Raw genomic sequence first — 230,686 nt, forward strand, 5'->3', positions numbered from 1 at the left:
AGTTGGTAGAATAACTTGTATCTGTTCATGGGTAGCTCCCCATTTTAACAACAACCTTTCGGTGGATTTCAGCCCAGATACTAGCTTTTGATTCATCAATCCTTAACCCTATATATCGTTATACTAACTTTTAACGAATCTCCGACAGATTTTTTCACCTGGCCAAGCCTTAATGTGCAAAGCATTGGTGGATATATGTTTTGGTTTAATATTTGTGAGGGTATATCTCCTATATATGGTTTAATTTTCAACAGAACTGCGACATAGAATCGACAGAATGTCGATCTTATGTCTACCAGAACAGGGTTAATGAAGCGACATAGAATTAACAAAATGTCGATTCTATGTCTATTGGACACCTCGACAGTTGTTGTAAATTTTATATTCGTAGCTAAAACCATTTTATCCCACTGTGAGTGACCGAGTAATGGTTCGGGGGTATAGGATAATCCTATCTCACGTCAGGACACCGAAACCTAGGAGCTGTCAGAGAGCAATAGTTTGATCGGAAATGTACCTGTTCAAGCTACTCATAACGATACGATAGCAATCTTGCAAGGATAAATGCTGATATTGAAGCACTGGAAAGAGAGATAGCGGTGATGGCCTTTTTATCCAATCGTGGTCATCAAAGTCATGGTGATAAGAACTACTTAATTTTTGAGTACGATTAGTATAAAAGATTTGGAGCTTTAGCTCCCCTGCTCGACATGCGGAAGGGAGTAGTCAGTCACTCTTGATATCTAGCACGATTTTGGCCAAGGGCGAGGTAAGCTTAGTATGGGGTAATAAGTTAAAAGATGATAATAAGTCCTTCAGACGAATCTGCACATAGCTTTATTTTAAGGCATCATATTGTTTATGGTGTCTCGGATGTATCTAATATCGTAAGTAAAAGCGGATATTGGGTGAGGCAACCTGGCGTACTAGATTCTACAGTCCACCTGTACCAACAACATGAAGAACATCATCTTTTAGTGCTGGTTATGAACTCTAACATTGTTAAAGAAACTAGGGCTATTTTCAGTAATCCTCAATATTTTTTATCGAGGTTGAATGAGACGTTTTATAAGGGGAGGGGGGCTTCTCAACAGTCTGGTTACTACACCATTAAGTTTTGTCCAGATTGTATACGTGCACAGATTAGGGAGTTTGGCTTCGGCTATTTTAAGGCCTGTTGGTTATGTAGTGATTTTTGTGTTCAACATCATCAGACACTACGAAATGTAGACTACCCACTTTCTAACCCTTATGACTATCTTCAAAAAATCTTATCAGGTCACTTTCCTGCCAGAATACATTCTTACGAAATTCGTAGATATCATGTAGAAAATACATTGCTCAAATTCGCTGCAAAGGCTTCCCCATGCCTAGCGGAAATTTTCCAAAAATGGATAAGGAAGCGCCTTTACTTGATTGATGAGAAAGTTGCTGGGGAGTGTGGGCTTGATGATAGAACCCGTGTTCTGGTGTGGTTACTACATGATGATGGTCGTTTTCGTAACGCAACACATGTTCATTTGAGCCTGATTCTAAAAGCGATACAAAAGATCTATTCAAATCATTATTTAGACTTTATCAATACACATAGTAAAACCATTACTATTCCTTGTGGTATTAAGTCTCGAGAAACAGTGTTTATTCCGTTCATGGTCCATAATGAAAATGATTGTCAAAAATGCCTCGAGATCAATTGCTTCGCATCACGTTCTATCTCTGTGGTTTGCTCGATTGTTCAACAGGACTTAAGAGAAGAAATGAACTTATGTGACAAGATAATTTACAGAGAGAACATAGGTCAGAATACAAACTTTTTCTTTTCAAATAGGAATAAATAAACCGAACGGAGATTGATTTGTGCAACAAGGTTGCGTTACGAGCTTCCCGTTTTGTCACTTATTTCGGCTATATTTTGCTTCATAAGTAATGAAATGTAAGAGGCCGATGAGTGTGAGTGAGTTTCCTTTTTTGCAACCTCAAAAACTTCTTAACGCCCCTTTTATGGTTGTAGACCCACGGGATCTATCTGATGAGTGGCAAGAAGCCTTTGAGCATTTTTTGATTGGTGTTGCAGCCCCTCACCCTATCTGCGTTTATCAGCATGATTATGATAGATTCTGTTTACTCGTGAAGAAGGGAGATATACTAATTTAGGTGGCTTGTGTAAAAAGAGCATAGGTATCTACACAGATTGGTCGCATTGTGAGCGGTTGATTTAATTCAGGGAACTGATCTAAGGATCGATGATCAAGAGAGTTAACTATTTTTTCAGTTGTACTGATTATGACTCTTTTTGGACAACACCATTTACCGTGCCTCTTAGAATCAAGACTCTCTAAACGTTATCAAACCATTGTTATGAGCTTAGTGACCGATAAAAAAGGCAATGAGTTGGCACGGTGGTATTTATTATCAAATGTTTTCGATGTTGATGCGACAGAGATAGCGATGTAGAATTGCCACCGCTGGAATATTGAGTCTTGGTTCAAACTGTTGAAAACGAATGGTCATCAGCTTGAGAAATGGCAACAGACAACGGGTGAATTGATACTTAAACGGTTAATTGTAGCCAGTGTTGCAACCACGCTCGTTTTCAAGCTTTACTCAGATAAGTCAGAATAAGCGAATGAATTTAAATGTTTTTTAGTGAAATTAAGCGGGCGTTTAACGAAGCGTTCAAAGCCAGTGATATATTCAGCCTTGCTTGCTGGCCTCTGGGTGTTCTTACAAATGTGCGAGGTATTGAACACTTACACGACAGAGGACATCAATAGGATGAAAGAGTTGGCCAGTACGTTTTTTGCTCAACTTGTGTAGATGTCTATGGTGGAGAAGTTGCAAAGTTTATTGATTCGGCTCTTTCCGAAACTGATGACAATGCTATTTGTAAGGAATTATTTTTAACATGGTTAATATATGATTGGATTATATAAGATATTTTGCTTTCTTTTCCTTGTTTTTTTAGGGGGAACAGCTTATTTTATTGAACCTTATTTTGAAATAAAAGACTTAGTCACAATAATATTAATTCCTCTTTTAGGTTGGGCATTACCATTATTTATATTGAGAATGCTGCACCCTAAGCATGAGCTATTTATATCGATTATTTTATTTACGGTGATGCATTTATTTATTTCTAAACAAATAAATGAAAATTGGTTTTTACAAGTGTTTTTTGTTATATACATGCTATTTATAATATATACTTTGTATGTTTTAAAAAAGAAATCAATTATGTAAATATATTTGATATTGCTGAATTTTAAAAACCAACTACATTAGTAGTTGGTTTTTTCTACGTTAGGCTTTGTTTATACCTCTAAACTCAAAATGCTTATAAGAGACGTAAGAGCTCATCGATTGGATGCAGTAAAGATAAATTTTTTGTTCAGCCTTGTTATTTAGGTCGTGATTTTTTTGTTCTCAATGAGATAGAAGATGCAGTTGATAGGTAAATAAGTGGATAGTTCGCGATTTTAGGTGCCAGTATTGAGAAGGTAGGCTCCTAACAATGCTTACCAAGAAAAGAGGTTAGAAAGCTATGCCCTGCTATGAGCCTGAGCTATTTACTCACTTTTATTTGTTGAATGACCAAACCAGCAATAATCAGCATCAAGCCAAACAGTGTCGCCGGGTGAATCTCTTCGCCAATAATAGTCGAAAGTAGCATTAACGAGATAAACGGTGACGCAAAAATTAGGTTACTGATACGTGCCGTATTGTTGGTTAGCTTGAGTGCTGATAGCCACAAGACAAAGGTAATACCCATCTCGAACAGGCCTACATAAGTCACCGCCATCCAACCTTTCGCTGTTATTTGGCTAAAGCTTTCGCCTTCGTAAAGGGTTAAACCGATCGCGAATGGCAATGCCACTAAGAACCCAAGCAATACACCCACCACAGGGTCAGCTTTGTTCTTAGTATTTAAAATCCAGTAGCCCGCCCACAGCAGCGTTGAAAGCAGAGCTAAGGCCACACCGAGTGGGCTATCGAACTGCATGCCTAACACATCACCTTTGGTGGCAATCACTACAACGCCCGCATAGCTGAAGGTACACGCCACCCAATCTTGTTTACGAATCTTTTGCCCTAGAAACACCGCCGCCATTAGCGTCAGCGTGATCGCCCAACTGTAGTTGATAGCTTGCGCTTGAGAAGCGGGCAGTAAGTCGTAGGCTTTGAAAAGAATCAGGTAGTAAGCCAATGGGTTGACTAAACCAAGCAATAAGTAATACCAAGGGTTTGAAAGAAACGTAGTACTCAACTGAGAAAGCTTGCCTTGAAAGGCACAGATGGCAATCAATGCGATAGAAGACACAATGCTAGCGATAGTCAGCATTTGGATCGGTGAAAACTCAGCAAGGGTCAGCTTAAAAGCAGTAGCAACTGTTGACCACAGTAATACTGCGGAAAGGCCAAAGCCCAAGGCACGACGTTCGTTCATAGCAACTCATTCTAATTTGATGGGGCAGAATACGGAGCGCCTAGTCTATCTGTCGAATTTTAATACGGCAAACTGGACATTTATCCAGTATCAAAATACCATTTAATGAGTTATTTCAATTAGGCTAAATCATTATCATGCAATGGATTATCGAACACCAAGCAACGCTTATTGCTGTAATTTCTGGCGCGCTCGTCAGCGGTGGCGTTGTGGGTTGGTGGGTTAAACAGAAGCTCTCTTTTCAGCAGCGATTGCTGGAGCAGCAACTTAAGTCCGATCGTTTGTTGCACGAGTCTCAACAGGCGCAGCTCAAGTCATCGCTCGCAGAGGCGCAACAAGAGCTTAATGAGTTGGATGACGACCGCGACAAAGCGGCATTCGAGCTCAAGCAAGCCCATGGCAAGGTGATGGCCGCAATGGAAAAGCTGCGCTATTTTGAAGCCGTGAAACAAGAGCGCCAGCAGTACGCCGATGAAATCAATGTTCTTAAAGAGCATAAGTCTGAGTTGGAAGCTGAGCTTCGCGAGCAAGAAGCTAGGCACGATCAAGAAAATCTCGCCAACAGTGAGAAACTGCAATTGTTAGAGCAGGCAGAGTCCCGATTGAAGCAGCAGTTCGAACTGTTAGCGAATCAACTGTTTGAGAGCAAAACCGCCAAGGTTGATCAGCAGAACAAGCAGAGTCTTGAAGGTTTGTTATCGCCGTTGCGAGAGCAGTTAGAGGGCTTTAAGAAGCAAGTTAATGATAGCTTCAGTCAAGAAGCTAAAGAGCGTCACACCTTAGTTCACGAGCTTAAAAACCTACAACGCCTCAATGAGAGCATGACGCGTGAAGCGGTTAACCTGACTCAGGCGTTAAAGGGTGATAATAAGCAACAAGGTAACTGGGGCGAAGTGGTGCTGGCTCGCGTGTTGGCGGATTCAGGCTTGCGAGAAGGTCATGAATACCAAACGCAGGTGAACCTACAGAACGATGCCGGCAAGCGTTATCAACCCGATGTAATCGTCCACCTGCCACAAGATAAGCAGGTGGTGGTGGATTCGAAAATGGCGTTAGTCGCATTTGAGCGCTACTTCAACGCTGAGACCGATCAACAACGCGACGCAGCACTGCGTGATCATTTAGCTTCACTACGAGCGCACATCAAAGGCTTGAGCCAGAAGGATTATCATCAGCTTAAAGGTATACAGAGCCTTGATTATGTGTTGATGTTTATTCCGGTAGAACCTGCGTTTCAGGTGGCGATTCAAGCCGATCCTAGTTTAGTTAACGATGCCATGGAGCAAAACATTATCTTGGTCAGCCCTACGACCTTGCTGGTGGCACTACGTACCATTGATAATCTATGGCGCAATGACAGACAGAACCAGAACGCGCAAGTTATCGCTGAGCGCGCGAGCAAACTTTACGACAAGCTACGCCTGTTTGTTGATGATATGGAAGGCCTTGGTAGCTCATTAGACAGAGCCAACCAAAGCTACCAAGGAGCAATGAATAAGCTAGTGACTGGGCGTGGCAATGTGATTCGTCAGGCGGAAAGCTTCAAACACCTCGGTGTTGAGGTGAAGAAACCGATTTCGGTTGGCTTGGCGGAAATCGCTCAAAATGAGGCTTTTTCAGAAAATGCCTCCTTAGTAGAAAGACAACCCGCTGAGGATAAAGTAAACTAATTGGCCGCAGCGCACTCTAAACACAGAGTGCACTGTCGATGAGAACTTACCATGGTAGATAACAGCATTATGGACACAAGCGTGCAGACAAATTCAGCAGTAGAGTCAGAAACCACACACTTTGGTTTCGAAACCGTCGCGAAAGACCAAAAAGTCGCGAAAGTAGCAGAGGTATTTCACTCTGTAGCCGCTAAATACGACATCATGAATGACTTAATGTCGGGTGGTGTTCACCGCTTGTGGAAGCGATTCACGATTGATTGCAGTGGCGTTCGCCCTGGTCAACGTATCCTAGACCTTGGTGGTGGTACTGGCGACCTGACTGCGAAATTCTCGCGTATCGTTGGCGAAAAAGGCCACGTGGTTCTTGCTGATATCAACAACTCAATGCTGAATGTTGGCCGCGATAAACTGCGTGATAGCGGTATTGTTGGCAACGTACATTACGTTCAAGCCAATGCTGAAGAGCTGCCTTTCCCAGATAACTACTTCGATTGCATTACCATCAGCTTCTGTCTGCGTAATGTTACCGACAAAGACCAAGCGCTCCGTTCAATGTACCGTGTGCTGAAGCCGGGCGGTCGTCTGTTGGTTCTTGAGTTTTCTAAGCCAGTACTTGAACCTCTATCAAAGGTTTACGATGCCTACTCTTTCCACCTGTTGCCAAAAATGGGTGAGCTGATTGCCAACGACGCAGACAGCTATCGTTACCTTGCAGAATCAATCCGCATGCACCCGAACCAAGAAACCTTGGAAGGCATGATGCAAGAAGCGGGTTTTGAAAATACAAAATACTTCAACCTAACGGGCGGCATTGTTGCGCTGCACCGTGGTTACAAGTTCTAGTCGAACTTGGTAGCAGGCTCGTAGGGCGTGCTAAAAATAAGAATAAAGACAGAACGGATAGGTTAACGCTTATCCGTTTTCAAAGGTAAGGACAGTCATGCCATTTGATCCATTGGTCACCGCGGTTATTGAAACCTCTTTAAATACTTTCGTGAACGATGATCCAGCCTTGGTTCGTCGTTTGTCTCGTTTAAAGGGGCAGATCATTCAAGTTAATTTGAAAGAGCTGAATAAAACTCTCACTTTCGTTTTTAGCCAACAAATCGATGTGTTGTCTGAATATGAAGGGCAGCCTGATTGCTACCTATCTTTGAACCTATCGGTACTGCCTGAACTGCGTGAGCAATCGAACATCACCAAGCTGATCAAGCAAGATAAGCTGATCTTAGAGGGTGACATTCAACTCGCACAAAAATTTGCTCAGCTGATGACAGACTGCAAGCCGGACTTAGAAGAGTGGCTATCGCGCGTAACGGGCGATGTGGTTGCGCATACCTTGGTACAAGGCGTTAAGAATGTTGGCGGTCTTGTAGCTAAGCAAGCGACTAAGCATCAAAACCATCTCTCTCAGGTATTAACTGAAGAGTGGAAGATTGCACCAGCGCCATTAGAAGTGGCACATTTTTGCGATCAGGTTGATGACGTAAAAAGCTCGGTAGCTCGCCTTGAAGCTAAGTTGAACGCTCTGTTGGAGAAAATATGACCCCAACAGAACTGAAACGTCTTTATCATATTATCAAGGTACAGTTAGAGTACGGCCTTGATGAATTGATGCCTGAGCACCATTTGACTAAAGCTCCTTTACTGGCGCGAAAGTCACTGTTTTGGCTTAAGAACAAGCATCAAGATAAAGAGTTGGGTCATCGCTTACGCCTTGCGCTGCAAGAACTTGGGCCAGTGTGGATCAAGTTTGGTCAAATGATGTCGACACGTCGTGATCTGTTCCCTCCTCATATCGCTGATCAATTGGCTTTATTGCAAGACCAAGTCGCTCCATTTGATGGTGCATTGGCCAAGCAAGATATGGAAAAGGCACTGGGTGGCAGTTTAGATAACTGGTTTACCGACTTTGACATCGAGCCACTGGCCTCGGCTTCTATCGCTCAGGTGCATACGGCAAAGCTTAAAGAGAGCGGCCGCGAGATTGTTCTGAAGGTAATTCGCCCTGATATTCGCCCGGTGATTGATGCAGATCTAAAACTGATGCACCGAATGGCGCGTATAGTCGCTAAGTCGCTTCCTGAAGCACGTCGTTTGAAACCGGTTGAGGTCGTTCACGAGTACGAAAAAACGTTAATTGATGAACTGGACCTGCGCCGAGAGGCAGCCAATGCCATTCAGCTGCGACGTAATTTTGAAGGCAGCGAAGAGCTATATGTCCCAGAGGTTATCCCTGATTTAAGCAGTGAAACCCTGATGGTGTCAGAGCGAATCTATGGTATTCAGGTTTCCGATATTGAAACTCTAAACGCCAACGGCACCAACATGAAATTGTTGGCAGAACGTGGCGTGACGGTATTCTTCACTCAAGTATTCCGAGACAGCTTTTTCCATGCCGACATGCACCCGGGTAACGTATTCGTTAATCCAGAAAATCCGGATAACCCTCAGTGGATTGGTTTGGATTGTGGCATTGTTGGTACGCTCAACAGCGAAGATAAGCGTTATTTAGCAGAGAACCTGCTGGCCTTCTTCAATCGAGATTACCGTAAGGTCGCAGAGCTGCACGTGGATTCGGGTTGGGTTCCACACGACACCAACGTCAACGATTTCGAGTTCGCGATTCGCATGGTGTGTGAGCCAATTTTTGCAAAACCACTTGGCGAGATCTCATTTGGCCATGTGTTGCTAAACTTATTTAATACAGCAAGACGTTTCAACATGGAGGTTCAACCTCAGTTGGTGCTTCTTCAGAAGACCTTGTTGTATGTCGAAGGCCTAGGCCGTCAGCTGTATCCGCAACTTGATTTGTGGGCAACGGCGAAGCCTTTCCTTGAAACCTGGATGATGAATCAGGTGGGGCCGCAAGCTGTGATTAACGCAGTAAAAGAGCGTGCGCCATTCTGGGCAGAAAAACTGCCAGAGCTGCCAGAGCTACTTTATGACAGCTTGCGCCAAGGTAAAGCGATGAACCACAGAATGGATCAGCTTTATCAAGGCTATAGAGATAGTAAGCGTCAGCAAGCAACTGGAAAGTTTTTGTTTGGCGTTGGAGCAACTTTAGTCGTATGCTCCGCAATATTAGTTTCAAGCCCCTATGAGCAGCTATCTATGGGCTGTGGCATCGCAGGTGTCACATTTTGGCTGCTAAGCTGGCGAGCTTACCGTCGTTAGACAGTAGACTCTTTTAAAATTTATGTGTAGATAGCCTGAGGAAGATATTATGATTGGTTGGCAACAGCTACTTATCATCGCCGTTATTGTGATTTTATTATTTGGTACAAAGAAATTACGTGGTGTTGGTGGTGATTTGGGTTCAGCGGTTAAAGGCTTCAAAAAAGCAATGAGCGATGAAGATAAGCCTGCAGATAAGAAAGACGCAGACTTTGAACCAAAGAATATTGAACAGCAAAAGACAGAAGCGAGTGCTGAAACAACTGCTGAAGCAAAGAAAGACAAAGAGCAGGTATAAAAAGTGTTTGATATCGGTTTTTGGGAACTGGTATTAATATCTGTCGTTGGGTTAGTGGTGTTAGGGCCTGAGCGTTTGCCCGTTGCAATTCGCAGTATCTCCCAGTTTGTTGGGCAAGCGAAAAGCATGGCAAACAGTGTGAAAGATGAACTTTCTCATGAGCTTAAGGTGCAAGAGCTGCAAGAAAACCTACGCAAGGCGGAAAAAATGGGTATGGAAGATTTATCTCCAGACCTAAAAGCATCAGTCGATGAACTCAAGCAGGCCGCTGCTGAGGTTCAACGTCCGTACGCTAAGCCTGAGTCTGATAAGCCAAGTGAGACTAAACTTAGTGTCACGGAAACTGTTGAATCTGAAACCATTCAGGTCAACAGCGAAGCTTCAGCGCCGTCAGATAAGAAAGCCGAATAGTTTCGCAAGGAGGAGTCGCCGGATACTTGAGTCGTTAGATGTTTAAGTCGATAGCTATTCAAGTAGATAGATACACGCGCGGCTCCTTTCGATATTTCCTCATAAGAGTTTTGACATGTCCTCGACAGAGCAATCACAACCTTTAATAAGTCATTTACTAGAATTAAGAAACCGCTTGCTGAGAGTGATTCTAGCTGTTCTAGTTGTTTTTGTTGGCTTAATTTATTTTTCTAATGATATTTATGAATTCGTATCAGCACCTTTGGTAGATCGCCTACCGGAAGGGGCGACGATGATCGCAACCGATGTTGCGTCGCCATTTTTTACCCCGATGAAGTTAACCTTAATCGCGTCTATTTTTGTCGCGGTGCCGTTTATTTTGTATCAGGTATGGGCTTTTGTCGCTCCGGGCCTATACAAGCACGAGAAGCGTTTGATCATGCCGTTATTGGCTTCAAGTTCATTGCTGTTTTATTGTGGTGTGGCGTTTGCTTACTTCGTAGTATTCCCGTTGGTGTTTGGCTTTTTTACTGCAATATCATTGGGAGGGGTCGAGTTTGCGACTGACATATCGAGCTATCTTGATTTCGTATTGGCATTATTCTTTGCGTTTGGCGTTGCCTTTGAAGTGCCAGTCGCGATTATCTTGCTGTGTTGGACTGGGGCTACGACTCCTCAAAGTTTGGCAGAAAAAAGAGCATATATAGTTGTTGCTGCTTTTGTCATAGGTATGCTTTTGACTCCTCCAGATATGATTTCACAAACCCTATTAGCAATTCCGATGTGTCTATTGTTTGAAGTCGGATTGTTTTTTGCGAAGTTTTATACAAGGAAGGATGAGGAAGATGGGGATTAGCATATGGCAGGCTTTAATAGTTCTTTTGATCGTGATTCCCCCCTTTATCCCTATTATTATTGCTCATAAAAAAAAGCATGCATATAGAGTTGCAATAACCATCTTGTCAGTCGTTGGTCTATTCATATTTTTATGTTGGGTTGCTGCTCTTATTTGGTGTTTTATAGAACCGGCAAGAAAGCAATACCCTATCTCCGATGAGCTTGAGAAATTATACGAGCTGAAGCAGAAAGGTGTCATAACTGATGATGAGTTCATAATGAAGAAAAAAGAACTTCTTTAGACATAATAAAAAAGCGGCCTTGGGCCGCTTTTTTATTATGTCTGTTTATCGAATCTTTAACTGATAGCCACAGTTTTGACATATATAGAGCTCTTTAATCCCTAATATTTTATGCCATCGAGTTCGATGTTGACGTTGTAAGTGTTGTGAGTGGTCACACATAATCAACTACCTCCATATGCAGGCGGTTGATATTATACATATCACCTTGTTTTCTCAAATGAATTGAGGATAAATCCGTAATAATTACTTATTGATAGATCCATCATAGATTAAACAATGATTTAGCATTGATGGTGGTTATGTTTTCGACTTCTTCAAGGGTAATTCCGCGTAATTCAGCGATACGTTTTGCGACCAATTCTGTGTACGCGGGCTCATTGCGTTTACCGCGATTTGGCACAGGTGCTAAATATGGGCAGTCTGTTTCGAGAATGACGTAATTCATATCCAGATGTGGAATCACCTTATCCATCCCTGAATTCTTAAAGGTCGATACGCCACCTAAACCTAGGTGAAAGCCGAGCGCGTTGATCGCTTGAGCTTCTTCTAAACTGCTGCCAAAACAATGGAACACGCCACGTAAACTGCCATCTTGTTCTTGGCGAAGCAGGGCAAGTGTCTCTTCAATAGAATCACGCGTGTGGATCACGACAGGTAGGTCTAGATCTTTTGCCCACTGCAGTTGGGTCACAAACGCCATCTCTTGTTCGGCCTTAAAGGTTTTGTCCCAGTACAGGTCGATACCGATTTCACCGACGGCGATAAAATCATGCTTATCAAACCAAGCTCGAATGGTTTTCAGGGTCTGCTCGATATTCGCATCGACATAGCAAGGGTGTAAGCCCATCATTGAACGGCACATTTCAGGAAACTGAGCTTCCGTCGCTAACATGGGTTCGATAGATTCTAAATCGATGTTAGGTAATAGAATCGTATCAATACCTTGGGCAAGTGCGCGCTGCACCACTTGTTCGCGGTCTTCGTCGAATTCGCTCGCGTAAATATGGGCATGGGTGTCGATCATTATTTTGTCCTGAAAGCAGTCTGTACTGAGTTGTCATGAGTATACGGCAGTGTGAGGAGAAGGTCATTTTTTGCCATTTATCCCTTTTTTTGAATGGGTTTTTCGCTTTACTGCTAGCGTCCTGAGCCATCAGTGATATGCTTTTGCCAGTATTTAGCACTTTTCATATCTAAGCATTTTGGTGTTTAGACTAGGCAAGGAGAATCTAGTGTCTGTTTCAATTCAAGGTCAATTCCCAGGTCGTCGTATGCGTCGTATGCGTAAACATGACTTTAGCCGTCGCTTAATGGCAGAAAATCAATTGTCTGTAGATGACCTAATCTACCCAATGTTTATCTTGATGGGTAAAGAGCGCCGTGAGCCTGTAGAGTCAATGCCAGGTGTTGAGCGTCTGTCTATCGACCTTATGCTTGAGGAAGCGGATTACCTGTCAAAATTGGGTGTTCCTGCGATTGCTCTGTTTCCGGTAGTGAACCAAGATGCGAAAAGCTTATGTGCTGCTGAAGCTCATAACTCGGAAGGTTTGGTGCAGCGCGCAGTACGCTTACTCAAAGAACACGTGCCAAATATGGGCGTTATTACTGATGTAGCACTCGACCCGTTTACCACTCATGGTCAAGACGGCATCATCGATGAAGATGGCTATGTGATGAATGATGAGACGACTGAAGTCTTGATCAAGCAGGCTCTGTCTCATGCTGAAGCGGGCGCAGATGTCGTTGCACCATCAGATATGATGGACGGTCGTATTGGTAAGATCCGTGAAGCTTTAGAAGAAGCGGGTCATATTCATACCCAAATCATGGCTTACTCTGCGAAATACGCATCGTGCTACTACGGCCCGTTCCGTGATGCGGTCGGCAGTGCTTCGAACCTGAAAGGTGGTAACAAGAAGAACTACCAGATGGATCCAGCAAACAGCGATGAAGCGATTCACGAAGTGGCCATGGATCTTAATGAAGGTGCGGATATGGTGATGGTTAAGCCAGGCATGCCTTATCTAGACATCGTGCGCCGTGTTAAGCATGAGCTACAAGCGCCGACTTTTGCTTACCAAGTGTCTGGCGAATATGCGATGCATAAAGCTGCGATCCAAAATGGTTGGCTGAAAGAGCGCGAAACCGTAATGGAATCACTGTTGTGCTTTAAGCGTGCTGGTGCTGATGGCATCCTGACGTACTTCGCTAAAGATGTCGCAGAGTGGCTTGCTGAAGATAACGCGCAAGCTGCAGAGCATTTGCAAGGCAAGTAAGTACGATCAAGCAAAACATATGATCACCAAAGGGTTGGCCGTTGTACCAGCCCTTTTGTTTTATGAGGATGAAACAATATGTCTGTCATTGTGCGTGAAGGCTCATTAGAAGAGGTGGTTTCTGTTGTTGAACAGATTACCGAGTTTGCCAAAAAAGAGAATGTCGCGTCTTTATCGGAGCGATTAGCGGGTAAAACAAGCCTGCTCCTCGTTGCTGAAGAGGCGGGTGTGTTACTGGGTTTTAAGATCGGTTATGAATTGGATGAAAACACATTTTATAGCTGGTTTGGTGGTGTTTCATCACTGGCGAGAAACAAGGGTGTGGCGCAAGCGCAACTTGATGTTCAAGAGCGGTGGGTGAAGCAACAGGGATATCAACAACTAAAAGTGAAATCTCGTAATCAGTTTCCAGCCATGCTGCGTTTGTTATTGAGAAACGGTTATCTAATCGAAAAATTAGAAGAAAAAGAAGACATTAATGCCCATAGAATTCATTTTTTGAAGCGAATTTGAGCACTGTAATTAAAGGTCTAGAAATTAAATGAGATTTATTATCATTTAATTGTTGACTATTAAATGAGAATCATTATTATTAACTTTGTCTTAGGGAATGAGGAAATGTTCACAAGAATGTTAAGTACTCAAGTATCTACTTGGCTACCCAACAGAATTCTCGCGAACTTGTACTAAGTTCTTTTTGACACGACATTGCTCACATTGCTTCCAGTGTAATTTATAGCTTTTAGGTAAAGCTGTGATATTCAATTTGAATAGCTTTACCGGTTTTTGCTAGGCGACATCTTAGGGTGTCGCTTTTTTTATATCTCAATTTCAACAAGATGCATATTTAGTGGCAAGTATTTTCATGAATAAAACGCCATCAGCATTCTTTTCCACAATCCAAGATCGAGAAAAGATCGTTGATCATATGTTCGATCTGTAAATTAGTTCTTTATTTTCATGTGCTTATGCTTGTTTTTTGCTTGGCTTAGTCGAGTTCTTAACAGGGTGGATAAATAATATAAACAGAGTTATCCACAGAAGAGCCTTGTCGCGGAACAAAAAATAACAATAAATTGATTACAACGAACACAATCGAGTCAACGGATAAGGATCGACAACGTAGAATCCAATTAGCAGACGTGGCATCCTTAACAGATTATTTCTGTACTTACTGGATACACAAACATTATGGCTCGTATTCCTGATAATCCATTGATCCTGATCGATGGCTCTTCTTACCTATATCGCGCGTTCCATGCTTACCCTGGCACCATGAGTAATGGTGATATCCCAACCAATGCTGTTTATGGCGTGGTTAACATGCTGCGCAGCATGATGCGTCAATTTGCTTCTGATCGTATTGCGGTTATTTTTGATGCGAAAGGGAAAACGTTCCGTGATGATATGTACCCAGAGTACAAAGCAAACCGTCCACCGATGCCTGATGATCTTCGTTGTCAGATCGAGCCACTGCATAACGTAATTCGTGCAATGGGTCTACCGCTTATCTCTATCCCTGGGGTAGAAGCCGATGACGTGATTGGTACGCTAGCTTCTCAAGCTTCCGCGATGGGCATGCCTGTTCTAATCAGTACTGGCGATAAAGATATGGCCCAACTGGTTGATGAGAACGTTACTTTGATCAATACCATGACTAATGTGGTGATGGATCGTGAAGGCGTTATCGAGAAGTTTGGTATCCCACCTGAGTTGATCATCGATTATCTTGCTCTAATGGGCGATAAAGTCGATAACATCCCAGGTGTTCCGGGTGTGGGTGATAAGACAGCTACAGCCTTACTGCAAGGTATTGGTAGCATCGAAAAGCTGTATCAAAACCTTGATGATATTGCGGCGCTTGGTTTCCGTGGTTCGAAGACGATGGCTAAAAAGCTGGCTGATAATAAAGCCAATGCTGACATGTCTTACGAACTTGCGACGATTAAACTCGATGTTGAATTAGAAGACACGCCAGACTCTCTTGTTAAAGCACAACCCAATACTGATGAACTCATTAAGCTATACGGCCAGTTGGTCTTTAAATCGTGGCTGAACGAGTTACTTGAAGGTGGCAGTGGCGTGGTTGAAGCCGATGAGAAATCTGCCACAGCGGGAGCTGGCTCGGTACGCAGCAGCACAGCATCAACCACTTCTACTGTAGAAATGAATACCTCTGCAGTGACGATTGACCGTAGTAACTACGAAACGATTCTAGATGAAGCGTCATTCAATGTTTGGTTAGATAAACTCAAAGCCGCAGACGTGTTTGCTTTTGATACCGAGACTGACAGCCTAGATTACATGGTTGCTAACCTTGTGGGTTTATCATTCGCAACCGAAGAAGGCGTAGCCGCTTACGTGCCTGTCGCTCATGATTACTTAGACGCACCACAACAGTTGGATCGCAATTGGGTGCTTGAACAGCTGAAACCGATTCTAGAAGATGACGCACAAGCAAAAGTGGGTCAAAACCTGAAGTACGATATGAGTGTGCTAGCGCGCTACGGTATCGAGATGAAAGGCATTAAGTTCGATACCATGTTGGCGTCATACGTTTTTAATAGCGTAGGTGGCAAACATGACATGGACAGCCTAGCGCTGCGTTTCCTACAACACAGCTGTATCTCATTTGAGCAAATTGCAGGTAAAGGTAAGAAGCAACTGACTTTCAACCAGATTGAGCTGGGTGAGGCTTCTCCATATGCTGCTGAAGATGCTGACGTGACTTTACGTCTTCATAACCGCCTGATGGAAAACATCGAGAAAGATGAAAAGCTAAAATCGATCTATGAAGAGATCGAGGTGCCGCTGATTCCTGTGATGTCTCGAATTGAGCGCACCGGTGTATTCATCGACGACATGTTGTTGGGCGCTCAATCGCAAGAGATTGCGGTTCGTCTTGATGAGCTAGAACAGAAAGCTTACGAGATTGCAGAGCAAGAGTTCAACATGAACTCGCCAAAACAGCTGCAAGCGATCTTGTTCGAAAAGATGGGTCTGCCTGTTATTAAGAAAACGCCTTCTGGTGCCGCTTCGACTAACGAAGAAGTGTTGCAAGAGTTAGCGTTGGACTACCCATTGCCTAAGTTGATCATTGAGTATCGCGGCTTGGCTAAACTGAAGTCGACTTACACCGATAAACTGCCGAAGATGATCAACGCTGAGACGGGTCGTGTTCATACGTCCTATCATCAAGCAGTGACCGCGACGGGCCGTTTGTCTTCGACCGATCCAAACCTACAGAACATCCCAATTCGTAATGAAGAAGGTCGTCGTATCCGCCAAGCATTCGTTGCACAACATGGTTGGAAGATCTTAGCGGTCGATTACTCTCAAATTGAATTGCGTATCATGGCGCACCTATCGGGTGATAAAGCGTTACTGGAAGCCTTCCAACAAGGCAAAGATATCCACGCGGCAACCGCTGCAGAGATCATTGGCGTTGATATTGAGAGTGTGACCACTGAACAACGTCGTCGTGCTAAGGCGGTTAACTTTGGTCTTATCTACGGCATGAGTGCCTTTGGTTTGGCTAAGCAGCTGGGCATTCCTCGTGGTGAAGCGCAGCACTATATGGATACTTACTTCGAACGCTACCCTGGCGTTATGCAGTACATGGAAGACACTCGCAGCGCTGCTTCAGAGCAAGGCTTCGTTGAAACCATTTACGGTCGTCGTTTGCATCTTCCTGAAATCCAATCTCGTAATGGCATGCGTCGTAAAGCCGCTGAACGTGCGGCGATCAATGCGCCAATGCAAGGTACGGCGGCGGACATCATCAAGAAAGCGATGTTGTTAGTGGATGAGTGGATTCAAGCAGAAGGCGATGGTCGTGTGAAGCTATTGATGCAAGTACACGATGAATTGGTATTTGAAGTTCAAGAGTCAGCTTTAGCCGAAATTGAAAGTAAAGTACAACAATTGATGGAGTCTGCCGCTGATCTAGAAGTACCGTTAGTCGCGGAAGCAGGCCATGGTGACAACTGGGATCAAGCCCACTAATCAGTTTTCGACCTTATTGATTAAATTAGTATGAGCCAGTGCACAAACACTGGCTTTTTTTTGTCTAAAATAAAGTTGAGTCGTAGAAAGGGTTTGGGTGTTTTAATAAAACATTAATGAAAAAAAACTACAAAAATTGTTTTCATTTCTGAGCGATTGTTGTACATTAAATCTCGTAGGGTACAGAGGTAAGATGTTCTATCTTTCAGACCTTTTGTTTCACGTTATTGGATTAGGCTGATTCAGCCGCCCCAGCCAGCATTTGGCTGGGGCGTTTTTTCTTGTGCGAAAGAAAAATATTTCCAACCTATAATTCCCTCGTTAATCTGCTTCTTTTTAGTACCTTTTCTCTTCTTCTCGAAACTTTCTCTCTATCACTTGATTTGTCTTAAATCTGGAATTTGATCAGCAATTGGTGATTTAAATCCGTCTTTAAGTGGATTGTTTTATTCTTGGAAATAACTTTTATTTTACAAGTTACTCATAATGGATTGATCACTTACGTCTTACTTATCAGTGTATTGATTGGGTGAATGCTCAATATAAGCGCGATGGCCGCCAAGGATTTTTTCCACATGAGTATTCCTTTCTCACTGTTCAGTTTGTTAAAGGTTGTCTTTTAGTCTGGTTCACTTCTCTCGCTTCTAACTGATTAATCTTGTCTGAAATGATCAAGACTTGGGTTTAGCCCACTAATTTTTGGGCAAAAAAATACCCCACCTATATAAGGCAGGGTATGGATAAGGCTAAATCAATGGTTGTCAGTGCTTTACCCTTTAATTATAGAGAAAGAGTTATATAGAGGAACTACTCTGAGTCGTTTTGCTCTTCGTCAGCTAACTCATCAATGATGTGATCGGCAAAGACCGGAGCAAACCACTCATCCATCTTGGCACGCAGTTGGTCAACGCCGATGCCCTTCATTGAAGAGAAGACATCAACCGCAACATCACCACCGAAAGATTTCGCATCGTTACGGATTTTCAGTAGCTGTGCTTTACGCGCGCCACTCTTCAGTTTGTCTGCTTTTGTTAACAAAACCTGCACTGGGATACGGCTATCAATAGCCCAGTAGATCATTTGTTGGTCAAGGTCCTTCATTGGGTGACGGATATCCATCAATACCACTAAACCTTTTAGGCTTTCGCGTCGCTGTAGGTATTCACCTAGCGACTTCTGCCATTTTTTCTTCATCTCAAGCGGTACTTGAGCGAAGCCATATCCAGGCAAATCGACAATATGACAGCCGTCGGTAACCTTAAATAGGTTAATTAGCTGAGTTCGGCCTGGGGTTTTACTGGTTTTCGCCAAGCTTTTTTGGTTGGTAACGCGGTTTAGTGCGCTAGATTTACCAGCATTGGAGCGTCCTGCAAACGCAATTTCGATCCCTTCGTCTTCTGGTAAATGACGAATATCAGGTGCACTGGTAATGAAATGCGTGTTTTGATAATGAATTTTTACGCTCACTGTTAACTCCATCTCGACTTTGTGTAGTCGATTGATTACTTTTTTGTGAATTTGTGTAAAATAACCGTGCTCGGCATAAGGTCGCCTATTGTACCATGAGTGGCAACATAGAGTGGTACTGGAAGCTTGATAATTATAATGGAATGTCATGAAGAAATTAGCGCTAATTTTGAGTCTTTTAGCCAGCTGCTCAGTATGGGCTCAAGGTAATATTGAAGCTGGTAAAGCCAAATCACAAACATGTGTTGCCTGCCATGGTGCTGACGGCAACAGTCTGATCACTCAGTACCCTAAGTTGGCTGGCCAACATAAGAAGTACCTAGAGAAGCAGTTAAAAGATCTGAAACTAGGTATGACGAGTGGTGATAAGCAAGGTCGTTATGACCCTGTAATGAGTGGTATGGCGATGCCTTTATCTGAAGAAGATATGGCTGACCTAGCGGCATACTATGCATCTCTGCCTATTTCGAACAACTCTACACCTGAAAACGTAGTAGACGAAGGCAAGATTCTGTACACAGCGGGCAACGCAGAACGTGGCGTAACGGCGTGTACTGCTTGTCACGGTCCTCGTGGTAATGGTACCGAGCTTTCTGGTTTTCCTAAGATTTCTGGTCAACACGCAGATTACATCAAAGCTCAGCTTGAGAAATTTCGTGATGGCAACCGTGGTAACGACATGAATGCGATGATGCGTGATGTAGCTAAAAAGTTGACAGACGCAGATATTGAAACCTTATCGAAGTACGTTGGTGGTTTACACTAATATGTCGGTTTCTTGTTCTTAGCCAGAACAACGAAATGTACGTTCGAGCAAAATTGAAGAGACACCCCAATCAGCAATGGTTGGGGTGTTTTCTTTTGTATTGATTTTATTTATGCGTTTTCATTTCATGTCTAATTTATCAATGTGTGATCGATTTGTGTACGAAAGTGTGACGTCGCACTCTTGTAGTCTTTTTGTAACACGGTAAAGTAACCGCCATCAGCTAGGAGCTGATTTAGATATGGATGGTCATCTAGTCTAACGGTATAGACAGAAACGGATCAGGCTAGGACAGCCCAGCAACAAGGTGTTAGAAAAGGATAGCCAAAACTCATCAGGACGATGAACAACAAATAAATTTGGCATGGAAAGCACCAATAACAAATGGAGATTTGTGTACTAAGTTGAGTATACAAATTTTGGCCGATATAGGCAGATTTAGAGAGCGATAGGTTTTCCTATCGCTTTTTTTATTGATTTGATGAAAAAACACCCAATACCCCTCCACTATAAACTCAGTTTCTGGTATGTTTCGCATCCCTGTTTAAGGATGTGCTATGTATACTTGTCCCTTATGCCATCACCAAGGCGTGAATCACTATTTTGAAGACAAACGTAGAGCGTATCTACAATGTCAGCAATGTGAACTGGTATTTGTTAAACCTGAACAAAGGTTAGAAGCAAAAGAAGAAAAAGCACACTATGATCTCCATGAGAACGATCCTAATGATGCGGGCTACCGCCGCTTTTTATCTCGCATCGCGGATCCCTTAACAGACAAAATTTCATCTAACTCACAAGGGTTGGATTTTGGTTGTGGCCCAGGCCCTACGCTATCTATTATGTTAGAAGAAGCCGGACACACCATGGAGTTGTACGATATTTATTACCATCCAGAGACTTCTGTGTTGGAGAAAACGTATGACTTTATGACTGCTACCGAAGTGATAGAGCACCTTTATCACCCAGACAAAGTGTGGCAGCAATGGTTGAATTTAGTTAAACCCAAGGGCTGGATTGGTCTTATGACTAAGCTAGTAATAGACGTAGATGCGTTTGCTGGTTGGCACTATAAGAATGACCCGACACATGTCGTCTTCTTTAGTCGTCAAACATTCCAGTTTTTGGCCGAGCGGGATAAGCTCGAACTAGAATTTTTTGGAAGTGATGTAATTTTACTGAGGAAAGTGCAGTAATGGGTCGTAGTAAGAAATCAAGAAAGCCGGGAGCACTTGGCGCTCCTGAACCTATGGTAACAAGAAACCGTAGTGAATCTGATGTTGAAGGTCGCGAACGCAAGCGTGTTAAAAAGCGCAAAGGTCTTAAATTTGGCAGCCGTCACTCAGATGGTAGCGAAGCGAGACAGCGTAAAGCTGCACAAGATCGTGATCCTCGTTTAGGCAGCAAGAAAAAAATTCCGCTGATTGTTGAACCTGCTAAGAAGCCGACAAAACAAGAGCGTAAGCTATCTAACGAACAAGAGTTAGAGATGCTTGAGAATGATGCTCAACTGAACACATTGTTAGATCGTATCGAAAATGGTGAAAACCTAGGTGCTGGTCTACAGAAGTTCGTTGATGAAAAACTTGATCGTATTGAACACCTAATGGGCCGTCTAGGTCTGCTAGAGCCAGAAGACGATGAAGAAGAGATCTTCGAAGAAGCACCTGTTGTCGCTAAGAAGAAGAAAGCAAGCTCTGACGAAGACTTGTTGTCTCAATTCGAAGATATCGATTTAGACAGCTTTAAAGGTTAAGACGAAATGAATGTAACCTTATTAGCAATTGCTGGTGGAATGATCATTCTCGGCTTGGGCTCTTATGCAGGTTACCTTCTACTTCAAGTGAAGAAGCAGACGGAGTTGCAAAAGCAGCATCAAGCACTTGCCATTGAAAAACGTAACGCAACAATTTACGACAACGTAAATACCTTGTGTTTAGCGGGTATTCAAGGCCAGTGTGATTTGCCTGAGATCAGTATCCGAGTGTGTATCATTATGGATAATGTTCAGGGTGATGAGCGCGTCGATTTTGATTCTGAATATCCTGCTCTTTCTGAGCTGTACCATATCGTTAAAGATATGGCGCGCGGAGACGGAAGGCAGGAACTGACCAAGAAAGAACGCATGCAGCAGAATCTCACACGCCACAAGGCAGAGACTCGCTTGAATGATGCGGTTATCGAAGATTTGAAAAGGTTGCAGGAGAAGGTTAAGCCTCTCAACAATCAAATCAACATTCAGATGATCTAGTCACTGAGACTTTTAATATAGAGGCTTGTTTAATACACGGCGTCCTTAAGACACATTGTTCTTAATACACCTTATCTTTATAGAGAGTGTTAAATGAGCCTTCTTACCTTTTGCACCTTTTTATTTCGGTGCATTGTTAGTGATCAAGCTAGCAGTTCTGAGTTTTTATCTGAAAAAAAGATTTTGTCTTGAAACGTCCTTACAAGTCGTGTGGCAAAATAACCCGTCTATATTTTAATGTATGTAAAATGATTTGAGAGACCTTAGGTTCTCGCGGATCTAAATTGGAATTACCGCTATGTCGAGCAAGCCAGTAACAACGAATCAGCAAATCGTTTGGGATCAAGAAATCTTAAACAAGTATAACTATTCGGGACCTCGTTACACTTCATACCCAACTGCGTTGGAGTTTCATGAAGCGTTTACCGTCGCTGATTACGACATGGCGTGTACTCAGTACCCAGAGCGTCCTCTCTCTCTTTACGTACATATCCCATTCTGTCACAAGCTTTGTTACTACTGTGGTTGTAACAAGGTCATTACTCGTCATTCGCATAAAGCCGATGAGTACTTGGATGTGATCGAACATGAGATTCGTCAGCGTGCTTCTTTACTGAATGGCCGCGAAGTGACTCAACTTCACTTCGGTGGTGGTACGCCAACATTCTTAACTAAAGCTCAAATTACCCGTTTGATGCTTATCCTACGTGACGAGTTTAACTTTACGGCTGATGCTGAAATCAGTATTGAAGTTGACCCACGTGAAATCGAATTAGATGTCCTTGATCACCTGCGTAGCGAAGGCTTTAACCGCCTGAGTATTGGTGTTCAAGACTTCAACAAAGAAGTGCAAAAGCTGGTTAACCGTGAGCAAGATGAAGAGTTCATCATCGCGATGGTTCAACGTGCCAAAGAGCTGGGTTTCCGTTCAACCAACCTAGACTTGATCTACGGTCTACCAAAGCAGACTCAAGCGCTATTTGCTGAAACATTAAAGCAAGTACTTGAGATGAAACCGGGTCGTTTATCGGTGTTTAACTATGCGCACATGCCGCAACTGTTTGCTGCGCAGCGTAAGATTAAAGATGAAGACCTACCTGAACCGAAAGAGAAGATGGCTATCCTACAAGATACCATTGAGACTTTAACGGGTGCGGGCTACCAGTTTATTGGTATGGATCACTTTGCTTTACCAGAAGATGAGCTAGCCGTCGCACAGCGTGAAGGTATTCTGCATCGTAACTTCCAAGGCTATACGACCCAAGGTGAAGCTGACTTAGTGGGCTTTGGTGTTTCAGCTATCTCAATGGTCGGTGATGCTTACGCACAAAACCAAAAAGAGCTGAAGAAGTACTACGCACAGGTTAACGACCTACGCCATGCTCTTTGGAAAGGGGTTGCTCTAGACAGTGACGACCTTCTACGTCGTGAAGTGATCAAACAGCTTATCTGTAACTTCAAGCTTAATAAAACAATGATCGAATCTGAGTTCTCGGTTAACTTTAATCGTTACTTCAAAGAAGATTTAGTGCTACTGCAAACCTTCGTTAACGATGAGTTGGTTGAAGTCGACGACAAAGAAATCCGCGTGACGCTGCGTGGCCGTTTGTTGATTCGTAACATCTGTATGTGTTTCGATAAATACTTGCGTGCTAAGGCTCGCCAACAACAATTCTCTCGCGTGATCTAATCGCTTGATTGAGAATAGAAACATAAAAATAATGCCAGCATCGTGCTGGCATTTTTGCATTAATTTCAATTAAATTGGAGATGGATTACGTAATCTTTTTTGCGATTATGCTCAGCGTAGGTGAGATCGTATAAGATTTAGTACAGTTCTTTTAGTTTACGAGTTAGAGTATTTCTTCCCCAACCTAAAACCTTGGCAGCATCTTGTTTATGACCATTGGTATGGTTGAGTGCAGCCTCTAGCAGTATACGTTCAAACTCTGGTAGCGCATAAGTCAGCAGCTCCTTTTCTCCTGAATCAAGCGCACACTTTGCCCAATTAGCCAGCAGTTGCTGCCAGTTATCACCAGAGCCTGAAGTGGTCACCACTTTCTCTTCCAATAACTCAGGAGGCAGGTCTGAAGGTAATATTTCGCTACCGCTGGCCATCACAGTGAGCCAACGACAAATATTTTCCAGCTGGCGCACGTTCCCTGGCCAATTCAGTTGATTGAGCTTTAGGATCGTTTCTGGGTGCAGTGTTTTTACTTCTACACCGAGCTCTTCGGCGGCAGAGGCTAAGAAGTGATGAGTCAGTTTCTCAATATCTTGCTTACGTTCACGCAGCGCAGGAATATGGATTCGAATCACATTCAGTCGATGGAAAAGGTCTTCACGGAACCCCCCCTCATGCACCAGTCGCTCTAAATCTTGGTGGGTAGCCGCGACGATACGTACATCAACCTTAACCGCAGAGTGACCGCCCACTCGATAAAATTGGCCATCCGACAAGACACGTAGCAAGCGGGTTTGAATATCGAGTGGCATATCCCCGATCTCATCCAAAAACAGGGTGCCGCCGTTAGCCTGCTCAAAACGTCCTTGGCGAACACTGTTGGCTCCGGTAAAGGCACCTTTCTCGTGGCCAAACAGTTCGGATTCGATTAAGTCTTTAGGGATTGCTGCCATGTTGAGGGCAATGAATGGCTTCTTTGCTCTCGGGCTGTGGCGATGTAAGGCGTGTGCGACTAACTCTTTACCCGTTCCGGACTCACCATTAATCAAAACAGAAATGGACGAACGAGATAAACGGCCAATGGCGCGGAAAACCTCCTGCATTGCGGGCGATTCGCCGATGATTTCGGGTGCGTTGGTCTCTTCGACCACTTCGCTGGCTTGTTCACGCTTCTGTTCTTGACTGTGTGCGATTGCTCGCTCTACTAAAGTAAGCGTCTCATCGATATCAAACGGCTTTGGCAGATACTCAAAAGCCCCTTTCTGATAAGCATTCACCGCAGCATCAAGATCGGAGTGCGCCGTCATAATGATCACTGGCAGATCTGGAGAGCGCTGGTGAACTTGGTGTAACAGCTCAATCCCGTCAATGCCGGGCATGCGAATGTCCGACACCAATACGTCTGGCGTTTCGCGTTCAAGCGCCAGCAGCACGCTCTCTGCGTCAGAAAATGTTTCACACTTAATATCCGCAGATGACAGTGTCTTTTCTACGACCCAGCGTATAGAACTGTCGTCATCGACGACCCAAACGTATCCCTTACTCATAATTCAATTCCTTTGCAGCCAAATCTATTGTGATAATCATTGTTGTTTTTATTGTTCGGTATTCGTTGTTGCCGATGAAACGTTGTTTCCAGTGGGAATCAAGGCTTCGCTTATATCGGCAAATAAATCGTGAATGTGGTGTTACCTGGCCAGCTTTCAACGTCTATTTTCCCGTTGTGCTGATCGATCAGGTTTTGAGATATCGATAGCCCTAAGCCAGTGCCACCCTCGCGCCCACTTACCATTGGGTAAAAGAGGGTGTCTTTTAACTCATCGGGAATGCCCGGACCGTTATCGCTGATCTCAATGCGAGCAGCGAGTTTGTGTCGCTTGCCATGGATATTGGCCTGATGCACCGTTCTGGTGCGAATGGTGATTTTTCCGGACTCTTGCGCCTTTAAAATCTGTGCAGCGTTACTCACGATATTGAGCATCGCTTGTTCTACTTGAGCTGAGTCCATCACTATTGCTGGCAGGCTGGGGTCGTAATCTCTTTCGATAGCGAGTGTTGAGCCCGTTTCAAGCTCTACTAATTGCCTAACTTTTTCTAAAATTTGATGAAGGTTCTCTTCGGTTTTTTTGCCCGGCTTTTGTGGGCCAAGAAGACGGTCGACCAAGGCTCTCAAGCGATCGGCTTGTTCAATAATTATCTGTGTGTACTCATTAAGAGATTGATCTGGAAGCATTTTACCAAGCAGCTGCGCCGCACCTCTTAAGCCACCGAGTGGGTTCTTAATCTCATGTGCTAACCCGCGCACCAACAGCTTAGCTGCTTGTTGTTGTGCGTGTTGGTTAAGCTCTTGGCTGAGGCGTCTTTGCTGGTCTATCTTGCGCATCTCAACCAATAACAGCGTTTCTCGTTGCCAAGAGATTGGGCTAACCGTGACTTCAAGCATCAGTGGGCGGTTATCAACAACGAAGGTAACGTCACTGTCGGTAATGCTCTGGCCACTTTGTAGCGGTTGCGTCAGAAGCGCCAAATCTAATGAGGCATGTTGGATAAGTTGGCTCAATGGGTGATCGACGATGCGTCGCGCGCTTTGGGAAAAGAGTTGTTCAGCCGCCGGGTTGGCGTATCGGACATACAATTGCTCATCGAGCATCAAGGTCGCGGTCACCATATTGTCGAGAATGGCGTTGGAAAGATGATGTGTATCTATGCTGTCGCTTTGGGCTGATCGATTCACTATTTCGTCCTTGAACTGGTGTTTTTCTCACTGCACCAAATTGGTGCGTAGCTAAGTTCAAGTATGGCGCATATCAACCAGAAGCTAAAGATAATTCATTCGAGTCGCTGAAAGCTGCTTCGATTAGGTGAAAAGAAGAGGTAATTCAGTCTTTTTTAACACATTGGCCTACTTGAGCGTCGCTCGATGTAAATACACGGTGACTGGACTAGTAGATGCAATAAGCTTGCCGCTTCTATATGCTTGAATTGCAATGGTGTGAGTGCCTCGATCGATGCCTTTCAATTCCCAAGTTGGCTGGGTTTGCGGAGCACCATAACGGCGGCCATCGAGCATTAATTGCAACTGCTCACCAATACCTAGCTTTCGGTTGAGCTCGATTTGAATGGGGATTGAGCCACGGTTACTACGAATGGTTTGCTCATGAATGGGCGTCAGCATGGTGAGTGTAAACTGAGCCGGTGCCTCGCGTTCTATGGTTTCAGTTTGTGTCTGAGCTTGAGCAGGTGTTGTTGTTGAAGTTGCAACGTCAATGGGAGTTGAGGCCTCAAATCTAGGGGCTGGCGCTGATGCTTGTACATCTGGCAGGCGAAGTGACTTAGCACCTTGATCGGTCGGCGTATCACTAAAGTGGAGTACGCCATCTTCGTCTACCCAGGTATATACCGTTTGAGCAGAGCATGAGAATGCGACTGTTAACCCGATTAGGAACAGTATGTTTTTCATATCGTTAGCCTCTTTTCACCGTAAGGTGTTTTCACGTTTGGCGTTGGTTTTGTTATTGATTTTATTGTGTTTATAGCAACAGCCTCTGAGGGCTTTTGTTTAATACCACTCACAGTAAGTTAATGTTCAAAATAGCGCAGGAAAAAGGCTTGATAACGAGACAGGATTTTTCGATAAGTAGTTATTCTACAATCAAAAATTCTAACGACGTTATCGAGTGTTTTAACAAGCTAGGGTGAGCAGTTGTTTACTACGATTGGTATCGAATATGGTACGAGGAAGGAGAGGTAGGGAGAATAGAAAAAAGGCCCACCTGCGAGGCGAGCCTAATCTTTTTCTAGAGTTTCTTACTTATTGCAGTAAGAAGACCGACTAAAAATTAAACTGAGTAGTACAGTTCAAACTCAAGTGGGTGTGTCGCCATGTTCACGCGTTGTACATCGTCAGATTTCAGTGTGATGTAAGAATCAATGAAATCGTCAGAGAATACGCCGCCAGCGGTTAGGAACTCACGATCGTCGTCTAGAGCTTTAAGCGCTACTTCTAGAGATTCCGCAACTGTTGGGATTTCAGCCGCTTCTTCTGCTGGAAGGTCGTATAGATCTTTATCCATAGCTTCGCCTGGGTGGATCTTGTTCTTGATACCGTCAAGGCCAGCCATCAGCATTGCTGAGTAGCATAGGTATGGGTTAGCTGCTGGGTCACCAAAACGTAGCTCGATACGACGTGCTTTCGGGCTTGGTACTACTGGAATACGGATGGAAGCAGAACGGTTACGTGCTGAGTAAGCAAGCATTACCGGAGCTTCAAAACCAGGTACAAGACGCTTGTACGAGTTTGTTGATGGGTTAGCAAATGCGTTGATTGCACGAGCGTGTTTGATTACACCACCGATGTAGTAAAGCGCCATTTCAGATAGGCCGCCGTACTTATCACCAGCAAACAGGTTAACGCCGTCTTTTGCTAGAGATTGGTGAACGTGCATACCAGAACCGTTATCACCAACTAGTGGCTTAGGCATGAATGTCGCTGTTTTACCAAAGGCGTGAGCAACATTGTGTACAACGTACTTGTAGATTTGAGTCTCATCAGCTTTTGTTGTTAGCGTGTTGAAGCGAGTTGCGATTTCGTTTTGACCCGCAGTAGCGACTTCGTGGTGGTGAGCTTCAACAACTAGACCCATTTCTTCCATTACTAGGCACATTGCAGAACGGATGTCTTGAGAAGAATCTACAGGAGCTACTGGGAAGTAACCGCCTTTAACGCCAGGACGGTGACCTTTGTTACCGCCTTCGATGTCAGAACCTGTGTTCCAAGCTGCTTCTACGTCATCAATCTTGAAGAAAGAACCCGACATGTCATTTGAGAATTTAACATCATCAAATAGGAAGAATTCTGGCTCAGGACCGACTAGAACTGTATCTGCGATACCAGTAGAGCGTAGGTATTCTTCAGAACGTTTAGCGATTGAGCGAGGGTCACGGTCGTAGCCTTGCATTGTTGCAGGCTCAAGAATATCACAACGGATGTTTAGTGTTGCGTCTTCTGTGAATGGGTCAAGAACTGCAGATGATGCGTCAGGCATCATTACCATGTCAGATTCATTAATGCCTTTCCAACCTGCTACTGAAGAGCCGTCGAACATTTTACCTTCTTCAAAGAAGTCAGCGTCAACTTGGTGAGAAGGAATAGAGATATGCTGCTCTTTACCTTTTGTATCAGTAAAACGTAAGTCGATGAATTTAACTTCGTTCTCTTGGATCAGGGATAGTACATTTTCTACTGACATCTTGGATAACCTCCAGTGTTATTAATTCGGTATTAGCTCGATTCGGTTGAAACCAGCATTGATTAATGTCTGTATGTGCGTTAATCGATGCTGATTTGTCTGATGCCAAAAGCGTGCCAAAAAAATTATTCCATTAATTTCAATTGCTTATTTGTTTTTGTTTGCGTTTACATTCGAGTTTTGCACCAAAATGATCTCTGAGTGCACTGTGTTGGTGCAATGTGCTTGATGTGCACCAATATGATGAATCACAAACGAATACCATTCAGCAACGAATTGAGTACGTTGTCAATCCACTTTTCTTTTTCGGGGTAGATTTGGCTCGAAGTTAGCGCGCAATGATTTTAAAAATCGTACGAATTTAGCTGTTCTATACTGTATTGGATCGATGTTAAGCGAATATGAATCGCTAATAGAGAAAAAAGCCTTGGTTCAGATCACATATTTCTGGGTTTTTTTCTAAAATCTGGTATATTATTGACCGTTTTTTAAATCAAGCTAGCGGTTATTATCCAAACAATTGAGATAATTGACGGCTACCTTTTATGAGTGAATCGAGAATCCATGTCTACTCCACAGATTGATAAGTTAAGAAATATCGCGATCATCGCGCACGTTGACCACGGTAAAACGACTTTGGTTGATAAACTGCTACAACAGTCAGGCACTCTTGAGTCTCGTGGTGAAGCTGAAGAGCGTGTCATGGATTCGAATGACATCGAAAAAGAGCGTGGCATTACAATCCTTGCTAAGAACACAGCAATCAACTGGAATGATTACCGCATCAACATCGTAGATACTCCGGGACACGCGGACTTCGGCGGTGAGGTTGAGCGTATCATGTCTATGGTTGATTCAGTTCTTCTGATCGTAGATGCAGTTGACGGTCCAATGCCTCAAACTCGTTTCGTAACGCAAAAAGCATTCGCACACGGCCTTAAGCCAATCGTTGTTATCAACAAGATTGACCGTCCTGGTGCTCGTCCTGATTGGGTTATGGATCAAGTATTCGACCTTTTCGACAACCTAGGTGCTACTGATGAGCAACTAGACTTTACTGTTGTTTACGCTTCAGCTCTAAACGGTTGGGCAACAATGGAAGAAGGCGCAGTTGGCACAGATATGGAACCATTGTTCCAAGCTGTTGTTGATACAGTAGAAGCGCCTGCAGTTGACCTTGACGGTCCACTACAAATGCAAATTTCGCAACTTGATTACAGCTCTTACGTAGGTGTTATCGGTGTTGCTCGTGTTACTCGTGGTTCGGTTAAGCCAAACCAACAAGTCACGATCGTGAATGCTGAAGGCAAAAAACGTAACGGGAAAGTAGGTACTGTACTTGGTTACCTAGGTCTTGAGCGTCACGAAGTAGAACAAGCTAACGCTGGCGACATCATTGCAATCACTGGTCTTGGTGAGCTGAAAATTTCAGACACTATCTGTGACGTAAACAATGTTGAAGCAATGGAACCTCTATCTGTTGATGAACCAACAGTAACAATGACTTTCCAAGTAAACACTTCTCCGTTCGCGGGTAAAGAAGGTAAGTTTGTCACTTCACGTAACATCCTTGAGCGTCTTGAAAAAGAATTGGTTCATAACGTTGCACTGCGTGTTGAAGAAACTGAAAGTCCAGACCGTTTCCGCGTATCAGGCCGTGGTGAGCTTCACCTTTCTATCCTGATCGAAAACATGCGTCGTGAAGGTTTCGAGCTAGCAGTATCTCGTCCAGAAGTCATCATCAAAGAAGAAGATGGTCAGAAAATGGAACCGTTCGAAACGGTTACTATCGATGTAGTTGAAGAGCACCAAGGTGCGATCATGGAAAGCATCGGTCTACGTAAGGGTGAGCTAACAGATATGGCACCAGATGGTAAAGGCCGTGTTCGCATGGACTTCATGATGCCTTCTCGTGGTCTTATCGGTTTCCAAACTGAATTCCTTACAATGACGTCTGGTTCTGGTCTTATTTACCACTCGTTCGATCACTACGGTCCTTACAAAGGCGGTATCATTGGTCAGCGTAACAACGGTGTTCTAATTTCAAACGCAACGGGTAAAGCTCTTACTTACGCTCTATTCTTCCTTCAAGCTCGTGGTCGTCTATTCACTGAGCACGCAGATGAAGTTTATGAAGGTCAAGTAATCGGTATTCACAACCGTTCAAACGACCTGACAGTAAACTGTCTGAAAGGTAAGCAACTAACGAACGTTCGTGCATCTGGTACTGATGAAGCACAAGTTCTTTCTCCACCGATCAAGCACACTCTAGAGCAAGCTCTTGAGTTTATCGATGAAGATGAACTAGTAGAAGTAACGCCACTAAACGTACGTATCCGTAAGAAACTTCTTACTGAGAACGAACGTAAGCGTGCAGCACGTCCAGCTAAGGCATAATTGCCAGCGGACTCGCTTATAGCTATCAAGTAATACGTTTTACAATTAGTAAGAAAGCCCCGATTAGCCTAGCTGCTCGGGGCTTTTGTTTTTCGATGAGATGCGAGAGGGTTCTGCAGACGTTGTGGGTAACCCAGGGCGTTAATCAGCGTTGTCTTCCGCCTAGCCACCCCGTAATCAGGATAGGCTGTATCGTGTTGTTTCTCTGTAGCGTTACTTCTGGTTCAGTTGAGCTAAGAATTTATCCGATTCTGCTATCGCCGCATTCATCTGTTCTATCGCGTAGGCAATGTCTTTTTCTAAGCTCATAAACTCGCCCTGCAACGAACCAACGGCACTCGCATTGAGGTTGTGTTTGAGATAAAGCGTATTGTCGCGAAGGGTGTTGAGTACCGGGTCCATTTTCTTCTCAGCGCGTTTCATTGCTGAAAGCATGGTCTTGTAAGACGATTGGGTTTCTCGCAGTTTTTGTTCACTCGAACGGCGCAGTGAAGCACTGGTGTAGAGGTCTAACTCGCTCTGCCACTCTGCAAACAGCGCGTCTGACACGTCTTCAATCGCAGCAATGCGATCACTGACATTTTGTGCGGCTTTCTCGCTGTCTTGGTATTTATCGTTGATTTGGTTGTACATGTCTTCAAGGTCGCCGCCACTGAAGTTCGTCAGGCCACTCAAGGCTTCAAGTGCGCTCGTAAACTCTTCCTGAGCATCCTGCTGCGACTCTTTAGCGTCTTCCACTCTGTCGACCATAATGTCACGCTTGTGGTAACCCACTTGCTCCATTGCGGAGTAATAAGCGGATTGGCATCCAGTAAGAGTAAAAATAGAGAGGACTATAACTATTAAATAAGGCATCCTAGTTTCCTATAGTTAAGTGACGGAATATTAATTAGGACTATGAACGAGTTACTAGGGCGTGTTGATCTTTCGTGAGTGTTTTTTGAACAGCATGGTAAAGAGTTATAATTTGCTTCGCCAAAAGTAAAACCATAACCAATACCATGCCAAGAACAATGCTAACTGATATTCGCTGGGAACTGCTACTCCAAGTTATGAAAAGTACAGGTCGTATTTACGATAAAACTGAACATCGAATGACATTTGAAGGAATACTTTATCGAATGAGAACAGGTATTCCTTGGCGAGATCTACCCTCTGAGTTCGGAGAGTGGAGTACCGTTTACAGACGATTTAATCTTTGGTCAAAGAAAGGGATTTTAGATAATCTTTTCAAAAGCTTATCTAGCATGGCTGACTTTGAATGGGTATTTCTTGATGGCTCTATAGTTAGAGCGCATCAGCATAGTACAGGTGCAGCTACTGAAAGTTCAGAGCAAATAGGAAAAAGTCGCGGGGGCAACTCAACCAAAATTCACTTAGCTGTAGATAGTGGTGGCCTGCCGATTTGCTTTGATTTATCAGAGGGACAACGCCACGATATAGTGCATGCCGAAAGCTTAGTTGAGCAACTCGATGAAGTTAATACCATCGTTTGTGATAAAGGATATGACAGCGAACCTTTCCGTACTTTTGTTAAGGAACGTGGCGGAGAAACAGTAATTGCTAAACGCAATTACGGACAAGATATAGACAAAGACAGTATGGATTGGTGTCTATACAAGTATCGTCACTTGGTCGAAAATGCCTTTGGGAGAATTAAGCATTATCGAGCTATTTCAAGTAGATATGACAAGCTAGAAAGGAATTATGCCAGCATGTTATCACTGGCATTCATGTTAATGTGGCTACCGATGTATTGTTGAACACGGAATGTACAGCAAAGATCAACACGCCCTAGGGAGTTACAAGTTGAAGATAAAAAAGGTTGCTACACTCAGCGTTCAGTTTTCTCGCTATCTTTTGACGCGAATTACGCACGATAGGGTCAACGTAAATGCGGGCTACTTGGCCTATATTACCTTACTCTCGATTGTACCAATGCTGACGGTTCTACTCTCTATCTTGTCGTCATTCTCTATCTTTGCTGATGTTGGCCTCGTGATTCAAAACTTTGTTATTACCAATTTTGTTCCAGCGTCAGGGGATGCGGTGCACGGTGCCTTACTCGAGTTCGTTGCCAATACCGGAAAAATGACGGCGGTCGGTAGTGTGTTCTTATTCATTGCAGCGCTGATGCTGATCTTCAATATCGATAAGAACCTAAATTACATTTGGCGAGTCAATGAAAAGCGACGTGCGGTATTGTCCTTCTCTATGTACTGGATGGTACTGACGCTTGGGCCTATTTTGGTCGGTGCGAGTATTGCTGCAACATCGTATGTAACGTCATTGAGCCTGTTACAAAACGAAGTGGTTTCTGGTGCGTTCAATACCGTGATTCGTAAGCTCCCTTTGATTCTCTCTTTCTTTGCGTTCTTCGGTTTGTACTTATTGGTGCCTAATAAAAAGATACACTTTTCTCATGCGGCTGCGGGCTCTCTGGTTGCGGCTCTGTTGTTCGAACTCAGCAAGAAAGGCTTCGCGGCTTACATTACACAATTTCCTTCTTACCAGTTGATTTATGGCGCATTAGCGGCGATTCCGATTCTTTTTGTCTGGGTGTATTTGTGTTGGTTGATTGTGCTAGTTGGTGCCGAGGTGACGGCTGCCCTTGGTGAGCAGGAACAGTGGAGTGACCCGCAAGAAATGGTACACTCAGCGGATAACAATAAAATTATAGATCAAGGAAACAACAGTGATAGCACTGATCCAGAGAGTAAGTGAAGCTGCCGTCCGTGTTGAAGGCGAGGTCGTGGGTGAGATTGAGCAAGGCTTATTGGTTCTGTTAGGCGTAGAAAAAGGTGATGACGAAGCCAAAGCCAAACGCTTGATGGAACGAGTGACCACTTATCGTGTCTTTGGAGATGAAGACGATAAAATGAATCTCAATGTAAAACAGGTAGAAGGTAAGGTCTTAGTGGTTTCTCAATTCACTCTGCCAGCTGATACCAAGAAAGGCACACGAGCAGGATTTTCTCGTGGTGCTCACCCTGAAGATGCAGAGCGTCTTTACAACTCTTTCTCAGACCAGTGTGAATCAGTGTTGCCAACGGAACGTGGCCGATTCGCAGCCGACATGAAAGTGTCTTTGGTTAATGATGGCCCAGTGACATTCTGGCTGCAGGTTTAGGCTTAAAGGAATAAGCATGTTTAAACTCATAACCCCAACCACCGAAAATCAGCTGAACAAGTATTACCATTTTCGTTGGCAGATGCTCCGTGAGCCTTGGCGAATGCCAGTCGGTTCAGAGCGCGACGAATATGATGCCATGAGTCACCATCGCATGATTGTCGATGGTCGAGGTCGCCCGATGGCGATTGGACGTCTTTATATCACCTCTGATCTAGAAGGTCAGATCCGCTATATGGCGGTGAAGAAATCTCGCCAAAGTAAAGGCATGGGCTCACTTATCTTGGTTGCGCTAGAGTCACTGGCACGTCAAGAAGGGGCGAAGCGTTTGGTGTGTAATGCACGTGAAGATGCGATCTCATTCTATGAGAAGAATGAGTTTGAACGTCGTGGTGAAATTAACGATCAACGCGGCCCTGTGCGTCACCAACAGATGGTGAAACCTCTTGATCCAATGGCTGATGTACTGCGCAAACCAGAATGGTGTAATGAGCTTCAGCAGCGTTGGGAAAATCAGATCCCGATCAGTGACAAAATGGGCATCAAGATTAACCAATACACGGGTTATCAGTTTGAGTGTAGCGCTCAGTTGAATCCCAACCTTAACCCTCATAACACCATGTTTGCTGGCTCAGCTTTTACCTTGGCGACTCTAACGGGTTGGGGAATGACGTGGCTACTGATGAAAGAACGTGGGCTGACCGGTGATATCGTACTGGCAGACAGTAATATTCGTTATCGTCATCCAGTCGAGCAAAACCCAGTTGCATCTACGTCATTGGATGGGATCAGTGGCGATTTAGATCGCCTCGCGTCTGGCAGAAAGGCTCGTATCATCATTCACGTAACCATTCACAGTGGCGATGTGGAAGCGGTTGAGTTTACGGGAACCTATATGCTGATCCCTGACTACAAAAAGCGATTATCAACAGACTCCAACGTAAGCGTATAGCTGACACTGGCTAACAGATACAGATACAAGGCGCTACTCCTGTGGGGTGGCGCTTTTTTGTTGGCAGTCGCTCATCTCGGAATACTCAGCTTGAGTCAGCTTTCCTGAGATTTGATGGCATTGGTCCGATAACGAAATGGATAGAGTGTGTTGCTCGATCTTAAGCAAATCGAGTTCTCCAGAAACTTCACCATTTAACGTTTGAACTCTTTGTGTACCTTGCTCTGCTGCGGACGCACCAATAATGTGCATTGGTTCGAGAGTGAAGCGACCACGGTCAAAATTCGCATTAAGCTCTGGGATTTCAAACACGTTATCAATCGATGTTTCAGAAAGCTTATCGTTAAAGGTCATCACACCTTGGCGAACACTGCCAGTGAGTAGCCCAGTGGTTGAGTAACCGAGCATCAAAGAATCGCCATACAAGCCTGCGGCTTGAAGTTCAAACTCACCATAGCCCGTTGCATCGAGCGGTAATTCGAGTTGCTGCAGCATGGGTGTTATGGGTAATCCATCGGCAGAGATATCTAAGCTCCATGGCTTACTGATTTGGTTGAAGTCGAGTGTTGCGTTGGCTTCAATATAGCCGTGTTTTAGTGGCATAAACAGGCGTGTCAGCGTCCATTTCCCTTGTTCGCTATTCATTTCAACCACGGGCTGAACACTGACAATATTTTGATAGCTTGCATCGTTGGCGCTAACCATCAACTTGCCTTGCCACAGTCCTAACTTTCTCTGTTGCAGCAGTTGAACTTGATGTCCTTCTACATGAAGCCCTGAGACCTGCCAGTAAGGTTTGTTTGCGAGTTGGATAAGTTGGCTACGTTCTATATTAAGTCGGTCAATAGAGGCTTTCTGAAGCTGTGTCAGCCAAGGCAATAGGCGAGCGGATGGTAGAACTTTATCTTGGCTTTCCGTAATCCACTTTATGCCTTGCAGGTCGAGCTGTGCTAATTGAATGCTGCTAGGGGTTACTTCGCCATTAAGTTGAATACTGCCTTGTAAGAATTGAGTATAGAAGTCTTCAATCAGAATCTGGTTCGGATCTAAATTGAGCTTGATACTTGGCTCTATGAACATGTCATCATCTATGGTCACTCCCTCTGCTTGCAGAGAGAAAATGGCTTTCTGTTGCTTCCACAGCTCAAAAGGCAGTTGGATATTTTCTAGTGAGGCATCAAAAGCTGCGAGGTGACCATTTTTCCATTCCACATCGCTGCGCAAGATATCTAAACTGTTGATGTGGTTTATTTGGATGCCTTCTACGTTCCAATTTTTGCTCAATAGGCTCTGAGTTTGCTGCTGGTTGAGGCGCAAGCCATCTACAGTAACATTCACCAGTGACCAATCATGCTTATATTGTTCTGCTTGTCCTGAAATCTTGGCCCCTCGCCATTCAAATGAAGCGCCATAAAGGGTGCTGTCATTGGGCTTTAGATCGAGGTCAATCAATAAGTTGTCAAAGGCTTCGTCCTGCCAATAGAGTTGTGCGGCAGTGAGTTGTGTTTTTCCGAAGGGCAGTATTGAGCTGTGCTTATTCCAAGTGGGATCGGAGATCTGCAGGTCGATGCCACGCGCATTAAAGTCTGGCGTTGAAAAGTCTAAGTCATGAAGAGCGAGCTGGTGGAGCTTGATATGTTGTTGCGTAAACAAGGGATCGAGAATTTTTAGGTTATTGGTATCCAGTTGCAGGCCGCTGATCAACACAGAATCCAACACCAATTTGGCTTCGGTTACAGAGTAAGGGCTGAACCAGATGTCGATCTTGTCGATGTACAGGGGTGGCTGCTTTTCTGGTTGGGCTTGAGGCAGGGTAATGCCCATTAAAGTGATGTGATAAGGCGCCTGATACTCAACATCTTCAATGAGTACAGGTTGCTCAAGCGTATGCTTGATAAAAAAGTTAGCAACATCCGATCGGTATTGAGTTTGTAGGCTTAATAACAACGCTGCAATAGTCGCAACGATGATGGCCACCACAATGCCAATCACCATGAATACCTTTTTCATTCCCTGACAGCCTTAAATTTCAATAGTCTCAAAACAGAGTGGAACAAAAAGGGGCAAGCAGCAACAAAAAAGCCCCTCAAAAGAGGGGCTTGCTACAAAAATATCGTTTTAAATGGGCGTTCGCTTTTGGCTTGGCCCGAGCAGATATTGGGTTAGTCTAGTTGAGGACCTGCCGCAACCAGTGACTGACCTTCAGCATTGTCTGTGTATTTATCAAAGTTGTTGATGAAGCGCTCTGCTAAATCTTTCGCTTTGCTTTCCCATTGCAGTGGGTCAGTGTATGTATCGCGCGGGTCAAGAATCGCAGGGTCAACATCGTGCAACGCTAGCGGTACTTCTAGGTTAAACATAGGGATAACCTTAGTTTCAGCTTGGTCGATTGAGCCATCTAGGATAGCGTCGATGATGCCACGAGTATCTTGGATTGAGATACGTTTGCCTGTGCCATTCCAACCTGTGTTCACTAGGTAAGCTTCAGCGCCAGCCGCTTCCATACGCTTCACAAGCACTTCAGCGTACTGAGTTGGGTGAAGCGTTAAGAATGCTGCACCAAATGCCGCAGAGAACGTTGGTGTTGGTTCAGTAATACCGCGCTCTGTACCTGCTAGCTTAGCTGTGAAGCCAGATAGGAAGTGGTACTTAGTTTGCTCCGGAGTCAGCTTAGATACTGGTGGTAGCACACCAAACGCATCCGCTGTTAGGAAGATAACTTTTTGAGCGTGACCTGCTTTTGATACTGGCTTAACAATGTTGTCGATGTGGTGAATCGGGTAAGAAACACGAGTGTTCTCTGTTTTTGAACCGTCATCGAAGTCGATAGAACCATCACTACGAACCGTTACGTTTTCTAGCAGTGCATCGCGACGGATTGCATTGTAGATTTCTGGTTCTGCTTCTTTAGATAGACGAATCGTCTTCGCGTAACAACCACCTTCGAAGTTGAAGATACCATCGTCATCCCAACCGTGCTCATCATCACCGATTAGCTCACGCTTAGGATCGGTTGATAGGGTTGTTTTACCTGTACCCGATAGACCGAAGAATATCGCTACATCGCCTTCTTCACCGACGTTAGCACTACAGTGCATTGAAGCAATGCCTTGCAGAGGAAGTAGGTAGTTCATCATTGCGAACATGCCTTTCTTCATCTCACCGCCGTACCAAGTACCACCGATGATTTGAACGCGCTCTGTTAGGTTGAAAGCAACGAAGTTTTCAGAGTTTAGCCCCTGCTTTTCCCAGTTAGGGTTCGTTGTTTTAGCACCGTTCATTACCACGAAATCAGGTTCGAACGTTACTAGCTCTTCGTCAGTTGGACGAATGAACATGTTCTTAACGAAGTGCGCTTGCCACGCTACTTCAGTGATAATACGTACACTTAAGCGCGTATCAGGGTTAGCACCACAGTAACCGTCAATGACAAACAGACGCTTGCCAGATAGCTGAGTTGTCACAAGCTCTTTCAGCTCATCCCACACTTCAGTTGTAATTGGTTTGTTGTCATTTTTGCCTTGATCTGACCACCACATGGTATCGCGTGTCGTGTCATCTTTAACAATGTACTTATCTTTTGGTGAGCGGCCAGTAAAGATACCAGTGTCAACCGCAACAGAGCCTAGTTCCGTTACTACGCCTTTTTCGTAGCCTTCCAAACCTGGCAGTGTCTCTTCAACGAATAACTGCTCGTAGCTAGGATTACGAAGAACTTCAGTAACGCCAGTCAGTCCGTGCTTAGTTAGATCAATTTGTGCTACCTTGGTATGTTCCATAACGGTCATAGGTGCTCCTTGTAGGATATTTTGTAGGGATTTTGTAGTAATTTTTTATTGTTATCTGCTCACCATGCTAGCAACGAGACTCAGGGGAAACAGGGATACAGATCAAAAAGCATCCATGTTAATTCTGGGGTTTTAAGCGCCTCGTCACATATTGGCCTAACTAGTCTATCCTGTACGCAAACCTTTGCGCTAGGGGCGAGAACATTATTAATCGATTAAAATTAAGCGGTGATTTTATTACGAGGTGTGACGGAGTTTGCGCTATTTTGATCACAAAAAAGGCCAGCTGAGCGCTGACCTTTGTGGGGTAAATTACGTGTTTTTGGTACGCTGTAAATTAATGAACCGTATTGTTGCCTTTATCTGCTGCTTCTGCGTACAGAGCGTCGACGTCGTTCTTATCAAAAGAGTAGTTTGTGCCACAGTAATCGCAGTGAAGAGCCACACTTCCTTCAGTGCTGAGGATGTCGTAGATCTCTTCTTGAGCAACGGTAATGATAGCCGCACCGCTGCGTTCACGAGAACAACCACAGAAGAACTCGACAGGTTGAGGGGTAAACACCTGAACCTTCTCTTGATTATATAGGCGGTATAACAAATCATTCGCTTCTAGAGAGAATAGCTCTTCATTTTTTACAGTGTCAGTTAACTGCTCTAGGTGTTCGAAATCATCTGGCGTACCGGTACCGTCAGGCATAACCTGAAGAAGCATACCCGCAGCGTGTGCTTTGCCTTCATGTTCACCCGTACGTAGCCATAGACGAGTCTTTAGCTGTTCAGAGTTTGCGAAGTAACCTTCAAGGACTTCAGCAAGCGTGTTGCCTTCAAGACCAACGATGCCTTGGTAACGCTCACCTTTTTTAGGATCGATAGTGATCACGAGGTGGCCTTTACCCATCAGGTCGTGCAGGCCAGCGTCGTCAGCAATATCACCGTTAAAGCGCGCAACACCACGAACCTTCTGCTCGTTATCGCCATTAATAACAGCGAGAGATACTGGGCCATCACCTTGCAGTTGCATCGTGATAGAACCTTCAAACTTTAGAGTCGCGGTTAGTAGCGTCGTTGAAACCAGTAGCTCACCCAACAGCTTTTGTACTGGAGCTGGGTATTCCTTGCTAGAAATAATCTGTTGGTACGCTTCGTCCATCTGTACCAATTCACCACGTACTGATAGGTCTTCAAATAGGTAGCGATTTAAAACATTACTTGTAGACATTGGGTCTGCCATTTGGCTATTCCTTCTAGCTTATTGAGTCTTGAACTTGATGATGTCACGACGTTGCTTTTTGTCTGGGCGACGTTCTGGTGCTGGGCTATGAGCATTAAGCTTGCGCTGTTGTGCAAACTCTTCTCTTTTTGCCAAGCTTTCGGTGGTTTCTTCATAGAGTGTTTGAGCGACCGGCGCTCCGCCACGGTGTGCGGATATTTTCTCTATGGTGACCGTCTTTTCTTCATTCCCTTGGCGCAGGGTAATCACTGCCCCAAGTTCTACGATTTTGCTGGGTTTGCTGCGCTGACCATTATAGTGGACTTTGCCACCATCGACCATGTTGCGAGCAATTGAACGAGTTTTGTAAAAGCGTGCTGCCCACAACCACTTATCGAGTCTGACAGCTTCATTCGTCGTTTTCATATAGGACAGTGCCTTTTCAGTTAGAAATGAATGCGGTTTAACTGTTATTCACAGTATGCAACTTATTTTATTTGATGACGCTTATCACATTTAGTAGAAGCTTATGTGGAGGCGACTGGCTTTTTTTTCAAGGAAGATTACAAAATAGCTCAGGTAATGCCGATTTATAGATTTGCTATGATATAGTTCAAGATCTTATGCTTTTAATAAGCTGGAACAGAATTTATGAACAAAAAAGCTGATAGTTTAGTAGGTTACAGCTTTATTCGTTATAGAAAGGGTTAGGGAACGTGAACTTTTTAGAGCTCAAACTTCGCATGGATAACTCTCCGGTGTTGAGCCGCTTATTAGAGAATGGATTTGTACTTCAGCAGAAACTGAGCCTAGCTACGTGTTGTGTGTTGATTGCAGCTTCCGCATGGATTTTAGGACAGCTTGCATGGTTTATCGAACCTGCCGAGCAAACCGTCGTGCCTTGGGCAGCAACCGCTTCATCGTCTTCTGCTCCTCAATCGACTCTTGATATCTCTTCTTTGCAGCAGAGTAACCTTTTTGGTGCCTATAACCCAACCACGCCTGCTGTGGTTGAGCAGCAAGTTATCCAAGACGCACCCAAGACACGATTGAATCTGGTTTTGGTGGGTGCGGTTGCCAGTTCTAACTCAGAATTGAGCTTAGCGGTGATTGCCAATCGCGGCACACAAGCAACCTATGGTATTAATGAAGAGATCGAAGGCACGCGAGCTAAGCTCAAGGCCGTATTAGTCGATCGTGTGATCATCGATAACTCTGGGCGAGACGAAACCCTGATGCTTGAAGGTATTGAGTACAAGCGTTTGTCTGTATCAGCGCCTGCGCCACCTCGTACCTCTTCTTCTGTGCGTGGTAACAACCCAGTTTCTGCAGCAGAGAAGCTAGATGAAATTAAAGCGAAGATAATGAAAGATCCACAGCAAATCTTCCAATATGTTCGACTGTCTCAGGTGAAACGCGACGATAAAGTGATTGGTTATCGTGTGAGCCCTGGCAAAGATTCAGAACTTTTTAACTCTGTTGGGCTCCAAAACGGAGATATTGCCACTCAGTTAAATGGACAAGACCTGACAGACCCTGCTGCTATGGGCAACATATTCCGTTCTATCTCAGAGCTTACAGAGCTAAACCTCGTCGTCGAGAGAGATGGTCAACAACATGAAGTGTTTATTGAATTTTAAAACTTTGCGTCTAACGAAGGACGAAAGTGTAGGAGAAGTACGTGAAGCATTGGTTTAAGAAAAGTGCATGGTTATTGGCAGGAAGCTTAATCTACACACCCGCAGCCATCGCGAGTGATTTTAGTGCCAGTTTTAAAGGCACTGATATTCAAGAGTTTATTAATATTGTTGGTCGTAACCTAGAGAAGACCATCATCGTTGACCCTTCGGTTCGTGGAAAAATCGATGTACGCAGCTACGACGTACTCAATGAAGAGCAATATTACAGCTTCTTCCTAAACGTATTGGAAGTGTATGGCTACGCGGTTGTCGAAATGGACTCGGGTGTTCTTAAGATCATCAAGGCCAAGGATTCGAAAACCTCGGCAATTCCAGTCGTTGGTGACAGTGACATGATCAAAGGTGACAATGTTGTCACACGTGTCGTGACGGTTCGTAATGTTTCAGTACGTGAACTTTCTCCTTTGCTTCGCCAGCTGAATGACAATGCAGGTGCGGGTAACGTTGTGCATTACGACCCTGCGAATATCATTCTAATTACTGGCCGTGCTGCGGTCGTAAACCGCTTAGCTGAAATCATCAAGCGAGTTGACCAAGCGGGTGATAAAGAGATCGAAGTCGTTGAGTTAAAAAATGCATCTGCGGCTGAAATGGTGCGTATTGTCGATGCATTAAGCAAAACCACGGATGCGAAAAACACACCTGCTTTTCTACAACCTAAATTAGTTGCTGACGAGCGTACCAATGCGATTCTTATCTCAGGCGACCCTAAGGTACGTAGCCGTTTAAGAAGGCTGATTGAACAGCTTGATGTTGAAATGGCAACCAAAGGTAACAACCAAGTCATTTACCTTAAATACGCAAAAGCAGAAGATTTAGTCGATGTGCTGAAAGGCGTGTCGGATAACCTGCAATCAGAGAAGCAAACATCAAGCAAAGGCAGTTCATCGCAACGCAATCAAGTGATGATCTCGGCTCACAGTGACACCAACTCTTTGGTGATTACCGCCCAGCCAGACATCATGAACGCTTTGCAAGATGTGATCGCGCAGCTGGATATTCGTCGTGCTCAAGTATTGATTGAAGCCTTGATTGTTGAAATGGCAGAAGGGGACGGCGTTAACCTTGGTGTGCAGTGGGGTAACCTAGAAACAGGTGCCATGATTCAGTACAGCAACACCGGTGCATCGATTGGACAGGTTATGGTTGGTATAGAAGAAGCAGAAGACTCGACAACTACGAAAGCGGTTTACGACTCTGACAATAACTTCTTGCGAAATGAAACCACAACAGAAAAAGGGGATTATTCGACATTAGCTTCCGCTCTTGCTGGCGTTAACGGCGCGGCAATGAGCGTGGTCATGGGCGACTGGACAGCATTGATCAGTGCAGTAGCGACCGATTCAAATTCAAATATCCTATCTTCTCCAAGTATCACCGTCATGGATAACGGCGAAGCGTCGTTCATTGTGGGTGAAGAAGTTCCGGTTCTAACGGGCTCGACTGCAGGCTCAAGCAACGATAATCCATTCCAAACCGTTGAACGTAAAGAAGTGGGTATCAAGCTGAAGGTCGTGCCACAAATCAATGAAGGCGACTCGGTTCAACTGCAAATAGAACAAGAAGTATCGAACGTATTAGGTGCAAACGGGGCAGTAGATGTTCGTTTTGCTAAGCGTCAGCTGAATACGTCAGTGATTGTTCAAGACGGTCAAATGCTGGTACTGGGTGGCTTGATTGACGAGCGTGCACTGGAAAGTGAATCTAAAGTACCATTCCTAGGAGATATCCCTGTACTTGGGCACCTGTTCAAATCAACCAGTACTCAGGTTGAGAAAAAGAATTTAATGGTCTTCATCAAACCAACCATCATTCGTGATGGTATGACAGCCGATGGTATCACTCAGCGTAAATACAACTTTATCCGTGCTGAGCAGCTGTATAAGTCAGAGCAAGGCCTGAAACTGATGGCGGACGATAACATCCCAGTATTGCCTAAATTTGGTGCAGAGATGAATCACCCGGCTGAAATTCAAGCCTTCATCGATCAAATGGAACAAGAATAATGGCTGAATTGGTAGGGACGGCAAGGACTTATCAGCGCTTGCCGTTTAGCTTTGCGAATCGCTACAAGATGGTGTTGGAATATCAACATCCAGAGCGCGCACCGATACTTTATTATGTTGAGCCACTGAAATCGGCGGCGATCATTGAAGTGAGTCGTGTTGTGAAAAATGGTTTCACGCCACAAGCGATTACTCTCGATGAGTTTGATAAAAAACTGACCGATGCTTATCAGCGTGACTCGTCAGAAGCTCGTCAGCTCATGGAAGACATTGGTGCTGATAGTGATGATTTCTTCTCACTAGCGGAAGAACTGCCTCAAGACGAAGACTTACTTGAATCAGAAGATGATGCACCCATCATCAAGTTAATCAATGCGATGCTGGGTGAGGCGATCAAAGAAGGTGCTTCGGATATACACATCGAAACCTTTGAAAAGTCACTTTGTATCCGTTTCCGAGTTGATGGTGTACTGCGTGATGTTCTAGCGCCAAGCCGCAAACTGGCGCCGCTGTTAGTTTCGCGTGTCAAGGTGATGGCTAAGTTGGATATCGCGGAAAAACGCGTGCCACAGGATGGTCGTATTTCTTTGCGTATTGGTGGCCGAGCGGTTGATGTTCGTGTTTCAACCATGCCTTCTTCGCACGGTGAGCGTGTGGTCATGCGTCTGTTGGACAAAAACGCCACTCGCTTAGACTTGCACAGCTTAGGTATGACAGCAGAAAACCATGAAAACTTCCGTAAGCTGATTCAGCGCCCACACGGCATTATTTTGGTGACTGGCCCGACAGGTTCAGGTAAATCGACGACCTTGTACGCTGGTCTGCAAGAACTCAACAGTAATGAACGAAACATTCTAACCGTTGAAGACCCTATCGAATTCGATATTGATGGCATTGGTCAAACACAAGTGAACCCAAAGGTTGATATGACCTTTGCGCGCGGTTTACGTGCCATTCTTCGTCAAGATCCCGATGTGGTTATGATTGGTGAGATCCGTGACTTGGAAACCGCCGAAATTGCAGTACAAGCTTCTCTGACGGGTCACTTGGTGATGTCGACTCTGCATACCAATACCGCGATAGGTGCGATCACGCGTCTACGTGATATGGGTATTGAACCCTTCTTGATTTCTTCTTCATTGCTGGGGGTTTTGGCTCAGCGCTTGGTTCGTACCTTGTGTAACGAATGTAAAGAACCTTATGAAGCCGATAAAGAGCAGAAGAAACTGTTTGGGTTGAAGAAGAAAGAAAGCCTGACGCTTTACCATGCAAAAGGTTGTGAAGAGTGTGGTCATAAGGGATACAGAGGTCGTACGGGTATTCATGAGCTGTTGATGATTGATGACTCAGTACAAGAGCTGATTCACAGTGAAGCGGGTGAGCAGGCGATTGAAAAAGCCATTCGTGGCACAACACCAAGTATTCGAGATGATGGCTTGAGCAAAGTTCTGAAAGGGGTAACTTCCCTAGAAGAAGTGATGCGCGTGACCAAGGAAGTCTAGTATGGCGGCATTTGAATACAAAGCATTGGATGCCAAAGGCAAAAGTAAAAAAGGCTCAATTGAAGCAGATAATGCTCGTCAGGCTCGCCAAAGAATAAAAGAGCTTGGCTTGATGCCGGTTGAGATGACCGAGGCTAAAGCAAAAACAGCAAAAGATGATCAGCCATCGACCAGCTTTAAACGCGGCATCAGTACGCCTGATCTTGCGCTTATTACTCGTCAAATATCCACGCTCGTTCAATCTGGTATGCCGTTGGAAGAGTGCTTGAAAGCCGTTGCCGAACAGTCTGAAAAACCTCGTATTCGCACCATGCTACTCGCGGTGAGATCTAAGGTGACTGAAGGTTATTCGTTAGCAGACAGCTTGTCTGATTATCCCCATATCTTCGATGAGCTATTCAGAGCCATGGTGGCGGCTGGTGAGAAGTCAGGGCACCTCGATGCGGTATTGGAACGATTGGCTGACTACGCAGAAAACCGTCAGAAGATGCGTTCTAAGTTGCTGCAAGCGATGATCTACCCAGTCGTGCTGGTGGTATTTGCGGTGACGATTGTGTCGTTCCTACTGGCAACGGTAGTGCCTAAGATCGTTGAACCGATTATTCAGATGGGCCAAGAACTTCCTCAATCGACACAATTTTTATTAGCATCGAGTGAATTTATCCAGAATTGGGGCATCCAATTACTGGTGTTGACTATTGGTGTGATTGCGTTGGTTAAGACTGCGCTGAAAAAGCCGGGCGTTCGTCTAAGTTGGGATCGCAAACTATTGAGCATCCCGCTGATCGGCAAGATAGCGAAAGGGATCAACACCTCTCGCTTTGCACGAACACTTTCAATTTGTACCTCTAGTGCGATTCCTATCCTTGAAGGGATGAAGGTCGCGGTAGATGTGATGTCGAATCATCACGTGAAACAACAAGTATTACAGGCATCAGACAGTGTTCGAGAAGGAGCGAGCCTACGTAAAGCGTTGGATCAAACCAAACTTTTTCCACCGATGATGTTGCATATGATCGCCAGTGGTGAGCAGAGTGGCCAATTGGAACAGATGCTGACAAGAGCGGCAGATAACCAGGATCAAAGCTTTGAATCGACGGTTAATATCGCGTTAGGCATTTTTACTCCAGCGCTTATTGCGTTGATGGCTGGTTTAGTGCTGTTTATCGTGATGGCGACGCTGATGCCAATGCTTGAAATGAACAATTTAATGAGTGGTTAACCTGCTGCTCATTAGACGTTAGTTTTTGGATTATCGAGAAGAAGGGCATTATTCCCCTTAACTCGCTATCTGTAATTTGGAGAAAATAATGAAAAATAAAATGAAAAAACAGTCAGGCTTTACCCTATTAGAAGTGATGGTGGTTGTGGTTATCATTGGTCTCTTAGCTAGCTTTGTTGTTCCTAACCTGTTGGGTAACAAAGAGAAGGCAGACCAACAAAAAGCCATCACCGATATCGTGTCGTTAGAGAACGCGTTAGATATGTATAAGTTGGATAACAGCGTTTACCCAACAACGGATCAAGGCCTTGATGCGTTGGTAACAAAGCCAAGCAGCCCAGAGCCTCGTAACTACCGTGACGGTGGCTATATCAAGCGTCTACCAAACGACCCATGGGGCAATGAGTACCAATACCTAAGCCCTGGTGACAACGGTACCATTGATATCTTCACTCTTGGCGCAGATGGTCAAGAAGGCGGTGAAGGTATCGCTGCGGATATCGGTAACTGGAACATGCAAGATTTTCAGTAAGCTTAGGCTTATTGTCGCTTGATGCCGTTATTTGATGGTAGGACGTAAACAGATGGAGTCTACAAGGTGAAAACTAAGCAAACACAGCCAGGTTTCACCTTGATTGAGATTCTTTTGGTGTTGGTATTACTGTCAGTAACCGCAGTCGCGGTGATTTCGACCATCCCTACCAATAGCAAAGATGTTGCTAAAAAATACGCTCAAAGCTTTTATCAGCGAATTCAGCTACTCAATGAAGAGGCTATTTTGAGTGGCTTAGATTTTGGTGTTCGTGTTGATGAAAAGAAATCGACCTACGTTCTGATGACTTTGAAGTCTGATGGTTGGCAAGAAACTGAGTTCGAAAAGATCCCCTCTTTAACTGAATTACCAGAAGACCTCGCACTGACGCTGACACTCGGTGGTGGCGCGTGGGAAGACGAAGATCGTCTTTTTAATCCGGGAAGCTTATTTGATGAAGACATGTTTGCGGATCTGGAAGAGGAAAAGAAGCCCGAGCCACCGCAGGTCTACATCTTGTCGAGTGCTGAAACGACACCGTTCACGCTTTCTTTCTACCCAAATACCGGTGATACCGTGCAAGATGGCTGGCGTATTCGAGTGTTAGACAATGGTGTGATTCGACTGTTAGAGCCGGGAGAAGAAGATGAAGAAGAATAACCGTTCTCCTTATCGTTCTCGCGGTATGCCTCTTGGTTATCGAGGAATGACACTTAGTTCTCGAGGAATGACACTGCTTGAAGTATTAGTTGCGCTGGCTATCTTCGCTACGGCGGCGATCAGTGTGATTCGTGCCGTCACCCAGCACATCAATACACTCAGTTATCTAGAAGAAAAAACCTTCGCGGTGATGGTCGTGGATAATCAAATGGCTTTAGTCATGCTACATCCTGAGAAGCTTAAAAAAGCGCAGGGCACGCAAGAGTTAGCGGGAAGAGAGTGGTTCTGGAAGATTACCCCTATCGATACCAGTGATGATTTATTAAAGGCGTTTGATGTGAGTGCGGCAACCAGTAAGAAAGCGTCTCCAGTCGTTACGGTGCGCAGTTATGTGGTTAATTAAGAGAATGTGGTCAATTGAAAGCGTGCGGTCAACTAAGAGCGTGCGGTTAACTAAGAGCATGTCGCTAAGTAAGAGCATGTCGGCAAATAAGCGTTCGTCACGTAAACAAGGTCTATCTTCCAAAGGGAGAGGCTTCACCTTAATCGAAGTTTTGGTCTCGATCGCTATCTTTGCCACGCTAAGCATGGCGGCTTATCAGGTGGTTAATCAGGTACAGCGAAGCAACGAGATCTCTATTGAGCGCAGTGCTCGCTTGAACCAACTGCAACGCAGTTTAGTCATTTTAGATAATGATTTTCGCCAGATGGCGGTGCGAAAATTTCGTACCAATGGTGAAGAAGCATCATCTAAGCTGATCTTAATGAAAGAGTATTTACTGGATTCCGACAGCGTAGGCGTCATGTTTACTCGTTTGGGCTGGCATAACCCGCAGCAGCAGTTTCCTCGCGGTGAGGTGACGAAAGTTGGCTACCGCATTAAAGAAGAGACACTTGAGCGGGTATGGTGGCGTTACCCAGATACGCCTGCAGGACAGGAAGCCGTCATTACCCCTTTGCTTGATGAGGTTGAAGCCTTGGGATTTGAGTTCTACGATGGAAAGCGCTGGGGTAAAGAGTGGCAAACCGATAAGTCCCTGCCGAAAGCGGTGAGGCTTAAGCTGACACTAAAAGACTATGGTGAGATAGAGCGTGTTTATCTCACTCCAGGTGGCACCCTAGATCAGGCCGATGATTCTTCAAACAGTGACTCTTCAGGCAGTAGTGAGGGGAATAATGACTCATCGAACTAGCAAGCGTGCAGCGAGCATACCTGTTCTAGGGCGCAAGCAGCGTGGTGTCGCACTGATCATTATTTTGATGCTATTGGCAATCATGGCCACCATTGCAGGCAGTATGTCTGAACGTCTGTTTACGCAATTCAAGCGTGTTGGTAACCAACTGAATTACCAACAGGCTTACTGGTATAGCATTGGTGTAGAAGCGTTGGTGCAAGACGGTATTAGGCAAAGTTACAAAGACAGTGATACCGTGAACCTAAGCCAACCATGGGCGTTAGAAGAGCAGGTATACCCACTGGATTATGGCCAAGTTAAGGGCCGCATTGTTGATGCTCAGGCGTGCTTTAACCTTAATGCCTTGGCTGGCGTAACAACGACTTCAAGTAATCAGACACCTTATTTAATCACGGTTTGGCAGACCTTATTGGAAAACCAAGACGTTGAGCCTTATCAGGCTGAGGTTATCGCAAATTCCAGCTGGGAGTTTGTTGATGGTGATACCCGAACTACCTCTTCGTCTGGTGTAGAAGACAGCACCTATGAAGCGATGAAGCCCTCTTATTTGGCGGCGAATGGCTTGATGGCCGATGAATCCGAGTTACGAGCGGTTTATCAGGTCACTGGTGAAGTGATGAATAAGGTTCGCCCATTTGTTTGCGCTCTGCCAACCGATGATTTCCGTTTGAATGTGAATACTCTCACGGAAAAGCAAGCGCCTTTATTGGAAGCGATGTTTGCCCCCGGCTTAAGTGAATCGGATGCCAAACAGCTGATAGACAAACGCCCATTTGATGGTTGGGATACGGTAGATGCTTTTATGCAAGAGCCTGCCATTGTTGGTATAAGTGCCGAAGTCAGCAAGAAAGCGAAAGCATATTTAACTGTAGATAGCGCCTATTTTGAGCTAGATGCAGAGGTATTAGTTGAGCAGTCACGTGTACGTATACGGACGCTTTTCTATAGTAGTAATCGAGAAACCGTGACGGTAGTACGCCGTCGTTTTGGAGGAATCAGTGAGCGAGTTTCTGACCGTTCGACTGAGTAGCGAACCACAAAGCCCTGTGCCGTGGTTAGTTTGGTCGACAAGCCAACAAGAAGTGATAGCAAGTGGCGAACTGTCTAGCTGGGAACAGCTTGACGAGTTAACGCCTTACGCTGAAAAGCGCAGCTGTATCGCTTTATTGCCGGGAAATGAATGCTTAATTAAGCGTGTTGAGATCCCGAAAGGTGCTGCTCGCCAGTTCGACTCTATGCTGCCGTTTTTGTTAGAAGACGAAGTGGCACAAGATATCGAAGACTTACATCTGACCATTTTAGATAAAGATGCCACTCACGCTACCGTGTGTGGTGTGGATCGTGAATGGTTAAAACAGGCTTTAGAGCAGTTTCGTGAAGCCAATATAATCTTCCGTAAGGTACTACCAGATACACTAGCCGTGCCTTTTGAAGAACAAGGCATCAGTGCGTTGCAGATAGATCAGCATTGGTTATTGCGCCAAGGTAACTCTCAACGTCAAGGTAACTATCAAGCCGTATCAATCAGCGAAGCATGGCTACCGATGTTCTTGCAAAGTGATTGGATTGGCGCCAATGAGGAAGAGCAAGCGACGACTATCTTCAGCTATACCGCGATGCCGAGCGACGACGTTCAACAGCAAAGCGGTCTCGAGTGGCAAGCAAAGCCTGCGGAATTGGTGATGTCTTTATTGAGTCAGCAAGCGATCACAAGCGGCGTAAATTTACTGGCTGGCACCTTTAAAACCAAATCTTCATTCAGTAAATATTGGCGTGTTTGGCAGAAAGTGGCGATTGCTGCTTGTTTGCTGGTGGCCGTGATTGTGACTCAACAAGTGTTGAAGGTTCAGCAGTATGAAGCGCAAGCCGAAGCTTACAGAGCTGAGAGTGAACGTATTTTTAGAGCTGTACTGCCAGGTAAACAACGAATTCCGACAGTAAGCTACCTTAAGCGTCAGATGAATGATGAAGCTAAGAAATACGGTGGCTCAGGCGATGGTGACTCCTTACTCGGTTGGCTAGCACTGTTGCCAGAAACTTTAGGGCAAGTGAAATCGATCGAAGTTGAAAGCATTCGTTATGATGGCAACCGTTCTGAGGTTCGACTTCAGGCTAAAAGCTCTGACTTCCAACACTTTGAGACCGCAAGGGTGAAACTCGAAGAGAAGTTTGTCGTTGAGCAAGGGCCATTGAACCGTGATGGCGATGCCGTATTTGGCAGCTTTACTCTTAAACCCCATCAATAACCTGCGTAAGGAGATCAGTGATGAGAAATATGATTGAACCACTCCAAGCGTGGTGGACTTCAATAAGTCAAAGAGAGCAACGATTAGTTGTTGGTTGCTCAGTTTTATTGGTGTTGGGTGTCGTTTATTGGGGGCTATTGCAGCCACTCAGTCAGCGAGCTGAACTGTCACAAAACCGCATTCAAAGTGAGAAGCAGCTTCTTGCTTGGGTAACCGACAAAGCCAATCAAGTGGTTGAACTACGAGGCAGTGGTGGCATCAGTGCCAGCCAGCCTTTGAACCAATCTGTACCTGCTTCTATGCGCCGTTTTAACATCGAGCTGATACGAGTACAACCACGTGGTGAGATGCTGCAAGTGTGGATTAAGCCTGTGCCCTTTAATAAGTTCGTTGACTGGCTGACATACCTGAAAGAAAAACAGGGTGTTGAGGTTGAGTTTATGGATATTGATCGCTCTGATAGCCCCGGGGTTATTGAGATCAACCGACTACAGTTTAAACGAGGTTAATGTGAAACGCGGTTTATCTTTCAAATATGGCCTGTTATTCAGCGTCATTTTTATCGTTTTTTTCTCGGTAAGCTTGTTGTTGCACTTGCCCGCTGCTTTTGCTCTCAAGCATGCGCCCGTTGTGCGTGGTTTAAGCATTGAAGGCGTTGAGGGCACTGTTTGGCAAGGTCGCGCCAATAATATTGCGTGGCAGCGTGTCAATTACGGCTCAGTGCAGTGGGACTTCCAGTTCTCTAAACTATTCCAAGCCAAAGCAGAACTTGCGGTTCGCTTTGGTCGTAACAGCGATATGAACTTATCCGGTAAAGGTCTTGTCGGATATAGCATGAGCGGTGCTTACGCGGAAAACTTAGTGGCATCCATGCCAGTAAGAAATGTGATGAAATATGCGCCTGCTATTCCAGTACCCGTTTCTATTGCAGGACAAGTTGAACTGACCATCAAACATGCGGTTCATGCTCAGCCTTGGTGCCAATCGGGCGAAGGTACGCTTGCTTGGTCTGGTGCCGCAGTCGACTCGCCAGTGGGTTCGTTAGACCTAGGCCCTGTGATTGCGGACATTACCTGTGAAGACAACACCATTGCAGCTAAAGGCACCCAAAAGAGCGATCAGGTAGACAGCGAGTTCTCAGCGAGTGTAACGCCGAATCAAAGCTACACTTCGGCGGCATGGTTTAAGCCGGGTGCTGAATTCCCACCGGCGATGCAGAGCCAACTTAAGTGGTTAGGCAATCCAGATAGCCAGGGTAAGTACCCGTTTACCTATCAAGGTCGTTTTTAACCCGGTATCTACTTCTGAGCTAGTATCAGCTGGTTATCAAATTACGAGATATAAAAAATGGGCACCTCAATGAGGTGCCCATTTTGTTTGACTGCTTAACTGCTTAACTGCTTAATTGGTTAATTGGTTAATTGGTTAATTGGTTAATTGGTTAATTGGTTAATTGGTTAATTGGTTAACCAAGACCAAAGCCGTCGAGCTTAATCTTTACCCTGTAAGATCTCGGCCCAAGGTAAGTCTGGATCGCCAAGAACAATGAAGTTTGGATTCTCTAGAGTATCCCTTTTATTATAAGAGAGCGGCTCTAATTGAGTACTTAGGGTTCGGCCTCCGGCTTCTTCAACAATGCACTGAGTTGCAGCTGTATCCCACTCTCCGGTTGGTCCAATACGTAGATAACAATCCACAGCACCTTCTGCGACTAAGCATGCCTTAAGCGCTGCTGAGCCGAGAGGAACTAAGTCGTAGTTCCAAGCAGAGCTCATACGGTTAGTAATGCTATTGATGTCTTGGCGACGACTGATCGCCATCGCGATGGATTGGTTTGGCAGTTCATGGCGGTGTGTCTTAATCTTCACACTGTCATTGAGGTCAGGGATCTTCCAAGCGCCTTTGCCACTGTAAGCGTAATAGCTTACACCTGAAACAGGTCCGTACACGACACCCATTACCGGTTTGTTGTGCTCAATTAGGGCGATAATTGTTGCGAAATCACCACTTCTTGCGATGAACTCCTGTGTGCCGTCTAATGGATCAACCAACCAATAACGATCCCATTGAGAGCGTTGCTCTAGGCTGATGTCGGCATCTTCTTCGGATAATACGGGAATATCAGGCGTGAGCTCACTGAGTTTTTTTAATATCAGCTTATGCGCAGCAAGGTCGGCACTGGTTAACGGAGTGTCATCACTCTTGGTAAACTCTTCGTAATCCTTTTTCTCATAGATCTCTAAGATGAGCTGTCCAGCCGAACGAGCAATCTCAATGACTGGAGGGAGGAGGTGAGACAAGTCTTTTGTTATTGGCATAAATATTCTCTTACTCTTCGAGCGAGCCTAAATGTTCTAATTATTGTTTAATACACGAAGGGCTAATAGTAGGGCTGTAATACTGCGAGCCTCACAGAAGTCGAGATGCGTTAATAGTTCTTCGGCTTGAGCAAGTGGCCAGCGCACAATGTCGAGTGGCTCTGGTTCGTCACCTTCTAGTTTCTCTGAGTAGAGTTCTTCTGCGATAAACAGCGTCATTTTGCTAGAGAAGTAAGAGGGTGCAAGGATCACTTCTTTTAGGGGAGTAAGCTTGTTGGCACCAAAGCCAATCTCTTCTTTTAGTTCACGCACGGCGGCTTGATTGGGCTGCTCACCTGGATCAATTAGCCCTTTCGGGAAGCCGAGTTCATAACGCTCTGTGCCTGCTGCGTATTCACGCACTAACAGAATATCGCCTTGTTCAGTAATCGGAACCATCATTACTGCGTTGCGGCCGCTGGGCTTCATACGTTCGTAAGTGCGCTCTTCACCGTTTGAAAAGCGTAAATCGAGAGACTCGATAGAAAATAGTTTTGATTGAGCGACAGTTTGTTGAGCCAAAATTTCTGGCTTGGTCCTTTTTGTCATTGCGCTCGCTCCTTAGCTCATTGGAATTCTTTCTTATAAAGTCATTCTAATATAGGGGAAATAGAGTTGAGTTCCTAGATCCTAGTTTTCATATCCTGAAATTATTGAATCAGGAACCGATTGCGATCACTTGAATACCTTACTCCAAATGGTAACCCGCCCGTCATTATTGGCATTGAACGAGAAATAGACGGTTCGGAAATGCTCTGCTGTTTTAAACACAAAAAAGGTTGATGCTTGAGCATCAACCTTTTCATTGAATCTTTAACTTTCCGCTGCCTAAGACTGAATGAGTGCTCAGTCTTAGGAGCACTTAGTTGTAAAGTGCTTAGTCGCAAGGTGATTAGTAGTAAGAATGCTCACCGCGATCGTGCTCAGTTGCATCACGAACGGCAGTCAATTCACCTTCGAATTGTTGAAGAAGTTCTTTCTCGATGCCTTCTTTAAGCGTTACATCAACCATAGAACAACCGTTACAACCGCCGCCGAATGCAACGATAGCCGCACCTTCTTCGGTGATCTCTACTAGGCTAACGTGACCGCCGTGGCCAGCGAGCTGTGGGTTCACTTGTGTTTGGATTGCATACTCAACACGCTCTATCAACGTTGCGTCGTCTGATACTTTACGCATCTTCGCGTTTGGTGCTTTAAGTGTAAGTTGAGAGCCCATTTTGTCTGTAACGAAATCAATTTCAGCTTCATCAAGGAATGGTAGGCTTAACTCATCGACATACGCAGAGAAAGCTTCAAAAGAAAGCTTTGTGTCAGACGCTTCGATAGCATCTGTAGGGCAGTAAGAAACACCACACTCAGCGTTTTGCGTACCTGGGTTTACCACGAACACACGAATGTTTGTACCTTCAGGCTGCTGTGACAGCAGATTGGCAAAATGAGTTTGAGCGGTTTCTGTAATAGTAATATTTGACACGACGAATACCCGAGTAGATTTGTAGGTTATTAGCGCCATTCTACTCCTGTCAGATTTGTAATTCAGCCCTTTTTTGTTGGATTGCTGTACAAGTAGCGATTCTCACTATTTATCCAGAGGGCTCAGGAGTGCGGCAGATACAGTAAATATCGATCCTTTTCACACCTACTTCAAGTAGTAATTGGCATAATTGATACACTGTACTACCTGTGGTTACAACATCATCAATTACCGCAATGTGAGGATAATCAGTCGCTTCAAAGTCGCGATGAAGAAACGTGAAAGCACCATTCAGGTTATTCAACCTTATAGACTTGATTAACCCTTGTTGAGAAAGTGTGGCGCGATTTCGCCGAAACAATACCTCACTTTTCACCCCTAATTCTTGAGCGGTGTAGTTTGCCAATAACTGGCTTTGGTTAAAGCTGCGTTGAATGTATCGAGTCCAATGTAAAGGGACACTGGTAATCAGCGGGGCTGGATGGTCAATGCGTGAGGCTAGTAACTTCGACAGATCGCGAGAAAACCAAAACTTATCGGAATATTTCATCTGCTGAATATAGCGCGCGGTTGGGAAGGTGTAATCGCCCACACAATAGAGACGATGCCACGGTGGAGGTTTAGATAAGCACTGACCACATTGCTCGACGGTAGTGAGGGTTTTTAAGCCACACTGCCGGCAACGCGGCACTGGATCGAAGAGATTAAGGCAATCATTACACCATCGCGGATGATCATCATCAGAGGATTTATCCAATTTACATAGGTGACATTGAGGTGTGACCAGCCGTGGTGTGTGTTTTTGTAGCCAATCAGATAACATAGCTCGCAGTGCTTTTGGGTTATGGTGTTCTTGTTACTCACCATACTGAAACGTACCCTTGATGGTGGATGAAATAAGTAGGGAATAATGAGAATGAGTGACGCGTTATATTGGCATGTTTCAGGACAAGGACCCGATTTGGTACTGGTCCACGGCTGGGGAATGAACGGTGCGGTATGGCAACAAACCGTGAATGCGCTAGAAGCTGATTTTCGAGTACATGTGGTGGATTTACCGGGGTATGGGCACAGCGCACATTGCCACGCTCAAGATCTGGAAGAGATTGCTCAGCAACTCTTGGTCGACGCGCCCAAGCAAGCGATTTGGGTGGGTTGGTCTCTTGGTGGCTTGGTCGCGACACATATGGCTCTGCATTATTCCGATTACGTCAGTAAACTGGTGACTGTCGCCAGCTCCCCTAAATTCGCAGCGACAAAAGAACCCGTATTATGGCGAGGCATTCAGCCAAACGTATTAAGCGCATTCACCGAGCAATTGGTTGAAGACTTTCAAACCACCATCGAACGCTTTATGGCACTGCAAGCCATGGGTAGCCCTTCTGCAAGACAAGATGTCAAACAACTCAAGCAAGCGGTGTTGTCCCGCCCATTACCAAATCCTGACTCATTATTGGCTGGCTTAAAGATGCTGTCTGATGTCGACCTCCGTGAACAACTACCGCAGATCTCTGTGCCGATGCTGCGCTTGTATGGCCGATTGGATGGTTTAGTGCCAATAAAAGTCGCCAAAGATTTGGGTGCTGCACTGCCTCATACCGAGCAATACATCTTTACTCAGTCTTCGCATGCGCCATTTATGACAGAAGCAAATGCCTTCTGCAGTGAACTGATTAGTTTCGCGCGCAAATAATCGCTAAATTTATTGCTGGCTTGGTCGATATATAACCTAATACCAATCACAGTAAGTCAGTGTTCAAAGATAGCGTAGGAAAAAGGCTTGAGAATAAGGCCGCTTTTTTTTGACAAGTAGTTTTGACAAGTAGTTTTGATAAGTCGTTATTCTACAATCAAAAATTCTAACGCCGTTATCGAGCATTTTAATAAGCTAGGATGAGCCGTTATTTACTACGATTGGTATAACCAAGGCGTTGCATGATACTCAGACCTAACTCTCTCCTGAGCTGATTGCGGTAAGTTGGGCTATACCTTTTGAGCTGACTCACAGTGCAACAGCGTTATAGCAATAACGATGGGCGATTCTTGAGGAGTTCGCGATGATTGTGTCACCTGCAACTGCAGTAAGTGTGCCACTGATCGCCCCATCCGTTAATGTGCAAACAGAGCAAGTTGCGCGTGATAATAGAGTTCGAGAGCCTGTCGCTCCTGCAGTAGCATTGGCGAAAACCAATGCAGAACGAAAGGTAAAACCGGACGATAAACGAAGGCAGCAGTCGGCTTGGGATCCTTCAGACCATCCTGGTTATGAAATGGATAATGAGTCAGAAGCCAATTCGATTAGCCAAGAAGAACCACAAGATCCTTTTGATAGGTTGTTCAGCTTATTGGCACTGAGAACATACAGTGCTGATCAAGGAAAGGGCTATACCATGCGTTTCCGCCTGCCAAAGCATGTTTTAGATGCGGCGATTCAAGAGGGACAGATGGAGAAACGACGTAAGGTCATAAAATATCATTATGGTCATGCTGTTGCGCCTCATGCTCCATCAGGAATGCTGGTCGTGTTATAAATCGAACACTTATGACCCAACCAAACTTCGATGTCTTTTTTGAACACATAATAAAAACCTGCATACCCTAAGGGATGCAGGTTTTTTGTTTTAGGCGAATCAGTTTTTCAGGTGCGCTAACGGATTATTTTTTCGCTTTAGCAAAGGCAGCGGCAAAAGCACCACCCATCGCCGCGTTTTGTTGCGGCTCCTCACGGCGGCGTTGTCCACCTTGTGAGTTTTGATTCGGTCGGCTTTGCGTACGAGGCGTACTTGAACGTTGCGCTCGGTTATCTTGGCCTGGCTCATCTTTCATACGCATGCTGAGTGCAATACGTTTACGTTGAACATCCACTTCCATCACCTTCACTTTTACGATGTCACCGGCTTTCACCACTTCACGTGGGTCAGCGACAAAGCGATCGGTTAGCGCTGAAATGTGTACCAAGCCGTCTTGGTGAACACCAATATCAACGAAGGCACCAAAGTTAGCTACGTTGGAAACCACACCTTCTAAGATCATGCCGGGTTCTAAGTCAGACATGCTATTGACGCCATCGGCGAAGGTTGCTGTCTTAAATTCAGGACGAGGATCTCGACCCGGTTTATCCAGCTCTTTGATGATGTCGGTTACCGTAGGTACACCGAAGTTCTCATTGGTGTAATCAATTGCATGCAAGCCACGCAGGAAGTCTGTGTTCCCCACCAGAGATTTGATGTCTTTGTGGTTTTTCTCAGCGATGCTTTTCACCACAGGGTAAGCTTCTGGGTGAACCGATGATGCATCTAACGGGTTCTTACCATCCATAATTCGTAGGAAACCCGCACACTGTTCAAACGCTTTTGGCCCTAAACGAGCGACTTTTTTGAGTGTTGTACGCGCTTCGAAGCGACCGTTTTCATCACGGAAGTCCACGATGTTCTGAGCGATGGTACTAGAAAGACCAGCTACGCGGGTTAGAAGCGCAGCTGAAGCGGTATTTACATCAACACCAACCGCGTTTACACAGTCTTCGACAATCGCGTCTAGGCGCTTAGCGAGCATAGTTTGGCTCACGTCGTGTTGGTATTGGCCCACACCGATCGATTTAGGGTCAATCTTCACAAGCTCCGCCAGTGGATCTTGCAGACGACGAGCAATAGACACAGCACCACGAATCGATACATCCATGTTCGGGAATTCTTTCGCCGCTAACTCAGACGCGGAATAAACTGATGCGCCCGCTTCGCTGACAATAATCTTTTGTGCTGTTAGGTTGCCGCGTTTAATCACATCAGCCACAAAGCTGTCGGTTTCGCGTGAAGCCGTACCGTTACCAATCGCAATCAAATCAACATTGTATTGGCGAACCATCTGCTCAACCACGTGTGCAGATTTGTCGTATTGCTTCTGTGGTGGGTGAGGGTAAATGGTCTCTGTTGCCAGAACCTTACCGGTTGAATCTACAACGGCGATTTTTGAACCGGTACGTAAACCCGGATCCAAGCCCAAAGTTGCTCGAGGACCAGCAGGCGCCGCCATCAACAAGTCTTTAAGGTTGGTTGCGAACACTTCAATCGCTTCGATTTCACCGCGTTCTTTCATCGCGCCCATCAACTCGGTTTCCATGTGCATAGAAACCTTAATACGCCATGCCCAGCTGATGACTTGTTTACGCCATGCATCTGCAGGAGCGCTGCTTAGGTTAATACCGTAGTGATCCGAGATGATGTTCTCGCAGTAAGAACCACGTGCACTCTCTTCTTGCTCAGGGTCAGCATTCATAGCCAGCGTTAGGAAGCCCTCATTTCGGCCTCGCAACATCGCAAGCGCACGGTGTGAAGGTACTTTATTGAGTGTTTCGTTGTGTTCGAAGTAATCTTTGAATTTCTCGCCTGCTTGTTCTTTGCCCGTCACGACACGTGAAACGAGTTCTGAGTTACGCGTGAGATGTTGGCGAATCTTTTTAAGTAGGTTGGCGTCTTCTGCAATACGCTCCATCACGATCGCACGTGCACCATCCAGTGCCGCTTTGGTATCAGCAACGCCTTTATCGCTACTAATGAAGTGAGCGGCTTCGGTTTCAGGATCGTGTTGTGGTTCATTCCAAAGTGTATCGGCAAGTGGCTCTAATCCTGCTTCGATTGCGATCTGACCTTTGGTACGACGCTTTGGTTTGTATGGCAGGTATAAATCTTCCAGGCGCGTCTTGCTGTCGGCTTGAGTGATATCACGCTCCAGTTCTGGCGTGAGCTTGCCTTGGTCTTGAATCGACTTAAGAATCGTTTGGCGGCGATCGTCAAGTTCGCGAAGGTATGAAAGGCGACTATCAAGGTTACGTAGTTGGGTATCGTCTAAGCCACCCGTGACTTCTTTACGGTAGCGGGCAATAAAGGGAACGGTGTTACCGTCGTCAATTAGGTTGACTGCGGCGATGACTTGCTCTGAACGAACATTCAGTTCTTCAGCAATTAGTCGACAGATAGCTTGGCTCATCCGATGAATCTCTTATTTAATATCGTGACAGATATATGGGGGTGAGCGTACGATTTTTCTAGCTTTGGCGTCTAATTATCCAGTCAGAAGTCGAAGTTCCGTTTGTGATACCCACCTTGTGCGAGATCTCTTACAAGTAATGTGAGACTAAGTCGCTTTAAACCTGAGAAATCGTTTTAATAATTTTATAACCTGTTGATTTATATTTGTTTGTGTTTTTTTGCGTCTTTCTCACCTGAAATGTTTTTTGGAGCTATCTAGGAAACTCGCCCAAATACCGTAATATTTAACTTGTCGACAGGGAGTTGACAGGAACAGGAAAAATCCTAATGGACTAGGTATCTTCAGGATGAAGATTTGATGACTTAGGATGAGTGGTCAGCAAGGAAGTGATAATCTCTGGACGAGATTCGCCAGTCAGGATGACAGGCTAGAATGGACACCGCTAGGATGGCGATGAACAAAAAGGAAATGGGTTAAAGGATTTAACCACTATCAAGGAAAGATGCAGGGAGCACCTTATCTCGAAGAGATAAACAGTAGCCGGATTGCTGCGATAGAGACTTAACCCCGTCAGGCGAAAGCCTAACGGGGTTTTCTTTTATCTGGCGTTTGTGATTTTAGAGCGTGTGTTTTAGCTTCTGCCGTTGGCAAGCAGGGGGCGGCACGGTTAACTTTCTACGTAGTGAATCGCGTTAATGAACCACTCTTTATCACCTTCCGGTGTGGTTACCGTAAATTCATCATCTACTTCTTTCTTTAGCAGAGCTCTAGCCATTGGTGAGTCGATAGAGATATATCCTTTAGCATCGCCGTAGATCTCTTCAGGTCCTACAATGCGAAACTTCTTAATTTCCCCATCATCATTCTCAATCTCGACCCAAGCACCGAAAAATACCTTACCTTCTTGTTGTGGCGAGTAATCCACGATCGTGACATCAGGTAGGAACTTTCTTAAGAAACGCACTCGGCGATCAATCTGTCGGAGCAAACGTTTATTGAAGGTGTAATCTGCGTTTTCTGAACGATCTCCAAGGCTGGCAGCCCAAGTGACTATTTTGGTGATCTCTGGACGCTTTTCGTGCCATAGGTGGTCATGTTCTGCTTTGAGCTTGTTATAACCTTCTCGGGTGATCAGTTTGGTTTTCATAAATCTGACTTAATGAAATGATGTTCTAAGATAGAATATATAGAAAGGCAACATACGTTAACAATTATTTAGGCGACTTTTTCCCCAATAATGTTACATTTTTAATGTCTTAAACCAATATACAATGACCAAGAATGCTTAACCTTAGGTTTGAGCTTTAATAGGTGGAACCATTACATGCAAGAAAACTACAAAATTTTAGTGGTCGATGACGATGCTCGTTTACGTGCGTTGCTAGAACGCTATCTGTCAGAGCAAGGCTTTCAAGTGCGTAGCGTGGCAAACAGTGAGCAGATGGACCGCCTGTTAACCCGTGAAAATTTTCACTTGATGGTATTGGATTTAATGTTACCGGGCGAAGACGGTCTATCGATCTGTCGCCGGCTAAGAAACGCAAACAACTCGCTGCCTATCCTAATGCTGACGGCAAAGGGTGACGAAGTGGATCGCATTGTGGGTTTGGAAGTCGGTGCTGATGATTACCTGCCTAAACCATTTAACCCACGTGAATTGCTTGCTCGTATCAAAGCGGTAATGCGCCGCCAAGTGATTGAAGCACCGGGCGCGCCAAGCACAGAAGAGTCTGTGGTTGAGTTTGGTGAGTTCAGCCTGAACCTCGGTACGCGTGAAATGTTCCGTGGCGCAGAGCCAATGCCGCTCACTTCGGGTGAATTTGCGGTACTGAAGTCATTAGTAACCAACGCGCGTGAACCAATGTCTCGCGATAAGCTGATGAACATGGCTCGCGGCCGTGAGTATTCAGCAATGGAACGTTCAATCGATGTGCAGGTTTCCCGATTACGTCGCCTAGTGGAAGAAGACCCAAGCAAGCCTCGCTACATTCAAACGGTGTGGGGCTTGGGTTATGTCTTCGTTCCAGATGGTAAAGCCGTGTAATCTAGCTTTATAAGCTCAAAAGCAGCTTGATCGATTCTGTGAATCAGAATTCTTTATTTACGGGTCATCTCATTAATATGTGATGACCCGTTTTGTCTTCAGCACAAAGGTTTAGAGTTATAGTTTCCATTCTACCCCTTAATCACTCCTCACTTTAGGTCTCCTATGCGTATACGTAGCTCCTTTACTCAGTCGATAGTACTTTTCTTAACGCTATTGGTCGCTAGCCAAATTTTTTCTTACTACGCGGTGTTTAATTACGCTTTAATGCCGAGTTTGCAGCAGTTCAATAAGATACTGGCGCATGAGCTGAATTTAGTTCTAGACCAAAGGAACAATATTGAGGTTGAAGCTCCCATGCGCCAGCGCGTACTTGAGCAATTAGGAGTAACGGTACATGCTAAAGATAGCAAAGTAGCGGACGAATATTACCACGCAGTATCGATTGACCTGATGAGTGAAGAGATGACCAAAGAGTTAGGCTCTGAGACTGAAGTGCGCTTGATCCTAGGTAAAGAGAGCTATGTGTTATGGATGGACATTGCAAAACTGCCTAATTCACTGATCCGCATCCCTCTGTCTGAGTTACAAGAAGAAGACTTTATGCCGCTATTTCGCAATAGTCTGATCATGGCAATGCTCATCGTTGCTGGTGGGTGGTTATTTATTCGTTTGCAAAATCGGCCATTGATCGCTTTAGAGAGGGCGGCACAAGAGGTTGGACGTGGCGAAATTCCACCACCATTAACGGTTCGAGGAACAAAGGAAATCCGCTCTGTAACTCGAACCTTCAATCAAATGTCGAAGGGTATTCAAGAGTTGGAAGATGACAGAACGTTGTTGATGGCGGGCATCAGTCATGATTTACGTACACCACTCACTCGTATTCGTTTAGCGACAGAGATGATGTCACCGGAAGACAGTTATTTAGCCGAAGGCATCATCAGTGATACGGAAGAGTGTAACGAGATCATCAGCCAGTTTATGGATTACCTAAAGCCCGTTGATCGTGAGTCATTCGAAGCGGTCGCTGTCGATGACATCGCACGCGAGGTATCGATCTCTGAAGGAGGGTATGAGGTTCAGATTGAAACAGACATTTTGAACACCATGAAACCCGCGCTAGGGAACCCAATTGCGATGAAGCGTGCCGTGAGTAACTTGGTCGTGAATGCCCTTCGTTACGGCAACGGCTGGATCAAGGTATCTACCGGCATGACAGCGGATAACAAGCTTGCTTGGGTAACGGTCGAAGATAATGGTCCAGGTATCCCGCAAGACCAGATCAGTAAGTTGTTTGAACCCTTCACTCGTGGTGATACCGCTCGTGGCAGTGAAGGTACCGGCTTAGGTTTAGCTATTGTTAAACGTATTGTCAGCCAGCACCAAGGTACTGTCGTGGTCAATAATCGCAGTGAAGGTGGTTTAAAAGCGCAGATCAGTTTCCCGGTGAAGTCGTAAGCAGAGTTCAATGGTTTGGCGAATAGGGAATCTCACTTTGGTTTCAGTAAAGCACTAGCAGCATATTTGAGTGCCACTGATGTGAAAAAGGCTTCTTTGAGGGAAGCCTTTTTAGGTATTGGATGACGTTAATTTTACTCACTAAGCCTTGGAGTAAACATCGCGTTCACCCAACCAACGTTTGATGATCGCCTTGGCATTATCTGGGTAGCTATCGTGAATATGACGAGCAATACGCTGGACTTCAGGAATTAAACGTTGGTCACGAACTAAGTCGGCAATCTTGAAATCAGCCAAGCCAGTCTGCTTGGTACCAAGCAATTCACCGGGCCCACGAATCTCTAGATCTCGCTGAGCAATAACAAAGCCATCGTTACTTTCACGCAGCACCCCTAAGCGCTTCTGAGCGGTTTTAGACAGCGGAGAGTGATACAACAACACACAATGGCTTGCGACCGAACCTCGGCCGACACGGCCACGCAGTTGGTGCAGTTGCGCTAGGCCAAGACGTTCTGGGTTCTCGATGATCATTAAGCTCGAATTCGGTACATCCACACCCACTTCGATAACGGTGGTGGCAACCAATAGATGCAGTTTGTTCTCTTTGAACTCTTTCATCACCGCTTGTTTTTCGGCGGGTTTCATACGGCCATGAACTAAACCAATTTTTACGTCAGGTAGTTTGCGTTGCAGCTCTTCTGCGGTATCAGCTGCAGCTTGAGCTTCCAGTACTTCCGATTCATCAATCAGCGTACACACCCAGTAGGCTTGCTTGCCTTCATGGAGACACGCATTTTTCACACGTTCAACAATGTCATCGCGCTTGGTATCAGGAATCGCTACGGTTTGAATGGGTGTTCGTCCCGGCGGCAGTTCATCAATAATCGAAGTTTCGAGGTCGGCATAGGCCGTCATTGCTAACGTTCGTGGGATTGGGGTTGCGGTCATGACCAACTGATGGGGGTAGTAGCCTTGCTTTGCGCCTTTCTCACGCAGTTCTAATCGCTGGTGGACACCAAATCGATGTTGCTCATCAATGATCACTAAACCAAGGTTTTTGAACTCGACATGCTCTTGGAACAGAGCATGAGTACCGACCACCATTTGCGCTTCGCCGCTGGCAATACGTGTTAGTTCAGTTTCACGAGCCTTACCTTTGAGTTTACCTGCTAGCCACCCAACTTGAATGCCCATTGCTTCAAACCAGTTGGCAAAATTAATCGCGTGCTGCTCTGCAAGCAGTTCGGTGGGTGCCATTAAGGCGACTTGCTGACCGTGTTCGAGTGCGCGAACGGCTGCTAGTGCGGCGACCAAGGTTTTACCTGAACCTACATCACCCTGTACCAAACGCATCATAGGGTGCGGCTTTTTCAAGTCAGCTTCGATCTCTTTGGTGACTCGAGCTTGTGCATTGGTTGGCGAGAACGGCAGCTGAGCTAACAGCTTCTCTTTGAGAGTGTTCACCGGAGGAAAAGGCATTGCCTTGTCTTGTTGCCCTTTGCTACGGACTGATAACATCGATAAGTTTTGGGCCAGTAGCTCTTCCATAATCAGACGCAGTTGAGCGGGGTGTTTACCCTCATCAAACAGCTCTAGGTCAATCCCCGGAGGTGGTCTGTGAATGGTATGCAAAGCTTGTGCGAGGGTGATTTGGTGATCGTATAAACCTGATGGTAAAAGCTCATTAACTGCGGCCTTGTCGATTAACTCTAGAGCTTGATCGGTAAGGTTACGTAGCGTGACTTGTCTTAGCCCTTCGGTGGTTGGATACACTGGAGTGAGGTTGGCTTCAACATCTGGCTGTTGCCTAGGAGCAAAGAATTTGTAGTCTGGGTGGACGATCTCAAGCCCCATATTACCGCGCTTGATTTCACCATAGGCATGAACTTGCTTGCCCTCGGCAAAGTTATTCTTCATACCGGCGGTGAAGTTGAAAAAACGCAGGGTAATGGTGCCATTCCCATCACTGATTTTTACCGCCAACATCTTACGTTTACCGAAAATGGTATCGACGTGCATCACTTTGCCTTGCACCGCAGCCCAAAGGCCAGCGTGCAGTTTGACGATTGGATAGATACGCGTTCGATCTTCATAGCGCAAAGGAAGGTGAAACAGTAGGTCTTGTACATTGTTAAGCCCAACCTTTTCCAGTTTCTCTGCGACTTTTGCGCCGACTCCAGATAAAGAGTTGAGAGGGATAGCAGATAAAAGCTGTGACATAACAAGGCTCGTAAACGTAAGAGGTAATCTATTCAAGCATTTTACTGGATTTTTGTACAGGGTAAAGCTTAAGACCTGATGCGAGGGTAAACGAGATGCGAAGAAATTAAGATCAGAAGAGTTGGTCCGAGAGTTGAGCAAACAGGGTTCGAAAAGAATAGGGCAATACAAAAATTAAAGCAGACTCGAAATACGAAGAGTTGAGTGATGAAAAGCTTGTGCTCTTCGCATCTCGAGACTCTTATCTCTCATCTGCTTTATTTATCTGCTTTTGGATCAGTTCTTGCGGCGTCTTACTTTCAGCGCGTGTGGCATCACACGAAGCTTCTTCATAATACTGGCAAGATGAACACGATCTTTGGTGGTCAGCAAGATAGTCACGGTGTACAGGCGTCCATCACGTTCTTCGGTTGAAATACCGTGAATGTTTGAACCTGTTTTAGAGATAACGTTCGTTAACTCAGCCAGTGCACCTTGATGGTTCTGCAGATCGATCTGAAGTTCAGCTGTGAACTCTTGATCGTAATCGTCAGACCATTCTACCGCCATGTATTTGTCCAGTTCTTTTTGGTAACCACGAACGTTTGGACACGTTTCGCGGTGAACCACAAGGCCACGACCTGGAGATACATGAGCAATGATGTGATCGCCTGGGATCGGGTGACAACAATTGGCAAAAGTCAGTAGTAGACCTTCAGCTCCGCGGATAGCGAGTTTCTTCCTAGGCGCATCGCTGTTATTTTTCACTTCAGTCAGTTCGTCAGCATCACCCTGTAGGCGACGAGCAATGACGATACTCATCAGCTCGCCAAGACCAATCGATGCTAGCAAGTCTTCAACGCTTTCTAAGCGTAAATCAGACAATACATGCTCGAGGTTCTCTTGGCCGATATCGGCAATAGAGTGTTCACCAAGTGCGTGATTCAGTAGACGACGACCTAGGATAATTGACTCTTCACGGCGCATTGTCTTCAGAACCTGACGGATCTTAGTACGAGCGCGTGAGGTCACTACGTAGTTGAGCCATGCTGCATTTGGACGTGCGCCCGGAGCACTGATGATCTCAATCGTTTGACCGTTCTTCAGCGATTTGCTGAGTGGGTAAGGGTTCATGTCGACACGAGCACCTACACACATATTGCCGACGTCGGTATGTACCGCGTAAGCAAAATCGACCGCTGTTGCCCCCGCAGGAAGCTCGACGATGCGACCTTTCGGCGTGAACACGAAGATCTCATCTGGGAACAGATCAGATTTAACGTTTTCAATGAATTCGAATGAGTTACCTGCGCTTTGTTGAAGCTCAAGTAAGCTCTGCATCCAACGCTGTGCTTTAACCTGTGCGGTTGTCCCATTGCTACTGCGTGAGCCACTGCCTTTGTAAGACCAGTGTGCCGCGACGCCTTTATCGGCCATTTGCTCCATATCTTCGGTACGGATCTGAACCTCTACAGGTACCCCGTGAGGGCCGATCATTGACGTATGAAGAGATTGGTAGCCGTTGGCTTTTGGTACCGCAATGTAATCTTTCATGCGGCCTGGACGTGGCTTGTACAAGCTGTGAGCTTGGCCAAGTGCGCGATAACAAGAGTCTGGGGTATCAACCACTACGCGGAAAGCATAGATATCCATAATGGTGTGAAAGCGCTGCTCTTTGGTTTTCATCTTGTTATAGATTGAGAACAAGTTCTTTTCACGACCTACGACGCGAGCAGACAAACCGACTTCTTCAAGACGGCCTTCAATTTCGCTATGGATACGTTGGATCATCTCCTTACGGTTACCACGCGCAGCTTTCACTACATTTCTGAGTACGCGATAACGGTTAGGGTAGAGGGCTTCGAAGCCTAACTCTTCTAGTTCGGTCTTGATGTTATGAATACCAAGGCGATGAGCGAGCGGAGAATAGATCTCTAAAGTTTCACGAGCAATACGACGCTTTTTGTCAGGACGAAGTGCCCCAAGCGTACGCATGTTGTGAGTACGGTCAGCTAATTTGATCAAGATAACGCGGATGTCTTGCACCATGGCGAGAACCATCTTACGGAAGTTCTCTGCTTGCGCTTCTTTGCGATCACGAAATTTAAGCTTATCCAGCTTAGATACACCATCAACCAGCTCAGCAACGGTATTGCCGAATTGAGCTTCTAGCTCCTCTTTTGTAACTTCAGTATCTTCAATTACATCGTGGAGTAGGGCTGCTTGCAGAGTTTCGATATCCAGACGCATTTCTGCCAGGATTCTTGAAACCGCTACAGGGTGGATAATGTATGGTTCACCCGTTGAACGGGTTTGCCCTTCATGGGCGTCTCTCGCTACCACATAAGATTGACGCAGAGCCTCAACTTGAGGCTCTGTTAGGTATTCTTGGGCAACGTCTTTGAGGCTATCGAATAGATACAAATTAAAGGCCCGGAAGGTTAATTAGTTCGAATAATGCTATTAACGAGTGTGAGCGATGCTGCTTACTGCTGCAAGTTCAGCCGCTTCTTGTTCTTGTTGCTCTTGACGCTCACGAGCATCTAGTACGTCTTTAGTGATAAGACCTTCTTCGATTTCGCGAAGAGCGATAACCGTTGGCTTATCGTTTTCTTCAGGCACTAGTGAATCTTTACCGCCAGTTTGCATTTGACGTGCGCGGCGAGCCGCAATAAGAACTAGGTCGAAACGGTTGCCAACTTTTTCAACAGCGTCTTGAACAGTTACGCGTGCCATGAGGACTCCAAATAGTAATTAACTAATAAATTTTAGATGACGAGAAAGTATACAAGTTTAACGAGAGACTTTCTAGTTCACCGTATACTTATCTCAATGGAAAATCTAGGGGATCTAGATTATTCCGCTAATAAAGCAGTAAGCATGCCGCTGTATTTAGCGGCTTGCTTATCTTCTTTTAAGCGCTCCGCACGAATGATTGCTCTGAAGTCCATCAAGGCTGCATCAAAGTCATCATTCACGATCACATAATCGTATTCTGCATAGTGAGAAATCTCAGATTTTGCTTCGCTCATGCGTTTCGCAATAACTTCGTCGCTATCTTGACCGCGAACATTCAAACGACGCTCTAGCTCACCGTTTGATGGTGGAAGAATGAAGACACTCTTCGCTTGAGGCATTTGTTCACGGATCTGACGAGCACCTTGCCAGTCGATATCTAGGAATACATCGATACCGCGGTTTAGGTTGTCTTCAATCCAAACACGTGAAGTACCGTAGTAGTTGCCGAATACTTCAGCATACTCTAGGAACTCACTCTCCTTGATGAGATCTTCAAAGTGATGTTTCTCTACAAAGTGGTAGTGAACACCATTTTCTTCACCAGGGCGCATACCGCGAGTGGTGTGTGAAACAGATACCTTCATTGCGTAGGTTGGATTGGTTTCCAGCATTGCTGAGATCAAGCTCGATTTACCTGCGCCACTAGGTGCAGATACGATGTAAAGAGTACCTATGCCCATCTGTATATTTCCACTGTTGGTTGGATTGAGTGAAGGCGATAAACCGACACTATAAAAGATAGCACTGACTCTAATTTTTGTTCCGATGGTGCATCGACTAATTGTTCCGGTGGCTACATCTATGAAGAGGTAACGAGTGAAACTAATCGAGACAACTGGTGAAAATTAGGCCAGAAAAATGGAGGCGAAGAGTAGCATATTAAGATGATTGAGAACAACTGGATTGATCGTTATTTATTCTTAAATGATCTTTCGTCTGATCTTCATATAAATGCAATGAACTATCATGTTCAGTTTTTTATGTGATCTGAACAAAATTTATTGAAGTTTTAATCTCAATCCTTACAATCCGCGCAAACGATTAAATGCTGTATATGTCTAGGGTCTGTTGACCTTTCGCGATGGAGTTTTGTTCGAGAAAAAATCGTTTTAGGCGCGGCAAGGAGTTTGTAACCTAGCATTCTAAGTAAAGACTCCTTAACAAAGCGTAGAACGATTTTAGCCGAACCCTTCGGGCAGCGTTTGTTGGTGATTTCTACTGTGTTATCGACTTCTTATGTAGGCTAGCTACACGTCAAAGTCTCTGCCTTGTAGAAAACCCCAACAATTCGCTGCAAAAAGCATCTCGAAGGGTCAACAGACCCTGCTGGATCAGATGTTTCTACTACCGAGCCTACCTTGGTGACTACAGTTTTTAGTGTAGAGATCCCTCTATTCTCACAGCATTTGAATCTTAAATTTTTTAATTAATACATAGGTTTTGTTGTGAATACCGACTCCACCCTGAAAGCCCAGAAAACATCTGGCTCGCTTGACTCCATGTTCAAAATCTCAGAGAGAAAGACCACGATCAGCACTGAGCTATACGCCGGTTTTATTACCTTCCTAGCGATGAGTTATATCTTGGCGGTTAACCCAGCAATTCTGGGTGGCATCCCGGGAATGGACAAAGGGGCAGTCTTTACGGCAACCGCTCTTTCTGCGGCTATCGCAACGCTTATCATGGGCATTTGGGGTAACTACCCAGTCATGCTGGCGCCTGGTATGAGCATGAACGGTTTCTTCAAAGGCCTACTGTTAAGTGGTTCAGTTGCAGTACTTTGGAATGAAGCGCTATTTGGCATCTTCCTATCGGGTATCCTTTATCTTGCTTTCTCATTGACCAATATTCGTAAGTCGATGATTGAATCTATTCCTGAAGATTTAAAGCTGGCGATTACCGTATCTCTGGGTTTGTTCATTGCTTTCTTAGGCCTTAAGAATGCAGGCATTATCGTGTCTAACCCGTTCGTATTGGTTGGTTTAGGTGACATCTCAGACCCACAAGTGGTCATCGCTTACGTGAGTATCTTCATCGCACTGGGCTGTATGGTTCGTGACATTAAACTAGCAACCTTCATCTCGTTTGTATCAGCGATTGCATTGACGATTCTGGCTGATGTGTTCTTAGGGACATCAAACGCGCCAATCCCTGATCAATTCGTTTCTATGCCACCAAGCATGGCGGGCAGCTTCGGTGCGATCTTTGATTTCTCAGCTTTTACGCCTGAGAAAATATTCGATCTACTGTTCATCGTACTTATCTTCCTGATTGTCGATTTCTTCGATGGTTTGAGCACGATCGTAGGTGTGGGTCGTGATGCGGGTATCATCGACAAAGATGGCAAGGTACCAAATGCAAAATCAGCTTTAGTTGCTGATGCGGGTGGTACGGTGATTGGTTCGATTTTAGGTACTACATCGATTACCGCTTTCTCTGAATCTGGTATTGCGTCTTCTCAAGGAGCGAAAACGGGTTTAGCAGCCGTGATGGTGGCTGGCTTATTCCTCGTTTCTCTCTTCCTATACCCGATCTTCTCTATTTTCTCAGCGGCAATGGTCGCGCCTGCGATGGTTGTGGTGGGTATCTACATGGTTGGCCATCTGGGTCAGATTAACTGGGAAAAGAAAGAGTCACGCATTGCCGCCTTCTTTACCATCATGTTCACAGTGCTAAGCTTCTCACCTGCAAACGGTATGGCGATGGGCTTCATCAGCTACGCATTCACGATGGTTGTGGCGGGTAAGCGCAAAGAAGTACACCCACTTATCTACGGCCTGTGTGTGGTGTTCTTAACTTACCTGATTCTGCTTTAAGGCTAATTAGCTACTACCAATTAGCCATTAAAAGTCGCCAAGTAAAACACAAACAGATGGCTCTGCAGTGAATGTGGGGCCATTTTGGTATCTGTTGCTTCTTGCCTTTGCTTTTTACTGTTAGTTACTTATGAGTTGATAGCGCTATCCTAAAGTCGATGCGTTGAGAGTGCGCGACTTATATTGATGCATGCTACTGTAGAGATTGGATTCATTATTTTTTGAAGAGTGACTATGCCTTCTCACTTACCTAAGTCTTTTAGTAAGCCTTTCCTTAAGATTTTCCACATTCTTGAAGCCGTTCTATTGGTGGCGATCACTTTGGCGACACTGTTTGCCATGATGGAAGAGTTCATGCATGTCTTTGCAGTACGTCGAGTACAACTGACTGACATTCTTCTGATGTTCATTTACTTGGAAGTGCTGGCGATGGTTCAGCAGTTTGTGATGAATGGTAAGATCCCTGTGCGATACCCGATCTACATCGCGATGATGGCGATTGCTCGTTACATCACCTTAGGTATGAAGGAGTTAGATGCAGTACTCATCGTTTGGCTGTCTGTTGCTGCATTTATCTTAGCCGCAGCTACACTGCTCATTCGAGTCGGGCACCATTACTGGCCATATGTTGATCTAAGAACCAAGCAATCGGATGAGTAAATTTTTTGAGATCAAACTCTTATAAATTAAGATCTGCGGCATGGCAGGGCTTTAATAAAAGCTAACCGAACAAAAAAACATCAACTTATTTCAAATAAAGCTTTACAACCTGGCTTAGATCACCAAGAATAGCGTCGCTCTGTTTTCAGAGTTATTAAATGAAACATCCAGTTGTAAAGTAAAACCCTTAGTATTGCTTCATTGTTATTCTCAGTGTTTCCCTTGGCTTCATAGATACATTAAATAATTCAAGCTTTCAGCGCATCGCACTTTTGGCGATTAATTTTTTATTTTTATATAAGGGACACATCATGTCTAACAAAACAAACGGCGTAGTAAAATGGTTTAACGAAGAGAAAGGTTTCGGTTTCCTAACTCAAGACAACGGCGGCGCTGACGTATTCGTTCACTTCCGTGCTATCGCATCTGAAGGTTTCAAGACTCTTAAAGAAGGCCAACAAGTGTCTTTCGAAGTAGAGCAAGGCCAAAAAGGTCTTCAAGCTGCAAACGTTGTAGCTCTATAAGATTTTAAGTCGGCGCAGGTTGCATTAGCAACTTGCGCCACTTTCCCACTTAATCTTCACTTTCTATACTTTCTATACTTTCTATACTTTCTATACTTTCTATACTTTCTATACTTTCTATACTTTCTATACTTTCTATACTTTCCTCTGTTTTAATTTCTACCTCCTGATTCAAGTTTTCGTTTCTCTCTAAAATACCCTCTGATCTCCGGTTTCTACTCACGTATCTGCTCGATAATAACCTTAAGTTCTACGTCTAATGCGGTTCGTATCCTTATCTTAAACGTCGTAACCTTGTTGATTCATTACTGGCCGTATGTTGATCGTCGAACAAAACACTCGGATGAGTAAAACAATTCACTTACTTTACTCAAGTAATTCAAGAGCCCACCCATGTTGCTAGGTTTTTATTACCTCCTTAATAGTCAAAAAGACATTTAAATGTCCTTTTTTTTCGCATTTCAAGTTGTCATTATGACTCTTTTGTCTGTTTTCCCCTTTTTATACAAGGGTTTATGTTTTGGCATGAATGTTGATTAATTAGTATTAGACTCATATTAAGGAACACGCTATGCATTTTGAAAGCACTCATTATCAACCTGAAGTTCTCTCCGAAAAGGTTGCACTTATTGTTACTCGACTTCTTAAAAAAACGCTTAACCTGTTTTATGGGAAACATTTAGCCAAACGAGCGATGTTGTTGGAGACCATTGCCGCTGTACCGGGCATGGTCGCGGGGGTGTTCAATCACCTTAAAGCATTGCGTCGCATGAAAGATGACGGTGGTTGGATTAAAGAGCTCTTGGACGAAGCGGACAATGAACGGATGCACTTGATGATCTTCTTGACCGTTACCAAGCCGTCCATAATAGAGCGCATCTTAGTGATGCTATTACAATTTATCTTCTTAATTATCTATAGCGTGATTTACTTAGCCTCTTCTAAAACCGCACATAGGATTGTCGGTTATTTTGAAGAGGAAGCTTGCAACAGTTACTCAGAGTACATCGCCAAAATTGAAGAGGGCAGTCTACCCAACCATCCTGCACCGAGAATTGCGATGACCTATTATCGTCTACCTGATGATGCGACATTCTTAGATGTACTTTTCCGTATAAGAGAAGATGAAGCTAAGCATCGCGACAAGAATCACGACATTGCCAATCTATACAAAACCAAAGACTTACCTGAGCACCAATGCTAATGCTCCTTTATCGCTGAAATAAAGAAAAGCCCCTGCATCGTTCGAGACAGGGGCTTATTTCTATTTAGTTCTGTGTTGGCTTATTCGATATTTTGGATCTGTTCGTTGATTGAAAATTAAATAAACTTATTTATCATATATTTGAGTATTTATCTTTGGTCGGTATTTCAATTTAACCACCATTTTAACCACCATGGAGTTACGCTCTCTTCACAATGAACTTAATCTGCTTGTTTTGAAACTCAGGTAACAATAAGTCATTTTCTTTAAGGTGTCTCAAAAACATATTTCCATGTTGCTCAGACAGTGTTTTTCCACCCACTAAAGTACTTCCACCAAACTGGCTGCAAACACGATATGACCACATTGCTATTTTGTATTCAGCTGTCCAGTACCTCTCATGCAGATTTTCTTCTCTTACCCACTTGGTAGATAATAGAAAGGGGAACTGTATGCACAAATTGTCATGGCACCATTCTTTGCTTACTAGTTGCTTCTTGTATTGGTCATTTGTTTTACAGAGCTCAATGATGTTGTAAATATGCGCTTTAACAAACTTGCCCACCTGAATCTCAACTGTACGTTGATTAGTAGCTATGGCCTTGGTTTTTTCCGTAGAGAGAATGAGCTTCTTTATGCCCTTGCTTTTCCAGTCTCTTAACGGTCCGGACCAAATGTTTGATCTCAGGCTGGATGTTTCCTTAAATTGGCTAGCAATCCACTCTTCAACTTTGACTGAGCCATCATTGAAATGAAGCTCTTTCCAAGCAGACTTTTTCTGTACTAGGTTTTTCTTAAACTCAGGTTCATTAGGAATAAATTCTACAATAGGTCTGTTGAGATTATCCTTTGTTTCATAGTGGTCTAATAACCTTTCAATTACCTGTTCTTGAGTTTCAAAGCCAACTCTATGCGCGCTTAAGCGTTGGTTGATCTCTTCACTGATTTCGATATTCATCTATGAGCACCTGCAATGTAATGGGCTTACTTTTTATGTAAAAGCTATACATTTAATTGTAGTAGCTATTTATGGTCTGTCAAAGCCTGTTATATCGTTTTCACTTGTACCTGTAATCAAAGCCAACTCAGATATATTTCATCTTCCTGGATAAGCCGTTAACCAGGAGAATATGATGGAATTCATTCAGAATAGCAGTGATCGTTTTCTTCGCTTACGCGATGTCATGGAAACAACGACACTGTGCCGTAGTAGCATTTACAACTTGATTAAAGCTGGTGAGTTCCCTGGAAACTACACCGTTATGGGCAAGCGAAAAGCCTGGTTGGAAAGTGAAGTTCAAGCATGGGTGCAATCAAGAGTTCACAGCAGGTAGCTTAAAGAGGTTGTCGCCATGGGATTTTGTACCAAGCCGCTCAAGAAAAGCTTCTTAGCGGCTTTTTTACATTCAATTACATGGATCTCTAGCTCTTTATACCCTGCTAGGGCTTCTTCTGATGTAGTGTAAATATGGTTATGGCCTTTGGCGAAGTCTATAAGGTTTACCTGCTGTTTTTGTACATCGATAAGGTATGCTTGAAGATGATCAATAGATTGCGTAGCAACGGAAACCTTGTATTTGGCACTATCGTCATACGGGTTCTTATCTAGTTTTTTGAGAGCAATTAGCAGCGATTCAGAACAATTGAGTACTTTCTGAAAAATTGATTGACCGTAATCTGAGTCTACGCACTTCAGTTCGTTCTCAGCACTATGCTTATCAGCTTGTTTTTTTTCCTCACTGATTATCGATTGCTTTGCTTCTTGGATGGCTCTTTTTAGATTTTGCAGATATGGCAGTTCAGTGCTTGAAGCATCTTGGCTGATAATACCTTCAAAATGAATGAGTATTGATTTAACTTCAGTCACTAGTTTTTCAACCTCATCGAATATAGTCAGGTAAGTGCCATTAGCACTGAAATTGGTCTTACCGTTTGTATTGATTTTTTTGAGACTCGATTTAAAGCTTGAAATCAATTCCTGACCTGTGAGTGTGAAAGCTATTTGAAAAAAAACATCACTCAAAAGAATCAGATCTGGTAATGAAGTATCTTTATGTCGCCTACCTGTCTCAATTTTAATCAGCCCTAATTCAACAAAATTGTGCAGGGATTTGGTTAGAGCTCTCTGACTGATACTTAGCTTAGAAGTGAGTTCATCTTTCCGAGCTGAAATTGATTTCGTGGCAAAATCAGCATTGTTCCTTAATAGGTTAAAAAGCTTGAGCATGTAGATGATCTGTTCTTTGTCTTTTGTTGAACAGCCTTCTCGTTCAAGACAATATTCTTCATTTTTTTCTTTCAAGAACGTCAGAAAGTTATCTGGATGAGTGGAGTTCAGTTCATGGTTATAGCTCCTATGTAACCTTAAAGCTGCTGCAAAACTGTAAGGTCGGTCTAGCTCTGGAATCACATAAAACTGCCAATCACTACCCTCGCTGTCTATGTGCTTTGAGAGCGCATCAAATACCTTATCAATTTCACTGAAATGACCAGCTCTACCTAACTGGTGATGCTTGATATCAATACGAAACGACAGGTTTCTTTCTAGCTTTAATTCATCACTAATTGCAATAATTTGATAATGCTTGATATGGGGTAACACGATGATGTTTTCTTTTGGCAATGTCATGATTGGATGATTTTAGTTATGGGGAATTCCCGAACTATATCATTAATTTATATTTTTACTATTGGCTGAGTTTTGATGGTGTGACTCTTGTGGCTTGGTTAGATAACACCAGACCAAAACAAGTGACTTTTGAGGTGGTTTTTTGCTGCTGCTATAGAAGAGGGAATTGAGTGACGGGATCACCTAAACGATGTCGGTATAGTTATATACATACCTCTCTTTTAGTGAACATACCTTAGTATGGTCACCTGATAATCCAGTAATTAAATACAACAGATCTTACTTATGATAACCAACCATAGGTAAGTGAAAATGAACAACAACTACTTCAAAGGGTTGCCCATTCAAGGCAACCTAAATGACTACAACGAAAGATACCTAGACAAAACAATAGATACATTGAATTACGCATGTGATGAGAACAAACGCGTCTATGCAGTACGGATTGATCTTAAGATGCCACAAGCTCCTCAAGAGCTTGATTGTTTGAGTCGAGATGAGATCGTCAACCAATGTCGATTTAGAGATCGTGCTATCTCACTGTTTACTGAATCGCTTAAAGCAAAAATTAAAGCAATGGACCGCAGGTACGAAAAAGCGAATCGAAGAGTACGCCCTTCAGGCGTTCGGTTTATTTGGGCCAGAGAGCGAGATACATCAGTAAATGATCATTACCACATGGTATTGCTTTTTAACAAAGAGAAATTCCATAAGCTAGGTGAGTGGGAAAGAAGAGATACCTTATCAGGGATGATTCATGATGCTTGGGCTAGTGCACTAGGCATGGATTATCACAACGCGATTGGGTTGGTACATTTTACAAAAAATGGTGGGTATTATTTACATCAAGGTACCTCCGAGTTTTCTCGTCAGTATGAGGAGCTATTTTACCGTTTAAGTTATCTCGCAAAAAAAGATACTAAACACTATGGTGAGGGACGCCGTAATTTTGGTACCAGCTATCGGTAGTGATGGACGGAGGGTGTTTAGCCCTCCAGTATGTTAATCAAACCACGACTTAATCGCACTCCAGGTGTTACCCACCACTTCAATGGGTGCAAAGACGACATCAACAGCTGTCTCTACAGTGCCTGATATAAGCTCACCAGTGGCACCGATGATCTCACCTTCACTCAGTTTATCGTAAGTATTACTCAGTGTATCAACGGTACCAGTGAAGGCAGCTTCAATAGGCTTGGCGACAAGATCCCCTGGAGCCCCTACAACGGTGTTTACACTATCAGGTAAGCCAATGTATTCGCCAACATACTTGGCCCCTGTAGAGGCGATAGCGATGGTGCCTAATGGACCTTTCGCAAACTGTTTAGCTGATTGACCGAGTAAGCCCTGCCTAGCTGCAACATGAACGATGGCATGACCACCGCTACTCACTTGGTTGGAGGTGTGTCGTTGTTCAATGCAGCGGTTGACGAAGTGTTCACAATTGTTCGTGGCTACATCGTAACCGCGTTTACCTAACTGATGCCTTGCGTAATCAATGGCATCTTGTGGATAGGGTGCGCGTCGTTTCACTCTGATTTCTTTCTCATCAGAAAACGTAGCTAAGCAGCTGAGTATGACTTGCTTAGCGTGAGCGCAAAGATGAATGACTTCACCATTGCCGATGTATAAGCCATGGTGCTCAGTAATCCCCAGTACATCAACGTTCACCACCAGGTGATCGCCGGGTTGTAAGTGTTCCATGATAGAACCTCTCTTGGTTACAGTTCGAGTGATACGAAATCTTTGTCGACTTCATCTTGAGTGATACCGATATAACGAAGCGTCACGCCCTCTGAGGTGTGGCGTAGCATCTTCATCACGCGACCGATATCTTTAGTGGATTGGTAAAGGAAATAACCCCGTGTTTTGCGCATGGAGTGAGTACCCAACGCAAGCTTGAGTTCTTGTCCTACTTGTTGAAAGGCCATAGACACCGCACGCCGAGAGATCGGCTGCGGCGGTTTATGTTTTAGTTGCTGGCATCGATGCGATTGAAATAGGTAAATATGGTCAGGGTGCTTCTCTTGTACTTTGGCAATGTGCTCCCGTGCTTTAGTGTTTAACTGGATGTTCGCCAGCTTGCCTGTTTTGCTTTCACGAATAATGAGTCGGTCATCATTAATGTCTTCAAAGCGGATGGAGAGTAAATCCGATATCCGCAGTGCGAGGTTTAACCCAATGTGCCAAACGTCAGCCATTTGCGGATTACAACGAATAGCGAGTAAGTGGCCAATGAGTCGTATTGTGTCGTCGTCTTTGATCGCTTGGACCTCAGCCATGGTCTGCTTCCTTTTTTGTCTGTAGGAGGGTGTCTTGGGAAGCACAGAGAGGCCGACACCGCCAAACCCTTATGTAGCAAGGGTTCCAAGCTTCCCGTTTTAACAATATGGGAAGCAGCAGTATCAGCCGTTATCTGTGCTGGTGGATGTTGTTAGAAAGTGGAGTTGGACTTGTGGTGTGTTGAATTGATGCCTAATGACCTCGTACTACAATTTGGTCGTAAGCGTCCATGCCTAAGTAGGCGACGAAGTTTTCTTCCCACAATGGGTAGAGCTCCAGAATTGCGGGTGAACAAATACTCGTCCAGCCACCGTATCGAGTAAAAGCTGCTGAATTACCAAAATCAAAGTCGATATCTCGCTCAAGTTCGGGGTAAGGACCACCGCAGAAACTAAAGTCAGTGATGTACAAGATTGTGTAGCGATTGTTGGCATCTTTGCTTAATGATATCTCTACCGGATGGTAGCCACCGTTTTCAGCGCTATAGCCTTTGTCTCTAAAGTTGATCACGATGTAATTGTCACCGATCACTTCAGTATGTTGGTTCAGCACATCAGTCAAGCGTTTCAATAACGCATTGGAGATGGGTAAAGCGGCTTTGTTAAATGACAAACTGTTTGATGTGTCGCTGAGTAGTGATTTAGCTGGCATAAGCACCTCCTTACTCTTACAGACTGATTGATGGTTATTCATATCCAGCTCCTTTCAGCAAAAGAGACACAATGCTCACCAACCACAATGTGGTCGAGCACTCGCACATCAATTAACCCCAACGCATCAACCAGCCTGCTAGTAATGCGCTTGTCCGCTCTAGAGGGCTCGGCAATCCCCGATGGGTGGTTATGGGCCAGGATAACCGCAGCAGCATTAGCATTGAGGGCGGCCTTTACCACCTCTCTCGAATAAACACTTGCTGCATCGATGGTGCCAAAGAACAGCTCTTCAAAACGAATAAGCTGGTGCTGGTTATCCAGCAGCATCAGTGCAAATACTTCACGGTCATACGAGCCAAGCTTTAGCTGTAGGTACTCTTTCACGTTTGCAGGGTTAGTAAAGGTACCTTCTCGCTTGTATTTTTGCGCAAGCGCTTCAGCTGCGTGTTCTAGCAGCTCATTGAGGCTAGAGGTTTGGTGAGCTGGATATTGGTTATTAGTTGGAATGGTTGGTCGAGATGTACGCATAGGGACCTCCTATATCTGTTAATTGAGTTTTATCAACTGGGCTATGCGTAGTGATGAAATATATCTGAAAGGATTTTGAATACAGGTTAGTGGGAGAGGGGGCGGTAAGGCAGGTTGAATCTAAGTAAAAAAATAATGGCGAGTCCTTGGTATGAACGAGCTAATACATAAGGATTCCCAACATGAGATTTTTAAAACTACAACAGGTTATGGACAAAACAACACTGTGCCGCAGTAGCATCTACATCCTGATTAAAGCAGGTGATTTCCCTTGTAACTATACCGTTATGGGCAAACGCAAAGCCTGGCTTGAAAGCGAGGTTGATGATTGGTTGATGAGCAAGGTGGAGAGTGCGGAATTGTAAATCAGATAGAAAATGATGGCGATATGGTTTATATTATCAACAGAAAAGTAGTTTTTATAAACCAAGCCGTTGCTTGAGAGGATACCATGTTTGCAGAACGCCTAGAACGAGCTCGCAAGGCTGCCGGGCTATCAATGAGTGCATTAGCCAGCGAAGTTGGCTTGTCCGCTAACGCCATTAAGAAGTATGAACATGGCACAACTATGCCCTCTTCTTCAAACCTGATTAAGCTTGCGAAAGCGTTAGAGGTTCGTACTGAGTACTTCTTTCGACCGACCAAGGTGAAGTTAGAAGGTGTTGAATACCGCAAGCGTGCTAGCACACCAAAGAAAGTGTTAGACCGAATCAATGGTGACGTTTTAGACCAAGCTGAACGCTGGCAAGAGCTTTTAGAGCTTTATCCTGACTCAGTAAAACCGATTCCTGAGTTTGGGTTGCCGGGTGACCTACCAAAGCAAATCACTAGCCCAGAGCAAGCCGAGGAGTTAGCGATTCAAATGCGTCACGCTTGGGATCTTGGTTTAAACCCCATTCACGACATGATCGATACTCTTGAAGTTAAAGGAGTGATGATCATTACCACGGATGTGGAAACGAATAAAAAGTTTGATGGTTTAGCAGGGAAGATTGGCAGCACGCCAGTAGTGGTGATCTCTACCGCCCAAAGTGGAGACCGCCAGCGTTTCACCTTAGCTCACGAACTAGGTCACTTAGTCGTGCATGGTCGCTTGGTTGAAGGTATTGATGAAGAGAAGGTTTGCAACGCCTTTGCTGGCGCATTTCTTCTACCAGCCCAAACGCTTATTGAACACCTGGGTGAAAAACGCCGTCATATTGAACCGCATGAATTATTTATGCTTAAGCACGAATACGGCATTAGCATGTTAGCAGCACTGTTTCGAGCAGGACAGTGTGGGATAATTACGCCAGCGACTCAGAAAAGCTTATTTATGCTGTTTAGTAAAAATGGCTGGCGCACACAAGAGCCAGGAAAAGCTTACCCTCATGAATCGACTTATCTACACAAGCAGTTGGTTTACCGTGCTTTAGGTGAGGAGTACATAGGGGAATCAAAAGCCGCTGAGTTACTTGGCATGTCTGTCTCTAGCTTTCATAAAGAACGAAAGTTAGAGGTACCGCTTCAAGTAAAGTCAGGCCAGGAGGCTAAAGGTGCAGCAGCTTCTAATTAGTGATGCCAACATTCTCATTGACATGGAAGAAGGCGGCCTGTTGGAAGCAATGTTTCAATTACCTTTTGATTTTGCAACGCCAGATATCTTGTTTTTTGAAGAGCTGGAAGAAGAGCACGCCCACTTACCCGATTTAGGGTTAGCGCTAAAAGAGGTTTCTTCAGAATCAATGATGTATGCCATGCAGTTAACAGGGACCTATACCCAGGCAAGTAGAAACGATTGTTTTGCTCTTGCTTTAGCTAAGCAAGAGCAGTGTCCTTTGCTAACGGGAGATATGGCGCTTAGAAAAGCAGCAGAGAAAGAAGCTGCTATCGTCAAAGGCACAATTTGGCTCGTAAGCCAGCTGGTGGTTCATCAGCAAATTAACACTGAACAAGCGCGAGAGGCTTACAGGCAGATGCAAGCCAATGGCAGGCGTTTACCGTGGCAGATCGCAGAGCAAGCATTAGTCGAACTTGAACTTATCTAAAGAATTATTAAGAGATTAAAATGAACATATTACAATACGAATCAAAAATCTGGGCTACTGCTGACTTACTGCGAGGTTGTGGTATTAAAGAGTCCGAGTGGCCATCATTTATGATGCCTTTCTTCGCGTTAGCCATGATAGAAAGTCGACTAGTCCGCATGTTCGATAAACTAAAGGCTGAAATTGGTGAGGACGCATTCAAAAAGATCCAACAAGACGACCTCTACGATTTAATCAAAGATGAAGGCCAAGGCTACAACATTTTTATTTTTGAGAAAAACCAATCCTTGGCTGATATCTGTAAGAACGATAAATCTTTTGATATCGACTTCGATGCCTACCTCCATGGTTTCGATGGTGAAACAAAAGATCTGCTCGGTGTTGACGCAGTAGAAGGTGAAAAGTTTCTCGATATTCGAGGTGTAATTGCAAAGCTAAAAGCTAAGAAGGTATTGCTAGGCTACACCAAGCTATGGGCAGAGGTTGATTTAAAGCCTTTTAATAACTCTGAGATCACTACCCTCGAAGAGCACATTAAGCGTAAATGGGCTGATATTTCAGCAGAAACAGCCGGAGAGCAGTATACCCCTGATGATGTTATTGCACTTATTAGTGATATTGTTGCGTCCAAAATAGAAGAGTCTGACAAGTTATTAAAGATTTACGATTGCACTAGCGGTGGCGGGAATATGCTGTTTGGTGTTGAAGATCGTATCAATAAGAAGTTTAAGCGCTTAACGCAAACTTATGGGCAAGACTGGAATGACGCTCTTTACGCATTAGCAAAGATCGAAAGTCGTTTCCGACCAGACTCAAAAATCGAACACGGCAACACTTTAGTCGATGATAAATTTGACAACGAAGAGTTCGACGTTGTGGTTGCCAATCCACCTTATGGTGTTAGTTGGTCTGGCTACGCTAAAGATATTAAAAACGACAAGACTGAACGCTTCAAATTCCTACCATCTATTTCCGATGGTCAGTTGCTCTTTATGCAGCATTTAATCTCTAAATTGGATGCTAATGGTATAGGTGTTGTTGTTCATAATGGCTCAACACTATTTAGTGGTGATGCAGGTTCAGCAGAAAGCAATATCCGCAAATGGATGCTAGAAAGCAAACTTGTTGAGGCCATTGTTCAACTGCCTACGGATGAATTCTTCAACACAGGCATTCACACCTACCTTTGGGTACTAAACAAGAATAGAAATCCAAAAACTCAAGATAAAGTGTTGCTGATTAATGCCAGTGAAAAGTGGACTGAACTGAAGAAAAGTAAAGGCTCTAAGAAGCGAGAAGTTGCCGAACAACAAAGAGCCGAGATAGTGCAAGCACTGGCTGAATATCAGGACAATGAATTTTCCAAGGTCTTTGAAAAGGAACATTTCTACTTCAATAAACAAGCGATCATGCTAACCAATGTAGATCAGAATGGGAAAAGTTTTGAGTCGCAGTTGCCAATGAAAGAAGATAAAAAAACAGGCGAAATGAAGAGGGCAACTTCTAAACCCTTAACGGCAAGGTCTCTAAGCAACGGTGATAGAGAACTTACCGAATTTTCTATTACAGAATTTGATGGGAAATTATACAGTTCATTAGTTGAGTATTTTGAACAAGATATTAAACCATTTGTTTTAGACCTGAAATATAAAGAACAGCCGCTTAAAGTAACGACGGATACAAACATCTACTATTACGATGATGAGAAAGAGACCCTAATAAAAGAAGATCGTAAAACGGGTTCAAGCGAAGCATTAGGCTGCGGAAAGATAGTCATTAAGGCTGCACTAAAAAAAGCCACGAAAAAATTAACGGAGCGAGTCGATATTACAGTTGAGTTAACGCCAGACTATAAAAAAGATTATGAAGTTATCCCATTTAGGAAAGATTCTGTACTTAACCAGCAAGCTATTGAATACTTTATGGCTAAATACATAAGCAAGCCTTTCGAGTATCTTGAAAATGTCGTTGGAGTAGAAATTAATTTCAACAAAATTTTCTACAAGCCAGAGGCGCAACACAGTGTTGAAGATGTTTTAAAAGAAATCGCAGCACTAGAAGAAGAGTTAAAAAAACTGGATGAGGCTATCGCATTATGAAGCTGCATTCAGAAACCTATGATTCGTACAAAAACGCCGAAGGTGAATGGTCAGAGAGTATCCCTAGTGGATGGGAGGAAAAGCGCGTAAAAGATCTCTTTAGGTTAGTGACTGACGCTGCTCCAGCAGATAATGACTATGAGTTGCTTTCGCTATATGCAGGCATTGGTGTAAAACCACGCAAAGACTTGGAGGCCAGAGGCAATAAAGCCAGTTCAACTGATGGTTACTGGATTGTGAAAAAGAACGATATCGTCGTAAATAAGCTTTTGGCATGGATGGGTTCCGTGGGTTTATCTGAATATAATGGCGTTACCAGTCCTGCTTATGATGTATTAAGGCAAGTAAACCGAGACATCGACCCAAGGTACTTTGCTTATCTTTTTCGAACAGAAATAGCTAAAAAAATATTCCGTAAAAATTCACGTGGCATTATGGACATGAGATTACGCCTGTACTTCGACAAACTCGGTGCTATCACTGTTCCTGTTCCATCAGCTAGTCAACAGGTAGATATTTCTAATTATATTGAAGGCAAGATTAGTACGATTGACCAGAAGATCAGCAAGTTGACGTTTCTTAGGGATAAATACCTAAAGTTAAGAGGTGCGGTAATTGATAAGGCCTCAATATTGGGAATTCATGAAACTTCTGATTTTGATGTCAGTGACATAGATAATATTGCCAAAATACCGAAAGGCTGGCGTACTAAAAGATTAAAGGAAGTTGGCTATCTATATAGTGGTCTGACAGGGAAAAAAGGTGATGACTTTTCAGAAGATTTCGATGATAGCATGCCGTATATACCTTTTACTAACATAGCTAATAATTTTTTCCTATCATTATCTCAAGTGAAGTCGGTAAGGATAGGACACCATGAAAAGCAGAACGTTATAAAGGAAGGGGATCTGTTTTTTCTGATGAGCTCTGAAGACTTTGATGATCTAGGGAAGTGTTCGGTTCTAACTGATGTTCCAACGAATAAAACTTTTTTAAATAGTTTTTGCAAGGGGTTTAGAGTAACCAGTAAAGAAATTAGCCCTGTATACTTAGCATACCTTTTACACTCATCCCCATATAGAGTGAATTTATCGAATGAGGGTAAGGGATTCACAAGAATAAATTTGAAAATAGAAAAAGTAAACGATACAAAAGTGTTGATTCCTCCGAAGGATGTGCAGAGCTCTATCATTTTATACCTGAACAAGAAAACAAGCCTTATTGATAGGAAAGTTGAAGCAATAGAAAAATTAATCACCAAGCAAAGAGAAATGAAGATAGCTATTGTTTATGATGCGGTAACTGGAAAAATAAATACTTCAGAAATTGTTAGCAAAAGAGGGTGTACGTCATGAATGAATTACACTTGCAAGATATGTTCTTGATTCCTTTCTTTAGCAATGAACTTGGCTACAATGAAGTTAAAGCAAATACCATTACGAACTCTTTAGTCATTGAGGAGGACTTAGAAGCTTTTATTAGCGAAACTTCTCTCAACAAAAAAGCCTACGGCACGCTGCTAAAGAAGTATAAGGGTGATAAAACACTATTGCTTAAAGAGCTCATAGAGTTAGTTCAGGAGCGTATTGGTAGTAGCCGAAATATGGCACTGTTTATCAACGCGAATAAATCCATCACCCTTCAAGGCGTTAAACTTCATCTGTTCTACCCTAGTGATAGTGTGATTCACGGGGATAAATTATTTGAACAGAATATATTTTCTGTAGTGCAGGAGCTACCTTATAAATTTAAGTTTCAAGGCGAGCAGGTATTCTCATTCCGCCCTGATATCGTGCTTTTTGTAAATGGTATCTACCTTGGTTATAGCGAACTCAAAAGTAACTATACCAGCCAAAACGCCAGTAAAAACGGGCGTGGTAAGGTCATAAAAGACTACTTTGAAGCGATAAAAGCCTATCATCAGCATATCGACAGTAATGATATGTTGAGTGAGAATGAAAAGCTTGCGCTGCGCAAAGACTTCTTAAAGGTCTTCGAGAAAGCCATACATATCACCACAACAGATATTGGTGAAACCTATGTTATTCGCACCATTGCAGATTACTTCGATGAAATACTCACAACTTGTCGTGAAGGTAGGTTTGACCGAGAAGAAATAGAGAAAAAAGCTCACAGCGTATTTAAGCTATATCCGTTGCTAAAATCGGATGCAGATAAAAAAAACAAGCTAAAAGAGTTATTTAACGCGCTTTACAGTAAGTTCATGGTTGAGAAAGAAATCCTCTACTATAACTTCATTGAACGCGATGTACACGTCAAGAAAGGCATTAAAGAGATTAGAAATGAACCAGGGTTTTTAATTTCGCCAAGGCCAAAACAGAAGTTTGGTACCGACAAAATCATGGCTAAGATCGATGAATTCTTAGATCATGAACAAGAGCCAGATTATTTTGAAAAGCTTCTTGAGAAGCAGCTAACTGGTGTTAGTGAAGCTAAAAAAGCAGAGCTACTCCAAAAGCGTAAAGCCTATTCAAATAACAAAAATGTTTATTCGCTGTTAATGCAATATGCTGCGGGCTTTGGCAAGTCAAACATTATTGGTTGGTCGGCACTTCAGTTAAAAGACCTTCGTCGCCCAGATGAAAATGGCAATATGCAGTATGTTTACGACAAGGTAATGATAGTCGTCGACCGATTGCAGCTACGTAGCCAGATAGATTCATTAATGCTTAACATGAATATCGATAAGCGCTTGGTGGTTGAAGCTACAAACAAGAAAAGCTTTCAAAATGCTTTAGCTTCTGACAGTCGTATTGTGATTGTGAATTTGCAGAAGTTTGGCGCTGTTAAAGAGATGATGGATGCCAGCGTTTTAGCAAAGCTTGCAAAAATGCGTATTGTTTTTCTTATTGATGAGATACATCGTTCTAATAGTGGTGATCAGCATGAAGAAATGGTCAGCATTTTTGACGAATTGCAAAGTCCTTTTGATGGCGAAGCTTACTCAGGAAAAGCGACGAAGAAGAACTTAATTGTAGGTTTCACCGCGACACCGGATGATCACACGCTTGCACGCTTTGGTGAATTTAGTGGCTACGCAGAAAGCGAGAAGCTTTGGCGGCCGTTCGATAGCTTTACCATGAAAGAAGCAATAGAAGATGGTTTCATCCTTAATCCACTTAAAAACATTGTACCTGTGGCATCTAAAATGCTATTTGACCTTCCTTCAAATCCACTTGAAGGTTTTTCAGAGAAGGAGTTTAAAGATGCACAGAAGAAGCATGTTTATGAGAACCGTGATCGCATTGAGGCAATATCAAAGTATGTAGCTGACCTTCTAGTAAAAGATGTTTATCGTCAAATTCGTGGAACAGGTAAAGCCATGCTTGCTGTATATTCCATTAAATCAGCAATTGCCTACAAAGAAACGGTAACTAAATATTTTAATGAGCTGGCTAAACTGCCTAAATATGAGAAGTATGCAGAAGCGCCTATTCATATAGTTTACTCAAGCAATCAAGATGAACAAAGTGCTACAGGCTTGAATGGCGGACTCTCCGAGGAAAAAGTATTGGAGAGCTTTGCCCTTAAGAAGAACGGATTGATCATTGTTGTAGCCAAGCTTCAAACTGGCTTTGATGAGAAGAAACTGCATACTCTGTTTTTAGACAAAGAAATTCGCGATATTAGCGCTATACAAACCATTTCTCGAGTCAACCGAACAGCCAAGCATAAAAACGACTGTAAAATTGTCGATTTCTCTTATAACAATGTAAACGTTCAGAACATCAAAGATGCATTTGAGCACTTCTCTGATGTTGTCGTGAGTGACTTTGATCCTTTCGGGGATAAAAAGGTGCTAGACATTCTCCTTTCTGAGCTGAACAAATCAGATACTTATGATAAGTTTTTCAATGTATTTAAGGGGATTTATAAAGACCCTGTTAAGCGGGAGCTGCCTGAGTCATATCTCGATTTTGAAAGTAGCCTTAAGAAATACATCGAAGTAAACCCTAAACGTACCGCAGACACCAAAGCGAAAGCTGCACAGTACTTCACCATACTCAATCGCATTGAATTTGTTATAACCTTGAATGCCAAATACAGCGAACCAAGTTTCATCCTATTTTGGAGAAAGTTCAACACACTGTACAACATGCTTCATCGTAGTGAGGACGTCAAAGACCCCATTGAAGTCTATTTTGACAATCAAATAGGTATGGTTGAAGTAGTAGCTGAAGAGACTAAAAAGAAACAGAAGAGTTCTACAGAGGTGGCAACGGGTTCAACTCCAGGGCCAGGGGGGCAATATGATATCCTAGCGATTATTGCAGCTCGTAATGAACAGGAAGAAAAAATAGGTTCGTTAATCCTCGAGTTTGAGTCAAAAATATCTGACTTCTTTGAGTATGTTGAGAACTCCGCCGAAGGTCAGCGATTGGTTGTTAAGATCAATTCATACGTTTCTGAAAGTGAAATTTATGATGATTTTTCGAAAATATACCGAAGATATAGAGCCTTGAATCGTTCAACTGTGGGTGACTATTTTTTTGCTGAGACAAAAGATTTAGTTAATAAGTTATGCGATGATTTTGAAGCGGTGATTCGCAATCAATCGCCTCCAAGCGACGTACAATATGAAGAAGCCCCAGTACCTTTGTATTTCGGTGACAGGAAACTTTATAATTATAGACAAGTTAAAAATGTCCAAGGTATAAAGGAACTAGCTCAGATACGAATTAAGGCTGACATGCCATATATTACGGATTCTGTAGGGTTAAGTGGCGTTGGTCATTACTCTGATTTGAATCAAATGGGTGTTGTGAATCCTAACATATTAGATCTCTACTTTTCTGTAATGAGTCAGATAGAGTTAATGTTACAAGAAATGGATTTACCGCTATATTCGCCAAGTAACCATGAATCAGGAGGCATTGTCTTCTCGTTGGATAAAGCTTCTAAAGGCAGCGTTGAATTAGATATTGTCTTTAATGCTGTGCTAGGTAAATCTACGGAGATGCTATTTGGTAGTGGTTTTTTAGCTACAGGAATGCTCATAACTAAATTCAAAGAAAAAGTCGTGAGTCTCTTTGCTAACTCCAAAAAAGTTGAACAAGATGAAGAGAATAATACACCAGTGATTGTGACTAAGTTTGTAATGAGTGATGAACTTGAACAGTGGAGAAAAAATCGACACTAAAACAAGTTATCCTGTAGTTGAGAAACTCATATTGTGACGAGAACGCTAAAATTTCTTTGTTTGGTGCAGTGAATATAGAAGAGATCACTTATAAGTGATCTCTTCATGTTGCAGGGTAATTAAGACATAACTTTAATGTCATTATGCAACGATTGGTTTTAAGTCATTGGCTAAAGTAACAAGAGCAACTTTCCGCTCTTCCAAATAATCATACTGGTCATAAATACCTTCAACCCCCTTTAACTTGTGATTCAAGCATCTCTCGGCCACATGGCCGGGAGTGCCTTGTTTTGACAGTAGCGTACGACAAGTGCGGCGTAGGTCATGTACCGTAAAGTGTGGCATGTCACCCATCAAGTTAGGCGGTTGTTTCTTCTTACCTGCTTCATGACCAAATAACTTAGTAATCGCTCTATTGAGCGTGTCGGGGCCCATATGGGGGCTTTTACTGGCTCGCCTGCTAGGAAAGACATACTCAGAGCCAAAACCTCTTACCTTTAATTCCTCAAACCACTCCAACACTTCTGGTGCTAATGGAATAGTAAAACCCACATTAGTTTTACTGCGCTCCTTTGGTAAGTGCCACAAGCCTTCCACTAGATTAAATTCGTCCCATTTTGCTTCACACAGTTCAGATTTGCGAACCCCTAAACAAACCAATAATGCACAAGCTAGATAATTATCACGGCTAAAGTTGGTGCAGTTCTTTCTAGCGATACTAAAGAACTGCTTTAATTCATCTTCATTCAAGAAGCGATCTTTACTTTTCTCTATGCCGCCAGCGTCTCTCACGGTAAATGCAGAGGCTGGGTTACCTTGCAGAAGGTCCAACTTCATCCCGTGGTTAAAAAGCTGCTTACAGTGTCCTAGTGCGTCATTGGCGATGGTCGGGCGACCTGAATCATTAATCGCTGTGATTGCTGTGCGAATATCACGGGCGGTAATTCTATCGAGTGGGATGTCACCGATATGTGGGGCAATATCTTTGGTGTAAACACGTTTTGGGATATTCGGGTGTTTAAGGCGTTTAACTAAAGTTGGGTACCAATCTTCAAACAGGTCGTTAACGGTCTTGATGCTCTCTTGTTCGGCACGCTTGCGCTGCAAGAGGGGATCAAAGCCTTCACGAACTTGCTTCATTTTAGTCGCGGCTTCGAGACGGGCATTAGCTAAAGTAAGATCTTTAACCTTACCAAGCGTCATTTCACGGCGCTTTTTACTGGAGGTAAAGCGTAGCATCCAACTTGCAGTACCTGATGCTGGGACCACTAGGTATAAGCCCTCACCATCAGCATGGCGCTGTGTTTTGTCACCGCCAGCCTTAATGAGCGCTTCTACTTTCTTAACTGATAACTTAGCCATAACCCACCTCTAATCATGCATGATCTTGGTGAATATCTTTTTACCCACCACTTACCTTTGTGGTAAGCCTATCATACCCACCACATTAACCACCAGTTCCCGGTGGTTAATGGTGTATTAAAGAATACAATGGTGGAAAGTTTTCTTGGTTAAGTTGTTGTATTTTAATTATTTTAATGCAGTAAAATACAGTTGTAACTGTTATTCAATGTTCTGGATCTGCTCACGCATTTGTTCGATAAGAACTTTCAGCTCTACGCCCGATGCGGTGATGTCTGTGCTGATAGACTTAGATGCTAGTGTGTTTGACTCACGGTTGAACTCTTGCATCATGAAGTCAAGCTTACGGCCACAAGCGCCACCTTTCTTCAATACTGCATTCGCTTCTTTCACGTGAGAGTCTAGACGATCTAGTTCTTCTGCCACGTCTGACTTCTGAGCCAGTAGGATAAGCTCTTGCTCAACACGAGAACCTTCAAGTTCAATTTTCGCATCTTCAAACTTGCTAAGAAGACGTTCACGTTGCCACTCTAGGATCTCAGGCATGCGTGCACGAACTTTAACGACTTCTTCAGTGATTGCATCTAAACGCTGAACGATGAGCGCTTTCATGTTTTCGCCTTCACGAGCACGAGCGTCAATGAACTCTGCAATTGCATCGTTGAATGCTTCAAGTAGATCTTTGTTGATGGCATCCATATCTTGCTCTGGCGTTTCCATCACGCCAGGCCAGTTCATGACTTGGAATGGGTTCAGACGGCTGTCTTCACCTGTCATGGTCATAACTTGGTTAGCCGCATTGATCACTTGCTGAGCCAAACCTTCGTTAATGCTTAGTTCGCCTTTCGCTGCTGGGTTTGCTTCAAAACGTAGGTTACATTCAACCTTGCCGCGAGCTAGACGCTTACGGAAACGCTCACGTAGGATTGGCTCTAAACCACGGAACTGTTCAGGCATACGGAAGTAAGTCTCTAGGTAGCGTTGGTTTACACTGCGGATTTCCCATACTGCTGTACCCCAATCGCCTTTTACTTCTTTGCGTGCGTACGCGGTCATACTATAAATCATCGAATTTTCCTGTCTTTTATCATTCTGAAAATAACGCGCACGCATAGTATCACGATATGGTGTGCTCCCGAAGCTTGTCGCTTTTTTGCGATAAATGGCCTTCCACGGTCAGTCGCTTTGAACGGTAAATAGCTTTGAAAGATAAACTGCTATATAATCTTGCCCCAATCAAAACTGTCTCACCGCGTTCTTAGGTGATGCACTCTTTCGATAGATAATCACTTCAGACTGTTAATAAGGTAGATACCAATGCGTCCAAATGACCGCGCTGTAGATCAAATTCGTCCAATTAAAATTACTCGTAACTACACAGCTTATGCTGAGGGTTCTGTATTAGTTGAGTTCGGCAACACTAAAGTTCTATGTAATGCGACGGTAGAAGAAAACGTGCCGCGTTGGTTAAAAGGCCAAGGAAAGGGTTGGGTAACCGCTGAATACGGCATGCTGCCACGTGCAACGCACACTCGTAACCGTCGTGAAGCGGCGAGCGGTAAGCAAGGTGGTCGTACGATGGAAATCCAACGTCTGATCGCGCGTAGCCTACGTGCAGTTGTTGACCTGAAAGTCATGGGTGAAATCATGATCACTGTCGATTGTGATGTTATCCAAGCAGACGGCGGCACACGTACCGCTTCTATTTCAGGTGCAAGCGTAGCAATGGCAGACGCTATCAACAGCCTACTAGCAAGCGGTAAACTGAAAAAGAACCCAATGAAAGGCCACGTAGCGGCAGTTTCAGTGGGCATCGTTGGTGCACAAGCACTGTGTGACCTTGAGTATGTTGAAGACTCAGCAGCCGATACAGATATGAACGTTGTAATGACGGAAGACGGTAAGATGATTGAGATTCAAGGCACCGCAGAAGGCGAACCGTTCAGCCACGAAGAGCTGATGCAGCTTTTAGCCCTGGCGAATAAGGGCATTACCGATATCGTCGAAGCGCAGAAAGCTGCGTTGGCCGACTAGTTTTTAATAGCTCCCACATTGGGGGCTATTTTTTTATCTTCGTCGTATTCGCGCCCTCCGCGTTGTTAACTGCGCTTGCTCACCCGAATCACTTACTACTCGTAAGTTCACGGGGTTCGCAAGCTTGTTGCCTAGCGGAAAACACGACTACTTAGAAGATACTGAGATGAGTTTAAGTTAATTAAGTTTTATTGGATAAACGTAGAGGAAAAACATGAAAGCATATCAACGTGAATTTATTGAATTTGCACTAGAGAAAGAAGTACTTAAGTTTGGTGAATTTACTTTAAAGTCTGGCCGTAAGAGCCCTTACTTCTTCAATGCTGGATTGTTTAATACAGGTCGTGACCTCGCACGCTTAGGTCGCTTCTACGCAGCAGCATTGGCAGACTCAGGCATTGAGTTCGACGTACTATTTGGCCCTGCGTACAAAGGTATCCCAATTGCAACGACAACAGCGGTTGCACTCGCAGATCACCACGATGTGGATACGCCTTACTGCTTCAACCGTAAAGAAGCGAAGAACCACGGTGAAGGTGGTAACCTAGTGGGTAGCGAACTTGAAGGTCGCATTATGTTAGTGGATGACGTGATCACTGCGGGTACTGCGATTCGTGAGTCGATGGAAATCATCCAAGCAAACGGCGCTGACTTAGCGGGTGTTCTTGTTGCGATTGATCGCCAAGAGAAGGGCAAAGGTGAGCTGTCTGCGATTCAAGAAGTAGAGCGTGACTTCGGCTGTGCGATTATCTCAATCGTTAGCTTGACTGACCTAGTGACTTTCCTTGAAGAGAAAGGTACTGACGCTGCACACCTAGAATCTGTAAAAGCGTACCGCGCTCAATATGGCATCTAATGCTTGAAGCTCTGAACCTGATGGTTTAGATCCCTAGGTTTAGAATTTCAAAACAGAAAGGCCCGAGAGATAAAACTCTTTCGGGCCTTTTACTTTTCTATTGAGGTGAGCGGCTTTCTTACCTGAAGATAGGCGTTCTATTTGTAGCGGCAACTCTATTTATAAAGGCTACTCTATTTATAACGAATGCCGCGTTCAATTTCTGGGTCTTCCATGGTTTTGAAGCGCTTGTGCAGCCACATCCATTGTTCTGGTGCTCGTAAGATAATGTTCTCAAGATAGCGGTTTAGATAAGCGGCCGCCGCTTTCTCATCTTTCTGAGGATAGTTATCTTCGATTGATTCATCGGCTATGATTTCATACTTACCATCGGCATTTCTAAACCCTGAACCCGGAACAAGAGCGCATCGGCTAGTGTAAGCCAGAATACTGGTGCCTGTTGTGGTACACGCATCTTCTACAGCGAAGAAAGGCACAAACACAGACTTGTTACGGCCGTAGTCATGATCCGGCAGGTAGAAAAGGATCTCACCCTGACGCAGGATTCGAATCATACGCTTCACATCTTTACGATGAATCAGACGGTTGCCATTTTGAGTTCGACCGCGGTATTGAATGAACTCATAAGCAGGGTTGTTGTGTGGGCGATACACACCTAACCCAGGAATCCCCAGTACGGCCATTGCTCGCGCAGTGATCTCTAAGTTCAAGGCATGCACACAGCACAACAAAACACCTTTACCGTTGGCTTTGTGAGTGCGCAGTGTTTGGGTGTCTTTATCTACTAGGATTCTTTTAAAACGCCACGTCGGCCAGAACCAGGTAATGCCGGTTTCGATCAGCGCCATACCGGTATTTTTAAAGTTTTCACTGACCATAGCCGCGACTTCATCTGCTGGCTTATCTGGGAAGGCGAGTTCCAAGTTACGTGTTGCGACCGCTACGCGCTTTTTACCATAGTGAGCCCCAAGAGAGCCCAATGAACGACCTAGCAGTAATAATATACGGTAAGGGAGAACATTAACGATAAGCGCCAATAGCCCAAAACCGAACCACACTCCCCAATATTTAGGGTGGAGCAGTGCCAGAGTAAAAGGTGGCTTAGTAATAACGTGTTGTGCCGTACTGTTTGTCGGAGAAGTTTTCGTCGTCATAACCATCACTTAAGATTTGATTGCTACTTAATTTGATTGCTACTTAATCTGAGCGCTCAGCAGTGCCCAATAAGCATCAAAGTTTTCTGTCGGTTGATATTTGAAGTCAGAACGTACAAATCGATTCAAGCTGCCTTCAACCTGACCGAGCAGTTGAGCCGCTAAGATCTTCTCATCAACCGGGAACGATTTCCCCTCACGAAGCTTCCTTTCACGCAAGATCTGGCGAAGTTGAGTCTCAATACGCTCAAAAAGCTGATTGATGCGTTCACGCAGGCGCTCATTCTCAAACATCAGGGCATGGCCCGACAAAATACGAGTCAAACCAGGGTTGCGTTCAGAAAAGGCTAAGATAAGTTGCATCACGAGGCGGATACGTTCAAGCGTGTCTTTTTCTTCATCGAGAATACGGTTGATTCGAGACATCAACGCTTCTTCAATGAACTCTATTAGGCCTTCAAACATGCGAGCTTTGCTTGGGAAATGGCGGTAGAGCGCAGCTTCAGATACGCCGACTTGCTTGGCCAACTTTACCGTTGTGATACGAGAAGCACCTTCGGTCGATTCCAACATTTGTGCGAGAGCTTGTAGGATTTCTTCACGACGGTTTGATTTTCGAGTACCAGCCATCTATTTACTTCCTTTCCTAAAGATGAGGATTGAGTGAAGCAGGATTATAAACACCATTCAATTCTGTTTCCTAGTTTTGTGAGCCCTAGGTCAACAGAATCGAGAGGTGTCAGCAGATTGTCAGAGCAAATGTGTGCGTTTATGCACCAATAAGCTGTTGGATCTGATCGAGGATCTGGAAACCAAGTGTGTCTTTGCTATCCAGTGGCAGAGATTTATCACCGTCTTTCCAATAAAGGTGCAATTCATTACTGCTGCTATTGAAGCCTTGGCCTTCGACAGAGACATCATTAGCACAAATCATATCGAGGTTCTTTCTTTCCAGTTTGCCGCGCGCGTACTTCTCTACATCTTGAGTTTCTGCAGCGAAGCCTACGGTAAATGGACGGCCTTCCGTCATTGAAGCAACAGAAGCGACAATGTCTGGGTTCTTAACCATTTGAATGGTCATGTCATCTTTACCATCGACCTTTTTAAGCTTCTGGTCTGCAATGGTCTCAGGGCGGTAATCGGCAACCGCAGCGCAGCTAATGAAAATATCGTGCTGGGCGGCGTTAGCGATAACGGCATCAAACATCTGTTGTGCGCTATCGACATCAATACGATTAACCTTGTTTGGCGTCGCTAATGAAACAGGGCCACTGATTAGAGTCACCGTTGCGCCTTGTTTAGCGGCCGCTTCAGCCAGTGCATAACCCATCTTGCCAGAGCTGTGGTTAGTAATGTAACGCACCGGATCGATGGCTTCACGAGTTGGACCTGCCGTAATTAACACCGAACGGCCAGCAAGCGGTTTAGGTTGGAAGAAGTCTTCGCAACGGTGCACGAGCTGCATTGGTTCTAGCATGCGGCCCATGCCGACATCACCACAGGCTTGTTCGCCCGCAGCAGGCCCCCAGATCTCACAGCCACGACGTTTTAGTGTGGCGATGTTCTCTTGAGTTGCCGGGTTGCTGTACATTTGTTGATTCATTGCAGGAGATACCGCAACTGTCGCATCGGTTGCTAAAACCAAAGTGGTCAGTAGGTCGTTACCCATGCCTGCGGTCATGCGTGCAATCAGATCTGCAGTGGCGGGTGCTAATAAGACTAGGTCAGCCCATTTCGCCAGTTCGATGTGCCCCATGGAGGCTTCCGCAGCAGGATCAAGCAAACTATCAGACACTGGCCTTCCAGAGACGGCTTGCATGGTGAGCGGAGTGATGAACTCCTTGGCTGCATTCGTCATCACGACTTGTACCTGCGCACCACGTTCAATTAAGCGTCGAGTCAGTTCGGCACATTTATACGCAGCGATACCACCACTAATGCCAAGTAGGATTTTTTTCCCAGCGAGGCCTTGTAGGTCAGCGTTATCCAGTTGATTAACCAATGTTTGCATGATTCTGTTCCTTAATTTCTCTGGGCTAACGATATCAGAACAAAGGATGAGTGCCTAGAAGCAGAATCGGAACAGACTTGATGCTCATTAAATTGTTATTGTCAAACTTATCAATTACACGATTTTGCTAGCGACTCGTTCCCTTTTATCTCTATCGAAGGATCTCTGTTGACGAACTCATTAAGGTGTTGGGTCGTATTCATGACCCTAAATAGACTTTATATGCCGATAAGTAAAATACCTGTTGAGTCGATGCCGAGAGAAAAGCTATTAAATAGAGGGCCTGATTCTTTGAGTGATGCGGAGTTGTTAGCGATATTTCTTCGAACCGGCACACAAGGAATGAACGTTTTAGAACTATCTGACAAGTTGATCAAAGATTTTGGTTCGCTGCGCCAACTTTTTTCTGCAACCGAGACTGAGTTTTGTGTCCACAAAGGGATGGGGCAGGCGAAATATGTCCAATTGCAGGCCGTTTTAGAGATGACGCAACGTTATTTGGCCGAAACTTTATCTCGAGGCGATGCACTCACTAGCCCAAGCCATACCAAGTTGTATCTTTCAAGTATATTGCGTGATCGCCAGCGAGAAGCCTTCTATATATTGTTCTTAGATAACCAAAACAGAGTAATAAAGGATGAAGTGATGTTTGAAGGAACCATCGATGCCGCATCAGTTTACCCGAGAGAAGTAGTGAAACGGGCACTTCATCATAATGCAGCTGCATTAATCCTAGCGCACAACCATCCTTCTGGTGTCGCAGAGCCAAGCCAAGCCGATAGGCGAATTACACGCAGATTAACCGACGCATTGGCGCTGGTGGACATTCGAATTCTCGACCATTTTGTGGTTGGAGATGGCGAAGTTATCTCTTTTGCAGAGCGCGGATGGATTTGAATCACAATTTAGGTTGTTAGTTGCGATAAATCTGCTATCATTCCGCCCACATTTTAGAACCTTAAATCAGCTCTGATTACTCAAATAGCTGCCCTGTTCAAAAAAAGATCACGAAATCCTTAAAAAGGATCTGTTCGGGTCTTGAGCAATGCATGTCAAGTTAGTATAATACGCGACCTTTGATAGCCTTGAATGGATTTTCCATTATGGTTTTTACCTCTATTTTCAGAATTGATAGAGAGGTTCGGCCACCAAGGTTGATATCGAGCTGAAACGATTTGGAGAGACATTCATGTCCCGAGTATGTCAAGTAACTGGTAAGCGTCCAGTAACGGGTAACAACCGTTCACACGCACGCAATGCTACCAAGCGTCGTTTTCTGCCGAACCTACAAACTCACCGTTTCTGGGTAGAGAGCGAAAAACGTTTTGTTAAACTACGTCTAACTGCTAAAGGCATGCGTATTATTGATAAGAAAGGCATTGATGCTGTTCTTGTTGATATCCGTGCACGTGGCGAAAACGTTTAAGAGGAATTAAGCAATGGCTAAAGGCATTCGTGAGAAAATCCGTCTAGTATCTTCTGCTGGAACTGGTCACTTCTACACAACTGACAAGAACAAGCGTAACATGCCAGGCAAATTTGAGATCAAAAAGTTTGATCCAGTAGTTCGCCAGCACGTTATGTACAAAGAAGCTAAAATCAAGTAATTGATAGCCCCTTTGTCTCTTCTTTATAGAAGAATAAATTAAAAACCCAGCTTATGGCTGGGTTTTTTTATGCCCAAAATTTGGGAAGCCCCAGTATTTTGAGAAACCTGAGGTTTTTTGAGAAGCTTGAGCTTTTTCGAGAAGAGTCAGTGCTTTTGAGAGGCGTAAGCATTTAAGCATTTAAGCATTTAAATATTGTTGGCTCAATTTGGCACCTGCCTTACAGACATTACACTTATCGATGGGCTTATAGGATCGAAAATTACTCAGCATAGAATGTGTCGCCATTTTCACGATATACTGAACCCTCAATAGGTTAGATGAGCAGAATCAGATGAGATATCGTGGACGTCGGTGGAATAACATACTCATGTTAAGCGTGATCGCTTTTATTGGGGTGTTAAACCTGCCAACATTGATTAAAACGTACCTTATCGAACCTGAGCCTGAACTTCAGGTAAGCAGTCCTTATCCTTACCTCTTAAACCCAACAGCAGAACTTCAAGCCTTACATTTTGCTAAGTGGTCGGTAGTGCAAGAAGACGATCATTGGGTTTATCAATTTAAAGAGACAACAGTTCCTCAAACTATCAGTGCGCAAGAGTTGTCGCAGCGTTGGAAAGAGCTTGTGGGCACCGAAGTCGATTCTCAAACCTATACCGACCTCTCACCACAACTGAATACGCCACACACCATTGAAGTGTGGTATCAAGACCAAGAAGAGCCACAGCGTATTACCTATTATCAACTGCCTCAGTTCTGGTTGCTAAAAAACTGGAATGATCAGTGGTTGGCGGTGTCTATTGAAGAGAGCTACTTGTTTCCAAGCTTTGGCTCAGACCAGTCATTTAAATCAGACCATCTCTTTAAAGTAGCCACACTATCTATACCAGACAACCCATCTAAATCGGACGACTAACTATGCCTGAATTACCCGAAGTTGAAGTAAGCCGGATGGGGATCTCGCCTCATTTAGTCGGTGAGAAGATTAAATCCCTGACTTTTCGAACACCTAAGCTGCGCTGGGATATCCCACAAGAACTTAAGCGATTAGAAGGGCAGGTAATTCGATCTATCTCGCGTCGTGCTAAATACCTATTGATTGAAACCGATACAGGCACAGCGATTGTTCATCTCGGTATGTCGGGTTCACTGCGCATATTAGATGCCGATTTCCCGCCAGCAAAACACGATCACGTGGATCTCAAACTTACCAATGGCAAAGTATTACGCTACAACGATCCGCGTCGGTTTGGTGCATGGCTCTGGTCGGCGCCTGATGAGATACATACTGTGTTACTCGGCTCTGGCCCTGAGCCACTAACTGACGACTTCAACGCTGTCTACATTGCTGAAAAGGCAGAAAAGCGTAAGGTTGCCGTCAAACAGTTCATCATGGACAACAAAGTGGTGGTCGGTGTGGGAAATATCTACGCCAATGAAGCGCTGTTTTCTTCACGAATTCATCCTCTACGCCCTGCGAGCAAAGTGACAAAAGAAGAGTGGGTCTTGTTAACTAAAGAGATCAAACAAGTACTCGCCACCGCCATCAAACAAGGCGGCACCACACTAAAAGATTTCGCCCAAGCAGATGGCAAGCCGGGGTATTTCGCTCAAGAGCTGCAAGTCTACGGGAAAGCGGGAGAAAAGTGCCCGAGTTGTGGTGAGAAACTTGAAGAGCAAAAAATCGGACAGCGGAATACGTTTTTTTGCTCTCAATGTCAGGTATAGAAAAACTGAACCTATGTTCACTTTTTTAAGCTAGTAGATATGCAGTCTAGTAGCTACAATTGCAATAATTATATGAATTGAGAATAGTAGAATGAAATATTTAGTAACGGGTGTTGCTGGCTTTATTGGCTCTGCAGTGTCAGAGCGACTATGTGCGGCAGGACATGAAGTTATCGGTATTGATAACTTAAATGACTACTATGAAGTCTCTTTAAAGCATAACCGTCTGAAACGTATCGAGCATGAAAACCTGACTTTTATCGAACTGGATCTTGCTGATAGAGAAGGTATGGCAAAGCTATTTGCTGAGCAAAAGTTTGACCGTGTGATTCATTTAGCAGCGCAAGCTGGCGTTCGTTACTCAATTGATAATCCAATGGCGTATGCCGATAGCAACCTTGTCGGCCACTTAGCTATTCTTGAAGGCTGTCGCCATAACAAGGTTGAACACCTCGTTTATGCTTCATCAAGCTCAGTTTATGGCTTGAACCAAAAGATGCCGTTCCACACAGCAGACAGTGTTGATCACCCGATCTCACTATACGCTGCGACCAAGAAGTCGAATGAGCTAATGGCGCATACCTATTCTCATTTATATGACGTACCGACGACCGGTCTACGTTTCTTTACGGTTTACGGCCCTTGGAGTCGCCCTGATATGGCGATGTTCAAGTTTGCGAACTTAATCGTGGCGGGTAAACAGATCGACATCTATAACAATGGCGACATGATGCGCGACTTCACTTATATCGATGACATCGTTGAAGGCATTATTCGTGTACAAGATCGAATTCCAGCAAAACAGCCAGATTGGACAGTAGAGCAAGGTTCACCAGCAACCAGCTCAGCACCATATCGTGTATTCAACATTGGTCATGGTAGCCCAGTTAAATTGATGGATTACGTTGAAGCATTGGAAACGGCTTTAGGCATCGAAGCGAAGAAAAACTTCATGCCAATACAACCGGGTGATGTATACGCAACTTACGCCGATACTGAAGATCTGTTTGAAGCAGTAGGCTATAAGCCTCAAGTTAAAATCCAAGAAGGTGCCAAAGCATTCGCGGATTGGTATAAAGCCTACTACTCGCTGTAGTAATTAATGGTTTCGAATTAAAAATAGCGCTCAATGAGCGCTATTTTTGTTTTACCGTTTTAATTTAGGGGGGTACTTGCAGCTTAAGCTAAATAAGTGATAAGCATTTGTAGCTAGATTGAGTGTCATGCTTTTTATTTTATTGCTCGCTTTCATCACTTTAACTAAATAGTTTTTCTGACCTCTATGTTTACGTTTACCTATGATTGATGGTTGCTTACTCCGTTGTAAACCCGAAGGTAAAACACCAAACATGGGGTGTTTGTGACCCCAAGTATTCCGTAAGAATACATCAACTGGATAATTGAACGTTGAACTTTGTTCGATGAAAGCATGCGCAGCTTTGGGAGATATCGCGTAACAAGCGGTCCCTTGAGGAACCTTCAAATACTTTACAAGATGTTGTACATCGTACGTGCTAACTGAGTAATGTAGTTTGTTCTTACTGTCTTGTAAGCGAATAAAACCACACTGCTCAATATGCTGCTCTGCGATAGCTAGCGTATTACGAAATATGTTTGCGTCAATACTGGCATGATCTTCGAATACTAGTATGGGTTCATTGAGCTCTACACATTTTTGCCAAATAAGGTAATGGCTGGCATAACATCCAACTTCCCCAATCGCATGTGTTCTCCCCATATTGTATAAAAACTTTTTGTCGTGAATTCTTGATAGCAAAGGATGTTCGTCAACTCTTGCATCTACTCCAATGAAAAATTCAAAATCTACTTGAACACTTTTCAGAGCATCAGCTGTTGATATTTGTCGGTTATCGTTGCCTTTAAAGTAATGCAGTATGCTTTCATAAATTGTATGTATTCATATATGAGAGCGATATGTTATCACTCACTTAGACTTGTTGTAATGGTTGTTCGTTTTCTAAGAGATTCTAACTTTAGAAAGAACAATTCACTCTAACGTTAGAGAAAAACGGATTCATTTCAATGAAGAACTACCACGAAGTAACTTTGATCCATGACCTCTTCAAATGCCTTTTGAATACGCAACCTTTGTTGAGACCTTAACCCTGTCCTGAGAAGTTTTTAGTTTGCTATTAAATCTACTAAAACATGCGTTCAATGAACGCATATTATTTTTGGTTCTTGGAGGATTAGTTAGTCGTTTTGAGCTTAATTTCATCTGCCACCCTTTGTGGTACAAACTGACTTATATCCCCACCATGGATAGCCACTTCACGAACAATTGTCGAAGATAGGAAGGCATACTCTTCCGAAGGGGTTAGGAACACGCTTTCAAGGCCGGGTAGGAGCTTGCGATACATGCTAGTGAGACCGAATTCGTACTCAAAGTCCATGGTTGTTCTTAAGCCCCGCACCAATACGTCAGCTTTCTGTTCTTTGGCAAAATCGACAAGTAAACCAGAAAAGCCTTCAACAGATACGTTAGGTAAATGAGACACAGCATCGCGTAAAAGCTCTACTCGTTCATCTAACTTAAACATGGTTTTTTTGCTTGGGCTCGCGGCGACACCGACGGTGATATGATCAAACATGCTTGCTGCACGGACGATAATATCGAGATGACCGTTGGTTACCGGATCGAAAGTGCCTGGGTAGATAACGTGTGTGGTCATATTAGCTGTCCTTGCTTGATGTTTTAATAGAGTTTAATACTTTGTCGAGTTGCTGTTTGACCATGTCGACAGTTATGTCTTTCATAAGATCATCGCCTTTGGCACGGGTTCCCCATGGAAGGTCTTTCACTGGCTTACCTTGTTGCGCCTCTACATGCTGTTGATAAACACTTGCTACGATATCGAGATCGTTGTAAGGGCCTGTTCTTCGAGGATCACTGTGTGCGTACAAGCCGATTACAGGCGTTGACTGCGTGGTTGCCAAGTGGGCTGGGCCAGTATCTGGTGCCAATACCACCGTTGCATGTTTCAGTACGGCAGTCAGTTGCTTCAAGTTCGTTTTGCCAATCAAGTTATTGATTGGTGGCTGGCATAATGTTTCGATATCGTTACCCAGGTTAACTTCTCTTGGTACCGGAGAACCACATAACACTACTTGCATGCCTTGTTCGACAGCATAATCGGCAATAGCGGCATATCGATCAGTTAACCAGTTACGTGAATCTTTGCTTGCTGCAGGGGAGATAACCAAGGTCGGTTTGTCTGCCATAGTATCAATGGCTAGTTGCTCATCTTCCGGTGTTAAAGGAATATCCCATTGAGGTTTATCGAAGGGCACACCAATGTAGCGAGCAAACTCGGCAAAGTTATCTAATACATGAAACTTGTCTGAAATAGGCAGATGGCGATCAGTAAAGAGTGACTGCATTTCACGAGTACGGTTTTTGCCAAACCCTACCTTACATTTCGCCTTTATTCCCCAGGAAAGTACACTGGCTCTGAGTGCGGCTTGCATGTGTAGCAGCGCATCAAATTTACGATCTGACAATTTGCGCCATAGTTCACGCATTCCTTTGAAGCCTTGTTTCTTATCGAAAACAATCACTTCAATACCCGGCAGGTCGCCGATCAGCATGGCTTCTATTTTCCCGGTTATCCAAGTGATTTTCGTTTCAGGCCACTGCTTCTGGATGGCTTGAACCACCGAAATAGCATGACAAACATCGCCAATCGCGGAGAGGCGAAGTATGCAAAGAGATTGAGGTGCAGTTGAGAACAGTGGCATAAAGAGTCCGAAAAATTGAATAACATCAGAATTATGCAGATACTCGCATTAGTTGTAAAATAGCAATGACGAAAAGCGACCCAAAGGCCTCATAGATGGAAACGATTAGTACTAAGAACCAAACAATTTGGTATAACCCTGAGCTTCTGAGTCAGGTGCCAGAGGATGATATCGTTCAGATTTTTGAAGCTGAATACTGGCAGCAACGTGAGGCTATTTCAGGCAGTGCTCAAGGACGTGGTACCACATGGTTCATTCAGCTTGATGGGATACAAGCTGCATTGCGTCATTATCGACGTGGCGGGTTGTTTGGGAAGCTAATCGAAGACCAATATCATTTCTCTGATTGGGAAGGTACGCGCTGTGCGATGGAAGTTAATGTTTTAAATGTACTGGCTAACGCTGGTGTAAATGTCCCGCGACCTATCGCCGCTAGAGCGACGAAAAGTGGACGACTTTATCGAGCAGACTTAATGTCTGAACGAATTCCCAACGCCAAGGATCTGGTTGATGTCTTGGTCAATGGCCCGATAGATGCGGATGTTTATCGTCGAATTGGCCAAGAGATACGCAAGATGCACGATGCAGGGGTGAATCATACCGATCTCAATATTCATAATATCTTGCTTGATGATTCGCAAAAGGTGTGGATTATTGACTTTGATAAGTGTGGTCAGCAAGCGGGTGATGACTGGAAAGAAGGCAACTTGAATCGCTTAAAGCGCTCGTTCTTGAAAGAAGTGAACAAGCGCCAGATTCAATGGCAAGAATCGGATTGGGAACTGTTATTGCAAGGCTACCAAGGTTAATCGCTGTCAGTTTAGAGTGGTGACTAGCTAAGAATGGCTATTAGTTAAGAGTGATGACTAGTTAATAATAGCCATTAGCTAAGAAGGCCATTAATTAAGAATGTATGCCAAAGTTTTATCCAACGCCCCTCTGTTTTGCTCAATCACTTGAAAAGCCGCTAAGCCTTTTTCTTTACGTAATTTGGGGTGTGTGAGCAGCGCTCTAAGTTGGTCTGCAATTTCATTACTGTTGTGACAAATAGTGACGGCATTGGCTTCCAGTAGCTTGTCAGTGATCTCGCTGAAGTTAAAATAACTAGGGCCGTTGAGTAAAGGTAACTGTAGTGCTGCCGGCTCTAGAAGATTGTGGCCACCTACCTTATCGCCCACAAGGCTTCCTCCCATAAAGCACACATCAGATCCGCCGAGCAATACCAACATTTCTCCCATCGTATCCGCAATATACACTTCAACATCAGAGGTGATGGGTTGCTGACTCGTTCGAGTGATGGTGTTGAATTGGTGTTGTTTAGCCAATCCCGTCACTTGATTAAATCTCTCTGGATGACGAGGCACAATCATCAGTAAGGTCTTAGAGTTGTCTTTAAGGAGCTGTTGATGAGCGTCTAAGATAAGTTCATCTTCGCCTTGATGAGTGCTGGCTGCTATCCACACACAGCGTTCAAAGCCAATTTGTTCACGTAACGCTTTGCCTTTTGATGCTTGTTCAGCTGAAACTTCAATATCAAACTTGATCGACCCAGTCACATGCACAGATGCTTTATCTAACCCTAATCGTACAAAACGCTCAGCATCACTTGGGTATTGGCAAAGTACTTGAGAGAGGTTTTTAGCTAGAAGGTTAAAGACGGTTTGGAATGTAGCATAGCGCCGGCATGAGCGTTCAGACAGGCGAGCGTTGAGTACCGAAATAGGGATGCCAGCTTTCGCGACGCAGTGCAGTGTGTTTGGCCATAATTCGGTTTCCATGATTAGCATCTGTTTAGGCTGAACAGTCTTCAAGAAACCCCGAACACACCAAGAAAAATCAATCGGCATGTAGCGATACTCGACCAAATCACCAAGCTTGTCTATCTGTTCAGCACCCGTGCTGGTTGTGGTGGTAACAATGATGGCTTGATTTGGATCTCGCAGCTTCAATTGTTTAATGATCGGTATTGCAGCAATAGATTCACCAACCGACACAGCATGAATCCAGATAGGATTCTTACCTTGAGTTTGCGGCGTGATGCCGAAATGTTCTTTCCAACGCTGACCAAAACTGGGTTTTCCTGGTTTGCTCTTATAAAGCCCATACAGCAGTAGCGGAGAGGCTAATGACAATATGAGAGTATAGAAAAGTCGTATAAGCATAAGAACAGTGACACCAAAAGGTAAAATCAGTATCGAGAAGAGTATTTTCTTCAATCTCGAAAGTAAAGAGCGTTATAATTAAATGCTTAGTTGCAATTTCAAACGGACATGGTGAATTTTATCTCATCGCTTATGCAAACCGATCAAACCTATCGTTTCTTGCTCTACGTCGAGCAAAACTATTCATTTGCTATTCTTCGCCCATTCTATGATTACGCGAAGCAACTCGGCCATGAGGTTAAGTGGTTGCTTGTTGGTGAAGATGCTTCTGAACACCTTTTACTGGATCAAGAGCAGAGCGTCTCTTTAGTTGAAGCTGTCTCCTTTAACCCTTTAGCTGTTTTAGTGCCCGGTGATCGCGTTCCTGCGTTTATTCCAGGGTTGAAGGTGCAAGTGTTTCATGGTTTGAATGAGAGTAAACGAGGGAACTTATACCCTGAGCGTGGTCTATTTGATTTGTATTGCACTGAAGGACATGAAAGAACAAGCTCGCTTGAACCGCTAGCTAAGCAGCGCGGCTATTTTCAAGTCAAAGAGACCGGGTGGCTGAAGCTCGATAGCTTGTTGAATTATCAAGCTAGTGAGAACCGTCATGAGAGACCTCAAATTCTGTTCGCTTCCACTTTTTCGCCAAGCTTATCGTGTGCGGAATTGGTTTATGAAGAGCTTAAGCGCCTAAGCCAACAAAGCCAGTGGCAATGGTTAGTGACTCTTCATCCCAAAATGAATCAAGAGACGAGAACGAAATATCAGGCATTGGAAGGGGATAATCTTCTCTTTTTCGATAATGACCGAGTGATTGAAATGCAGCATCGTGCTGATGTTATGGTGTGTGACAACTCATCGATATTTCAGGAATTCTTGTTGCTCAATAAGCCTGTTGTTACGGTAAACAACCGAGATCCTCAAGCGAGCTTCATTAATATTGCTCAGGCTGAACAGTTAGAGTCGGCAATTAAGCAAGCAATGCTACCTGATGAAGACAGAGATAAAGCCATCGCTCATTACGGCCCGTCAATAACGCCATATTTAGATGGGCAATCGTCGGCTAGAGTTCTTAACGCTATTACTGATGTGCTAGAAAGCGACTGGCAAGATAACAAGCCAAAAAATTGGATTCGTAACTTTAAAATCCGTAAATCATTAAACTATTGGAAATTCTAGGGCTGAATAATGAGAAAACATACCCTGTCTGTCATTGTTATTACCAAGAATGAAGAAGACCGAATTGAAACTTGCCTTAAATCTGTGGTTGATATTGCCGATGAGCTGATTGTGTTAGACAGTGGGTCAACGGATGCAACCGTTGAGATATGCCATAAATACACAGACAACGTGACCATCACAGATTGGCCAGGCTTTGGTAAGCAAAAGCAACGAGCGCTAGATAAAGCGACATGTGATTGGGTGTTATCAATCGATGCGGATGAAGCTTTAGACCCAGAAATGAGCAAGGCTCTTGTTGAATTATTAAAACAAGATCAAATCAAACACACTGCTTACAAACTGCCTTGGGGAGTGACTCTCTATGGCACGACTCTAAAACATGGCCGCAGTGCTCGCGCAGTCTTAAGGTTGTTCAAGAAAGAAGGTTCTCGATATACGTTAGACGAGGTTCACGAGACAGTCGTTCCTGAGCAAGGCTCGACAGGGATATTGAAGGGGTTTCTTCTTCATTACACCCATCGTGATTATGGTCACGGCCTAGATAAAGCAGCGCAGTACGCTTGGCTTGGCTCGCAAAAGTACCATCGTAAAGGCAAGAAATCATATGGATTATTCTTGGCGCTATTACGAGCCATGTGGACGTTTTTCCTTGTCTATATCATTCGCCGTGGCTTTATGGATGGCAGTGTCGGCTTCATTATGGCGATGACTTACGCTCAAGTGAATTTCAATAAATATGTCGGTTTGTGGATTCTTGAAAACCGTTCAGATGACCGCTCAAAAGACCAAGCCAAATAGGAACTGAGAGATGAAGATTTTAGTTTGTGCATCTTACTTACATGCATGGAATAGTTTACGCCCTGAAGCTGCAATCTTTATTGAGCTTGCCCGTCAAGGTCACCAAGTCACTATCATGACCCAAGGTGAGTCTGAGCATGTCTCAAAGTTAGAAGAGTACGGTATTCGAGTCGTTGATGGTTATCCAAAGCGTAAAATTTGTTTTGATACCATTAAAAAGATTCGCCACGAGCTGAAAACGCATGATTACGACATCTGCTATGCTTTTAACTCAAAGACGATACCTAATGCGGCGTTTGCGTGTATTGGTTTTAACGTTAAGTTAGTCGTTTATCGAGGTACAACTGGCGGGTTATACCGACATGATCCTAGTGCTTATTTAACGCAACTTCACCCTCGTGTAGACGGTATAGTTTGTGTTTCTGAAGCGGTTCGACAAGATGTGGTTAAGCGTGTTTGGAAGAACAAAGATAACGTTGTTACCATATACAAAGGACACGAGTTGGATTGGTACAAGGTACCACCAACTGAGCGCTCTGAATTTGGTTTGAGTGAAGAAGATGTAGTTGCGATTACTGCAGCGCACGTAAGGCCAAGTAAGGGCATCTCTGTCTTACTTGAGGCGACCAAATACATTACTGCACCGAACTTCCATTTGATCTTAGCGGGCAGCGGCTACGAGCCTCATTTTGATGAGATGAAAGCAAGTCCTATGAGTGAGCGCATTCACTACATTGGTCATCGTACTGACATCCCTTCAATTATGTGTATGGCAGACTTTCAAGTTCAGCCATCGATCAGCGGAGAGGGCCTACCACGTACGATTGTCGAAGCGATGGCAAATGGCACAACCTCAGTAGTGACAACTACCGGTGGTGCTCCTGAACTCGTTGTAGAGGGTGAAACGGGTTATATTGTCCCTACGGGAGACGCTAAAGCGTTGGGTGAGGCTATGGACAAGCTCGCACAAGACAAGGCCAAGTGCACAGCCATGAGTGAAGCGGCTAAGAAGCGCCTAGATGAAAGCTTTAGTTCACGAGTGACAGTGAAGAAGCATCTGGAATTTTTTGATAGATTATTGAGTCACTAGTTATGAATTTGTACTTATGCTCTACATTACGGCATTTTCTCTTTGCCTTATTAAAGTCTTTAAAAGAGGTAGAGCAGGAAAGTAAAATAATAGTTGTTACGGATCAGCAGGGTCTTGAGTCTGAGAGTTTCGATTTATCTATCTTACCCAGTACCATCACGGTGAAATTTATAGGTAGAAAAAAACTTCTTGAAGAAATATATAGTGGCGGTGTAGGTATAATTCATAAATGCTTTGCCGTTGCGAATTATCAGAATGAGTTCTTCAAAAAAAGAACAGTCAATAAGCTATATGAAAATGAAATATTAAGTGAGAAATTCACAGACGAAAAAACTCGTTTATTTTTATTTAATGATCGTAACCGTCTTTCAAGGCTAATGCGTTTAGCTTTCCCCTTTTATGAAGTTATAGAAGATGGCTTGTCGAATTATACAGGTACTGAGCTAAGTCTTACTGATCGTTTTCTGTCTAATAAAAAAAATCGGCGTTACATTGGAGATGATCGACGTTGTAAGTTTATCCATTTACTAACTCCTGAATTGGCCCCTAGTCAAATTATAAAAAAAGTAAAAGGTATAGACTTCATCGACCCTAATAACGTCAATAGATTCTTGTATTCAATTTTTAAATTGGATAATTCAAATGTGGTGATCCCAGATGTGATAATTGCTACACAGCCTATTTCTATTGCTGGTATGAATAGTTCAGGAAAAGATATAGACGTTTATCGTGAAATGGTGGAACACCTTGAATCTAAAAAATTTGTGTATGCTTTTAAGGTCCACCCTAGAGAAAATGAAGGTAAGTATAAAAGTGCATTTCCGGCTTCAAAATTTATACAAAGCAAAATTCCACTGGAGTTGTTGGTATTCGCCTCTTCAAACTCACCGGTAGTCTTATCAGTATACTCTAGTGCTGGTATGGGCTTTGAAGGTTTTTGTCGTAGAGTGACCTTAATAACAGATGATGAAGCCGAGAGACAGGCTGATATTTATGATAAATGGAAACAAAGTCTTTTAGACTTAAATGAACGTTTAGAGGCAATATTTTGATAAAAAAGATGGTTTTTGTAATATCAGCTTTGCGTGGTGGCGGTGCCGAGAAATTTGTACTTAACCTTTACAAAGCAATGGAGAAATATCAAGGCTATGAATGTCATATTGTTTCGATAGAAAAAGCTGTTGAGCATAATATTGACGGATACAGAGTACATTTTGTTAGTGATTTTTGTAATGTATCAAAAAAAGGACTAAGGCGTCTTATATATAAAAAAAATGTGGCAAAATCTGTAGATAATTATATACGTAAGAATATCTCTCAAGATGCCTTTATACTGAGTAATATGTTACTTTCTGATAAAATAATGTCTGAGAGTAAATTAAACGTTCATCACGTAATACATAATTCCTATAAGACTGCCTTTTTGTCCGGTAAAGGGTTTTTGAAAAAAATTAAAATTAGACATAAGATTAACAGGTTGTACCGCAATCATCCGCTAGTGTTTGTTTCTCAAGCCGCAGAATCTGAGTATAATGATGAGTTTTATTCCCCATTTAATAACAAGATTATATATAATCCAACAGAGTTATCTGATCTTCAAAGATTGTCAAAATTAATAGTAGAAGATATAGAAGATAGATATCTTATTCATATTGGTCGATTTAATCGTCAAAAGCGTCATGATAGATTGATAAAAGCATTTTATAGAATTAAAAATAATGATATAAAATTATTACTTATTGGTAATGGGACATTAAAGCCAGAATCAGAAAGGTTGGTTAATGATTTGGGTATAGAAGATAGAGTTATTTTTAAAGGGTTTACAGAAAATCCATATCCTTATCTAAAGAAATCTGAAGGCTTAGTACTGAGCTCTGACTTTGAAGGGCTACCCACTGTATTGATCGAAGCGATTGCACTGAATACTCCAATCATTACCACTGATTGTAGTGGAGGGATTAGAGAGATTGTAGGAGATAATGAAAATGTTATCTCCCCATGTCATGATACAGAAAAATTATCTAGCATGATGGACTGTCTAATTCTTTCTCCAGATGAATTTCAATGCTCGTTCCCTACCAAGTTTTTGGCTAGTGAGGTTTCATCTCAGTATCATCATTTGCACTCTCTTCATTACAATTCAACAAGAGATAGATGAGTAGTAGAATCGGTAGCAATGAAAAAGGTTGGCTCATTGGTGTATCAGTCAAACATGCTAAGGCGATTAACATTGTTAATGTGTATATTAGAACTCTAGCTTTAGCTTTTTTACGTAAAGATATTATACATGGGATCAACTGAATCATTATTAATAGTGTAAAGCCTAGTATTCCAGTTTTCACTAGTTTATCTATATATTGGTTATGGTAATGTGTCGGAGAATACCTAGCTACAGCATCTGATACTTTACCTTCTTGATTTAGAGCTTTGAGTTCATCTGCATGAGAGTCACCTAATCCATAAATAGGACTAAGTGTGTACAATTGTTGGGCTGCTCTCCAGAATTGGAAGCGTAGCCCAATCGAAGAATCCATGTCACCATCTGACAATCTTTGGATTTCAACCAATGTAACTTCAGCCCTATTTTTTATAACATCAAATGAAGCTATAAAAATAACAGATAATGAAACGATAGAAACGATCAGATGTTTCACTATTATATTATTTTTATTTTTATTTTTAAAAAATAATATAATAAGAAAGGAAGATGTTATTATTAATGGGAATATAGCACCTCTAGTTTCGGTTATAAACACTCCTAGAACTAGTAATGTATAGCTAACTATCGATATTTTGCTCTTCTTGTACACACATAGATATAAAGCTATTATTGCATATAAAGTCAAGGTTATAGAGTAAGGTATTGGGTTGACATTTAGAATTCCTCTCTCGATATCTAACCCATATCGGTTGTAAGTCAATATCGAAAATGACACGCTTGCAGCAAGGAGTAGTAACCATTTTAGACTCTTAAAATTTACCATATCTTTAGGTAGTACTAAAAGATATAGCATAACTGCTAAGTAGCTCCTTAATTCACCAGATCCAAATCCAATGGTTTCATAAAATATCACATTAAATATAGAAGCTATAAAAATAGTTAGTATGTAAGGGTCTTTATAATTTCTCTTTATATTATCAAGTTTGTAATAGACAACAGCTACTATTACAGATATCAAAATAATTATAACTATGCTTTTATCAGCACCAGGGACTATTAGGAAGCCACTAAATAGCCATATTATTGGAAGTAATATAATACAATCTATGATTTTTTTTAGATTTGGCATATGGGCACTTATCTATAAGGGTTAATACTACTGTCAGGGCGAGTCTTAAGCAGTCTTAAGATCCACATATATTGTTCGGGGTTCTTACTCACATAATCTTCAATACATTGATTCATCATGCGTGCATCTTGCTCTTCGCTTCCTGTTGGGAATGGCAGGGCAGGGTAAAAATCCAACGTGTATTGACCAGTATTACTATCATATTGAGCAAACAAGGGAACAATTTTAGCTTTACTTAGTTTTGTTAGGCGACCAAGGCCTGAGATAGTTGCTTTTTGAGTCGCGAAGAAGTCAACGAAGACACTGTGCTCACGACCAAGATCTTCATCAGGTAGATAATAACCAAGGTACCCATCACGCACTGACTTGATGAAAGGCTTGATGCCTCCACTACGATCGTAAACGCGACCGCCGTATTGCACGCGCTGTCGGTGCATTAGCCAGTCACTGAGTTTGTTTTTTTGTGCTTTCGCCATCGCAGACACAGGTAAATTGCGCGATGCTAATAATACCGCTGGGATATCGATAGCCCATGTGTGCGGTACCAGCAAGATCACATTTTCGCCACTGTCTGTAATATCGGTTAGGTTGCTCAAGCCGTTTATCGAGGTGTTATTCTCTAGCCAAGTTTTACTCTTTAGTGTCAGTGAAGCAAATCCCATCAAAAACGAGATGGAAGTAACGTATGACTGATAAAGGGTTTCTTCGCGCTGTTCTACCGATTGTTCTGGGAAACACATCTCAAGGTTCACACGAGCTCGGCGGTTAGCCTTGTTCTTGATTTTTACAGCTTGCTTAGCCATAAACTTAGCGAGTGCTAAACGAATGCTATTAGGTAAGAAGCAGACTAAAGACGATAACAGAACAGCAATCCAAGTGCCCCAGTATTTAGGTGCTAGAAATCCCCATTCAAACTCAGGATTGTAAGCTTTTGGATCAAAATCATTACGTTGTTTGGCCATTCGTTCACTACATTATTTAAATCAGAGAGTTAACTTTATATCGGTCACTCGGGGAATGATTATGTTTACTAGATTTTCCAATAATGCACCCCAAAAAGTAGGATGCACTATTAGTCTTAATCTGAAATATAAAGTTTATAACTATGCGCTTGCGATCTTCATGTACTCAGCGACACCATCTGCCACTGTTCTAAACTCGATATCGCAACCTGCATTACGAAGCTTAGTTAAGTCAGCTTGAGTGAATTCTTGGTAAGCACCTTTTAAATGCTTAGGAAAAGGGATCGTTTCGATTTCGCCTTTACCATGGTGTTTGATGACTGCCTTGGCGACTTCTTCAAACGACTCAGCATTGCCAGTACCTAGATTAAAGAGGCCAGATACCCCATTCTCTAAGAACCACAAGTTAACAGCCGCTACATCACCCACATACACAAAATCACGCTTAAAGGTTTCGCTACCTGCGAACAATTTCGGGTTTTCACCGGCATTCATTTGGTTGTTTAGGTGGAAAGCGACAGAGGCCATGCTGCCTTTGTGTTGCTCGCGTGGACCATAAACATTGAAGTAACGAAACCCTACGATTTGCGAAAGCGTTTCGTTGTGTGCTGCTGCATCCGCGGTTAAGCGGCGAACGTAGTTATCAAATTGTTGTTTTGAATAGCCGTAGACATTCAATGCACCTTCGTACTCTCGCTCTTCAATGAAAGTGTCGGTTTCACCGTAAGTCGCAGCTGAAGAGGCATACAAGAAAGGGATTTCACGCTCAACACTGTAATGAAGTAGCTCTTTTGAGTATTCATAGTTGTTGAGCATCATGTATTTGCCATCCCACTCAGTGGTAGCAGAGCATGCCCCTTCATGGAAAACAGCTTCAATATGACCAAAATCATCACCGGCCATGACTTGAGTTAGGAAGTCATCACGATCCATGTAATCAGTGATGTCTAGGTCTACAAGGTTCTTAAATTTCTTACCATCTTTTAAGTTGTCGACGACTAGAATATCGTTGTGGCCAGCTTCATTGAGCGCCTTAACAATATTGCTGCCAATCATGCCAGCACCACCAGTTACGATAATCATAATTTTCTAACTCTTTTGAATACAAAACTATCACGAGTATAGCAAGGAATGGATAAGGCGGGCTAGTGGAATAATTCCCCAACCAGAGTATGATACTGCAAGCTAAGTTATAAATTTCGTTGAGTTAATCACTCAAATATATAGGTATTATCATGAAGATTGCAGTAGCCGGTACGGGGTATGTGGGTCTATCAAACGCTATGCTGTTAGCACAACATCATGAAGTAGTTGCGGTAGATATCATCGATGAAAAAGTGACAATGCTGAATAATAAGCAGTCACCGATTGTAGATAATGAGATTGAGCACTTTCTATCAAATAAGACGCTGAATTTCAGGGCGACAACAGACAAAGCGGCTTACAAAGATGCTGAGTTTGTCATCATTGCTACTCCAACAGATTATGATCCAAAAAATAATTATTTTGATACCAGCTCTGTAGAATCGGTCATTAAAGACGTCATGGATATCAATCCAAATGCCGTCATGGTGATCAAATCAACGGTGCCTGTTGGTTATACTGAGCGCGTTAAGCAAGAACTGAACTGTGAACACGTTATGTTCTCACCTGAGTTTTTACGCGAAGGCAAAGCCCTGTTCGACAACTTGCACCCATCACGAATTATCGTTGGTGAGTGTTCTGAGCGCGCTAAAGTGTTTGCTAATCTTCTTGTTGAAGGTGCAGAAAAAGAGAGCATCGATGTCTTGTTTACAAATTCGACGGAAGCCGAAGCAGTTAAACTGTTCTCAAATACCTACCTGGCGATGCGTGTTTCTTATTTCAATGAGCTTGATTCTTACGCGGAAGCGCATGGCTTGGATTCTCGTCAGATCATTGAAGGTGTGGGTTTAGACCCTCGTATTGGTAATCATTACAACAACCCTTCATTTGGTTACGGTGGTTACTGCTTACCAAAAGATACCAAGCAACTGTTGGCGAATTACGAAGATGTACCTAATAATATTGTGGGTGCCATTGTCGATGCTAACCGCACTCGTAAGGACTTCATTGCGGATTCAATTATTAGACGATCGCCTAAAGTTGTAGGTATTTATCGCTTGATTATGAAAGCCGGTTCGGACAACTTCCGTGCTTCTTCGATTCAAGGCATCATGAAGCGTTTGAAAGCTAAAGGTATTGAAGTGGTCGTATTCGAACCTGTGTTAGAGGAAGAGCATTTCTTTAACTCGAAGGTTTATTCTGACCTAGAAGAGTTCAAAGCCGTATCAGATGTGATTGTATCTAACAGAATGGTAGAAGAGATCGCAGACGTTGCAGATAAGGTTTATACACGAGACCTGTTTGGCAGCGATTGATTACAGTTGAATTTTAGCACTTGCTAATTAGACCAGATGTTAACAGCTCGATCTATCCGTTTAGTGGCGATATACTGAACCACTAAACGGATAGGGATACTAATTACTAATGAAAACACGTGACAAGATTGTTTACGCTGCTCTAGAGCTTTTTAATGAGCACGGCGAGCGCAGTATTACGACCAATCATATTGCTGAGCATATCGAGATTAGCCCTGGTAACCTCTACTACCACTTCCGTAACAAACAAGAAATTGTCCGTGATATCTTCACTCTCTATTCAACAGAGTTGCTTGAAAGGTTCACGCCGATTCAAGGCCAACAAGAAAGCCTGACGCTACTAAAGACCTACTTAGATTCTATCTTCACACTGATGTGGAAGTACCGATTCTTCTATGCGAATCTGCCTGAAATATTGTCACGTGACGAGCAACTTCACCTTGATTACATGGCCGTGCAAGAAAGATTGCAAACCAACCTTGTCGATATCATGAGAGCCTTTGTTGAGTTGAACTTACTTAAAGCGACAGACTCAGAGATGAAGTCGATGGTCACTTCTCTTCACTTGATCGCATCGGGTTGGTTAGCTTATCAGTCTGCGATGTCTCCAAAAGCTCAAATTACTGAGCAAGTTGTACATCAAGGAATGTTGCAGATGATCGCGACCGTTAAACCGATTGCGACTGCCCAAGGTTTTGAACAACTGACATTGTTGGAAGATGGTGTGAGAGCGTTGAACTCTTAGTAGAAAGATACGAGTATGCGAGGTACGGGTAATGACGAGCGGGAAAGAGCAGCCTCGAGTAACGAGATACGAGTAACGAAAAGCAGGGTAGAGCGACGACTAGGCTAGCGTTTTTCATGTAACGTTTTACTCTGATTTGTATCGGATTTTAAGCTCTTTGTGTCTCGGGGACTCAAACCTTGCGTCTGCTCCTAAGCTCTTCGTCTCTCGGTTACTCGCATCCCGCATCTGCTTTTAAGCTCTTCGTATCTCGATTACTCGAATCCCGAACCTGCCCTTACCTAACCAACCAACTCTTTGGGTTCTGAGCTTGGCTGTTTCTTCGAATTTCAAAATACAGCGAAGGGCGTGTTTGGCCGCCAGTATCACCCGCAAGGGCAATAGCTTCACCAGCTTTAACTTTGTCACCTTCTTTCTTTAAAAGTGCTTGGTTAAAACCATAGAGCGTCATATCGCCTTTACCGTGGTCAAGTAGCACCACTAAGCCATAACCTCGTAAATACTCGGCAAAAACTACCGTGCCTGAGTAAACCGATTTTACCTGCTGACCATACTTAGCGTTGATCACCATGCCTTTCCAGTTAATTTGGCCCGTTTGGCGTGAGCCGTAGTTATGCAGAACTTTGTCTTTGATTGGCCAGGGTAGTTTGCCTTTACGTTTGGCTAAGCCATCCATCGGGACTGCATTGCGTCTCTCTCGAGCCGCTTTTTCTGCTTTTGCTATTTCAGCTTTCAGGCGAGTTTCATTTCGTTGAAGTTCAGCCAAATAATTTTTGTCACCCGAGATGTTTTTCTTAATACTACCAACAGTTTTCTTACGTTGTGTTTGGGTTTTGGCTAGCGTATCGCGCTTGGTGGTTTGTTGTTTTAACAGTGTTGCTATCTGTTCTTGCTCAAGTTGACGCTGTTTATGGCTCTCTTCTAATTCAAGTTGCGTCTGTTCAATCGTTTTGATTGTTGCGGAGCGAGCTTTGGCAAGGTGTTGGTAGTAGTGACTGATGCGATCTTCTTCAACACCAGTATTGAGAATGTGAGAAGAAGCTTTAGCTCGACTTGTCATGTAGTAAGTTTGAATCAGTTGCTCTAACTTATCGGTATGGGCTTTTTTCTGAGCAGTAAGCGCCTTAATCTTGGTGTCTAAGTTGGCAATATTTGCATTGGCCGTATTGAGTTGCTTTTTACTGTCTAGAATTGCTTTTTCAAGCGAAGCGATGGATAGCTCTTGTTTCTTGAGGTTGGCTTGTAAGCTGTCGAGTTTTTTCTGTTGTGAGGAAAGGTTTTTTTGCTGACGAGATATTTCGCTCGATACGCCTTTAAGCTCACCTTGAGATGCAGCAAATGACGATGTAGATAAAAGAGCAACACTAAGGCTGGTAGATATCAGAAGAGTCCGGCTAATGGCTCGAATTTGTTTGATCATTATCTTCATTTTGCTCTTATTCATTCATCAACAGCTGTTGTGAGTCTTTTCGCACTTCGGTTACTTGTATCCCGAACCTGCTCTTAGTCTTTTCGTATCTCGGTTACGCGAATCCCGTTACTGCTGCTTTATATCCCATCACCATGGATGAAATTTTGTGAGCGACCATTGAACCCTTGATCCATATCTAAAGATGGCTTGTCAGTTTTCGGTTTTCCGACAATTTTTGCAGGAACGCCAGCGACTGTAGTATGAGGTGGAACTGCCTGAAGAACCACAGAGCAAGAACCAATTTTAGCGCCTTCACCGACTTCAATATTGCCGAGGATTTTAGCGCCGGCACCAATCATTACGCCTTCGCGAATTTTAGGATGACGATCGCCGCCTTCTTTACCTGTACCACCAAGGGTCACGTCTTGAAGGATAGAGACATCATTTTCAACGACAGCGGTTTCACCAATCACAATGCCTGTCGCGTGGTCGAGCATGATCGCTTTACCGATACGAGCTGCCGGGTGAATATCAACTTGGCAAGCAACTGAAATTTGGTTCTGTAGGTAAGTGGCAAGTGCGATACGACCTTGTTTCCATAACCAGTTCGCCACTCGGTAACCTTGCAGAGCGTGGTAGCCTTTCAGATAAAGCAGAGGCATCGAGTACATCTCGACCGCAGGATCTCGATTTACCGTCGCGCAGATATCACAAGCTGCCGCATCGATAATCGATTGATCCTGCTTAAATGCTTGTTCAACCACTTCACGGACTGCCATTGCTGGCATTGAAGCTGTCTTTAATTTGTTTGCTAGGATGTAACTTAGCGCAGCGCCTAAACTTTCATGGTTGATAATGGTGGCATGATAAAAACTCGCAAGCATAGGTTCTTGCTCTGACTGCTGTCGGGCTTCCTTCACAATGCATTGCCAAACTTTTTGTTGTTCACAGTGTTTCATTTTATCATCCATTATTTTTTAAGGGGCAGATACAAGTGAGCTTAGAAGAACATATTAGAGTAGCGAGTAACGAAAAGCATTTTCGTCGAGCTTTGAATGTGCTTTTCATCTTTTCGTATCTCGCTTACTCGAATCTCTCTACTGCTCTTAGGTTACTCAATTCCCGTACCTGCTCTCATTATCTTTCCGACTTCTTGTCTCGTGCAAGTAGATCTTGTGCTGCTAAGTGTGCATCTTTCCCTTGATACAGCACTTGGTAAATTTGTTCAACAATTGGCATTTCAACGCCCATGCGTTCTGATAGTAACCAAACTTCTTTAGTGTTGCGATACCCTTCGACCACTTGGCCTATTTCTTCTTGTGCAGTGTCGACGTCTTTACCTGAGCCTAAAGCTAATCCAAAGCGACGGTTACGTGATTGGTTGTCGGTACATGTCAGTACTAAGTCACCCAATCCGGCCATGCCCATGAAAGTCTCTGGCTGTGCACCAAGTGCGGCGCCTAAGCGACTCATTTCAGCTAAACCACGCGTGATCAGGGCTGTACGAGCATTGGCACCAAAGCCAATACCATCCGACATTCCTGCGCCAATTGCGATAACGTTTTTAACCGCGCCGCCAAGCTGCATGCCAATGAAATCTGAGTTTGCGTACACACGGAATGTTTTGCCACAGTGAATCTTCTCTTGCAGCTCTTCTAGGAATACTTCATCAGGTGAAGCAACTGAAATTGCAGTCGGCATGCCCATCGCTAGCTCTTTAGCAAAAGTAGGACCAGATAAAACAGCCAGTGAGTAGCCATCACCAAGCACATCATGCGCGACATCTTTAAGTAAACGACCGGTTTCTGGCTCTAAGCCTTTAGTTGCCCAGCAGATACGAGAGCTTGTTGTTAAGTGTGGTTTCAGGCTATTTAGAACGATACCAAACACGTGGCTCGGTACAACAACGAGAAGGTCACGACTTGCTGTTACTGCTTTCTCAAGATCTGATTCGATGATTAGGCTTTCTGGGAAGTCGATATTTGGCAGAAACTCATTATTCGCACGCTCAGATTCAAGGCGATTCATATGAACAGGATCATGTCCCCAAAGCACAACATTGGCACCGTTACGCGCTAGAGATATCGCTAAAGATGTTCCGTAAGAACCTGCGCCTATCACTGTCATGGCGATGTCTTTGCCGTAAGCGTCTGTCGTGTTCGTCGGGCGAGTTGTTTCTGTCATGCTTCCACCTAAAAATAATGAGGGAAATCGAAGAGTTCTGGAAAAACTATCTACTAAAATAATAAGAGCTTTCAATCTTAGTACAGTGTAAAGAAAAAATGCACATCGCAGAAGTTGCGATGTGCATTTAAAAGCTAACTAGCGCTTGAATCGTTAGAGTTAAGTTCTACTTTGAGACTTAAGCCTGTTCGCCTTCTGCTTGCTGAGCTTGGTTTTGTAGGTAGTTCATGAACAAAGCATCAAAGTTTACTGGTGCTAGGTTCAATTGTGGGAACGTACCTTTAACCACTAGGCTAGAAATTGTTTCACGAGCGTATGGGAACAGGATATTCGGGCAGAATGCACCTAGGCAATGAGCTAGTTGACCAGCTTCCATTTCGCTTGCAGAGAAGATACCGCCTTGTTGAACTTCACAAAGGAATGCAGTGTCGTCTGCGTTCTTAACCGTAACAGTTAGGCGTAGGATTACTTCGTAAACGCCTTCGCCAAGTTCACGGCTTTGAGTGTCTAGATCCAGTTTTACATCTGGGTTCCACTCTTTCTGAAACATGTCTGGAGAGTTTGGCGCTTCGAAAGATACGTCTTTTAGGAAGATACGTTGGATTGCGAAGTTTTGTTGTGCGTCTTGTGGTGCTGCTTCAGCCATTTTCTTGTCCTTAAAAATTTATAATTAGGTTTTGTTCGTCATATCAGCCGAACAAAACCTTAAAGTCATATTCGTGTAATTAGGTCAGCTTACTTCTTACCTTTAACCAAAGGTAGGTTCGCTTCACTCCAAGCCACTAAGCCGCTTTTCAGCACGCTTACGTTTTCGAAACCTGCTTTAACCAGTAAGTTCGCGCTTTCTTGAGCTGTTTGACCTGTCTTGCATACTACGATGATTGGGTCTGCTTTGTGGCTTTCAAGGCTACCAAAGCTATTTGCTTTGATATCTGATGGCAAAATGTGAAGTGCGTCCGTAATATGACCTTTTTTGAACTCATCCTTAGTACGAATATCAACCACAACACCGTTTTCACGGTTAATCATGTGTGTGGTTTGCGCTGCCGTGATCTCTTTGTAGGCTGCGTTTGATGTCTTGATAACGTTCGCAATGATGGCAACAACCAAGCCGATCCATACGATGGCTAAAATCATATTCTCTTGAACAAATGGAACTAACTCTTGCATATCTTGAACTCTTATTCGTTATTGGGCGAAAATTATAGGTCAGGAGTATAGCGAGGTTCTTTATAGGATGTATATAGAGTATGAGCTTAAGTACGATTTTAAAAGGTAGATAAGAATAGAAAGGGGTTTTCTTTGGAAGGTTTTTCTTGATTTTATAGAGCGTCTAAAGCGAAAGCTATATGGATGTTAAGCTTTTCTATGATTAGCTTTTCCAAAGCAGTACTTAGTCGCCTCTGAGATTTTTTGCCTCGTTGAGCACCTTGCTATGTGTCTATGTCACCTCACTAAGCTAGAAAGAAATGCCTTAGGTAATTTAGTCTGGAAGGTTGATGAGTGTCGGAATGGGAAGCCTGTAAACTCAGAGGGCCTAAGAGCTCTAATTCAGTCCGTTCAAATGGACGGAAAGTGGAAAAACTTTGCTTCTAAAGCGTACATTATGGATAATACTAACGTGAACTCTGTTTCAACAATTCACCGGGGTAACCTAATTATTAGCGTAGTGTGATTTCGCTTAAACATCAAAGGGCGGTAGCATTCTTTGAATGTAATTATCTGAAATTTTATTAGGTTATTATCAACATAAATTGAATGTTGGGACTTTAAGCTTTAAATACATTAAGTGAGAATATGAATAAATTTGAAGAAATTAAGCATGGATTGCTTATTGAGCCTAAAGTTTGGTTGGTTACAGGTGTCGCTGGATTTATTGGGTCTAATCTTTTAGAGCAGTTATTAAAACTCAATCAAATAGTTATCGGGCTCGACAATTTTGCAACTGGACATCAGCGTAACCTTGATGAAGTTAAAAGTATTGTAAGTAATCATCAATGGCAAAATTTCACTTTTGCAAACGGTGATATTCGGAATTACGAAGATTGTAGAGCTGTTGTTGAGAATGTAGACTATGTATTACATCAAGCGGCACTTGGTAGTGTTCCTCGTTCAATAGCTGATCCGGTAACTACCAACTCAGCAAATATTACCGGATTTTTGAACATGTTAACTGCTGCTAAAGAAGCTGAAGTTAAGAGTTTTACTTATGCGGCAAGCAGTTCAACTTATGGTGACCATCCTGCTTTACCTAAAGTAGAGGAGAATATAGGAAACCCTTTATCACCTTATGCCGTAACTAAATATGTAAATGAGTTATATGCTAGTGTATTTGCTCGTACTTATGGGTTTAAAACAATTGGACTTCGTTACTTTAATGTTTTTGGACCGCGGCAAGATCCCAATGGGGCTTATGCAGCTGTAATCCCTAAATGGGTATCATCTATGATAAAAGGTGATGACATTAGTATATATGGCGATGGTAAAACGAGTAGAGATTTTTGCTACATAAATAATGTTGTTGAAATGAATATCCTTGCATCTGTCGCTTCTGATTGTTTTAAAGATTCTGTTTATAACGTAGCAGTAGGTGATAGACATGAGCTCAACCAACTATATAAGTATATAAAGGACGAGTTAAATAAGTCGGGACTTATTTCGGAGTCAGAGTTACGTTATCAAGACTATAGAGTTGGTGATGTTAGGCATTCTCAAGCGGATATTAATAAAGCAATTAATAACTTAGGGTACTCTCACAAGTATAGTTTAGAAGATGGATTGTCAAAGTCCATTGATTGGTATATACAAAATGCAAATTGTTAGTTGGCGAGCGAAATTTGTTTACTAATATTCTAAAATTATTATCTGGAAATGGCTTGGCGCAAGCTATTCAATTGTTTGCGCTTTATTTTTTTTCAAAATTATATTCAGCTGAAGATTTTTCAAGCTTGTCAGTTGCACAATCATTTGGAGCGATTGGAGCTGTAATAATGACACTACAGTTACACCTGTTAATACCTTTATCGAAGGATAATGATCAAGCTAGGTGTCGGTATGTAAATGTATTACAATTAAGCGTAATATTGTTTGTTTTTCTTCTCCCCATTTTTTTGTTTTTAAATGAACAGTTGTCTTTCGGTTGGGTAATAGCTTTTTCTATATCGCAAATTAACATAGCCACTTTATATTTTAGCTTTAAAGAAGATTTCAGTTTTATCTCAAAGTTTTACATATTAAGAGCGTTGATAATAGTTATCTTTCAGGGGGGGTTATATCTAACAAATGTATCTGATGGGCTATTAATCGGCGCGATATTAGGAGAACTTCTACTTGTTATCTTATTAATATACAAGATTGGGGAATTTAAATTATTTCCAATTAGTAAAAATATAGTGAATGAAATTTCATATCATCGATCTTTTTCATTATATGGTAGTGTACAAGAGATACTGTCAATCGCAGCCTTTTATTTACCTCTCTATTTTTTGGTATATAAATACGGTGAATTGGTCTCTGGAAACTATGCTGTTTCATCAAGGCTGATATGGGGGCCCGCAGTTCTTGTGAGTTCCAGTGTTGCAAATGTTTTGTACGCGAAGTTTGGACAGTGGTGTAATAGAGAAATAGCTACGTTTCTTTCCGATAGGAAGATCATAATGTTAGCTATTCCTATTATTGTTACGTCAATATTAATATTTAAATTGGATAGTTTATACTTATTGTTACTAGGTGATGAATGGACTCTAGGCGTAAAAATGTTCCCGTGGGTTATTTTATGGGCAATGTTTTTCATTATGTCAACGCCCTACAGAATTTTATTTAGACGTTTAGGTAAACAAAAAATTCAGTTTAAAATTGAGCTGGCATCTCTTGTATTATTTTACCCAGTATTAATATTATTAAATATCAATGCCTTATCAGCTCTTATATGTATGTGTTTATTTGGTATTTTCCAACAGTTGCTACTCGCTGGCGTTGCTTTCAACTTTTTACGAAGATCGGGTAGTGATAGATTATATGGATAGATATAATTGGTAGTGGTTTTTATTAAAGCTACCTGGGAATTATAATGCAATTTAAACTTATGATTTTATTTTAAGATAGGTTTAGATATGCAGTCGTAAGAAATATTTTCAAATTTAAGATTATAGTGTGCAATGTATAGAATATTATTACAGTTACCATTTTTTATAATTTTGTTTTTAATAAGTGTTGCTTATTTTATATTCTATTATAATGTAGCTCAATTAGGATATGAAAATAGTTTCGATGTATTAGCAAAAATAGTTAATCTACATGACCACAACGTGTACGTAGAAAAAATTCAAAGTATAAGTAGTGGTGGTGTTAAATATGAGGCAAATAATGATTTTGGCATAGCACTAATTTATTTGATAACTTATGTTTATACAGGGTTTAATAATTTAGTTGATATCTACTTATTTTCATTCTTATTTAATATTAACCTGTTGTTTTTGGCCTTTATTTTTTATAATAAAATATGCAACATTGAAAATCTTAACAATATAACGTGTTTGTTTTTTTTCACAAATATATCACTTGTTTATTTTTCTCAGTTAATAAATAAAGATTTGATAACTTACCTTGTATTGCTCATTGCTTTATATTCCGGGGTGAAAAAAAATTATTTTTTGTTAGTGATAATACTTCCGATAGCATTCCTAATTCGACAGCAATTAGCTTTGTGTATTATTACATTTGTATTTTTGATGTTATGTAGAAACACAAAATTCTGGATCGTTATTAGTTATGTTTTTAGCTCTCTTGTCGCTGGTTATATTTCAGTTCACATGAATATAATTTCTGATGAAAGCTTAGGTAGCGGAATTTCTAGTTTTATTGTAAAGTTTAATAGAGAATATTACGCTGGGTATCTGTTTTTTAATCCTATAAGGCTATTGCAATATTTTTATTCAATACCACAGTCATTTTTTAATATATATGTTGATGGTGAAGTTGATATGGCTGCTATTTTTAGGTTTATGATGCTTCCTTTTGTCTTTTTATCTATGTCTTTTATTTTTAAAAGTATATTCCAGTTTCAGGTTACTAGATTAACTTCAATAAAACCATTTTTCATATTAACTTATTCATTTTTTATCTGTTGGCTGATGAATCCAACTATAAATGGTAGATATATTATTCTTATATTACCAATAATGGTATTGGGTTATTTTATTCAAAGAAAATACTTTATAAAAAGAGTGTAAGTTATGAATAATAACAAAAATATTTTATATACGGGAGCGTTCCGTTTTCCTGATAAAGATGCTGCAGCATTTCGAGTAAAAAGCGTTGCAGATTGCCTTAGGAATGAAGGTTTTAATGTGGATATAGCTGGATGGGAAAAAGGAAACGATAGTTATGAATACGATGGTTTTAAGTGTTATCCACAACACGAACTTGATCAGGAATTAAGTGGGTATTTCAAGTCTTTAAAAAGATTATTAAATTTCCTTCTTAAAGGCAAGAAGACTTTTAAGTGGATTAATAATAACAATAAGTATGATGCAATTATATTGTACAACCCGTTTTTTTTATTTTCTCTAGCTATGTTTTTTTGGGGCCGAATTAGGGGGAGGAACATAATTATTGACTCGACGGAGTGGTATGAGTCTGAGCATTTAATTGGTGGAAGATTTGGGTTGGCTTCTTGTGAAAACTGGATGAGAATGAATGTTATATATCCTAAATTTGATAATGTTATATGCATTAGTAATTATTTAAAGGATTACTATGATTCAAAGGGTGTTAGGAATATAATTAAGTTATATCCAATGTATGATGAGGGTAAGATAAATCAAAATACTCCTCAAGAAAAAGAACACGATAAGTTGGTTTTCTTTTATGCCGGACAACCAGGTAAGAAAGATATTATTCTCGATTTTATCGGGAAGCTTGAAAAAATTCAGAATGAAACATCAAAAAAAGTGATTTTTAAGATTGCTGGTTCATCTATCGATGAACTAATAAAAGCTTCTGACCATTCACCTAATATAATAAATAATATTAAATTTGTTGAATCTATGGGGGTTGTTTCTCGAGAAGAGGTATTTCAACAATATAGACAGTCTGATTATTCCATATTGTTTAGAGAAGATAGAAGATATGCGCATGCTGGCTTTCCTACGAAAGGTATGGAAAGCCTTATTAATGGGTGCCCAATAATATTAAATGATGTGGGAGATATTGCATCAATTGTAAAGTCTGATTCGATGGGGCTTTGTTTGAACTCTATTTCGTTAGAGCAAGTTGAAACATTTCGAGAACTTGTTGATCTGGATTTTGATCGAGCTAAAGTTTGCACTCAAGCGTTGCTACACTTCGGTATGTGCTCTAGATATGACGATATTTCAAGGTTTATGAAAAATTTATGAAACAATTAAAGATAGGCATAGATGCATTACGTAATCGCTCTGGTGGTGCTAGAGCTCATATCATTGGTGTCTTAAATGAAGTCGAGCCGTTTTTAGGTAAAGTTGCAGAAGTTCATGTTTGGACATTTCCGGAATTGGCAAAGAGTTTACCTGACAAGAGTTGGTTAATTGTACATACACCATCAGCATCGAATAAGTCGCTTTTACACAGTTTAGCTTGGCAAAGGTGGTCATTGCCTAACGAGTTGAACGAGAATAACATTGATATCCTTTTGTCAACCGATGCTGGGTCAGTTTGTCGTTTTCAACCTTCAGTTGTGATGAGTAGAGACATGTTATCTTTTGAGAAAGGTGAGATGGGAAGGTACTTCCCCTCTCTTTCATGGTTACGTCTGTGGGCTTTGAAGCATGTTCAAGTATCTTCACTCAAAAGTGCGCAGGGTACGATTTTCCTTACAGAGTATGCAAGAGATATAATTAGTGGATATTCAGGCAAGATTAATGACTCTGAAGTTGTTCCACATGGTATCAGTGAGCATTTTCGAAAACGATACAAAGGCTCCGGTAAACTTAATGAAATTAAGTTTATTTACGTATCCAACGCCGACAAATATAAACATCAATGGCATGTAATTGATGCATTTTATCGTTTTAAGAAAAACACTGAAGCCAAAGTTTCTTTAACACTAGTCGGAGCTGATAGTGGGCCCTGTGTTGAGCAAGTTAAAGAAGCTTTAAGGGTTTATGACGATGGCTCTGGAACCGTTGAGGTTATGCCCTTCTTACCCCATGGCCAAATACCGGAACTCTTGCATCAACACGATGTATTTATATTCGCTTCGAGTTGCGAAAATATGCCAAATACTTTAATTGAAGCGATGGCTTCAAGTTTACCCATAATTTGCTCCAACAGAGGGCCAATGCCCGAAGTACTGACAGATAAGGGTATATACTTTGATCCTGAAACTCCGGAGTCTATAGTTGAAGCTTTACAGGCTATTTCAGCGAGCGAAAGTACTCTGGCACAACAGGCCCAATTATCATATGATCTTGCTAGCAGATACTCTTGGCAGCGCTGTGCCAAAGAAACGATGAACTATTTGGTTCAAGTTTATAAAAAATCAAAGAAGTAGGTTAAATATGTCCTCTCACAAATACCAGATTTGCACTAGTTGTATAATGGATACAACAGACCCTAAAATTACTTTTGATGATGAAGGTGTGTGTAACTATTGTAACAACTTTAGCCATAATATAGCTCCAAATTGGGATACCTCTGAAAAAGGATCTAAGCAGCTAAAAGAATTAGCTGACGCTATTAAACGCGATGGTGAAGGCAAAGATTTCGACTGTATTATCGGTTTATCCGGTGGCTTGGATAGCTCTTATGCAGCAATCATCGCTACGCAAAAGATGGGACTTAGGCCTTTGTTATTTCATGTGGATGCTGGCTGGAACACCGATCAAGCTGTGGGGAATATTGAAAAGCTTATCGAAGGTTTAGGCGTTGAGCTCTATACAGAAGTAGTAAATTGGGAAGAAGTAAAAAACTTGCAGGTTGCATTTTTACGCTCAGGTATACCTGATCAAGACTTAGTTCAGGACGCTGCTTTTTTCTCTGGTCTTTATAATTTTGCAAAAAAATATAATGTTAAGCACATTATTACAGGCTCCAATTTCTCTACTGAATGCTGCCGAGAGCCAGAGGAGTGGGGGGGATATTTAGGTATTGATACAACACTGTTTCGAGATATTTTTTCTAAATTTGGTAAGGGAAAACTTGATACCTTCCCTTTGACTGACATCCTCGTTTATAAGTTGTTGTACAAAGTTGTACCTGGAATCAAGGTACACCACCCTCTTAATATGGTTCCATTTACCAAGAAGGGTGCTGAAAAAGAGCTTAATGAGAAGTTCGGTTGGAAAGCCTTTCAACATAAACACCATGAGTCAAGATTTACTCGCTTTTATGAAGATTACTGGTTGCCACGTCGTTTTGGATTTGAAAAACGACGAGCTCATTTTTCTAGCTTGATTCAAACTGGCCAAATGACGCGAGAAGCTGCAATTCAAAGAATCTCGAAGCCAGAGATGGACGAACACTTTCTTGAGCAAGAATTCGAATATGTTGCAAACAAACTGGATCTGTCTGTTGACGAATTGACTTCTATTTTTGAGTCACCAAAAAAAACATACCAAGATTACAAGAATAAACGCTGGCTTATACAATTAGGAGCTACTTTAATGCGAAAAATTGGTTTAGAGAAAAGGTATTTTTGATGGTCCACATATTAGATTATGGTGTAGGGAACATCCAAGCATTTATCAACATGTATAAGCGCCTGGGAGTGGAATGTCTGAGATGTAGAACACCTGATGATTTACTCGATGCTACTCATATAATTTTACCTGGTGTTGGTTCTTTTGACCATGCAATGAGTCGATTCCTTGAATCAGGTTTAAAAGATAAAGTTGAAGAATTAGTTTTTGAACATCAGATTCCTCTACTAGGTATCTGTGTTGGTATGCAAATGTTAGCTTCGTCTAGTGAAGAAGGTGAATTATCGGGATTAGGTTGGGTTCCGGGGAGAGTTAAGTCATTCAAAGGTGCCTTACCTGAGCAAGACTTACCTTTGCCTCATATGGGGTGGAATGACGTTGAGATAGCAAACAACTCTCCTATATTCAAAGGGTTTGATATTGAGCCTCACTTCTACTTTTTGCATTCTTATTTCTTTGAATGTTCGGCGCAAGAAAGTAGGCTGGCTAGTGCTAAGTATGGTTTAGAGTTTGATTGTATAGTTTCATCTGGAAATGTATATGGTATTCAATGCCATCCGGAGAAGAGCCATCAATATGGCGCAATGTTCTTGAAAAATTTTTCGGAGTTATAACATGTTAAGGCCTCGTATTATTCCATGCCTCTTAATTCATAATAACGGTCTTGTTAAAACAAAAGGTTTTAGTGAGCCAAAGTATGTTGGGGATCCAATCAATGCAGTAAAGATATTCAATGAAAAAGAGTCAGATGAGCTCATGGTATTGGATATTGATGCAACGGTATACAATCGAGAACCTAACTATGAATTGATCTCAAAGTTAGCTGCAGAATGCAGAATGCCTCTTTGTTATGGAGGAGGTGTAACCACTGCCGAACAAGCCTCAAAAATTATTGATTTAGGTGTTGAGAAAGTATCACTTAGTGCTGCTGCGATCTCTAACCCGCAGCTAGTGACTGAAATTGCGTCAGAAATCGGTAGCCAAAGCGTCGTCGTCGTTTTAGATGTAATAAAGAAAAAAGGGCTGTTCTCTAGTTCTTATAAAGTAATGACTCATAATGCAGCTAAAGAAACTAAGAGTGATTTGTTTAGTCTGATAGAGCAATTTCAAAACCTCGGAGCAGGTGAAATTGTAATTAACAGTGTAGATCGAGACGGTTCGATGTCTGGGTACGATCTAGACTTAGCCAGTCAAATCAAGAGATGCATGAGAATTCCAGTTACATTTCTTGGTGGTGCGGGCTCTGAAGAACATTTAGGGGATTTGATTTCTAAATGTGGTGTTGTCGGAGTTGCAGCTGGTAGTTACTTTGTGTTCAAAGGAAAATATAGAGCCGTGTTAATTAGTTATCCCAACCGTTCTCAAAAAAATAAATTAACAGAATTAGTTACTAAGAAATTTTAAAGGATAGAAGAGTGTTTGATAACAAAACCCTATTGATTACAGGTGGAACAGGATCGTTTGGTAATGCGGTACTGGACCGATTTTTAGAAACCGATATTAAAGAAATTCGTATATTTTCTCGTGATGAGAAAAAACAGGACGATATGAGGAAAAAGTACAATTCACCTAAATTAAAATTTTACATTGGTGATGTGCGAGATTATAACTCTATTTTGTCAGCAACCCGCGGGGTTGATTTTGTTTACCACGCAGCAGCGCTTAAGCAAGTCCCGTCATGTGAATTTCATCCAATGGAGGCAGTCAAAACTAACGTACTTGGTACCGAGAATGTGTTAGAGGCGTGTATTGCCAATGAAGTATCTCGTGTAGTTTGCTTGAGCACAGATAAAGCAGTTTATCCGATCAATGCGATGGGCATATCCAAAGCCATGATGGAAAAAGTAATTGTAGCTAAATCCCGTAATGTGGACGCTAGTAAGACAGTTATATCAGCTACTCGTTATGGCAATGTTATGGCATCTCGCGGCTCGGTTATCCCTCTGTTTTTACGTCAAATAATAAGCGGTGACTCAATTACAATTACAGATCCTAATATGACTCGCTTTATGATGACGTTGAATGATGCTGTAGACCTAGTATTACATGCATTTGTTAATGGTATTAACGGTGATATTTTTGTTCAAAAAGCCCCAGCCGCTACTATTAGTGTTTTAGTTGATGCTTTAAAAGAAATTACCTCTAAGCCTGATCACACAGTGAATATCATCGGTACTCGCCATGGAGAAAAATTGTATGAAGCTCTTTGTAGTCGAGAGGAGATGTTTGTAGCAGAAGATCAAGGAGGGTATTTCCGTATTCCTTCTGATAATCGTGATTTGAATTACTCTCAATATGTTGAAGAGGGCGAAAAGGATCTAAGCACGATAGAAGATTATAATTCACACAATACTGAACGTCTCGACGTAGGTGGTATGATAAAACTACTTCATAAACTTGACTTTATTGCTGATATTGAAGCCGGCAGCGTGATTGTTCCTGAGGGTGTCTAATGAAAATATTAGTAACCGGTTCTAATGGATTCATTGGGAAAAACCTTTGCTTCCAATTGGAAGAGCAAGGCTTTAACGATATCGTTAAAATTGATCGTACTCATTCTATAGAACAGTTAGATTCAGCAATTCAAGAAGCGGATTTTATTTTTCATTTGGCTGGTGTAAATAGGCCTAAAAATGAAAATGAGTTTAAGCAGGGAAATGCAGATCTCACATCTTACATAGTCAACACTTTGCAAAAAGCTAACCTAAAAACTCCAATTCTTTTAAGCTCTTCAATACAAGTTGAGCAAACAAATGCATACGGAGAAAGCAAAGCTCAGGCAGAGAATGCTGTACGCGATTATGCGGTACAGACACAGGCTAATGTATATATTTACCGCTTACCTAATGTGTTTGGTAAGTGGTGTCGTCCTAATTACAACTCAGTTATAGCGACTTTTTGTCATAACATTGTTAATGACATTCCCATCTCGGTTAATGACCCTGGTGCTAAAGTTAACCTTGTGTACATTGACACGGTTTGTGAACATTTTATTCGTCATTTGACTAGCAATGAGCCAAGCGGTGAGCAATCAATCAGCCCTGTTTACCCAACTACTGTGGGTGAAATTGCTAGTTCACTTCAAGCCTTTAAAGCGAGTAAAGACTCATTAATTACTGAGAATGTAGGGGTGGGGTTCCTCAGAGCGTTATATTCAACATATATCAGTTACTATTCACCTGAACAGTTTTCTTATACTGTACCCGCATATTCCGACCCGCGTGGTTCATTTTGTGAGCTATTGAAAACAAAGTTTGCAGGGCAATTTTCTTTCTTTACAGCCCACCCAGGTATAACTCGCGGGGGGCATTATCACCATACAAAGAACGAAAAGTTTCTAGTGATAAAAGGAGAAGCGAAATTTCGATTTGAGAATATAGCAACTGGTGAATGTTACGAAAAAGACGTAACTGGTAATGACTATACTGTTGTTGAAACCGTACCTGGCTGGAGCCATGATGTGACGAATATTGGTGATTCAGAGCTTATCGTTATGTTATGGGCAAATGAAATCTTTGATCGTGAAAAGCCTGATACGTTTGCAAAGCCACTGTAATATAGGAAAGATAATGAAAAAATTGAAAGTAATGTCAGTGGTGGGAACTCGCCCGGAAATCATTCGTTTATCTCGAGTTTTAGCTAAACTAGATGAGCATTGCGAACATATACTAGTGCATACAGGGCAAAACTACGACTTTGAGTTAAATGAAGTATTCTTCAGTGACTTGGGAGTACGTAAACCTGATTTCTTTTTGAATGCTGCAGGTAAAAATGCGGCAGAGACGATTGGACAAGTTATTATAAATGTTGATCAAGCGCTAGAAGAAATCAAACCTGATGCGATGTTAGTTTTGGGGGATACAAATTCCTGCCTATCTGCCATTCCAGCTAAACGACGTAAGGTTCCTATTTTCCACATGGAAGCAGGTAACCGTTGTTTTGATCAGCGTGTACCGGAGGAGACTAATCGTCGAATAGTAGATCATACTGCTGATATCAACTTGACGTATAGCTCAATAGCAAGAGATTATTTACTAGCTGAAGGAATACCTGCTGATCGAGTGATTAAAACGGGTAGTCCTATGTTTGAGGTTTTAAATTACTACATGCCTCAAGTTGACTCTTCAGATGTTTTATCTCGATTAGGCTTAAAGCAAGGTCAGTTTTTTGTTGTTAGCGCTCATCGCGAAGAAAATGTTGACTCACCAAAACAGTTAGCAAAGCTAGCAGAAACGCTAAATTCAGTAGCTGATCATTATGACTTACCTGTGATTGTGTCTACGCACCCGAGAACACGTAATAGAATTGAAGCTCAAGGCATTGAATTCCATGAAAATATTCAATTACTAAAGCCATTGGGGTTTCATGATTATAATCATCTACAGAAGAACTCTAAGGTCGTGTTGTCAGATAGTGGCACAATTAACGAAGAATCATCCATAATGAACTTCCCTGCATTAAACTTGAGGGAAGCGCATGAGCGACCTGAAGGTATGGAAGAGGCTTCAGTTATGATGGTTGGACTTGACGTAAAACGCGTAATGCAGGCTTTAAGCATCCTGGAAAGCCAAAGTCGTGGTGAGGAGCGTTTGTTACGACAAGTTTACGATTATTCTATGCCTAATGTATCCGACAAGGTTATTCGTATTATTCATTCTTACACTGATTACGTTAATCGCGTTGTTTGGAAAGAGTATTAATGCGATTAGCCTTAATTATTGATGACTACCTGCCTCATAGCACTCGTGTAGGTGCTAAAATGTTTCATGAATTAGCCTTGCAATTCAATGCTATGGGGCATGATGTAACGGTAATTACGCCGGATTCTGGTGTTACATCACCTTTAGTTGAAAAGGACATTGACGGAATTCGTGTTTGGCGTTTTTTAGCTGGGGAAACCAAAAACGTAAGTAAGATAAAACGTGCTATGAACGAAAGCATGCTTTCTCATAATGCATGGAAAGCTATTTCTTCTAAGGTTAAACCTAATACGTTCGACGGTATTGTCTACTATTCACCCTCTATTTTCTTTGGTGGTTTAGTTAGTAAATTAAAACATCGTTGTAGTTGTCCAGCATATTTGGTACTTAGAGATTTCTTTCCTCAATGGGTTATCGATGCAGGAATGATTAAAGCCGGATCCTTGATAGAACGTTATTTTAGGTATTTTGAAAGAAACTCCTATGATCAAGCTAATGTCATAGGTCTGATGTCGGAAAAAAATCAACAAGTTTTTAATAAGATGTTACCTAAACGATATCCCACCGAAATATTGCGTAATTGGGCTTCCCTAAAACCTACAGAGCGACAAAAAATTAGTATTCGGGAGAAGTTAAACCTAGGAGATAAAATTATTTATTTCTACGGTGGGAACATTGGACATGCGCAAGATATGGCTAACCTGATGAGGTTGGCTTTATCAATGAAGACTTACGAAAAAGCCCATTTTTTATTTGTTGGCCAGGGGGATGAGGTACGCTTGATCAATGACTTAGCTATGAAGTGGGAGCTTGATAACTTTTCATATTTACCATCGGTTAATCAGAAAGAGTTTAAAGAAATTTTATCTGATATTGATATTGGTCTTTTCTCTTTATCAGCTAAACATACCGCACATAATTTCCCAGGCAAGTTACTAGGCTACATGGTTCAATCTTTGCCGATTTTAGGTAGTGTAAATGAAGGCAATGATTTAATGGACTTATTACATGCAAATAATGCAGGGTTAATTACAATCAATGGTGACGATAAAAGCTTTTTGGCTAATGCGATAAAATTATACCAAGATGTGAAATTAAGGCATAACACTGGAAATATGGGCTATCTGTTATTAGAGCGTGAATTTTCCGTAACAACAGTTGCAAATAAAATTTCAGATGTTATTGAGTCTATTAATGATGAAGCTACATAGCTTCATCATATCAAAGAAATTTGTCGTATTGCTCTAATCGAACATTTTTATTGAACTACCACTATCTTATTTATTGAACTACCACTATCTTATTTATTTGGAAGCTTACCTCTTAAATATGCAGTTATTTTCCATATATTACTCCCGAATTCAACTCCGAAGTGCGACACTCTCCAATATCAAGCAGCCAATACCATTTCTTTAAAGACAATCGCTGGTGCATATTTCGGAGCTATCCGACCGCCTATTTCGGTTTTAATCGACCACCAAATCCGTTTTTAACCGACCACTCATTTCGGTTTTAATCATCCACTTTTCGGTGTGTTTCCGAAATCGATGGTCGATTTACCGAAATAAACCTCTTTTCTCTTTTAAATCAATAGGTTTAACCTGAGTCTTTCATGTTGAGAGCACTAAGGATAAATCATGCCGAAAAAGAGAATGCCAATGAATAAAATTAAGGAAATATTACGCCTCCGATACGAGTGCAATCTTTCTAATCGACAGATCGCCGCTTGCCTCAATATTGCTCATTCCACTGTATCCCAGCATCTATCCCGATTTAAATCCAGTGGCCTCACGTGGCCACTGGAAGAGACTCATCATGAAAATCAAGTCACCCAAGCTTTGTTTGATGGTCGCTCATCTTCTCAGCATAAAGTGATGCCTGATTTCACTCTCTGCTACTTAGAATTGAAGCGTAAAGGGATGACTAAAGCTTTGCTTTGGGAAGAGTATTGTCATCAGCATCAAGACAAAGCCTATGGCTATACACAGTTCTGCGAACTGTATAGACGTTGGCTAAAGACACAAAAACGCAGTATGCGCCAACTTCACCATGCTGGTGACAAGCTCTTCATTGACTACTGTGGCCCAACGATCCCTGTTGTGAATCCAGATACAGGAGAATGCAGACATGCTCAGGTATTTGTCGCCACTTTAGGGGCGTCAAATTACACCTATGTCGAGGCGAGTGAGAGCCAAGGGCTTGAACACTTCCTCATGGCTCATGTGAATACCTTTAATCACTTTGGTGGTGCTCCGAATCTACTTGTACCTGATAATCTGAAATCTGCTATAACGAAAGCAGACCGTCATAGCCCTATCCTCAATGAGAGCTACCGAAAACTGGCACAACATTACGGCGTTGCTGTGATGCCAGCCAGGCCCTACAAGCCTAAAGATAAAGCCAAAGCTGAGAACGCAGTTCTCATCGTAGAGCGCTGGATAATGATGCGCCTTCGCCACCAAGTGTTCTATACAATGGCTGAGCTGAACCTGGCTATCCGAAAGCTGATGCATGACTTAAACCAACGAGAGATGAAGCAGCTTGGTGTCAATCGACATGACTTGTTCAACAAAGTTGACCGTCCAGCGTTAAAACCACTGCCATCGCAACCATATGTGTATATCGAAACTAAACGAGCAACCGTCTCCCCTGATTATCACATTCAATATAAAAAGCACTTCTACTCTGTGCCGCACCAACTTGTTGGGCAACAAGTTGAGCTTGAAGCAACGCATCAAATAATACGTATCTACCACAAAGGGAGCATTGTTGCTCACCACTGCACAAGCCAAAAAGAATATGGTCTCTCTACCGTTTACGAGCATATGCCAAGCAACCATCAATACCAATCATGGACACCCGAGCGTTTTATCCGTTGGGGAAAATCTATTGGGCCAGCCACAGGTGAACTGACTCAGATGTTGCTCAAACGCCCAGAGCATGAAGCATTGGCCTTTAGAAGTTGCTTTGGGTTACTAAGTCTTGCCAAAAAGCACTCAGACGCACGGTTAGAACAAGCTTGCCGAGATGCCTTAGTGACAGAGAAGCCATACCTTGGCTTCGTCAAAAACTTATTGAAGAACCATCGTGAAGGCACTCTCTCTCAGCCTTCCACTGATACACCAAACCTTAAACACACTAATGTTCGTGGTTCCAACTACTACCACTAGGAGAAACAATATGGACGCAATAATCCAACAGTTAAAATCACTACGCCTAAGTCATGCTTCTGATGCACTGGAACAGCAAAGAATACACCCCGCGACCTATGCTGAACTTGGCTTTGAAGAAAGGTTAGGACTCATCCTTGATCATGAGATAGTGAACCGAGATCAAACCAAAATCCAACGACTTAAACGGCAAGCCAAGCTGCGCCTAAGCGCTAGCGGTAATCAACTGGACTACCGCCCAGAACGAGGCTTAAAAAGAGCAATGATGGGAGAGTTATTATCAGGCACTTATTTACAAAAGCGACAGAATGTCCTGATTACAGGTGCAACAGGTGCAGGTAAAACCTATGTTGCTTGTGCGCTCGCCGAGCAGGCGTGTGAGCAACACTGCCCAAGTCGTTATTATCGCCTAAATCGTTTACTTGATGACCTGAGTAGTAGCCGCCTTGATGGCAGCTATCAAAAGCTACTACTGAGCTTGTCTAAGAAAAAACTGTTGGTTATCGATGACCGGGGAATGGAAAAACTCAGCCAAGAGCATGCAAGTAATCTTCTCGAAGTGCTAGAAGATAGATACCAAGAGTGCAGTACGATCATTATCAGCCAACTACCTGTAAAAGAATGGCACGAGATGATCGACAACTCGACGATCGCTGATGCGATCTTAGATAGGTTGGTTCATCAAAGTCATAGAATCGAGTTACGAGGGGAATCAATGAGAAAACTGGCTTAAATCGACCACTTGGAGTAAAACTAAGGAAGAGAAAAGAGAGGCTTAAAAAGGTGGTCGATTAAAAACGAAACTAGGGGTCACATCAGCCGAAATACGCACGCTGGTTGCTTGAAGTCTAAACACTTTTTCGGTCGATAATTTATCCGTGATACAGCGAATTCAATATCGCTGTCTGTTACCGTTGTTAAGTCGGTTCCTTTCTTCACATATTGCCTTAAAAGCCCGTTAGCATTCTCATTGGCTCCACGCTCCCAAGAACTATAAGGGTGGGCAAAGTACACATCAGCCTCCAACGCCTTTGCGATGGTTTCGTGGCCTGCAAACTCTCTCCCGTTATCTGCCGTGATGGTATGGACATGTTCCTTATAAGGCATGAGTAGCTCGATGGTGGCTTTGGTGACATCATCTGCTGACTTCGATGGCACTTTCTTGACCACGTAAAATCGTGTTTTACGCTCTAAAATTGTCACCATAGCACCAGTGCCATGTTTGCCTAATACGGTGTCGATTTCCCAATCACCCAATCGCTCCTTACTGTCAACGATGCTTGGCCTATCATCGATAGAAACAGCATTCTTGATCGCTGGCGCTTTCTCTTTTCTACCGCGACGATACCGCTTGTGACCTTGCCTCAAGTGGCGATATAACTTGCCTCCCAAGCGTTTATCCTGCGCAACAAATCGGTAGATCCACTCATGGCTGACAGCGGCACCGACTCTCGTTAATACACTGGAAATCTGCTCTGGACTCCAATCCGATTCCAAAAGGAGACGGATAAAATCAACACGCTCCTGAGGTATTCTGTATTTACGAGCTGATGTGCGTTTTTTGATTGAGAATACCTGAGCTTCGCTTGGGCAATAATGACTGCCTCTACTGCCGCGTTTAAGCTCACGATATACCGTAGAGCGATGGCACTGAACAGTTTTAGCTATTTCAGAAACCGAAATCCCCCGTTCCAAAAGAGCAGAAATCTGGTATCTTCTGCCCTCGGTCAACTGCTGATAATTCATGGTAGTACTGCTTGTTTCTTTGGCGAGAAGAGCGTACCACTTTCAGCAGTTGGCTTCCTCTTCTACACCTTTCCATGAATGTCGCACTTATTATCTGAAATCGGGCTTAACAACAACAGGTAAATTATGAAGAAAATTATAAATAGATAGAACATAACATATTCTGATATTCCTATCATCTCTGCATATATACCTATGCCTGCATATGTCGTGGCTATAGAGCAAATAACAATAAGTGTTTGCGTAGAACTAAGCCCTAGGCGTTGAAAAATGTGGTGCAAATGCTCTCTATCAGGCTTAAATGGAGAGTCACCTCTACGCGCTCTACGAATCATAATAGCCATCATATCCATTAATGGCAGAGCTATAAGCCATAAAGCTGTCACTGGTCTTAGTGGAGGGGCACTACCATTTTGGCTTGAAAGTAGTAGTAACCAAATAACAGTAAAGCCAATTAACATACTACCAGCATCACCCATGAAAACTTTTCTCTTCCGCCCAAACGCTCCTAAGTTCAATAAAATGTAAGGTACGATAATGACTATAAGCACTAGGCATATGTATGCTAAGTTGTGTTGGCCGTCATGATTTAACATAATGCCTAGCCCGCCGAATGTAACAATCGATAAGCCACCCAAAAGTCCATCGATACCATCGACCATATTAAATGCGTTTATCGCACCTACTACAGCTAACACTGTAACTAAATAGCCGAACCAGCCTAGTGTAACAACTTCACCAGAACCCAATATATCTCCAATCGTATTAAGTTCAATACCACCTATAACCATCATTGCAATAGATAAAGCAGCTTGGATCACAAAGCGTAGTTTAAAACTTATATCAAACTTATCATCTAAAGCACCAACACCGACTAGAATTATCAAGCACGCTGCATATAAAGGGGTGTTTGGGAGTATATTGGGGTTGTTTAACAAAAAGTAGAGGATAGATATGCAAATTGAAATACCACCGATAAGTGGTACCGCTCCGTTGTGTAGCTTTCGAGCATTTGGCTTGTCTACTAAACCAATCTTCTTAGCAAACTTGCGAAGTAAAAAGATTGTTGCAAGAGAAAAGAAGAATAAAAAAGATAGATCAAGAAATGGGATTAACACAACTAAAGCCTAAGAGTATTTGTTTCAACCAATTTTAATGTATTTGTATTCGATATAAAAGAGTAAGACAAAATCTACGTGATCTTTCTTAGGAATTAGAGTCTATCGGTTGGTTTATACTTAGGGGAAGTCTATGAAAGGGAGCTCTGTTCAGTTTGATAAAGATGAGAAAACTCTAGATACATCTTTTTTGTCGCTATCAAAAAAAGTGAACACGCATCATGAGGCTGTTGATTTCTCGCCAGTGAGAAGATTGATACATAGAAGTTCTAGCCTAGGTGGTAGTGTTAAATCAACGTTTACATATTTTAGAGTATGTTTGCCAATCACTAGCATGATGATCAGAGGCCCTCTTAGGTTTGCAAGATATTCTGACTCATCTGTTGTAGGCTCAGTTAGCGTTGGTTTTGTATCTACTTCTATCATAAAGAGTAAGATTAGACGATACTAAAGTTATACTGTGTGATAGCATTCTATTGTCATTTATTTGGATTGATTGAGAGATTTATAGTGAAACAACAGCCTCACCCACAGTACTACTCCGCACAAAACCCACCGTTGTACACACAAGGTCATGATGTTGATTTTAAAGAGCTTTTTAAGGCTGTATGGGAAGGGAAACTCACTATTGTTGTAGTCACGGTCTTATTCACACTAGTAAGTGTTTGTTTCGCATTGTTCTCTCAAGAGTGGTGGTCTTCTGAGGCTAAGATTGTACAAGCGCAATCTCAAAATATTACAGAGTATCAACAACAAGTGAAGCAATTTCAGCCAGTGTTTAATATCTATCAAGATGATGGCACGGTATTGGTTAGCAAAGAACTCGATCGTTTGGTTGATTCGAAAGTCTTATTTCAAGATTTTATTAATACGTTTGACTCAGCGAATAACAAAAGAACCTTTTTAGACAGTAGTGAAAAATTTCAAGACTTCAAGCGTTCTATCTCTTCTGGTGAGATGACTGATGATGCGATTAGAAAGTTGTATGATGAATGGTTTGATAGGGTTTCTGTGTCTGTTGTTGATAAGAATAATCGTAACTCTCCGTATTTTATTCGTTTTCAAACTATGACCAAGCAAGACAGTTTTGACTTGTTGACTTCTTATATATCGGTTACAGAGGCAAGAGTACACCAAGACGCATTCAATAACTTGCAGGCTGTTATTAATGGTAAACGCAATGAATTAATTCAGCAAAAGAGAATCATACAAACACAAGCAAAGAATCAGCTGTTAGTAGAAACAGAGCGTGCTAAATATGCTATGGGTATAGCAAAAGCTGCTGGAGTTGATAAGCCGATTCAGACCGGGAATAGTGGTGAAATCTTTGGTATTGATTTAGGTTCAAAGGGTTTGCAAGCAAAAGTTCAAGCTTTAGAATCTGTCAAAAATTTAAGCGTTATTGAACCTCGTCTTCATCAGATTAATGCAAAGTTAGATATGTTAAATAACTTAAAAATTAATAGAAATGTTAAGTTCCAAACCTTTCGTTTTCTTGAAAATGTCGAGCAGCCAATTACTAGAGACAAACCAAAACGAACTCTGATTGTGTTGGTTGGTGCCTTTTTAGGCGGAATGTTTGGTCTGCTTATTGTGTTGTTTCGTTTTGCTTTTAGGAAGGAAGTGTAGCTCCTGACAGCCACCTAATAGAAAATAGAACACCATTTGATGATGTTGACATTTAAATACGTTTTATAAGGTATTGCTTATGATTTACTCATTTACTTGATTGTGGTTATTATCTATCATGATCAATCAGTTGTTTAAGCTGAGCAACTGATTGAGGGTGTGAAAATCATCCTCTACATATAAACGTTTATATTAATGGAAATCATTATGAAAAAAATGGCTTTAGCAGCTGCATTAGCAGTTGGCTTCTCGGGCGGTGCTTTTGCAGCAACAGAAACAGCAGCAGCGGGCGCTGGAGCTGGAGCTGGTACTAGTGGTGCGGCAGCTGGTGCTGGTGCATCTGCAGTAGCAGCAGGCACAGCAACAACAGTAGCAGTAGCAACAGCAGCAGTAGCAGCAGCAGCAGCAGTAGCGGTTGCTTCTAATGATACTGGTGCCACAGTAACTACAACAACTAACTAGTTTTTTGTAGTGAGTGTCTAAACCATTTTATGTGAAAGCATAAAGTGGTTTTTTTATATCTAATTGATTAACTCTCCATATTGGACAGCAGCAACCAGATTGCTAGGAAGCAGAACTCGTCATGCTTAAACCTCTAATCATATCTCTTGGTCTTTTTCTTGCTGGTTGTTCTCAGCAGTTTCAAGATGTTAACTCTACTTTTGATGAAGCCATTTTTGGAAGCTCTGATGTTGAGCTATCCCAGGAATACATTCAAACGTTACCTTATTCCAGCATTTATGCGGAAGTAAACGATCAAGGCAAAATCTTCATGGTTTTGGCCTACGTCGGTGAAAACCCTCAAACGGGTGCAGAGCAGTTAAAGTGGATGTCTTCTGACAAAGCGATGATCGTCACTGAAAATGGACGCATCGTACAAACGTTATTGCTTCCTTACGAAAATCTTTCTGGTTTGGCATTCCAACCGTTGGATGTATTCTCTTCTGCAAATAGCTCGTCACCAGATTCTTCTTCTGCGTTTGATGTGTCAGCTAACCCCGGTGCCCAAAAGTGGCAAGCGGTTTACGACTGGCAACCCAACTATCGATTTGGCTATAAAGCAAATATCACCCGAACGTATGCAGGGAATCAAACGGTAGAAACACCGTTAGCGTCTATTGACACCAAGAAGTTTCAAGAAAAAATTCACTTCCCAATGTTAGAGCAAGAGATCACCAACGAATATTGGGTCGACAGCAAAGGCAAAGTGGTCAAAACCATACAGTATTTAGGCCCTGATATGACAAGGCTTGAGTTAACCGTCCTTAAGCATTATCGAAGCAATTAACGAACAGGGTAATGAACTAAAATGATGAATTATATTAGTCACGCATCAAAAATGACGGGACGTCGGTTGCCATTGGTGAGAACTTTATTAACGGTGAGACCTACGTTAACGATGAGAGCTCTGTTGACGTTGAGCACGCTGTTATCTATGTGTACTTTTAGCTACGCTTCTGCGGCGTCTAACGTTGTTACGCCTTCGGTTAAAACAACAATCGAGCTTCCTCTTCAAGGTGTGACGCTTGAGTATAAAGCTAACGTTCGACTGCTTCAGGTGTTAGACGACGCGAACGCTAGCTCTAACGAAAATGCTAGCGGCAGTATTGGTTATTTCCCCCTTTCAGCTCAACTGTTTGATAAAACCAATACTGAATCTAACAAATCTAATAAAGCTATCGAAGCCAAAAAGCGCAATGTATTTAACCAGCTTGACGCTTTCGCGGTAGAAGAACCAGAAGCAAAGCTGGTAAAGCAACAATTAGCTTCTTTCCAATATCTCAATCGAGTTTTTATTGAATTAGACCGCAATGCGGTTATCTCGCAATTAGATAAGAACCCGTTACTTGTTTCAAGTTCTAATACTAACAAGTCGTCAGACAGCCAAGCTCAAGCCTTTTCTCTGTACTTACCACAACGACCAACGTCCATTCAGTTGATGGGGGTAATGAAAGAGTCGGTAACAATGAATCTGATTGAGCATGGAACGTTGAATGACTATCTCGATGCCTTGCCGAACGGCTTTGTTGGTGAATCAACGGATAAAAGCGTGGCGTATGTTGTTCAGCCAGACGGTGTGGTGCAAACCATTCAATACGCTTACTGGAACGAACAACCGGTTTACCTGGCACCAGGTGCCATCGTATTTATGGCGTTTTACTCTTTGCCATCGGAATACTCAACGTTGAACCAAGATATCGTTTATTTGCTACGTCATAAGGTTGGCCTGTAATGCTGAAACAGAAATCATTCCCTCTATCGGCAGTGTGCACATCGGTTACCTGCGCCTTGTTAATGACCAGTAGTGTGTCGGTTTTTGCCGAAACAACCATTGATTCCTCTTCGATCAGAGCAGAAAAATCATCATTCGACGACACAGAATACAGAACGTCGCAAATGAACTTTGGCGGTGTTGGTCTAATGCAAATGCCAACAGGCCGAATGGCACCAGAAGGTGAGTTCAACTTTAGTGCTTCGTTTAACAATGAATACCATTTTTATAACGTCAGCCTACAGCTCATGCCTTGGCTTGAAACCACCATTCGTTATACACAAGTACAAGACGTGCTTTATAGCGGAGGTGGAGATCAAGATTGTTCTCAAAACTCATTCAGTGGTTGTAACAAGCTTGCCGATAAAGGCATAGACTTTAAACTGCGTTTGATCGATGAAGGGTACTACTTGCCGGAAATGTCGGTAGGTGTGCGTGATTTCGGTGGTACAGGCTTATTTGATGGAGAATTTGTTGCGGCAACTAAACGCTTTGGTCCTGTTGATTTTACCTTGGGCATGGCCTGGGGGTACATGGGCACCAGTGGAAACTTCACTAATCCACTGTGTAAAGCCAGTGACAAGTATTGCGAACGCCCGTCTGATTATAAAGGTAATGGTGGCAGTGTCGATTTTGAACGCTGGTTTAAAGGCGATGCGGCGATTTATGGCGGCTTTGAATATCAAACTCCTTATAAGCCGCTAACCTTGAAGCTTGAATACGATGGCAATGATTATTCTCAAGATTTTCCTGCGCGTACAGGTGTTGACATGACACAACACACGCCATGGAACGTGGGTGCTGTGTACCGTTTCACTGATTGGGGTTCTGCGAAAGTCAGCTATGAGCGAGGCGATACCTTAACCCTTGGCTTTGATCTCTCTACCAACTTTAATGAAATGTATTCTGTGTGGCGAGATACTGAAACAGCAGAATTGCGCCCAAGCGGTGTCGAGACGGTTGACGATATTGATATGGCAGCCCTCGCGGAAGAGCTTGAAACGATCGCTGGCTATGAACAAGCGCAAATCTTGGTCGACGATAACAGTATTGTGGTAAAGGGCACTCAGGTTAAATACCGAGACAGAGACATCGCCCTTGAGCGCGGTGCGACCGTGATTGCCAACGCGGTGCCGAGTTATATCGATACCTATAAAATCATCGAGAATGATAAATCGATGGAACTCACCGAGACAACGGTAGATGCCCAAGTATTCAAAGCGGCAGCTAACAATAGTTATCTCAATGCTCAAACCAGTGATGCAACCGATACTCACGAACTAGAGCATAAGAAATCCGTTATTTATCATGATGGGCGTGAGCGATTCGATGTGTCGATTTCCCCAAACCTAGCTCAATCGTTCGGTTCGGCTGAAAACTTCTATTTATACAGTTTGGGTTTATACACCAATGCTTCGTTTTGGGCGTTAAACAATGTCGAACTGTCGGGTTCTCTTTATGTTAATTTAGTCGATAACTACGACAAGTTTAATTACGAAATTCCATCAGACGGCACGGACCAAACGCCAAGAGTAAGAACCTTGTTCCGCTCTTACGTTGACGATCCGGTTCGTTTAGACCGTTTACAACTGACGTGGTTTGAAGACTACGGCAGCGGTGTCTACACCCAAGCCTACGGCGGTTACCTAGAGAGCATGTTCGCGGGTGTGGGTGGCGAAATCCTTTATCGTCCATTCAACCAAAACTGGGCGATTGGCGCAGATATGACCGCGATCAGTCAACGTGACCCTGAAAGCTGGTTTAGTACGTTTGATCAAGAGATCCAAGTCAACCCAGATGATAGCAGCCGAACGTACAAAGTAATCGACAAAGGCACCACTGGCTTTATTACCGGTTACTACACACCACAATGGGACTTCTTGAGCGATACCTTACTTAAAGTGGGCATCGGTAAATTCCTTGCGGGTGATATCGGTACTCGTGTCGACTTCTCTAAGCAGTTCAAGAGCGGCGTGATTGCCGGTGCGTTTGTCAGCCTAACCGACATGACAACTGAAGAATACGGCGAAGGCAGCTATACCAAAGGCTTCTACGTGTCGATTCCGTTTGATCTAGTCACCGTGAAACCAAGCTCAAGCCGTGCTGGCTTTACTTGGTTACCGATCACACGGGACGGTGGCCAAGTGCTGAATAAGCAGTACAACTTGTTCGATCAAACCGATGCTCGCTCACCTTGGTTCCAAAGACCAAGTAGCGTTAAGTAGAGCGGAAAGAGCAGTATCGAGATGCGAGTAAGCGGGATGCGAAAAGCGGGGAAGAGCAGTATCGAGATGCGAGTAAACGGGTATCGAAGAGCGAGAGAAGAGTAGTATCGAGATGTGGGTAATCGAGTCTTGAAGAGCTTTAAAGCAGGTGGGAGTAATTAAGTCTGCGAGAGCCTAGCTTTTGGTTCTCCCCCTTGAACGCCGTTCGTTTGTGAGCGGTGATATTCATCAAAGGGGGGAGTTAGAGGGGGATGTTAATCTATGTGTTACCAACCCTTCCCTGCCTCCCATTATGTTGGTATTTTCTGCCAAGCAACAGCTGTGATAAAGGGGAGGAGCTAAAAGCATCCCGTAACGGCTTTACCTGCTCTTAGCTCTTCGTTTACTCGTATCTCGCTACTCTCATCTGCTCTTTAGCTCTTCGCATCTCGTTCACTCGTATCCCGTATCTGCTCTTGGGCTCTTCGCATCTCGTTTACCCGCATCCCGCACCTGCTCTTAGACTCTTAAACTTAAAACAATTCAACTAGGTTGATAACATACACAATTTGTGGATAATGCATACGGATTAAACTAATGTATGCATCTGCATTATTATGTGTTCATTTTTTATAAAATCATCGTCATTCATAAGTTGTATGCATTTAATTTTACAATGGTGGTGTACATAATTACGCAGTGTGATGTCGCGGAATATCAATGGGCGGTAGCGTATCTACTCATTAATAAAGTGTGATCTATCTCATGTTTTTTTCTGCGTATCTCTTTCTAATACTCAGCAACTGATAAAATCAGTAGCCTTTATCCCATCAGATGTAAAAACACATTCTGTTCCTATGACTTGGTTAACATGAAGATTAATAAAAATAGCCTCCTTTTAGCGCTCCTTCCTGCATTGCTTGCAGGGTGTACAACTCCAGGAACTCACCTTTCTACTGGCAACAAGAATGTGATTCAACCTTCAGAGGAACAGCAAGAATCTGATATCTCTGATGTGGTAAACCTTTACCCACTGACAGCACAATCAGTATCGAGTTACCGAAATGAATCTTTGTCGGTTTCCCAAGCTAATCCGACATTAGATGTCGATATTGCAAACTATGAATACCAAGTGGGTGTCGGTGATATCCTAAACATCACTATTTGGGATCACCCTGAACTGACGATTCCGGCGGGCTCTTACCGTAGTAGTACCGAAGCAGGTAACTGGGTTCATGCTGATGGTACGATTTTCTACCCGTACATTGGTACAGTAGAAGTGGCGGGAAAAACCGTTCGTGAAGTGCGTGCTGATATTGCCACTCGCTTAGCTAAGTACATCGAAAGCCCTCAGGTTGATGTTAACGTCGCCGCTTTCCGCTCTAAGAAAACTTATATTACTGGCGAAGTGTCTAAACCGGGCCAGCAAGCCATCACCAATATCCCATTAACGTTACTGGATGCTGTGAATCGCTCAGGCGGTTTGTCTGAAGATGCTGATTGGCGTAATGTTTCATTAACGCGTAATGGCGTAGAAGAAAACCTCTCACTTTACGGCTTAATGCAGCGTGGTGACTTAACTCAAAACCGCTTACTTCAAGCGGGTGATATTGTTCACGTGCCGCGTAACGATAATCAAAAAGTGTTCGTGATGGGTGAAGTGAATGACCCACAATTGTTGAAGATCGATAGAGTAGGGATGAGCCTGACGGAAGCACTCAGCAACGCAGGTGGCATCAACCAACTTACAGCAGATGCGACCGGTGTGTTTGTTATTCGTACTTCAGATGACAAATCAGAGCGTATGGCCGATGTTTACCAACTCAATATGGAAGATGCCTCAGCTTTAGTCATTGGCACCGAGTTTGATTTAAAACCTTACGACATTGTTTATGTTACCGCCGCGCCAATCAGCCGATGGAACCGTGTCATTGGTCAGCTTGTACCAACCATTTCAGGCTTCAACGAGCTAACCGAAGGCATGCTGCGCGTTCGTAATTGGTAATTAGCTCAGATTGATAATCAGGTTGCATGTTGCGTGTAACCTGATTTTTTATGTTTGTAGGCCCAATACAATTAGAGACAATTATGTTTAATAAAATTTTAGTGGTCTGTGTGGGTAACATTTGTCGTTCCCCGACTGGAGAGCGCGTTCTTCAAAAACTGCTACCGAACAAAGAGGTAGCTTCTGCTGGTATCGCTGCTGAAAAAAGCCGTCTAATTGGTAAGCCCGCAGACGACACGGCGATTTTAATCGCCGCTGAAAATGGTGTCGATGTTGAAAATCATCAGTCGCAGCAAATTACACCACAGCTTTGTGCCCAGTATGATTTGATATTGGTGATGGAGAAGGGCCATTTAGAAGCGCTCACTCAAATCTCACCAGAAGCGCGTGGTAAAACCATGTTGTTTGGTCAGTGGATTGGCCAAAAAGATATTCCCGATCCATATCGTCAAAGTCGAGAAGCATTTGAACATGCTTATCAGTTGATTGACGAAGCAGCCCAAGCTTGGGCGAAAAAGCTGTAATTAACATTTAGATAAACTATCTAGTTAAGCTTTAGAGACGTCCGGTTAAGCTATGATGCATAGCTATTAATAGAATCAAATAGAAGAGAAGCGTATAAGCCGTATTTAACTTCTCTTCAAAATACTAGTTTAGGAAGTAGCAATCTGATGACAACACAACCATCTCAGCAATCACACAAAGATAACCCTGATGAGATAGATTTAGGAAAACTACTTGGCATCTTATTAGATGCTAAATGGCTAATCATGCTCACCACATTTGCTTTTGCTGTGTTTGGTATTGCGTTTGCCTTGCTTTCAACGCCGATATACAAAGCCGATGCACTGATCCAAATTGAAGAGAAGAGCTCTGGTGGCATTTCTTCTATGGTTGGTGACATGGGTGAATTATTCTCTCAGGAATCTTCTGCGACGACAGAAGTGGAAATCATCAAGTCGCGTATGATCTTGGGTGAAACAGTTGATAAATTCAATTTAACCACCGTAACCTCTCCAAATTATGCGCCCATCGTAGGCAAAGGGTTCGCGCGCTTAACCGGCGACATCAACCATATTGTTGTGAGCCGTTTTACCTTGCCAAGCTATGCGAGCGAATATGTCCACACGATTCAGGTTGTTGATGCCGAGCAAGGCACTTACCAATTGGTTCGTGACGATGAGCGCGTTATCTTAAAAGGCAAAGTGGGTGAGCTAGCAACTTCTGATGACTACAGCTTGTTTGTGGCGGGTTTCGAATCACATAACGGTTTTGAATTCTCAATAGGTCAACGTAGCCGACTAGAAGCGATCGAATGGTTGAAAGCTTCTTTGTCTCTGTCTGAGCAAGGTAAGCAGACCGGGATTTTGAAGCTGAGCTTTGAAGGCGAAAACAAACAGCAGATTTCTGAAATACTGAACCACATTAGCCAGATCTACTTCTTACAGAACGTGAAGCGCAACTCAGCAGAAGCAGAAAAGAGCCTACAGTTCCTAGAGAGCCACCTTCCTGGCATTAAATCTGAGCTAACTGGCTACGAAGACGTACTAAACAATTACCGCCAAAAGAACGAATCGATCGATTTGGGCTTAGAAGCACAATCCACCTTGAAGGTAATGGTAGAGCTTGAAGCGCAATTGAATGAACTAACATTTAAAGAGAGTGAAATCAGCCAGCGCTTCACTAAAGATCACCCGGCATATAAAGCACTGCTTGACAAACGTAAGACGTTATTAAGCGAGAAAGAGCGTTTAAATAAGCAAGTACAAAAGCTACCGAAAACACAACGTGAAGTACTTCGTATGACACGTGATGTTGAAGTAAACCAACAAATCTACATCCAGCTTTTAAACAAGGTCCAAGAGCTGAGCATTATCAAGGCCGGTACGGTCGGTAACGTTCGTATCTTAGATGATGCACAAGCGTATGCTCGCGCTGTAAAACCTAAGAAGCCGTTGATTGTTGTATTAGCAACGCTACTGGGTGGCATGTTAAGTGTCGCATTTGTATTAGTGAAAGCGGCATTCCACCGTGGCGTTGAAAGCCCAGACCAAATTGAACAAATCGGCCTGCCTGTTTATGCAGCGGTACCAAAATCTGATTTACAAATTGAGCTAACTAACCGTTTTAAATCGAAGAAAATACAAACAAAAGGCGTTCAAGCACTGCTTGCTGAATCGAACCCGGCAGACCTTTCCGTTGAAGCGCTGCGTGGCCTTCGCACCAGCTTGCATTTTGCAATGCTTGAAGCCAAAAACAACGTGTTAATGATCTCTGGCCCTGCGCCAGGTATTGGTAAATCTTTCATCTCGACCAACTTTGCGGCAGTGGCGGCCAAAACAGACCAGAAGGTACTGTTGATTGATGCCGACATGCGTAAAGGTTACCTACAGCAAAGCTTTGGTGTTAAATGGGATAATGGCCTTTCTGATGTATTGAGCAACAAACAAGAGTTTTCGCAATCAGTAAAAGCCACACCAGTAGAAAACCTAGACATTCTTACTCGCGGCCAAGTGCCACCCAACCCATCTGAACTGCTGATGCACCCTCGCTTTGCAGAGCTAATGGAGTGGGCATCAGAAGAGTATGACTTGGTTATTGTTGATACTCCGCCCGTATTAGCGGTAACCGACCCAAGCATCGTCGGTGCTTTCGCTGGCACCACACTAATGGTGGCGCGTTACGGTCAAAACACCATTAAAGAGATCGATGTTGCCCGCAACCGCTTCGAACAGTCAGGTATCGAAGTGAAAGGTGTTATCTTTAACGCCATCGAGAAAAAAGCATCAAGCTCTTATGGTTATGGCTACTACAACTACGCTTATTCAAGTGATAAAGCGTGATTAACAGCTTGATAAGAGGTAGTTAGCTCAGAATAGCCGAGCCGCTGATTGGACAATTATTTACTTCCAATACACTGCTCTCTAGTGCTTTTGAGCCCTTTAGTTTATATTTTCTTTATTAATCGCTTTCACCTTATAGGACTTCGCTGAGGTTGTTGGAAGCTAGCTAAGATATTAATTAGCAAATTATCATTTAAAACTAGGTTTACCAATTATGAATTTGTCATTAGAAAACGCAAAAATTGCGATCATTGGTTTAGGGTACGTAGGCTTACCTTTAGCGGTAGAGTTCGGCAAAAAGTCACCAACAATCGGTTTTGACATCAACCAAGCGCGCATTGATGAGTTAACAGAAGGGCGCGATAGCACGTTGGAGTGCAGTGATAGCGAGCTTGCAGAAGCAATTCATCTATCTTACACAGCGACTCTTCAAGATTTAAAAGAGTGTAATGTTTACATTGTGACGGTACCGACACCAATTGATGATCACAAGCAGCCAGATCTGACACCACTGGTAAAAGCGTCAGAAGCACTAGGCAGTGTTGTATCGGAAGGTGATGTGATTATTTATGAATCAACAGTATACCCTGGTGCAACTGAAGAAGACTGTATTCCTGTTGTAGAGCGTGTTTCTGGCCTTAAGTTCAATCAAGATTTCTTCGCCGGCTACTCACCAGAACGTATTAACCCTGGTGATAAAGAACACCGCGTTACGAATATCTTAAAAGTAACCAGTGGCTCTACTCCAGAAGTGGCAGAATACGTTGACCAGCTGTACAAGAGCATCATCACAGCAGGCACACACAAAGCATCTTCTATCAAAGTGGCAGAAGCGGCAAAAGTGATTGAAAACACGCAACGTGATGTCAATATTGCGCTTATCAATGAGCTTTCAATCATCTTCAATAAGTTGGGTATTGATACTCTCGAAGTACTTGAAGCTGCTGGCACCAAGTGGAACTTCCTTCCATTCCGCCCGGGTTTGGTTGGTGGTCACTGTATTGGTGTGGATCCTTACTACCTAACGCACAAAGCTCAAACAGTCGGTTACCATCCGGAGATGATCTTAGCGGGTCGCCGACTCAACGACGGTATGGGCCAATATGTTGTGTCTCAGCTTGTGAAGACTATGATGAAGAAACGCATCCACGTTGAGGGTGCAAACGTACTCGTGATGGGCCTTACCTTTAAAGAGAACTGCCCTGACTTACGTAATACTAAAGTGGTTGATATTGTTGCTGAACTTAAAGAGTACAACATCAACGTAGATATTGTGGACCCATGGTGTTCAAACGTTGAAGCTCAACATGAGTATGGGTTGACTCTATCTGTAGAACCACAACAAGGTGATTACGATGCAATCATCATGGCAGTGTCTCACAACGAGTTCAAAGAGATGGGCGTAGAGAAGATCCGCGCACTTGGCAAGCCAGCTCACGTTCTGTATGACTTGAAGTACGTTCTAGACAAAGAAAGCGTAGATATGCGCCTCTAGTCTCAAATAAAGCTAAGGTTCAGGAGTCTGATTAAGGGCTCCTGAGCTTTATCATGAAGAATGAAGAGCACCTCTGCACTGTAAGCCCTAAATCTCGTCATTCTGAACTGCGAGAAGCGAGCGATTCATAACCTACTGGCTACAGCACCCAAGCTTAACTATTAACGTTTATTCCCCCACACGGAAAACATAATGACCAAATACGAACAAATCCAACAAGAGTTACTGGAATCACCAAAAACGTGGTTAGTAACTGGTGTCGCTGGCTTCATCGGCTCAAACCTATTAGAGAAGTTACTAAAACTCAACCAAACTGTAGTGGGCTTAGACAATTTCGCAACTGGTCACCAACACAATTTAGATGAAGTTAAAAGCCTAGTATCAGAAGAACAATGGTCTCGCTTTAATTTTATGGAAGGGGACATCCGTGAACCCAAAGCCTGCCAGCAAGCCGTTCAAGGCGTTGACTATGTGTTGCACCAAGCAGCCCTCGGTTCTGTACCTCGTTCTATCGCGGATCCACTAACAACCAACGCGGCAAACATTACTGGTTTTCTGAACATGCTTGATGCAGCAAGACAGGCGGAAGTGAAAAGCTTCACTTATGCCGCGAGCAGCTCGACATACGGTGACCATCCAGCGTTACCAAAAGTAGAAGAAAACATCGGCAACCCACTGTCCCCTTACGCAGTAACTAAGTACGTGAACGAACTTTATGCTGGCGTATACGCCCGCACTTATGGGTTCAAGACCATTGGCCTACGTTACTTTAACGTGTTTGGCCGTAGACAAGATCCAAATGGTGCCTATGCTGCGGTAATTCCAAAATGGACCGCTGCCATGATCAATGGCGAAGACGTTTACATTAATGGTGATGGCGAGACGAGCCGAGACTTTTGTTACATCGATAACGTTGTACAAATGAACTTATTAGCAGCGACAGCAGAAGAAGACGTAAAAGATGAGGTCTATAACGTAGCTGTGGGTGATAGAACCACTTTGAATGAACTATTTAACTCAATAAAAGATGCTTTAACCAGTCAAAATGTAAATGCAGACAGCGAACCAGTTTATAGGGAGTTTAGATCGGGAGATGTCAGACATTCGCAAGCAGATGTATCAAAGGCAAAAGAACTCCTAGGATATAGTGATCCGGTTAGTTTTTATTACGGAATTAACAATGCCATCAAGTGGTATTTGAAGAAAAATGGTTGAAAATAATGCATTTAGTTCTAAGGTTTCATCGATTAGCAAGAAGACTTTATTTAAAAAATCATCAGAATGTTGCAAATCTAATTTATAAAATGTCAAGGGTTATCTTTTCATGTGATATAAAGTATACGGTAGATATAGGTGATGATGTTAATTTCTATCACAATGGTATTGGTGTCGTTATTCATCCCAGATCTGTTATCGGTGATGGAAGTAGTATTTACCAAAATGTAACTTTAGGTGGTAATAGTAAAGAGTCTAGTTTAAACGGACCGCCTATAATTGGTAAGAATGTAATAGTAGGTGCTGGTGCTGTCATTCTAGGTCCAATTAGGATTGGTGATAATGCTAAAGTTGGAGCTAACTCCGTTGTACTCACGGATGTTCCTGATGGGGCTACTGCCGTCGGTGTGCCTGCAAAAATAATTGAATTAGAAAAATGAATATAAAGAAAGCTGCTATATTTTCATTCGGTCCACTGGTAGCTGCTTTAGTTGGTTTTATTACTACCCCAGTCTTATCGTGGTTATTTAGTGCTGAGAGTATAGGAGTATACTCTCTTTCCATGTCAGTAATCAGTTTTTCAATAATCGTAATGTGTTTAGGTATGGATTCTTCTTATATTAGAGAGTTTCATGAAACAAAAAATAAGTTAGTATTGTTTTCTTCATGTTTAATTCCATCAGCATTTATATCTATTATTTTTATTACGTTTCTTTTTTTTGTCAATACTCTAAACGTATCAGTTTTCACATTAGTTGAGGTTAAGTATTTACTAGTAATATCAATTATTGCAATGGCGAATCGCTTTTTATCATTGAGGTTCAGAATGCAAGAAAGAGCAGAAGTATACTCTGGATACCTGATTTTAAATAAAGCTCTAACTCTTGTGTTTATTTTGATTTATTTTAAATCTGGTGTTTTGGAAAGATCCTCTATATTCTATGCGTTCCTGTCAACACACATTTCTCTTTTTATATATCTATTATTATTATCAAAAGAAAAGTTTAAATTATCAACGCCAGATGTAAGTCTGTTACCTAGTTTATTGAATTATGGCATTCCGCTAGTCGTGTCATCAGTTTCGTATTGGGCAATGGCGTCGTCAGATAAATTTATAATATCCTATTATTTAGGAATGGAGTCTGTTGGGTTTTATTCTGTTGCACAAACATTAGGTGCGGTTTTTATTATTTTTCAGAGTATTTTGTCTGTTATTTGGCCCCCCTATATTTATAAATTAAATAAAAAAAGCCCTATTATAGCAATAAAGAAAGCATCTGATTGGCTTGATATTATTATGTCGATTTCTATTTTTATTTGCATCGTGTTTGTATCATTTTCTGATGTTATTGTTGGGGTTTTCCCAGAGGAATACTCAGATATTAGAAACATTATCTCGGTTATTTTTCTTTCGTCTGTTATATATACCATTTCAGAATTAATGTTAATAGGAATGAATGTAAGTAAGAAAACTTCTTATGTAATGTTCATCACAATTATTTCATTAATAGTTAATTTGGTTTTGTCTATATATTTAGTTAAAGACTTTCAGCTTTATGGTGTTGCTATTTCCACTTTGATCTCATTTTCAGTAATGTTATTTCTTAGAGCATTAGGTAGTCATTACTTTTGGGGGGGTGAGAAAAAAAGGTCAATTTTTTGTAAGTTACTGATTCTATATTTTGTAGTGTTGTTTCATAAATATATCCCAAGTTATATGTTGTTGTTTTTGGGTGTAGGTCTAATTGTTGTTGAATACAAAAAAATGAGGGATGTATTTAATTATGTTAAACTTAATAAAAGCTGATGTTAAATCAATCCTCGGAGTGATTTTTTTGCTCATCCCTTTTTCATACTACTCGTTGTTTGGGTTTAGGGTTGTTATTTTTGGTTCCATATTAATACTTATATCTATATATTTTAAAGGTATTTCTATTAAGAAAAATGTAGATTTAACTTTGTTTTTAATTAACGTTTTAATTGTGTTTTTCCTCTCTGCCTACTCAAATAATTACAACGAATTTTTAGCGGCTTTTGTGTTTTTTATGTTTATGTATTGGCCTTATTTAATAAAAGATTTAATTGTAACTAATGAATTAGTTTCACGGTATATAAAACTTTATTTGTTTTCAGCAGTGTTTTGTGCTCTGGGTGTAATTTTTCAATCATTCTTATATATCAAGTTCGGTATAGAATTTGGAAAAATTGATACTTATTTAAATCGTACTGGATTTGGCTTTCTTTGGCTTGATTATAGTTTCCTTTCCCTATTTTTATCTTCGTCTATTCCTTTGTTTTTTAGGGAGAATATTAGAGGTAAATATATACTTTCATTGATTATAATTGTGGGAAGTATAACAACAACGGCTAGAACGGGGTTATTTTCTCTTGTGGTTGCAATGTTTCTCATAAGTTTTATTGGTTTTAATTACAATTTGCTCCGTTCTAAGGTGAAAAAAACAGACTTAGCAGTCGTAGCCTCTTCTTTTGTTTTGGTTGCAACCATTTCTTCGTTGTGGAGTCATTATAGTGATCGAGAACTGACATTCAATGGTTCTGGTAGGTTTGATGGTTATTATAATGCATTTCTTATATTTTTAGACTTCCCTTATTTTGGGTACGCATATAATGTAGAAGAGTACAGAGCTCTTTACGGTGCAGTGCCACATAATATAATATTATATATTATGGTTTTTGGTGGGTTGTTTGGTTTAGCTTTCTTTCTCTCATGGATTATATTTCTTTTTTTAAGGATTTCTAAGGCTGACTTTTACTTTAAGCTTTCTTTTATGACTGTATTTTTAGGTCTCCAATTTATACCATCATATTACTCTGGGTATTTTATAGCGATACTTATTTCAATCTATACATTAAGTGAGAGTACTAAATATGAAAAAACCCATTAGAGCCCTTATATTAAATTCATTATATAAACCCAATATTGGTGGGGTGGAGAATTCTATCGCTGAGTTGTCAAGAGCGATGGGAGAATTGGGTATTGAAGTCGATATACTGTGTTCAAATAGAAATTTTGTAGATGATACCAAACTGGAAGATCGTGAAATTAATGAACATTACAGGGTATATAGGTATAATGTTAATGGGGTTGGGTATTTTCGTCAAATAAAAAACTGTTGTAGTTTAATTAATTCTACTCTTTTAAAATATGATTATGACATTATTGTATCTCGAGGGTATGTAACTAGTTTTTGTTTATCGATTCTTCGAGTTGATCATTGTTATCTCGTACCGTCGGTTATTTTTTTTCAAGGGCTAGATAAATTTTTTGAATTGAGTGTTAGTGGTAAAGTAAATTACATTTTTTCTTCAATGTTACAGATTGTAGCTATAAACTCCTCAAAAGTTGCTGTATTTAGCTCTAATATGGCTAACCAAGTAAGTAAGCTGAAATTTACAAAGAATAAACCAAAAGAGTTAAAGTTTGGAGTTGATAAGACCAGGTTTTTTAAACCTTCGATTGAGGAAAAGAATACACTAAGAAATTCACTGGGACTTAAAGAAAGTGATGTTTTTCTGCTTTGTCTTGGAAGGTTCTCTGAAATTAAGAACTTTGAAGTTGCTATTGAATCAATGAGATATTTAGATGATCGATATAAGCTTCTCTTAGTGGGTAGTGGGCCAATGGAAGATAATTATCGAAAACTGATATCAGAATTTGGGTTGGATAACAGAGTTTTAATGTTTGGGTCAACGTCTGAGCCTGAAATTTTTTACAAAGTGTCTGATGCATTTTTAATGACTTCACGTTATGAAGCATTTGGTCAAGTCCTATTAGAATCAACTTCTAGTGGTTTAAAAGTTATTGCATTTGAACCTAGTGAAAGTATAAAAACTAGTACAAAGGCTATTTATAATGGTTATGATTCTTTAGTGGCTTATACTCAAGGAACTGATTCTAAGTCGTTATCCCTAGCTATTTCATCTTCTGTTGTTGTCCCTACGCTCTTGGGTGAATTAGAAATGTTTAGACAACAATACTCTTGGAATTCTTTGGTCGGCGAAATAATTTCAATGAGGAAAAAATGAAAATATTATATATTATAACAGGCTTGGGGGTTGGAGGGGCCGAGAAAATAGTATGTGACCTATCAAACAATTTCCACTCAAATGGGGATGACGTTAAAGTGGTGTATTTATATGGAAGTGCAGTATTAACCCCTGAACCAGAGGTAATAGTTAAAAAGATCGATATTTTAAATCCAATCAAAGCAATTTATAGGTTAGTCAAGATAATTGCTGAATATAAGCCTGATATTGTTCATGGTCATATGTTTCATGCAAATATAGTTACTCGAATCTTGAAGATTTTGTTACCAAAATTGAGAGTTGTCAACACCGCGCATAGTGGAAATGAAGGCGGGAAATTTCGCATGCTTTCTTATCGACTAAGCAATAATTTAGTCGATGTTTTTACTAATGTCTCTGAGGGGGCAGTTTCTGAGTTTGTTAATAAAAAAGCAGTCAAAGATAATTTCATGCTTGCCGTGCCAAATGGTATAGATTTACCTAGATATAAATTTGATTCGGAAAAAAGGGCAAAAATAAGAAGCGAATTAGGTATTACTCTGAATACACAGCTCATAATTTCTGTTGGGAGCCTAAGAGAAGCTAAAAACTTTGATATGGCAATAAAATCAGCAAATCACTTGAATAAAAATTCAAATTTTGATTTTGTTTGGATTATTATCGGTGAAGGTCCTATGAGAAGCGAGTTAGAAAATAAAGTTTCGATTAATGGATTATCTAACGTATTTCGGTTTGTTGGCCTTAAAGAAAATGTTAAAGATTATTATTCTGCGGCAGATCTTTTTGTTTCGACCTCTAAGTGGGAAGGGTTTGGTCTGGTTATTGCTGAAGCTATTGCTGCAAATTTATCAGTGATATCTACAAATACAAGTGGTGCATCTCAAGTTATATTCTCTCATGATAGTTTAATTGATGTTGATGATAGTGTTGCTTTATCGGATAAGATAATATCTATCGTCAACATGAATAAGGTTGAGAGGGAAAGAATACAAGCAGAAAATCTTGCTTTCGTCTCTTCAAACTTCTCAATGGATAAGTATTGTAGAACTTGGAAAAATATATACGAAGGTATTGTTAGATGAAAATTATTGTCCTAGGTGCTCTTCCTTCTTCTTTATTTAATTTTCGAGGTTGCCTTTTAGTCAAGTTAGTTGAAAGAACTAAAGTAGTTACTGCGATGGCCTCCGGTGCAAGTTTACAAGAAGTTTCTTCTATAGAGAATTTAGGTTGTAAGTATGTAGATTACCCGGTTCTTCGAAATGGTCTTAACCCATTTAAAGACATGTCCACTTTTTTTCGGTTAGCCAGAGAGTTTAGAAAGTTAAAGCCAGAGATTGTCTTAGCGTATACGATCAAGCCAGTTATTTGGGGGGGGCTAGCATCTAGGTTTTCTACCAAGACTTCATTCTATGCATTAGTTACAGGGTTGGGATATGCATTTCAACCTGGTGGAACGTTCAAGTCAGTATTAATATGGGTTGTTAGGAATCTATATAAGATTGCCCTTAAAAGTTCAGAGGGGGTTATTTTTCAAAACCCTGACAACATGCAGGTGTTTATTGAACAAGGGATTGTTCCTTCAGGAAAATGTCATCTCGTCAATGGTTCAGGTGTTGATTTAAGTCATTTCGCAAATGAACCATTGCCTCAAGACCCCCGGTTTTTACTTATAGCTCGTCTTTTAGGTGATAAAGGTATTCGAGAGTATGCCAAAGCAGCAGAGTTGGTAAAAGCAAAGTATCCTAATGCAACCTTTGATTTAGTTGGTCCTGAAGACCCTTCGCCTGATGGGATTGATATTTGTGAAATTAGCAAGCTGAATGATAAAGGTGTTCTCAACTATCATGGCGCTACGAGTGATGTTAGACCATATATTCAAGATTGCTCAATATTTGTGTTGCCGTCTTATCATGAAGGAATGCCTCGTACAGTATTAGAAGCAATGGCTATGGGGCGACCAATTCTAACCACGGATGTTCCTGGCTGTCGTGAAACTGTTGTTAATGGTGAGAACGGTTGGCTAGTTGAGAAGGCGAATGTAGATCAACTCGCAGAGCGTATGGTTTGGTTTATTGAAAACCAAGAGCAATGGTCAGTGATGGGCGAGAAAAGTCATATTATGGCAAATGAGAAGTTCGATGTTCATAAAGTGAATGCTGAAATCCTAAAAATTATGGGCCTTACTAATGAAAAGACTGTTTGATTTTCTCGCGTCTCTTATCGCGCTTATTCTGTTATCCCCCATTATTGCTCTAGTCGCTTGGAAGATTCGTAAAAATCTTGGCTCTCCCGTTTTATTTCGGCAAACACGCCCTGGATTGAATGGAAAGCCATTTGAAATGGTGAAGTTTCGCAGCATGAAAGATGCGGTTGATGCTAATGGCAATCCGCTACCAGACGATGAGCGTATGACACCGTTTGGTGACAAATTGCGTTCAAGCAGCCTAGATGAGTTACCGGGCCTTTGGAACGTTTTGAAGGGTGATATGAGTTTAGTCGGCCCTCGTCCTTTATTGGTGCAATATCTTTCGCTTTATAACAAAGAGCAAGCTCGCCGCCATGACGTTCGCCCTGGGGTAACGGGATGGGCGCAAATTAACGGGCGCAATGCGATCAGCTGGGAACAGAAGTTCGAGTTAGACGTTTGGTATGTCGATAACCGTACCCTTTGGCTAGATATTAAAATTCTGTTTCTAACGGTTAAAAAAGTCTTCATTAAAGAGGGCATCTCAGCAGATGGGCATGTCACCATAGAACCTTTTACGGGTTCACCGCATCAAGGACATAACCAATCATGAAAAGCTGCGCCATTTTAGGTGCCAGTGGGCATGGAAAAGTAATCGCCGAGATAGCCGAACTTAACGGCTATCAGAATATTGTATTTTTTGACGACCGTTGGCCAAGCTTAAAAGCCGTTGAACATTGGTCTGTGTCTGGTGATACAAGTACGCTTCTTTCTAACGTAAAAGAGTATGACCTGACGGTTGTCGCGATTGGTCACAATGCGACTCGCTGTTCCAAACAGCGTGAATTGACTTCTGCGGGAGCGAACTTTGGTGTACTTGCTCACCCCAAAGCAGTAATAAGTAAGTACGCTAATATTGGCATCGGTTCGGTTGTTATGGCAAATGCGGTCGTTAACCCTTTTTGTCATATTGGCGTGAGCTGTATTATTAATACTGGCTCTACTGTTGACCATGATTGCAAGCTCGCTGAGGGTGTCCACATTAGCCCAAGTGTTAATTTAGCTGGCGGCGTTGAAGTTGGCAAAAACACTTGGATAGGAATCGGAAGCCAAGTGAAACAACTTGTTGTTATTGGATGTGATGCCGTTGTTGGCGCAGGTTCAACAGTTATCAATAATGTTCCAAATTTTAAAACCGTCGTGGGCTCTCCAGCTCATGAGCTTATCAAATCATAAAAATTAAAACTGATTAGGTGACATCGTGCTTAATACATCATTTTCTCCATGGCCTTCGTTTACTCAAGAAGAAGCGGACGCTGTAAGTAAGGTTGTACTTTCAAATAAAGTTAATTATTGGACGGGTCAAGAAGGTCGTGAATTCGAAAAAGAGTTTGCGGCTTGGGTTGGCTGTGAATATGCAGTAGCTCTGGGTAACGGCACGCTAGCGTTAGATGTTGCACTGAAAGCATTCGGAGTTGGCCAAGGCGATGAAGTGATCACCACATCTCGTACTTTCTTAGCATCGGCTTCCTCTATTGTAACGGCTGGAGCGACGCCTGTTTTTGCGGATGTCGATCTGAACAGCCAAAACATCACTGCTGAATCGATACAAGCGGTACTTACGCCAAAAACTAAAGTCGTGATTGTTGTTCACCTTGCAGGCATGCCAGCCGAGATGGATGCGATTATGGCGCTTTCTGAACAGCACGGCTTCAAGGTTATTGAAGATTGTGCTCAGGCGCACGGTGCGAAATACAAAGGTCGCAGTGTCGGTACGATTGGTCATATTGGTGCTTGGTCTTTCTGCCAAGACAAGATCATGACCACAGGTGGCGAAGGCGGCATGGTAACCACCAACGACAAAGAACTATGGTCGTTTATGTGGTCTTATAAAGATCATGGGAAAAGCTATGATGCTATTTACAACCGCGAGCACCCACCGGGCTTCCGTTGGCTTCATGAAAGCTTTGGTACCAACTGGCGTATGACAGAAATGCAAGCGGTTATTGGCCGTATCCAAATTCAACGCATGGCTGATTGGACGCAAAAGCGTCAAGCGAATGCTGCTGTGATTGAAGCAGCTATTTCTGATCTGCCAATTATTCGCAGTGTCGATATTCCTGAATACATTGAACATGCGGAATATAAGCATTATATATTTATTCGCCCTGAGCATCTAAAATCAGGTTGGACTCGCGATAAAATTGTTGATGCGATTGTTGAACAAGGTGTGCCTGTTTATCAAGGCAGTTGTTCTGAGGTTTATCTAGAAAAAGCATTTGATGGCACAAGTTACAGGCCAGAAACACCGTTAAAGAATGCGGTTGAGCTAGGTGAAACCAGCTTAATGTTTTTAGTACACCCAACCTTAACGCAGAGCGAGATTGAGAAAACGGCGGAAGTGCTTCGTGCTGTTTTACTTGAAGCGCAAGTCGAATAGTGCAGCCTATTGGGGCTGATCTTCTTCTGCCTTGTTTTTACTTTGCTAATCATGATCTTACTGTGTTGCCTGTCTCAGCCCTGAGACGGGCGATCGTTTAAGATCTTCTTTTTGAGACTCCGCGTAAGCATGCCAATAGGTCCGGTTCTGGGCACTATTGGGGATGCAATGTCCTCTGCACCTATCTTTCTGATTTAAAAGGGTTGACTCTTGGTTTGGGAAGTTGGGTGAGACGTTTTTTCTATTAATTTCATTAAAATCAAATTTTTAGATACGGAGATCGTGATCCTTCGTCTCAAAATCAGAGATCCTTTTATTCGTCTTTATAGTTTGGGTTGAGCATGCCGCTGTAAGCTAGCCTGCTTAACAATAGACGGTTGTTTTGCTAATCTATAATGCCAGCTTCATTTTTCGAGGTTGCTATGCCACAAGTTTTTACCGATCCAAAGGAAATTAAGCAAGATTTTGCTTTTCTAGCGGTTGGGGCTCGAAATAAAAGTGAATATGAAAGAGCGGTCATTCAAGGCGTCGCGGTTGAAAGCGAACACCTCTTTATACCCGTTGGGTGTAAGCTCGTTCGTTACAATGACGGTGCAAAAGGGTTTTGTTTAGCCCTTATTAATGATGTTGAGAGAGTGGTCTTATATTACTGCTATGTCGTTAATGTGTACGATAGCGATCTCGGTATTAGCGGCGTAAGTCAGGCGCTCGTGTGGCGCAACCGTATGAAGCCAGCTTATAAAAAAGCGACTCAAGATTTTGTTGACCAGGTTTTTAATGGCTATTTGGTTGAACACTATAACGTCTTTGTGCCTGATGTGTACCATAGCTACGGTGGCATGTTCATGTGGCAAGAGCAGTTAGGGCTGGCTATTCAGCGGCGAGATAGAAACGTGTTTTTGTATGACCAACTCAATGCATCAAAAACGCCTATAACCGTCGATACCTTTGAGCGTTTTATTGATGAATTATGGAGTGAGGGTGACAGCAAACTTCATTGTCGAGCCATCATAGCAAAAGCTTAGCAATGCGGGATCCCCTCATCATTTTCCCAAAGCTCAACCTTGTTTCAATCGATTTTGAGCAAGCAGGGTTGGCGCTGCGTGCAAGTTTTGCCTCGTTATTGTGTCGCTAGAATGCCGCAAAATTGCCATGCCTAAGCACACTGTCGAGAGTACATTTCGATTTCTGACGGTGTGAGCTTGGAAGTGCTTATCCCATTTCCTTGCTCGGCTCATTAATCAAGAGGCTTATGTTGTTTAAGATCCATCACTGTGAATATTTGCCTAAAAATGGTGTCAGTATTTTTTGTTCTGATGAGTTGGGTGAACGTGAGAGCGTGGAATGGCTGTTGTGTGTCAGTCATGAGGCGGATGAAGAAGCGCTTGAGTCCAATCATAAACTGGAATGTATTGGCGATATTGTCTGGCAAACTCAAATCGAAATACAATGCTGCCCATATTGTGGTGAACGACTGAACTCAGGCTTAAAGAAAATGAACGCAGTCTATCATCATCATTCCTATGGGTAATTGTTATTCATGCTTTGCATCTCGGTATGATACAGATTTTAAATTATGACCTAAATTCAGGTTATTCAATGGCTTTATAAATAACTATTAACAATAAGAATCATTCTATGCAACGTCTCAACTTCATATGGCAACTTTCTCGCGTACGTAAGCGGGTGATCAGTGTGGCTATTGATACTGTACTCATTCTTTTTGCTCTGCATATTGCGCTGTGGACAAGGCTTGGTGATGTGCAGTTTTTAAATCATGGCGACAATTTATTACTGAGTGGCTTAACCGTCATATCAACGGTGTTTATTTTTACTAAAGTGGGCCTCTATCGAGCCATTCTCCGCTATTTGACCTTCCAAGCATTGTTTGTGGTAACAGCGGGAGCGATGTTGTCAGCGATGGCCTTGGCGGTGTTCACTTATTATTTACAGGTGTCGATCCCTCGCACCTTTCCTATCATCTATGCGGCTTATTTGGCTTTGCTGTGTGGTGGCGTTCGTTTGGTGGTGCGTAACCTTGTGGCTAAGACATCACCGGCGAAAGATTCACCGCAAGAAGTGCTGATTTATGGTGCGGGTTCTGGTGGCCGACAATTGGCTGTTGCATTAAAAGCTTCCGACGATTATCGAGTCCGTGCGTTTATTGATGACGATAACACCCTCACGAATACGGTCATTTTAGGATTGCCGGTAGTTAGTTTAGGCAAGACTCAAGCCTTGATCGATAAGCATGATGTTTCCAAAATATTACTGGCGATCCCAAGTGCTTCTCGCGCTCGCCGTAAGCAAGTTTTAGATTTATTAGCGCCGCTTCCTGTTGAGATCCAAACCGTCCCAGACATGGCGGATATTGTATCGGGCAAGGCGAAAATCGATGAGCTGACCGATGTACCGATTGAAGATTTGTTAGGCCGTGATGCGGTGGCGCCTCAACAAGCGCTAATGGAAGCCAATATCAAAGGCAAGGTGGTAATGGTCACTGGTGCTGGCGGCTCGATTGGTTCAGAGCTGTGTCGTCAAATCCTGAAACAACAGCCTAAAACACTAGTGCTATTTGAAGTCTCTGAGTTTGGCTTATACCAAATTGATCGCGAGCTTTCCCTAGTGAAAGAAACCAAAGGTTACGATGTCGAGATTGTTCCTTTATTAGGTTCAGTGCAACGCTTACATCGCTTGCTAACCTCAATGCAGTCTTTTGGTGTACAAACGGTTTATCATGCTGCGGCTTATAAACACGTTCCTCTCGTCGAGTACAACGTGGTTGAAGGGGTGCGTAACAACGTGTACGGCACTTACTATACCGCTAAAGCCGCGATTGAAGCGGGCGTTGAATCTTTTGTGCTTATCTCGACAGACAAAGCGGTACGCCCTACTAACGTGATGGGCACAGCTAAGCGTATGGCGGAATTGGGCTTACAAGCCTTAGCGCAGCAAGAAAACCAAAAAAACAACGGTACTCGTTTCTGTATGGTTCGCTTTGGCAATGTGCTGGGTTCTTCTGGTTCAGTCATCCCGCTGTTTAAGAAGCAAATTAAAGCGGGTGGCCCGTTAACGGTCACTCACCCAGAGATTACTCGCTTCTTCATGACGATTCCTGAAGCGGCGCAGCTAGTGATTCAAGCGGGTGCTATGGGTAAAGGTGGTGATGTGTTTGTGCTTGATATGGGCGAATCCGTAAAAATTACCGACCTTGCAGAAAACCTGATTAAGCTTTCTGGCCTGTCCGTTAGGAACGAAGAGAATCAGCACGGCGATATCGAGATTCAGTTCTCAGGTTTACGCCCTGGTGAGAAGTTGTATGAAGAGTTGTTGATTGGCGATAATGTCGCGCGCACTGCTCATGAGCGTATCATGACCGCACAAGAGGTGTTCTTACCAATTGATGAGTATGACACGCTACTTGAATCCTTAGACTTTGCTTGTCACAACCTAGAGCATGAGGCGATTCGACAATTACTTCTTGATGCACCAACAGGGTTTTCGCCGACAGATGGCATTGGTGATTTGGTTTGGAATACCGGCCAATTACACCAAGCAGCCAATGCCTCCCGTGCTTAGTGAAACCGATTGATAAAAAGAGCCTCGCAATGTGATTGCGAGGCTCTTTTTTTGTTTGAGGGGCGACGTTATCGATCTGAGGGTGGAATCTGAATAAAAATACAGGACACCCATGTATTTGATTAATTCTTAAATACTAACTACGCTTAAATTATCAGGCGTTATTTATAAAAAGGGTATGCAATGCCAACTATCTCAATGTTCTATGGAATTATCGTTCGTATGTATTACTTCGATAATCAGCAGCACAGTGCTCCTCATATCCATGTTCACTATCAGGGCGATTCTGTGATTGTTCAAATACCGAGTGGGCGTGTTCTTGAAGGTAGGATTCCCTCGAACAAGCAAAAGCTTGTTGACGCGTGGGTTGAAATCCACAAAGATGAATTAATGGCTGATTGGGAGTTAGCTATTAATGGTGAATCGGTGTTTAAAATCGATCCTTTGAAATAGGAGGAAATGATGAACCCTAGTGTAGTTTCTGTGCAACCAACGGATGATTACAAGCTTATTGTCAGCTTTGACAATAGTAATACTAAACTCTTTGATGTTTCACCTTATCTAGATAAAGGCATCTTTCAAGAACTAAAAGATGTGAGTTACTTCAAACGGGTTTCGGTCGCATTTGGTTCGGTCGAATGGCCGAACGAGCAAGATTTCAGTTACGATACACTCTATTTGTTGGGAAAAAGCTTAATTTAATTTCTTCAATATAATCAGAAGGCTGACAGATGACTCAAGCACGTTCAACTCAAGTTTCGCTTCAAGATACAGAGTATTATCATTGTATTTCTCGGTGTGTGCGTCGCGCGTTTTTGTGTGGCGAGGATAAGTATTCTGGGCAAAATTTTGAGCATCGCCGTGTTTGGTTGGTCGAACGTATGAGGTTGCTAAGCCAAGTGTTTGCGATTGATGTGTGTGCCTATGCCATTATGTCGAACCACTACCATTTGGTGTTGCATGTTAATACGGCGTCGGCGGAATCTTGGAGTGATGAAGAGATCGCTCAGCGTTGGACTGCGTTATATAAAGCGCCTTTGCTGGTGAGTCGTTGGCTGAGTGGTGAGTTAAAATCTAAAGCTGAAATCATCAAAACGCTTGAGCTTATTGATGAATGGCGTGAGCGTTTGCAAGACATCTCTTGGTTCATGCGTAACCTTAATGAATATGTTGCCCGTGAAGCCAATAAAGAAGAAGGCTGCAAAGGACGGTTCTGGGAAGGTCGCTTTAAGTCTCAAGCCTTGTTAGATGAGAAAGCACTGCTGAGCTGCATGGCGTATGTGGACTTAAATCCGGTTCGGGCTGGCATGGCGCAATCACTTGAAGAGTCTGAGTTTACTTCCATTTATGAGCGCATTCATTCGGTGGCTTGCCAGCAAGATAACGGCAAAGGCGAAATCCCTTCACTACCTGCTAAAGGGCTGGCTGGTTTTTTAGGCAATGAACGACAAATGCAGCCTACGGTGTTTGCGAAGATAGGGGGGATTGAGTTTTCTTTGTTGGATTATTTATCTTTAGTGGAAGCGCTAGGCCAAGTGGTGCGGCCAAACAAGCGTGGTTATATTCCTCTCTGTCATAATACGATTCTTGAACGGCTCAATATGAATGCCGAAGAATGGCTTAAACTCGCAGAAAGCTTCGGTGGTAAGTTCCGTTGTGCGGTGGGTTCAACCAAAGAGCTTGAATGTTATGCACTTCACACTAACCGGTCGTGGGTTTCAGGGAAAAATCAGATGTTAACCGCTTTGAATTAACCCGAAGTGAGCGTTGTATTGAAATATTGAAAGGACGCATTTAATCTATTATTTAATACAAGAAATGGCCAAGTTCATGGTGTGAACTTGGCCATTTTGGTTCCGCGCTTCAAGAATACGCTTTGATTTTTAATCAGCTCGCGATATGGAAGGTTTAATATGTTTTTTCTGGTAACTGACGGCAGCGTCGAAACCAGCTTGTGATACGCCACACGTAGCTCATACTGATGGCGTAAGCGATGAAGCACAACATAAACAAGGCAAACATGGTGGACTCTGGAATGTTGGCGAGCTCACCATAAACGCCAAAACCTGCAAAGGTACTGGCGATCAGGCATATGACGGCCAACGTTTGACGTGGCGTGCAACCCAAGCGCTGAAATATGTGGTGCAAATGTTCTCTGTCGGGCTTAAATGGTGAATCACCTCGGCGTACGCGTCTGAACATAATGGCGGCCATGTCCATTAACGGAATTGCAATCAGCCATAAAGCGGTGATCGGCCGGATCAGTGTCGCGGTAGGATCTTGGCTTGCGCCCAATAGCAACCAAATCACGGTAAACCCAATCATCATACTACCAGCATCGCCCATAAAGACTTTTCTCTCGCGCCCAAGTAGGCCAAGATTCATTAAAATATAGGGAATAATCGCAGCAATAAAAACTAAGCATAAATAGGCTAAGCCATACTGGCTATCGACCTTAAGTAATATCGCGATACCACCCAAAGTTACCGTCGCTAGGCCACCGAGCAGGCCGTCAATGCCATCCACTATGTTGAATGCGTTGATTGCCCCTATTACAGCAAGTATCGTGACAACGAAGCTGAGAGGCCCTAAGTTCTCGATCAGAGGGTGAAATCGAACAATGTGATCGGCTTAATGTATTGGTAATTTATATGCAAGTTATGCCATTGCTATTGTGGCGTTATGGATTAGGCTTGTTGTTCACTTTTTAATGAAAAGGACTTTTCGTGTTGAGACTCGGTATATTAACCCCATTAACTCTGCTCGTTCTTACGGGTTGTGGTTCAGATTCGGATTCGAATAACAGTGTCCAAAATACAACGCTCACGGCTTTAGATGGCTATCTTGAAAATGCTCAAGTGTATGTCGACACTAACGCAAATAAAAACTTAGATAGCGATGATGAACTGCTCGGTTTAACTAAGACGGGTGGCAAGTTTGAAATGTCGGCTGTGCATTCTGATAAAACACTCTTTGTGAAAGCCATTGCAGGACAAACCTTGGATACTGACCGAGGCATGGTGACACAAGACTTTATTCTCGCCTCCCAAGCTGGCAGTAAAGTGGTTAGCCCAATGACCAATGCGGTGATGGATATCGTTGTCGAAGAATCTTTGTCTTTTGAAGCGGCGCAAAAAAAAGTGGCTTTATCATTTAAAGAATTAACCGATGATACCAGCCTCATTTTTGGCGATTACCTCCTTGATAGCTCAAGTACGAGCCAAGCATTAAAAGGGCTTTGTTGCGTAATTCAATGGAACTAAATCCAGAGCCTACGATCTGATCTGCTACGTCCACTATCTCTCGTAGCCCTCATGCCTAAACCACGTTACAAAACAACCAACTGGAAGCAATACAACCAATCACTTATTAACCGTGGCTCTTTGACCTTTTGGATTGATGAAGAGGCGATAAGCGGGTGGGAGCAAAGCAAACAAAATAAGTGTGGGAGGGCACGTCGGTTCAGTGATTTAGCTATCACGACAGCGATGATGGTGAAGCGAGTTTTTCTATGCCGCTGAGAGCGCTGCAAGGGTTTATCGACTCGATCTTTAGACTTGCCCATATTCCATTAAGCTGCCCACATTACACTTGCATCAGTCGTAGAGCCAAGCAAGTTAAGGTCTCATTTAAGACTAAAACGAGAGGTGCGATACAACACCTAGCCATTGATGCAACTGGCCTTAAGGTTTATGGCGAAGGTGAATGGAAAGTCAAAAAACATGGGACGGATGGCAAGCGTAGAGTCTGGCGAAAGCTGCATATTGCCGTCGATACAAGCACTCATGAGATCATTGCCGCCGAGCTAAGTTTATCAACGGTTACAGATGGAGAAGTACTTCCGAATTTACTGAAAAAAACACGCAGAAGTATCCTTGAGGTGTCTGGTGATGGCGCTTACGACACGAGAGCGTGCTATGCTGCTATTAAGATTAAACGAGCCGTTACGCTTATTCCCCCAAGAGAGGGGGCGGCCTTCTGGGAGCGCGGTCACCCTCGAAATCTCGCCGTGGGTTGTCAGAAGTTATACGGCTCTAATAAGTATTGGAAAGAGCGGTATGGATATCACAAACGTTCACTCTCAGAAACAGCGATGTATCGAGTTAAACAATTGCTAGGAGGGCAACTGAGCTTAAGAAATTACAATGCACAGGTAGGTGAAACTTACGCGATGATAAAAGCGTTGAACAAGCTTACTGGGTTAGGTATGCCTGAAACTTGTCGTATTGGCTAAGAAATATGCGAAACGGGGTTGCTCTATCCCTAAATTTAATTACGCAACAAAGCCCATTAAAAGTGATAGGAGAGCAATTAGTTGATAATTCTACTGTCTCTGCAGGGCGCCAAACTGAGCTGATTGAACAGCTCTCTGATGATTTGAATAGCGAAATTCAAAGTAACAATGGTCAGCTTGATAGCAGTTATTATCCTTCGGTGTCGATCCCGAGTGATAGCACTCAAGCCATTCAGGTAGAGTCCAATCATAAGCCAATGATTGTGAAACCGCTTGAGGATGTCTCCATGACGTTAGGCGACGCTTTTAATGATCTCGATATCAGTGCCCACTTTAGCGATAAAGAGGGTGACGTTTTAGCCTATGAGATAACAGAAAAAAATAAGGTGCCTCATAACCTGACGATATCTGCAGCAGGCATCATTTCGGGCAACGTGTCTAAAGCGGGAGACTATCATTTTGAAGTCGTGGCCATTGATAGCAAAAAGGTACGCTCCTATCCACTCGCGCTGAATGTTCAGGTGGCTGCGGCAGCGGATAATGAGCCTCCGGTACTGGATGAAAACGAACTTAAGCGTCTTCAAGACGACATCATGACTTGGGAGCTCACCGACCAATATACGATCGATGATACCATTGATGTTTCTTCTCTGTTTACGGATTCTGACAACCTGACTTTCCGAGCGGAATCGACGTTAGAGTTGGATCCAGAAACGGGTGAAAAAACCGATTTTGAGATGTTTTGGTATCAAGACGGTACGACGCTCGGGTTTAATTCTGGACCATCGAGAGAGGCGCAATCGGGTGTCGAAACGATCACGATTTTTGCTAATGATGGCGTTAACATAGAAGAAGCAACAGCCACATTCTCACTGCCGACCATTGCTGCGTTTCCTGGTTATTCTACGCCCCACTTTTTGATGGATAGCTACTGGTATTGGACGAGTTCAAATGAAGGCTATGGCCTAGTGTGCAGTTTGGCTTATTTCGACGAGTCTGAGTCAAAAGCCTATCTAGGTAAACGTTCAGTGACGGATGCAAGCCAATGCGCGGAACCAGATATGGATAATCTAGATCTTGATAATCCGATCGCGTTCGAACGTACCTCTTACCATAGAATTGAGTCACTTAATTTTGCTAATGACGGCATTGCTTGGGAGGTTCATAGCTTTAGCTGGGATGGCAATCCAGGTTCAGGTACAGATAAAGCGTTGTTAACTTATACAGAGTACAACAGTAAAGCTCAGGAAATTGAGACGGAAGCCATTACCTTCTATCAAGACCCAGATTTTATTAATGGCGTAATGGAACAACAAGTCAGCATTGATGTTACATCCCCAATATACGCTGAAACTGAGCTTGGTTTTATTGACGCCAGTGGTCATTCATCAGAGATTAAGATCGAAGCCGCTATTCAGGAAAACACGTCAACAAGTGGTGAAACAAAAACATTGGCTATGGTCCGAAGTGCAGGTACTTCAGCATGTAAAGCGTTGAAGGAAGTATACCGCAGCAGCTTTTCAGTGTTTGGACCGAGCCCCACACTGATCGCCTTACCGGTTTTCGAAGAAAAAGGCCGATACTGCTATATTAAATTGGAAGCTGAAGAGGGGGAAATGTTAACCCAAGGCACTTATTTTATGCGTTCTTTTCCATTCAACCCTGCTGGTCATTTTTACGAATCGCTCTATTTTAGTTTTAAATATGAGTGATGATATACCTAGCTAAGTTTAATGACCTAGCTAAGTTTAATTACCTTACCTTAAGCTAAGATAACGGCACTTTCTCGTCGTTGATTGTGCCGTCATCTCATCACTGATGAGTCTATAGTCTGGCCCTTATGGGGGGGCCGAATGCCCAGCGAGGTCTCCTAAATGAAGCAAAAAATACAGGATATCCATCAATTTGATAACTAGGTGGCTGTCTCTGCAGTGAGACACAAAAGCGGAGAAAGAGAGAATGAGAGAGGGCGTTCTTCCTAATAACCACAAATCGGGTGTACGACATGAAGTCGTTTGAAGCGCTGTTCACCGCTCAACGAGTGAATGTATCTGAACTGGTGGCTCTATAAGGCAGTGTGCATTTAGTCGAGCGATTGGCCTTACTTAAGTGTCATATTTATTCCCCCAAAAAAAGACACTTTATAAACAAGGTTATTCTAGAGTTAGTGGTGGTCAATAAATGAGATATTGCGCTTCATACTCCCTCAATTTTTATTGTATATTCATCTTATCTCATATTTAGTGGGTCGATGGTTATCTTAGCGAAGGGGGGCAGGTTCCGATAAGTGAATCAATCATCTTATTGATATCATTTTCCTATTATTTCACATGAACGTATCAAGAGAGGGAGGTAGCTTATGTTTGATCAGAAAATGAATGCGCTGATCATTGATGATTCGCCAGTCATATTGACGAATATCAGCCGAATGCTATCTAGGATGGGTTTCAGGGAAGAAAATATTCATTTTTCTCAAAATCCGAAGGCCGCGGTCACCCTTTCTCGAAGAATTCCTTTTGATGTCATTCTTTGTGATTTCAATTTTGGCGAGCAGATTAACGGCAAGCAGGTGCTTGAAGAGCTTATACATTTTAGCAGTATGTCTGATAGCTGTGTATTTATTATTATTACGGGTGACAGTAGCACGCAAACGTTCAATAGCTTATTTGAGATAACAATGGACGACTACATTCTGAAGCCTTTTAATTATAATGATCTGAAAAAAAGAATAGAACGTTGTATTGAAAAAAGGAGTGCTTTAGAAGGTATTTATAAATTAAAACGCTTAGGGCGATATACGGAGGCTCTTGAGTTATGTGAGCAATTCATAAGCACAGGGAGTAAATATAATAATTTTTTAAAAAGAGAAAAAGGTAAATTTTTAAGACTGCTGAAACGTTGGGGAAAAGCGCAACGCTTTTACACGGAGCTGTATTTCTCTGAACCAGCCGACTGGGTCGCCGTTGGTTTAGTGAACGCGCTAAAAAATAATGGTGAGCTTAAAAAAGCACGTGCTTTAGTGCAAAGTATGCTGAAAGAAAACCCTCATCATATTGATGCAAAAAAAGAGTTTTCCGGGATCGAGATGGCAGAAGGCAACATTAAAGCCTCGATTGGTCATTTGGTCGATATCAATAAGCTGACTCGAGAGAACTCTGAAAGGAATCTGATTATCTCAAATCTGTTTCTGTATATGGATGACTTTTACCAGGCTAAACTCTATTACGCAAAGTTTAGAGAGAGCAATAAAGATACGTATCGAGACGATCACTGGATGGATGTGAACTATCTGAGAAGAGCGCTAATGTATTTGTCTTTTGATGATGACGATGTCGAATTAGAGCTTTGTCAGAGTATCTTCACCCACCTTTACCATGGAAAAGATTTGTCAGCGACGTGCTTGATTAACGTAGACATCTTAATGTCTCACTTTTTGTTCATAAAAGGTGAGTATAAAGAGGCTGCTTCTCTTCTTAATCAATCGTTTAATCGAATTTATGATTCTAAAGATATTCAGTTTTATGATTTATTTTATATGTATTGGCTACTGGTGTACCTCTCTTATGATTCAACTTACCAAAGCATTGCGGATCGGATGGAGACCGCATTTGTCGATATCATCCAAAAAAAATCCTCAAAGCACCATTCTGAGTTGCTGATTGATTCATTGGAGTTGTTACATGAAAAGTCACATCAATACTATACCGATAAGCAACAGGCGCTGACTGATATTACCGCATCGGCTAAACATCTTGAGAAGATACAACTAATTCAAGATTTTATCGTATTGGCAGAAAAATACCCGACGCTTCTATCATTAAGAATTGAGATTCTTAAGTTACTGAAAGACACATGGCCAGTAGGGCATGGAAAGCGCAAGGTAAGTCGATTTTTAGGAGAGAGCGATAACATTATTCGATCCTTCAGCTCTGACGACGATCTGCAGAAAATCGGTTATGAGATGATCTACACTCATGCCAAAAAAGGGGTAGAAGACCAAGCTGAACTTGCTACTTCTTGAGGTGAGCGGTGGGAGCGGTTATATTCCACCCTGTCATAATACGCTTCATGAACGGCTAAAGACTTACTGGATATTCACCTACCCGTTGAGCTGCGTGAGATTTGTGATTAACGACACTCAAGCTCGAGTCAGGCCGTTTTATTGAAAAAAACTTGCGACCTTATTACTCGGACGTACTTTATTCGTACACGTTCACCAGGATAGTTTGATTTATTAAAAAGGACGGGTACGCCTTAAAGATTAAAGACGTTTGGGTACGGTTTTTTCTCAACGACTGACGTGATGATCTCACTCAACACTGACATCGCTGATAGACCCCACTTTTTGCAGGTTTCGGTAAGTGTATGGATGCGGCTACGGAATTTATCGCCTGCATCCGAGGTCGTTCCGAAGCTGATTTTCCTTTGAATGACAAAGCCTCTAATACATCGCTCAGCTTCATTACTGGTTAAGGGGATTGAGGTTTTCTTGAGAAAAACCCACAAGCTTTCTCTATGTTTGAGCAGTAACTTGCATCGCCCCCGATATCGCTTGACCATCACGTCCGTTCCTTTGTTCAACCAATGATCGAATGATTTTTGCAGCCTACGCATTCGCCTCAAATACAGTGAACACTTATCTATCGTTGGCTGCTAACCCATCAATGTTATTCAAAATAAAGCCTCTTGCTTTTTCGAACCATGAAAACGCGATAGAATAGTGTCATCACTCTCAACGACGCGCGAATTATGACAACTGCCCCCCTTTCTTTTGTAGCAACGACCTCATCCACCCCAAAGCAGAAGAATAAGCTTAACCAGTTATGGGAGGAGGTAGAAAAAAAACAACGACGTATCGAGCGTTATCAAGCCAAGTTGGATGATTTTTATCATGACTTCAAAGTATCGACTGAAAAGCAAGAGCAGGCAGTGTGCCGAGCGACTGAACAATGGATTCATCATCTGCTGACTTTTATCCCGCGCAAAACGATTAAAGGGCCGCAACGTGAAGCTCTGTACGATTGGATACAAGAAGAGTTGAGCATTTTAGAGTCAAATCCCTTTAATCCTGTTGACTCGAGAGTGTTACGTGAGGCGTTCAATCAAGCGCTTTTAGCATTACCATCGAACCAAGCGGAAGACATCTCGATAACGGAAGATCAAATAGAAGCGTTTCGCGAAGAGATATCCATGATGCTGGGGTACGAGCTTGATGTCAGCGATGACGAATTAATGGCGATGGTCAAGGATCCTCAGAAGTTTCACGACTATCTGCAAAGTGTGGTAGCTGAAGAAATGGAAGAGGAGTATGTTGATGAAGATGATATTGAGTGGGGAGGTGAAGACTTTTTCTCTCAAGCCGAGGATGAAAATCACGTCGAGCGGTCACATCATCAAGCGAGCGAGGCGCTTTACAGCGATAAACAGATAACCAAGTTGTATCGCCAATTAGCCAAACAATTACACCCAGATAAAGAAGCGGACGAAAATAAGAAGTCTGAGAAAAGCGCATTAATGCAGCAGCTATCACAAGCGAAAAAAGACAAAGATGTGGTGGCCTTGTTGATACTGGCTCAGCAACACCTCCCTGAGCATGAGATGGTAATGGATGAAGGGATGCTGGAGCGCTTAAAGATGACGCTGACTGAAAAAATTGAGCAATTAAATAGGGATTATCAAGAGCTTCAGCATGGTGGTGATATCAAAAGTATCCTTTGGCAACGGTTTGGCGGGGGGAACAAAGCGTCACGTCAGAAAGGGTTACGAGAGTACCGTGATCATTTACACAAAGAAGCACAAGATCTCCTGGCTGAATACCAAGAGGTCAAAAAGGTTAAACAGTTACAGTTGCGTTTAAAGCAGCGTATTGAGATGTCCCGCTTTAACAATCCATTTTTTAAAATGGATCCGTCGGAGTTGTTTGCTTGATTGCTTTTTACAGCCGACATTCCGCACCTCATTTAGGAATAAATTGCTTCATATAGCTTACCTAGCAATTGAAGCAATCGCCTCTGATGGTCTTGAATGCCGGTGATAAACCATTGTTCGCCGAACTCAAGTGTATCGACCCCTTCAAATTTTAAAAACACCCAGCGAGCAGTTGGCTTAGATGTGGTTTTGTTCTTAACCATGCTTGGAAAAAATTCTTCAGTAACAGCCAACTCTTCACGTATCTTATGCTCGAGTCCAGCATAAACCATTAGGCTTAAGGTCATTATCATGAGTAAAGCTTCGATGCGTTGTGGTTTTTTTAAGAAGATAGATGATGTTAAAAACTCAGGGCTTTTAAGGAAGCGAAAACCTCGCTCGACTTTCTGTTGTGACTTGTAGTGTTCCAGTAACGCAGCCATATCGAGATCGGTACTTTCAGTATCATTGGTCGCAAGAATGAACATACCAACTTTAAGCTTCGCGAGTTTTACTTTTTCTAAATCAGTGAACGGATTTGCTTCAATTTTGTAGTGGTATCCAGTTGGAACCTCATCTTTTTTAGGGCGCCCTCGGCCAGCAAACTCGGGCACTTGCCGTATCTCACTTTGCTCGAAACTCAACAGTTGGCATTGACTCTGAAATTCACTCATAGCCTTTTGTGCATCAGTCGCACAGGCAAATTGTTTCTTAGCTAATTGAGCTAGAGATTTAAGCTCTTTGGTCAGATTTTTATCCAAATTTTTATAAAAAGTGGCTTCTTCTCGCTTTGTCGCTTGCTCGCTGTTCACTAACAACCATCGCTGCTTCACGTTGCCATAATCAGATTCAATCCAGTGCCCCGAATAACCATTACCGATAGGCTCTAATTGCGCTGGCGATAATGCCAGTAGAGCTTGTTTGGCCATTTTAATGGTCATTGGGACGCGTGTAATGAACTTCTGCTTTTGTTCATCAAGTGAGCAAATACTGTCTGACGTGTATAAAGCCGCATCAGCAATAAAGTAACGACTATTTTGCGCGGCTTTAAGACATTGAATATGGCGCTTAGTGACCTCTGCAAATGCTTTTGCATCGTTCGTGTTTCCACTGAGAGCCTGCATATAAACAAGGGAGCCCTGCTTGATTTTCACAAATTAATTCAAGGACAACCTGATTCAATTCAGGTCGGTGATCTCGACTATAACCTTTGACGAGTTGAATAGAATTAATGTCATCCTCTGCTGATTGAGCATATTTACCATCAACATGGAAACTCGTTATATCAAGGTGGACAGACTCTGTCTTGAGGCCCAATTTTTCAACGGTATGCTCTGCAATAACTTGATATAAAATAGATACATCAGCTTCAAATAAAGCATCTAATGTGCGCCCAAGAACATCATCAGTTAAGTGGTGCGCTTCTATGTTTTTAGCAAGCAGCTTTGATATTGGCTTTGTCTCGAAAAAGTCAGAAAAAATATGCAATGTTCGACTATGGAAGCCCAAACCGTTCAAAATCATGGCTAGAACGGCATCACCGTGTGAGACATTATGCTCTGAATACTTAGGAATTATGCGGTCGATAAGCCCGGGTAAATCAATCTCATGACAGAATGCAGCGATTAATCCAAGATGATCTAAGCGTTTTATGACAGGTTGAGGAGCAGACATCGCAAGTTACCGGCAAATAAAAGTAATAGATCAAAACGGGGGATCTGCGTCAAGTCTCAACTGCAATCATTATTGATAAATGATCGTGGGATCACACTAATTAAAATCTAGAATTGGCTGCGGAATGACGGTTACAGATGAGTAAAAGGTACGATTAGAACCGACATTCCGCACCTCATTTAGGAATAAATTGCTTCATATAGCTTACCTAGCAATTGAAGCAATCTCCTCTGATGGTCTTGAATGCTGGTGATAAACCATTGTTCGCCGAACTCAAGTGTATCGACCCCTTCAAATTTTAAAAACACCCAGCGAGCAGTTGGCTTAGATGTGGTTTTGTTCTTAACCATGCTTGGAAAAAATTCTTCAGTAACAGCCAACTCTTCACGTATCTTATGCTCGAGTCCAGCATAAACCATTAGGCTTAAGGTCATTATCATGAGTAAAGCTTCGATGCGTTGTGGTTTTTTTAAGAAGATAGATGATGTTAAAAACTCAGGGCTTTTAAGGAAGCGAAAACCTCGCTCGACTTTCTGTTGTGACTTGTAGTGTTCCAGTAACGCAGCCATATCGAGATCGGTACTTTCAGTATCATTGGTCGCAAGAATGAACATACCAACTTTAAGCTTCGCGAGTTTTACTTTTTCTAAATCAGTGAACGGATTTGCTTCAATTTTGTAGTGGTATCCAGTTGGAACCTCATCTTTTTTAGGGCGCCCTCGGCCAGCAAACTCGGGCACTTGCCGTATCTCACTTTGCTCGAAACTCAACAGTTGGCATTGACTCTGAAATTCACTCATAGCCTTTTGTGCATCAGTCGCACAGGCAAATTGTTTCTTAGCTAATTGAGCTAGAGATTTAAGCTCTTTGGTCAGATTTTTATCCAAATTTTTATAAAAAGTGGCTTCTTCTCGCTTTGTCGCTTGCTCGCTGTTCACTAACAACCATCGCTGCTTCACGTTGCCATAATCAGATTCAATCCAGTGCCCCGAATAACCATTACCGATAGGCTCTAATTGCGCTGGCGATAATGCCAGTAGAGCTTGTTTGGCCATTTTAATGGTCATTGGGACGCGTGTAATGAACTTCTGCTTTTGTTCATCAAGTGAGCAAATACTGTCTGACGTGTATAAAGCTGCATCAGCAATAAAGTAACGACTATTTTGCGCGGCTTTAAGACAGTGAATATGGCGCTTAGTGACCTCTGCAAATGCTTTTGCATCGTTCGTGTTTCCACTGAGAGCCTGCATATAAACAGGGAGCCCTGCTTGATTTTCACAAATTAATTCAAGGACAACCTGATTCAATTCAGGTCGGTGATCTCGACTATAACCTTTGACGAGTTGAATAGAATTAATGTCATCCTCTGCTGATTGAGCATATTCACCATCAACATGGAAACTCGTTATATCAAGGTGGACAGACTCTGTCTTGAGGCCCAATTTTTCAACGGTATGCTCTGCAATAACTTGATATAAAATAGATACATCAGCTTCAAATAAAGCATCTAATGTGCGCCCAAGAACATCATCAGTTAAGTGGTGCGCTTCTATGTTTTTAGCAAGCAGCTTTGATATTGGCTTTGTCTCGAAAAAGTCAGAAAACATATGCAATGTTCGACTATGGAAGCCCAAACCGTTCAAAATCATGGCTAGAACGGCATCACCGTGTGAGACATTATGCTCTGAATACTTAGGAATTATGCGGTCGATAAGCCCGGGTAAATCAATCTCATGACAGAATGCAGCGATTAATCCAAGATGATCTAAGCGTTTTATGACAGGTTGAGGAGCAGACATCGCAAGTTACCGGCAAATAAAAGTAATAGATCAAAACGGGGGATCTGCGTCAAGTCTCAACTGCAATCATTATTGATAAATGATCGTGGGATCACACTAATTAAAATGTAAGCGCGTCATAAACCCCGCATTCTAATCGCCTAGCGCGAAGAATAAGATCAAGTCTCCAACCATAAGGAGATTTGAAATGGGAAAACGACACACTAATCAAGAATGGCAAACGCTCATCGAGCAATCTGAATCGAGTTCATTGTCAACGCTTGCATTTTGTAAGCTAAATGAACTCAACCCCTCGACGTTTTACGCTAAGCGCCAGCAACTCAAAAAAGCAGATGTCTCTCAAGGCTTTGTACGGGCAGAGATCGTCGAAAAGACAACGAAATATCAAGCTCAAATAGCCACCGCTAACATGACACTTCTCATCAATGATGTGGAGTTGAGCATTCCTCAAGGCACGCCCGCTACCTACCTGGCAGAACTCATTGGAGCCTTGTCATGAAACATATGCTCAGCGCACCAGAGATTTATCTGTATCGTGAGAGTGTCGATTTTAGAAAGTCCATCAATGGCCTCGCGGCGATTATCGAAAGTGACACCGATTTACCCTTGGGAAGCGGCGCACTGTTCCTGTTCACCAATAAACAGCGCGACAAAATCAAAGTGCTGTACTGGGATAAAACTGGCTTTGCGCTTTGGTATAAACGCCTTGAAAAAGCCAAGTATAAATGGCCTACAAAAGAGAAAAATGAAGTGTTTACCCTGACTCAATTCGAGCTTGATAGACTGCTTTCTGGCTTCACGATTATCGGCCATAAACCCGTTCAAATAAACGATGTTACAATGACTTAATCGATAATAAAGCCTTATCTGCCAAGCGTTAACAGCATGATTTTAGTATAATAAATGCCATGAAAAAGACGCCAGATATCAACCCAGAAAGCCAAGATATTGCCAAGCTACAAGCGATGGTGAAAGCGCTGATGGCGTCAGAAAACCAATGGAAACAAGAGCGTCAATCTCTGCTTGAGCAACTCAAACTTGCTTTCGACCGCCAGTTCGCAAAACGCTCGGAGGCGTTAAAGCCTTACGATGAATCTCAAGGTGACCTCTTCAACGAAGTGGAATGTGAAGCCGCTAAGGGAGAGGTGGTTGAGGTAACAACGACCACAACGAAGAAGCGTGGTAAACGCAAGCCACTTCCAAAGACTTTGCCTCGTGAGGTTATCGAACTCGATTTAGACGACCATGAAAAACAGTGTGCATGCTGCCAACATAGTCTGCATAAAATCGGTGAAGACCGCAGTGAGAAACTTGAGTTCTCACCAGCCGTGCTCAAAGTGCTGGAATATGTTCGTCCTAAGTATGCTTGTCGTCAGTGCGAGCAAACTGAAGACAAAAGCCACATCGTTCAAAAGCCAGCGCCCCAGAGCATCATCCCTAAAAGCTTCGCGACAGAAAGCTTGCTAGCCAACATCATCCTTGGCAAATATCAATACGCAATGCCACTGTACCGCCAAGAGTCGCTGTTTACCCAGTCGGGTATTGAGCTATCACGAACCACGATGGCAAGGTGGGTTATCCAAGTCAGTGAGAAGTTCACACCGCTGTATGCGGCCTTGAAAGAGCATCTACTCCAACAAGTGGTGGTTCAGGCAGATGAAACGCCGCTCAATGTCCTCAAAGAAGATAAACAGTGTTATATGTGGCTCTACTGCTCGGGCGCAGACTCGCCCGACGCTGCACTGCCGAATGTAAAGAATATCGCCTTGTACGACTATCAAAACAGTCGCGCGAGGGCATGCCCTGTTGCCTTCTTGGGGGATTACAGTGGTTATCTGCAAACCGATGGCTATGGTGCCTATGATGGTCTTCATCACGTAACCAATGTTGGTTGCTTGGCACATGCACGGCGTAAGTTCATGGATGCTAAGAAGCTTCAAGGTAAAGGTAAGTCAGGCAAAGCAGATAAAGCGCTAGCCAAAATCCAGAAGCTCTATGGGATAGAATCGCGCTTAAGAGGTGCGACTGTCGAAACACGAAAAGCAGAACGTCAACTGCATGCCAAGCCGATACTGGATGAGCTGTACGAGTGGATGACGACTCAACAAGTGCTAGCGTCTAGCTCGCTGGGCAAGGCGATAAAATACACGCTCGGCCAATGGCCGAAACTTATCCGCTATATCGATGACGGTCATTTATCTATCGATAATAATCGTGCTGAACGCGCCATTAAACCGCTGGTCATTGGCAGAAAAAATTGGCTCTTCTCGAACACACCAAATGGTGCTGATGCGAGCGCGATGCTTTACAGCATCGTCGAGACGGCGAAAGCCAACGGCCTTATCCTCTACGACTACATGGTCAAGTGCATGAAAGAGCTAGCGAAAGCTGAGCCTGATATCGATGCGCTCCTACCTTGGAACTTCAAACATTAACAACATCGCCTCGTGGGTTCATGGGGCGTTTACATTAAAATCTAGAATTGGCTGCGGAATGACGGTTAGAAATGTTGAGCTAAAAATAAAATAATGAGGGCACGATAGAGGACGGCTGAGTAAACCCTATCAATGGGATGGTCTAAGAAGCATTGTTAAAATCACTTCCGAGGTTGAACATTCAATGTCAGGAAAGGTGAGCAAATAGACTCGTTGGTATATCAGTAGGTGCAGAGCATAATTATTAAGATGACGAGCCACTGTAGATTCATGGATACGAAGGGCTTGAGAGATCATAGTCGGTCTCCAACCATCGGAAGCCAGTAAGACAGCTTTTATACGGTCACACTGCATCGTTTACTTATATAAAATCGGGCTAAGACGATTTAAAATAAAAAGCCAACTGAACGCTGGCTTTATATAATACCCATTCATAGATTAAGTCATTATTAATCCTGCCAGATTTCACTTACATATTCAGGGTGATCAATAAATGGGTTACGATTTCCTTGAAATTGAAATGCAGCATCATTACGGTATGTTTCTTTAGCACTTACTGGATCGTTAGAATGCCATTTTTTCAGCATAGCAAGGATCCAAGGTTCAAATACAACCTCTGTGCTGCCATCTAAAACTGCATTAGAGTTGTCTGTATTTAATTCCCAGGTATCAATGCGATCTTGATAGCGAGTTGCCATATAGAAATATGCACGAGCAAAATCACCTTTAAATTCATCAATAGGTTCAAACACTTTATCACCAGTAAAGCCATACGCAATCAGTTCGGCTGTCGGAGCCCCTAATTTACTCCCATTAGATGATGTATACGTTGCAGTATCAACCTCACCGTATGGGTAGTTACCGCGCATATTATTCACTTTACCATCTGTTGCAAATAAATGGTGGATATCAGTGTACATTGGATATTGATCATTAAACCAACTTTTCGGGAAAGAATGCTCACGATTATAGCAGTCACCTTCAACTTTGTAGTTACCACATTGCTTAACCACAGGTGTGAAGTTGTAACTGTCTGATGTGGATGGTATTTCTGTGTACATATCTAAGATAGTATTATCATTCTCATAATAAGTATCTAATGAGTATGTAGACATAAATGTCCATAAATCCCCATATGTCTTATTTGTATGCCCTTTGATAATGTCATAAAGAGCGGTTTTTAGTTCAAAACCTGTTTTACCATCAGCACGTTGGTAATATGCTTTCAATGCTTCGGGATCTTGACCAATTGGTGGTGGCGGTAGAAGATCTGGCTTGACAGCTTCACCAGTCTCCAATAAAACTAAATTATCGATATAGATGATTTCTGAACCATCGAAAGAGCCATTTTTCGCATCATAGAAACGAGCACCTATTTCGATAACTTTATCTTCAGTTGCTTTAAAATCAAAACTTATATCTTGCCACTGATTTACAAGCGTTGGGTCTGAATAAACATTGGTATAGTCATTTAAATAAAGTCGAGTCTTAACTCCACCATCAGTATGGTAAACCGACATTGTAAGTGTGTAATTTTTACCGTTCACGACTTCGACGTTTTGGCGTAGATCTTTCTTATCCCAAACCATTGTGACAGCGCCAGAGCTTATCCCTGTCTTAACCGTTGTTGTGTTTTTTTCGATTGTAATTCCATCGTCAATCGTAGGCCATCCCGTTGGTTTACCGTCACTATTATAGTTTTCAAAACCACCGTTGACCGCAACATCTACACCGACTGTAGGCAGTTTACCTACATTAGTATCACTGCTAATTGTATCGTTACTACTTTCACTATTACATGCAGCAAGAGATGTTATTGCTAACACCAATGTTGCTATTTTAGTTTTTTTAAACATATTCATAGACCTATAGCATTAAAAGTTTTTATAAAGTTAAATTGAGTAATCAAATTAAATGGATATTAATCTAAAAGTAATTACTCATAATTAGTTTAATTAAGGCTTTAACTTAATTTTTCTTACGACGTAAGAAACCAAAACCTAATAATGATAAAATACCGAATATACCAAACGAACCACCAGTTCCATCAGTCTTAGGTACAACAAGTTTAGGAGTTAATGAATCTAATTTAGTTACATTAATATTCATTTTTTGGTTATGATCAGGTAATAATTTTCCATCACGTACTAATGTCATTGTTACTTCATACAAACCAGCTTCTACACCGTATACGTTGAAGTTAACCAATGATTGACCATTTTGCTCCACAGTCACATTTGGAAGTATAATTCCTTCGAGATCCGTCTCTGTTTTTCTTTTCAATGATATTTCTGCAATATCACCAGATTTAACAAAAGACGAATTAGGTATGCTATAAGGGATATCAACAGCACCGCTATTTATCACTAAGCGAACATCATTACCACTTGTTTCACCATATTTATATGACAAAGACATAATAGCAGGGTCGTGATCGGATGAACGGTAAGCATCATCTGTGACAAAGTTAGTTGTACCATTTGGCCCTTTTGAATAAACAGGACCTTTTGTTTCATCTTGACGGTATGTGCTGTAATCGTAATACACAGACTCAGCAGCATTAATATGCCAGTCTACAGCATCAATCAGTCGTGATTCTAAAGAGGGGGTGATTAAAATATGATCAAGAGACCCGATTGAATCATCGAATGCGTAACTCCAGCTCACTTCACCACGCTCTTTATCTTTTTTGCCTACAGCACTCACGTAGCCATATGTTTTTTCGACAATTTGAGGTTCTGTAAATTGAGGCGTTTTACCAATAAAAGTGTCACGTGCAGTTTTTATAACTTTATTAGTCGTATTTTCAGTGAGGACTAAAACAGGATCTTCTTTAGCATATGAATTTAGATCGCCAATAATAACGCGATCACCACCAATCTTATCTAATTCAGTACCTAATTGGACTGCAGCTGCAACACGGAAGTTTTCACATTGACCTTGATAATCAAGATCCGGCGCATCGTCATTACCATCAGCATTAGTATATTGACCTTTATCGTTAAATTGATCAGGACCAAAATCTACGCCTATCCAGTCTTCATGACATGTTGAACCTTTTGATTTGAAGTGGTTAACGCCTACTGTAAGCTCTTTACCTGTTTGGTTGATGACAAACGTTGCTGCCACAGTATCACGTTGATAATTATCGCCGCTCTCTAACGTATGGCCTTTCTGATCGATTACAACATTACCACTATCATCACGCGTTACAGGCGCATGCTGTTGCGGCATTGGAATAATTTTAGAGCTTTTTATACTGACTTTTGCTGGACGATAAATAATACCTGAACTAATAACATCGGAACCGATGGAATCTAGCTCATCTAATATTGTATCGCCATTTGAATCAAATCCAATAAATGCATACTTATTTAAATATGACTCAGGTTCGCCTTTATCTTCCGGTCTTGGGTTGTAGTATTTTTCATTGATGGCATTGACAAATTCTGCGATTGCACCGGTGTCTGAGAAACCGTTATTCTCAATTTCCATCAAACCTACAATATCAGCATCCAAACCATAAATAGCTTCAACTAGTTTAGCTTTTTGATGTTGGTATTCAGGCTCAGTGATTGCACCTCGGCTTTCACCGTGTAAGTTATCTGCTCCTCCAAATGGTGAATTGAATAAGTTTAGTACATTCTGAGTCGCAATCTTAATTGCGAATTCACCTTCATCAACATTTGTACTTAAGCTTGGGCTTTCAGGGCGCTCTGCTCTTACGAAATTTGAACTATCAATCGTTTTAGTAACAAGCAGTTTATAACCATGCTCACTGGTGACCACAACACCTTGGATTGAATTTATTTTATTCTGTGGATACAGAAAACCACGGGTTTACCCGTGGATGAATGCCTTTGGAGACGGTACGATGGATAAATGCAATATTACACCTCATCCCATAGTGTCTACTACACGAAGTATCACGTAGTTTGGGTAACTAAGTACCGTCGGAAAATCCTGAATCCTGGTATGTGCAGCTACCTACGGAAGGTTATGCCAAAGTTACTGCGAAGTTTACCTGGCGTTGAGATTGAGACGATAGGCTTTGATGAAGATCATCTGCATATGATGATGCTTATCCCACCGAAATACAGTATTTCAGACGTCATGGGTAAACTAAAAAGCCAATCGTCGCACCACATGCGAAAAACGTTCAGTTGGCTAAGTAAGGTTTACTGGAAAGAGAACATTGTGTGGTCGCCAGGTTACTTTGTCAGTAGCGTAGGCGTGAATGAACAAGTTATAGCGAATTACGTTAGACACCAGGGCGAAAAGGATTCTGGTCAACTCCGCATGGAGTTGTAACAGTAAGTACCCCGTGCATGCACGGGGGTATCTACCGCCAATTCTAATTGCATTATTTGCTGCATCTGTATGAAATGTTGGATAATAAGCTATTTCACCATCTTCAGCTGCAAAAAAACTGTCAATGATAAGGGTATTATGCTCATTATCAAGTTGTTGTTTAGCTGCAAATGAAGAGCCTGCAACATATACTTGGTTTGGTTGGATGTTGGCATGCTTGTAAGCAGCACTCATGTTATTGCTATAACCGTTAACATTAAACCCAAAGCTACGAGTTATAACTAAACTCTGGTCCTCTGCATCAACTGGGTTAATATCAAGGTTAATAATGACTTCTTGATTAACATAGCGGGCTAAAGCATTGGGAAATGAACCTTCGTCAGCCGTTGTTATTTCAAAAACTACCGGCGGTGCAGGTAAAGCAGCATTACTGCCATACGTAGTAGTACCTAGATCGGTATACACATCCGTCGGTTTTTCTTCCCAGTTTTCGGCTATATAGCGAATGGAATCGCCTGTCGGAATTGAACCATCATTAGTTTTACGGCGGATAAATGCTTTATTCTCTCCCCATTTAGATCCATCAATACCAATAACGTCAACAACGTTCACACCATGTTTTAAGACAACACTGTCATCACCGCTGAAACCTAAATGATTATATTTGTGTTCAGAGAGTAATTTATAGCTAGTAGCTGCAACTTTATCCCCCTGAATTAAGGCTATTTTTGCAGGGTCCATTTTTCCATCATAAATGACAAGTGTTTTACCTGCTTTGATAACTTGTCCAGCTAAAACATTTCTTCCACTAGGATCAAGTACTTCATTTGAATACGAGCTATATTCAATTCTATCTTTATCAGTAAAACTATAATCAGACCCACCGGTATTAGTCAATTCAATAACATTGCTATTATATTTACTACTTTCTATATACTCGGTGATAATAACATCGGTTATTGCCGCTTGAGCACCAGCTGATAATACACCACCGATAACGAGGGCTAATATTTTCTTTTCCATAATTTGCCTTTAAATTTGGTTAATTATATTCGCTAATTAAACTATACCCTTTCAACTTGAAGATGCAGGTATCAGTACCTGAAAATTATCTGTAATTCTGGATACAAGTGAGCCTGCAACTTCTGGTAACGTCACATCGAAAAACTTTTTGATAGCAGAGGTGAATGCTGTTTTGGAGGGAAAATAGACATTGTTCCTCACATGCTCATTCATTACTTTCCAAAGCCGCTCTATTGGATTTAAGTTTGGGCTGTATGGGGGTAAGTAATGAAGCTCTATATTGAGTACTTTTGCCGCATTCCTAACCATTTCTGACCGATGGTAGGCTGCACCATCAAGCACAATATGCACGGTTTGCTCTAGTGGATAATGCTCTTTCTTGAGTTTCCAAAAGAAGCGAACAATACTCTCGCTATCTATCGTTTCATAAGTATCTGTGATCGTTGCGCTGATGTTTTTCAATGACAGAGCACCGATTAGATTCACTCGAGTGCGGCTACCTGTCGTTTCAATTAGCTTATCCTGTCCCTTACGGATCCAGCCACAGCTAAGTTTTGTTGATTGAGTTGGATGAACGGCGTCCATGAAAAGTACAGGCGCATCCTTGGGCTTAAGTACCTCGTTGTAATACTCGATAAATGCTTGCTGCTCTTCAGGCTTTAGTTTATTCTGTGGATACAGAAAACCACGGGTTTACCCGTGGATGAATGCCTTTGGAGACGGTACGATGGATAAATGCAATATTACACCTCATCCCATAGTGTCTACTACACGAAGTATCACGTAGTTTGGGTAACTAAGTACCGTCGGAAAATCCTGAATCCTGGTATGTGCAGCTACCTACGGAAGGTTATGCCAAAGTTACTGCGAAGTTTACCTGGCGTTGAGATTGAGACGATAGGCTTTGATGAAGATCATCTGCATATGATGATGCTTATCCCACCGAAATACAGTATTTCAGACGTCATGGGTAAACTAAAAAGCCAATCGTCGCACCACATGCGAAAAACGTTCAGTTGGCTAAGTAAGGTTTACTGGAAAGAGAACATTGTGTGGTCGCCAGGTTACTTTGTCAGTAGCGTAGGCGTGAATGAACAAGTTATAGCGAATTACGTTAGACACCAGGGCGAAAAGGATTCTGGTCAACTCCGCATGGAGTTGTAACAGTAAGTACCCCGTGCATGCACGGGGGTATCTACTGTGGTACACCTTTGGGCTTTTTGTATGCAAAACCGTGGTGATGTAACCACTTATTAATCCCAGAAACGGTGTAGCTCACACCGAATTCAGCTTCGACGTAAGTAACGATTTGACGCGTATGAAAATAGGTTTTCTCAGTCAAATGCTCGATGAGCTGCATCGTCTGAGTATCAGAAAGTAGACTCTGGCTCCCGCCATTCTCAGGTTTAAGTTTTTCAGATAGAGCATAATCACTAAGATGACGAGCAACTGTAGATTCATGGATACGAAGGGCTTGAGAGATCATAGGCGGGCTCCAACTTTCGGAAGCTAGCAAGACCGCTTTTATACGGTCGCATACTCGACGATCACGCTCAGTATTGTGCATCTGTTCGAGTTGTTGTTTTTGCTCAGGAGTTAGTACCATTTTCATGGTGAGTAGCATGATCCTGATTTCATTGAAAATCAAGCATCTTCAATGATCACGGGTATAGGTCTAAAAATAAACACGGGCATATGCATATGTACTTTGGGCTGATTCACCAAAGTTTTGTTCATACGCTAAAATAACAGAACGAGAAGGTTTGAAATTTATACCGATTGTTTGCCAAGTGCGCTCATCACCCCATTCCTTTTCAAGCGCGCCGTATTCATTATTATCTATTTCCCATTGTTCATATTCTTCATAGTTAGATGATGCAGTCAGTTCCCATTTATCAGTCAATTCATATCGAGCAGAAACTAAAGCGCCTTTGTTTTCTCGCTCTTGATAATCATTGTAAACAGTGACATTATTATCAGAGTTTGTAGGGTCAACAACAACATTAGTACTCTCTTGGGCAATGTCTTCTTTTTCAATAAATGCATTAACACCGACCGCCAGCTTGTCATTAACCTTATAGCGCATACCAAAACCGTAAAGTGTTTGCTCGCCATATTTAGATTCGCCATCCGAACCTGCGCGCATTTCCATACCGGCTACCGCAGATAATTGATCACCAAAATAACCAATATAACCGTTGACGATATCTCCTAATGCTGAGCCTGAAGAAGATTCAGATTCGTATGAATATGATGCACCAATGCGAATCATGTCGAAGTTACCTTCATATTTCAGAGTACGGTCTTGGTCACCAGCTTCACCAGTTTCAACCGTGGTATCGAATGTGAAGTCACCATATTTGTCGTAATCATCGAAAGCCGTATCCGTTAGACCAACCTCTATCGCATTATTTTTATTTAACTGGTAACCAACGAATAGCTTATCAATTGATGTCACCATGTCACCAGAACCATAAGCCCAGTTTTCACGCTCGTAATCTAGCTCCAAACGGTAGTAAACATCTTCTTTCGTGCCTTTTACACCCATTGTTGCAAAGCTATCATCGATAAAGCTTTTATCTCGATAAAACTCACCATAATCGTAATCGGCACCAAAATGGCCGCCAACACCGACTTCACCATACAATTTTACATAATCACCATTATCACTTTTGTAAACCGTTGCGGCATTGACACCACCAGCAACAAAAAGGGATGCTAAAGCAATCGCTATCGCGGTTCTTTTTGTCATTTCCATAACTCCATTCATTCATCTAATTGATAAGTTGTCATTAATGGCGTCAGTCTCTACGGATTATCGGAAATGAAAAGCTTACAAAGCTATAATTGAGAACTAGTTCGCACTAGTATTTTGAACTTTTTGCTTTTTTTAAAACTTTAAACAATTACAGGTATAACCGTGATCATTGAAGATGCATTAAAGCGTTTTATCCCTCAACTAGACTCAAAGCTTGCTAAGTTAGATAAGCCTACGATCGTCGTATTATTAGCTGGCCACACAGCAAAAACGGCGACGGGAGGTTTTGTCAAAAATCCGATGCCACTACTGATCTATACGAGCGATCAATCTATACCGAGTGAAAAACGGCCTATTACTTCGTCGCAAAGAGATGTTGCACCCACTATCATTGATTGGTTAGGTGGGGATGTACCTTGGTTTACTGGTCAATCACTTTTAGATGTTAACTATGAAGGGCGGTCCAGCTTTTCTGTTGGGAATGGTTTCTTTTGGGTGACGAAAGAGCATGGTATTGCTATCAATAGCGCAACAGGTGAGCTCAGTCTCTGTTTTGATATTGGTGATGATGTTGTGAGCAAAACAACGGTACCCGGTGCCCAACAAACTTGGAGCCAACCTTTGTTTCAAGAGGGCAGCTACTTTAATGCGATCTCACAACAGTTGCTGTTTGAAGGCCGTACTCAAGAATTTCGTTAGGAAATCAGCCAACCTTAACTTGTTTCGTGCCGGTATTCCTCTCTCGTTTGAGAGTGAGGTATCGGTACTCATGTTAGTGCTATAATAATTTTGTAGAATATGGCGGTTGGCTTCCATTTTGATTGAGGTTTCTCATCATCAAATGACATTTTTTTTCACATCCAATCCGCCTACCTGCGACGTTTCTTGATCTTCCGCTACAGTTTTGACTGTAAACTGTAGTAAAATTACGCTAATTTGTTTTTATACCGATTTATTTTGAATGGAACGAGGTCAGTCCTATGTCAGCTAAGAAGCCAATGGCTCTAGTGATCCTTGACGGTTACGGTTACCGTGAAGACAACCAAGACAACGCTATCGCGAACGCTAATACACCGGTATTAGACGGTCTTATTGCTAACCAACCTAACACGCTCATCTCGGCTTCTGGCTTAGATGTCGGCCTACCTGATGGCCAAATGGGTAACTCTGAAGTGGGTCATACCAACATTGGTGCGGGTCGCGTGGTGTACCAAGATCTAACGCGCATTACGAAATCCATCGCAGACGGCGAGTTCGCTCAAACGGAAGCGCTCGTGAATGCTGTTGATAAAGCAGTAAAAGCTGATAAAGCGGTGCACATCATGGGGCTTATGTCGCCAGGTGGCGTTCACTCTCATGAAGATCACATCTACGCAGCCGTTGAAATGGCCGCAGAGCGTGGTGCAGAGAAAATCTACCTACACGCCTTCCTAGACGGTCGTGATACGCCGCCACGTAGCGCAGAAAACTCTCTGCAACGTTTCCAAGCGTTGTTCGCGAAGCTAGGCAAAGGCCGTGTGGCTTCGCTTATTGGTCGTTACTACGCAATGGACCGTGACAACAACTGGGATCGCGTTCAAGAATCTTACGACCTGCTGACTCAAGCAAAAGCGGAATTCACATTCGACACGGCGGTTGCTGGCCTAGAAGCGGCTTACGCTCGTGACGAAAACGATGAGTTCGTGAAAGCGACGGAAATCAAAGCGGAAGGCGAAGCGTCTGCCGCTATCGTTGATGGCGATGCGGTTATCTTCATGAACTACCGTGCCGACCGTGCGCGTGAAATCACACGTGCGTTCGTGCCTAACTTCGACGGTTTTGAGCGTAATGTATTCCCAGCGATCGATTTCGTGATGCTGACTCAATACGCAGCCGACATCCCGCTTCTATGTGCATTCCCACCGGCTTCTCTAGAGAACACTTACGGTGAATGGCTATCGAAAGAAGGCAAAACGCAGCTACGTATCTCTGAAACAGAGAAATACGCGCACGTGACGTTTTTCTTCAACGGCGGTATCGAAGACGAGTTCGAAGGTGAAGAGCGTCAACTGGTTGCTTCTCCAAAAGTCGCAACGTACGATCTACAGCCAGAAATGAGCGCACCAGAACTCACTGAAAAGCTTGTTGCAGCAATCAAAGGCGGCAAATACGACGCTATCGTGTGTAACTTCCCGAACTGTGACATGGTTGGCCACACGGGCGTTTACGATGCAGCGGTTAAAGCCGTAGAGTCGTTAGACGAATGTCTTGGTAAAGTGGTTGAAGCAATCAAAGAAGCCGATGGCCAACTGCTTATCACTGCTGACCACGGTAATGCGGAAATGATGGTTAACCCAGAAACGGGCGGCATCCACACGGCGCACACTAACCTACCAGTGCCACTTATCTACGTAGGCAGCAAAGACGTTGAGTTCAAAGAAGGCGGTAAGCTGTCTGACTTAGCCCCAACGATGCTTTCTCTATCTGGTATCGCAATCCCGGCTGAGATGTCCGGCGATGTGATCGTTAAATAGATAAATAGATAAATAGATAAATAGATAAATCATGGTTTGGCTCAGCGGTTCACGTTGAGCTTTAACGATTTTGAAAGCCCGTACTTCAAAGTGCGGGCTTTTTTATAGATGCGAGATACGAGTAAACGGGATTCGAAGAGCTAAGAGCAGATTCGGGATGCGGGTAAACGAAGAGCGAAGAGCTTAAGGGCAGGTGTTGGATGAGAATAATATGCAGGATATACAGGTAGGGAAGAACAGAAGGGCACGACCTTAAACAAAAGACGAAAAGAACGGTCTTGATGAATATCGAAAGAGTGACATTGCTTGAATGATTAGGTAGCTTAAGGCTCATACTATACTTGTCTTTTACCTTACCTCTAGGTTGTTTATATGAGCTCAAATCCATACCGTTGGAAGCAACGACTGCAAAACTTAATGAAAGCGCAGCAAAGGCTTGAGAGAGCGTGCTCACAAGATAGCTACAATGAGTTAGAGCTCGCTGGGTTAGTACAAACTTTTGAATTTTCTTTCGAACTTACATGGAAGACCCTTAAAGACTTACTTGAGTTTGAAGGGTTTGATGTGGCTTCGCCGAGGAGCGTTTTTCGTACAGCCTTAGAAGCTAAGCACCTATCTTCGGAGCAGTGTGAGATTATGCTTGAAGCACTCATAAAACGAAATTTATTGTCTCACACCTATGATGAGGAAAATGTCCTTGAAGCTCAGTCACTGATCTTAGAGTCATTTTCACCAGTGATAGGGCAAGTCACACTCTATTTAAAGCTTAAATGTGATCAAGAGAGTAAATGTGATCAAGAGGGTAAATGTGATCGATAGTTATTTGGTTAACCCAGACTCGGTCGGCCTTAAGCTTCATCAGTATCAGTTGATTGAGGATATTGTTTTGAATCATGCCGCAGTCATTCATGCCTGGGTATTCGGTTCTAGAGCCCTTGGAACTTATAAAGATAACTCCGACATCGATATTGTTATCGAGGGGCACGGTATTTCGTTAAGTGTCGTTGCAGGCTTGCAAGATCGTTTAGAACAGTCGTCGCTTCCCTTCAAGGTTGACTTGCTCGTTAAGCATAGAATTACATCAAGCGAGTTACTTGCCCATATTGACACTTATGGAATTAAGCTCAAGTAATCGAGCGTATTTTTGTATTATTGATCTAGCGAGATAAGGTTTGCTTCTTTTTATTTAAGACCGAATGCTCAAAATCCAACAACCACTCTTTGCGGTTCATGCCGCCGGTGTAGCCAGTTAATGTGCCGTTCGCGCCGATGACTCTATGGCAAGGGACAACAATACTAAATGGATTCTTGCCATTGGCACCACCGACTGCTCTTACGGCTTTTGGGTTATCCATTCTTTTTGCTTGTTCGCCGTAACTGATGGTCTCGCCATAAGGAATGGTTGTTAAAGCCTGCCAAGCTGCTTTTTGAAAGTCAGTGCCTTTTGGCTGCAGCGGTAAATCAAAGCTTTTACGTTTGCCTGCGAAGTATTCATCTAACTGTTTCGTCGCCAGTTGGCATAGCTCATCTGGGTTGCTAGTCATTAGTTCTTCGTGATTTATATGGTCAATCTCAATAATCGACACACCATTGCTCACAATGATCATCTTGCCAATCGGTGCGTCATAGAGCATTTTGTAAGTACTGTCTTCCATGTCATCTTCCTTCTTTCTAGTCTTTAATATCTCGTACCTGCTTTTCAACCTCTTCGCATCTCGATACCCGAACCTCGCATCTGCTTTTTAGACTCTTCGTATCTCGGTTACTCGCATCTCGAATCTTTCTCTACTCGAAGCGCAAACAAGTACCCTGAAATACCGCCTATGATGTTCCCCAAGGCTAAGCCGATAAACAACCCTTCGACACCATCGATTTGGCTGCCTACCCAAGCGAACGGCAAGGTAAAGACAAACAGGCGCATGAAGCTCCACTGGAAGGCTTTGAGTGGTTGATGCATCGCATTCATGGCGCTAATCAGCATCATCACAATGCCTTGGAAGCCATAGCTAAAGGGGACAACTAACAGGTAATGCCACAAGATACCTCGTACGGATTCTTCTTGAGAGAATAGGGCAGCTAAGGGGATGCTTAGCGGCACCATCATTAAGAAAATCAAACCTTGGAACAGCACAGCAAAACGCATGCTCAGAAACAGTGCCTTAAAGCTGCGTTGAGGGTTGTTTGCGCCAAAGTTTTGCGCCATGAAAGGCGTGAGTGCCGAAGTTAAAGACATCAATACGATGATCAAAATCGATTCAATACGCTGGGCAGCTCCGTAAGCGGCCACGGCTTCTGTCCCTTGTTTGGCTAACATCATCATGATAATGGCGCCGGCAAGTGGGTTTAGGGCATTGGAAAGGGCAGCAGGTGTACCGATGGTTAAGATCTGTTTCCAGTCATCGATGATGTTTTTTAGTTTGGGCGGAGCCAGCAACTTTTCTCGTAGGGTTAACACATACAGTGAGCCACACAACGCACCAAACCAACTGAATCCGCTAGCAATGGCGGCGCCTTGAATCCCGAGCTCAGGAAAAGGCCCGTAACCAAAGATCAGCAGCGGGTCGAGAATGCCGTTAATCAGGCCGGCCAGCATCATGATTTTGGCGGGTGTTTTGGTATCGCCACTTGCACGTATCGCGCTGTTGCCTGCCATGGGAATCACAAGCAGCGGTATCGCTAAGTACCAGACTGACATGTATTCGGATATCAGTGGCAGTAACTCAGGTTCTGCGCCCAATAGTGTAAACATGGGTTTTAGCGTAACGAGCCCCAGTGTTGATGCAAAACCAACAAGCAGCACCGCAAGCAGTAAACCGTGGCAGGTAAAGCGTGCGGCATTTTGCGCGCAACCTTGGCCAAGTAACCGTCCGATACACGTTGATAAGCCAATGCCTATGCCCATGGTAATGCAATTGATGGCGAAGGTGACAGGGAAGGTAAAACTCACCGCCGCAAGGGCTTGCGTGCCGAGCAATGAGATAAAGAAGGTATCGACAAGGTTAAACATCAAGATCGCGACCATTCCGAATATCGTCGGTATGGTCATAGTGCGCAGAGTCTGTGCTACTGGGGCCGTGAGAAGCCCATGCTTATCTTGCATGTAAAACGCCGTTGAAACTAAAACCGTAGGATAAACAGATGAGCGATATGAGTAAATGAAAAAGGAAGATATGGGATTCGATCACAATTTTTGTCTTTTCCCCCTTGGGATCGTTCACATTGCCCCAACATATTGATTAACCCATGCCAATCGTGGCAACTATCATATTAAATGGAAATTATCAGGAGATCCGACCGATGAATATCCGTCCTCTACACGACCGAGTTATCGTTGAGCGCCAAGAAGTTGAATCTAAATCTGCTGGTGGCATCGTTCTAACGGGTTCTGCCGCTGAAAAATCAACGCGCGGTACTATTCTAGCGGTTGGCAAAGGCCGCATTCTAGAAAATGGTTCAGTACAACCATTGGACGTTAAAGTTGGCGATACCGTTATCTTCTCTGAAGGCTACGGCACTAAAACTGAAAAGATCGACGGCAAAGAAGTTCTGATCATGTCTGAAAACGACATCATGGCGATCGTTGAGTAATCCGACCCATAAAACTGAACTGACTGAATAAAGAATTTTAAAGGAAATTAAGATGGCTGCTAAAGACGTTAAATTTGGTAACGACGCACGTATTAAAATGCTAGAAGGTGTAAACGTTCTGGCTGACGCAGTAAAAGTAACGCTGGGCCCTAAAGGCCGTAACGTTGTTCTAGACAAATCATTTGGCGCACCAACGATCACTAAAGATGGTGTTTCAGTTGCACGTGAAATCGAACTTGAAGACAAGTTCCAAAACATGGGCGCACAAATGGTGAAAGAAGTGGCTTCGCAAGCGAATGACGCGGCGGGCGACGGAACAACGACTGCAACGGTATTGGCTCAGTCTATTATCGCTGAAGGCCTAAAAGCGGTTGCTGCTGGCATGAACCCAATGGATCTTAAGCGCGGTATCGACAAAGCGGTTATCGCGGCTGTTGAAGAGCTGAAGAACCTGTCTGTGCCTTGTTCAGACACGAAAGCTATCGCGCAAGTCGGTACTATCTCTGCGAACTCTGATTCGACAGTGGGTAACATCATTGCTGAAGCGATGGAAAAAGTAGGTCGTGATGGCGTTATCACGGTTGAAGAAGGTCAGGCTCTGCAAGACGAGCTAGACGTTGTTGAAGGTATGCAGTTCGATCGCGGTTACCTGTCTCCTTACTTCATCAACAACCAAGAAGCCGGTTCTGTTGATCTAGAAAGCCCGTTCATTCTTCTTATCGATAAGAAAGTGTCGAACATCCGTGAACTTCTTCCGACTCTAGAAGCCGTTGCTAAGGCATCTCGTCCACTTCTTATCATCGCTGAAGATGTAGAAGGCGAAGCGCTGGCAACGCTTGTTGTGAACAACATGCGTGGCATCGTTAAAGTGGCTGCCGTTAAAGCACCTGGTTTCGGCGATCGTCGTAAATCTATGCTGCAAGATATCGCTATCCTAACGGGCGGTACGGTAATCTCTGAAGAGATCGGCCTAGACCTTGAGAAAGTAACGCTAGAAGACCTAGGTCAAGCTAAGCGCATTACGATCACTAAAGAAAACTCAACCATCATTGATGGTGCGGGCGATGAAGTGATGATCAAAGGTCGCGTTTCTCAAATTCGTCAACAAATCGAAGATGCAACGTCTGACTACGACAAAGAAAAGCTTCAAGAGCGTGTAGCTAAACTCGCTGGCGGTGTTGCAGTCATCAAAGTTGGCGCAGCAACTGAAGTAGAGATGAAAGAGAAGAAAGACCGCGTTGAAGATGCACTTCACGCGACTCGTGCTGCGGTTGAAGAAGGTGTGGTTGCGGGTGGTGGTGTTGCACTTATCCGCGCGGCATCTAAAGTTGCTGGCCTTGAAGGCGACAACGAAGAGCAAAACGTAGGTATCCGTGTTGCACTGCGTGCAATGGAAGCGCCTATTCGTCAAATCACTACCAATGCTGGTGATGAAGAATCTGTGGTTGCTAACAACGTTCGTGCTGGTGAAGGTAACTACGGTTACAACGCGGCGACTGGCGAATACGGCGACATGATTGCAATGGGTATCCTAGATCCAACTAAGGTAACGCGTTCGGCACTTCAGTTCGCAGCATCGGTTGCTGGTCTTATGATCACAACAGAAGCGATGGTGACTGACAAGCCACAAGATTCTGGCCCTGCAATGCCTGATATGGGTGGTATGGGCGGTATGGGTGGCATGGGCGGCATGATGTAATTACCCCTCGCTATTCATAGTGAAATTGAAAACGGAGACTTCGGTCTCCGTTTTTTTGTTCTTATCTCATCTCGTTACTCGAATCTCTCATCTGCTTCTATCTGCTCTATACTCAAAAAGACAGCTATGACAGAGAGATAACATGTCTGGTTGTTGAATAAAGCATAATAAACGTTTGCTTGAGCATATATTAAATCAAGCTAATAATAAGTCAGTGGAGACTCCCAATGAAAAAACTACTTTCAGTACTTGCCGTATCGGCAGCAGTAATGGCACCTGCGGCATTCGCTTCTTCGCCTGTTATGTTTTCAACGGTAAATGGTTACAACTCACCAGACTCTGATAGTGTTGGCGGCGTGCGCTTAGCGGTACTACACGGGCAAGTCAGTGATGTTAAAGGCCTTGACCTTGCGGTTGTCGGTATGTCTGAGACTCAAACGACAACGGGTGTGAACCTGGGTATTTTTGGTGCATCGAAAGTGAATCAAGAAATGACCGGTGCGTCACTGGGCTTCTTTAACTGGAACACCGGCCAAACAACTGGCCTGAACTTCGGTGCAGTGAACATCACCAATAATGTAAAAGGCGCTAACGTGAGCTTCGTAAACTACTCTGAAGGCGACACTATGGTTGATGTGGGTGCAGCGAACCTTTCAGACACTTCTACGGTTCAAGTTGGCCTCTTCAACAAAACCAAAAAAATCGAAGGTGTACAGATCGGCCTACTCAACTGTGCTGATAACGGTTTCTTGCCGTGCTTCCCATTTGTGAACTTTGCTAAGTAAGACCGTTGTTGAGCCTTAGCCTCGACAGGGTGATTGTTAACGCTTAAGCACTTGTTGACGCATAAGCTATTGTTAACGCCTAAGCACTTGTTGACGCTTAAGCACTTGTTGACGCATAAGCTATTGTTAACGCCTAAGCACTTGTTGACGCATAAGCACTTGTTAACGCCTAAGCTATTGTTTACGCATAAGCAATTGTTGACGCTTAAGCTCTTGATAACGCCTAAACACTTGTTATTTAGGCGTTATCATAACGCTTCATTTTTCCATCGAGTTGAAGCTATTCCCAGATGAATAAGATAAGCGTGTTGTTTTATATTTTTGTTGCGGAGAGTCTTTTCATGGGTACAATGTTCCATTACTCACCATGATGATTTAAATGTTTTGATTCGTTCTAATACTATGAGTTTTAAGACGGCTTTTTTAGGCCTGACTGCCAGTTTTTTAGTTGTGTTGAGCTTATTGCTCATTGATTCAGCGGAAGAGTCAGACAAACAGTATGGAGCAGAAAACCAAGGCGTAACCCATGCACTCACTGAGCTTACACAGATACTGAATGCACTTGAGTACAACATCACAAAGCTCTACCCGTTGCATGGTGAGACCTACACTTTTTCCCATCAAAAAAAGACAGAGGACGATACCTGCTATTTTATTAGTGAGCAGCAGAAAGACCCTCTTTTTGATTTTATGTTCTCTGGCCCTACCGAGATGTGTGACTCTCAATCGGCGCTGTATGCGGAAGCGAGTAAGCGTCTGTTTGTCGCTCCAACGATGGCTTATTTTTCAAATACTATCAGTACTATCTCAGCCATTTATTTCATTTCTAAAGATAAATTTATTATCTCTTCCCCCTCTGATTTTGCTCAATATATAAAAGGCAATACGTTTGACTCAATCGTCAATCGTCGTCCCTACTGGGTGAATACGATCCGTTTTGGTGTCTCTCAAAATAAAGACAAGGTTGTGTATACCGGCCAGTACGATGATTTTCTGACGGGCGAAAAAGTGGTGACATTGACCAAAGGGATCTATATCAATGGCGAGTTTAAAGGGATATTGGGTATTGATGGTTATACTTCGAGCCTGTTTTCGAATGCGAAGCACGGCTATGAGATCACCAGTATCAGCGGTCGGAATCGATATGGCTTGATGGATTTCACTTTTTCACAACCCTTGTACGTAGATGGGATCGATACGCAGCTGTATTTGACGATTCAAGAAACGAAGAGCGAACATTTCTTACACATACTGGAAAGTGACTATGGAAGGCTGCTGATACTGTTGTTCTTGTATCTTATGTCAGCATGGGGGTTATGGCACTTTTATCGTGAGCAAAGACACCGCCGTTTATATGATTCATCAATGAAAGATCCATTAACGGGGTTACTTAATCGCAGTGGCTTTGAAGCGCAATTTCTGGCGCAAGATGAGAGACAAATCTTGGGGATTGGTCTCTTTGAAGTCGATGATTTAAAAGCGGTCTGTGATCAATATGGCAATGAGATTGGGGATAGGGTGATTTGTCACGTCGCTCAACTTATGGTCAACAGCGTGAGACAGCACGATATTGTTGCGAGATTTGATGGTAAGGAGTTCGTGGTTGCTATTGCTGGTGAGTCGTTAGAATTGCTTTCGTCAATCTTTGAGCGTATCCAGAACGATATTGATTTGCAGAGCTACCAATGTCCGACGGGAGAAAAGGTGGCAATTTCGGTTTCTGTGGGAGCCGTGCTCTATTCTTTGCATAAGTTCGAAAGTATCGGGCACTTGTGGAAAAATCAGAGTGTGCGTTCTTCAAGTAAACAACTGTGCAATGCACAATCGATGGGTAAAAATCAATTGTGTATCCACGTTCATTAATGATCTAAGAAGCCTAGTCGTGACTAGGCTTCTTGGTATCAGTGGCAGTATCTCTTGGACTTGCTGTTTAAAGGCTAAAGAGTGATGTGTAAAGGCTAAAGAGTGCTGCTTTATTTTTTCACACGGCCTTTTCTCATCCATTTCTGATGTACACCTCGACGTAGGCTTTGGAAACTGTTTTCCACCTTGTCGACACCAAGCAGGATAACCAGCGCCATTAGCGTGACAATGACAGACTGAGAGAGATACCCTAAGGCAATCATCATCCCCAACGCCGCCAACACCCAGATAATCGCTGCCGAAGTCACACCATGAATCTTGCCATCCAATGTCATCATGACCCCTGCACCAAGGAATCCAACGCCCGTAATGATCTGACCAAGCACGCGAGCTTGATCGAGTGTGTTCGGGGATAGGCTAATCGCCATGGTGAGGAAGAAGTAGGTGCCACTGATGATCAGAATCGACGTTCGGATTCCTACTGGTTTACCACGAGTTTGTCTTTCGATACCGATGAATGAACCACACAGCATACACACGGCTAATCCTGCCCAGCTAAAGGGGGCAAGGTTTAACGTTTGTTCTATAAATTGTGACAAATCATCCCTCCTAAATGTTTAGAATAGCTAATGATCGGCCTGACGATCGAACAAATAGTTGTTGTCTTCTCGATTAATTTTACTGATCCCAAAATGGGTAAAAGGGACATGTAAATATGAGTAATTCTACGGCCAGGATGGGCGTTAGCGATCAGTGAAGGCGAAATGATGTATCGCTTTTGGCACATTGTTGTCAGCCAGTTACCCGTGCTTTTGGCTGTCTATCTTTTCTATGAGTATCGGGGGTATGCATTTTCAATGCTTTGTTAAGTTGTTGATAATGATGAATTATGCATCAATATTATACTTGGTATGAAAGTTCCATCATCGTTCGAAAATAAGCTAAAACGTCCAACATTTTCTAGAGGCATTTAATTTATTGAATTATCATTGAGTTAATAACTTTAGGATGTTGTGTAAATGGTTAAGATTCTCTCTAATAAAGTCAAATTGGTGCTGTTATTGATTGCTGCGATGTTGGGCCAATCATCGGCCATCGCAGCTCAATCTCCAACCCCACTGCGCACTTATGCTCAATCTCCAGAGCAGTCAACTCATTTAACCACAGAGCTACGCTCCGCTTTTCCTGTTGGAAACCATGGCGTAGAGCTGTTTGCATCGGGCACTATGGCGAGTGTTTGGGCAAGCTCTGATACGGCAGATCTTGATTATTACCAGAATCACATTTTCGTCGGTGCCAACTGGCAGATTAACCCCCAATTGCAAACTGAAGTGAAATATCAATACACCTATGCGGCCAATAATCACCTAGACTCATTGACCATGGACTTCCACAGTTTTTTCGGCATTGGACAAAACGGACGTGATGAAGCAGGTAAACACCAATTCCATATATCCAGTGATGAATACGGTGTATCGCTTGATGATTTCGAAGGTGAAGCGTTAGCGAAAGCCCTGCATTGGTACACCCAGTACCAACTTTTTTCTTCGAATACGAGTGCACTCGCCATTGGGGGAAGTGTTTATTATAAAAATGTCGACAGCGGTCCATTCAAAAAAAGTGCTTTTGAGCAAGCCGTACAACTGAACTACAGCCTTGCCCGAGGAGCGAGCTCATTTTTTGCGAGCGCTGGGGTGACGCATAATGATAATAATAGTGCGCTGATAGGCACTGAAATCCGTGATTTGACCGGAGCGGTCGCCTTTGGGTATGGCTACAAATTTGGCTACTTCCATGAAGTACTGGTCGAATATCACTGGTACCAAGGTTTGCTGGAAGATGAGGGGGCCTTCTCTGAAGCGTCTAATGAAGTGGTTCTGGGCTATCGTTTGAATCTTGGCAACGCCATGCTAGAAGCAACCATGATTGAAAATATCATCAATATGGACAACTCTGCGGACATTGCTTTTGGGCTCGGTATTCGTTACTTCCTGTGATGCGCTTAATCGCGTTTTATACGTAGTCGAAGGTTTTTGTTTTACCTAATTAAAAAGTGATTCAACTAAACAACAGTTTACGTAATTAACGTAAGCCGTGTTTGAATGAAAACTTGAAAGGTTCAAGAATAATTAACCACCTCGAGGGCAATCAACGGAGGTTGCTGGCCCTTTTGTTTACTTTATCATTCCACATTTTGCTTTATCATTTAATATTATGCTCTATTACTCAATATTAAGGTCGAGTGGCGTTTTGCTGCTGCGTCCGCCAATTTCACGAGTTAATTTAGGTACGAGGTAGCCAGAAACCTCAGAGATTAACCCCTTAAAGTGACGCTTGGCTTCTTCATCAGAAATATAAAAATGAGCGGCGCCCTGAACCTTATCAAGTACGTGCATGTAATAGGGTAAAATGCCAGTATCGAATAGCTTTTCGCTTAATGCTTTCAATGAGCTAGCGCTGTTATTTACACCTTTTAGCATTACGCCTTGGTTGAGCAGAGTTGCCCCACTTTGCTTAAGCTTATGAAAGGCTTGTTTGAGCTCTAAGTTAATCTCGTTGGCATGATTAATATGGCTGACCATCACCACATTGAGGCGAGTTTGAGCTAACAATTGGCACAGTTCATCCGTCACTCGTGCGGGGATCACAACCGGTAATCGGCTATGAATTCGCACGGTTTTCACATGTGGAATTTGTTCGATGGCATTGAGTAGCCATTCAATTTCGCTGTCTTTGGCCATCAGTGGATCACCACCGGATAAGATAACTTCGTTGATCTCAGAGTGCTGAGCCACATAGTCTAAGCTGATTTGCCAAACTGACTTTGAGCCTTTGTTGTCTTGATAAGGGAAGTGACGGCGGAAGCAGTAGCGACAGTTGATGGCGCAACCACCTTTTACGATCAGTAGCGCGCGACTTTTGTATTTGTGCAGCAACCCTGGAATCGCGTTGTCTTGTTCTTCTAGTGGATCGGCTGAATAGCCTTGATGAACCTCGAACTCTTCGTTGAGTGGTAATACCTGACGCAGTAATGGATCGTGAGGGTTGCCTTTTTCCATTCGCTCGACAAAACTTAGGGGCACCCGAAGGGCAAATAACTCACGAGCAGCAAACCCTGCTTGCCACGGTGTTGGGTCTATTTCCAATGCTTCAAGCAGTTTTGTCGGGTTAGAGATCGCATTCGATAGTTGTTTGAGCCAGTTTTGCTCAACAGATTCGACTTTTCGGGTTATGATATGCGGCATTGAAATTAACTCAAAGATGTGGAAGAGAAAATCATGGCGTCAGTAAGCACCAATGAATTCAAAGGCGGTTTAAAATTCATGTTAGATAACGAGCCTTGCTCAATTATCGACAATGAATACGTTAAGCCAGGTAAAGGCCAAGCGTTTAACCGTGTAAAACTTCGTAAACTGCTGTCAGGCAAAGTGTTAGAGAAAACATTCAAATCAGGCGAAAGCTTTGAGCTTGCCGATGTTGTTGACGTTGAATTAGGCTACCTATACAACGATGGCGAATTCTACCACTTCATGAACAACGAAACATTTGAGCAAATCGCAGCAGACGTAAAAGCCGTCGCTGACTCAGCAAAATGGTTGGTTGAAAATGACGTTTGTACTCTAACGTTGTGGAATGATAACCCTATCACTGTTACTCCGCCAAACTTTGTTGAGATCGAAGTCACTGAAACCGATCCTGGCCTGAAAGGCGATACACAGGGTACGGGTGGTAAACCGGCAACGCTAGCAACAGGTGCGGTCGTTCGCGTACCTCTATTCATCGCTATCGGTGAAGTGGTTAAAGTTGATACTCGTACTGGCGAATACGTTGGTCGTGTAAAATAATTTGATTGTATCCATCTTTTAGGATGGCTCAGTGAAATAGAAAAGGTCGCTTAGGCGGCCTTTTTGCTGTTTGGAGCAATGATACTTCTGTGCCTCTGTGCCTCTATGTCTCTATGTCTCTATGTCTCTATGTCTCTATGTCTCTGTGTTTTTATGTTTCTATGTTTTTAGGGGCCAGTGCTGACGCTGATGAGCTTTATCATAGGCTGATAAGTGAAGGTAACGGGGTGAAGTCTATGAGTGGTTGCTCAATGATATTGCGTTGCGAAGAAAATAGCATAAAAGGTTGGAATAGGTTGGGGTTGAGCGCTTGGGTATCAATAAGCTGCTGTAATGCGTAAAAGCGACTGACGTATTGGTGTGTCTCTTTCGGTAGTGTGAGCGCCTTAAAATCGGGGCTTCCGGCTTTTCTAATGGCTCTGGCCACACGTCCTTCGCCTGCATTGTAGGCCGCTAGCGTCAGTGCGATATCTTTATCAAATTTCTTATACAGAAAGGCCAAATACGCGAGGGCGGCTTGTGTACTCGCTTTGCTATCAAAACGTTGGTCTTCATTGTCTGATACTTGTAAACCAAATCTAATCGCGGTTGCGGGAATGAGCTGCCATAAGCCTGCCGCATTTGCCGATGATACGGCTTTGGGGTTGTAGGAGGATTCCAACATCGGTATCAGCACAAAATCGGCCGGTAGCTGATATTGCTTGAGCTGAGTAAAAATATGATTGAGAAGAGGGCTGACGGAGTTGAGACGCTTGTTTATTTGTGGCTGGTAAGGTGCCAGCACTTGGTGCTGTTGTGCGATACTGGCCTTATCTGGTGTCGCCAACGAGGGGGGCGAAAAACACGTTAGACCTAAAAGAAAAAAGCCGATCAAGCGGCACCAAGGTTGATGCAGGTTGAGAGGCGAATAGAAGAATTGTTTAGACTGAGTGCTCTTCATATGTGTGTTGCACAGGTTGTTTGATTTGAGTGATTAATTCTTGGAAGGCGGCGGAGCTTTGTGCGTTGCTCTGATTATCCTGTTGGCATTGTTTGACTAATGACTCCAATAGTGCCCACTGTTTTCTCACTTGAACGCTCATCTTAGTGGGCAATGCATTGAAAATTCGCTGCATACTGGCGTTGTTGCAAGATAAGCCGAGTGCACGCATCCATTGGCTTCTTTCGCTGGAAGTGCGAGCAAGCTGATTAAGAATCGGCTTTTGTTTTTGAATGTTTTCATCGAGTACTTTGCTATCGAACTGTAAATACAAGCCTTTTTGTTGCTGAATCAGAACCAATAATTGCTGATAGAGCTTTATATCCTCGGTGACTGAATGAAGAACTTGCTGTATGTGCTGCGATGCTGCTGTTGCCATGCGTGACTCCTTAGTCGTGAGTTACTCGTGACCGGTATGAAATTGCATGACTGCTTTGGATAATGCTTTGGTATCCAGGTTCAGTTCACCCCGCGCCAATGCGTTACGGACTTGCTCAACCTTTGCCATATCGATGTCTGGCAGTGATTTCATTGCTGCTTGAGCGCGATCGATTCCGGCTGTATTCGCTTGGAATGCAGGTTCGCTTTTTTTGCTCTGTGCGACGGTGCCGACAGGTTTTTTAGTGGCTTGTTGCAAGTGAGTTTGTGGGACATGACCGCCCGCGACTTTATCAATTTTCATGCTGTTATCCTCAATCATCATGTGCTAAGTCAAATAGGCGACCAGGGTATGACAAACATTAAATATTTATTCTGTGGATACAGAAAACCACGGGTTTACCCGTGGATGAATGCCTTTGGAGACGGTACGATGGATAAATGCAATATTACACCTCATCCCATAGTGTCTACTACACGAAGTATCACGTAGTTTGGGTAACTAAGTACCGTCGGAAAATCCTGAATCCTGGTATGTGCAGCTACCTACGGAAGGTTATGCCAAAGTTACTGCGAAGTTTACCTGGCGTTGAGATTGAGACGATAGGCTTTGATGAAGATCATCTGCATATGATGATGCTTATCCCACCGAAATACAGTATTTCAGACGTCATGGGTAAACTAAAAAGCCAATCGTCGCACCACATGCGAAAAACGTTCAGTTGGCTAAGTAAGGTTTACTGGAAAGAGAACATTGTGTGGTCGCCAGGTTACTTTGTCAGTAGCGTAGGCGTGAATGAACAAGTTATAGCGAATTACGTTAGACACCAGGGCGAAAAGGATTCTGGTCAACTCCGCATGGAGTTGTAACAGTAAGTACCCCGTGCATGCACGGGGGTATCTACTTTTGTACTCGAAGTTCACCTGCTCTGACGAGAGTCAAACTCGAAAAATGATAACCTCAGTCCAAAATTAGAATTGGGTATGTACCTGATTCATGCCGGTGACTACTGCACGTATTACCTTTCCAGAACGGATATTTTTTATATTAATCTGCTGACCTTTCTTTCCTTGTTCTAAGGCGACGCCTTTGGTGCTTGCACTAAACCCCTCTTTTTGGGCGATGATGATCACTTGGTTGCCTTTTTCAATTAGGGCTGGCGAACTTAGGTTTGTTTGACCGATTATTTGACCGGCGCGAATACGACGAGTGGCTTCTAAACCAATGGCTTGGTTCGTTAGTGTGTAGAAATCATTCTGACGTGAAATTGTGCGCTTCTCGGTTTTCAAGTGGGAAGGCGAAATAGTTTCGTTACGGTCAATGGTGTGAGTAGCCACCACCACCGGAAGTGTGATTGAGGATTTAATCGTGATGTTAATGCGCCACGGAGAAGTGATGTCTTCACAACTGACCGATCGTTTTAAATTACCGATGGGTAGTGGGCGATTGTCGCGTCCTGTAATAACGAAGGGCGATTCACAAACGGGCAAATGGTTAGCCGAGCTGGGCACCCAAATACGATATTCGATCTGATAATTCTGCCAGTGATTTGATTGTGCTGAACGCGCGACTTCTTGCTCAAAGTGCTGGCCAACGATGACTTTTAACTCATCCGCTGAGAGGGTTGCCTCATTGGTAAGGGCATTCATCGACCACGCACTTAAAACCAAGCTGATAAGCAGCTTGATGACGGAAAAGTGAACCTTCCCCTTGCTTTGCCTTGCTTCCGTAATCCGGAAGTGAGGCTTCCCTGGTGTTTTGTAAGTCATTGATATTTATGTCTATTTTTTATGGCACGCATCTTGTTTTAATCTTTGGTGTATTTGAGTCGACTCTAAGGAAATAGACATGGCGATCACATTCGAAAACGCGCTAGGTGTCCATCCCGAGGCACTTAATTTTCGCGTTCAGCGTACCAAAGTCCTCGCCAGTAACCTAGCAAATGTTGATACCCCAGGGTACTTGGCAAAGGATCTGAGCTTCACCACCGTGATGAACCATACGTTGACGGGAAATTTGAACAATACGTTGACGGGAAATGTGAACAAGTCGGTGCCGACATTGCAGGTAGCGGCACAATATTCGGTGCCTTACCAAAACAGCAACGACGGAAACACCGTGGAGCTTGGGGTTGAACAAGCTAAATTCACGCAAAACAACATGGACTTTCAAACCAGCCTAACGTTTCTGAATATGAAACTGAGTGGCTTGGCGAAAGCGATTGAGGGACGTTAATTATGTCATTTACTGATATCTATTCGATCACTGGCTCTGCGATGACGGCGCAAACTGTTCGTCTAAACACGGTAGCCAGTAACCTTGCTAACGCAGATGCTGTGTCTGCCAGTCCGGATGATGCTTATAAAGCACTTAAACCGGTTTTCGCAACGGTGTATCAAAAAACGCAAATGGCGACAGAGACAGGGGCTTACCCAAATGCAGAAGTGCGGATTGTTGATGTGGTGCAAAGTGCTGGTCAGGCAGAAAAGCGCTTTGAGCCAAATAATCCATTAGCTGGCGATGAGGGTTATGTGTATTACCCAGATATTGATGTGGTGTCTGAAATGGCAGACATGATGTCAGCAACACGCAGTTTTGAGACCAATGTAGAGGTGCTGTCCAATGTGAGGAGCATGCAACAAGGTCTACTTCGACTAGGGCAGGGCAGTTAATGAGCATTGCACAATTTACAGCGCTGGATACTGAAACTCCGGTAGCAGCACAAACCGACACCGGTATCTCGACAAACCCTCAAGATGCCAACAGTGCGACTTCACTGCAAAATGAATTTATTACGCTGATGGTGGCACAAATTCAAAACCAAGATCCGCTTAACCCATTAGATGGAACGGAATATGTCAGCCAACTTGCTCAGTTTTCGCAAGTTCAGAGTACTGAAAACATGTCGATGCTGATGCAAAACAGTATGGTGCTGCTCGATAACATGCAGGTACTTTCTACTGCAGGCTTGGTTGGAGAAACCGTGTATGTCTCATCGAATGAGTTTGAGTTGGGGGAAGGTGTACAAAGTGGCAAGCTTGAATTGGAACATGGCTCTAACCAAGTCAATTTGGTGATCAAAGACGAATTTGGTCAATCGACCACAGTACCTCTCGGTGCCCATGGGGCGGGCGATGTTACGTTTTCTATCAATCCAGAGGCGTTAGGCCTGAAGCCCGGTAAATATACCGTCGAAGTTGAGGTTCAGGATGGTCAAGAGAGCCCAAATGTTTTGTTGGCTGGCACGGTTGAGCAAGTTCGAATTCCGAGCTCAGGAGGTGCTGCATTGGTCAATGTTCAAGGCGTTGGCAATGTTCCGTTTTATCAAATCAGTCAGTTTGGTGCTTAACGCCTTTTTTTAGATACCGAATAACGGTAACGCTTAATGATAGGAAATCAGAGGACATTATGAGTTTTAATATTGCACTAAGTGGTCTGGATGCGACCAACACCGAATTAAATACAATCAGTCACAATATTGCCAATGCATCGACATATGGATTCAAAGGAGGCCGTACGGAGTTTGCGGCGGTCTATAATGGTATGCAACCGGGCGGGGTCGAAGTCGCGTCGATTTCTCAGAGCTTTGACAAAAATGGCTCTGTTACCGGTACTGGCCGAGCCATGGATTTAGCGATTAATGGTAGCGGGTTCTTCGTCACCAAAGGTCAGTCTGGGCAAATGCTTTATACCCGTTCTGGTGTATTTGGTACTGACAAGAATAATGTTATTACCACCAATAATGGCGCTAAGCTGCAAGGGTACAGTGTCGACAATAATAATACCTTACAGACTGGTGCTGTCGGTGATATTAAAGTTTCAACGTCTTCGTTAAACGCAAAAGCGACGGACACATTAGACTTTGTTGCTAATTTCGATGCGAGTGCAACGGCTATTGATCCAAGCGTATACCCATTCAGTTCTTCTGATCCTAAATCCTTCAATTCTTCTTATACAACTCAGGTTTTCGACTCGCTAGGTAACTCGCATACCGTGACTCAGTATTTCACGAAGGCGTCTGATAATGAGTGGCAAGTGAATGTGGAAGTCGATGGCGCTGCCACTACGCCGGCGACGATTCAAACGGTTCAGTTTAATACAGATGGTACGTTGGCCTCACCAACGGGTGCATTTAATGTCGCTTTCCCGGCTGCGGGCGCAGACCCGATGAGTATTGATATCGGCTTGAACGGCAGCACTCAGTTTGGGGCCGCGTTTGGTGTGAGTGCCAACAACCCAAATGGTTACACCTCGGGTGAACTTGCGGGTGTTCGAGTTGAAGATAACGGTATGGTTTACGCCACTTACACCAATGGTCAATCACAGCTACAAGGTCAGGTTGTCCTTGCAGACTTTGCCAATACACAAGGTTTAGCAACAGCGAGCGGTACGGCTTGGACACAAAGTTTTAGCTCTGGTGCGCCAATCATCGGTGTTCCAGGAACGGGCACCTTAGGTGATCTCACTCCAGGTGCTTTAGAAGGCTCTAATGTTGATTTAACCAGTGAGTTGGTTGCTCTGATGACCGCGCAGCGTAACTATCAAGCCAACGCGAAAACGATCTCTACCAGCGACGAGCTCACTCAAGCTTTTGTTTAACGCGGTGTAATGGGAGTATTGCATGGATAGCTTATTGTTTACGGCAACGTCGGGGGCGAGCCGAGTTCTAAAAGCTCAGCATGTGCGTTCAAACAACTTGTCGAATGCTGACACCGCTGGTTTCCGTGCCGATATGGAACGTGTGCGCAGTGTGGAACTGCAAGGGGCCGGATTTGATGGCCGTACCATGGTGGTGACCAACTCAGCGGCGACACGTTTTGATTCTGGCGATCTTATGAAAACTGGCCGTCCTCTGGATGTTGCGATCATGGGCGAAGGGTATTTGACGGTCGAAACGCCCGCTGGTGATGAAGCTTATACGCGAGCAGGCAATATCAAAGTGGACAACTTTGGTGCAATGAGCATTAACGGTTTCCCTGTTGTTGGGGAAAATGGACCTTTGGTCGTGCCTGATTTTCAGAAAATTGAAGTCAGTGAACGTGGTCGTGTGTCCGTAACTCCACCTGGCGGTGGCGCTCAAATCGAAGTTGGCACATTGAAGATGGTGAAACCAGCCGACAATCAATTGCAGAAAGAGAGCGACAGCTTGCTACATAGTGCTGATGGGGTGCCTTTCCCTGCCGATGAAACCGTGCAGCTTGCCCCTGAGCATATTGAAGGCAGTAACGTGTCAGCGATTGATGAGTTGTTAAGCGTAATGTCATTGACGCGCAATTTCGAGATGCAAGTGCGCATGATGAAAACGGCCGAAACTTTGGCGCAAGCCGGAAACAAATTAATGGCGGCGAAATAGATACTTTGACGCCCCAAAGGAGATAACCAATGCATTCAGCATTATGGGTAAGTAAAACGGGATTGGCAGCTCAAGAAACAAAGATGACTGCTATTTCTAATAACCTAGCCAACGTCGACACTGTTGGATTTAAACGTGATCGAGTGGTGTTTGAAGACCTGTTCTACAGCATTCAACGCCAACCTGGTGCGCAAGTTGACCAAGTGAATGAGTTACCAAGTGGTGTGCAGCTTGGTTCCGGTGTTCGCGTTGTAGGAACACAAAAAGTGTTCACTCAAGGTAATACAAAAAATACCACCCAAGAGTTGGATTTAGCGGTGATGGGGAAAGGCTTTTTCCAAATCGAAAACTCTGATGGCCAGATCATGTATACGCGTAATGGTCAGTTCCATGTTAATTCAGAGGGGTTAATGGTGAACAGTCAAGGTTTGCCGCTGGAGCCGCAAATTCAGATCCCTGATAATGCGATTTCGTTCTCTGTAGGTACTGATGGCACCGTTACGACCACATCGGCAGGTGATCCGACACCCCAGCAGCTTGGTCAAATCACCTTAGCGAATTTCATTAATCCAGCTGGCCTAGAAGCGGTTGGCGGCAACTTATTTCGTGAAACGGAAGCCAGTGGGCCTGCTGATGAATTAATTGCGGGTGAAGACGGTGCGGGTAGCATCAAGCAGGGGGCTTTAGAAGGTTCTAACGTGCAAGTTGTAGAGGAGATGGTTGATATGATTACCACCCAACGTGCTTATGAAATGAACGCTAAAGTTGTCTCGGCTGCGGACGATATGCTGAAGTTTGTCTCACAATCGATGTAATCAATAAATGGGTGATGATAAAGGAAAAAGCAATGAAATGGGTTTCTAAGAGTTGGGCTGTTGCCTTCGTGTTGCTAGGTGGTTGTGCTGGGCGTGATGAATTCACCCCTCCAGAACCAAATACTGAAGAGTATGCGCCCCCTGTATTGGATTACACTTTACCACCGGCGCAATCTGGCAGCCTTTATCGTCACCAATACACGATGACGTTATTCCAAGACCGCAGAGCGTACCGTATCGGTGATATTTTGACGGTGCACCTGTCTGAAGAGACGTCTTCAAGTAAGAAAGCTGGTACACAATTTGGTAAAAGCTCGAACATCAATTTTGCGACCCCAACCATAGGTACAAAAGCCATTGATGAGCTCGGTGTCAGTATTGATTTCAGCCGAAATTTTGATGGTAGTTCGTCGAGTTCACAGGGCAATAAATTACAAGGTGCTATCACCGTGACTGTACATGAGGTTCTCCCTAATGGCGTACTGCGTATCAGTGGTGAGAAGTGGCTGCGCCTCAATCAAGGGGATGAGTTCATTCGCTTGACGGGCATTGTACGTGTCGATGATATCAGCCGTAGCAATCAAGTTTCTTCTCAGCGTATCGCAGATGCACGTATTACCTACGCAGGTCGCGGAGCATTAGCGGATAGTAATGCAGCCGGGTGGCTGACGCAGTTCTTCAATAGCCCATGGATACCATTTTAATGAAGTCAATAAACGCACTTTTTACGTCTTTTCTATTGGTGTTGAGCTTCGGGGTTCCGGTGACGTCGCAGGCTGAAGTGGAGATTCCGCTTATGGACTTAGTGGATGTGCAGGGCATTCGAGATAACCAATTGGTTGGTTATGGATTGGTGGTTGGCTTGGCCGGTCAAGGTGACCGTAATCAAGTTAAATTCACGGCACAATCCATTACCAATATGTTGCGTCAATTTGGTGTCCAGATTGATGACGGCATGGATCCTAAATTACGTAACGTTGCATCAGTGAGTGTTACGGCATCGGTTAATCCGATGGCTGGGCCGGGTCAAACATTGGATGTGGTCGTTTCTTCCATTGGTGATGCAAAAAGCTTACGTGGTGGTACGTTATTGCTGACGCCTCTGCGTGGTATTGATGGTGAAGTGTATGCGATTGCACAAGGCAATGTGGTTGTCGGCGGCTTGTCAGCAGAAGGTCGAAGTGGCTCTAAGGTGTCAGTGAACACGCCGACAGCAGGGCGTATTCCCAATGGTGCGACACTAGAGCGAGAAATTGAAACCGACTTTAATCAGCGAGACGAAATAAATTTAAATCTACGCCGCCCGAGCTTTACAACGGCAAAGAACATCGCTCGTGAGATCAATAACACTTTTGGTCCGAATGTCGCGAAAGCGATCAACAAAGTACGTGTGGAAATGCGTGCACCAATGGATACACAACAACGTGTCACCATGATGTCGATGCTAGAAGAGATGAATGTGGCTGAAGGGCGAAAACCTGCCCGAATCGTGTTTAATTCACGAACTGGCACGGTTGTCATTGGCAAGAACGTTAAAGTGAGTGAAGCGGCTGTGAGTCACGGTAACCTCACTGTCCGTATCTCAGAGTCTCAACAAGTGAGTCAACCTAATGCGTTCGCAGAGGGTGACACCAAAGTGGTCAATCAAACGCAAGTTAATGTTGATGAAGAATTTGTGCAAATGCTGATTTGGCCTCCGGGAACGGAGTTAAATACGATAGTCGATGCGGTCAACAGTTTAGGTGCCACCCCTACGGATTTGATGTCGATTCTGCAAGCATTGAACGAAGCGGGTGCACTGAATGCTGAGTTAGTGGTGATTTAAGGTTTTAGATATGAAGTTAGACACAAATAGCGACCAAGCTCAATTAAATACTATGCTGTACCACGACAACAGCGCTTTGGCGAACATCAAGCAAAATTCGGATGCAGAAGGGGCACTGGAGGCCGTCGCCGGTCAGTTTGAAGCGATGTTCTTACAAATGGTACTGCGTCAAATGCGCAGTAGCAGTGATGTGTTAGCAGACAAAGACAGTCCTTTTTCTAGTCAGCAGCAAGGTGTGTTTCGTGATATGTACGATGGGCAACTGGCGATGGAATTGGCCAAAAAGAAGAACTCCGGTATTGCAAATATGTTGGTGCGCCAGCTTAGCCCATCAATGCAGGAAGTGGCGTTTGACTCATCACGTAATATTGCTTCGGCAAATGATGGGAAAGTTGCCTCGTTTGAACGCATGTCACAGCTTGAAAACGATGAAGTATCGATGCCGTCCGAGAGTCTTAATTCTAAGTGGCAAGCGGTCGCCTCGGTTAAGGAGATACTCGGCGAAGTCGGTATGACGTCCGCGTTTACTCAGCCGCTGATCCGAAAAATGGAGCTGTAAATGAACCTTGTTAATATCGGCCTTTCAGGCTTGAATGCAAACCGAGTTGCACTTGATGTGACAGCGCAAAATGTGGCTAATATCAATACGCCAGGGTACAGCCGTCAACAAGCATTAATGGCGTCCGTTGGTGATAATAAATACGATAAACTCAGCCCTGGAGTGGGTGTTGAGGTGACCAGTATTCGTCGCGTTACAGACCAATTCTTGGTTAAGCAAACTTGGTCTACCAATAGTTTAGCGGCTTATTCGGCAGGTTATACTACGGCGATGAGTCAGCTTGAAAATACATTTGGCGCTGATGGTTTTAGTATTTCTTCTGGCTTAGATTCCCTTAATGCAGCACTCAATGATGCAACGGTAAAACCTGAATCGATTCCTTATCGTCAGCAAATTATCAATGAGTCAGAAGCACTAGCGCGTCGCTTCAATACGCTCACCGAGTCGCTGCATAATCAACATAAAGACATGAGCGATCAGCGCAATGCTGCGCTCAATTATGGGAACAGCTTGATGGCCAATATTGCTCAAGTGAATAAGCAGATTGTGGAGATGCAAGGTACGGGGGGAAACCCCGCTCAGTTGATGGACACGCGTGATGTGCTGGTTGGAGAGCTTTCTCAAATTGTTGAAGTTAAAACCACTGATCAGCCCGACGGGAGTCTACAAGTGACGTTGGCTTCTGGTCAGCCACTGGTGATGGGCTCTGAACATAGTCAGTTAACGGCTAAGCCAAATCCAAGTGACCCATACCTTGCGGATTTAAGCGTGGATTTCGCTTCACAAAGCTTTGTCATTGCTGATTCTGTGGGTGGCAAACTTGGCGCTATCAATGATTACCAAAATGAAGTATTAAAACCAAACCAAGTCGCTCTGGATGATATGGCAAAGGCATTGGCTGATGAATACAATGCGGTGCTAGCAACAGGGCAAGATCTTAACGGCAACCCAGGCAAGCCTTTGTTTAGCTTCGATCCTGCTAACCCTGCCGCTAGCTTAACGATTACGAATATCAGTGCCGAAGAGTTAGCCTTTTCAAGTGATGGCGCACCGGGCAATGCGGATATACTGAACGATTTAATTCAACTGAGTAATAAGCCAGTATCGGTAACAGGTTATGGCTCATTAAGCTTGAATGATGCGTTCACAGCTATGGTGGGAGATACGGCTATTAAAGCGCGCCAGGCCGAAGCTGACTATGAAGCAAAATTAGCCATGAATAAACAAGCCCATGCGGCTCGCGACAACGTTAGTGCCGTTAACAGTGATGAAGAGGCCGCCAATTTAATGGTGTTCGCCAATGCACATAATGCCAATATGAAAGTGATCAGCACGGCTAATGAGCTTTTTGACTCGGTATTGCAGCTATTCTAAAAGGAACCCGACATGCGAATCAGTGATAGCCAATTTAGCCAAATGATGATGAATAGCCTGCAAACGAATAACGCAGGCTTAGGTGAGGTTATGCAACAAATGGCGACGGGGAATCGACTGACTAAGTTATCTGACGACCCGATGGCCTCGATTAAACTGCTTAACCTTGAGCGTGAAAACAGCGCGATTGGCCAGTACCAAAGCAATATTGGCAACCTAAAAACGACCCTTTCTGCCCAAGAAACGCACTTAGATTCGATCAACGAAAGTTTGAAAAGTGTGCGTGACTTGGTGCTTTGGGGAGCGAATGGCACATTAACGGATGATGATCGCAATGGCATGATCATCGAGTTAAAGAGTTACCGTGACTCCATTGAGTCTTCATTCAATGCCCAAGATGAAGAAGGGAATTACCTGTTTTCTGGCACTCAGACGAAGACACCTGCGGTGAGCAGTCCTGGTGGTGTTTATCAAGTGGATGGCAACAGTGATAAGCGTGTAGTGACTGTCGCTAAAGGCGTAACGATGGACTCCAATATGACTGCAAAAGAGATTCTTGAACTCGGTGCTGGTGGTAATGTGTTGAACCAAATTGATGCTTTGATTGCAGAGTTTGAGAACCCGAGTCCGAATTTTCAATCGGAAGTAGACGCAAGCTTATCGGCGATTGATGATACCATCGCTAACGTACTTAGTGCGATGACCGAGATCGGTGGCCGGCATAATAACTTAGACCTCATGGACAGTGCGCATGGTGAAAATAAGTTGTTTGTTGATAAGGTGACTAGTGATTTATCGGCATTGGATTATGGAGAAGCCTCAGTGCGTTTAAGCAATTACATGGCGGCATTACAAGCGACGCAAGCCAGTTATGTCAAGATCAACGATCTGAACTTGTTTGATCGTATTTAAGGAAGTTTTATATGGCGATGAGCACCGTAGAAGTAAGAGCCCATAGCATACGTTTAGCGGGGCAAGAACAAGCTTCTATCATGCCGACTCGCTCTGCGGAATCGAGCAGTGCGACAACACCACGTCCGACACAAATTAAGGCTGACACTACGTCAGCCTATTCTGTTTCTGGCATTCAGCTTGCTCAAGGTCAGCAACAAGCAACAGCGGTGCAAATCGCATCTAAATCGTTGCAACTGATTGGTAAAGAGCTGACTCAAATCAAACGAGGCCTGACTCAAGCCGTTAAACAAGGTATGCAGAATGTGCCTGGCTTACAAGAGGGTTTAGTTCGCTCTAAAGCGTCCATTCAACAGGTGGTGAATCAAGCGCGTTTTGATGGCCAAAAGGTGGTTGATAATGAACTGCATTTAAAACTGGATAAGGCCGATGTTCGCCGTTTTTCTATTCCTGGCTTGAATGTCCACCGCTTGAGTGACAAAACGGAGCAAATTCGCTTAGATTTCCCACAAGGTCAATCGGTGATGCTTCAGTTTGATGGTCAATCAAATGGTGAGCGTACAGTGAAAATGCTTGACCGCAGCCTGATTGCTATGGGAATGCGAGCCTCACTTGCGGAAGATGGATCGATTTTATTTGAAGCGCGTGATACGGCGTATCAGCAGATGCAGAATAAGGTATTGGTGACAGGGGAAGGGCATCGATTTCCTGCAGGACAAGCGAATGTTCTGAAGCTGAAATCAGAACCCGATGGCATTGCAGAGTTAAGTTTTGATTTGAGCTCTCGTGATGGTATTAAACAAACCATCGCCAAAGTGAATCAGCATCTTAAGCAAGTGCAAACGAGCTTAGAACAAGCCAAAGCCTTTCATGGCGATCTCAATGCGCAAGTGCGATCATTGCAAAGTCAATCTCATCAGCTGAGCGTGGCTGATGTGAATACTAATGTTGACCGTTTTTTGGCCGCTTCCAATCAGTTTAGTTCGACGTTTCAAGCACTAAATGCTCAAGCGAATGTCCGCCGTCACACTGTCGTCGCCCTTCTGAAATAATCCACGCTAAGGTCACCCTCACCACTCTTTTTCTGATCGCCTATCATCGATTCAAACTAAAAAGAAAAAATAAAGAAAACAAACAAACGCTAATAAAGTGGCCGATAGTACGGGATATATAATGTAAGCGTCACGATGACTGGTACGTTGGTAACACAGTGATACCAACAAGATGTTATATACCACTAATAATAAGCTGATCATGGTACCGCTGCTGAGGTTCAAGCTTGATAGCTGAGTGAGAAAGAATGTCAGCAACAGGTAATCAAAAATGATTAGCCAAAGAAAAACTTTTTGAAGTGCGTCTCTTTTGGGTTTATTGGGGGCAGGTGCAGGCATATCGAACTCAACTCAACAGTGATAGCAACAAATACGGTTAATACAATAATCGACAGAAAGATAAGGTCACAGTGCCAGTCGCTACCGGTGACCTTTAAGAGGTTAGAGGTCTTGAGTTTTCATCTTTGACGTCTTTGATTCAACCGAATAACGAATGACATCTTGCCTGATCACGGGCTGGTTGAATTCCGCTTTTTGTTTCGCTTTTTGTAGTTCACTGCCTTCTTGGTTGCTAAAGAAGGTTTCTAGTATTTGTGCCGCTGGCGTAGTCAGTATAAATAGTTCAATACGGCGGTTCTCACTGGAATCTGGTTCATCAGGGTTAAGTAGTGCACGATCTGACATGCCTGTAACTTGCATCACGCGTTGATCGGGCATGCCGCCCTCGACTAAGGTATTTCTTGCGACATCGGCACGAGATGCTGAAAGCGCCCAATTAGATTGTTTACCAAAGCGTTTTTTAAAAGGGGTCGCATCGGTATGTCCGCTGATAATAAGTGGGTTACTGATGCGCTCAAATACTGGTGCTAAAGCCAGCAGTAAGTCTTCAAAAAAAGGCGTCAGTTCCGAACCACCACGACTAAACATGTGCTGTTTATAATCATCTTGCAATACAATCCGTAATCCTTGTGGTGTGATGGATACATTAACGTTACCTTGCGCACTGGTTTGCCCGACGACTTCATTAATCACTTTAGCGAGTAAAGCGAGTTGTTCTTGGGTATCGAAGTTACCTGGAATGAGAGAGTCCATTTCTGGGCCATCACCATCGCCTTGGAAGAAAGAACTGACGACATGGTTTGAGTTATGTTGACTTGGCACCGATGAATCTTGTGCCAAGTCAATAGGAGAGATACTTTGTGACGTATCGAAAGGGTTACCATAGCTTTTATCGAACACGCTGGAACTATGAAGGTGCGCAACAATTGCTTTGCGCTCCTCTTTGTCGACCACCTGCATAACCCAAAGGACAAGAAATAGTGCCATCAATGCGATCATGAAATCGGCAAATGCGACCTTCCATGCGCCCCCATGAGGTTCATCATGACTGTGAGCTTTGGCGCGTTTGAATACCACATGTTCTTGTTTTTGCATTATCCCTCCTGTTCAGCTAGCCACTTCTCCATTTGATTGAAAGTTGGTTTGATGTCTAACTGAATATGTTTACGGCCAGCGTCGATAGCGAGCAATGTTGGCTTTTTAGCGATATAAGCAACAAAAGTAGCGCGTATGCATTCAAAAGCCGTCATATTTCGTTTCACTCGCTGTGCCATGGCGTTACTGAGTGGATCTAAACAACAGTAACAACCAAAAATACCAATGAATGTACCTACGAGAGCGGCGGCAACATGATAACCAACGAGTGCTATTGAACCATCAATGGCTTGCATGGTAATGATGATGCCTCCGACTGCGGCAAGAATACCGAACCCGGGAAGTGCTTCTGCTGTGCGCTGCATTGAGCGTGAAGGCTGTAACATCTCGGTTTGAATCGCTTCGATTTCTTGTTCTAGCAACCCCTCTAGTTCATGAGGCGACATTTGTCCCATTGCCATTAAACGTAAATTGTCGGTAATGAACGAAATAAGGCGATAGTCACTGCTTACTTTTGGATACGCGAGGAAGATCGAGCTTTGTTCTGGCGATTCTATGTGTGAATCAAGGAATTTAAATCCACGACTGCGTGCGGTTTCTAGTAGGGTATTCAGTAACGCCATCAACTCCATATAATATTCATACTCTTCCTTAGGATTAGAAAGAGTGGCCCGCAGTTGCTGACGCATTTCTTTTAAAACTTGTGGTGGGTTGCCGATAATCAGAGAGCCTATTGCTGCTCCAAAGATGATCAGAAACTCAGCGGGTTGCCAAATGGCACCCAAGTTGCCTCCAGCCCACATGTATCCGCCAAAGACACAGACTAGTATAGTGATGGCTCCAAAAAACTTTTGCATCTTATGACTCCTAAGAGGACATGAATTGGTTGAGTTGTTTAAGTGCTTGTTTGTGCAGCTGACAGATACGAGGAGGTGTCAGGTCAAGCACAAGTGCGATTTCATGTAGATTCAGCTCATGTTGATAGAACAAGGTCATTAATAATTGATCGCGTTTGGGCATCTTGTTCAGTGCACTGTCTAAACTGCGACGAATGTGCTCATGTTCTATGCTGTCGTATTGACCACCTAAGTGACTGTCTCCGCCGGTTTCGATGAGCTGGTCAAGGCTTTGCATCTCGCCGGCGAGTAGCGCATTTTGCCGATTGCAATAGTCTTGTTCATCAGTGCCGAGTGCTTGAATGATCTCTGCGTCGGTCGGTACTCTGCCGAGTGCACGGGTAAGATCCCGTGTCACATCGTTTAATTCGTGCGCTTGCTGACGAGTTTTACGTGAGCGCCAATCGAGCCGACGTAATTCATCTAAAATAGCGCCACGGATGCGGCAAACAGCGAAGGCAGCGAAGTGTGGATCGTCAATGTTCTCATAGCGGCGACCTGCTTCGATAAGGGCAATTAATCCAATTTGTTGCATATCTTCAATGCTGCAATGTGAAGTCGCGTGAACGCGCAGTTGATTAACCACACGTTTCACCATGATCTGATGGCGTTGTAACAGTGCATTTTCGTCAAGTGGTTGAGAAGGGGTATTTACCTCTTCTGTCACGGTATAACTTTCTGGTAAGTTCATCTCCAACATAGTTGAGCTCCGTTATTGCACAACATATTTGGTTAGCAGGACATCATCAATATCACGCACAATGTCTGTTTTCGCGAACGCTGAAATCAAGGTTTCTTTGACTTCTTTTTGTAGAATATCAATAGATCCAGCTTGTTGTAGCTCATCAAAAGTTTTGTCGCTGAACAGTTTAAGTAATGAGTTTTGCACCATAGGCATATAGTTATCGATATTCTTAATCCGTTCTGGACGACGAGTTTCGATGGCGAGTTCAAGCATCACAAAATGGGTTTGTTTTTTACCTTTGACCGTTAGTACGACTTTATCCAATGGATGAAAGTTTGGCCCTTCTTGGGTTGGCTGCTCTGATGTTAGGAAAGCCAGTGGTGAGTTTTCTAAAAAAGCGTTGATACCTGAGTCTGATGTCTCAGGGCCTGACTGTTTATGCAGATACCAAATACCGCCAACCATAGTGGCGCCGGAAACGAGGGCACTGGTGATGATCATGGCGATAAATAGAGCGATCATTTGTGATTTGGTCATAACCTTTTTCCTCGATGATTGATTAGGCTTGAGTATTTAGCCAATGTTCTGACTCGTTTGTTGTATTCGCTTGGAAAGCATTGGATTCTCTAGCTGAAAAGATTGTGGGATCTTCTTGTTGGTTTTCATCGCTGTAGCCTTGACGTTCTTGGCCTTGGTCCGAACCGACATTGACATCCACATGTACAAAGTTTTGTTCTTGAAGTTCAGCGCGTAAACGGTCGGAAACCTGCATTAATGCTTCACGCGTTACTGCTGTGTTAGCGTTGATTTGTACGCTTAAACGGTCCCCTTCGACTCGAACTAATAAATCCAACTTGCCGAGATCGGGTGGGTCGAGACGGATTTTTGCTTCTTGTAGATTTTGTTGTGCTTGAAACGTCACGCGGTCTTGCAGTACTTGAATCATTTGTTCACCCCATTTACCTGAACTGCTATCAACACGGACGGCAGCCCACTCAGGTCCTTGAGTTTGTGCGGTTGGCTGATGTGTTGTTGAGGGGAGTGCTTGAGCTTGAATGAGCGGTACTTGCCCTGGTGAATGTGTTGTCAACGACAGTCCCTGAGGCGCTTGGTTGAGTAAAACGTTTAAATCCGCCGCCGAGGTTTTAATTGGATTGCTTGTGTTTGTTTGCTCCATGCCTTGGCGGGTTGGAACGACGAGTTGATTCTCTTGCCCTGCTTTTTCAGTCGTTTTAATCATGCTTTGCATTAAAGCTTGAGCCTGAGTTGTTAAGTTAATTGGCTGGTGGCTTCTTGGCGATGGGTGCGTCAGAGTCCCCTTAGAGAGGGAATCCTGAGCGACGGTGTCGGTATGGGCGTATTGTTCTGGTGATACTGGTGGATTTAAGTGAAAGCTCGGAATAACAACAACTAACGCGTCTTCAGGGGGCGTGTCTTTCAATGTTTGAGTTGGCGGCACTGACCTGTCTTTTTCAGAGCGGGCTGGTGTGACTTTCCCATCCAATGGTGACGAAGAAGTGTGATGCGTAGGCATTGTATTGGTTGTTATCATGATATGTGTTCCATGGTCATGGCGAGCTGATAGGCCATGGCTCGTTCTTGTTGATCGTTTGCCATATTCATCTCTTTCTCTAGTTCACGGGTCGCTTTTTCCAAGGCAGTAAAAGCACGAGCATGGACTGCTTTCACGTGTTGGATTTCGGCTGCGAATTTCGGATCTTTCAAGCAAGCTTCATGCTTAATAAGCCATTCACGCAACTGCAAATCATAGTGTTTCAGTGCTTGCCACTCAGCATTTTGGGTTGCGTCTTGGATTTGTTTTGATAAGTGACGAAATAGCGCTATTGGCACTTTATGCTTGCTGTCCAAAATGCATCCACCCTTCTCGAATATTACCCATTACACGATCCACATTGTCTAAACGCTTGGCGTCATTTTGCACACTGGTGTAGTACAGTTCAGCTTGGCAAAAGTCGTATAGCTGGCGTAAGTTCTCCGCAATTTCATTACCATTTTCTTCATCTAAGGCACTGGTTAGGCCAATCAGAATGTTCATACATTTATTGATGCCAGCGCCTTTTTCAGCCAAGCGATTCGCAGCAAGATGGCCTCGAACACGTTCAACTTCATCAAGTAGGCCATCGATTAGCATCACCACCAGTTGGTGTGGGTTAGCGGATGCGGCTTGCGCATCAAGATCGACTTGTTGGTATGAGTCGTAGCCAGAATCCATGAGCATAAATATTTCTCCTAAGGGCTTAACCAAACATCGACATGGTTTGGTTCATTTGGGTCATTAAAGTGTTCATTTGAGTGAATTGTGTGAGGTAGCGGTTATATGACATTTGATATTTGCGATCTAATGCCTCCAGTTTTTGGTCGTTACGATCGATACTCGCTTCTAAGGTATCTTTTCTATTAGCAAAAACACCACTATTTGATTTTAGAAACGGGGCTATTTTTTCATCTAGACTGTCGAGAAGTTGATTTTTACCAGTAAAGAGTTGATCTATTTTATCTGCGCTGGTGGCGTAAAATGCATCAAACTTATCACTATCTAACTCTAATTTACCTTCCCTTGATGAGGTGATACCTAAATCCGATAAGCGAGTACCACTAAACTCAGTTTGTAAAACGCTCCTCAGTTGTCGTTCAATTGAACGCGCGCTAGCATCACCGGCAAGAACCGCTCGCTCGCTGTCTTCACCGCCTGATGATGTGTATTTATCGACCGTATCGATCAGTGTGTTATAGGCACTAATGAATTCATCTATCTCTGTTTTGGTTGCGTCTTGATCTGCTTCGACGGTTAACTTCGTTGCAGAGTCACCACTTTGATGTACCTTGGTGACAGTGACATCCACACCGTCGATCATGTTTTCAAAAGTATTACTTGCACTTTTGATCTCAAGACCATTTTCGCCGCCGAGCTCAACGATCGCATTTTGTGGTCTGGATAAGATTTTGACTTTACTTGGGTCGAAAGCGTCGTTAAACCAGCTTTCGCTAGGCGGAACGTTAAGCGTGCTTACCGATACCGAATTCGCCCAACCGGTTTCTTCTCCGGATACGACAAAATGAGTCTTGCCACTGCTACGAACAAGTGAGGCATTGATGCCAGGGTTATTTTCATCGCCATTAATTGCTTGGGTCAGTTCTTGAATGGTAGAAACACCATCGCCATCGCTATCAATAGTAGCTAAGTCGATGGTAAAACTTTCACTGCCCATGCTAAGGGTCATTTCTCCAGTGGATGGTACAGCCGTTTCACTGGTTAAATTTTTTGGCATATCTGCCGAAAACTGATGGGAGCTAGCTAATTGTTTAACAAAGAACTCGTAAGAACCTGCGATAGCTTGAGAGTCGGCCTCGGCAGACAAATAGCCCTCTTCTGACAACTGAGTCTTATTTTTTAGTAGGCTACTATCGCTACTACTTAAGTCATCAATCGCACTTTCAAAATCCTCAAGCGCGGACTCTAAAGCATTCCAGGCGTCTAATTTATTTTGATAATTTTGTGACTGTAGTTTGTAGCGATTTTCAAATGGCAATACATCATAAGTTGCTAACTGAGTCGCCATTGTAATTGGGTCCATTGAACTCATAAAAGAACTCCTGTCAGTCGTTCGTATCTACTCTCTATGTGTCGCTATAAAGCTGCAAATCATGTGCCAATAAAAATAATGATATATGAGCGATTTTTAGGGAGTTATAGATTGATTTATATTGTTTTTTCGTGGAATGGAGGAAGTCATTTTTCCGCTTGAATTCCTTCCGCTTCTGCTATTTTTATTATCAGGAAAAAGAAACCTATAAAAAAGCCTCCTAAAGGAGGCTAATGACCTAAGTTGTAAATCAGCTGATTAGCCTAGTAGCGACATCGCCATTCCTGACATCTGGTTAGTTCGAGACAACATTGACGTTCCAGCTTGCATTAGCATTTGGTTCTTCGTCATATTTGAAGACTCAACTGCAAAGTCGGCATCCATAATACGGCCTTTTGATGCCTCTAGGTTTTCTGTCATATTACCTAGGTTAGTAATGGTATGATCCAAACGGTTAATATTGGCACCGAATTGAGCTCTTGACTCACCAAGGTCATCAATAAAAGTTGACATTGTCCCCATTGCTGAAGTGGCGCTAGCCTGATCCGTCAGCCCTGCTGTTAGGGAGGTTATCGTTGCAAAAGTATCACCCGTACCCGCACCTGCCCCTACATTTACACCAGAAGAACCAGCCACATAATTACCAGAACTGTTTACTTGAATCTCCTTTGTAACACTGGTTTCAGCAGCAGTCTCCACTGCCGTCAGGTCTGCCGCTGCGGTACCAACACCCGCATCGGCCTTAGCTTTTAGATCCGCATAATCAGTGTATGAACCAAATGCAGCAGCAGGGGTAAAAGCAGCACCATCAGTCAAAGTTGAAGCACCCTTAGTCGCAAATGAATCTAGCTCAGCATTATAGTCGGCTTCTGCTTGAGTCTTGAGTGCGCCAATATCTGACATAATACCGAACTGAGCAAGCGTGTTACCGACTTTTGATAGTTCACTCGAAACATCCATATCTAGTGTTTCACTTGCTGTTGAGCCAATTTGGAATGTGATTGCACCTGAAGAGAAGGAGTCAGGACCTGAAAATAATGAACGACCACCAAAGTTTGAATTATCAAAAATATTTTGTAGCTCAGCACCTAACTCAGTGTATTCGGTATTTATTGCTTCTCTATCAGCAGTAGTTAGAGAGCCATTAGCCGCTTGCGTAGCAAGATCATTCATTCGATAGGCGATGTTGGTCATTTCATCCATGCCGCCCTCGGCTGTTTGCATCATTGATATTGCATCTTGTGCATTTCGAGAGGCGACACCCATACCACGGCTTTGTGCTTCTAATCGGTTTGCAATTTGTAACCCTGCTGCATCATCTGCTGCAGAGTTAATACGTAGACCGGTACTCAGGCGCTCCATTGATGTATTTAAGAGGTCGTTGGTTTTCGTGATGTTGTTTTGAGTAACTAGCGAAGCGTAGTTAGTGTGCATTGATAAAGCCATAATCTGTTCTCCTTGAGTGTTCAATGTGGGCCTATCGCCCCGCTCACTAACTAGAGGCGGTCAGTTGGTTTTAATGATTAATTAGAAATTTAAAAAACTTTATTAAATGACTCATATTGATGGTTTTTGGTGATGTTTATTCCAAAAAAATAGACTGATAAAGTCGATTTAGGTTAGGAGGGGCGGTTTGGGGGGGAATATTAGGCGGCCATTTAGAGCCGTGTGTACTGTGCATTGTTTTTGCGTATGCGCTCTTGTGTCTTGGCTCTTACGTATTGGCTCTTACGTATGAGCTCTTGCTTATCGGCTTTTGATGAAGGTTAGCGATTCATTGCAGCCTTTCTTTGTGTGGAGAACCGGCCATTCGCGGAAACATTTAGCTTGAAAGATCGCCCTAGTGACGATCAAACGATTTAACCGATAATGGCGTTGGAATATCGCTGAAGTAACCAAAATAATAACGGGCTCCTAATAGTCGATAGCGGTTGAGTTCAACTTGGCTTGCAATGCGACCAGCCACCCAAGAAAATTGATGACGACGTAAAATTCGAGCAATGGGCAAGAGCGAATGCTGATCTTGTTTGTTTTTAGTTGTCACGGATAACTTGATCATGTCTGGCTTACATTTTGCGATGAATTCAAAATGCGTTTGGTGGGGGATCACTTCAAACCATAAAGCATGCGCATGACCTTTCAATTGCTTAACCAACGTTGCCACACCCTCTTGGCAAGATAAGCTCTCATCCCAACATAAAGCTTGGTTGCCCTGTAAAGAGGGAACAATATATTGAAATGCAGCGTTATGGAATGTCATTACCTGATGAATAAAATGGTGCCCTGGTTGCCAAAGTAATGCATCGATATGCATTGGAACCACAACATTGCTGATTAAAACAGGATGGAAAGTTTCCAGCTGAAATTGAGTTTGGCGCAGCGCTAAGTATAAACTAAACAAGTCTAAGCAATATTGCATTTGTTTTGATAGATCAAATCGATAGACACTTTGCTCGCCGCGTAAGCCAAATCGTAACGTGAGGTGTTGGTATTGCACCTCACTGGTTTTGGTTTCACGAATGGGCTGACAAGCGTGTTGAATGTCGTTGTGGTTGAGCGCATCAAATACGAGTTGATCGTCATCGGTGACAATGCATTGCAATGCGAGGGCACACAAATAGTCAGACATCGCTTTATTTGAGATTAGATTACCCAAGATTGCCTACCACGTTGATCTGTTTGTTTTCAGGAATTTCATTGTAAGACATGACGGCTAAACCTTGAGTAAAAGTACGAGCATACCGCGCCAACAAAGGACGTAATTGAGGCATCACTAATAGGATTGGGGGCAAGCCTTGCTGTTTGAGTTGTTGACGAATTAAAGGTAAGTTCTGTTGGAACTGACTAAGGATATTGGGTTCAATCGGGAAGCTATCTAATATCACGTTACCCGAGGCTTGGGCTTGTTGTAGAGCGCTCATTAGCATGGTTTCAAGTTCATCAGAAAGCGCGTAGACATTTAATTCGTTTTTCTGTCCTGCCACTAAATTAACCAAAGTACGTTTAAGTGCACAGCGGACATCGGCGGCGAGCAAGATCGGATCTTTGGTGTTTTCTGAAGATTCCAGCATGGTATTTGCAATGGTACGAATGTCTTTAAGTGGTACTTGATCAAGCAGAAGTTGACGATAAACCTTGAGTTGCTGGGCTGGGGTTAATGCGCCGGCAAGTGCTTCGGCTAATTTAGGTGCTTGACCAGTAAGGCGTTGAGTCATCGCGTCGACGTCATCGTGGGTAAACAGTTCCGCTAAATGAGTTTTCATGATTTTGCTGATGTGTGTTGCGATAACGGTGCCATCGTCAACGACTTGATACCCCATGTTCAATGCTTTGGCTTTGTCTTTATATTCAATCCAAACGGCGGGTAGCTGGTAAGCCGGATCGCTTCCAAGGATCCCATCGACTTCACCGTAAGTTTCACCAACGGCAATGGCCATTAAACGTTCTGGTTCAATAAAACCTTGTTCAATCACTTCGCCGTTGAGCGCGATTGTATACTGGTTTGGTTTCAAGCTAAGGTTATCACGGATACGAACCTCGGGCTGGAGGAAGCCGACTTGCTCAGATAGGTTACGGCGTACACCACGAATACGTTGAGTTAAAGGTGCCCCCTGTTCTTTGTTAACGAGATGCACCAGGCGGTAACCCAGTGCCAACGAGAGAGTGTGTACGTGTGGAATGTCGTCCCAATTTAAGGTTACCTCTTCTTCCTGCATGGCTTGAGAAAGGGCGGCAACTTGTTCAATTTGTGGATCTTGCATTGGCTTTTTACTTTGTCGCCAGCCAGCAAAGGCGAGTACCGCAGCAAAGGTGAAAAAGGCGAGGTGAGGCATTCCCGGGACCATTCCAATGATAGCCATGATCACCGCGGCGGTGAATAGGGTCGCCGGTGTTGCAAGTAGCTGCTTATGCATGGTTTCCGACATGCCGTTATCGCTATCGTTAATACGAGTGACGATAATTGCAGCGGCTGTCGCGAGTAATAGTGATGGGATTTGAGCCACGAGACCATCACCAATGGTGAGTAGGGCGTAGGTCTTAAACGCTTCAGATGCTGGTAAGCCATGCTCGAATACACCAATGCATACACCACCTATGATGTTGATAAATAATATCAATAGACCTGCGACGGCATCACCACGAACAAATTTAGAGGCGCCATCCATAGAGCCATGAAAATCGGCTTCGTTTGCGACTTCTTTACGGCGTAGACGTGCCGTTTCTTGGTCAACTAAACCGGCATTGAGGTCGGCATCGATTGCCATTTGTTTACCCGGTAAGGCATCTAAGGTAAAGCGAGCGGATACTTCAGAGATACGCTCGCCACCTTTGGTGATCACGACAAAGTTTATGATCATCAGGATGATGAATACCACCATACCAACGACATAATTACCCCCGATCACAACCTCACCAAAGGCTTGGATAACTTTACCGGCTGCATCGCCGCCATTGTGGCCTTCGAGCAAGACGATTCGAGTTGAAGCAACGTTTAGGGTTAGACGAAGCAGAGTTGCGATCAACAAGATCGTTGGGAATATCGAAAAGTCGAGTGGTCGTTTAGCGGTGGTACTGACCAACAATACCAAAATAGCTAATACGATATTGAAGGTAAACAGTGCATCCAATAGCAAGGGTGGGAGTGGTAAAATGACCATCGCCAAAACCATCAATAAGACAATTGGAATACCAATGTAGCCTTTGGTGGAGGATTGAAGTTGTTTTAACCGGTTAAGCATACTTTCGTGTCCTTGGGTAAACGCGGATTAATCGTGTTGCAAATGTTTTGGAATTGAAAAGTGAGGTAAAGGCGCTGGAGACTGTCCACCACTTTTACGAAAGCTTTTTAGCTGTAAAACATAAGTCAGAATATGTGCCACAGCGATAAAGAGTTGGTTTGGTATCGCTTGCTCAATCGCAGTGGTGTGATAAATCGAACGAGTGAGTGGCGGGGAGTTGATGATTTCAACTTTGTTCTCACGAGCTATTCGTTGAATGTGCATGGCAATTTCATCGACACCTTTTGCAACCACAAATGGGGCATCTGATAGTGACGGTTCGTACTTTAATGCGACGGCGTAATGAGTGGGGTTGGTGATGACGACATCTGCTGTTGGCACCATTTTATCTATTTTACGGCGGGCGAATTGCTGCTGAATCTGACGAATACGCTGTTTAACCTCGGGGCGACCTTCATTACTTTTGAACTCTTCTTTGAGCTCTTGTTTGGTCATTCGTAGCTCTTTAAGATGTTCCCAACGTTGATAGGGAATATCAATGACACCAAAGAGCAACAAAGCAAAGCCCATTAATAATAAACCATCAAATAAAATCGACATGATCATCGAAAAACCTTGGCTCAATGGTAGATTTTGCATACCAAGCAGTGGTTGTAGGTGATTGTCTAAGTAACCATAAAGAATGCCGAATATGATCGTTACTTTAAATGTCGATTTGATGAGTTCAACAACTGACCGAGTTGAGAAAATACGTTTGATCCCTGAAATGGGGTTTAACTTGCTGAGTTTAGGTAATACGTTAGCGGGTCGGAACATCCAGCCACCTAAAATCAGGCTGCTGCCCATCGATACAATCATAATTACTGTGAATAGCGGCAGCAGCATTTCAATGATCACCGCTAAGCTTTGGCCGAGATGTTCAACCAATTGCTGTGGATTGTCTAAATCCGCTTTAGTTAGGGTCATGTTGTAGCGAAAAACCCCCGACATGCTTTCCCAAATATCATCTAATTGAGAGTGGAAAAACAAAGCTACCGCTAAGAAGATAACGGCAGCGGTAAATTCTTTAGCTCGCGGGATCTGCCCCTCTTGACGGGCCTTTTTTACTTTCTGGGGAGAGGCTTTCTCGGTTTTATCTTGTGATGATTGCTCGCTCATGCGCCCCCCAACATAAAATTGTTCAAGTAGCGAATGGTGTCGTGTACTAACGAAGTGTAGCGACCTGGAACACCAGAAATAGAAATTAACACACTGAACAAACCTAATAACATGGTCATTGGGAAGCCAAGTGCGTAAACGTTCAATGAAGGCGCAGCACGATTCATGACACCAAAACTGATATTAGCTAAAAGCATAGAGACAATGGCGGGCAGAGCCAAAGCCAGCGAGGAGGCGAACATCCAGCCGAAAATACCGACGATGCCTTTAAGTGATAATGCGGTTAACCCTGAACCTACGGGCCATATGACAAAACTTTGGATGACGATGTCGATGACCAATAAGTGCCCTTCTAAAGCAAGAAATAGCAAGGTTGAGAAAATAAGAAATATTCGCCCAAGGATAGCAACGGAAAGTCCGTTAACAGGGTCATTCATCATTGCCATTCCGAGTCCCATTTGCAGAGATACAATTTGACCAAGCATGGTAAATACGTTGAATAGCATGTGAAGAATGAGTCCAAACATGAGTCCCCAGAGCGCTTGCTCGAATGCTAGGAAAAGTGATGTGAGCGAAAAAAGTTCCACTTCTGGCATGGGTGGCATCAGCGGTGCGGTAATCACTGCGATTGACAGAGCAAGTAAGCTACGAACCCAAACAGGGATTAAAGCATCGCCAAAGAATGGCATTGAGATCAGTACGGCGCCAATACGGAAAAATGGCCACCAGAATTGCCCAAGAATCATCGACAATTCTGCGAAGGAGATCGCCATTATCCGATCATCCCCGGAATGTTATGAAATAAGTAATCAAAAAGATCCATGATTTTTCGCAGCATCCAATGCCCTGCGAAAATCACCATAAGTAGTGTTACCAATAGGCGGGGTAAGAAACTCAGGGTTTGTTCATTAATTTGTGTTGCGGCTTGAAATACAGCGATACAGAGACCCACCATTAGACCCGGTACGACAAGCACAGCGACCATTAAGATGATGAGCCATACGGCTTCAGAAAAGAGAGTGACGGTTAATTCAGGTGTCATGCTAAGCTCCCATCACCCAAAGCTGGCAGATAAGGTGCCAACCGTCATTGCCCAACCATCAACCAGAACAAAAATGATCAGCTTAAAAGGCAGTGAGATGATT

At 43.1% G+C, this 230,686-nt stretch carries 213 protein-coding genes and 13 pseudogenes (2 of these 226 only partly in view); 141 read left to right on the forward strand and 85 right to left on the reverse strand.

Annotated elements, in window-relative coordinates:
* Positions 1–96: the start of a hypothetical protein gene (locus tag ACMAZD_RS00535; RefSeq protein ID WP_435248159.1), read on the reverse strand. The gene continues 207 nt to the left of window position 1, outside the view; 96 of the gene's 303 nt are visible here — the first part of the coding sequence; its start codon is at positions 94–96; the stop codon falls past the left edge of the window.
* A gap of 704 nt (positions 97–800) precedes the next feature.
* On the opposite strand from ACMAZD_RS00535, the gene ACMAZD_RS00540 reads away from it, so the two are divergent.
* From ACMAZD_RS00540 to ACMAZD_RS00550, 3 genes and pseudogenes are all read left to right on the forward strand, one after another.
* Positions 801–1,838 carry a hypothetical protein gene (locus ACMAZD_RS00540; RefSeq protein ID WP_435248160.1) on the forward strand — a complete coding sequence of 346 codons (1,038 nt, stop codon included), beginning with the start codon at positions 801–803 and terminating at the stop codon, positions 1,836–1,838.
* 517 nt (positions 1,839–2,355) lie between these two features.
* A pseudogene (locus ACMAZD_RS00545) lies at positions 2,356–2,817 on the forward strand (IS4-like element ISPpr4 family transposase); the annotation flags it as partial.
* 99 nt (positions 2,818–2,916) lie between these two features.
* The gene (locus ACMAZD_RS00550; protein ID WP_435248161.1) at positions 2,917–3,240 is read left to right on the forward strand and encodes a hypothetical protein; all 324 of its coding nucleotides are present in this window, start codon (positions 2,917–2,919) and stop codon (positions 3,238–3,240) included.
* 322 nt (positions 3,241–3,562) lie between these two features.
* On the opposite strand, the gene ACMAZD_RS00555 is transcribed toward ACMAZD_RS00550, so the two are convergent.
* Positions 3,563–4,444 carry a DMT family transporter gene (locus ACMAZD_RS00555; protein WP_435248162.1) on the reverse strand — a complete coding sequence of 294 codons (882 nt, stop codon included), beginning with the start codon at positions 4,442–4,444 and terminating at the stop codon, positions 3,563–3,565.
* Positions 4,445–4,581: 137 nt separating this feature from the next.
* On the opposite strand from ACMAZD_RS00555, the gene rmuC reads away from it, so the two are divergent.
* The 8 genes from rmuC to ACMAZD_RS00595 all read left to right on the forward strand — a co-directional run bounded on the left by rmuC (position 4,582) and on the right by ACMAZD_RS00595 (position 11,142).
* Positions 4,582–6,114 (forward strand): DNA recombination protein RmuC, encoded by a 1,533-nt coding sequence (gene rmuC / locus ACMAZD_RS00560; RefSeq protein ID WP_435248163.1) that lies wholly within the window; start codon positions 4,582–4,584, stop codon positions 6,112–6,114.
* A 66-nt stretch (positions 6,115–6,180) separates the two neighbouring features.
* Entirely contained in the window at positions 6,181–6,960 is a 780-nt protein-coding gene (gene ubiE / locus ACMAZD_RS00565; RefSeq protein WP_029222994.1) for a bifunctional demethylmenaquinone methyltransferase/2-methoxy-6-polyprenyl-1,4-benzoquinol methylase UbiE, read from the forward strand.
* Positions 6,961–7,057: 97 nt separating this feature from the next.
* Complete coding sequence (locus ACMAZD_RS00570) at positions 7,058–7,663, forward strand: ubiquinone biosynthesis accessory factor UbiJ (RefSeq protein ID WP_435248164.1); 606 nt, start codon at positions 7,058–7,060, stop codon at positions 7,661–7,663.
* Positions 7,660–9,294: a ubiquinone biosynthesis regulatory protein kinase UbiB gene (ubiB, locus tag ACMAZD_RS00575; RefSeq protein ID WP_017079346.1), complete on the forward strand. Its 1,635-nt coding sequence runs from the start codon at positions 7,660–7,662 to the stop codon at positions 9,292–9,294. The genes ACMAZD_RS00570 and ubiB overlap by 4 nt, the downstream gene beginning before the upstream one ends.
* A 49-nt stretch (positions 9,295–9,343) precedes the next feature.
* A complete protein-coding gene (tatA, locus tag ACMAZD_RS00580) occupies positions 9,344–9,592 on the forward strand; it encodes a Sec-independent protein translocase subunit TatA (RefSeq protein WP_371707189.1) in 249 nt (82 codons plus the stop codon).
* A 3-nt stretch (positions 9,593–9,595) separates the two neighbouring features.
* Entirely contained in the window at positions 9,596–10,003 is a 408-nt protein-coding gene (gene tatB, locus ACMAZD_RS00585; RefSeq protein WP_435248165.1) for a Sec-independent protein translocase protein TatB, read from the forward strand.
* A 115-nt stretch (positions 10,004–10,118) separates the two neighbouring features.
* On the forward strand, positions 10,119–10,859 hold the full coding sequence (gene tatC / locus ACMAZD_RS00590) for a twin-arginine translocase subunit TatC (RefSeq protein ID WP_371707187.1): 741 nt from the start codon (positions 10,119–10,121) through the stop codon (positions 10,857–10,859).
* Positions 10,849–11,142, forward strand: a complete 294-nt coding sequence (locus ACMAZD_RS00595; protein ID WP_435248166.1) for an SHOCT domain-containing protein — start codon at positions 10,849–10,851, stop codon at positions 11,140–11,142. Before tatC ends, ACMAZD_RS00595 begins: the two co-directional genes overlap by 11 nt.
* A 265-nt stretch (positions 11,143–11,407) precedes the next feature.
* Here ACMAZD_RS00595 and ACMAZD_RS00600 read toward each other — a convergent pair whose 3' ends face one another.
* A complete protein-coding gene (locus tag ACMAZD_RS00600; protein ID WP_435248167.1) occupies positions 11,408–12,169 on the reverse strand; it encodes a TatD family hydrolase in 762 nt (253 codons plus the stop codon).
* A gap of 208 nt (positions 12,170–12,377) precedes the next feature.
* Between ACMAZD_RS00600 and hemB the strand changes: the two genes are divergently transcribed.
* The 3 genes from hemB (at position 12,378) to polA (ending at position 17,426) form a co-directional block, all read left to right on the forward strand.
* Entirely contained in the window at positions 12,378–13,421 is a 1,044-nt protein-coding gene (gene hemB, locus ACMAZD_RS00605) for a porphobilinogen synthase (protein WP_017107915.1), read from the forward strand.
* Between the two features lie 78 nt (positions 13,422–13,499).
* Positions 13,500–13,934, forward strand: a complete 435-nt coding sequence (locus ACMAZD_RS00610; RefSeq protein WP_435248168.1) for a GNAT family N-acetyltransferase — start codon at positions 13,500–13,502, stop codon at positions 13,932–13,934.
* Between the two features lie 678 nt (positions 13,935–14,612).
* Positions 14,613–17,426 carry a DNA polymerase I gene (gene polA / locus ACMAZD_RS00615; RefSeq protein ID WP_435248169.1) on the forward strand — a complete coding sequence of 938 codons (2,814 nt, stop codon included), beginning with the start codon at positions 14,613–14,615 and terminating at the stop codon, positions 17,424–17,426.
* Between the two features lie 807 nt (positions 17,427–18,233).
* Here the strand turns inward: polA and yihA are convergent.
* Entirely contained in the window at positions 18,234–18,893 is a 660-nt protein-coding gene (yihA, locus tag ACMAZD_RS00620; RefSeq protein WP_102437857.1) for a ribosome biogenesis GTP-binding protein YihA/YsxC, read from the reverse strand.
* 148 nt (positions 18,894–19,041) lie between these two features.
* Between yihA and ACMAZD_RS00625 the strand changes: the two genes are divergently transcribed.
* The 5 genes from ACMAZD_RS00625 (at position 19,042) to hemN (ending at position 23,600) form a co-directional block, all read left to right on the forward strand.
* On the forward strand, positions 19,042–19,659 hold the full coding sequence (locus ACMAZD_RS00625) for a c-type cytochrome (protein WP_435248170.1): 618 nt from the start codon (positions 19,042–19,044) through the stop codon (positions 19,657–19,659).
* 557 nt (positions 19,660–20,216) lie between these two features.
* Positions 20,217–20,855, forward strand: a complete 639-nt coding sequence (locus ACMAZD_RS00630) for a class I SAM-dependent methyltransferase (RefSeq protein ID WP_435248171.1) — start codon at positions 20,217–20,219, stop codon at positions 20,853–20,855.
* Positions 20,855–21,415 carry a Der GTPase-activating protein YihI gene (gene yihI, locus ACMAZD_RS00635; RefSeq protein ID WP_435248172.1) on the forward strand — a complete coding sequence of 187 codons (561 nt, stop codon included), beginning with the start codon at positions 20,855–20,857 and terminating at the stop codon, positions 21,413–21,415. The genes ACMAZD_RS00630 and yihI overlap by 1 nt, the downstream gene beginning before the upstream one ends.
* Positions 21,416–21,421: 6 nt before the next feature.
* Entirely contained in the window at positions 21,422–21,910 is a 489-nt protein-coding gene (locus tag ACMAZD_RS00640; RefSeq protein ID WP_435248173.1) for a DUF2489 domain-containing protein, read from the forward strand.
* 298 nt (positions 21,911–22,208) lie between these two features.
* A complete protein-coding gene (hemN, locus tag ACMAZD_RS00645) occupies positions 22,209–23,600 on the forward strand; it encodes an oxygen-independent coproporphyrinogen III oxidase (protein ID WP_435248174.1) in 1,392 nt (463 codons plus the stop codon).
* 137 nt (positions 23,601–23,737) lie between these two features.
* Here hemN and glnG read toward each other — a convergent pair whose 3' ends face one another.
* The 4 genes from glnG to glnA all read right to left on the reverse strand — a co-directional run bounded on the left by glnG (position 23,738) and on the right by glnA (position 28,843).
* The gene (gene glnG / locus ACMAZD_RS00650; RefSeq protein WP_435248175.1) at positions 23,738–25,141 is read right to left on the reverse strand and encodes a nitrogen regulation protein NR(I); all 1,404 of its coding nucleotides are present in this window, start codon (positions 25,139–25,141) and stop codon (positions 23,738–23,740) included.
* Between the two features lie 110 nt (positions 25,142–25,251).
* On the reverse strand, positions 25,252–26,328 hold the full coding sequence (glnL, locus tag ACMAZD_RS00655; protein ID WP_435248176.1) for a nitrogen regulation protein NR(II): 1,077 nt from the start codon (positions 26,326–26,328) through the stop codon (positions 25,252–25,254).
* Positions 26,329–26,496: 168 nt separating this feature from the next.
* Positions 26,497–27,054 (reverse strand): DUF4124 domain-containing protein, encoded by a 558-nt coding sequence (locus ACMAZD_RS00660; protein ID WP_435248177.1) that lies wholly within the window; start codon positions 27,052–27,054, stop codon positions 26,497–26,499.
* Between the two features lie 379 nt (positions 27,055–27,433).
* The gene (glnA, locus tag ACMAZD_RS00665; protein ID WP_102291910.1) at positions 27,434–28,843 is read right to left on the reverse strand and encodes a glutamate--ammonia ligase; all 1,410 of its coding nucleotides are present in this window, start codon (positions 28,841–28,843) and stop codon (positions 27,434–27,436) included.
* A 564-nt stretch (positions 28,844–29,407) separates the two neighbouring features.
* Between glnA and typA the strand changes: the two genes are divergently transcribed.
* A complete protein-coding gene (gene typA / locus ACMAZD_RS00670; protein WP_017107903.1) occupies positions 29,408–31,240 on the forward strand; it encodes a translational GTPase TypA in 1,833 nt (610 codons plus the stop codon).
* Between the two features lie 213 nt (positions 31,241–31,453).
* On the opposite strand, the gene ACMAZD_RS00675 is transcribed toward typA, so the two are convergent.
* Positions 31,454–32,095 carry a DUF2959 domain-containing protein gene (locus tag ACMAZD_RS00675; protein WP_435248178.1) on the reverse strand — a complete coding sequence of 214 codons (642 nt, stop codon included), beginning with the start codon at positions 32,093–32,095 and terminating at the stop codon, positions 31,454–31,456.
* A gap of 146 nt (positions 32,096–32,241) precedes the next feature.
* Here ACMAZD_RS00675 and ACMAZD_RS00680 point away from each other — a divergent pair, with 146 nt between their 5' ends.
* Genes ACMAZD_RS00680 through ACMAZD_RS00695 form a run of 4 tightly spaced genes read left to right on the forward strand, consistent with a single transcriptional unit; the run spans position 32,242 to position 35,322 of the window.
* Entirely contained in the window at positions 32,242–33,003 is a 762-nt protein-coding gene (locus ACMAZD_RS00680; RefSeq protein WP_102276546.1) for an IS5 family transposase, read from the forward strand.
* A gap of 7 nt (positions 33,004–33,010) precedes the next feature.
* Positions 33,011–33,964, forward strand: a complete 954-nt coding sequence (locus tag ACMAZD_RS00685; RefSeq protein WP_435248179.1) for a virulence factor BrkB family protein — start codon at positions 33,011–33,013, stop codon at positions 33,962–33,964.
* Positions 33,936–34,370: a D-aminoacyl-tRNA deacylase gene (dtd, locus tag ACMAZD_RS00690; RefSeq protein WP_435248180.1), complete on the forward strand. Its 435-nt coding sequence runs from the start codon at positions 33,936–33,938 to the stop codon at positions 34,368–34,370. Before ACMAZD_RS00685 ends, dtd begins: the two co-directional genes overlap by 29 nt.
* A gap of 16 nt (positions 34,371–34,386) precedes the next feature.
* On the forward strand, positions 34,387–35,322 hold the full coding sequence (locus ACMAZD_RS00695) for a YiiD C-terminal domain-containing protein (RefSeq protein ID WP_435248181.1): 936 nt from the start codon (positions 34,387–34,389) through the stop codon (positions 35,320–35,322).
* Between the two features lie 33 nt (positions 35,323–35,355).
* Here the strand turns inward: ACMAZD_RS00695 and ACMAZD_RS00700 are convergent, their stop codons facing one another.
* The 4 genes from ACMAZD_RS00700 to hslR form a co-directional block, all read right to left on the reverse strand.
* Positions 35,356–37,332 carry an AsmA family protein gene (locus ACMAZD_RS00700; RefSeq protein ID WP_435248182.1) on the reverse strand — a complete coding sequence of 659 codons (1,977 nt, stop codon included), beginning with the start codon at positions 37,330–37,332 and terminating at the stop codon, positions 35,356–35,358.
* Positions 37,333–37,484: 152 nt separating this feature from the next.
* Entirely contained in the window at positions 37,485–39,110 is a 1,626-nt protein-coding gene (gene pckA / locus ACMAZD_RS00705; RefSeq protein WP_435248183.1) for a phosphoenolpyruvate carboxykinase (ATP), read from the reverse strand.
* A 337-nt stretch (positions 39,111–39,447) separates the two neighbouring features.
* Positions 39,448–40,341, reverse strand: coding sequence for an Hsp33 family molecular chaperone HslO (hslO, locus tag ACMAZD_RS00710; RefSeq protein ID WP_435248184.1), 894 nt, complete (start codon positions 40,339–40,341; stop codon positions 39,448–39,450).
* A gap of 18 nt (positions 40,342–40,359) precedes the next feature.
* Positions 40,360–40,746, reverse strand: a complete 387-nt coding sequence (gene hslR, locus ACMAZD_RS00715; RefSeq protein ID WP_004735595.1) for a ribosome-associated heat shock protein Hsp15 — start codon at positions 40,744–40,746, stop codon at positions 40,360–40,362.
* Between the two features lie 317 nt (positions 40,747–41,063).
* Here hslR and gspC point away from each other — a divergent pair, with 317 nt between their 5' ends.
* From gspC to ACMAZD_RS00775, 12 genes are all read left to right on the forward strand, one after another.
* Entirely contained in the window at positions 41,064–41,960 is an 897-nt protein-coding gene (gspC, locus tag ACMAZD_RS00720; protein WP_435249308.1) for a type II secretion system protein GspC, read from the forward strand.
* Positions 41,961–42,001: 41 nt separating this feature from the next.
* Entirely contained in the window at positions 42,002–44,026 is a 2,025-nt protein-coding gene (gspD, locus tag ACMAZD_RS00725) for a type II secretion system secretin GspD (protein ID WP_435248185.1), read from the forward strand.
* On the forward strand, positions 44,026–45,528 hold the full coding sequence (gene gspE, locus ACMAZD_RS00730) for a type II secretion system ATPase GspE (protein ID WP_435248186.1): 1,503 nt from the start codon (positions 44,026–44,028) through the stop codon (positions 45,526–45,528). The genes gspD and gspE overlap by 1 nt, the downstream gene beginning before the upstream one ends.
* A gap of 1 nt (position 45,529) precedes the next feature.
* Positions 45,530–46,750: a type II secretion system inner membrane protein GspF gene (gene gspF, locus ACMAZD_RS00735; RefSeq protein WP_435248187.1), complete on the forward strand. Its 1,221-nt coding sequence runs from the start codon at positions 45,530–45,532 to the stop codon at positions 46,748–46,750.
* Positions 46,751–46,838: 88 nt separating this feature from the next.
* The gene (gene gspG, locus ACMAZD_RS00740; RefSeq protein ID WP_435248188.1) at positions 46,839–47,282 is read left to right on the forward strand and encodes a type II secretion system major pseudopilin GspG; all 444 of its coding nucleotides are present in this window, start codon (positions 46,839–46,841) and stop codon (positions 47,280–47,282) included.
* Positions 47,283–47,348: 66 nt separating this feature from the next.
* Complete coding sequence (gene gspH, locus ACMAZD_RS00745; RefSeq protein WP_435248189.1) at positions 47,349–47,942, forward strand: type II secretion system minor pseudopilin GspH; 594 nt, start codon at positions 47,349–47,351, stop codon at positions 47,940–47,942.
* Positions 47,929–48,345 (forward strand): type II secretion system minor pseudopilin GspI, encoded by a 417-nt coding sequence (gene gspI / locus ACMAZD_RS00750; protein ID WP_435248190.1) that lies wholly within the window; start codon positions 47,929–47,931, stop codon positions 48,343–48,345. Before gspH ends, gspI begins: the two co-directional genes overlap by 14 nt.
* Positions 48,332–49,135: a type II secretion system minor pseudopilin GspJ gene (gspJ, locus tag ACMAZD_RS00755; protein ID WP_435248191.1), complete on the forward strand. Its 804-nt coding sequence runs from the start codon at positions 48,332–48,334 to the stop codon at positions 49,133–49,135. Before gspI ends, gspJ begins: the two co-directional genes overlap by 14 nt.
* A complete protein-coding gene (gene gspK, locus ACMAZD_RS00760) occupies positions 49,119–50,168 on the forward strand; it encodes a type II secretion system minor pseudopilin GspK (protein ID WP_435248192.1) in 1,050 nt (349 codons plus the stop codon). The genes gspJ and gspK overlap by 17 nt, the downstream gene beginning before the upstream one ends.
* Positions 50,137–51,384, forward strand: a complete 1,248-nt coding sequence (gene gspL / locus ACMAZD_RS00765) for a type II secretion system protein GspL (RefSeq protein ID WP_435248193.1) — start codon at positions 50,137–50,139, stop codon at positions 51,382–51,384. Before gspK ends, gspL begins: the two co-directional genes overlap by 32 nt.
* Before the next feature lie 20 nt (positions 51,385–51,404).
* The gene (locus ACMAZD_RS00770; protein ID WP_435248194.1) at positions 51,405–51,893 is read left to right on the forward strand and encodes a type II secretion system protein M; all 489 of its coding nucleotides are present in this window, start codon (positions 51,405–51,407) and stop codon (positions 51,891–51,893) included.
* A gap of 1 nt (position 51,894) precedes the next feature.
* Positions 51,895–52,674: a type II secretion system protein N gene (locus ACMAZD_RS00775; RefSeq protein ID WP_435248195.1), complete on the forward strand. Its 780-nt coding sequence runs from the start codon at positions 51,895–51,897 to the stop codon at positions 52,672–52,674.
* A 200-nt stretch (positions 52,675–52,874) separates the two neighbouring features.
* Here the strand turns inward: ACMAZD_RS00775 and cysQ are convergent, their stop codons facing one another.
* The 4 genes from cysQ to ACMAZD_RS00795 form a co-directional block, all read right to left on the reverse strand.
* Positions 52,875–53,702, reverse strand: a complete 828-nt coding sequence (cysQ, locus tag ACMAZD_RS00780; protein WP_435248196.1) for a 3'(2'),5'-bisphosphate nucleotidase CysQ — start codon at positions 53,700–53,702, stop codon at positions 52,875–52,877.
* A 36-nt stretch (positions 53,703–53,738) separates the two neighbouring features.
* Positions 53,739–54,290 carry an ADP compounds hydrolase NudE gene (gene nudE / locus ACMAZD_RS00785; RefSeq protein WP_435248197.1) on the reverse strand — a complete coding sequence of 184 codons (552 nt, stop codon included), beginning with the start codon at positions 54,288–54,290 and terminating at the stop codon, positions 53,739–53,741.
* Between the two features lie 343 nt (positions 54,291–54,633).
* A complete protein-coding gene (gene nfuA / locus ACMAZD_RS00790; protein WP_009848013.1) occupies positions 54,634–55,218 on the reverse strand; it encodes a Fe-S biogenesis protein NfuA in 585 nt (194 codons plus the stop codon).
* 109 nt (positions 55,219–55,327) lie between these two features.
* Complete coding sequence (locus ACMAZD_RS00795; RefSeq protein WP_435248198.1) at positions 55,328–56,041, reverse strand: ComF family protein; 714 nt, start codon at positions 56,039–56,041, stop codon at positions 55,328–55,330.
* Between the two features lie 93 nt (positions 56,042–56,134).
* Here ACMAZD_RS00795 and bioH point away from each other — a divergent pair, with 93 nt between their 5' ends.
* Together bioH and ACMAZD_RS00805 are read left to right on the forward strand one after the other, a co-directional pair.
* Positions 56,135–56,911: a pimeloyl-ACP methyl ester esterase BioH gene (gene bioH, locus ACMAZD_RS00800; protein ID WP_435248199.1), complete on the forward strand. Its 777-nt coding sequence runs from the start codon at positions 56,135–56,137 to the stop codon at positions 56,909–56,911.
* Between the two features lie 364 nt (positions 56,912–57,275).
* Positions 57,276–57,749: an ATP-dependent Lon protease gene (locus tag ACMAZD_RS00805; protein WP_435248200.1), complete on the forward strand. Its 474-nt coding sequence runs from the start codon at positions 57,276–57,278 to the stop codon at positions 57,747–57,749.
* A 124-nt stretch (positions 57,750–57,873) separates the two neighbouring features.
* Here the strand turns inward: ACMAZD_RS00805 and ACMAZD_RS00810 are convergent, their stop codons facing one another.
* Both ACMAZD_RS00810 and greB read right to left on the reverse strand, forming a co-directional pair.
* Positions 57,874–60,204, reverse strand: coding sequence for a Tex family protein (locus tag ACMAZD_RS00810; RefSeq protein WP_435248201.1), 2,331 nt, complete (start codon positions 60,202–60,204; stop codon positions 57,874–57,876).
* Positions 60,205–60,874: 670 nt separating this feature from the next.
* Positions 60,875–61,354: a transcription elongation factor GreB gene (gene greB, locus ACMAZD_RS00815; protein ID WP_065113304.1), complete on the reverse strand. Its 480-nt coding sequence runs from the start codon at positions 61,352–61,354 to the stop codon at positions 60,875–60,877.
* A 177-nt stretch (positions 61,355–61,531) separates the two neighbouring features.
* Here greB and ompR point away from each other — a divergent pair, with 177 nt between their 5' ends.
* Together ompR and envZ are read left to right on the forward strand one after the other, a co-directional pair.
* Positions 61,532–62,251, forward strand: coding sequence for an osmolarity response regulator transcription factor OmpR (ompR, locus tag ACMAZD_RS00820; RefSeq protein ID WP_435248202.1), 720 nt, complete (start codon positions 61,532–61,534; stop codon positions 62,249–62,251).
* A gap of 165 nt (positions 62,252–62,416) precedes the next feature.
* The gene (envZ, locus tag ACMAZD_RS00825) at positions 62,417–63,712 is read left to right on the forward strand and encodes a two-component system sensor histidine kinase EnvZ (protein ID WP_435248203.1); all 1,296 of its coding nucleotides are present in this window, start codon (positions 62,417–62,419) and stop codon (positions 63,710–63,712) included.
* A gap of 141 nt (positions 63,713–63,853) precedes the next feature.
* Here envZ and recG read toward each other — a convergent pair whose 3' ends face one another.
* The 4 genes from recG to gmk form a co-directional block, all read right to left on the reverse strand.
* Positions 63,854–65,932: an ATP-dependent DNA helicase RecG gene (gene recG / locus ACMAZD_RS00830; protein ID WP_435248204.1), complete on the reverse strand. Its 2,079-nt coding sequence runs from the start codon at positions 65,930–65,932 to the stop codon at positions 63,854–63,856.
* A gap of 276 nt (positions 65,933–66,208) precedes the next feature.
* The gene (spoT, locus tag ACMAZD_RS00835; protein WP_435248205.1) at positions 66,209–68,335 is read right to left on the reverse strand and encodes a bifunctional GTP diphosphokinase/guanosine-3',5'-bis pyrophosphate 3'-pyrophosphohydrolase; all 2,127 of its coding nucleotides are present in this window, start codon (positions 68,333–68,335) and stop codon (positions 66,209–66,211) included.
* Positions 68,336–68,374: 39 nt separating this feature from the next.
* Entirely contained in the window at positions 68,375–68,647 is a 273-nt protein-coding gene (rpoZ, locus tag ACMAZD_RS00840) for a DNA-directed RNA polymerase subunit omega (RefSeq protein ID WP_009848003.1), read from the reverse strand.
* Positions 68,648–68,766: 119 nt separating this feature from the next.
* A complete protein-coding gene (gene gmk, locus ACMAZD_RS00845) occupies positions 68,767–69,390 on the reverse strand; it encodes a guanylate kinase (protein ID WP_435248206.1) in 624 nt (207 codons plus the stop codon).
* Between the two features lie 765 nt (positions 69,391–70,155).
* Here gmk and ACMAZD_RS00850 point away from each other — a divergent pair.
* From ACMAZD_RS00850 to cspE, 3 genes are all read left to right on the forward strand, one after another.
* Positions 70,156–71,526, forward strand: a complete 1,371-nt coding sequence (locus ACMAZD_RS00850) for an NCS2 family permease (protein WP_435248207.1) — start codon at positions 70,156–70,158, stop codon at positions 71,524–71,526.
* 234 nt (positions 71,527–71,760) lie between these two features.
* Positions 71,761–72,186 carry a phosphate-starvation-inducible protein PsiE gene (locus ACMAZD_RS00855; protein ID WP_435248208.1) on the forward strand — a complete coding sequence of 142 codons (426 nt, stop codon included), beginning with the start codon at positions 71,761–71,763 and terminating at the stop codon, positions 72,184–72,186.
* Positions 72,187–72,497: 311 nt separating this feature from the next.
* Positions 72,498–72,710 (forward strand): transcription antiterminator/RNA stability regulator CspE, encoded by a 213-nt coding sequence (cspE, locus tag ACMAZD_RS00860; RefSeq protein ID WP_004735656.1) that lies wholly within the window; start codon positions 72,498–72,500, stop codon positions 72,708–72,710.
* A gap of 49 nt (positions 72,711–72,759) precedes the next feature.
* On the opposite strand, the gene ACMAZD_RS00865 is transcribed toward cspE, so the two are convergent.
* Positions 72,760–72,933: a hypothetical protein gene (locus tag ACMAZD_RS00865; RefSeq protein WP_435248209.1), complete on the reverse strand. Its 174-nt coding sequence runs from the start codon at positions 72,931–72,933 to the stop codon at positions 72,760–72,762.
* Between the two features lie 348 nt (positions 72,934–73,281).
* Between ACMAZD_RS00865 and ACMAZD_RS00870 the strand changes: the two genes are divergently transcribed.
* Entirely contained in the window at positions 73,282–73,914 is a 633-nt protein-coding gene (locus ACMAZD_RS00870) for an alternative oxidase (protein WP_435248210.1), read from the forward strand.
* A 199-nt stretch (positions 73,915–74,113) separates the two neighbouring features.
* On the opposite strand, the gene ACMAZD_RS00875 is transcribed toward ACMAZD_RS00870, so the two are convergent.
* Positions 74,114–74,872, reverse strand: coding sequence for a hypothetical protein (locus ACMAZD_RS00875; RefSeq protein WP_435248211.1), 759 nt, complete (start codon positions 74,870–74,872; stop codon positions 74,114–74,116).
* Positions 74,873–75,098: 226 nt separating this feature from the next.
* Between ACMAZD_RS00875 and ACMAZD_RS00880 the strand changes: the two genes are divergently transcribed.
* Complete coding sequence (locus ACMAZD_RS00880; RefSeq protein ID WP_435249309.1) at positions 75,099–75,248, forward strand: helix-turn-helix transcriptional regulator; 150 nt, start codon at positions 75,099–75,101, stop codon at positions 75,246–75,248.
* Here ACMAZD_RS00880 and ACMAZD_RS00885 read toward each other — a convergent pair.
* Positions 75,236–76,543 carry a hypothetical protein gene (locus ACMAZD_RS00885; RefSeq protein WP_435248212.1) on the reverse strand — a complete coding sequence of 436 codons (1,308 nt, stop codon included), beginning with the start codon at positions 76,541–76,543 and terminating at the stop codon, positions 75,236–75,238. The genes ACMAZD_RS00880 and ACMAZD_RS00885 overlap by 13 nt on opposite strands.
* Before the next feature lie 312 nt (positions 76,544–76,855).
* Here ACMAZD_RS00885 and ACMAZD_RS00890 point away from each other — a divergent pair, with 312 nt between their 5' ends.
* The gene (locus ACMAZD_RS00890; protein WP_435248213.1) at positions 76,856–77,512 is read left to right on the forward strand and encodes an inovirus Gp2 family protein; all 657 of its coding nucleotides are present in this window, start codon (positions 76,856–76,858) and stop codon (positions 77,510–77,512) included.
* A 33-nt stretch (positions 77,513–77,545) separates the two neighbouring features.
* On the opposite strand, the gene ACMAZD_RS00895 is transcribed toward ACMAZD_RS00890, so the two are convergent.
* The 4 genes from ACMAZD_RS00895 to radC (ACMAZD_RS00910) all read right to left on the reverse strand — a co-directional run bounded on the left by ACMAZD_RS00895 (position 77,546) and on the right by radC (ACMAZD_RS00910) (position 80,007).
* Positions 77,546–78,247: a lecithin retinol acyltransferase family protein gene (locus ACMAZD_RS00895; protein ID WP_435248214.1), complete on the reverse strand. Its 702-nt coding sequence runs from the start codon at positions 78,245–78,247 to the stop codon at positions 77,546–77,548.
* Between the two features lie 17 nt (positions 78,248–78,264).
* Complete coding sequence (locus ACMAZD_RS00900; protein ID WP_435248215.1) at positions 78,265–78,825, reverse strand: tyrosine-type recombinase/integrase; 561 nt, start codon at positions 78,823–78,825, stop codon at positions 78,265–78,267.
* Between the two features lie 193 nt (positions 78,826–79,018).
* On the reverse strand, positions 79,019–79,477 hold the full coding sequence (locus ACMAZD_RS00905) for a DUF2787 domain-containing protein (RefSeq protein ID WP_435248216.1): 459 nt from the start codon (positions 79,475–79,477) through the stop codon (positions 79,019–79,021).
* A gap of 38 nt (positions 79,478–79,515) precedes the next feature.
* Positions 79,516–80,007, reverse strand: a complete 492-nt coding sequence (gene radC, locus ACMAZD_RS00910; protein WP_435248217.1) for a RadC family protein — start codon at positions 80,005–80,007, stop codon at positions 79,516–79,518.
* 182 nt (positions 80,008–80,189) lie between these two features.
* Here radC (ACMAZD_RS00910) and ACMAZD_RS00915 point away from each other — a divergent pair, with 182 nt between their 5' ends.
* From ACMAZD_RS00915 to ACMAZD_RS00940, 6 genes are all read left to right on the forward strand, one after another.
* Positions 80,190–80,372, forward strand: a complete 183-nt coding sequence (locus tag ACMAZD_RS00915; protein WP_435248218.1) for an AlpA family phage regulatory protein — start codon at positions 80,190–80,192, stop codon at positions 80,370–80,372.
* 86 nt (positions 80,373–80,458) lie between these two features.
* Complete coding sequence (locus tag ACMAZD_RS00920; protein WP_435248219.1) at positions 80,459–81,562, forward strand: helix-turn-helix domain-containing protein; 1,104 nt, start codon at positions 80,459–80,461, stop codon at positions 81,560–81,562.
* A complete protein-coding gene (locus ACMAZD_RS00925; protein ID WP_435248220.1) occupies positions 81,543–82,034 on the forward strand; it encodes a PIN domain-containing protein in 492 nt (163 codons plus the stop codon). Before ACMAZD_RS00920 ends, ACMAZD_RS00925 begins: the two co-directional genes overlap by 20 nt.
* A gap of 20 nt (positions 82,035–82,054) precedes the next feature.
* The gene (locus ACMAZD_RS00930; protein WP_435248221.1) at positions 82,055–84,133 is read left to right on the forward strand and encodes an HsdM family class I SAM-dependent methyltransferase; all 2,079 of its coding nucleotides are present in this window, start codon (positions 82,055–82,057) and stop codon (positions 84,131–84,133) included.
* Positions 84,130–85,488 carry a restriction endonuclease subunit S gene (locus tag ACMAZD_RS00935; RefSeq protein ID WP_435248222.1) on the forward strand — a complete coding sequence of 453 codons (1,359 nt, stop codon included), beginning with the start codon at positions 84,130–84,132 and terminating at the stop codon, positions 85,486–85,488. The genes ACMAZD_RS00930 and ACMAZD_RS00935 overlap by 4 nt, the downstream gene beginning before the upstream one ends.
* Positions 85,485–89,294, forward strand: coding sequence for a type I restriction enzyme subunit R domain-containing protein (locus ACMAZD_RS00940; RefSeq protein ID WP_435248223.1), 3,810 nt, complete (start codon positions 85,485–85,487; stop codon positions 89,292–89,294). Before ACMAZD_RS00935 ends, ACMAZD_RS00940 begins: the two co-directional genes overlap by 4 nt.
* Before the next feature lie 141 nt (positions 89,295–89,435).
* Here the strand turns inward: ACMAZD_RS00940 and ACMAZD_RS00945 are convergent, their stop codons facing one another.
* Positions 89,436–90,656, reverse strand: coding sequence for a tyrosine-type recombinase/integrase (locus ACMAZD_RS00945; RefSeq protein ID WP_435248224.1), 1,221 nt, complete (start codon positions 90,654–90,656; stop codon positions 89,436–89,438).
* Positions 90,657–90,857: 201 nt separating this feature from the next.
* Complete coding sequence (locus ACMAZD_RS00950) at positions 90,858–91,724, reverse strand: YicC/YloC family endoribonuclease (protein ID WP_435248225.1); 867 nt, start codon at positions 91,722–91,724, stop codon at positions 90,858–90,860.
* Between the two features lie 249 nt (positions 91,725–91,973).
* Between ACMAZD_RS00950 and rph the strand changes: the two genes are divergently transcribed.
* Together rph and pyrE are read left to right on the forward strand one after the other, a co-directional pair.
* Positions 91,974–92,690: a ribonuclease PH gene (rph, locus tag ACMAZD_RS00955; protein WP_004735726.1), complete on the forward strand. Its 717-nt coding sequence runs from the start codon at positions 91,974–91,976 to the stop codon at positions 92,688–92,690.
* 214 nt (positions 92,691–92,904) lie between these two features.
* The gene (gene pyrE / locus ACMAZD_RS00960) at positions 92,905–93,546 is read left to right on the forward strand and encodes an orotate phosphoribosyltransferase (protein ID WP_004735727.1); all 642 of its coding nucleotides are present in this window, start codon (positions 92,905–92,907) and stop codon (positions 93,544–93,546) included.
* Between the two features lie 173 nt (positions 93,547–93,719).
* Here the strand turns inward: pyrE and lpxL are convergent, their stop codons facing one another.
* The 3 genes from lpxL to coaBC form a co-directional block, all read right to left on the reverse strand.
* A complete protein-coding gene (lpxL, locus tag ACMAZD_RS00965; RefSeq protein WP_435248226.1) occupies positions 93,720–94,700 on the reverse strand; it encodes an LpxL/LpxP family Kdo(2)-lipid IV(A) lauroyl/palmitoleoyl acyltransferase in 981 nt (326 codons plus the stop codon).
* A gap of 39 nt (positions 94,701–94,739) precedes the next feature.
* Positions 94,740–95,330 carry a nucleoid occlusion factor SlmA gene (gene slmA / locus ACMAZD_RS00970; protein ID WP_435248227.1) on the reverse strand — a complete coding sequence of 197 codons (591 nt, stop codon included), beginning with the start codon at positions 95,328–95,330 and terminating at the stop codon, positions 94,740–94,742.
* Between the two features lie 139 nt (positions 95,331–95,469).
* Positions 95,470–96,711 (reverse strand): bifunctional phosphopantothenoylcysteine decarboxylase/phosphopantothenate--cysteine ligase CoaBC, encoded by a 1,242-nt coding sequence (gene coaBC / locus ACMAZD_RS00975; protein WP_435248228.1) that lies wholly within the window; start codon positions 96,709–96,711, stop codon positions 95,470–95,472.
* 222 nt (positions 96,712–96,933) lie between these two features.
* Between coaBC and radC (ACMAZD_RS00980) the strand changes: the two genes are divergently transcribed.
* The 6 genes from radC (ACMAZD_RS00980) (at position 96,934) to ACMAZD_RS01005 (ending at position 101,145) form a co-directional block, all read left to right on the forward strand.
* Positions 96,934–97,608 (forward strand): RadC family protein, encoded by a 675-nt coding sequence (radC, locus tag ACMAZD_RS00980; protein ID WP_435248229.1) that lies wholly within the window; start codon positions 96,934–96,936, stop codon positions 97,606–97,608.
* A 292-nt stretch (positions 97,609–97,900) separates the two neighbouring features.
* On the forward strand, positions 97,901–98,137 hold the full coding sequence (gene rpmB / locus ACMAZD_RS00985) for a 50S ribosomal protein L28 (RefSeq protein WP_004728407.1): 237 nt from the start codon (positions 97,901–97,903) through the stop codon (positions 98,135–98,137).
* 13 nt (positions 98,138–98,150) lie between these two features.
* Entirely contained in the window at positions 98,151–98,318 is a 168-nt protein-coding gene (rpmG, locus tag ACMAZD_RS00990) for a 50S ribosomal protein L33 (RefSeq protein ID WP_002535344.1), read from the forward strand.
* A gap of 334 nt (positions 98,319–98,652) precedes the next feature.
* On the forward strand, positions 98,653–99,237 hold the full coding sequence (locus ACMAZD_RS00995; protein WP_435248230.1) for a hypothetical protein: 585 nt from the start codon (positions 98,653–98,655) through the stop codon (positions 99,235–99,237).
* Positions 99,238–99,239: 2 nt separating this feature from the next.
* On the forward strand, positions 99,240–100,049 hold the full coding sequence (mutM, locus tag ACMAZD_RS01000) for a bifunctional DNA-formamidopyrimidine glycosylase/DNA-(apurinic or apyrimidinic site) lyase (protein WP_435248231.1): 810 nt from the start codon (positions 99,240–99,242) through the stop codon (positions 100,047–100,049).
* Positions 100,050–100,140: 91 nt separating this feature from the next.
* Positions 100,141–101,145: an NAD-dependent epimerase gene (locus tag ACMAZD_RS01005; protein WP_435248232.1), complete on the forward strand. Its 1,005-nt coding sequence runs from the start codon at positions 100,141–100,143 to the stop codon at positions 101,143–101,145.
* Positions 101,146–101,196: 51 nt separating this feature from the next.
* On the opposite strand, the pseudogene ACMAZD_RS01010 reads toward ACMAZD_RS01005, so the two are convergent.
* The 3 genes and pseudogenes from ACMAZD_RS01010 to ACMAZD_RS01020 form a co-directional block, all read right to left on the reverse strand.
* Positions 101,197–101,954: pseudogene (locus ACMAZD_RS01010) on the reverse strand (glycosyltransferase family 25 protein).
* Between the two features lie 305 nt (positions 101,955–102,259).
* Positions 102,260–102,742, reverse strand: a complete 483-nt coding sequence (coaD, locus tag ACMAZD_RS01015) for a pantetheine-phosphate adenylyltransferase (RefSeq protein ID WP_435248233.1) — start codon at positions 102,740–102,742, stop codon at positions 102,260–102,262.
* 1 nt (position 102,743) lies between these two features.
* The gene (locus tag ACMAZD_RS01020; protein WP_435248234.1) at positions 102,744–103,808 is read right to left on the reverse strand and encodes a glycosyltransferase family 9 protein; all 1,065 of its coding nucleotides are present in this window, start codon (positions 103,806–103,808) and stop codon (positions 102,744–102,746) included.
* A 95-nt stretch (positions 103,809–103,903) separates the two neighbouring features.
* On the opposite strand from ACMAZD_RS01020, the gene ACMAZD_RS01025 reads away from it, so the two are divergent.
* Positions 103,904–104,617 (forward strand): 3-deoxy-D-manno-octulosonic acid kinase, encoded by a 714-nt coding sequence (locus tag ACMAZD_RS01025; protein ID WP_435248235.1) that lies wholly within the window; start codon positions 103,904–103,906, stop codon positions 104,615–104,617.
* A 90-nt stretch (positions 104,618–104,707) separates the two neighbouring features.
* Here the strand turns inward: ACMAZD_RS01025 and waaA are convergent, their stop codons facing one another.
* On the reverse strand, positions 104,708–105,970 hold the full coding sequence (waaA, locus tag ACMAZD_RS01030; protein ID WP_435248236.1) for a lipid IV(A) 3-deoxy-D-manno-octulosonic acid transferase: 1,263 nt from the start codon (positions 105,968–105,970) through the stop codon (positions 104,708–104,710).
* Positions 105,971–106,102: 132 nt separating this feature from the next.
* On the opposite strand from waaA, the gene ACMAZD_RS01035 reads away from it, so the two are divergent.
* Genes ACMAZD_RS01035 through ACMAZD_RS01055 form a run of 5 tightly spaced genes read left to right on the forward strand, consistent with a single transcriptional unit; the run spans position 106,103 to position 111,183 of the window.
* Complete coding sequence (locus tag ACMAZD_RS01035; protein ID WP_435249310.1) at positions 106,103–107,134, forward strand: CDP-glycerol glycerophosphotransferase family protein; 1,032 nt, start codon at positions 106,103–106,105, stop codon at positions 107,132–107,134.
* A 9-nt stretch (positions 107,135–107,143) separates the two neighbouring features.
* Entirely contained in the window at positions 107,144–107,935 is a 792-nt protein-coding gene (locus ACMAZD_RS01040; RefSeq protein ID WP_435248237.1) for a glycosyltransferase family 2 protein, read from the forward strand.
* Between the two features lie 10 nt (positions 107,936–107,945).
* Positions 107,946–109,025 carry a glycosyltransferase family 4 protein gene (locus ACMAZD_RS01045; protein WP_435248238.1) on the forward strand — a complete coding sequence of 360 codons (1,080 nt, stop codon included), beginning with the start codon at positions 107,946–107,948 and terminating at the stop codon, positions 109,023–109,025.
* Positions 109,026–109,027: 2 nt separating this feature from the next.
* The gene (locus ACMAZD_RS01050) at positions 109,028–110,077 is read left to right on the forward strand and encodes a glycosyltransferase family 52 (RefSeq protein WP_435248239.1); all 1,050 of its coding nucleotides are present in this window, start codon (positions 109,028–109,030) and stop codon (positions 110,075–110,077) included.
* Positions 110,074–111,183 (forward strand): glycosyltransferase, encoded by a 1,110-nt coding sequence (locus ACMAZD_RS01055; protein ID WP_435248240.1) that lies wholly within the window; start codon positions 110,074–110,076, stop codon positions 111,181–111,183. Before ACMAZD_RS01050 ends, ACMAZD_RS01055 begins: the two co-directional genes overlap by 4 nt.
* Here the strand turns inward: ACMAZD_RS01055 and ACMAZD_RS01060 are convergent.
* From ACMAZD_RS01060 to rfaD, 3 genes are all read right to left on the reverse strand, one after another.
* Complete coding sequence (locus tag ACMAZD_RS01060; RefSeq protein ID WP_435248241.1) at positions 111,116–112,315, reverse strand: O-antigen ligase family protein; 1,200 nt, start codon at positions 112,313–112,315, stop codon at positions 111,116–111,118. The two genes, ACMAZD_RS01055 and ACMAZD_RS01060, sit on opposite strands and share 68 nt — an antisense overlap.
* An 8-nt stretch (positions 112,316–112,323) precedes the next feature.
* Positions 112,324–113,277, reverse strand: coding sequence for a lauroyl-Kdo(2)-lipid IV(A) myristoyltransferase (gene lpxM, locus ACMAZD_RS01065; RefSeq protein ID WP_435248242.1), 954 nt, complete (start codon positions 113,275–113,277; stop codon positions 112,324–112,326).
* Positions 113,278–113,418: 141 nt separating this feature from the next.
* Complete coding sequence (rfaD, locus tag ACMAZD_RS01070) at positions 113,419–114,360, reverse strand: ADP-glyceromanno-heptose 6-epimerase (protein WP_435248243.1); 942 nt, start codon at positions 114,358–114,360, stop codon at positions 113,419–113,421.
* Positions 114,361–114,512: 152 nt separating this feature from the next.
* Between rfaD and ACMAZD_RS01075 the strand changes: the two genes are divergently transcribed.
* Positions 114,513–115,676: a nucleotide sugar dehydrogenase gene (locus tag ACMAZD_RS01075; RefSeq protein WP_435248244.1), complete on the forward strand. Its 1,164-nt coding sequence runs from the start codon at positions 114,513–114,515 to the stop codon at positions 115,674–115,676.
* A gap of 109 nt (positions 115,677–115,785) precedes the next feature.
* Positions 115,786–116,421, forward strand: a complete 636-nt coding sequence (locus tag ACMAZD_RS01080; RefSeq protein WP_435248245.1) for a TetR/AcrR family transcriptional regulator — start codon at positions 115,786–115,788, stop codon at positions 116,419–116,421.
* Positions 116,422–116,698: 277 nt separating this feature from the next.
* Here ACMAZD_RS01080 and ACMAZD_RS01085 read toward each other — a convergent pair whose 3' ends face one another.
* The 5 genes from ACMAZD_RS01085 to ACMAZD_RS01105 all read right to left on the reverse strand — a co-directional run bounded on the left by ACMAZD_RS01085 (position 116,699) and on the right by ACMAZD_RS01105 (position 121,186).
* On the reverse strand, positions 116,699–117,850 hold the full coding sequence (locus tag ACMAZD_RS01085; RefSeq protein WP_435248246.1) for a murein hydrolase activator EnvC family protein: 1,152 nt from the start codon (positions 117,848–117,850) through the stop codon (positions 116,699–116,701).
* A 119-nt stretch (positions 117,851–117,969) separates the two neighbouring features.
* Positions 117,970–118,791 (reverse strand): serine O-acetyltransferase, encoded by an 822-nt coding sequence (cysE, locus tag ACMAZD_RS01090; RefSeq protein WP_009847961.1) that lies wholly within the window; start codon positions 118,789–118,791, stop codon positions 117,970–117,972.
* Positions 118,792–118,969: 178 nt separating this feature from the next.
* The gene (gene gpsA / locus ACMAZD_RS01095; protein WP_435248247.1) at positions 118,970–120,016 is read right to left on the reverse strand and encodes an NAD(P)H-dependent glycerol-3-phosphate dehydrogenase; all 1,047 of its coding nucleotides are present in this window, start codon (positions 120,014–120,016) and stop codon (positions 118,970–118,972) included.
* 178 nt (positions 120,017–120,194) lie between these two features.
* A complete protein-coding gene (gene secB / locus ACMAZD_RS01100) occupies positions 120,195–120,662 on the reverse strand; it encodes a protein-export chaperone SecB (RefSeq protein WP_435248248.1) in 468 nt (155 codons plus the stop codon).
* A gap of 89 nt (positions 120,663–120,751) precedes the next feature.
* A complete protein-coding gene (locus ACMAZD_RS01105; protein ID WP_048607724.1) occupies positions 120,752–121,186 on the reverse strand; it encodes a rhodanese-like domain-containing protein in 435 nt (144 codons plus the stop codon).
* 627 nt (positions 121,187–121,813) lie between these two features.
* Here ACMAZD_RS01105 and ACMAZD_RS01110 point away from each other — a divergent pair.
* From ACMAZD_RS01110 to istB, 14 genes are all read left to right on the forward strand, one after another.
* A complete protein-coding gene (locus ACMAZD_RS01110) occupies positions 121,814–122,839 on the forward strand; it encodes an NAD-dependent epimerase/dehydratase family protein (protein WP_435248249.1) in 1,026 nt (341 codons plus the stop codon).
* 14 nt (positions 122,840–122,853) lie between these two features.
* Complete coding sequence (locus ACMAZD_RS01115; RefSeq protein ID WP_435248250.1) at positions 122,854–124,041, forward strand: lipopolysaccharide biosynthesis protein; 1,188 nt, start codon at positions 122,854–122,856, stop codon at positions 124,039–124,041.
* Between the two features lie 132 nt (positions 124,042–124,173).
* Positions 124,174–125,247 (forward strand): hypothetical protein, encoded by a 1,074-nt coding sequence (locus ACMAZD_RS01120; protein WP_435248251.1) that lies wholly within the window; start codon positions 124,174–124,176, stop codon positions 125,245–125,247.
* Between the two features lie 3 nt (positions 125,248–125,250).
* Positions 125,251–126,414, forward strand: a complete 1,164-nt coding sequence (locus ACMAZD_RS01125) for a glycosyltransferase (protein ID WP_435248252.1) — start codon at positions 125,251–125,253, stop codon at positions 126,412–126,414.
* Positions 126,411–127,547 (forward strand): glycosyltransferase family 4 protein, encoded by a 1,137-nt coding sequence (locus tag ACMAZD_RS01130; RefSeq protein ID WP_435248253.1) that lies wholly within the window; start codon positions 126,411–126,413, stop codon positions 127,545–127,547. The genes ACMAZD_RS01125 and ACMAZD_RS01130 overlap by 4 nt, the downstream gene beginning before the upstream one ends.
* A gap of 46 nt (positions 127,548–127,593) precedes the next feature.
* A complete protein-coding gene (locus tag ACMAZD_RS01135) occupies positions 127,594–128,694 on the forward strand; it encodes an N-acetyl sugar amidotransferase (RefSeq protein WP_435248254.1) in 1,101 nt (366 codons plus the stop codon).
* Complete coding sequence (gene hisH, locus ACMAZD_RS01140) at positions 128,694–129,308, forward strand: imidazole glycerol phosphate synthase subunit HisH (protein ID WP_435248255.1); 615 nt, start codon at positions 128,694–128,696, stop codon at positions 129,306–129,308. Before ACMAZD_RS01135 ends, hisH begins: the two co-directional genes overlap by 1 nt.
* A 1-nt stretch (position 129,309) precedes the next feature.
* Positions 129,310–130,098 (forward strand): AglZ/HisF2 family acetamidino modification protein, encoded by a 789-nt coding sequence (locus tag ACMAZD_RS01145; protein WP_435248256.1) that lies wholly within the window; start codon positions 129,310–129,312, stop codon positions 130,096–130,098.
* An 11-nt stretch (positions 130,099–130,109) separates the two neighbouring features.
* Positions 130,110–131,147: a polysaccharide biosynthesis protein gene (locus tag ACMAZD_RS01150; protein WP_435248257.1), complete on the forward strand. Its 1,038-nt coding sequence runs from the start codon at positions 130,110–130,112 to the stop codon at positions 131,145–131,147.
* On the forward strand, positions 131,147–132,250 hold the full coding sequence (gene wbjC, locus ACMAZD_RS01155) for a UDP-2-acetamido-2,6-beta-L-arabino-hexul-4-ose reductase (protein ID WP_102557973.1): 1,104 nt from the start codon (positions 131,147–131,149) through the stop codon (positions 132,248–132,250). The genes ACMAZD_RS01150 and wbjC overlap by 1 nt, the downstream gene beginning before the upstream one ends.
* 13 nt (positions 132,251–132,263) lie before the next feature.
* Positions 132,264–133,394, forward strand: coding sequence for a non-hydrolyzing UDP-N-acetylglucosamine 2-epimerase (gene wecB / locus ACMAZD_RS01160; RefSeq protein ID WP_102557972.1), 1,131 nt, complete (start codon positions 132,264–132,266; stop codon positions 133,392–133,394).
* On the forward strand, positions 133,394–134,605 hold the full coding sequence (locus ACMAZD_RS01165; protein ID WP_435248258.1) for a glycosyltransferase family 4 protein: 1,212 nt from the start codon (positions 133,394–133,396) through the stop codon (positions 134,603–134,605). The genes wecB and ACMAZD_RS01165 overlap by 1 nt, the downstream gene beginning before the upstream one ends.
* Positions 134,606–135,031: 426 nt before the next feature.
* Positions 135,032–136,564, forward strand: a complete 1,533-nt coding sequence (gene istA / locus ACMAZD_RS01170; RefSeq protein WP_435247818.1) for an IS21 family transposase — start codon at positions 135,032–135,034, stop codon at positions 136,562–136,564.
* Positions 136,565–136,574: 10 nt separating this feature from the next.
* On the forward strand, positions 136,575–137,297 hold the full coding sequence (gene istB, locus ACMAZD_RS01175; RefSeq protein ID WP_435248259.1) for an IS21-like element helper ATPase IstB: 723 nt from the start codon (positions 136,575–136,577) through the stop codon (positions 137,295–137,297).
* Between the two features lie 77 nt (positions 137,298–137,374).
* Here istB and ACMAZD_RS01180 read toward each other — a convergent pair whose 3' ends face one another.
* Together ACMAZD_RS01180 and wecA (ACMAZD_RS01185) are read right to left on the reverse strand one after the other, a co-directional pair.
* Positions 137,375–138,310, reverse strand: a complete 936-nt coding sequence (locus tag ACMAZD_RS01180) for an IS30 family transposase (RefSeq protein ID WP_435248260.1) — start codon at positions 138,308–138,310, stop codon at positions 137,375–137,377.
* Between the two features lie 62 nt (positions 138,311–138,372).
* Positions 138,373–139,428 (reverse strand): UDP-N-acetylglucosamine--undecaprenyl-phosphate N-acetylglucosaminephosphotransferase, encoded by a 1,056-nt coding sequence (gene wecA / locus ACMAZD_RS01185; protein WP_435248261.1) that lies wholly within the window; start codon positions 139,426–139,428, stop codon positions 138,373–138,375.
* A 510-nt stretch (positions 139,429–139,938) separates the two neighbouring features.
* On the opposite strand from wecA (ACMAZD_RS01185), the gene ACMAZD_RS01190 reads away from it, so the two are divergent.
* The 20 genes from ACMAZD_RS01190 (at position 139,939) to ACMAZD_RS01285 (ending at position 162,788) form a co-directional block, all read left to right on the forward strand.
* Complete coding sequence (locus ACMAZD_RS01190; protein WP_435248262.1) at positions 139,939–141,057, forward strand: LPS O-antigen chain length determinant protein WzzB; 1,119 nt, start codon at positions 139,939–139,941, stop codon at positions 141,055–141,057.
* A gap of 207 nt (positions 141,058–141,264) precedes the next feature.
* The gene (locus ACMAZD_RS01195; RefSeq protein ID WP_435248263.1) at positions 141,265–141,519 is read left to right on the forward strand and encodes a hypothetical protein; all 255 of its coding nucleotides are present in this window, start codon (positions 141,265–141,267) and stop codon (positions 141,517–141,519) included.
* A gap of 121 nt (positions 141,520–141,640) precedes the next feature.
* Positions 141,641–142,345, forward strand: a complete 705-nt coding sequence (locus tag ACMAZD_RS01200) for a YjbF family lipoprotein (RefSeq protein WP_435248264.1) — start codon at positions 141,641–141,643, stop codon at positions 142,343–142,345.
* A 21-nt stretch (positions 142,346–142,366) separates the two neighbouring features.
* A complete protein-coding gene (locus ACMAZD_RS01205; RefSeq protein ID WP_435248265.1) occupies positions 142,367–143,290 on the forward strand; it encodes a capsule biosynthesis GfcC family protein in 924 nt (307 codons plus the stop codon).
* Positions 143,290–145,554: a YjbH domain-containing protein gene (locus tag ACMAZD_RS01210; protein ID WP_435248266.1), complete on the forward strand. Its 2,265-nt coding sequence runs from the start codon at positions 143,290–143,292 to the stop codon at positions 145,552–145,554. Before ACMAZD_RS01205 ends, ACMAZD_RS01210 begins: the two co-directional genes overlap by 1 nt.
* An 850-nt stretch (positions 145,555–146,404) precedes the next feature.
* Positions 146,405–147,538 (forward strand): polysaccharide export protein, encoded by a 1,134-nt coding sequence (locus ACMAZD_RS01215; RefSeq protein ID WP_435248267.1) that lies wholly within the window; start codon positions 146,405–146,407, stop codon positions 147,536–147,538.
* Positions 147,539–147,621: 83 nt separating this feature from the next.
* On the forward strand, positions 147,622–148,062 hold the full coding sequence (locus tag ACMAZD_RS01220; protein WP_435248268.1) for a low molecular weight protein-tyrosine-phosphatase: 441 nt from the start codon (positions 147,622–147,624) through the stop codon (positions 148,060–148,062).
* Positions 148,063–148,209: 147 nt separating this feature from the next.
* Complete coding sequence (locus ACMAZD_RS01225) at positions 148,210–150,381, forward strand: polysaccharide biosynthesis tyrosine autokinase (RefSeq protein WP_435248269.1); 2,172 nt, start codon at positions 148,210–148,212, stop codon at positions 150,379–150,381.
* Positions 150,382–150,595: 214 nt separating this feature from the next.
* On the forward strand, positions 150,596–151,876 hold the full coding sequence (gene tviB / locus ACMAZD_RS01230) for a Vi polysaccharide biosynthesis UDP-N-acetylglucosamine C-6 dehydrogenase TviB (protein ID WP_435248270.1): 1,281 nt from the start codon (positions 150,596–150,598) through the stop codon (positions 151,874–151,876).
* A gap of 192 nt (positions 151,877–152,068) precedes the next feature.
* On the forward strand, positions 152,069–153,091 hold the full coding sequence (locus ACMAZD_RS01235) for an NAD-dependent epimerase/dehydratase family protein (protein WP_435248271.1): 1,023 nt from the start codon (positions 152,069–152,071) through the stop codon (positions 153,089–153,091).
* Between the two features lie 5 nt (positions 153,092–153,096).
* Positions 153,097–153,531, forward strand: coding sequence for a serine O-acetyltransferase (locus ACMAZD_RS01240; RefSeq protein WP_435248272.1), 435 nt, complete (start codon positions 153,097–153,099; stop codon positions 153,529–153,531).
* Positions 153,528–154,898 carry an oligosaccharide flippase family protein gene (locus ACMAZD_RS01245; protein ID WP_435248273.1) on the forward strand — a complete coding sequence of 457 codons (1,371 nt, stop codon included), beginning with the start codon at positions 153,528–153,530 and terminating at the stop codon, positions 154,896–154,898. The genes ACMAZD_RS01240 and ACMAZD_RS01245 overlap by 4 nt, the downstream gene beginning before the upstream one ends.
* Positions 154,876–155,997 (forward strand): O-antigen ligase family protein, encoded by a 1,122-nt coding sequence (locus ACMAZD_RS01250; RefSeq protein WP_435248274.1) that lies wholly within the window; start codon positions 154,876–154,878, stop codon positions 155,995–155,997. Before ACMAZD_RS01245 ends, ACMAZD_RS01250 begins: the two co-directional genes overlap by 23 nt.
* The gene (locus ACMAZD_RS01255; RefSeq protein ID WP_435248275.1) at positions 155,981–157,138 is read left to right on the forward strand and encodes a glycosyltransferase family 4 protein; all 1,158 of its coding nucleotides are present in this window, start codon (positions 155,981–155,983) and stop codon (positions 157,136–157,138) included. Before ACMAZD_RS01250 ends, ACMAZD_RS01255 begins: the two co-directional genes overlap by 17 nt.
* A complete protein-coding gene (locus ACMAZD_RS01260; RefSeq protein WP_435248276.1) occupies positions 157,135–158,220 on the forward strand; it encodes a glycosyltransferase in 1,086 nt (361 codons plus the stop codon). The genes ACMAZD_RS01255 and ACMAZD_RS01260 overlap by 4 nt, the downstream gene beginning before the upstream one ends.
* A complete protein-coding gene (locus ACMAZD_RS01265) occupies positions 158,217–159,341 on the forward strand; it encodes a glycosyltransferase family 4 protein (protein ID WP_435248277.1) in 1,125 nt (374 codons plus the stop codon). The genes ACMAZD_RS01260 and ACMAZD_RS01265 overlap by 4 nt, the downstream gene beginning before the upstream one ends.
* On the forward strand, positions 159,325–159,936 hold the full coding sequence (locus ACMAZD_RS01270) for a sugar transferase (RefSeq protein ID WP_435248278.1): 612 nt from the start codon (positions 159,325–159,327) through the stop codon (positions 159,934–159,936). Before ACMAZD_RS01265 ends, ACMAZD_RS01270 begins: the two co-directional genes overlap by 17 nt.
* Entirely contained in the window at positions 159,933–160,559 is a 627-nt protein-coding gene (locus ACMAZD_RS01275; RefSeq protein WP_435248279.1) for an acetyltransferase, read from the forward strand. Before ACMAZD_RS01270 ends, ACMAZD_RS01275 begins: the two co-directional genes overlap by 4 nt.
* Positions 160,560–160,584: 25 nt before the next feature.
* Positions 160,585–161,763 carry a DegT/DnrJ/EryC1/StrS family aminotransferase gene (locus ACMAZD_RS01280; protein WP_435248280.1) on the forward strand — a complete coding sequence of 393 codons (1,179 nt, stop codon included), beginning with the start codon at positions 160,585–160,587 and terminating at the stop codon, positions 161,761–161,763.
* A gap of 422 nt (positions 161,764–162,185) precedes the next feature.
* Positions 162,186–162,788, forward strand: a complete 603-nt coding sequence (locus ACMAZD_RS01285; protein ID WP_435248281.1) for a hypothetical protein — start codon at positions 162,186–162,188, stop codon at positions 162,786–162,788.
* A 33-nt stretch (positions 162,789–162,821) separates the two neighbouring features.
* Here ACMAZD_RS01285 and ACMAZD_RS01290 read toward each other — a convergent pair.
* Positions 162,822–162,983: pseudogene (locus ACMAZD_RS01290) on the reverse strand (IS4 family transposase); the annotation flags it as partial.
* Positions 162,984–163,015: 32 nt separating this feature from the next.
* Between ACMAZD_RS01290 and ACMAZD_RS01295 the strand changes: the two are divergent.
* The 5 genes from ACMAZD_RS01295 to ACMAZD_RS01315 all read left to right on the forward strand — a co-directional run bounded on the left by ACMAZD_RS01295 (position 163,016) and on the right by ACMAZD_RS01315 (position 167,096).
* The gene (locus tag ACMAZD_RS01295) at positions 163,016–163,294 is read left to right on the forward strand and encodes a hypothetical protein (RefSeq protein ID WP_435248282.1); all 279 of its coding nucleotides are present in this window, start codon (positions 163,016–163,018) and stop codon (positions 163,292–163,294) included.
* A gap of 107 nt (positions 163,295–163,401) precedes the next feature.
* Positions 163,402–165,342 (forward strand): polysaccharide biosynthesis protein, encoded by a 1,941-nt coding sequence (locus ACMAZD_RS01300; RefSeq protein ID WP_435248283.1) that lies wholly within the window; start codon positions 163,402–163,404, stop codon positions 165,340–165,342.
* Between the two features lie 183 nt (positions 165,343–165,525).
* Positions 165,526–165,795, forward strand: coding sequence for a DUF4160 domain-containing protein (locus ACMAZD_RS01305; RefSeq protein WP_161754636.1), 270 nt, complete (start codon positions 165,526–165,528; stop codon positions 165,793–165,795).
* A gap of 9 nt (positions 165,796–165,804) precedes the next feature.
* Complete coding sequence (locus ACMAZD_RS01310; RefSeq protein ID WP_435248284.1) at positions 165,805–166,044, forward strand: DUF2442 domain-containing protein; 240 nt, start codon at positions 165,805–165,807, stop codon at positions 166,042–166,044.
* A gap of 29 nt (positions 166,045–166,073) precedes the next feature.
* Entirely contained in the window at positions 166,074–167,096 is a 1,023-nt protein-coding gene (locus ACMAZD_RS01315) for a transposase (RefSeq protein WP_435248285.1), read from the forward strand.
* Between the two features lie 154 nt (positions 167,097–167,250).
* Here ACMAZD_RS01315 and wecA (ACMAZD_RS01320) read toward each other — a convergent pair.
* Positions 167,251–167,937, reverse strand: a pseudogene (gene wecA, locus ACMAZD_RS01320) (UDP-N-acetylglucosamine--undecaprenyl-phosphate N-acetylglucosaminephosphotransferase); the annotation flags it as partial.
* Positions 167,938–168,068: 131 nt separating this feature from the next.
* Here wecA (ACMAZD_RS01320) and ACMAZD_RS01325 point away from each other — a divergent pair.
* The 5 genes and pseudogenes from ACMAZD_RS01325 to ACMAZD_RS01345 form a co-directional block, all read left to right on the forward strand.
* Positions 168,069–168,605, forward strand: a complete 537-nt coding sequence (locus tag ACMAZD_RS01325) for a hypothetical protein (RefSeq protein WP_435248286.1) — start codon at positions 168,069–168,071, stop codon at positions 168,603–168,605.
* A 51-nt stretch (positions 168,606–168,656) separates the two neighbouring features.
* A pseudogene (locus ACMAZD_RS01330) lies at positions 168,657–169,576 on the forward strand (IS5 family transposase).
* Positions 169,577–169,581: 5 nt separating this feature from the next.
* Entirely contained in the window at positions 169,582–171,288 is a 1,707-nt protein-coding gene (locus tag ACMAZD_RS01335; protein WP_435248287.1) for a hypothetical protein, read from the forward strand.
* A 647-nt stretch (positions 171,289–171,935) separates the two neighbouring features.
* Positions 171,936–173,597, forward strand: a complete 1,662-nt coding sequence (locus ACMAZD_RS01340) for a response regulator (RefSeq protein WP_435248288.1) — start codon at positions 171,936–171,938, stop codon at positions 173,595–173,597.
* 51 nt (positions 173,598–173,648) lie between these two features.
* Positions 173,649–173,782 (forward strand): annotated as a pseudogene (locus ACMAZD_RS01345) (Rpn family recombination-promoting nuclease/putative transposase); the annotation flags it as partial.
* Positions 173,783–173,830: 48 nt separating this feature from the next.
* Here the strand turns inward: ACMAZD_RS01345 and ACMAZD_RS01350 are convergent.
* Positions 173,831–174,202, reverse strand: a pseudogene (locus ACMAZD_RS01350) (IS66 family transposase); the annotation flags it as partial.
* 123 nt (positions 174,203–174,325) lie between these two features.
* Between ACMAZD_RS01350 and ACMAZD_RS01355 the strand changes: the two are divergent.
* The gene (locus ACMAZD_RS01355; RefSeq protein ID WP_435248289.1) at positions 174,326–175,504 is read left to right on the forward strand and encodes a hypothetical protein; all 1,179 of its coding nucleotides are present in this window, start codon (positions 174,326–174,328) and stop codon (positions 175,502–175,504) included.
* A gap of 32 nt (positions 175,505–175,536) precedes the next feature.
* Here ACMAZD_RS01355 and ACMAZD_RS01360 read toward each other — a convergent pair.
* A pseudogene (locus tag ACMAZD_RS01360) lies at positions 175,537–177,157 on the reverse strand (IS1634 family transposase).
* A gap of 179 nt (positions 177,158–177,336) precedes the next feature.
* Complete coding sequence (locus ACMAZD_RS01365) at positions 177,337–178,956, reverse strand: IS1634 family transposase (RefSeq protein ID WP_435248290.1); 1,620 nt, start codon at positions 178,954–178,956, stop codon at positions 177,337–177,339.
* A gap of 187 nt (positions 178,957–179,143) precedes the next feature.
* Between ACMAZD_RS01365 and tnpA (ACMAZD_RS01370) the strand changes: the two genes are divergently transcribed.
* From tnpA (ACMAZD_RS01370) to tnpC, 3 genes are read left to right on the forward strand one after another with little or no spacing between them, the layout of a single operon-like run.
* Positions 179,144–179,455 carry an IS66 family insertion sequence element accessory protein TnpA gene (tnpA, locus tag ACMAZD_RS01370; protein WP_016767112.1) on the forward strand — a complete coding sequence of 104 codons (312 nt, stop codon included), beginning with the start codon at positions 179,144–179,146 and terminating at the stop codon, positions 179,453–179,455.
* The gene (gene tnpB, locus ACMAZD_RS01375) at positions 179,452–179,805 is read left to right on the forward strand and encodes an IS66 family insertion sequence element accessory protein TnpB (RefSeq protein ID WP_435247104.1); all 354 of its coding nucleotides are present in this window, start codon (positions 179,452–179,454) and stop codon (positions 179,803–179,805) included. Before tnpA (ACMAZD_RS01370) ends, tnpB begins: the two co-directional genes overlap by 4 nt.
* Positions 179,806–179,864: 59 nt before the next feature.
* Complete coding sequence (gene tnpC, locus ACMAZD_RS01380) at positions 179,865–181,391, forward strand: IS66 family transposase (protein WP_435247105.1); 1,527 nt, start codon at positions 179,865–179,867, stop codon at positions 181,389–181,391.
* Positions 181,392–181,622: 231 nt separating this feature from the next.
* On the opposite strand, the pseudogene ACMAZD_RS01385 reads toward tnpC, so the two are convergent.
* The 3 genes and pseudogenes from ACMAZD_RS01385 to ACMAZD_RS01395 form a co-directional block, all read right to left on the reverse strand.
* A pseudogene (locus ACMAZD_RS01385) lies at positions 181,623–181,736 on the reverse strand (helix-turn-helix domain-containing protein); the annotation flags it as partial.
* Positions 181,737–181,840: 104 nt separating this feature from the next.
* A complete protein-coding gene (locus ACMAZD_RS01390) occupies positions 181,841–183,247 on the reverse strand; it encodes an endonuclease (protein ID WP_435248291.1) in 1,407 nt (468 codons plus the stop codon).
* A 112-nt stretch (positions 183,248–183,359) separates the two neighbouring features.
* Entirely contained in the window at positions 183,360–185,180 is a 1,821-nt protein-coding gene (locus ACMAZD_RS01395; protein ID WP_435248292.1) for an ExeM/NucH family extracellular endonuclease, read from the reverse strand.
* 93 nt (positions 185,181–185,273) lie between these two features.
* On the opposite strand from ACMAZD_RS01395, the gene tnpA (ACMAZD_RS01400) reads away from it, so the two are divergent.
* Positions 185,274–185,702 (forward strand): IS200/IS605 family transposase, encoded by a 429-nt coding sequence (gene tnpA, locus ACMAZD_RS01400; protein ID WP_140150538.1) that lies wholly within the window; start codon positions 185,274–185,276, stop codon positions 185,700–185,702.
* 648 nt (positions 185,703–186,350) lie between these two features.
* Here tnpA (ACMAZD_RS01400) and ACMAZD_RS01405 read toward each other — a convergent pair.
* Both ACMAZD_RS01405 and ACMAZD_RS01410 read right to left on the reverse strand, forming a co-directional pair.
* Positions 186,351–186,725 (reverse strand): annotated as a pseudogene (locus tag ACMAZD_RS01405) (hypothetical protein); the annotation flags it as partial.
* Between the two features lie 51 nt (positions 186,726–186,776).
* Positions 186,777–187,394: pseudogene (locus ACMAZD_RS01410) on the reverse strand (IS630 family transposase); the annotation flags it as partial.
* 66 nt (positions 187,395–187,460) lie between these two features.
* On the opposite strand from ACMAZD_RS01410, the gene tnpA (ACMAZD_RS01415) reads away from it, so the two are divergent.
* Entirely contained in the window at positions 187,461–187,889 is a 429-nt protein-coding gene (gene tnpA / locus ACMAZD_RS01415; protein WP_140150538.1) for an IS200/IS605 family transposase, read from the forward strand.
* A gap of 37 nt (positions 187,890–187,926) precedes the next feature.
* Here the strand turns inward: tnpA (ACMAZD_RS01415) and ACMAZD_RS01420 are convergent.
* Positions 187,927–188,337, reverse strand: a pseudogene (locus ACMAZD_RS01420) (helix-turn-helix domain-containing protein); the annotation flags it as partial.
* Positions 188,338–188,400: 63 nt separating this feature from the next.
* Complete coding sequence (locus ACMAZD_RS01425; protein WP_435248293.1) at positions 188,401–189,477, reverse strand: porin; 1,077 nt, start codon at positions 189,475–189,477, stop codon at positions 188,401–188,403.
* 168 nt (positions 189,478–189,645) lie between these two features.
* Here ACMAZD_RS01425 and ACMAZD_RS01430 point away from each other — a divergent pair, with 168 nt between their 5' ends.
* The 4 genes from ACMAZD_RS01430 to ACMAZD_RS01445 all read left to right on the forward strand — a co-directional run bounded on the left by ACMAZD_RS01430 (position 189,646) and on the right by ACMAZD_RS01445 (position 193,128).
* Positions 189,646–190,182 (forward strand): hypothetical protein, encoded by a 537-nt coding sequence (locus tag ACMAZD_RS01430; RefSeq protein WP_435248294.1) that lies wholly within the window; start codon positions 189,646–189,648, stop codon positions 190,180–190,182.
* Between the two features lie 281 nt (positions 190,183–190,463).
* Positions 190,464–191,996 carry a 2,3-bisphosphoglycerate-independent phosphoglycerate mutase gene (gene gpmM, locus ACMAZD_RS01435; RefSeq protein WP_435248295.1) on the forward strand — a complete coding sequence of 511 codons (1,533 nt, stop codon included), beginning with the start codon at positions 190,464–190,466 and terminating at the stop codon, positions 191,994–191,996.
* 372 nt (positions 191,997–192,368) lie between these two features.
* The gene (locus ACMAZD_RS01440; RefSeq protein ID WP_435248296.1) at positions 192,369–192,815 is read left to right on the forward strand and encodes an HI0074 family nucleotidyltransferase substrate-binding subunit; all 447 of its coding nucleotides are present in this window, start codon (positions 192,369–192,371) and stop codon (positions 192,813–192,815) included.
* On the forward strand, positions 192,805–193,128 hold the full coding sequence (locus ACMAZD_RS01445; protein ID WP_435248297.1) for a nucleotidyltransferase family protein: 324 nt from the start codon (positions 192,805–192,807) through the stop codon (positions 193,126–193,128). The genes ACMAZD_RS01440 and ACMAZD_RS01445 overlap by 11 nt, the downstream gene beginning before the upstream one ends.
* A 25-nt stretch (positions 193,129–193,153) precedes the next feature.
* On the opposite strand, the gene ACMAZD_RS01450 is transcribed toward ACMAZD_RS01445, so the two are convergent.
* Both ACMAZD_RS01450 and ACMAZD_RS01455 read right to left on the reverse strand, forming a co-directional pair.
* Positions 193,154–193,651, reverse strand: coding sequence for a methylated-DNA--[protein]-cysteine S-methyltransferase (locus ACMAZD_RS01450; RefSeq protein ID WP_435248298.1), 498 nt, complete (start codon positions 193,649–193,651; stop codon positions 193,154–193,156).
* A gap of 107 nt (positions 193,652–193,758) precedes the next feature.
* A complete protein-coding gene (locus tag ACMAZD_RS01455) occupies positions 193,759–195,096 on the reverse strand; it encodes an MATE family efflux transporter (protein WP_435248299.1) in 1,338 nt (445 codons plus the stop codon).
* A gap of 197 nt (positions 195,097–195,293) precedes the next feature.
* On the opposite strand from ACMAZD_RS01455, the gene ACMAZD_RS01460 reads away from it, so the two are divergent.
* The 4 genes from ACMAZD_RS01460 (at position 195,294) to ACMAZD_RS01475 (ending at position 199,931) form a co-directional block, all read left to right on the forward strand.
* Positions 195,294–195,584, forward strand: a complete 291-nt coding sequence (locus ACMAZD_RS01460; RefSeq protein ID WP_004733324.1) for a co-chaperone GroES — start codon at positions 195,294–195,296, stop codon at positions 195,582–195,584.
* Positions 195,585–195,636: 52 nt separating this feature from the next.
* The gene (gene groL / locus ACMAZD_RS01465; RefSeq protein WP_435248300.1) at positions 195,637–197,283 is read left to right on the forward strand and encodes a chaperonin GroEL; all 1,647 of its coding nucleotides are present in this window, start codon (positions 195,637–195,639) and stop codon (positions 197,281–197,283) included.
* 227 nt (positions 197,284–197,510) lie between these two features.
* The gene (locus ACMAZD_RS01470) at positions 197,511–198,068 is read left to right on the forward strand and encodes a VC2662 family protein (protein ID WP_435248301.1); all 558 of its coding nucleotides are present in this window, start codon (positions 197,511–197,513) and stop codon (positions 198,066–198,068) included.
* Positions 198,069–198,470: 402 nt separating this feature from the next.
* Complete coding sequence (locus ACMAZD_RS01475) at positions 198,471–199,931, forward strand: sensor domain-containing diguanylate cyclase (protein ID WP_435248302.1); 1,461 nt, start codon at positions 198,471–198,473, stop codon at positions 199,929–199,931.
* A gap of 110 nt (positions 199,932–200,041) precedes the next feature.
* On the opposite strand, the gene ACMAZD_RS01480 is transcribed toward ACMAZD_RS01475, so the two are convergent.
* Positions 200,042–200,530 (reverse strand): MgtC/SapB family protein, encoded by a 489-nt coding sequence (locus tag ACMAZD_RS01480; protein WP_435248303.1) that lies wholly within the window; start codon positions 200,528–200,530, stop codon positions 200,042–200,044.
* A 420-nt stretch (positions 200,531–200,950) separates the two neighbouring features.
* On the opposite strand from ACMAZD_RS01480, the gene ACMAZD_RS01485 reads away from it, so the two are divergent.
* Positions 200,951–201,928, forward strand: a complete 978-nt coding sequence (locus tag ACMAZD_RS01485) for a DUF3187 family protein (protein ID WP_435248304.1) — start codon at positions 200,951–200,953, stop codon at positions 201,926–201,928.
* 225 nt (positions 201,929–202,153) lie between these two features.
* Here ACMAZD_RS01485 and epmB read toward each other — a convergent pair whose 3' ends face one another.
* Positions 202,154–203,176, reverse strand: coding sequence for an EF-P beta-lysylation protein EpmB (epmB, locus tag ACMAZD_RS01490; RefSeq protein WP_435248305.1), 1,023 nt, complete (start codon positions 203,174–203,176; stop codon positions 202,154–202,156).
* 33 nt (positions 203,177–203,209) lie between these two features.
* Between epmB and efp the strand changes: the two genes are divergently transcribed.
* On the forward strand, positions 203,210–203,776 hold the full coding sequence (gene efp / locus ACMAZD_RS01495; protein WP_019822013.1) for an elongation factor P: 567 nt from the start codon (positions 203,210–203,212) through the stop codon (positions 203,774–203,776).
* A gap of 199 nt (positions 203,777–203,975) precedes the next feature.
* On the opposite strand, the gene ACMAZD_RS01500 is transcribed toward efp, so the two are convergent.
* From ACMAZD_RS01500 to flgM, 3 genes are read right to left on the reverse strand one after another with little or no spacing between them, the layout of a single operon-like run.
* Positions 203,976–204,716, reverse strand: a complete 741-nt coding sequence (locus tag ACMAZD_RS01500; RefSeq protein WP_435248306.1) for a lytic transglycosylase domain-containing protein — start codon at positions 204,714–204,716, stop codon at positions 203,976–203,978.
* On the reverse strand, positions 204,697–205,134 hold the full coding sequence (flgN, locus tag ACMAZD_RS01505) for a flagellar export chaperone FlgN (RefSeq protein WP_435248307.1): 438 nt from the start codon (positions 205,132–205,134) through the stop codon (positions 204,697–204,699). The genes ACMAZD_RS01500 and flgN overlap by 20 nt, the downstream gene beginning before the upstream one ends.
* Positions 205,135–205,155: 21 nt before the next feature.
* The gene (gene flgM / locus ACMAZD_RS01510; protein ID WP_435248308.1) at positions 205,156–205,437 is read right to left on the reverse strand and encodes a flagellar biosynthesis anti-sigma factor FlgM; all 282 of its coding nucleotides are present in this window, start codon (positions 205,435–205,437) and stop codon (positions 205,156–205,158) included.
* Between the two features lie 137 nt (positions 205,438–205,574).
* Here flgM and tnpA (ACMAZD_RS01515) point away from each other — a divergent pair, with 137 nt between their 5' ends.
* Positions 205,575–206,003, forward strand: coding sequence for an IS200/IS605 family transposase (gene tnpA / locus ACMAZD_RS01515; protein ID WP_140150538.1), 429 nt, complete (start codon positions 205,575–205,577; stop codon positions 206,001–206,003).
* A 102-nt stretch (positions 206,004–206,105) separates the two neighbouring features.
* Here tnpA (ACMAZD_RS01515) and flgA read toward each other — a convergent pair whose 3' ends face one another.
* The gene (gene flgA, locus ACMAZD_RS01520) at positions 206,106–206,903 is read right to left on the reverse strand and encodes a flagellar basal body P-ring formation chaperone FlgA (RefSeq protein WP_435248309.1); all 798 of its coding nucleotides are present in this window, start codon (positions 206,901–206,903) and stop codon (positions 206,106–206,108) included.
* A gap of 79 nt (positions 206,904–206,982) precedes the next feature.
* Here flgA and flgB point away from each other — a divergent pair, with 79 nt between their 5' ends.
* From flgB to ACMAZD_RS01580, 12 genes and pseudogenes are all read left to right on the forward strand, one after another.
* Positions 206,983–207,369, forward strand: a complete 387-nt coding sequence (gene flgB, locus ACMAZD_RS01525; protein WP_435248310.1) for a flagellar basal body rod protein FlgB — start codon at positions 206,983–206,985, stop codon at positions 207,367–207,369.
* 2 nt (positions 207,370–207,371) lie between these two features.
* A complete protein-coding gene (gene flgC, locus ACMAZD_RS01530) occupies positions 207,372–207,806 on the forward strand; it encodes a flagellar basal body rod protein FlgC (RefSeq protein WP_435248311.1) in 435 nt (144 codons plus the stop codon).
* Entirely contained in the window at positions 207,806–208,483 is a 678-nt protein-coding gene (gene flgD / locus ACMAZD_RS01535; protein ID WP_435248312.1) for a flagellar hook assembly protein FlgD, read from the forward strand. Before flgC ends, flgD begins: the two co-directional genes overlap by 1 nt.
* A 59-nt stretch (positions 208,484–208,542) precedes the next feature.
* Positions 208,543–209,743, forward strand: a pseudogene (gene flgE / locus ACMAZD_RS01540) (flagellar hook protein FlgE).
* A 12-nt stretch (positions 209,744–209,755) separates the two neighbouring features.
* A complete protein-coding gene (gene flgF / locus ACMAZD_RS01545) occupies positions 209,756–210,487 on the forward strand; it encodes a flagellar basal-body rod protein FlgF (protein ID WP_435248313.1) in 732 nt (243 codons plus the stop codon).
* Between the two features lie 29 nt (positions 210,488–210,516).
* Positions 210,517–211,302, forward strand: coding sequence for a flagellar basal-body rod protein FlgG (flgG, locus tag ACMAZD_RS01550; RefSeq protein ID WP_435248314.1), 786 nt, complete (start codon positions 210,517–210,519; stop codon positions 211,300–211,302).
* Positions 211,303–211,334: 32 nt separating this feature from the next.
* Positions 211,335–212,006, forward strand: coding sequence for a flagellar basal body L-ring protein FlgH (gene flgH / locus ACMAZD_RS01555; RefSeq protein WP_435248315.1), 672 nt, complete (start codon positions 211,335–211,337; stop codon positions 212,004–212,006).
* Positions 212,006–213,127, forward strand: coding sequence for a flagellar basal body P-ring protein FlgI (locus ACMAZD_RS01560; RefSeq protein ID WP_435248316.1), 1,122 nt, complete (start codon positions 212,006–212,008; stop codon positions 213,125–213,127). The genes flgH and ACMAZD_RS01560 overlap by 1 nt, the downstream gene beginning before the upstream one ends.
* A 10-nt stretch (positions 213,128–213,137) precedes the next feature.
* Positions 213,138–213,686 (forward strand): rod-binding protein, encoded by a 549-nt coding sequence (locus ACMAZD_RS01565; RefSeq protein ID WP_435248317.1) that lies wholly within the window; start codon positions 213,138–213,140, stop codon positions 213,684–213,686.
* Positions 213,687–215,060 carry a flagellar hook-associated protein FlgK gene (gene flgK / locus ACMAZD_RS01570; RefSeq protein WP_435248318.1) on the forward strand — a complete coding sequence of 458 codons (1,374 nt, stop codon included), beginning with the start codon at positions 213,687–213,689 and terminating at the stop codon, positions 215,058–215,060.
* A gap of 12 nt (positions 215,061–215,072) precedes the next feature.
* Complete coding sequence (flgL, locus tag ACMAZD_RS01575) at positions 215,073–215,972, forward strand: flagellar hook-associated protein FlgL (RefSeq protein WP_435248319.1); 900 nt, start codon at positions 215,073–215,075, stop codon at positions 215,970–215,972.
* A gap of 11 nt (positions 215,973–215,983) precedes the next feature.
* Positions 215,984–217,024: a flagellin gene (locus ACMAZD_RS01580; protein WP_435248320.1), complete on the forward strand. Its 1,041-nt coding sequence runs from the start codon at positions 215,984–215,986 to the stop codon at positions 217,022–217,024.
* A gap of 51 nt (positions 217,025–217,075) precedes the next feature.
* Here ACMAZD_RS01580 and ACMAZD_RS01585 read toward each other — a convergent pair whose 3' ends face one another.
* The 16 genes from ACMAZD_RS01585 to fliP form a co-directional block, all read right to left on the reverse strand.
* Positions 217,076–217,363, reverse strand: coding sequence for a hypothetical protein (locus ACMAZD_RS01585; protein WP_435248321.1), 288 nt, complete (start codon positions 217,361–217,363; stop codon positions 217,076–217,078).
* A 102-nt stretch (positions 217,364–217,465) separates the two neighbouring features.
* A complete protein-coding gene (locus ACMAZD_RS01590; RefSeq protein WP_435248322.1) occupies positions 217,466–218,458 on the reverse strand; it encodes a flagellar motor protein MotB in 993 nt (330 codons plus the stop codon).
* Complete coding sequence (motA, locus tag ACMAZD_RS01595; protein ID WP_435248323.1) at positions 218,458–219,315, reverse strand: flagellar motor stator protein MotA; 858 nt, start codon at positions 219,313–219,315, stop codon at positions 218,458–218,460. Before motA ends, ACMAZD_RS01590 begins: the two co-directional genes overlap by 1 nt.
* A gap of 10 nt (positions 219,316–219,325) precedes the next feature.
* Positions 219,326–220,054, reverse strand: coding sequence for a FliA/WhiG family RNA polymerase sigma factor (locus ACMAZD_RS01600; RefSeq protein ID WP_435248324.1), 729 nt, complete (start codon positions 220,052–220,054; stop codon positions 219,326–219,328).
* A gap of 12 nt (positions 220,055–220,066) precedes the next feature.
* Positions 220,067–220,576 (reverse strand): flagellar basal body-associated FliL family protein, encoded by a 510-nt coding sequence (locus ACMAZD_RS01605; RefSeq protein WP_435248325.1) that lies wholly within the window; start codon positions 220,574–220,576, stop codon positions 220,067–220,069.
* A gap of 22 nt (positions 220,577–220,598) precedes the next feature.
* Complete coding sequence (locus ACMAZD_RS01610) at positions 220,599–221,591, reverse strand: flagellar hook-length control protein FliK (protein ID WP_435248326.1); 993 nt, start codon at positions 221,589–221,591, stop codon at positions 220,599–220,601.
* Positions 221,588–221,908: a LafD gene (locus ACMAZD_RS01615; RefSeq protein WP_435248327.1), complete on the reverse strand. Its 321-nt coding sequence runs from the start codon at positions 221,906–221,908 to the stop codon at positions 221,588–221,590. Before ACMAZD_RS01615 ends, ACMAZD_RS01610 begins: the two co-directional genes overlap by 4 nt.
* On the reverse strand, positions 221,892–222,278 hold the full coding sequence (fliS, locus tag ACMAZD_RS01620; RefSeq protein ID WP_435248328.1) for a flagellar export chaperone FliS: 387 nt from the start codon (positions 222,276–222,278) through the stop codon (positions 221,892–221,894). The genes ACMAZD_RS01615 and fliS overlap by 17 nt, the downstream gene beginning before the upstream one ends.
* Before the next feature lie 19 nt (positions 222,279–222,297).
* Positions 222,298–223,644, reverse strand: a complete 1,347-nt coding sequence (fliD, locus tag ACMAZD_RS01625) for a flagellar filament capping protein FliD (protein WP_435248329.1) — start codon at positions 223,642–223,644, stop codon at positions 222,298–222,300.
* 258 nt (positions 223,645–223,902) lie between these two features.
* Positions 223,903–225,090 (reverse strand): flagellin, encoded by a 1,188-nt coding sequence (locus ACMAZD_RS01630; protein WP_435248330.1) that lies wholly within the window; start codon positions 225,088–225,090, stop codon positions 223,903–223,905.
* 394 nt (positions 225,091–225,484) lie between these two features.
* On the reverse strand, positions 225,485–226,273 hold the full coding sequence (locus tag ACMAZD_RS01635) for a diguanylate phosphodiesterase (protein ID WP_435249311.1): 789 nt from the start codon (positions 226,271–226,273) through the stop codon (positions 225,485–225,487).
* 19 nt (positions 226,274–226,292) lie between these two features.
* Positions 226,293–228,383, reverse strand: coding sequence for a flagellar biosynthesis protein FlhA (flhA, locus tag ACMAZD_RS01640; protein WP_435248331.1), 2,091 nt, complete (start codon positions 228,381–228,383; stop codon positions 226,293–226,295).
* A 27-nt stretch (positions 228,384–228,410) separates the two neighbouring features.
* A complete protein-coding gene (gene flhB / locus ACMAZD_RS01645) occupies positions 228,411–229,541 on the reverse strand; it encodes a flagellar biosynthesis protein FlhB (protein ID WP_435248332.1) in 1,131 nt (376 codons plus the stop codon).
* Entirely contained in the window at positions 229,538–230,314 is a 777-nt protein-coding gene (gene fliR / locus ACMAZD_RS01650) for a flagellar biosynthetic protein FliR (RefSeq protein WP_435248333.1), read from the reverse strand. Before fliR ends, flhB begins: the two co-directional genes overlap by 4 nt.
* Positions 230,314–230,583: a flagellar biosynthesis protein FliQ gene (gene fliQ / locus ACMAZD_RS01655; protein ID WP_435248334.1), complete on the reverse strand. Its 270-nt coding sequence runs from the start codon at positions 230,581–230,583 to the stop codon at positions 230,314–230,316. Before fliQ ends, fliR begins: the two co-directional genes overlap by 1 nt.
* 12 nt (positions 230,584–230,595) lie before the next feature.
* Positions 230,596–230,686: the 3' portion of a flagellar type III secretion system pore protein FliP gene (gene fliP / locus ACMAZD_RS01660; RefSeq protein WP_435248335.1), read on the reverse strand. It continues 677 nt past the right edge of the window; 91 of the gene's 768 nt are visible here — the last part of the coding sequence; its start codon lies beyond the right edge, outside the window — the gene reads right to left on this strand; the stop codon is at positions 230,596–230,598.

The organism is Vibrio sp. nBUS_14, assembly GCF_051201655.1.
Lineage (GTDB): Bacteria > Pseudomonadota > Gammaproteobacteria > Enterobacterales > Vibrionaceae > Vibrio.

Bases quoted from the DNA above. Each gene is read 5' to 3' on its own strand.
- ACMAZD_RS01225 (WP_435248269.1), top strand. From the start codon at position 148,210: ATGACAACACAACCATCTCAGCAATCACACAAAGATAACCCTGATGAG.
- ACMAZD_RS00550 (WP_435248161.1), top strand. From the start codon at position 2,917: ATGATTGGATTATATAAGATATTTTGCTTTCTTTTCCTTGTTTTTTTA.
- flhA (WP_435248331.1), bottom strand. From the start codon at position 228,383: ATGCTTAACCGGTTAAAACAACTTCAATCCTCCACCAAAGGCTACATT.
- flgC (WP_435248311.1), top strand. From the start codon at position 207,372: ATGTCATTTACTGATATCTATTCGATCACTGGCTCTGCGATGACGGCG.
- gspF (WP_435248187.1), top strand. From the start codon at position 45,530: ATGGCGGCATTTGAATACAAAGCATTGGATGCCAAAGGCAAAAGTAAA.
- ACMAZD_RS01610 (WP_435248326.1), bottom strand. From the start codon at position 221,591: ATGATAACAACCAATACAATGCCTACGCATCACACTTCTTCGTCACCA.
- ACMAZD_RS01040 (WP_435248237.1), top strand. From the start codon at position 107,144: ATGAGAAAACATACCCTGTCTGTCATTGTTATTACCAAGAATGAAGAA.
- ACMAZD_RS00880 (WP_435249309.1), top strand. From the start codon at position 75,099: ATGGAAACAACGACACTGTGCCGTAGTAGCATTTACAACTTGATTAAA.
- ACMAZD_RS01025 (WP_435248235.1), top strand. From the start codon at position 103,904: ATGGAAACGATTAGTACTAAGAACCAAACAATTTGGTATAACCCTGAG.
- ACMAZD_RS00810 (WP_435248201.1), bottom strand. From the start codon at position 60,204: ATGAGCCAAGCTATCTGTCGACTAATTGCTGAAGAACTGAATGTTCGT.
- ACMAZD_RS01050 (WP_435248239.1), top strand. From the start codon at position 109,028: ATGAATTTGTACTTATGCTCTACATTACGGCATTTTCTCTTTGCCTTA.
- rpmB (WP_004728407.1), top strand. From the start codon at position 97,901: ATGTCCCGAGTATGTCAAGTAACTGGTAAGCGTCCAGTAACGGGTAAC.
- ACMAZD_RS01475 (WP_435248302.1), top strand. From the start codon at position 198,471: ATGAGTTTTAAGACGGCTTTTTTAGGCCTGACTGCCAGTTTTTTAGTT.
- flgG (WP_435248314.1), top strand. From the start codon at position 210,517: ATGCATTCAGCATTATGGGTAAGTAAAACGGGATTGGCAGCTCAAGAA.
- ACMAZD_RS01455 (WP_435248299.1), bottom strand. From the start codon at position 195,096: ATGCAAGATAAGCATGGGCTTCTCACGGCCCCAGTAGCACAGACTCTG.
- ACMAZD_RS01500 (WP_435248306.1), bottom strand. From the start codon at position 204,716: ATGAAGAGCACTCAGTCTAAACAATTCTTCTATTCGCCTCTCAACCTG.
- wbjC (WP_102557973.1), top strand. From the start codon at position 131,147: ATGAAAATATTAGTAACCGGTTCTAATGGATTCATTGGGAAAAACCTT.
- ACMAZD_RS01295 (WP_435248282.1), top strand. From the start codon at position 163,016: ATGTTGTTTAAGATCCATCACTGTGAATATTTGCCTAAAAATGGTGTC.
- ACMAZD_RS00870 (WP_435248210.1), top strand. From the start codon at position 73,282: ATGCATTTTGAAAGCACTCATTATCAACCTGAAGTTCTCTCCGAAAAG.
- flgA (WP_435248309.1), bottom strand. From the start codon at position 206,903: ATGACTTACAAAACACCAGGGAAGCCTCACTTCCGGATTACGGAAGCA.
- ACMAZD_RS01390 (WP_435248291.1), bottom strand. From the start codon at position 183,247: ATGTTTAAAAAAACTAAAATAGCAACATTGGTGTTAGCAATAACATCT.
- ACMAZD_RS01300 (WP_435248283.1), top strand. From the start codon at position 163,402: ATGCAACGTCTCAACTTCATATGGCAACTTTCTCGCGTACGTAAGCGG.
- ACMAZD_RS00905 (WP_435248216.1), bottom strand. From the start codon at position 79,477: ATGCCAGCTAAATCACTACTCAGCGACACATCAAACAGTTTGTCATTT.
- ACMAZD_RS01340 (WP_435248288.1), top strand. From the start codon at position 171,936: ATGTTTGATCAGAAAATGAATGCGCTGATCATTGATGATTCGCCAGTC.
- gspI (WP_435248190.1), top strand. From the start codon at position 47,929: ATGAAGAAGAATAACCGTTCTCCTTATCGTTCTCGCGGTATGCCTCTT.
- ACMAZD_RS01485 (WP_435248304.1), top strand. From the start codon at position 200,951: ATGGTTAAGATTCTCTCTAATAAAGTCAAATTGGTGCTGTTATTGATT.
- flgK (WP_435248318.1), top strand. From the start codon at position 213,687: ATGAACCTTGTTAATATCGGCCTTTCAGGCTTGAATGCAAACCGAGTT.
- ACMAZD_RS01590 (WP_435248322.1), bottom strand. From the start codon at position 218,458: ATGCAAAAACAAGAACATGTGGTATTCAAACGCGCCAAAGCTCACAGT.
- ACMAZD_RS01085 (WP_435248246.1), bottom strand. From the start codon at position 117,850: ATGAAGATAATGATCAAACAAATTCGAGCCATTAGCCGGACTCTTCTG.
- ACMAZD_RS00675 (WP_435248178.1), bottom strand. From the start codon at position 32,095: ATGCCTTATTTAATAGTTATAGTCCTCTCTATTTTTACTCTTACTGGA.
- wecB (WP_102557972.1), top strand. From the start codon at position 132,264: ATGAAAAAATTGAAAGTAATGTCAGTGGTGGGAACTCGCCCGGAAATC.
- cspE (WP_004735656.1), top strand. From the start codon at position 72,498: ATGTCTAACAAAACAAACGGCGTAGTAAAATGGTTTAACGAAGAGAAA.
- ACMAZD_RS00895 (WP_435248214.1), bottom strand. From the start codon at position 78,247: ATGGAACACTTACAACCCGGCGATCACCTGGTGGTGAACGTTGATGTA.
- ACMAZD_RS01600 (WP_435248324.1), bottom strand. From the start codon at position 220,054: ATGTTGGAGATGAACTTACCAGAAAGTTATACCGTGACAGAAGAGGTA.
- hemN (WP_435248174.1), top strand. From the start codon at position 22,209: ATGTCGAGCAAGCCAGTAACAACGAATCAGCAAATCGTTTGGGATCAA.
- ACMAZD_RS01255 (WP_435248275.1), top strand. From the start codon at position 155,981: ATGAAAAAACCCATTAGAGCCCTTATATTAAATTCATTATATAAACCC.
- ACMAZD_RS00885 (WP_435248212.1), bottom strand. From the start codon at position 76,543: ATGACATTGCCAAAAGAAAACATCATCGTGTTACCCCATATCAAGCAT.
- ACMAZD_RS00930 (WP_435248221.1), top strand. From the start codon at position 82,055: ATGAACATATTACAATACGAATCAAAAATCTGGGCTACTGCTGACTTA.
- ACMAZD_RS01195 (WP_435248263.1), top strand. From the start codon at position 141,265: ATGAAAAAAATGGCTTTAGCAGCTGCATTAGCAGTTGGCTTCTCGGGC.
- efp (WP_019822013.1), top strand. From the start codon at position 203,210: ATGGCGTCAGTAAGCACCAATGAATTCAAAGGCGGTTTAAAATTCATG.
- fliR (WP_435248333.1), bottom strand. From the start codon at position 230,314: ATGGCGATCTCCTTCGCAGAATTGTCGATGATTCTTGGGCAATTCTGG.
- ACMAZD_RS00625 (WP_435248170.1), top strand. From the start codon at position 19,042: ATGAAGAAATTAGCGCTAATTTTGAGTCTTTTAGCCAGCTGCTCAGTA.
- ubiB (WP_017079346.1), top strand. From the start codon at position 7,660: ATGACCCCAACAGAACTGAAACGTCTTTATCATATTATCAAGGTACAG.
- hslO (WP_435248184.1), bottom strand. From the start codon at position 40,341: ATGGCAGACCCAATGTCTACAAGTAATGTTTTAAATCGCTACCTATTT.
- radC (WP_435248229.1), top strand. From the start codon at position 96,934: ATGCCGATAAGTAAAATACCTGTTGAGTCGATGCCGAGAGAAAAGCTA.
- radC (WP_435248217.1), bottom strand. From the start codon at position 80,007: ATGCGTACATCTCGACCAACCATTCCAACTAATAACCAATATCCAGCT.
- ACMAZD_RS00770 (WP_435248194.1), top strand. From the start codon at position 51,405: ATGAGAAATATGATTGAACCACTCCAAGCGTGGTGGACTTCAATAAGT.
- ACMAZD_RS01560 (WP_435248316.1), top strand. From the start codon at position 212,006: ATGAAGTCAATAAACGCACTTTTTACGTCTTTTCTATTGGTGTTGAGC.
- ACMAZD_RS01240 (WP_435248272.1), top strand. From the start codon at position 153,097: ATGCATTTAGTTCTAAGGTTTCATCGATTAGCAAGAAGACTTTATTTA.
- ACMAZD_RS00540 (WP_435248160.1), top strand. From the start codon at position 801: ATGATAATAAGTCCTTCAGACGAATCTGCACATAGCTTTATTTTAAGG.
- ACMAZD_RS01305 (WP_161754636.1), top strand. From the start codon at position 165,526: ATGCCAACTATCTCAATGTTCTATGGAATTATCGTTCGTATGTATTAC.
- ACMAZD_RS01365 (WP_435248290.1), bottom strand. From the start codon at position 178,956: ATGTCTGCTCCTCAACCTGTCATAAAACGCTTAGATCATCTTGGATTA.
- ACMAZD_RS00950 (WP_435248225.1), bottom strand. From the start codon at position 91,724: ATGATTTATAGTATGACCGCGTACGCACGCAAAGAAGTAAAAGGCGAT.
- ACMAZD_RS00940 (WP_435248223.1), top strand. From the start codon at position 85,485: ATGAATGAATTACACTTGCAAGATATGTTCTTGATTCCTTTCTTTAGC.
- ACMAZD_RS01120 (WP_435248251.1), top strand. From the start codon at position 124,174: ATGTATAGAATATTATTACAGTTACCATTTTTTATAATTTTGTTTTTA.
- ACMAZD_RS00685 (WP_435248179.1), top strand. From the start codon at position 33,011: ATGTACAGCAAAGATCAACACGCCCTAGGGAGTTACAAGTTGAAGATA.
- ACMAZD_RS01075 (WP_435248244.1), top strand. From the start codon at position 114,513: ATGAAGATTGCAGTAGCCGGTACGGGGTATGTGGGTCTATCAAACGCT.
- ACMAZD_RS01260 (WP_435248276.1), top strand. From the start codon at position 157,135: ATGAAAATATTATATATTATAACAGGCTTGGGGGTTGGAGGGGCCGAG.
- ACMAZD_RS00680 (WP_102276546.1), top strand. From the start codon at position 32,242: ATGCCAAGAACAATGCTAACTGATATTCGCTGGGAACTGCTACTCCAA.
- greB (WP_065113304.1), bottom strand. From the start codon at position 61,354: ATGAAAACCAAACTGATCACCCGAGAAGGTTATAACAAGCTCAAAGCA.
- gspK (WP_435248192.1), top strand. From the start codon at position 49,119: ATGACTCATCGAACTAGCAAGCGTGCAGCGAGCATACCTGTTCTAGGG.
- ACMAZD_RS00900 (WP_435248215.1), bottom strand. From the start codon at position 78,825: ATGGCTGAGGTCCAAGCGATCAAAGACGACGACACAATACGACTCATT.
- rpmG (WP_002535344.1), top strand. From the start codon at position 98,151: ATGGCTAAAGGCATTCGTGAGAAAATCCGTCTAGTATCTTCTGCTGGA.
- ompR (WP_435248202.1), top strand. From the start codon at position 61,532: ATGCAAGAAAACTACAAAATTTTAGTGGTCGATGACGATGCTCGTTTA.
- lpxL (WP_435248226.1), bottom strand. From the start codon at position 94,700: ATGACGACGAAAACTTCTCCGACAAACAGTACGGCACAACACGTTATT.
- epmB (WP_435248305.1), bottom strand. From the start codon at position 203,176: ATGCCGCATATCATAACCCGAAAAGTCGAATCTGTTGAGCAAAACTGG.
- ACMAZD_RS01470 (WP_435248301.1), top strand. From the start codon at position 197,511: ATGAAAAAACTACTTTCAGTACTTGCCGTATCGGCAGCAGTAATGGCA.
- polA (WP_435248169.1), top strand. From the start codon at position 14,613: ATGGCTCGTATTCCTGATAATCCATTGATCCTGATCGATGGCTCTTCT.
- ACMAZD_RS01450 (WP_435248298.1), bottom strand. From the start codon at position 193,651: ATGGAAGACAGTACTTACAAAATGCTCTATGACGCACCGATTGGCAAG.
- ACMAZD_RS00600 (WP_435248167.1), bottom strand. From the start codon at position 12,169: ATGATCGACACCCATGCCCATATTTACGCGAGCGAATTCGACGAAGAC.
- istB (WP_435248259.1), top strand. From the start codon at position 136,575: ATGGACGCAATAATCCAACAGTTAAAATCACTACGCCTAAGTCATGCT.
- fliS (WP_435248328.1), bottom strand. From the start codon at position 222,278: ATGCTCATGGATTCTGGCTACGACTCATACCAACAAGTCGATCTTGAT.
- tnpA (WP_140150538.1), top strand. From the start codon at position 187,461: ATGCAATATTACACCTCATCCCATAGTGTCTACTACACGAAGTATCAC.
- flgF (WP_435248313.1), top strand. From the start codon at position 209,756: ATGGATAGCTTATTGTTTACGGCAACGTCGGGGGCGAGCCGAGTTCTA.
- ACMAZD_RS01005 (WP_435248232.1), top strand. From the start codon at position 100,141: ATGAAATATTTAGTAACGGGTGTTGCTGGCTTTATTGGCTCTGCAGTG.
- ACMAZD_RS01440 (WP_435248296.1), top strand. From the start codon at position 192,369: ATGAGCTCAAATCCATACCGTTGGAAGCAACGACTGCAAAACTTAATG.
- ACMAZD_RS01130 (WP_435248253.1), top strand. From the start codon at position 126,411: ATGAAACAATTAAAGATAGGCATAGATGCATTACGTAATCGCTCTGGT.
- hslR (WP_004735595.1), bottom strand. From the start codon at position 40,746: ATGAAAACGACGAATGAAGCTGTCAGACTCGATAAGTGGTTGTGGGCA.
- ACMAZD_RS01460 (WP_004733324.1), top strand. From the start codon at position 195,294: ATGAATATCCGTCCTCTACACGACCGAGTTATCGTTGAGCGCCAAGAA.
- ACMAZD_RS01105 (WP_048607724.1), bottom strand. From the start codon at position 121,186: ATGCAAGAGTTAGTTCCATTTGTTCAAGAGAATATGATTTTAGCCATC.
- ACMAZD_RS00595 (WP_435248166.1), top strand. From the start codon at position 10,849: ATGGGGATTAGCATATGGCAGGCTTTAATAGTTCTTTTGATCGTGATT.
- ACMAZD_RS00630 (WP_435248171.1), top strand. From the start codon at position 20,217: ATGTATACTTGTCCCTTATGCCATCACCAAGGCGTGAATCACTATTTT.
- ACMAZD_RS01605 (WP_435248325.1), bottom strand. From the start codon at position 220,576: ATGACCAAATCACAAATGATCGCTCTATTTATCGCCATGATCATCACC.
- rmuC (WP_435248163.1), top strand. From the start codon at position 4,582: ATGCAATGGATTATCGAACACCAAGCAACGCTTATTGCTGTAATTTCT.
- ACMAZD_RS01285 (WP_435248281.1), top strand. From the start codon at position 162,186: ATGCCACAAGTTTTTACCGATCCAAAGGAAATTAAGCAAGATTTTGCT.
- ACMAZD_RS01145 (WP_435248256.1), top strand. From the start codon at position 129,310: ATGTTAAGGCCTCGTATTATTCCATGCCTCTTAATTCATAATAACGGT.
- ACMAZD_RS01020 (WP_435248234.1), bottom strand. From the start codon at position 103,808: ATGCCACTGTTCTCAACTGCACCTCAATCTCTTTGCATACTTCGCCTC.
- rfaD (WP_435248243.1), bottom strand. From the start codon at position 114,360: ATGATTATCGTAACTGGTGGTGCTGGCATGATTGGCAGCAATATTGTT.
- ACMAZD_RS00875 (WP_435248211.1), bottom strand. From the start codon at position 74,872: ATGAATATCGAAATCAGTGAAGAGATCAACCAACGCTTAAGCGCGCAT.
- coaBC (WP_435248228.1), bottom strand. From the start codon at position 96,711: ATGCAAACATTGGTTAATCAACTGGATAACGCTGACCTACAAGGCCTC.
- cysQ (WP_435248196.1), bottom strand. From the start codon at position 53,702: ATGCCAATAACAAAAGACTTGTCTCACCTCCTCCCTCCAGTCATTGAG.
- lpxM (WP_435248242.1), bottom strand. From the start codon at position 113,277: ATGGCCAAACAACGTAATGATTTTGATCCAAAAGCTTACAATCCTGAG.
- ACMAZD_RS01220 (WP_435248268.1), top strand. From the start codon at position 147,622: ATGTTTAATAAAATTTTAGTGGTCTGTGTGGGTAACATTTGTCGTTCC.
- nudE (WP_435248197.1), bottom strand. From the start codon at position 54,290: ATGACAAAAAGGACCAAGCCAGAAATTTTGGCTCAACAAACTGTCGCT.
- glnG (WP_435248175.1), bottom strand. From the start codon at position 25,141: ATGAGTAAGGGATACGTTTGGGTCGTCGATGACGACAGTTCTATACGC.
- ACMAZD_RS01205 (WP_435248265.1), top strand. From the start codon at position 142,367: ATGATGAATTATATTAGTCACGCATCAAAAATGACGGGACGTCGGTTG.
- ACMAZD_RS01135 (WP_435248254.1), top strand. From the start codon at position 127,594: ATGGATACAACAGACCCTAAAATTACTTTTGATGATGAAGGTGTGTGT.
- ACMAZD_RS00610 (WP_435248168.1), top strand. From the start codon at position 13,500: ATGTCTGTCATTGTGCGTGAAGGCTCATTAGAAGAGGTGGTTTCTGTT.
- flgB (WP_435248310.1), top strand. From the start codon at position 206,983: ATGGCGATCACATTCGAAAACGCGCTAGGTGTCCATCCCGAGGCACTT.
- fliD (WP_435248329.1), bottom strand. From the start codon at position 223,644: ATGAGTTCAATGGACCCAATTACAATGGCGACTCAGTTAGCAACTTAT.
- istA (WP_435247818.1), top strand. From the start codon at position 135,032: ATGCCGAAAAAGAGAATGCCAATGAATAAAATTAAGGAAATATTACGC.
- gspJ (WP_435248191.1), top strand. From the start codon at position 48,332: ATGTGGTTAATTAAGAGAATGTGGTCAATTGAAAGCGTGCGGTCAACT.
- tnpB (WP_435247104.1), top strand. From the start codon at position 179,452: ATGAAACATATGCTCAGCGCACCAGAGATTTATCTGTATCGTGAGAGT.
- ACMAZD_RS01125 (WP_435248252.1), top strand. From the start codon at position 125,251: ATGAATAATAACAAAAATATTTTATATACGGGAGCGTTCCGTTTTCCT.
- ACMAZD_RS01245 (WP_435248273.1), top strand. From the start codon at position 153,528: ATGAATATAAAGAAAGCTGCTATATTTTCATTCGGTCCACTGGTAGCT.
- rph (WP_004735726.1), top strand. From the start codon at position 91,974: ATGCGTCCAAATGACCGCGCTGTAGATCAAATTCGTCCAATTAAAATT.
- pckA (WP_435248183.1), bottom strand. From the start codon at position 39,110: ATGACCGTTATGGAACATACCAAGGTAGCACAAATTGATCTAACTAAG.
- ACMAZD_RS01635 (WP_435249311.1), bottom strand. From the start codon at position 226,273: ATGTCTGACTATTTGTGTGCCCTCGCATTGCAATGCATTGTCACCGAT.
- ACMAZD_RS00555 (WP_435248162.1), bottom strand. From the start codon at position 4,444: ATGAACGAACGTCGTGCCTTGGGCTTTGGCCTTTCCGCAGTATTACTG.
- ACMAZD_RS00920 (WP_435248219.1), top strand. From the start codon at position 80,459: ATGTTTGCAGAACGCCTAGAACGAGCTCGCAAGGCTGCCGGGCTATCA.
- tviB (WP_435248270.1), top strand. From the start codon at position 150,596: ATGAATTTGTCATTAGAAAACGCAAAAATTGCGATCATTGGTTTAGGG.
- glnA (WP_102291910.1), bottom strand. From the start codon at position 28,843: ATGTCAGTAGAAAATGTACTATCCCTGATCCAAGAGAACGAAGTTAAA.
- ACMAZD_RS01200 (WP_435248264.1), top strand. From the start codon at position 141,641: ATGCTTAAACCTCTAATCATATCTCTTGGTCTTTTTCTTGCTGGTTGT.
- pyrE (WP_004735727.1), top strand. From the start codon at position 92,905: ATGAAAGCATATCAACGTGAATTTATTGAATTTGCACTAGAGAAAGAA.
- ACMAZD_RS00660 (WP_435248177.1), bottom strand. From the start codon at position 27,054: ATGAAAAACATACTGTTCCTAATCGGGTTAACAGTCGCATTCTCATGC.
- rpoZ (WP_009848003.1), bottom strand. From the start codon at position 68,647: ATGGCACGCGTAACTGTTCAAGACGCTGTTGAAAAAGTTGGCAACCGT.
- ACMAZD_RS01310 (WP_435248284.1), top strand. From the start codon at position 165,805: ATGAACCCTAGTGTAGTTTCTGTGCAACCAACGGATGATTACAAGCTT.
- recG (WP_435248204.1), bottom strand. From the start codon at position 65,932: ATGTCACAGCTTTTATCTGCTATCCCTCTCAACTCTTTATCTGGAGTC.
- envZ (WP_435248203.1), top strand. From the start codon at position 62,417: ATGCGTATACGTAGCTCCTTTACTCAGTCGATAGTACTTTTCTTAACG.
- ACMAZD_RS01425 (WP_435248293.1), bottom strand. From the start codon at position 189,477: ATGACAAAAAGAACCGCGATAGCGATTGCTTTAGCATCCCTTTTTGTT.
- motA (WP_435248323.1), bottom strand. From the start codon at position 219,315: ATGCAAAAGTTTTTTGGAGCCATCACTATACTAGTCTGTGTCTTTGGC.
- ACMAZD_RS01565 (WP_435248317.1), top strand. From the start codon at position 213,138: ATGAAGTTAGACACAAATAGCGACCAAGCTCAATTAAATACTATGCTG.
- ACMAZD_RS00945 (WP_435248224.1), bottom strand. From the start codon at position 90,656: ATGGCTAAGTTATCAGTTAAGAAAGTAGAAGCGCTCATTAAGGCTGGC.
- hisH (WP_435248255.1), top strand. From the start codon at position 128,694: ATGGTCCACATATTAGATTATGGTGTAGGGAACATCCAAGCATTTATC.
- waaA (WP_435248236.1), bottom strand. From the start codon at position 105,970: ATGCTTATACGACTTTTCTATACTCTCATATTGTCATTAGCCTCTCCG.
- ACMAZD_RS01235 (WP_435248271.1), top strand. From the start codon at position 152,069: ATGACCAAATACGAACAAATCCAACAAGAGTTACTGGAATCACCAAAA.
- coaD (WP_435248233.1), bottom strand. From the start codon at position 102,742: ATGACCACACACGTTATCTACCCAGGCACTTTCGATCCGGTAACCAAC.
- tnpC (WP_435247105.1), top strand. From the start codon at position 179,865: ATGAAAAAGACGCCAGATATCAACCCAGAAAGCCAAGATATTGCCAAG.
- ACMAZD_RS00700 (WP_435248182.1), bottom strand. From the start codon at position 37,332: ATGAAAAAGGTATTCATGGTGATTGGCATTGTGGTGGCCATCATCGTT.
- flgD (WP_435248312.1), top strand. From the start codon at position 207,806: ATGAGCATTGCACAATTTACAGCGCTGGATACTGAAACTCCGGTAGCA.
- ACMAZD_RS00795 (WP_435248198.1), bottom strand. From the start codon at position 56,041: ATGTTATCTGATTGGCTACAAAAACACACACCACGGCTGGTCACACCT.
- ACMAZD_RS01060 (WP_435248241.1), bottom strand. From the start codon at position 112,315: ATGCCAAATCTAAAAAAAATCATAGATTGTATTATATTACTTCCAATA.
- ACMAZD_RS00640 (WP_435248173.1), top strand. From the start codon at position 21,422: ATGAATGTAACCTTATTAGCAATTGCTGGTGGAATGATCATTCTCGGC.
- typA (WP_017107903.1), top strand. From the start codon at position 29,408: ATGTCTACTCCACAGATTGATAAGTTAAGAAATATCGCGATCATCGCG.
- gspE (WP_435248186.1), top strand. From the start codon at position 44,026: ATGGCTGAATTGGTAGGGACGGCAAGGACTTATCAGCGCTTGCCGTTT.
- ACMAZD_RS01585 (WP_435248321.1), bottom strand. From the start codon at position 217,363: ATGCCTGCACCTGCCCCCAATAAACCCAAAAGAGACGCACTTCAAAAA.
- tnpA (WP_140150538.1), top strand. From the start codon at position 185,274: ATGCAATATTACACCTCATCCCATAGTGTCTACTACACGAAGTATCAC.
- ACMAZD_RS01355 (WP_435248289.1), top strand. From the start codon at position 174,326: ATGACAACTGCCCCCCTTTCTTTTGTAGCAACGACCTCATCCACCCCA.
- gpsA (WP_435248247.1), bottom strand. From the start codon at position 120,016: ATGACAGAAACAACTCGCCCGACGAACACGACAGACGCTTACGGCAAA.
- ACMAZD_RS01275 (WP_435248279.1), top strand. From the start codon at position 159,933: ATGAAAAGCTGCGCCATTTTAGGTGCCAGTGGGCATGGAAAAGTAATC.
- ACMAZD_RS01580 (WP_435248320.1), top strand. From the start codon at position 215,984: ATGGCGATGAGCACCGTAGAAGTAAGAGCCCATAGCATACGTTTAGCG.
- ACMAZD_RS00570 (WP_435248164.1), top strand. From the start codon at position 7,058: ATGCCATTTGATCCATTGGTCACCGCGGTTATTGAAACCTCTTTAAAT.
- tnpA (WP_016767112.1), top strand. From the start codon at position 179,144: ATGGGAAAACGACACACTAATCAAGAATGGCAAACGCTCATCGAGCAA.
- gmk (WP_435248206.1), bottom strand. From the start codon at position 69,390: ATGGGCATAGGTACTCTTTACATCGTATCTGCACCTAGTGGCGCAGGT.
- gspG (WP_435248188.1), top strand. From the start codon at position 46,839: ATGAAAAATAAAATGAAAAAACAGTCAGGCTTTACCCTATTAGAAGTG.
- fliQ (WP_435248334.1), bottom strand. From the start codon at position 230,583: ATGACACCTGAATTAACCGTCACTCTCTTTTCTGAAGCCGTATGGCTC.
- ACMAZD_RS00695 (WP_435248181.1), top strand. From the start codon at position 34,387: ATGTTTAAACTCATAACCCCAACCACCGAAAATCAGCTGAACAAGTAT.
- flgL (WP_435248319.1), top strand. From the start codon at position 215,073: ATGCGAATCAGTGATAGCCAATTTAGCCAAATGATGATGAATAGCCTG.
- ACMAZD_RS01180 (WP_435248260.1), bottom strand. From the start codon at position 138,310: ATGAATTATCAGCAGTTGACCGAGGGCAGAAGATACCAGATTTCTGCT.
- flgN (WP_435248307.1), bottom strand. From the start codon at position 205,134: ATGGCAACAGCAGCATCGCAGCACATACAGCAAGTTCTTCATTCAGTC.
- gpmM (WP_435248295.1), top strand. From the start codon at position 190,464: ATGTCAGCTAAGAAGCCAATGGCTCTAGTGATCCTTGACGGTTACGGT.
- ACMAZD_RS01250 (WP_435248274.1), top strand. From the start codon at position 154,876: ATGTTAAACTTAATAAAAGCTGATGTTAAATCAATCCTCGGAGTGATT.
- ACMAZD_RS01210 (WP_435248266.1), top strand. From the start codon at position 143,290: ATGCTGAAACAGAAATCATTCCCTCTATCGGCAGTGTGCACATCGGTT.
- ACMAZD_RS01110 (WP_435248249.1), top strand. From the start codon at position 121,814: ATGAATAAATTTGAAGAAATTAAGCATGGATTGCTTATTGAGCCTAAA.
- ACMAZD_RS01630 (WP_435248330.1), bottom strand. From the start codon at position 225,090: ATGGCTTTATCAATGCACACTAACTACGCTTCGCTAGTTACTCAAAAC.
- ACMAZD_RS00995 (WP_435248230.1), top strand. From the start codon at position 98,653: ATGAGATATCGTGGACGTCGGTGGAATAACATACTCATGTTAAGCGTG.
- flhB (WP_435248332.1), bottom strand. From the start codon at position 229,541: ATGAGCGAGCAATCATCACAAGATAAAACCGAGAAAGCCTCTCCCCAG.
- flgH (WP_435248315.1), top strand. From the start codon at position 211,335: ATGAAATGGGTTTCTAAGAGTTGGGCTGTTGCCTTCGTGTTGCTAGGT.
- ACMAZD_RS01335 (WP_435248287.1), top strand. From the start codon at position 169,582: ATGCGAAACGGGGTTGCTCTATCCCTAAATTTAATTACGCAACAAAGC.
- ACMAZD_RS01265 (WP_435248277.1), top strand. From the start codon at position 158,217: ATGAAAATTATTGTCCTAGGTGCTCTTCCTTCTTCTTTATTTAATTTT.
- tnpA (WP_140150538.1), top strand. From the start codon at position 205,575: ATGCAATATTACACCTCATCCCATAGTGTCTACTACACGAAGTATCAC.
- ACMAZD_RS01045 (WP_435248238.1), top strand. From the start codon at position 107,946: ATGAAGATTTTAGTTTGTGCATCTTACTTACATGCATGGAATAGTTTA.
- ACMAZD_RS01165 (WP_435248258.1), top strand. From the start codon at position 133,394: ATGCGATTAGCCTTAATTATTGATGACTACCTGCCTCATAGCACTCGT.
- gspC (WP_435249308.1), top strand. From the start codon at position 41,064: ATGGATAACTCTCCGGTGTTGAGCCGCTTATTAGAGAATGGATTTGTA.
- ACMAZD_RS00855 (WP_435248208.1), top strand. From the start codon at position 71,761: ATGCCTTCTCACTTACCTAAGTCTTTTAGTAAGCCTTTCCTTAAGATT.
- ACMAZD_RS00915 (WP_435248218.1), top strand. From the start codon at position 80,190: ATGAGATTTTTAAAACTACAACAGGTTATGGACAAAACAACACTGTGC.
- ACMAZD_RS01035 (WP_435249310.1), top strand. From the start codon at position 106,103: ATGCAAACCGATCAAACCTATCGTTTCTTGCTCTACGTCGAGCAAAAC.
- yihI (WP_435248172.1), top strand. From the start codon at position 20,855: ATGGGTCGTAGTAAGAAATCAAGAAAGCCGGGAGCACTTGGCGCTCCT.
- bioH (WP_435248199.1), top strand. From the start codon at position 56,135: ATGAGTGACGCGTTATATTGGCATGTTTCAGGACAAGGACCCGATTTG.
- ACMAZD_RS01270 (WP_435248278.1), top strand. From the start codon at position 159,325: ATGAAAAGACTGTTTGATTTTCTCGCGTCTCTTATCGCGCTTATTCTG.
- tatA (WP_371707189.1), top strand. From the start codon at position 9,344: ATGATTGGTTGGCAACAGCTACTTATCATCGCCGTTATTGTGATTTTA.
- groL (WP_435248300.1), top strand. From the start codon at position 195,637: ATGGCTGCTAAAGACGTTAAATTTGGTAACGACGCACGTATTAAAATG.
- mutM (WP_435248231.1), top strand. From the start codon at position 99,240: ATGCCTGAATTACCCGAAGTTGAAGTAAGCCGGATGGGGATCTCGCCT.
- ACMAZD_RS01315 (WP_435248285.1), top strand. From the start codon at position 166,074: ATGACTCAAGCACGTTCAACTCAAGTTTCGCTTCAAGATACAGAGTAT.
- ACMAZD_RS00890 (WP_435248213.1), top strand. From the start codon at position 76,856: ATGAACAACAACTACTTCAAAGGGTTGCCCATTCAAGGCAACCTAAAT.
- flgM (WP_435248308.1), bottom strand. From the start codon at position 205,437: ATGAAAATTGATAAAGTCGCGGGCGGTCATGTCCCACAAACTCACTTG.
- cysE (WP_009847961.1), bottom strand. From the start codon at position 118,791: ATGAAACACTGTGAACAACAAAAAGTTTGGCAATGCATTGTGAAGGAA.
- ACMAZD_RS01080 (WP_435248245.1), top strand. From the start codon at position 115,786: ATGAAAACACGTGACAAGATTGTTTACGCTGCTCTAGAGCTTTTTAAT.
- ACMAZD_RS01215 (WP_435248267.1), top strand. From the start codon at position 146,405: ATGAAGATTAATAAAAATAGCCTCCTTTTAGCGCTCCTTCCTGCATTG.
- slmA (WP_435248227.1), bottom strand. From the start codon at position 95,330: ATGGCTGGTACTCGAAAATCAAACCGTCGTGAAGAAATCCTACAAGCT.
- secB (WP_435248248.1), bottom strand. From the start codon at position 120,662: ATGGCTGAAGCAGCACCACAAGACGCACAACAAAACTTCGCAATCCAA.
- ACMAZD_RS00935 (WP_435248222.1), top strand. From the start codon at position 84,130: ATGAAGCTGCATTCAGAAACCTATGATTCGTACAAAAACGCCGAAGGT.
- ACMAZD_RS00805 (WP_435248200.1), top strand. From the start codon at position 57,276: ATGATTGTGTCACCTGCAACTGCAGTAAGTGTGCCACTGATCGCCCCA.
- tatC (WP_371707187.1), top strand. From the start codon at position 10,119: ATGTCCTCGACAGAGCAATCACAACCTTTAATAAGTCATTTACTAGAA.